This is a genomic window from Hymenobacter algoricola (assembly GCF_039539525.1).
Classification (GTDB): domain Bacteria; phylum Bacteroidota; class Bacteroidia; order Cytophagales; family Hymenobacteraceae; genus Hymenobacter; species Hymenobacter algoricola.
In genome coordinates this window covers 1-174,953 of sequence record NZ_BAABDH010000015.1, presented here as the reverse complement: position 1 = coordinate 174,953, position 174,953 = coordinate 1, and the positions used below count along the sequence as shown (strand labels likewise).

129 protein-coding genes, 1 tRNA gene, 1 pseudogene and 1 riboswitch are annotated in these 174,953 nt (G+C 63.5%); of the genes and pseudogenes, 71 read left to right on the top strand and 60 right to left on the bottom strand.

All coding sequences use genetic code 11. The features are described from left to right. Nucleotides 1-177: 177 nt before the first annotated feature. Nucleotides 178-447, bottom strand: a complete 270-nt coding sequence (locus ABD842_RS04100) for a hypothetical protein (RefSeq protein ID WP_345110435.1) — start codon at nucleotides 445-447, stop codon at nucleotides 178-180. Between the two features lie 250 nt (nucleotides 448-697). Between ABD842_RS04100 and ABD842_RS04095 the strand changes: the two genes are divergently transcribed. The 3 genes from ABD842_RS04095 (at nucleotide 698) to ABD842_RS04085 (ending at nucleotide 4,102) form a co-directional block, all read left to right on the top strand. Then, complete coding sequence (locus ABD842_RS04095) at nucleotides 698-1,063, top strand: hypothetical protein (RefSeq protein WP_345110433.1); 366 nt, start codon at nucleotides 698-700, stop codon at nucleotides 1,061-1,063. After that, complete coding sequence (locus tag ABD842_RS04090; protein ID WP_345110431.1) at nucleotides 1,060-1,632, top strand: AraC family transcriptional regulator; 573 nt, start codon at nucleotides 1,060-1,062, stop codon at nucleotides 1,630-1,632. Before ABD842_RS04095 ends, ABD842_RS04090 begins: the two co-directional genes overlap by 4 nt. Nucleotides 1,633-1,849: 217 nt before the next feature. Further along, a complete protein-coding gene (locus ABD842_RS04085; protein WP_345110428.1) occupies nucleotides 1,850-4,102 on the top strand; it encodes a B12-binding domain-containing radical SAM protein in 2,253 nt (750 codons plus the stop codon). 470 nt (nucleotides 4,103-4,572) lie between these two features. Here the strand turns inward: ABD842_RS04085 and ABD842_RS04080 are convergent, their stop codons facing one another. From ABD842_RS04080 to ABD842_RS04045, 8 genes are all read right to left on the bottom strand, one after another. Further along, complete coding sequence (locus ABD842_RS04080; protein WP_345110425.1) at nucleotides 4,573-6,411, bottom strand: family 10 glycosylhydrolase; 1,839 nt, start codon at nucleotides 6,409-6,411, stop codon at nucleotides 4,573-4,575. Between the two features lie 481 nt (nucleotides 6,412-6,892). Beyond that, nucleotides 6,893-7,318 (bottom strand): hypothetical protein, encoded by a 426-nt coding sequence (locus ABD842_RS04075; protein WP_345110423.1) that lies wholly within the window; start codon nucleotides 7,316-7,318, stop codon nucleotides 6,893-6,895. Between the two features lie 193 nt (nucleotides 7,319-7,511). Next, on the bottom strand, nucleotides 7,512-8,066 hold the full coding sequence (locus ABD842_RS04070) for a hypothetical protein (protein WP_345110421.1): 555 nt from the start codon (nucleotides 8,064-8,066) through the stop codon (nucleotides 7,512-7,514). Between the two features lie 293 nt (nucleotides 8,067-8,359). Next, entirely contained in the window at nucleotides 8,360-9,757 is a 1,398-nt protein-coding gene (locus ABD842_RS04065; protein WP_345110418.1) for an alpha/beta hydrolase family protein, read from the bottom strand. 98 nt (nucleotides 9,758-9,855) lie between these two features. Next, entirely contained in the window at nucleotides 9,856-10,392 is a 537-nt protein-coding gene (locus ABD842_RS04060; protein ID WP_345110415.1) for a GNAT family N-acetyltransferase, read from the bottom strand. Between the two features lie 76 nt (nucleotides 10,393-10,468). Beyond that, a complete protein-coding gene (locus ABD842_RS04055; protein ID WP_345110412.1) occupies nucleotides 10,469-10,702 on the bottom strand; it encodes a hypothetical protein in 234 nt (77 codons plus the stop codon). A 24-nt stretch (nucleotides 10,703-10,726) separates the two neighbouring features. After that, nucleotides 10,727-10,960 carry a hypothetical protein gene (locus ABD842_RS04050; RefSeq protein WP_345110410.1) on the bottom strand — a complete coding sequence of 78 codons (234 nt, stop codon included), beginning with the start codon at nucleotides 10,958-10,960 and terminating at the stop codon, nucleotides 10,727-10,729. A gap of 24 nt (nucleotides 10,961-10,984) precedes the next feature. After that, nucleotides 10,985-11,617 carry an NAD(P)-dependent oxidoreductase gene (locus ABD842_RS04045; protein ID WP_345110408.1) on the bottom strand — a complete coding sequence of 211 codons (633 nt, stop codon included), beginning with the start codon at nucleotides 11,615-11,617 and terminating at the stop codon, nucleotides 10,985-10,987. A gap of 84 nt (nucleotides 11,618-11,701) precedes the next feature. Between ABD842_RS04045 and ABD842_RS04040 the strand changes: the two genes are divergently transcribed. Then, nucleotides 11,702-11,774: transfer RNA gene (locus ABD842_RS04040), tRNA-Gly, on the top strand. 387 nt (nucleotides 11,775-12,161) lie between these two features. Beyond that, nucleotides 12,162-12,470, top strand: coding sequence for a hypothetical protein (locus tag ABD842_RS04035; RefSeq protein ID WP_345110405.1), 309 nt, complete (start codon nucleotides 12,162-12,164; stop codon nucleotides 12,468-12,470). Nucleotides 12,471-12,516: 46 nt separating this feature from the next. Here ABD842_RS04035 and uvrA read toward each other — a convergent pair whose 3' ends face one another. The 8 genes from uvrA to ABD842_RS03995 form a co-directional block, all read right to left on the bottom strand. After that, nucleotides 12,517-15,069, bottom strand: coding sequence for an excinuclease ABC subunit UvrA (gene uvrA, locus ABD842_RS04030; RefSeq protein WP_345110402.1), 2,553 nt, complete (start codon nucleotides 15,067-15,069; stop codon nucleotides 12,517-12,519). 240 nt (nucleotides 15,070-15,309) lie between these two features. Continuing rightward, nucleotides 15,310-15,717 carry a hypothetical protein gene (locus ABD842_RS04025; RefSeq protein WP_345110399.1) on the bottom strand — a complete coding sequence of 136 codons (408 nt, stop codon included), beginning with the start codon at nucleotides 15,715-15,717 and terminating at the stop codon, nucleotides 15,310-15,312. A 119-nt stretch (nucleotides 15,718-15,836) separates the two neighbouring features. Next, nucleotides 15,837-17,870 (bottom strand): excinuclease ABC subunit UvrB, encoded by a 2,034-nt coding sequence (uvrB, locus tag ABD842_RS04020; protein WP_345110397.1) that lies wholly within the window; start codon nucleotides 17,868-17,870, stop codon nucleotides 15,837-15,839. 138 nt (nucleotides 17,871-18,008) lie between these two features. Continuing rightward, nucleotides 18,009-18,158, bottom strand: coding sequence for a hypothetical protein (locus ABD842_RS04015; protein WP_345110395.1), 150 nt, complete (start codon nucleotides 18,156-18,158; stop codon nucleotides 18,009-18,011). A 46-nt stretch (nucleotides 18,159-18,204) separates the two neighbouring features. Continuing rightward, nucleotides 18,205-19,854, bottom strand: a complete 1,650-nt coding sequence (locus ABD842_RS04010) for a hypothetical protein (RefSeq protein ID WP_345110393.1) — start codon at nucleotides 19,852-19,854, stop codon at nucleotides 18,205-18,207. Beyond that, the gene (locus ABD842_RS04005) at nucleotides 19,835-20,458 is read right to left on the bottom strand and encodes an RNA polymerase sigma factor (protein ID WP_345110391.1); all 624 of its coding nucleotides are present in this window, start codon (nucleotides 20,456-20,458) and stop codon (nucleotides 19,835-19,837) included. Before ABD842_RS04005 ends, ABD842_RS04010 begins: the two co-directional genes overlap by 20 nt. Before the next feature lie 507 nt (nucleotides 20,459-20,965). Beyond that, on the bottom strand, nucleotides 20,966-21,724 hold the full coding sequence (locus ABD842_RS04000; protein WP_345110389.1) for a LytR/AlgR family response regulator transcription factor: 759 nt from the start codon (nucleotides 21,722-21,724) through the stop codon (nucleotides 20,966-20,968). Nucleotides 21,725-21,771: 47 nt separating this feature from the next. After that, nucleotides 21,772-22,926: a sensor histidine kinase gene (locus ABD842_RS03995; protein WP_345110387.1), complete on the bottom strand. Its 1,155-nt coding sequence runs from the start codon at nucleotides 22,924-22,926 to the stop codon at nucleotides 21,772-21,774. Nucleotides 22,927-23,178: 252 nt separating this feature from the next. On the opposite strand from ABD842_RS03995, the gene ABD842_RS03990 reads away from it, so the two are divergent. The 3 genes from ABD842_RS03990 to ABD842_RS03980 all read left to right on the top strand — a co-directional run bounded on the left by ABD842_RS03990 (nucleotide 23,179) and on the right by ABD842_RS03980 (nucleotide 27,725). After that, nucleotides 23,179-24,108 carry an ABC transporter ATP-binding protein gene (locus ABD842_RS03990; RefSeq protein WP_345110384.1) on the top strand — a complete coding sequence of 310 codons (930 nt, stop codon included), beginning with the start codon at nucleotides 23,179-23,181 and terminating at the stop codon, nucleotides 24,106-24,108. Further along, entirely contained in the window at nucleotides 24,105-24,947 is an 843-nt protein-coding gene (locus ABD842_RS03985) for an ABC transporter permease (protein WP_345110381.1), read from the top strand. The genes ABD842_RS03990 and ABD842_RS03985 overlap by 4 nt, the downstream gene beginning before the upstream one ends. 189 nt (nucleotides 24,948-25,136) lie before the next feature. Continuing rightward, entirely contained in the window at nucleotides 25,137-27,725 is a 2,589-nt protein-coding gene (locus ABD842_RS03980; protein WP_345110379.1) for a TonB-dependent receptor, read from the top strand. Between the two features lie 103 nt (nucleotides 27,726-27,828). On the opposite strand, the gene ABD842_RS03975 is transcribed toward ABD842_RS03980, so the two are convergent. The 12 genes from ABD842_RS03975 to ABD842_RS03920 all read right to left on the bottom strand — a co-directional run bounded on the left by ABD842_RS03975 (nucleotide 27,829) and on the right by ABD842_RS03920 (nucleotide 44,154). Further along, a complete protein-coding gene (locus ABD842_RS03975; protein ID WP_345110377.1) occupies nucleotides 27,829-31,056 on the bottom strand; it encodes a WD40/YVTN/BNR-like repeat-containing protein in 3,228 nt (1,075 codons plus the stop codon). A gap of 157 nt (nucleotides 31,057-31,213) precedes the next feature. Then, the gene (locus tag ABD842_RS03970; protein ID WP_345110374.1) at nucleotides 31,214-31,954 is read right to left on the bottom strand and encodes a shikimate dehydrogenase family protein; all 741 of its coding nucleotides are present in this window, start codon (nucleotides 31,952-31,954) and stop codon (nucleotides 31,214-31,216) included. A gap of 96 nt (nucleotides 31,955-32,050) precedes the next feature. Beyond that, entirely contained in the window at nucleotides 32,051-32,725 is a 675-nt protein-coding gene (locus ABD842_RS03965; protein WP_345110371.1) for a DedA family protein, read from the bottom strand. 151 nt (nucleotides 32,726-32,876) lie between these two features. Further along, the gene (locus ABD842_RS03960; RefSeq protein ID WP_345110368.1) at nucleotides 32,877-33,524 is read right to left on the bottom strand and encodes a hypothetical protein; all 648 of its coding nucleotides are present in this window, start codon (nucleotides 33,522-33,524) and stop codon (nucleotides 32,877-32,879) included. Between the two features lie 217 nt (nucleotides 33,525-33,741). Then, a complete protein-coding gene (locus tag ABD842_RS03955; protein WP_345110365.1) occupies nucleotides 33,742-35,088 on the bottom strand; it encodes a PQQ-dependent sugar dehydrogenase in 1,347 nt (448 codons plus the stop codon). A gap of 212 nt (nucleotides 35,089-35,300) precedes the next feature. Beyond that, on the bottom strand, nucleotides 35,301-36,041 hold the full coding sequence (locus ABD842_RS03950; protein ID WP_345110363.1) for a T9SS type A sorting domain-containing protein: 741 nt from the start codon (nucleotides 36,039-36,041) through the stop codon (nucleotides 35,301-35,303). Between the two features lie 229 nt (nucleotides 36,042-36,270). Further along, on the bottom strand, nucleotides 36,271-37,101 hold the full coding sequence (locus ABD842_RS03945; protein WP_345110360.1) for a phosphosulfolactate synthase: 831 nt from the start codon (nucleotides 37,099-37,101) through the stop codon (nucleotides 36,271-36,273). Between the two features lie 187 nt (nucleotides 37,102-37,288). After that, nucleotides 37,289-38,686: a tetratricopeptide repeat protein gene (locus tag ABD842_RS03940; RefSeq protein ID WP_345110357.1), complete on the bottom strand. Its 1,398-nt coding sequence runs from the start codon at nucleotides 38,684-38,686 to the stop codon at nucleotides 37,289-37,291. 90 nt (nucleotides 38,687-38,776) lie between these two features. Continuing rightward, the gene (locus ABD842_RS03935; protein WP_345110355.1) at nucleotides 38,777-39,793 is read right to left on the bottom strand and encodes an NAD-dependent epimerase/dehydratase family protein; all 1,017 of its coding nucleotides are present in this window, start codon (nucleotides 39,791-39,793) and stop codon (nucleotides 38,777-38,779) included. Nucleotides 39,794-39,874: 81 nt separating this feature from the next. Then, entirely contained in the window at nucleotides 39,875-40,645 is a 771-nt protein-coding gene (locus ABD842_RS03930) for a tyrosine-protein phosphatase (protein WP_345110352.1), read from the bottom strand. Nucleotides 40,646-40,669: 24 nt separating this feature from the next. Further along, nucleotides 40,670-43,135, bottom strand: coding sequence for a GumC family protein (locus tag ABD842_RS03925; RefSeq protein ID WP_345110349.1), 2,466 nt, complete (start codon nucleotides 43,133-43,135; stop codon nucleotides 40,670-40,672). 74 nt (nucleotides 43,136-43,209) lie between these two features. After that, a complete protein-coding gene (locus tag ABD842_RS03920) occupies nucleotides 43,210-44,154 on the bottom strand; it encodes a polysaccharide biosynthesis/export family protein (RefSeq protein ID WP_345110346.1) in 945 nt (314 codons plus the stop codon). 249 nt (nucleotides 44,155-44,403) lie between these two features. On the opposite strand from ABD842_RS03920, the gene ABD842_RS03915 reads away from it, so the two are divergent. From ABD842_RS03915 to hpf, 4 genes are all read left to right on the top strand, one after another. Then, nucleotides 44,404-45,543, top strand: a complete 1,140-nt coding sequence (locus ABD842_RS03915; protein ID WP_345110343.1) for an acyl-CoA dehydrogenase family protein — start codon at nucleotides 44,404-44,406, stop codon at nucleotides 45,541-45,543. Between the two features lie 90 nt (nucleotides 45,544-45,633). Then, on the top strand, nucleotides 45,634-45,828 hold the full coding sequence (rpsU, locus tag ABD842_RS03910; RefSeq protein WP_073107232.1) for a 30S ribosomal protein S21: 195 nt from the start codon (nucleotides 45,634-45,636) through the stop codon (nucleotides 45,826-45,828). 134 nt (nucleotides 45,829-45,962) lie between these two features. Continuing rightward, nucleotides 45,963-46,850: a tyrosine-type recombinase/integrase gene (locus ABD842_RS03905; RefSeq protein ID WP_345110340.1), complete on the top strand. Its 888-nt coding sequence runs from the start codon at nucleotides 45,963-45,965 to the stop codon at nucleotides 46,848-46,850. A gap of 45 nt (nucleotides 46,851-46,895) precedes the next feature. After that, nucleotides 46,896-47,195: a ribosome hibernation-promoting factor, HPF/YfiA family gene (gene hpf, locus ABD842_RS03900; RefSeq protein WP_345110337.1), complete on the top strand. Its 300-nt coding sequence runs from the start codon at nucleotides 46,896-46,898 to the stop codon at nucleotides 47,193-47,195. A gap of 75 nt (nucleotides 47,196-47,270) precedes the next feature. On the opposite strand, the gene metK is transcribed toward hpf, so the two are convergent. From metK to ABD842_RS03885, 3 genes are all read right to left on the bottom strand, one after another. Next, nucleotides 47,271-48,533 (bottom strand): methionine adenosyltransferase, encoded by a 1,263-nt coding sequence (gene metK, locus ABD842_RS03895; RefSeq protein WP_345110335.1) that lies wholly within the window; start codon nucleotides 48,531-48,533, stop codon nucleotides 47,271-47,273. Between the two features lie 354 nt (nucleotides 48,534-48,887). Continuing rightward, nucleotides 48,888-51,371, bottom strand: a complete 2,484-nt coding sequence (locus ABD842_RS03890) for a prolyl oligopeptidase family serine peptidase (protein ID WP_345110332.1) — start codon at nucleotides 51,369-51,371, stop codon at nucleotides 48,888-48,890. A 105-nt stretch (nucleotides 51,372-51,476) separates the two neighbouring features. After that, nucleotides 51,477-51,962 carry a GNAT family N-acetyltransferase gene (locus ABD842_RS03885; protein WP_345110329.1) on the bottom strand — a complete coding sequence of 162 codons (486 nt, stop codon included), beginning with the start codon at nucleotides 51,960-51,962 and terminating at the stop codon, nucleotides 51,477-51,479. A 142-nt stretch (nucleotides 51,963-52,104) separates the two neighbouring features. Here ABD842_RS03885 and ABD842_RS03880 point away from each other — a divergent pair, with 142 nt between their 5' ends. Beyond that, the gene (locus ABD842_RS03880) at nucleotides 52,105-53,475 is read left to right on the top strand and encodes a PQQ-dependent sugar dehydrogenase (protein ID WP_345110326.1); all 1,371 of its coding nucleotides are present in this window, start codon (nucleotides 52,105-52,107) and stop codon (nucleotides 53,473-53,475) included. A gap of 91 nt (nucleotides 53,476-53,566) precedes the next feature. On the opposite strand, the gene ABD842_RS03875 is transcribed toward ABD842_RS03880, so the two are convergent. Next, nucleotides 53,567-57,898: a fibronectin type III domain-containing protein gene (locus ABD842_RS03875; protein WP_345110323.1), complete on the bottom strand. Its 4,332-nt coding sequence runs from the start codon at nucleotides 57,896-57,898 to the stop codon at nucleotides 53,567-53,569. 309 nt (nucleotides 57,899-58,207) lie between these two features. On the opposite strand from ABD842_RS03875, the gene ABD842_RS03870 reads away from it, so the two are divergent. After that, entirely contained in the window at nucleotides 58,208-60,526 is a 2,319-nt protein-coding gene (locus ABD842_RS03870; protein WP_345110320.1) for a T9SS type B sorting domain-containing protein, read from the top strand. A 92-nt stretch (nucleotides 60,527-60,618) separates the two neighbouring features. Here the strand turns inward: ABD842_RS03870 and ABD842_RS03865 are convergent, their stop codons facing one another. Next, nucleotides 60,619-61,611, bottom strand: a complete 993-nt coding sequence (locus ABD842_RS03865; RefSeq protein ID WP_345110317.1) for a cation diffusion facilitator family transporter — start codon at nucleotides 61,609-61,611, stop codon at nucleotides 60,619-60,621. Between the two features lie 165 nt (nucleotides 61,612-61,776). Here ABD842_RS03865 and ABD842_RS03860 point away from each other — a divergent pair, with 165 nt between their 5' ends. The 3 genes from ABD842_RS03860 (at nucleotide 61,777) to ABD842_RS03850 (ending at nucleotide 66,666) form a co-directional block, all read left to right on the top strand. Then, nucleotides 61,777-63,138 (top strand): Nramp family divalent metal transporter, encoded by a 1,362-nt coding sequence (locus tag ABD842_RS03860; protein ID WP_345110437.1) that lies wholly within the window; start codon nucleotides 61,777-61,779, stop codon nucleotides 63,136-63,138. 98 nt (nucleotides 63,139-63,236) lie between these two features. Then, a complete protein-coding gene (locus ABD842_RS03855; RefSeq protein WP_345110315.1) occupies nucleotides 63,237-65,720 on the top strand; it encodes a TonB-dependent receptor in 2,484 nt (827 codons plus the stop codon). A gap of 52 nt (nucleotides 65,721-65,772) precedes the next feature. Further along, nucleotides 65,773-66,666 (top strand): transporter, encoded by an 894-nt coding sequence (locus ABD842_RS03850; RefSeq protein ID WP_345110312.1) that lies wholly within the window; start codon nucleotides 65,773-65,775, stop codon nucleotides 66,664-66,666. 97 nt (nucleotides 66,667-66,763) lie between these two features. Here the strand turns inward: ABD842_RS03850 and ABD842_RS03845 are convergent, their stop codons facing one another. From ABD842_RS03845 to ABD842_RS03825, 5 genes are all read right to left on the bottom strand, one after another. Continuing rightward, complete coding sequence (locus ABD842_RS03845) at nucleotides 66,764-67,975, bottom strand: DUF1501 domain-containing protein (RefSeq protein WP_345110309.1); 1,212 nt, start codon at nucleotides 67,973-67,975, stop codon at nucleotides 66,764-66,766. 127 nt (nucleotides 67,976-68,102) lie between these two features. Continuing rightward, the gene (locus ABD842_RS03840; protein ID WP_345110306.1) at nucleotides 68,103-69,557 is read right to left on the bottom strand and encodes a DUF1800 domain-containing protein; all 1,455 of its coding nucleotides are present in this window, start codon (nucleotides 69,555-69,557) and stop codon (nucleotides 68,103-68,105) included. A gap of 708 nt (nucleotides 69,558-70,265) precedes the next feature. Beyond that, nucleotides 70,266-70,691, bottom strand: coding sequence for a response regulator (locus ABD842_RS03835; RefSeq protein WP_345110303.1), 426 nt, complete (start codon nucleotides 70,689-70,691; stop codon nucleotides 70,266-70,268). Between the two features lie 28 nt (nucleotides 70,692-70,719). Then, the gene (locus tag ABD842_RS03830) at nucleotides 70,720-74,022 is read right to left on the bottom strand and encodes a PAS domain-containing protein (RefSeq protein WP_345110300.1); all 3,303 of its coding nucleotides are present in this window, start codon (nucleotides 74,020-74,022) and stop codon (nucleotides 70,720-70,722) included. Nucleotides 74,023-74,214: 192 nt separating this feature from the next. Then, nucleotides 74,215-77,628, bottom strand: a complete 3,414-nt coding sequence (locus tag ABD842_RS03825; protein ID WP_345110299.1) for a lamin tail domain-containing protein — start codon at nucleotides 77,626-77,628, stop codon at nucleotides 74,215-74,217. 178 nt (nucleotides 77,629-77,806) lie between these two features. Between ABD842_RS03825 and ABD842_RS03820 the strand changes: the two genes are divergently transcribed. The 5 genes from ABD842_RS03820 (at nucleotide 77,807) to ABD842_RS03800 (ending at nucleotide 81,641) form a co-directional block, all read left to right on the top strand. After that, the gene (locus tag ABD842_RS03820; RefSeq protein WP_345110296.1) at nucleotides 77,807-78,802 is read left to right on the top strand and encodes an aspartate-semialdehyde dehydrogenase; all 996 of its coding nucleotides are present in this window, start codon (nucleotides 77,807-77,809) and stop codon (nucleotides 78,800-78,802) included. 156 nt (nucleotides 78,803-78,958) lie between these two features. Then, a complete protein-coding gene (locus ABD842_RS03815) occupies nucleotides 78,959-79,603 on the top strand; it encodes a TonB family protein (RefSeq protein WP_345110293.1) in 645 nt (214 codons plus the stop codon). A 22-nt stretch (nucleotides 79,604-79,625) separates the two neighbouring features. Beyond that, entirely contained in the window at nucleotides 79,626-80,105 is a 480-nt protein-coding gene (locus tag ABD842_RS03810; RefSeq protein WP_345110291.1) for an energy transducer TonB, read from the top strand. Between the two features lie 200 nt (nucleotides 80,106-80,305). Further along, on the top strand, nucleotides 80,306-80,836 hold the full coding sequence (locus ABD842_RS03805; protein WP_345110288.1) for a YybH family protein: 531 nt from the start codon (nucleotides 80,306-80,308) through the stop codon (nucleotides 80,834-80,836). A gap of 295 nt (nucleotides 80,837-81,131) precedes the next feature. Further along, nucleotides 81,132-81,641 (top strand): peptidase associated/transthyretin-like domain-containing protein, encoded by a 510-nt coding sequence (locus ABD842_RS03800; RefSeq protein ID WP_345110285.1) that lies wholly within the window; start codon nucleotides 81,132-81,134, stop codon nucleotides 81,639-81,641. A gap of 70 nt (nucleotides 81,642-81,711) precedes the next feature. Here the strand turns inward: ABD842_RS03800 and ABD842_RS03795 are convergent, their stop codons facing one another. Together ABD842_RS03795 and ABD842_RS03790 are read right to left on the bottom strand one after the other, a co-directional pair. Beyond that, nucleotides 81,712-82,467, bottom strand: coding sequence for an alpha/beta fold hydrolase (locus ABD842_RS03795; protein WP_345110282.1), 756 nt, complete (start codon nucleotides 82,465-82,467; stop codon nucleotides 81,712-81,714). Between the two features lie 237 nt (nucleotides 82,468-82,704). Further along, nucleotides 82,705-83,238 (bottom strand): YceI family protein, encoded by a 534-nt coding sequence (locus ABD842_RS03790; protein WP_345110279.1) that lies wholly within the window; start codon nucleotides 83,236-83,238, stop codon nucleotides 82,705-82,707. Nucleotides 83,239-83,502: 264 nt separating this feature from the next. Here ABD842_RS03790 and ABD842_RS03785 point away from each other — a divergent pair, with 264 nt between their 5' ends. After that, nucleotides 83,503-86,970, top strand: coding sequence for a PAS domain S-box protein (locus tag ABD842_RS03785; protein ID WP_345110276.1), 3,468 nt, complete (start codon nucleotides 83,503-83,505; stop codon nucleotides 86,968-86,970). Nucleotides 86,971-87,126: 156 nt separating this feature from the next. On the opposite strand, the gene dxs is transcribed toward ABD842_RS03785, so the two are convergent. Then, entirely contained in the window at nucleotides 87,127-89,067 is a 1,941-nt protein-coding gene (gene dxs, locus ABD842_RS03780) for a 1-deoxy-D-xylulose-5-phosphate synthase (protein WP_345110273.1), read from the bottom strand. A 335-nt stretch (nucleotides 89,068-89,402) separates the two neighbouring features. On the opposite strand from dxs, the gene ABD842_RS03775 reads away from it, so the two are divergent. Continuing rightward, nucleotides 89,403-90,494, top strand: a complete 1,092-nt coding sequence (locus ABD842_RS03775; protein WP_345110270.1) for a lysylphosphatidylglycerol synthase transmembrane domain-containing protein — start codon at nucleotides 89,403-89,405, stop codon at nucleotides 90,492-90,494. Here ABD842_RS03775 and ABD842_RS03770 read toward each other — a convergent pair. Further along, nucleotides 90,475-93,066, bottom strand: coding sequence for an erythromycin esterase family protein (locus ABD842_RS03770; protein WP_345110268.1), 2,592 nt, complete (start codon nucleotides 93,064-93,066; stop codon nucleotides 90,475-90,477). The two genes, ABD842_RS03775 and ABD842_RS03770, sit on opposite strands and share 20 nt — an antisense overlap. A 398-nt stretch (nucleotides 93,067-93,464) precedes the next feature. Then, nucleotides 93,465-93,878 (bottom strand): hypothetical protein, encoded by a 414-nt coding sequence (locus ABD842_RS03765; RefSeq protein ID WP_345110266.1) that lies wholly within the window; start codon nucleotides 93,876-93,878, stop codon nucleotides 93,465-93,467. 226 nt (nucleotides 93,879-94,104) lie between these two features. Between ABD842_RS03765 and ABD842_RS03760 the strand changes: the two genes are divergently transcribed. The 5 genes from ABD842_RS03760 to ABD842_RS03740 all read left to right on the top strand — a co-directional run bounded on the left by ABD842_RS03760 (nucleotide 94,105) and on the right by ABD842_RS03740 (nucleotide 100,094). Beyond that, nucleotides 94,105-94,398 carry a LysM peptidoglycan-binding domain-containing protein gene (locus ABD842_RS03760; protein WP_345110263.1) on the top strand — a complete coding sequence of 98 codons (294 nt, stop codon included), beginning with the start codon at nucleotides 94,105-94,107 and terminating at the stop codon, nucleotides 94,396-94,398. 176 nt (nucleotides 94,399-94,574) lie between these two features. Beyond that, nucleotides 94,575-94,687: riboswitch (SAM riboswitch) on the top strand. Between the two features lie 384 nt (nucleotides 94,688-95,071). Next, complete coding sequence (locus ABD842_RS03755; RefSeq protein ID WP_345110261.1) at nucleotides 95,072-96,451, top strand: O-acetylhomoserine aminocarboxypropyltransferase/cysteine synthase family protein; 1,380 nt, start codon at nucleotides 95,072-95,074, stop codon at nucleotides 96,449-96,451. Between the two features lie 314 nt (nucleotides 96,452-96,765). Further along, entirely contained in the window at nucleotides 96,766-97,797 is a 1,032-nt protein-coding gene (locus ABD842_RS03750) for a homoserine O-acetyltransferase family protein (protein WP_345110259.1), read from the top strand. Beyond that, nucleotides 97,775-99,058: a homoserine dehydrogenase gene (locus ABD842_RS03745; protein ID WP_345110256.1), complete on the top strand. Its 1,284-nt coding sequence runs from the start codon at nucleotides 97,775-97,777 to the stop codon at nucleotides 99,056-99,058. The genes ABD842_RS03750 and ABD842_RS03745 overlap by 23 nt, the downstream gene beginning before the upstream one ends. 133 nt (nucleotides 99,059-99,191) lie before the next feature. Beyond that, complete coding sequence (locus ABD842_RS03740; protein WP_345110253.1) at nucleotides 99,192-100,094, top strand: S66 peptidase family protein; 903 nt, start codon at nucleotides 99,192-99,194, stop codon at nucleotides 100,092-100,094. Nucleotides 100,095-100,184: 90 nt separating this feature from the next. On the opposite strand, the gene ABD842_RS03735 is transcribed toward ABD842_RS03740, so the two are convergent. The 4 genes from ABD842_RS03735 to ABD842_RS03720 all read right to left on the bottom strand — a co-directional run bounded on the left by ABD842_RS03735 (nucleotide 100,185) and on the right by ABD842_RS03720 (nucleotide 105,025). Continuing rightward, the gene (locus tag ABD842_RS03735; protein WP_345110250.1) at nucleotides 100,185-101,036 is read right to left on the bottom strand and encodes a DNA/RNA non-specific endonuclease; all 852 of its coding nucleotides are present in this window, start codon (nucleotides 101,034-101,036) and stop codon (nucleotides 100,185-100,187) included. Nucleotides 101,037-101,182: 146 nt separating this feature from the next. Next, the gene (locus ABD842_RS03730; protein ID WP_345110247.1) at nucleotides 101,183-102,211 is read right to left on the bottom strand and encodes a M28 family peptidase; all 1,029 of its coding nucleotides are present in this window, start codon (nucleotides 102,209-102,211) and stop codon (nucleotides 101,183-101,185) included. Further along, on the bottom strand, nucleotides 102,201-103,703 hold the full coding sequence (gene cysS, locus ABD842_RS03725) for a cysteine--tRNA ligase (protein ID WP_345110244.1): 1,503 nt from the start codon (nucleotides 103,701-103,703) through the stop codon (nucleotides 102,201-102,203). The genes ABD842_RS03730 and cysS overlap by 11 nt, the downstream gene beginning before the upstream one ends. A gap of 215 nt (nucleotides 103,704-103,918) precedes the next feature. Beyond that, on the bottom strand, nucleotides 103,919-105,025 hold the full coding sequence (locus ABD842_RS03720) for an endonuclease/exonuclease/phosphatase family protein (RefSeq protein ID WP_345110241.1): 1,107 nt from the start codon (nucleotides 105,023-105,025) through the stop codon (nucleotides 103,919-103,921). Between the two features lie 131 nt (nucleotides 105,026-105,156). On the opposite strand from ABD842_RS03720, the gene ABD842_RS03715 reads away from it, so the two are divergent. The 5 genes from ABD842_RS03715 (at nucleotide 105,157) to ABD842_RS03695 (ending at nucleotide 114,905) form a co-directional block, all read left to right on the top strand. After that, nucleotides 105,157-108,621, top strand: coding sequence for a DUF7948 domain-containing protein (locus ABD842_RS03715; RefSeq protein ID WP_345110239.1), 3,465 nt, complete (start codon nucleotides 105,157-105,159; stop codon nucleotides 108,619-108,621). 120 nt (nucleotides 108,622-108,741) lie between these two features. Continuing rightward, on the top strand, nucleotides 108,742-109,215 hold the full coding sequence (locus ABD842_RS03710; RefSeq protein ID WP_345110236.1) for a ribosome maturation factor RimP: 474 nt from the start codon (nucleotides 108,742-108,744) through the stop codon (nucleotides 109,213-109,215). A gap of 130 nt (nucleotides 109,216-109,345) precedes the next feature. Next, a complete protein-coding gene (gene nusA / locus ABD842_RS03705; RefSeq protein WP_345110234.1) occupies nucleotides 109,346-110,641 on the top strand; it encodes a transcription termination factor NusA in 1,296 nt (431 codons plus the stop codon). A 122-nt stretch (nucleotides 110,642-110,763) separates the two neighbouring features. After that, a complete protein-coding gene (infB, locus tag ABD842_RS03700) occupies nucleotides 110,764-113,883 on the top strand; it encodes a translation initiation factor IF-2 (RefSeq protein WP_345110231.1) in 3,120 nt (1,039 codons plus the stop codon). Nucleotides 113,884-114,089: 206 nt separating this feature from the next. Then, complete coding sequence (locus tag ABD842_RS03695) at nucleotides 114,090-114,905, top strand: hypothetical protein (RefSeq protein WP_345110228.1); 816 nt, start codon at nucleotides 114,090-114,092, stop codon at nucleotides 114,903-114,905. A gap of 379 nt (nucleotides 114,906-115,284) precedes the next feature. Here ABD842_RS03695 and ABD842_RS03690 read toward each other — a convergent pair whose 3' ends face one another. The 3 genes from ABD842_RS03690 to mscL all read right to left on the bottom strand — a co-directional run bounded on the left by ABD842_RS03690 (nucleotide 115,285) and on the right by mscL (nucleotide 117,298). After that, nucleotides 115,285-115,719 (bottom strand): hypothetical protein, encoded by a 435-nt coding sequence (locus ABD842_RS03690; RefSeq protein WP_345110225.1) that lies wholly within the window; start codon nucleotides 115,717-115,719, stop codon nucleotides 115,285-115,287. Nucleotides 115,720-115,820: 101 nt separating this feature from the next. Continuing rightward, complete coding sequence (locus tag ABD842_RS03685; RefSeq protein WP_345110223.1) at nucleotides 115,821-116,798, bottom strand: DUF3078 domain-containing protein; 978 nt, start codon at nucleotides 116,796-116,798, stop codon at nucleotides 115,821-115,823. Between the two features lie 77 nt (nucleotides 116,799-116,875). Further along, on the bottom strand, nucleotides 116,876-117,298 hold the full coding sequence (mscL, locus tag ABD842_RS03680) for a large conductance mechanosensitive channel protein MscL (RefSeq protein WP_345110220.1): 423 nt from the start codon (nucleotides 117,296-117,298) through the stop codon (nucleotides 116,876-116,878). Between the two features lie 248 nt (nucleotides 117,299-117,546). On the opposite strand from mscL, the gene ABD842_RS03675 reads away from it, so the two are divergent. From ABD842_RS03675 to ABD842_RS03645, 7 genes are all read left to right on the top strand, one after another. Continuing rightward, nucleotides 117,547-118,335 (top strand): enoyl-CoA hydratase/isomerase family protein, encoded by a 789-nt coding sequence (locus tag ABD842_RS03675; RefSeq protein ID WP_345110218.1) that lies wholly within the window; start codon nucleotides 117,547-117,549, stop codon nucleotides 118,333-118,335. A 101-nt stretch (nucleotides 118,336-118,436) separates the two neighbouring features. Further along, nucleotides 118,437-119,945 (top strand): lipopolysaccharide biosynthesis protein, encoded by a 1,509-nt coding sequence (locus ABD842_RS03670; RefSeq protein ID WP_345110215.1) that lies wholly within the window; start codon nucleotides 118,437-118,439, stop codon nucleotides 119,943-119,945. 122 nt (nucleotides 119,946-120,067) lie between these two features. Next, entirely contained in the window at nucleotides 120,068-120,502 is a 435-nt protein-coding gene (dut, locus tag ABD842_RS03665; RefSeq protein WP_345110212.1) for a dUTP diphosphatase, read from the top strand. 67 nt (nucleotides 120,503-120,569) lie between these two features. Then, a complete protein-coding gene (locus ABD842_RS03660) occupies nucleotides 120,570-121,580 on the top strand; it encodes a sugar phosphate nucleotidyltransferase (protein ID WP_345110209.1) in 1,011 nt (336 codons plus the stop codon). Nucleotides 121,581-121,691: 111 nt separating this feature from the next. Further along, nucleotides 121,692-123,503 (top strand): tetratricopeptide repeat protein, encoded by a 1,812-nt coding sequence (locus ABD842_RS03655; protein WP_345110206.1) that lies wholly within the window; start codon nucleotides 121,692-121,694, stop codon nucleotides 123,501-123,503. Next, nucleotides 123,496-124,263, top strand: coding sequence for a lipoprotein insertase outer membrane protein LolB1 (gene lolB1, locus ABD842_RS03650; RefSeq protein ID WP_345110204.1), 768 nt, complete (start codon nucleotides 123,496-123,498; stop codon nucleotides 124,261-124,263). Before ABD842_RS03655 ends, lolB1 begins: the two co-directional genes overlap by 8 nt. Next, complete coding sequence (locus ABD842_RS03645; RefSeq protein ID WP_345110201.1) at nucleotides 124,247-125,662, top strand: murein hydrolase activator EnvC family protein; 1,416 nt, start codon at nucleotides 124,247-124,249, stop codon at nucleotides 125,660-125,662. Before lolB1 ends, ABD842_RS03645 begins: the two co-directional genes overlap by 17 nt. A gap of 269 nt (nucleotides 125,663-125,931) precedes the next feature. Here ABD842_RS03645 and ABD842_RS03640 read toward each other — a convergent pair whose 3' ends face one another. Next, nucleotides 125,932-126,843, bottom strand: coding sequence for a LytTR family transcriptional regulator DNA-binding domain-containing protein (locus ABD842_RS03640; protein ID WP_345110198.1), 912 nt, complete (start codon nucleotides 126,841-126,843; stop codon nucleotides 125,932-125,934). Between the two features lie 324 nt (nucleotides 126,844-127,167). Between ABD842_RS03640 and ABD842_RS03635 the strand changes: the two genes are divergently transcribed. From ABD842_RS03635 to ABD842_RS03580, 12 genes are all read left to right on the top strand, one after another. Continuing rightward, nucleotides 127,168-127,389: a Sec-independent protein translocase subunit TatA/TatB gene (locus tag ABD842_RS03635; RefSeq protein WP_345110196.1), complete on the top strand. Its 222-nt coding sequence runs from the start codon at nucleotides 127,168-127,170 to the stop codon at nucleotides 127,387-127,389. An 11-nt stretch (nucleotides 127,390-127,400) separates the two neighbouring features. Further along, nucleotides 127,401-127,790, top strand: coding sequence for a Sec-independent protein translocase subunit TatA/TatB (locus ABD842_RS03630; RefSeq protein ID WP_345110194.1), 390 nt, complete (start codon nucleotides 127,401-127,403; stop codon nucleotides 127,788-127,790). A 7-nt stretch (nucleotides 127,791-127,797) separates the two neighbouring features. Further along, complete coding sequence (gene gatA / locus ABD842_RS03625) at nucleotides 127,798-129,234, top strand: Asp-tRNA(Asn)/Glu-tRNA(Gln) amidotransferase subunit GatA (protein ID WP_345110191.1); 1,437 nt, start codon at nucleotides 127,798-127,800, stop codon at nucleotides 129,232-129,234. After that, nucleotides 129,234-131,222 (top strand): LysM peptidoglycan-binding domain-containing protein, encoded by a 1,989-nt coding sequence (locus ABD842_RS03620; RefSeq protein WP_345110188.1) that lies wholly within the window; start codon nucleotides 129,234-129,236, stop codon nucleotides 131,220-131,222. Before gatA ends, ABD842_RS03620 begins: the two co-directional genes overlap by 1 nt. A gap of 466 nt (nucleotides 131,223-131,688) precedes the next feature. Continuing rightward, complete coding sequence (locus tag ABD842_RS03615; RefSeq protein ID WP_345110185.1) at nucleotides 131,689-132,192, top strand: Riean_0653 family protein; 504 nt, start codon at nucleotides 131,689-131,691, stop codon at nucleotides 132,190-132,192. 43 nt (nucleotides 132,193-132,235) lie between these two features. Further along, a complete protein-coding gene (locus ABD842_RS03610; protein ID WP_345110184.1) occupies nucleotides 132,236-132,703 on the top strand; it encodes a hypothetical protein in 468 nt (155 codons plus the stop codon). A 462-nt stretch (nucleotides 132,704-133,165) separates the two neighbouring features. Next, entirely contained in the window at nucleotides 133,166-135,430 is a 2,265-nt protein-coding gene (locus ABD842_RS03605) for an NADP-dependent malic enzyme (protein ID WP_345110182.1), read from the top strand. Nucleotides 135,431-135,789: 359 nt separating this feature from the next. Next, the gene (gene ruvA / locus ABD842_RS03600) at nucleotides 135,790-136,395 is read left to right on the top strand and encodes a Holliday junction branch migration protein RuvA (protein ID WP_345110180.1); all 606 of its coding nucleotides are present in this window, start codon (nucleotides 135,790-135,792) and stop codon (nucleotides 136,393-136,395) included. 32 nt (nucleotides 136,396-136,427) lie between these two features. Then, nucleotides 136,428-143,945 carry a T9SS outer membrane translocon Sov/SprA gene (gene sov, locus ABD842_RS03595; protein WP_345110177.1) on the top strand — a complete coding sequence of 2,506 codons (7,518 nt, stop codon included), beginning with the start codon at nucleotides 136,428-136,430 and terminating at the stop codon, nucleotides 143,943-143,945. 162 nt (nucleotides 143,946-144,107) lie between these two features. After that, a complete protein-coding gene (gene gcvH, locus ABD842_RS03590; protein WP_345110175.1) occupies nucleotides 144,108-144,488 on the top strand; it encodes a glycine cleavage system protein GcvH in 381 nt (126 codons plus the stop codon). A gap of 10 nt (nucleotides 144,489-144,498) precedes the next feature. Beyond that, entirely contained in the window at nucleotides 144,499-144,906 is a 408-nt protein-coding gene (locus tag ABD842_RS03585; RefSeq protein WP_345110173.1) for a VanZ family protein, read from the top strand. Between the two features lie 13 nt (nucleotides 144,907-144,919). Further along, entirely contained in the window at nucleotides 144,920-146,245 is a 1,326-nt protein-coding gene (locus ABD842_RS03580; protein WP_345110171.1) for a M28 family metallopeptidase, read from the top strand. 272 nt (nucleotides 146,246-146,517) lie between these two features. On the opposite strand, the gene ABD842_RS03575 is transcribed toward ABD842_RS03580, so the two are convergent. Together ABD842_RS03575 and ABD842_RS03570 are read right to left on the bottom strand one after the other, a co-directional pair. Then, nucleotides 146,518-147,060, bottom strand: a complete 543-nt coding sequence (locus ABD842_RS03575) for a hypothetical protein (RefSeq protein ID WP_345110169.1) — start codon at nucleotides 147,058-147,060, stop codon at nucleotides 146,518-146,520. A gap of 321 nt (nucleotides 147,061-147,381) precedes the next feature. Then, entirely contained in the window at nucleotides 147,382-148,272 is an 891-nt protein-coding gene (locus tag ABD842_RS03570; RefSeq protein ID WP_345110167.1) for a YicC/YloC family endoribonuclease, read from the bottom strand. Between the two features lie 149 nt (nucleotides 148,273-148,421). Here ABD842_RS03570 and ABD842_RS03565 point away from each other — a divergent pair, with 149 nt between their 5' ends. The 4 genes from ABD842_RS03565 (at nucleotide 148,422) to ABD842_RS03550 (ending at nucleotide 155,680) form a co-directional block, all read left to right on the top strand. After that, nucleotides 148,422-151,262, top strand: coding sequence for a TonB-dependent receptor (locus ABD842_RS03565; protein WP_345110163.1), 2,841 nt, complete (start codon nucleotides 148,422-148,424; stop codon nucleotides 151,260-151,262). A 123-nt stretch (nucleotides 151,263-151,385) separates the two neighbouring features. Then, nucleotides 151,386-153,041 carry a T9SS type A sorting domain-containing protein gene (locus ABD842_RS03560; RefSeq protein ID WP_345110162.1) on the top strand — a complete coding sequence of 552 codons (1,656 nt, stop codon included), beginning with the start codon at nucleotides 151,386-151,388 and terminating at the stop codon, nucleotides 153,039-153,041. 137 nt (nucleotides 153,042-153,178) lie between these two features. Beyond that, nucleotides 153,179-154,396, top strand: coding sequence for a glycosyltransferase (locus ABD842_RS03555; RefSeq protein ID WP_345110160.1), 1,218 nt, complete (start codon nucleotides 153,179-153,181; stop codon nucleotides 154,394-154,396). A 21-nt stretch (nucleotides 154,397-154,417) separates the two neighbouring features. After that, on the top strand, nucleotides 154,418-155,680 hold the full coding sequence (locus ABD842_RS03550) for a polysaccharide biosynthesis C-terminal domain-containing protein (protein ID WP_345110158.1): 1,263 nt from the start codon (nucleotides 154,418-154,420) through the stop codon (nucleotides 155,678-155,680). A gap of 3 nt (nucleotides 155,681-155,683) precedes the next feature. Here ABD842_RS03550 and ABD842_RS03545 read toward each other — a convergent pair whose 3' ends face one another. Then, the gene (locus tag ABD842_RS03545; RefSeq protein ID WP_345110156.1) at nucleotides 155,684-156,505 is read right to left on the bottom strand and encodes a class I SAM-dependent methyltransferase; all 822 of its coding nucleotides are present in this window, start codon (nucleotides 156,503-156,505) and stop codon (nucleotides 155,684-155,686) included. A gap of 588 nt (nucleotides 156,506-157,093) precedes the next feature. Between ABD842_RS03545 and ABD842_RS03540 the strand changes: the two genes are divergently transcribed. The 3 genes from ABD842_RS03540 (at nucleotide 157,094) to ABD842_RS03530 (ending at nucleotide 162,490) form a co-directional block, all read left to right on the top strand. Further along, complete coding sequence (locus ABD842_RS03540) at nucleotides 157,094-158,836, top strand: T9SS type A sorting domain-containing protein (protein WP_345110154.1); 1,743 nt, start codon at nucleotides 157,094-157,096, stop codon at nucleotides 158,834-158,836. 483 nt (nucleotides 158,837-159,319) lie between these two features. Continuing rightward, nucleotides 159,320-160,732, top strand: coding sequence for a T9SS type B sorting domain-containing protein (locus tag ABD842_RS03535; protein WP_345110151.1), 1,413 nt, complete (start codon nucleotides 159,320-159,322; stop codon nucleotides 160,730-160,732). 27 nt (nucleotides 160,733-160,759) lie between these two features. Then, nucleotides 160,760-162,490, top strand: coding sequence for a T9SS type A sorting domain-containing protein (locus ABD842_RS03530; RefSeq protein ID WP_345110149.1), 1,731 nt, complete (start codon nucleotides 160,760-160,762; stop codon nucleotides 162,488-162,490). Between the two features lie 79 nt (nucleotides 162,491-162,569). On the opposite strand, the gene ABD842_RS03525 is transcribed toward ABD842_RS03530, so the two are convergent. Next, a complete protein-coding gene (locus tag ABD842_RS03525) occupies nucleotides 162,570-163,571 on the bottom strand; it encodes an AAA family ATPase (protein WP_345110146.1) in 1,002 nt (333 codons plus the stop codon). A 174-nt stretch (nucleotides 163,572-163,745) separates the two neighbouring features. On the opposite strand from ABD842_RS03525, the gene xrtX reads away from it, so the two are divergent. Next, nucleotides 163,746-164,312, top strand: a complete 567-nt coding sequence (gene xrtX, locus ABD842_RS03520) for an exosortase X (protein WP_345110144.1) — start codon at nucleotides 163,746-163,748, stop codon at nucleotides 164,310-164,312. Next, complete coding sequence (locus ABD842_RS03515) at nucleotides 164,305-164,814, top strand: XrtX-associated membrane protein (protein ID WP_345110142.1); 510 nt, start codon at nucleotides 164,305-164,307, stop codon at nucleotides 164,812-164,814. The genes xrtX and ABD842_RS03515 overlap by 8 nt, the downstream gene beginning before the upstream one ends. 15 nt (nucleotides 164,815-164,829) lie before the next feature. On the opposite strand, the gene ABD842_RS03510 is transcribed toward ABD842_RS03515, so the two are convergent. Both ABD842_RS03510 and ABD842_RS03505 read right to left on the bottom strand, forming a co-directional pair. After that, on the bottom strand, nucleotides 164,830-166,389 hold the full coding sequence (locus tag ABD842_RS03510; RefSeq protein WP_345110140.1) for a hypothetical protein: 1,560 nt from the start codon (nucleotides 166,387-166,389) through the stop codon (nucleotides 164,830-164,832). A 222-nt stretch (nucleotides 166,390-166,611) separates the two neighbouring features. After that, on the bottom strand, nucleotides 166,612-167,490 hold the full coding sequence (locus ABD842_RS03505; protein WP_345110137.1) for a LexA family transcriptional regulator: 879 nt from the start codon (nucleotides 167,488-167,490) through the stop codon (nucleotides 166,612-166,614). 102 nt (nucleotides 167,491-167,592) lie between these two features. Here ABD842_RS03505 and ABD842_RS03500 point away from each other — a divergent pair, with 102 nt between their 5' ends. From ABD842_RS03500 to ABD842_RS03465, 8 genes and pseudogenes are all read left to right on the top strand, one after another. Further along, nucleotides 167,593-167,856 (top strand): hypothetical protein, encoded by a 264-nt coding sequence (locus ABD842_RS03500; RefSeq protein ID WP_345110134.1) that lies wholly within the window; start codon nucleotides 167,593-167,595, stop codon nucleotides 167,854-167,856. Nucleotides 167,857-167,858: 2 nt separating this feature from the next. Next, on the top strand, nucleotides 167,859-168,146 hold the full coding sequence (locus tag ABD842_RS03495) for a helix-turn-helix domain-containing protein (protein WP_345110131.1): 288 nt from the start codon (nucleotides 167,859-167,861) through the stop codon (nucleotides 168,144-168,146). After that, a pseudogene (locus ABD842_RS21170) lies at nucleotides 168,143-168,574 on the top strand (DNA cytosine methyltransferase); the annotation flags it as partial. The gene ABD842_RS03495 and the pseudogene ABD842_RS21170, both read left to right, overlap by 4 nt. A gap of 133 nt (nucleotides 168,575-168,707) precedes the next feature. Next, nucleotides 168,708-168,977 carry a hypothetical protein gene (locus ABD842_RS03485; RefSeq protein ID WP_345110126.1) on the top strand — a complete coding sequence of 90 codons (270 nt, stop codon included), beginning with the start codon at nucleotides 168,708-168,710 and terminating at the stop codon, nucleotides 168,975-168,977. 156 nt (nucleotides 168,978-169,133) lie between these two features. Next, on the top strand, nucleotides 169,134-169,436 hold the full coding sequence (locus ABD842_RS03480) for a helix-turn-helix domain-containing protein (protein ID WP_345110123.1): 303 nt from the start codon (nucleotides 169,134-169,136) through the stop codon (nucleotides 169,434-169,436). A 9-nt stretch (nucleotides 169,437-169,445) separates the two neighbouring features. Beyond that, nucleotides 169,446-170,027: a hypothetical protein gene (locus ABD842_RS03475; RefSeq protein WP_345110120.1), complete on the top strand. Its 582-nt coding sequence runs from the start codon at nucleotides 169,446-169,448 to the stop codon at nucleotides 170,025-170,027. 12 nt (nucleotides 170,028-170,039) lie between these two features. Next, nucleotides 170,040-171,029, top strand: a complete 990-nt coding sequence (locus tag ABD842_RS03470; RefSeq protein WP_345110117.1) for a hypothetical protein — start codon at nucleotides 170,040-170,042, stop codon at nucleotides 171,027-171,029. Then, nucleotides 170,992-171,762, top strand: a complete 771-nt coding sequence (locus tag ABD842_RS03465) for a hypothetical protein (protein ID WP_345110114.1) — start codon at nucleotides 170,992-170,994, stop codon at nucleotides 171,760-171,762. Before ABD842_RS03470 ends, ABD842_RS03465 begins: the two co-directional genes overlap by 38 nt. Nucleotides 171,763-171,800: 38 nt before the next feature. Here ABD842_RS03465 and ABD842_RS03460 read toward each other — a convergent pair whose 3' ends face one another. Continuing rightward, a complete protein-coding gene (locus tag ABD842_RS03460; RefSeq protein ID WP_345110111.1) occupies nucleotides 171,801-173,258 on the bottom strand; it encodes an RNA-binding domain-containing protein in 1,458 nt (485 codons plus the stop codon). A gap of 449 nt (nucleotides 173,259-173,707) precedes the next feature. Here ABD842_RS03460 and ABD842_RS03455 point away from each other — a divergent pair, with 449 nt between their 5' ends. Next, nucleotides 173,708-174,436 carry a metallophosphoesterase gene (locus tag ABD842_RS03455; RefSeq protein ID WP_345110109.1) on the top strand — a complete coding sequence of 243 codons (729 nt, stop codon included), beginning with the start codon at nucleotides 173,708-173,710 and terminating at the stop codon, nucleotides 174,434-174,436. Between the two features lie 61 nt (nucleotides 174,437-174,497). Here the strand turns inward: ABD842_RS03455 and ABD842_RS03450 are convergent, their stop codons facing one another. Continuing rightward, nucleotides 174,498-174,758, bottom strand: coding sequence for a hypothetical protein (locus ABD842_RS03450; protein ID WP_345110106.1), 261 nt, complete (start codon nucleotides 174,756-174,758; stop codon nucleotides 174,498-174,500). Nucleotides 174,759-174,953 lie beyond the last annotated feature (195 nt).

Below are 174,953 nucleotides of genomic sequence, written 5' to 3'. Positions count from 1 at the left end.
AAAACGCTTCCAAATCCAAGCCCGTCAACGCCCGCATTTGGCGGTCGTCTGTAATCGTATTCACATCTAGCATGCCCAAAAATACTATTTGGGAACAACTCTACCTCCTAAAATACCGATAAAAAAGGCCTTCTGCTCGTGAGCAGAAGGCCTTTTTTACGGCCGGAACCTTACGCCTTACTTATCCTCGAGGCCGTCGTTGTTCCGGTCTTTGGCATCACCGGCGTGGTCGTAGAGCTCCTGGCCGGTAGTAACGTGGGCCGTGTCGCCGGCGCTGCCGGTCGTGTTGGAGGTGGCGCGCTGGCCGGAGTCGGGGTCTTTGGTCTTGTCGGAGTCGCGCTCCACGTTGGTGTCGCCGGCGCTGGTGCCGGTGTTGCAGGCCGAAAGAGACGCAGTAGCCAGCACGAAGGCCAGCACCAGCCGGGGACGGAAGAAAATAGTTTTCATGATTAGGGGCTGAAACGAAAAAGAGCGAAGAGAGTACGGGGTATGGTACGGCGACGGCGCGTCGTGGTTTTTGCCGGGTGGCCTGAGCGGCGCGGGCCGGGTAGTAACGCAACAACTGCCGAGCGGCAGCAGCGGTTCTGGCCTCCTGGCCGCTGGGTGTCGGAGGAGCAGGACCGGGCGGCGGGGCGGAAGCCGGAAAACCGTAGAAAAAATCTTACAACCCAATATATTTGTTGCTCTGTTTGTGTCTATGAATGCTTCCCGCTCCCTGCACTTTAAAAATTCTCCCTGGTTACGCCGAACCGGGATTCTGGCAGCCGTGAGCCTGGGGCTGGCTTTGGGGCTGGTGGCCTATCTGTTCGGCTTCTCCGACCATTTTTTCAGCCGACTTTTTGGCGCTTTTTTCGTATTATTCTGGCTGTTAGCCGTTATGTTCCTGGGCGTCGTGCCGTTTGTGAACTGGGCGGCGGCCAATTGGTTTGGGAAAGCATGGGCTGAAACGCCGCTGGAACCCGCGCGGCGAATTCCCCGTTCAGTCTCTGCCACTGTCACTTCTTCTCATCGGAAGCCCGCGCGCCCCGGCGCCCGGCTGGACTCATCTTCAAAACGCCCGTGAAAACTACGCTCCTGCACATCAAAAACATGGTTTGCCCCCGTTGCATCGAAGCCGTGCGCGGCCTTCTTGAGCAAGCGGGGTATCGGCCAACGGAAGTCACGCTGGGCCAGGCGCAGCTCGACCACGCCACCCCGGCCGACCCGGCCGCGGTAGCGCCGATGCTGCAGGAAGCCGGTTTTGACGTACTGATGGGCCGTGCCGAGCAGCTCACGGAGCAAATCAAAGGCGCCCTGGGCGAGTACCTCGAGCACCTGCGCACGGCCCGCATGCCCCTGACCACCTCGGCCTTCCTAACAGACCGGTTTGCTGCTACCTACTCCCACCTGAGCAAGGTATTTTCGCGCACTGCCAACCTGACCATCGAGAAATATCTGATTCGCCTCAAGATTGAGCGGGTCAAGGAAATGCTGAGCTACGGCGAAATGACTCTGGGCGAAATTGCCGACCAGATGCGCTACAGCAGCGGCCAGCACCTGAGCAACCAGTTCCGCCAGGTTACCGGCCGCTCGGTCAGTGAATTCCGCCGCGACCTGATGCCCAAGCGCCTGGCGCTGGACGATCTGGCGTAAGCTACCCGGCCAGCATCAGCCACGTAAAAAGCCCGTCGGGGTGTTGCCAGGAGCGTTTCCGGCAGCATCCCGACGGGCTTTTTACGGCCAGCTTCGCCCAAAGCAATACTGGTGGTAGTCAGGGCGGCCGGATAGCCCCGGATGGGCAGAGCAACACTGGGCGCTGGCGCCGTACCTTTGCGGGCACCTTTGTCGCCTTTCGGCAGTTCCTACTCCCGTGTCCGCTTCCCCCCGCATCCTGCTCCTGACCCCGCCGCTGACCCAGCTCAACACGCCCTACCCGGCTACGGCCTACATCAAGGGGTTTCTGGGCGGGCGGGGCTACGCGGCCACCCAGGCCGACCTGGGCCTGGAGCTGGTGCTGAAGCTGTTTTCGGCGGAAGGGCTGGGCCGGGTTTTCGCCGAAATTGAGGCCGGCAGCTTTGCCTTGTCCGACAACGCCCGCCGCATGGTGCGCCTGCAGCGCAGCTACCGGAGCACCATCGGGCCGGTTATCCGCTTTCTGCAGAACAAGGACACCACGCTGGCCCCGCGCATCTGCCACAGCCGGTTTTTGCCCGAAGCCGGCCGCTTCGACAACGTGGCCGACCTGGAAAGCGCCTTCGGCACCATGGGCCTCACCGATCAGGCCCGCCACCTGGCCACGCTCTATCTCGAAGACCTGGCCGACCTGATCAAGGAAACCGTGGGGCCGCAGTTCGGCTTCTCCCGCTACGCCGAAAAGCTGGCCATGTCGGCTACCTCCTTCGACGCCCTGCATGAGGCCCTGCACGCCGCGCCCAACCTGGTGGACCGCATGCTGCTGGAGCTGGCCGACGAGCTGGTAGCGCGGGTGCAGCCCGACGTGGTGGGCTTCACCGTGCCCTTCCCCGGCAACCTCTACGGGGCCCTGCGGCTGGCCGCCCGTATCAAAGAGCAGCGGCCGACGGTGAAAATCCTGATGGGCGGCGGCTACCCCAACACCGAGCTGCGCCAGATAAAAGAGCCGCGCTTTTTCGACTACGTCGATTACCTGACCCTCGACGACGGCGAAGGGCCGTGGCTGCGGCTGTTGGAGTACTTGAGCTCTAAGCTGCAAGCTCCAAGCTCCAAGCAGGGAGCAGAAGAGCTTGCGGCTTGCGGCTTGCAGCCTGCAGCTCCCTTCCAACGCACCTTTTTGCGCAATGCAGCCGGGCAGGTCGAGTACGTCAACCACCCTTATCCCGACATTCCGCACCCGGAAGTCGGGACCCCGGATTACGCCGATTTGCCGCTGAGCGAGTACCTGTCGGTGATTGAGGTGCTCAACCCGATGCACCGGCTCTGGAGCGACGGGCGCTGGAACAAGCTCACCATTGCCCACGGCTGCTACTGGAAGCGCTGCTCCTTCTGCGACGTGACGCTGGACTACATCGGCCGCTACGAAACGGCCCCCGCCACGCTGCTCGTCGACCGGATTGAGCAGATTGTGCGGCAGACCGGGCAGACCGGGTTTCACTTCGTGGACGAGGCCGCCCCGCCCCTGGCCCTGCGCGACCTGGCCGTGGAGCTGCTGCGCCGCCGGGTGAACATTACCTGGTGGGGCAACATCCGCTTCGAGAAAACCTTCACCCCCGACCTGTGCCGCCTGCTGGCTGCTGCGGGCTGCATTGCCGTGAGCGGTGGCCTGGAAGTGGCCTCCGACCGCCTGCTGGCCCTGATGGAAAAGGGCGTCACCATTGCCCAGGTGGCCCGCGTGACCGATGGCTTCACCCAGGCCGGCATCATGGTGCACGCTTACCTGATGTATGGCTTTCCCACCGAAACGGCCCAGGAAACCGTGGACTCGCTGGAAGTGGTGCGGCAGCTGTTCGGGGCGGGCATCGTGCAGAGCGGCTACTGGCACCGCTTCTCGATGACGGCCCACTCGCCGGTGGGCAAGAATCCGGCGAAGTATAAGGTGGCCGCCATTGGTCCCGAGCCCGGCGACTTTGCCTGGAACGACCTCTGGCACGACGACCCCACCGGCGCCGACCACGAGCAGTTCGGCCCCGGCCTGGCCAAAGCCCTCTACAACTACATGCACGGCGTGGCCCTGCACGAGCCGCTGCAGTTCTGGTTCGACGGCCTGCGCGTGCCCAAGCCCACCGTGCCCCGGCAGCTGGTGCAGAAAGCCCTGCAGGAAGCCCCGAAGCCCGATTTCGCTAAGCAGAACCTGCGCCTGTTCTGGCTGGGCAACGCCCCCGAGCTGTCGGCCCCCGATGCCCGGCCCGACGCCCGCGCTACCCTCACCTTCTACGAGCAGGCCGAGGACTTCGAGCTGAAAACCACCCCGGCCCTCGGCCAGTGGCTCCACGAGCTGCTCACCCGCCTGACCACGGACTACGAAACCAAGCTCCTGCTGAAAGAGGTGGCCGCCACCTTCCCCGCCGCCGCGGGCAGCTCCTTCGAGCAGTTCCTGCTTTCGCCCACCTGGCTGCAGCTGCGCGAAAAGGGGCTGCTGCTGTTCTGAGGTTGGGTTAGGGCCGGGCGGCCACCGGGCCGGCGGCCGCTTTGGGGGCCAGCGTGTCGGCGGCTGGAAGTGGCCGGCGAGGTGACCAGACGAGGACAGCGGCGTGGTGCGTGGCACTTCCAGCCCCTCCCCGAAAATCAGACACCCTGTGGCGTGTTGACGCGCTATTTCATCCGTCTCCGGAGCCGCGCCGTCGGCCGGGGCATAGAAGGCGGTTTAGGAAGTCGTTCGGAACACGTCAGACAGTCATGCTTGATCTGGCGTCCGCTTGCCGAAGCATGACACGAAATCGACTTCCTAAACCGCCTTACAGGCATGGGCCGCCCGGCACGGGCGCTGTGAGCCTGGAGGGGCGAAGAAAGCGCAGGCAGGCGGCCCTATCCAGGGAGGGCCACTACGCGGGTGCCCCTGGCAGCGTCGAACGCGCGGCCCGGCTTTGGCCCGGCCCCCGCCCGGGTGCCGAAGCGCCCTTACGGCACCCGCAGCACCTTCTGCCGCGCCACCCCGGCGGCGGTGCGCAGTACCAGCACGTACACGCCCGCGGGCCAGCTGGCGGCCTGAAGGGTTACTTCGTGGCGGCCGGCACCGAGCGTACCCGCGGCCAGCACGGCTACCTCGCGCCCGGCCAGGTCAAACGCCCGCAAATCGGCGGGCCCAGCGGCGGGCAGGGTGAAGGCGAGGCGGGCCCCGGCAGTGAAGGGGTTGGGCACGGCCGGCTCAAACCAGGCCGCGTTGAGTGCCCCGGCCGTGGCCAGCAGGATGGCGAGCGGGGCGGGGCCACTTTCGTTGTGCAGGCCGTCGAGGGCCGTGAGGGCATACAGGACGGCCCCGGCCGGCGCGGGCTCCTGGTAGGCGGTAGAGTCGGTCACGGCCCGGATGTTGGCGGGGTTGGCCAGGTCGGCCGCCGTGACGGGGCCCGGGTGCGCCGGCAGGCGGTACACCACGTACCAGCGGGCCACTTCGCCATCGGCGGCGGGCAGGCCGGGCTGCCAGCGCAGCACCACCTGCCCGCCCGGGGCGGGGCCTACGCTGGCGGCGGCGGGCGCGGCGGGCGGCACGTTGTCTTTCCAGGGCATGGGCGGCAGCAGGGCCGGATAGCGGTAGAAGTTGCCGCGCAGCGAATCGGCGAAGCCCAGGGGGTTGGCCAGCAGCGGGGTCGAGTTGTAGTAGATGCTGCCCGGCATATTGGCCTGCTGGCGGGCCAGCCGAAGCTGGGCCGGCAGCTGGCCGGGCGAGCGGAAGCCGGGCTCGGCCGACGTGGGGCTGACGCGGTACGCGGCCTGGCCCACGTACACGTGGCGAACGGTGTCGGGGTTCACCTGCTGGCTCCACCAGGGCACGATGAGGGCGTAGTTGGCCGCGGTCTGTCCGATGGCGAAGTACACCTGCGGGGCCAGGTAATCGACCCAGCCGCGGCGCAGCCACTTGCGCGAGTCGGCGAAGATGTCGGTGTAGGAGGCGAAGGCCGTGGTGGCGGTGCCGCCCACGGCGGTGCCGTTGCGCCACACCCCGGGCGGCGAGATGCCAAACTTCACCCGCGGCCGGGCGGCCCGGATGCTATCCGACACCATCTTCACGAACAGATCCACGTTGTTACGGCGCCAGTCGGCCTTCACCGTGAAGCCCCGCGGGTCGGCGGCAAACGAGGCATCGTCGCCGAAGGAAACGCCGGGCTGCGGGGCGGGGTAGAAGTAGTCGTCGAAGTGAATGGCGTCCACGTCGTAGCGGCGCACCACATCCATCACCACGCGCACCAGGTAGCGGCGCACGGCGGGCAGGCCGGGGTCGAGCACGCGCAGCGTACCGTAGGGCAGCACCCAGTCGGGGTGCAGGCGCGTCACGTGGGTGGGTGCTACGCTGGCCGTGCTGGCGTTTACCAGGGCCCGGTAGGGGTTCATCCAGGCGTGAAACTCCATCTGGCGGCGGTGGGTTTCGCGCACCATAAAAGCCAGCGGGTCGTACAGGGGGCTGGGCGCCAGGCCCTGGGTGCCGGTCAGCCACTCGCTCCAGGGCTCCAGCGTGCTCGGGTACAGGGCATCGGCGGAGGCGCGGATCTGGACCACTACGGCGTTGAGGCCGTTCTGCCGGTGGCGGTCGAGCAGGGCGGTGAACTCCTGACGCTGCTGGGCGGGCGTGCGGGTGCGGGCGGTGGGCCAGTCGAGGTTGTAGACGTGGGCCACCCAGGCCGCCCGCAGCTCGCGCTTAGGGGGCACCGACAGCGTTTGGGCGGCCAGGGAGCCGGCGGCCGCCAGGACCAGCGCCGCCGCCGCGGCCAGGGCGCGGGCGCGGGCGCGTAGAGTTGTACTCATGGCAAGAGGAGGATATGTCGGGAAACGCACTGGTAAGATACGCAGCTTCCCTGGTCCCGCGAGGCCAGGCTACGAGGCGGGGGCTACGCCCGCAAACAGGGAATGGCCCACCCCGGCAACAAGGGCCAGACGGGCGGCGCGGCCTCGCGGGCGGCTACCCCGGCGCGGGAGAGGGAGAGGGTCGCTACCCGCGCATCGTTTTACTATGGTGGTTTCGTGAACGGTGGGCCCACTGGTCGGACGGCTTTTTTGCCGCCTGACCAGTGGGCCCACCGTTCACGATGTCGGCACCGAACCTTACCCCTGACGAAGACCGGTCCGACGGCGGAAAAAGCCGGCGGACCGGAGCACATGAATGCTACCGGGCACACGGCTTCCAAGAAAAAGAGGCCCCGCCGGCAGATTGCCGGCGGGGCCTCTTTGCGCGGACGAAAAGCTGTTTCGGGCGGCCGCCGCCCGCTACCGCACGGCGGGGCACAGCCTAGGCGGGCAGCGTGGCGCGGTAGGCTTCGAGCTGCGTCACGAAGGCCACCACCATTTCCAGCTCGGCATCGGTGCGCACGTCGGCAAGCTGGGTCAGGGCCTGGGCCGCGCCGGAGGCCCCGCGCAGGGCCAGCTCTTTCTGCCGGGCCACCAGCCGGGCCTGTTCGGCCTCCAGCTCCTGGCGGCGGCGCGAGGGGCCGGCGGGCAGGTCGGCCAGCTGGTCGTTCACCCCATCCAGACGGCTCTGCACGCCGATGAGGTCGTTTTTGGCATTGCCCGCCCGGGCTTCGGCCTTGTCGCCGCGGTAGCCGATGTTTACGTCGCGGTTTTCGAGGTCGGCCCGCAGGGTGCGGGCCGGCACCAGGGCTTCGTCGCAGGTGGCGCGGCTGTCGAGCCCCGTGAAATCAAACGTGGGAACGTTCATAAAAAAAGAGGGGGGGGGGGAAAAAAGGTGGGAGCCAGCACCACCAACCCGGAGGTGCCCGGCCCGCCAGGAGCGGCAGGCTGCTGCCCTAACGCTGGCAGTCGGGTTAATTGTATACCTGGCCTATAGCTACCCTATAGCTGCCCCATACCCGTTTTATACCCGCCCGCACTGCCCGGGCCGGCCCGGGCGCTCAGCCGGCCAGCACGGCCAGCTCGGCCCGCAGGCCGGCGCAGGCAGCTTGCAGCAGGAGCCGGTCGGCCTGGGCCAGCGGGCCGGTCCAGTGGCCGGCTTCGAGGGCAAAGCGCGGGTCGGCGGCCAGGGCCGGCGGCGCGGCGCGGGCGGCCAGCAGGGCCAGACGGGCGGTGCCGGCCGCCGCCTGGGCCTCGGCCGCGGCCAGCGCGACTTCGGCGCGGCGCAGGGCCCGGGTGGCTTCATGGCGGCGCGGGACCAGGGCCGGGGCGTGGGGCGCGGGCTGGGGCGGGCCGGGTGGGGCCGGCGGGGGGGCGGCATGGCCGGGGGCCGTGGCCAGGGCCCGCCGGGTAGGGGCCGGCAGGGCCGCCAGCAGGGCTGTGAGGGCGGCCTGCGCGGGGGCCGGCAGGGGCCGCGTGCCCGCCTCGGCCTGGGCCAGCCGGGAGCGGGTGGTGCCGAGCAGGGCGGCGGCGGCGGCTTGGGTGAGGGCCAGGTAACGGCGCAGGGCCGGGAGGGGACCGGGGCGGGGCAGGCGCATGGGCAGGGGGGGGAGCAAGTGGAGGGGGAGCAAATATACTTGCGCCAGCCGAAATTGCGCCCCCCCCCCTGCTGGGCCGGGCGGCCGTGGCTGGATGGTCGGGGCGGCAGGGCCCGCACACCGCCACCCGACTACTGGTGCCCGGATTAACCTTTGCGTGGTGAGTTGGTGCGTAGTGCCCGATACCACCTTCTGCTTCGTCTGGCGTCCGCCTGTCGGAGTGCGGCAACACCACTCCAGAGAAGCCACGCCGGAGTCCCCGACTTCGCCCGGCATGCCGGTCTGTAGCGGATGCGCTGCCCGCTACCCCGCTACCGGGCGGCCTGCTGCATCCAGGCCAGCATATCCTCGACGTAGCCGGGCGACGGCCGGGGCCAGTCCCACTTGCCGTCGGTGTCGGGCCGCACGCCGGCGGGCAGCATAATTTCGTGGTTGGCATTGGCATACACCCGCACCGCGGAGCCCCGGCGGTAGCCCACTACGCCCCGCAGCCGCCGGGCACTTTCGCGGGCATCGAGCTGGTCGTCGGCGGCGCCGTAGAGCAGCAGCACCGGCACCCGCACCTGCTGCCAGGCGGTGCGCGGGTCCGGCAGCAGGCCGCGCCAGCGCGGCTGGCTTTGCAGCTCCTGCGCCGTGGGCACGCGGCGGGGCAGGGTGGTATACTGCGCCCAGGGCTGCTGCCCCACCTGCTGCAGCAGGTCGTGGAGCCTGGTCGTATCGTCCTGCCCATTGCGGCGGACGTAGCGCTCCAGCTGGCCGAAGGCTTGCTCTGCCTTCTGAATGTCGGTGGGGGCCACGTTGCGGCGGCGCAGCAGCGCCGTGCTCTGAAAGCGGGCCACCGTAGCCAGCGGCACGCCCGGGCCGGAAACGGCCACGACAAAAGCCACGGCCTTTTTTGCGGTGGCCGCCGTCAGGGCCGCAACGTGCCCCCCCTGCCCAAGGCCCCACAGCCCCACGTGCAGCGAGTCGACGGCCGGGCTTTGCCGCGTGGCCCGCACCGCGGCCAGGGCATCGTCGGCCAGGTCCTGCACGCTGTGGGGGCCCGGCTGGCGGCGGGTCTGTTTTGCGTCGCGCCGGTCGTATACCAGGGCTACGAAGCCGTGACGGACGAGCAGGTCGGCGTAGGCGCGTAGGTCGCGCTGGTGCGGGGTGCGGGTGTCGGCCAGCAGCACCACGGCCGGGTGGCGGCGCAGCGTATCATCGGGCACGAGCAGGGTACCCGTAAGCATGAGGGTGCCGCTGCGAAAGCGCAGGGGCACTTCCCGGTACGGCCGGGGCTCGGGCTTGCCGCGGCGTACCAGCAGCAGGTCGGCCTTCACGCTGTCGGTGGTAAACAGGCCCCGCAGAAAGTCGCCTTCCCGAATGGCATCCACGACCATATTGCCCGGCCCGGCGTTGGGCCGGCGCTCAAAATGCAGCTGGGGCGACTTGAACTGCAGGTTTTCGGCCGGAAAGCCCAGCCCGGGCAGGTCCGCCAGCCGAAAGTCGCCTTCGAGCTGGCCGGGCTTCACTTCCCGCAAGTCCAGGGTGGTGCGCAGGTCAGCCCCCTGAAAGCTGATGCGGCCCTCAAAATGCCCGGTGGGCGGAGGCAGCGCCCTGGTTCCGCCGTCGGGGGAGCAGCTGCCCAGCAGGGCCAGCCCCGCTAGCCCGGCCAGCCAGCCGGTGGCGCGGCAGCACCAGGAAGGAAATACAAACCGGCCGTTGCTCACAGGGTCAGGATTGGTGGAACAGGCGCCAAAGGTAAGCGGGAAGTGCGGAGGCGCTGGTCAGGGGCGGCTTTGGGCGCTGCCGGCCGCCCGTGGGCGCCTCAGAGGCCCTTGCGCAGAATCAGGTCGGTCTGGACGTCGGTGCCCACTCGAAACTCGTGGGTACCGATTTGCCGGAAGCCGAAGCGCTGGTAGAAAGCAATGGCCCGCTCGTTCTGCTCCCACACGCCCAGCACCACCGTGCGGCAGCTTTGGGCGCGGGCTTCCTCAATGGCGCGGCGCATCAGCGAAGCGCCGAGGCCGGTCCCGATCCAGTCCTCACGTACGTAGAGCCGCTCAATTTCCAGGCGGCCGTCGGCGGGCTTGCCGGGCTCCAAGCCCAGCCCGGAGCCGGTCCGCAGCTTGGCGTAGCCGACGACGTCCTGCACCATCTGGCCCAGCAGAAACACCGTTTGCGGGTCCTGCAGCTCGGCCAGCTGCTTGTCGGCGCTGAAATTCTCGGCCAGAAAGGCGGCCATGTCTTCGGCGGTGTTGGTGGCGGCAAACGTTTCGTGGAAAGTCTGCCGACCCAGTTCGGCCAGCTGAGCGGCCACCGGCGCGCTGCGCCTGGCTACGGTGATGCGGAGAGGAGAAGTCATGGGGCAAAAGTAACCCGGCGGCCCTTGGCAGGCGCGGCCGGCGGTTGAGCGAAGAAGAATGAGCCGCCCCGGCCCGCTACCCGACGCTGGCGCGCATGCGCCAGCCCACGCGCACCATCAGCACGCCGGCGGCCAGCATGGCCAGCCCCAGCGCCCACTCCTGGCCGTCCAGGCCCATAGTGCCGGTCTGGCGCAGGCGGTAGTAGCGCACTACGAGCTGCAGCGCCAGGCCCAGCAGCAGCAGCACCCCCGCCAGCAGAAACAACCAGCCAACTAGCTTCTGGGATACGGGGTGGAGCTGACGGGGCATACGAAACGGTGAGGGCCGGGCTGGTTAGTCAATAACGTCGTTCTGCCGGCTGTTGCGCCGCAGCCGCCAGCCCGTGCGCAGCATGTACATGGCCACCACAATGCCAATCAGGCTGATGACCAGCCGGGTGGTATCCAGGCTGTTGGCCGCCCAGTCGGCATAGAACTGCGGGAAGCGGATGGCCTGCACTACGAGCAGCAGCGCGCCGGCAAGCAGGTAGATGATGCCACGGGTACGGTCGGGGTGGGGAGTTGCCATAGCGGAGGGAGTTGAGCAGCAAACTTAGTAGGAAATTCCTACGGCCCGGCCCACGAAGGCAGCGGTGGCCACCTGCTTGAGCATGAAGTCGGCCACGTCGGCGCGGGAAATGCGGCCCCTGATGCGGGTATTGGCAAAGCTTAGGGCCACTTTATAGTCTCCGGTGCGGGGGCCGTTGGTCAGGCCGGCGGGCCGCACGATGACCCAGTCGAGCGGGGAAGCCTGGACCAGGGCTTCCTGCCGTTCCTTGTCGGCGAAGACGTGTTTGAGAAACAAAGGCCGGATCACGCGCCGGAACACAAATCCTTCCTCACCCCGGCTGCTGCCCACGCCCAACGACGTCTCGGCAATAAAGCGCCGGACGCCGTGGCGCCACATAGCCTCCAGAATGGTCTGCGTGCCGTCCGACAGTGTCGTGTCGCCTACCCGGTTCTGGCTTACCCCCAGCGCCGAAAGCACCGCATCGTGCCCCGGCACGGCCGCTTCCACGGTTTCGGGCTGCAGGATGTCGCCCTGCACCACGCGCAGGTTAGGATGGCTCAGCGTGAACCTGGCCGGGCTGCGCACGAAAGCCGTCACGCTAAACTGCTGGTCGAGAGCCTGCTGAACCAGCTGGCGGCCGGTAGCGCCGGAGGCACCGAAGATAAGGAGTTTCATGGCGGAGGAATTGGTAGCTCTCCGCGTACGGCTGTGATTGTAAATTGATTTTGCGTGCGTACTTTTGGGGTACCAAGTTTTTCAGCGAGAGTAGCTCAGTTGGTAGAGCATCAGCTTCCCAAGCTGAGGGTCGCGAGTTCGAGCCTCGTTTCTCGCTCATTCATTATCAGCCACTTGCCTTCGCAGGCAAGTGGCTGATTTGCGTTTGGCTCACTTAGTCCTTGGGGCAACGGTTTCAGGAGCCCGACAGGAGTAGTAGAGGCCCCTGGCCGCCCTGCTGCGTGCAAGCCCGCGAAACCAGCACCCCTATGGGTAACAAGGCGGGAGTATTACGCCGCCCTACCAACTTCCCGGGAACAAACGAGGTTAAAGGCTATGTGCCGCCATCAGTCGCTGAGCAGCGGGCACCTTACCTTTGAGCTTATGTACTCTCCTCTTGAACTTGCGTCCCGCACCATTTTCTTTCGCTCCGACCTGAACGTGATGGTCGTACGGTGGCATACGCATACCGTGATAGGAAGTAGTGCAAGCCGACTATGCTCGCATGCTGGAGGCCGCCGAGGCGTCAGGCATCAGCGACTGGCTGCTGGATGTGCGGCGGCGGCAAAAGACGCCGGTCGAGCTTAGTGCCTGGGTAAGCACCCATTTTTACCCGGAGGTAGTGGCCCGGCTGGCGCCCCGGCGGCTGCGCATGGCCGTGCTCAGCTCACCCGCGCTGACGGAGTCTTACCGCGTGGACCCCGAGCAGAAAAAGTATGTCGCCTACAGCACCGATCCGGCACGCCCCTACGATATTGGCTTGTTTGAGGATGAAGGGCAGGCCATGAGCTGGCTGCGCCCAAATATCCGGTAAGCTCACCCGGCCCCTACCCCACCTACCAGCCCGCGCCGGCTGTCGGCTACCGCTTCCCCGCGGGGTTCAGGAAGCAGGCCAGGTACGGCGCCGTCCGGCTGTGGGGGGCCTGGGCTACTTCGGCCGGCGAACCGGCTACTACTACCCGGCCGCCTTCCTCCCCCGCCCCCGGCCCCACGTCCAGCACCCAGTCCGACCCGGCTACCACGCGCATGTCGTGCTCCACCACAATCACCGTGTTGCCGGCTTCCACCAGGCCATCGAGCTGAATCAGCAGCTTTTCCACGTCGGAGGGGTGCAGGCCGGTAGTAGGCTCATCGAGGACGTAAAGCGAGTTGCCGCGCTGGGCCCGCTGCAGCTCCGTAGCCAGCTTGATGCGCTGGGCTTCGCCGCCCGAAAGCTCGGTGGCCGGCTGCCCCAGCCGCAGGTAGCCCAGCCCTACTTCCCGCAGCACGGTCAGGGCGCGCTGCACTACGGGCTCCTCGGCAAAAAACGCCCAGGCATCTTCCACCGTCAGCCCCAGCACTTCGGCCACGGACTTGCCGCGGTAGGTAATTTCCAGGGTTTTGGCATTGTAGCGGGCCCCGTGGCAGGTGGGGCAGGGCGAATACACGCTGGGCAGAAACAACAGCTCCACCATCACGAATCCTTCACCCTGGCAGGTTTCGCAGCGTCCTTTGGCCACGTTGAAAGAAAAGCGGCCGGCGTCGTAGCGCCGTTTGCGGGCTTCGGGCGTGGCGGCAAACAGCTTGCGCACGTGGTCAAACAGGCCGGTGTAGGTAGCCATGTTGGAGCGCGGCGTCCGTCCGATGGGCTTCTGGTCGACGCGCACCAGCCGCTTTACCGACTCCATTCCGCTCACGATGCGCCCTTCCGTCGGCACGGGGGCGCGGCGCTCCAGCGGGTCGCCCTCCTCCTCTTCCGCGGGCAGCTCGTGGCCCAGGTGCGCGGCCACCAGCTCTACCAGCACCTGACTCACCAGACTCGACTTGCCCGACCCCGACACACCCGTCACGGTAGTGAACACGCCGAGCGGAAATGCTACTGCCAGGTTATGCAGGTTGTTGCGCGTGAGGCCCTGCAGCCGCAGCCAGCCCGTGGGCTGACGCGGCACGCGGGCCGGCAGGGTATCTTCCCCGAACAGGTGGCGCCGGGTCTGGGAGGCCGCCACGTGGGCCAGCCCGGCCGGGGGGCCGCTGTACAGCACCTCCCCGCCCTTTTCCCCGGCCGCCGGCCCCACGTCGACCAACCAGTCGGCCTGCCGGATGACGTCGAGGTCGTGCTCGACGACGAACAGCGAGTTGCCCGCTTTTTTCAGGTCGGCCAGCGCGGCCAGCAGGGCTTCGGTGTCGGCAGGGTGCAGACCGGCCGAGGGCTCATCGAGCACGTACACCACCCCAAACAGGTTGGAATACAGCTGCGTGGCCAGCCGCAGCCGCTGCAGCTCGCCCGGCGACAAGGTGGGCGTGCTGCGCTCCAGCGCCAGGTAGCCCAGGCCCAGATCCAGCAGCACCACGAGGCGGGCGCACAGGTCGGCGGCAATGCGCTGGGCCACCACGGCCTGCTCGGGGTGGGCGGCATCCTGCTGCTTGTTGCCGGTGCTGCGCCCTTCGGCGTAGGGCCGCAGCAGCGTCGCTACCCGCTGCAGGGGCAGCCGCGAGAGGTCGGCAATATCGACGCCGGCAAACGTGACGGCGAGTGATTCGGGCCGCAGCCGCTTGCCGTGGCACAGCGGACACTCACGGCTGAGCATGTACTGCAAAGCCCGCTTTTTCATCAGCGGACTGTGAGTAGTGGCGAAGGTGTGCAGCACGTGGCGCTTTACGCCCGTAAAGGTGCCCATGTAGTTGGGCGGCTCCTTGCGCTTGAGGGCGCGCTTGGTTTCCTCGGGCGAGTAGCCGGGGTAGACCGGCACCACGGGCTGCTCGTTGGTAAACAGAATCCAGTCCCGGTCGGCCTGGGGCAGGTTTTGCCAGGGCGTATCCACGTCGTAGCCGAGCGTCACCAGGATGTCGCGCTGGTTCTGGCCGCCCCAGGCCTGGGGCCAGGCGGCAATGGCCCGCTCCCGAATGGTGAGGCTGGGGTCGGGCACCATGGTCTGCTCCGTGACCTCGTAGATGCGGCCCAGGCCGTGGCAGGTGGGGCAGGCGCCTTCGGGCGTATTGGGCGAAAATCCTTCGGCGTACACGATGCCCTGGCCCGGCGGGTAGTGCCCGGCCCGCGAATACAGCATCCGCACCAGATTCGACAGCGTGGTGACGCTGCCCACCGACGAGCGGGTGGTGGGCGTGCCGCGCTGCTGCTGCAAGGCCACGGCCGGCGGCAGCCCGCTGATGGTATCGACCTCGGGCACGGCCATCTGGTGAAACAGGCGGCGGGCATACGGCGACACCGACTCCAGGTAGCGCCGCTGGGCCTCGGCGTAGAGCGTGCCGAAGGCCAGCGACGATTTGCCCGACCCCGACACGCCGGTAAAGACGACCAGCGCATCGCGCGGAATATCGAGGTCGACGTTTTTGAGGTTGTGCTCCCGGGCGCCGCGCACCCGCACAAAGCCGGTGAACTCGTGGGAAGCGGGCTGCGAAGGTTGTTCTGCCATGATTGAGTGGGAAAGCGGATACCGGGCGCGGCCACGGCAGCTGCTACTAACGGCGGGTATCCGCAAACGGTTATGGCTCCGTCTGGCCCGCAAAAGCAGGTTGTTTAGCCTGGGCAATACCGGCCGGCGGCCCTTCCCGGCCGGCAGCTTATCATCCGGTCAAAAGCCGCCGTTCGGCTTCCGGACCAAAGGAAAGCCCCGGCCAGGGTGACCGGGGCTTTTCTGCGCCTTGGCAGCAGGCTACCTGGCCTTGCGGAACAGGTAGCGGGTCATGAAAATCCCTTGCCCGGTCGTGCCGCCGCTTTGCAGGGTTTGGGTAAGCGGAATGGCCTGCACCAGCTCCCAGCCGTCGGCATTTACGTCGCTCAGGAAGCGCAGGATATTCTCCTCGTTGGCCCGCACGTTTTTCATGTTGATGCCCGTCAGGCTGAACAGATTCTCCATCTCCACCTCTTTCTGCCCCTTGAAGTCGGGGGTAAACAGCACCCGGGACCGGCCCAGGCCCCCGGCCACCACCGATTCGATGGTGGTCATGTGCATGTAGGTGTAGACGGGAGCGGCCTTGCTCTGGGCCACAACGGGCGCGGGGGTGGCAATCAGCCCCAGCAACAGGATACAGAGCAGGGTGAGCGGAAGTAAATGCTTCATCACAGAAAGGGTTAGGGAGGAAAAGGATGCCCCAAAGTACAGCTTTGCCTTTCTGCTCAAAACCCTTTGGCGGAAACCTTTTCTTACTCTGCCAGCGGCCTTGACGGGGTGCCAAAGGCTTAGTCCCGCTTCGACTTCACCAGCTGCTTGAGCTGGGCCAGCTCGTCGCGGTATTTGGCGGCCTGCAGAAAGTCGAGGTCCTTGGCCGCACCTTCCATGAGCTTCTCGGTTTGCTTGACAAGCTTTTCCAGGTCCGTCCTGGTCATCATCGAAATGACGGGCTCGGCGGCCAGCAGCAGCGTATCGGTTTGCGAAGCGGCGTAGCCGTCCGGCTCGATGCGGCGCTTGTCCGAGAGCGAGGTGGAGGCGTTAATCTCGTCGTGGGACTTGCGCACGGTGCGGGGCGTGATGCCGTGCTCCTGATTGTAGGCTATCTGCACATCCCGGCGGCGGTTCGTTTCATCAATGGCGCGCTGCATGGAGCCCGTCATGCGGTCGGCATACATAATCACCTTGCCCTTTTCATTCCGGGCGGCGCGGCCCATGGTCTGAATCAGGCTGCGCTGGTCGCGCAGGAAGCCTTCCTTGTCGGCATCCAGAATGGCCACCAGGCTCACTTCGGGCAAATCCAGTCCTTCGCGGAGCAGGTTCACGCCGATGAGCACGTCGATTACCCCGAGGCGCAGCTGGCGCAGGATTTCGACCCGGTCCAGGCTTTTCACGTCGGAGTGTACGTACTGCGACTTGATGCCGAGGCGCTCCATGTACTTCTGCAGCTCCTCGGCCATGCGCTTGGTCAGCGTCGTGACCAATATCCGGTCGCCCATCTTCACGCGGTTGTCCACCTCGTCGAGCAAATCGTCGATCTGGTTCACGCTCGGCCGCACGTCGATTTCGGGGTCCAGCAGGCCGGTGGGGCGGATGATCTGCTCGATGATGACGCCGGCGGCCTGAGTCAGCTCGTAGTCGGAAGGCGTGGCCGAGACGTAGATGGCCTGCCGGTACATGCTCTCGAACTCGTTGAAGGTCAGCGGGCGGTTGTCCATGGCGCTGGGCAGGCGGAAGCCGTACTCGACCAGCGCGGTTTTGCGGCTCCGGTCGCCGCCCCACATGGCCCGCACCTGCGGAATGGTGGCGTGGCTTTCGTCGATGACCATCAGGTAGTCGTCGGGGAAGTAGTCGAGCAGGCAGAAGGGCCGGCCCCCGGGCTGGCGGCCGTCGAAGTAGCGCGAGTAGTTTTCGATGCCCGAGCAGTAGCCCAGCTCCCGGATCATCTCCAGGTCGAACTCGGTGCGCTCCAGGATGCGCTTGGCCTCGGAGTCGCGCCCCTCCTTCTCGAAGTAGGCGTGCTGCTGCACCATGTCGAACTGGATTTCCTTGATGCCCTGGTTAAGCGTGTCCTTGCCGGTCACGAACAGGTTGGCCGGATACAGCGTCACGCTCTCCTCGTCGGCGAGCTTCTTGCCGCTCTGGGGGTCAATCTTGTGGATGGCCTCAATTTCGTCGCCGAAAAAGAAGATGCGGTAGGCGAAGTCGGCGTAGGCCGGGTACAGGTCCACCGTGTCGCCCTTCACCCGGAACGTGCCGCGGGTAAACTCCACCTCGGTGCGCGAGTACAGGATCTGCACGAACTGGTAGAGCAGGTTGTTGCGCGAGTATTTCAGCCCTGGAGCCAGGTAAATCACGTTTTTGCTGAACTCCTCGGGGTTGCCGATACCGTAGATGCACGACACCGACGCCACCACGATAATGTCGCGGCGGCCGCTGAGCAGCGTGGCCGTGCAGTGCAGACGCAGCTTCTCGATTTCCTCGTTGATGGCCAGGTCCTTCTCGATGAAGACGTCGGTGCTGGCAATGTAGGCCTCGGGCTGGTAGTAGTCGTAGTAGCTGATGTAGTACTCGACGGCGTTGTCGGGAAAAAACGACTTGAACTCGCTGTAGAGCTGGGCGGCCAGGGTTTTGTTGTGGCAGAGTACCAGGGTGGGGCGGCCGGTCTGGGCCACCACGTTGGCCACGGTGAACGTCTTGCCGGTACCGGTGGCGCCGAGCAGCACCTGGGCCGGCTCGCCGCTTTCCACGCCCGCCACGAGCTGGGCAATGGCCTTGGGCTGGTCGCCGGTGGGCTTGAATTCAGAGGTCAGTTTGTACTCCATGCAGGAAGAAAAAGGTGGGAGCTAAGGCAGCCCCGAATAACTCCAATGGGGCAAGGTAGGTTTCCTGGGAAAAGAAAAAACCCGCTCGGGAAGCCCGACGGGTTTTTTCACAGGTTGCAGAGGCGCCGGCCACGCCGCTTAGCGGGCCGTGACCTCGCCGGCCGCCACGGGCGCGGCAGTGTGGTTCCGCACTTTAGCCGCCTCCGCAGAGGGAGAAGCCGGGCCCGTAAAAAACTGTACCAGCCCCAGACAGCACCAGACGGCCAGCAGAAAAAGTAGCGTTTTCATCATTCGTAAGCATTAGATAAAATAAGATACCGGTCCGCGGCGCTGCTTAGGGCGCCAAAACCGGCTTGCTGCCAAATTCCACGCTGGCTTCCATACCCACGGAATACGGGCGGGAGCGGCGCTGCAGGCTCTGGGCCGGATCCGCGTTCAGGGTCGTCAGGCCCGCCTCGGCCGTGGGGCCTACGGCTACGCTCCAGGCGGCGTGCGACGGCTGAAACCGGGCGCCGGCCCCACCCCGGGCGGCCACCTGCACCCGCCGGTAGGGCGAGTCGGCGGAGGTCAGATTGTAGACCCTGGTGGCTTCGGGCGAGCCTTCCAGCTCCGAGCGGCTGTTTAAAAGTACGTTTACCGCGGCACCCACCTTGGCATAGACCGACACGCCCGGCTTGGCCGAAGCATAGCGCACGCTCACCGGGATGCCGGCCGTACGGTAGCGGTAGGAAGTGGCCTGCGCGGGCGGCGGCTGCCGTACCACGTTGGGGTCAACGTTGGCTACTCCGGACTCAAGTAGGTTTTGCCTGCCATCCAGGAAGCCGTGGGAGGTGCGGGACGAAGCATGCTGCTCAGCCGCTTCCACACCGGCCATGAGCGTCCAGTGCTTGGTGGCGGCGTAGTTGGCCGTCAGGGCTACGCGCTGGCTGAGGCCGGCCCGCAGCTGCTGCCGGTATTCGGCGGCGGCCCCGGAGTAAGAATCCGGCATCGGGCGGCTATACACTGGGCCTACCGTTGAGGTAGTGGTTGGCGTGGCCGCCGCCCGGGCGAAGTTCATGTTGGGGTTATAGGCCGAAGCGGCATAGGACCCCAGCAGCCGCCAGCGCCGCGGACGGCTGCTGGTTTCTTCCTTTGGCTCTTCTACCGGGCTCACCGCCGCCAGTAGAGCGGCGGGCAGCTTGGTAAGAGGCAAAGTGGCTGGGCGACCATAGTGCAGACCACCGGGCAGGGCCGTCGTGCGGGCATCCAGCTCAGCCATACCGCTGCGCGACGGGGTCTGGGCAGCATGATAAGCGGCAGAGCTCCCGGCCGCGGGGCCGTCGGCCATGGCCGGATACTGGCGGCTGCCTGCTCCGGCCCCAACGGAAGCGACGGTAGCGCCCGAACCAATCAGCCCGTAGCCGCTCCGCTGGGTTACGGCGTTCAGCAGGCTGCTGATGCGGTCCGTGAAGCTGGCTGCTGACTGGGCAGCAGAAGGCGTAGTAGCGGCCGTGGCCCGTCCGGCTGGGGTCGAGTATGCGTTGCGGGTGGCACTCTGGGTACCTGGGGTGCCCGTGCCCGCGGCCGAAGCACCAGACCCGGCACGCTGCTGCCCGCGGGCCAGAAGGCCAGCCGGCGCTTGGTCCGAGCCAGCGGCCGTGCCATTCTGATTGGTTGTGGCCTGGGTGGCCTGGGCGGCCTGGGTGGCCTGGGCGGCCTGGGCGGCATAGTCGGGCAAGCTGGCGGAACTGCTGCCGTAGCGCAGGCCAAACCAGCTGCCGAAGCTGATCAGCAACGCCACACTGGCCGCGGCCACCCAGCGGTAAAGCACCAGGCGGCGGCGGTAGGTTTCGTTTTGCCCGACCACCAGAGTGTGGTCAATCTGCTCCCACAGACTGGTGCGGGGCTGCACTTCCGCCTCCGCGAATTTCTGTCGGAACAGGTGCTCCAGGTCACCCTTGGGCTGGTCGGAAGGCGGAGTGAAATTATTTTCGGAAGGTAGCATTGGTGCGTTGGGCGTCGAGGCGCTCCAGTTTTGACTTGAGAATGGCCCGGGCGCGGGAGTACTGGGATTTGCTGGTGCCCTCGGAGATGCCCATCATCTCCCCGATTTCTTTGTGGCCGTAGCCTTCAATGGCAAACAGGTTGAATACCATCCGGTAGCGGGGGGCCAGCTCCTGCACCAGGTTGAGCATTTCCTCAAAGGCGTAGTTGGAAAGGGTAAACTCTTCCCCGGCCAGATCTTCCGGGTACTCCCCTTCACTGACGGCCACCAGCGGCGCGTTGCGGCGGTGCTGGCGCAGCGCGGCATTGACCATGATCCGGCGAATCCAGAATTCCAGCGGGCACTCCCGGCGGAAGTTGCGCAGGTTGTTGAATACCGTCATGAAGCCCTCCTGCAGCACGTCTTCGGCTTCAAACGTGGTTTGGGCGTAGCGCAGGCACACGGTCATCATCTTGCCGGCAAACCGGTCGTAGAGGTGTTTCTGCATCAGGCGGCTGCCGGCCAGGCAGCCGTCAATCAGCTCAGCCTCGCTGAGCTGGGAAGCAGGAGTCAGGTGGCGCACAGCAGACGAGGACGGGGGCGAAATGGTTTTGGAAGCCGACATGCCTTCCGGCAGTAAGCTGCGCAATCCGTTACCCGAAGTGCCCAGAACGGCAGATAAAGCTCCCATTACCAGGCCCGACCTACCCGGCCGGCGTTTGAGTGACCAACCCAGCCAGCCCAGGCTGACGGGATGCTGAAGAGAATAGATTGTGGCATATGCGGGGCGTAGAATAAGCTAAATCGGCGGGCCGCCGGGCCAAAGGAACGGGGCTACTCTGGGAAGAGGCACCAGCCCCGATCAGGGTTGCACGGCCGCCAAAAAAATCCGGACGCCCTCGGGAAAGCCATTTAGGTTGAACCACTTACCCAGCCAACATTCCTGCCCCAATTTGCCAACAAATTGAGAGAAGAGGAAATAAATACTTTACTTGGCCATCGTATTCGCACGCCTACTTGCAATTTCAGCAGCCCGCCGGTTTCGGCGGGCTGCTGTTGGTTTAAGGCTAGCCCATCAGCGGCCCTGCCGACACCAGTCATCCGTTACGTTCGCGCCGCGCCGGCAGGCTTATCAGAGCTGCTGATAGGGCCTGATCAGGTTGACGAAAGCTTCACGGTACGTATCGCCGATGGGCAGCAGGCGCCCCGCCACCTGCACCTTGCCGCGCTCCACGTGCTCGATGCAGCGCAGGGCCACCACAAACGACTTGTGAATGCGCACGAACCGCTCGGGCGGCAGCACCTCCTCCAGGCGCCGGAACGATTGCAGGGTGAGGATTTTGCCGGCAGTGGTGTAAATCAGCAGGTACTCTTTCATGCCCTCGATGTAGAGAATATCGGCGAAGGCGACCCGCTGGAGACGGTGCTCATTTTTCACGAACATAGCGTCCGGGGCAACCGGCAGGCTTTCGACTGGCCCAGCTGGCGCGGTTGGCGCGACTGGCCCGGGCCCGCCGGGCAGCGCCCCGGTGGATGAAAGCTGCTGCCGTACTTTCTGCACGGCCTGCACAAACCGGGGAAAGGCAATGGGCTTGAGCAGATAGTCGGCGGCGTTCAGCTCGTAGCTGCGCACGGCGTACTGGTCGTAGGCGGTGGTGAAGATGATGCGCGGGCCGGGCGCGGGCAGCAGCTGGGCCAGCTGCAGGCCGGTGAGGCGGGGCATGTGAATATCGAGGAACACTATATCCACGGGATGATCCTGCAGGAATGCCAGGCCCGCCAGGGCATCGTCGAACTGGCCTTTCAGCTCCAGCCCCGGCACCTGGGCGCAATAATCGGCCAGCAGGTCCAGCGCCAGGGGCTCGTCATCCAGAATAACGCACGTCAGCATAAGCAGCAGAAAAGGGGATTAGGATCAGATTAATGAGCTGAGTCCGGCTAGGCCTGGCGCAGCGTGAGCGTAACCAGGTGTTGCCCCGGCGGCGTGCTGACCCACAGGGCGTAGCGGCCGGGGTACAGCAGCTCGAGGCGGCGACGCAGATTAGCCAGCCCTACCCCACCGGGCTGGTCGGGCAGCTCGCGGCCGGCATCGTTGGGGGCCACGTGGTTGAGGACGCTGAAGGTGAGGCCGGTATCGGGGGCCAGCGCCAGGGTGATGTGCACGGCCACCGGCCGGGCGGCGAGGTCGCCGTGCTTGAAGGCGTTTTCGACCAGCGGCAGCAGCAGCAGCGGAGCAATGGGGAAGTTGCTTTCGGCGGGCACGCCGGCTACCTCGAAGCGGATGGCTTCGGGGGCCGAGGCGGGCAGGCGCAGGCGCTGCAGATCCAGGAAGGAGTGCAGGTGGGCCAGCTCCCGGCTCAGCGGCACAGTTTCGGTGCCGCTTTCGTAGAGCAGGTAGCGCATGATTTCGGCCAGCCGCAGCACCGCCTCCGGGGCCTTATCGGACTTGCGGCTGGTGAGGGAGTAGATGTTGTTGAGCGTGTTGAACAGAAAGTGCGGGTTGATCTGGGTTTTGAGCATGGCCAGCTCCGTGAGCAGTTGCTGGCGCTCCAGCTCCCGGCGGTTGCTCAGGGCCCGCAGGTAGTCGCCGGTGATGCGCAGGGCCGAGCTGAAAAAGATGGCCATCAGCCCCATCATGCCATAAGGCACTATCATGGCCAGCGTCTGCGGCTGGTTGCGCACACCTTCGGCGGCGCCCCCAATCAGCAGGGAAGTGCCGAACCGGGCCGGAATGTAGAGCAGCAGCAGCACCAGCACGCCAATGATGTAGGGCACCAGCCGGCCCCGGCTCAGGGTGCGCGGAATCAGCACCATCCAGTTGGTGTAGAACATGGCCGCCGCCAGCGCGTCGGTGAGGGCCGCGCGCAGCAGAAACTGCCGCAGCACCAGCTGGCTGCCGAACTTGGTCGGGTTGTAGGACAGCATCATGCCGTCGAACAGCAGCAGAATGCCCCAGAACAGCAGATGCACCCACCAGGGCACGGCGGCTACTTCGTTCACGCGGGGCCACCAGTCGAGGCGGCTGAAAGTATGGAGCCACGCCGGCCAGCGGCTGGATTCAATGGGAGAGGAAGCAGATCCGACAGTTTGCACCCCGGAAGATACAGCTGGCCCCCGCAATGCCCACCGGCATTCAACCAATGCCGTCCTGCGCGCCTTCAGCCCCCATATTTTCTCTACCAACCGGCCGCCAGGGCTTCCCGGGCAGCCGGCAGGGGCACCCCCGTGGGTTGGGCGGTTTAAATCCGGGTTTGCGGCGGGTAACGGGCCGGTTGGTTGAATAGTCGGGCGCGGCCCCGGCGGCCGGCCTAGGTTTGCGGCAGTTCTACCCAACTACTCTCCGCCATGACCAACGCTCCGCTCCTGCTCCAAACCCAGGACCTGCACTTCCGCTTCGGCTCCCGCCCCATTCTGCACGGGGTGAACCTGCGGGTGCCGCCGGGCAGCATCTACGGCTTCCTGGGTCCGAACGGGGCCGGCAAAAGCACTACCATGCGGCTGCTGCTGGGGTTGCTGCAGCCCACGGCGGGCACCGTGCAGCTGTTCGGGCACGACCTGGCCCGGCACCGGGTAGCGCTACTGAGCCGGGTGGGCGCCCTCATCGAAAACCCCTCGCTCTACGACCACCTCACGGGCCGGGAAAACGTGGACGCCACCCGCCGCCTGCGGGGCCTGCCCGCCCACCGCACCGCCGACGTGCTGGCCCTGGTAGGGCTGAGCGAAGCCGCCGACCGGCCCGCCCGGGAATACTCCCTCGGGATGCGCCAGCGCCTCGGCCTGGCCCTGGCCCTGCTCCCCGACCCGGACCTGCTCCTGCTCGACGAGCCCACCAACGGCCTCGACCCCAGCGGCATCATGGAAATGCGGGGGCTGCTGGAGCGGCTGCGGCAGGAACACGGCAAAACCATTCTGCTGTCGAGCCACCTCATCAGCGAGATTGAGAAGATTGCCACCCACGTGGGCGTCATTCAGCAGGGCCGGCTGGTGTTTCAGGGGGCCCTGCCCGAGCTGCGGCAGCTGCGGACGGGCCAGGAGCAGCTGGTGCTGGAAACCGAATCGGCCGACACCTGCCGCAACCTGCTGCCCCGGCTGCTGGCTGATGCCACCGTAACCGGGCCCGGTACCCTCCGCCTGCCCGGCCGCGCCCCGGCCCAGGTTGCCGATCTGGCGGCCGCCCTGGTGGCCGCGGGCCAGCCCATCTACGGCCTGCGCCAGGAGCAGCCCAGCCTCGAAGAAACCTTCCTCCAGCTCACCGAAACCAGCATTGCCTCATGAATACCGCCCTTTCTACTCCCCTCCCCGCTGCCTGGGATACGCTGCCGGCGGCCCCGGGCCCGCTCACCCAGCTCGGCCGCTGCCTGGCCGCCGACTACTGCAAGCTGCGCCGCACGCCCGCGCTGTGGCTGGCGCTGGCCGGTGGCGCGCTGCCGGTGCTGCTCAACTTTGCCATCTTCTTTTTCAAGGGTCAGTACCTGGTGAAGCCGGGCGAAAATCCCTGGCCCCAGTACGTGAGCATGAGCTGGCAAACAGCTTCCCTGCTGCTGCTGCCGCTGTTCGTGGTGATGCTCACGGGGCTGCTGGCCAATGTGGAGCACCGGGCCGCCGGCTGGAAGCACCTGCACGCGCTGCCGGTAGGGCGCGGGGCCGTGTACGTCAGCAAGCTGCTGGTCGTGCTCCAGCTTACGGTGGTGGCCCACGTGCTCTACGCGCTGCTGCTGCTGGCGGCGGGCATCGTGCTGGGCTGGGTGCGCCCGGAGCTGGGCTTTCAGACCAAGAGCGTTGAGCTGGGGGCCGTGGCGCTGATGCTGGGCCATACTTTTCTGGCGACGCTGGGGATGCTGGGCGTGCAGTACGTGGCGGCGCTGTGGTGGCGCGGCTTCGTGGGGCCGCTGGCGCTGGGCATCGGCGGCATCGTATCGGCGCTCACGCTGCTGCGCTGGGAACACGTGGACCTGATTCCGTACGCGGCGCCGGCCCGGGCGCTCCAGGCTATGAACCGGCAGACGCTGCTGGTCGATCCGGCGCTTACCCCGGCGGAGTGGTACAGCCTGGCCTGGTTTGGGGCCGCCGTGCTGCTGGGCTACGCCTTGCTTCAGCTGCGCCGGGCCGAATAGAGCCTGTTTTTTTCGGCTTCGTGCAACTTCACCCCGTACCGCGGTGACCCTGTGCAGAATGATGCAGGCTGCCGTTCAGCCCGATACTATGGCGACTCAGCGCCAGATTTCTACCACTCGGCCACTTTTGTTTGTCAGAACCCGGGCTTTGTCGTCCCTTTGTAACTCCTTCTTAGCTTTTATACGTTCATGAAACACGCTTATCTACCGCTGTTACTTTCCGGCCTGCTTACGGCCCCGGTCCTGGCTCAAACCACGCCACCCGCTGCCCCGGCCGCTACCCGTTCCGGGCAGCCCGGCGGGGCGCCGGGAGCTCCGGCGGCTCCTAAAGCCCTGGCCCTGCCCGCGGCCCCGCGCGGCGCGGGCCGGCTGACGGGCGTTGTGCTGGATGCGGCCACCAAAAAGCCGGTGGAGTTTGCCACCGTGGCCCTGCTGCCGGCTACCGGTACTACCCCGCTCGACGGCACGGTGTGCGACGAAAAGGGCCGGTTCGTGCTGAAAGGCCTGGCCCCCGGCGCCTACCGCGTGCAGATCAGCTTCCTGGGCTACACGGCCCGCACCGAGCCGGTAACGGTGGGCGAAACGGGTACCGACCTGGGCACCGTGACGCTGACGTCGTCGGCCCAGAAGCTGGGCGAAGTGACCGTGACCGGCGAGCGGGACGTTATCGAAACCAAGCCCGACCGGATTGTTTACAACGCCGAAAAGGACATCACCAACGCCGGCGGCACCGCGGCCGACGTGCTGCGCAAGGTGCCGCTGGTCAGCGTGGACCCCGACGGCAACATCGAGCTGCGCGGCACGGCTAACGTGCGGGTGCTCATCAACAGCAAGCCCTCGGGCATTGTGGCCTCCTCGGTGGCCGATGCCATGAAGCAGATTCCGGCCGACCAGATCAAGAGCGTGGAGGTGATTACCTCGCCCTCGGCCAAGTACGACGCCGAAGGCAGCGGCGGCATCATCAACATCATCCTGAAGAAAAACAACCTGCAGGGCACCAACGGCAGCGTGGGGCTGGCCGGCGGCACGCGCAGCTCCAACGCCAACGCGGCCCTGAACTACCGCCAGGGTAAAATCGGGCTGACCAGCTCGGCCAGCGGCTTCGCCTTCTACAGTCCCGGCCGCAACGACCTGAAGCGCTACCTGAAAAACGCGGACGGCACCGAGCGCCTGACGCTGGATCAGCAGGGCGAAAGCAACGTCCTGGGCGGGGGCGGCTTCGGCCGGCTGGGCTTCGACTACGACCCGGCCCAGTACCATAGCCTGACGCTGGGCGTGCAGGGCAGCATGTTCCGCAACAGCGGCGACAACCAGCTGTTCAACACCAGCACGCCGCAGCCGACGCTCTTCAACCAGTTTACCCGCGACTCGGAGCGCAAGTTCCGCACCCAGAGCTACGACGTGAGCGGCAGCTATACCCGCAGCTTCGAGCAGAAACGCCGCGAGTGGAGCGTGCTGGCCCAGCATACCCGCAACCGCAACAACCAGGACTACCGTCTCGACCAGTATCCGGGCCTGAGCGTGGGTACGGACGGCACCAGAAACTACCGCGAGCAAAGCCTGAACCTGGCCCGCAACCTGGAAACGACGCTGCAAACCGATTACGTCCACCCGTTCTCGGAAACCACCACCCTCGAAACCGGGGCCAAAGCCATCATGCGCCGCGTGAGCAGCGACTACACCGTGCAGACCGACCCCACCGGCCAGAGCACCCTGGTCAGAAGCGCGGACCGCTCCAACGAATTCCGCTACGACCAGGACGTGCTGTCGGTCTACGGCTCGTACGGCTTCAGCCTGAATAAGAAGCTCAGCTCGAAAGTAGGCGCCCGGGTGGAGCAAACCCGCATCGACGGCAGCTTCCAGCAGGGTTCCGACTCGGGGGTGGCGCAGGACTACACTACCCTGCTGCCCAACGTGAGCCTGAGCTTCCAGCCCGGCAACCCCAAGAAACCCGGTCAGAGCCTGCGCGCCGCCTACTCGCAGCGGATTCAGCGGCCCCAGATTTTCTACCTCAACCCTTTCGTCAACGCGGTGGATTCGCTCAATATCAGCTACGGCAACCCCCAGCTGAAGCCCGAGCTGACGAACAGCTACGAGCTGAACTACACCACCTTCATCAAGGGGTCGGTGCTGAACATTTCGGCCTACGCCCGCCGCACCGGCAACGCCATTGAAACGTTCCGCTTCGTGGATACGGTCAAGGTTGAGAACAAGGCGGATCGGCTCGTGCAGAACCAGACGTTCCGCAACATCGGCCGCAACGCCACCTATGGCATGAGCGTGTTCGGCTCGGTGAAGCCCTTGCCCAAGTGGGACGTGAGCGGCACCCTGAACGTGTACTACGTGTCGTTGAAAAGTCCTTCGCTGGGGTTGAGCAACTCCGGGCTGATGTACGGCCTGAACATCAACTCGGGCTACAAGTTTGACAAGGGCCTGAGCCTGCAGTTTAACGGCGGGCTGAACTCGCGCCGGGTGCAGCTGCAGGGCAGCCAGGCCGCCTGGACGTTCTACTCGGCGGGCCTGCGCAAAAACCTGCTCAAGGACAAGGCCGACCTGACGCTGAACGCCGACAACTTCCTGAGTGCGACCCGCAACCTGAAGTCAACCGTCGATACCGACCAGTTCCGCCAGGAAAGCAACAACTACATCTACCTGCGCGGGGTACGCCTGGCCTTCAACTACCGCTTCGGCAAAGTCTCGGCCCAGCCCCAGAAGCGCCGCCGCGGCATCCAGAACGACGACGTGAAGCAGGGTGAAGGCGGCAACGGCCAGCAGTAAAGCCTCACATAGCTTGTGTTTAGCCACCACCGGCGCAGTCAGCCCAAAAGCAAAAAGCCCGATTCCATGGTGGAACCGGGCTTTTTACTTGTTTACCATTTGACTATGGGATGTTCGTCGGGGCCGCTGCTGCCGCCTGCTTGGGCAGCGTAATGGCGTCCACGTTTTTGTCTTTCACCAGCTTGTTCAGCGCGGGCACGTCCTGCTCCCGGATCTGCCGGAGCTGGCTGAGCTGCGCGTCGATCTGGCCGATAACTTCCTTCTTGTAGGCCACGGCCTGCTCCGTCGGGCGGAAGTCGCCGGAGTTGACCTGGCCCGTCAGGTTTGCCAGCTTGTTGTTCAGCCGGATCGGGAAGTTCAGCGGGTCCTGGCCGCTGCGGTTCTTGGTCTGGTAGAGCGTCTCTTCAATGGTCGTCATCTTCTTGTCGATGGCCTCGGCCGCGTCCACTATTTCCTTGGCGGCGGTTTGCTCTTTCAGCGGGCCCGTGAGGGTTTTGAGCTGCCCGCGAATGGTGCGGATGTCACGGATGGCATCGTGGGTTTCGGTGAGCTTCTGCTGCACGTCGCGCAGAAAGTCGAACTGGGCCTGCAGGTCCTGGGGCGTGGCCGGGCTGCGCGGGTCGGGCCGCACGGAGAAGGCGGTTTCCTGGGTTTCCTGGTTTACCGTCAGCCGGACCTTGTAGGTGCCGGGCACCACTTTCGGGCCCTGGGTGCCCCCGCCCCACAGCACCAGCCCCTCAAACTTGCTGGCCCCGGGGTAGCTCAAATCCCACACGTAGCGGTTCAGGCCCTTTTTGGTGGGCAGCAGCTCCTTTTTCGCCTTGGCCTTGTCGTCCTTGGTTAGGTTCTGAGCTCTGATTTCCCGGTCGGTGTTGGCGAAGGAGCGAACGAGCTTACCACTCGGATCCAGGATTTCCAGCTTCACGGTGCTGGTCGAGTCCAGCTTCTGGGCCAGCTGGTAATACAGCAGCACCCCGCCCGGGTGGTTCTGGCCGGCGGTTTTGGGAATCTCCGCCGAGCCCCGGCCTTCCATCTTATAGCTCGGCGCGGGCGTGTAGAGGTGAAACTTCTGGGTAGCTACCGTTGCGCTCAGCTGGTGCAGGGGCGTGAGGTCGTCGAGCAGCCAGAACCCACGGCCCTGGGTGGCGGCAATCAGGTTGTCGTTTTTGATGGTCAGATCGGTGACGGACACCGGGGGCAGGTTGAGCTGGAACGGCTGCCACTGCGTCCCATCGTTGAAGGACACGTACAGGCCGTACTCGGTGCCGGCGTAGAGCAGCCCGGGTCGCTTGGCATCGGCGCGCACTACGCGGGTGAAGTGGGTATCGGCAATGCCGGTCGTAATTTTAGTCCAGGTGCGGCCGTAGTCGGTGGTTTTGTAGAGGTAGGGCCGGAAGTCGCCGGACTTGTACATGGTGGCCGCCACGTAGGCCGCGCCCCTGGTGGTGGGGTGGGCGTCGATGCTGTTGATCTGAATCCAGTCGGGCAGGCCCTGGGGCTGCACTTTAGTCCAGGTCTTGCCGTTGTCGCGGGTCACGTGGATCAGGCCGTCGTCGGAGCCGGTCCAGATAACGCCCGGCTCGGCCGGCGACTCGGCAATGGCGAAGATGGTCCCGTAGTATTCTACCGCCGTGTTGTCCTTGGTGATGGGCCCGCCCGACGGCCCCAGGGTTTTCGGGTCGTTACGGGTCAAATCGGGGCTGAGCAGCTCCCACGACTGGCCTTCGTTGGTGGTCACGTGCAGGTGGTTGGAGCCGGTGTAGAGCCGCTTGGAGTCGTGGGGCGAAAACAGCAGCGGGAAATTCCACTGAAACCGGTACTTCATGCCCTCGGCGCCGTGGCCCATGGGGTTGTCAGGCCACACGTTGATCAGGCGCTCCTGCTGGTTCTTGTGGTCTACCCGAGACAAATAGCCGTCGTAGCTGCCGCCGTACACAATGTCGGGGTTGAGCGGGTCCACGGCCAGGTGGGCGCTTTCGCCGCCGGCCGTGGCTTCCCAGTCGCGGGCCTCGATGGTGCTGCCGCCGGTGCGGTGCGGAATCCGCACGGTGGAGTTGTCCTGCTGGGCCCCGTAGATGCGGTAGGGAAAGTGGTTGTCGGTGACGACGCGGTAGAACTGGCCGGTGGGCTGATTTTCGTAGGTCGTCCAGTTCTGGCCGCCGTCGGTGCTCACCTGGGCCCCGCCGTCGTCGGCGATGACCATGCGGCTGGGGTTTTCGGGGGCAATCCAGAGGTCGTGGTGGTCGCCGTGCGGGGCGTCGCTGGCCTGGAACGTGCGGCCGCCGTCCTTGCTCTTGTGGTACGACACGTTCAGCACGTACATCACGTCGGCATCTTTGGGGTCGGCGTAGATGCGGGTGTAGTACCAGGCGCGCTGGCGCAGATTGCGGTCGTCGGAAAGCTTCTGCCAGTGCAGGCCGCCATCATCGGAGCGGTACAAGCCGCCCTTTTCGGCCTCAATCAGCGCCCACACCCGGCTGGAGTTCACCGGCGAAACCGCCACGCCGATAATGCCGAGCGTACCGAGGGGCAGACCGTCGGCGCGGGAAATATCCTTCCAGGTGTCGCCGCCGTCGGTGCTTTTCCAGAGGCCCGAGCCCGGGCCGCCCGAGGAGAAGCTGTAGGGCGTGCGGCGGGCATTCCAGGTGCTGGCGTACAGAATGCGCGGGTTGGCGGGGTCCAGCGTCAGGTCCACGGCCCCGGCGTCGGCGTTGGCAAACAGCACCCGCTCCCACTTCTGGCCGCCGTCCTTGCTGCGGTACACGCCCCGCATTTCGCCGGGCCCGTACAGGTTGCCCATGGCGGCCACGTACACCAGGTCGGGGTTCTTGGGATGAATGCGGATGCGGCCGATGTGGCGGGAGTCCTTCAGCCCCACGTTACGCCAGGTCTGGCCCGCATCCACCGACTTCCACACCCCGAAGCCCGACGACACGTTGCCGCGCACGGTCTGCTCGCCTTCGCCGGCGTAGAGCACGTTCGGGTCCGACTCACTCACGGCCACGGCCCCGATGGAGCCGCCGAAGTAGCCGTCGGAAATATTGGCCCAGGTGCCGCCGCCGTCCATCGTGCGCCACACGCCGCCGCCGGCCGTGCCCATGTAGTAGAGGTTGGGGTTGCCGGGTACGCCGGTTACCGTGCCGGCCCGCCCGCCGCGGTAGGGGCCGATGGAGCGCCAGCGCAGCCCGTTGTAGAGCGTGGAGTCGTAGGGCAGGGCGGCGCCCTGCGGCGCTTTGCGCTTTTTTGATACAGGCTGGGCGGTGCCGGCGGCAGCGCCCAGCACTAGCAACAGCAGGAAAAAAGCGGTTTTCCGGAGTAGTCTTACCTTCATAAAAGCATGGTCAACGGTGGCCTGCAACCCGGCCGAATGGGAAGGTCCACCGGGCTCCGAGGCCTGGCGGCACAACCATTCCGGCTGACTTGCGGCCTTCAAGGTATCACAGCATTTTTAAAGGGCCATACGGGCCGGGGTTCGGGGGCCCGCAGGCCTACCCATTCCAGATTGCCCAGGCGGCTTCGGCCTGGATGCAGAGCATTTCGAACCCGTTCCTGGTCTGGGCGCCGGCGGCGCGGCCTTTTTCCATGAACAGCGTTTCGCTGGGGTTGTAAATCAAATCGAACAGGTAGTGCTCGGGGGTGAGCAGCTGGTAGGGAATCGGGGGGCACTCGTGCACGTTGGGGGCCGTGCCCAGCGGCGTGCAGTTTACAATCAGCGGGTGCGCGTCGACGATGGCGGGCGTCAGCTCGTCGTAGGTCAGGCCCCGGGCCAGGGGGTTGCGCGACACCAGCCAGTAGCGGATGCCCAGCTCCCGCAGCGCCACCTCCACGGCCTTGGAGGCGCCGCCCGTGCCCAGCACCAGCGCCCCGGCTCCCTCGCCCCGCGCCGTGTAAAAGCCACTCACTGACTCGCGGAAGCCGATATAGTCCGTGTTGTGCCCGATGCGGCGGCCATCGGCGGCAAACTCCACCACGTTTACCGCGCCCACCCGGGCGGCGGAAGGAGCCACGGCATCCAGGTAAGGCCAGACTTGCTCCTTGTAGGGAATCGTCACGTTCAGCCCCGCCAGCCCGGGCCGGCCGGTGAGCAGGGCCGGGAAGTGGTCGACGGAGGGCAGCTCGAACAGCTCGTAGCGGCAATCCTCGATTCCCAGGCTATGGAATTTCTGGTTGAAGTAGGTCTGTGAAAATGAATGCCCGAGCGTCTGCCCGATAAGCCCGAATTCCCGCATAAACTGGCACCGCTAATGATGTCCCGAAAAAACAAAAAAACCGCCCCACTTCCGCAGTGGCAGGGCGGTTTTTGAAAAAATAATCCAACTGGGCCGTTAGGCCTGCACCGGGCCGGGGCTGAGCTTGGACTTCAGAAACTGGAACGCCGGCGGCAGCACCGACAACAGGATGATGGCGTAAATCACCAGGGTGAAGTTGTTTTTCACCACCGGAATATTGCCGAACAGGTAGCCGGCGGCGGTCAGGGAAATAACCCAGAGCAGGGCTCCGGCAATGCTGTAGCTGATAAAGTAGCTGTACTTCATGGTGCCCACGCCGGCCACGAACGGGGCAAACGTGCGCACAATCGGCACGAAGCGGGCCATGATGATGGTTTTGCCGCCGTGCTTGGCGTAGAAGGCCTGGGTCTGCTCGAGGTACTTGCGCTTCAGAAACCGGAAGTCTTCGCGGAACACCCGCGGCCCGAGGTAGTCGCCGACGAAGTAGTTGAGGTTGTCGCCGAGAAAGGCCGCGGCAAACAGCAGCGGAATCAGGTACCAGATGTTGAGCAGCGTCTCGGGCGAACCCGGATTAGCGGTCTGCGCCGCCAGGGTGCCGGCCACGAACAGCAGGGAGTCGCCGGGCAGGAAGGGAAATATAATGACGCCGGTTTCGGTGAAAATAATCAGAAACAGAATCAGATACGTCAGCGTCCCGTACTGATGCACGACATCAATCAGCGTTTTGTCGAGATGCAGGACGAGGTCGAAAAAGTGCTTGATAAGCTCCATTGAGGGATTGGGTAAGGAAAACGGCGGAATTCGCCAGACAATTATCCCACAAAGAAAACAGGCTGCCGGGAAAGTGGCAGCCTGTGCGCAAATGTTTCCGACAAAACGGCGGCCTGCTGCGGCCCTTACCGCCCGCCCGGGGGTAGCTGAGCTAGTCGCCCACCACGGCCCGGATGATATCGTCTTTTACCTCAAGCCGGTACCGACTATCACAGTCCTGAATGAATTCCCGCAAGGCAGCGATGGTGGGATAGTCACCTTCGCCCACGAAGTGACGGGCATCATCAATCAACAACACATGATCCTGCCGGTTGCGTTGGTTGAAAATAGCGGACAACTCATCGAAAATCGGGCAGTCCTTGTCGCCTTTTACCGTTTCGCCGGAGGAATAGTGTCCATCGAGCCAAAAGATGGCCGGTTGGCGCAGCGTACGCATCACATGAGGCAGCACCGCTCCACTATCGCCCTCATAGATGGTCACATGGGCCGCTTTCCGGAAGCGGTAGCAGGCTTTTTCGTAGAACACCTTGCTCAGCTCAATGGAGATTATGGCATCGAAGTGCCGCAGGTGAGCCTCTACCATATCGCCGAGAAAAGTGCCGGTTTCCACCAGGACCCGGCAGCCGTAACGCTGGCGGTACTCCTCAATCACGGCCTGCTTTACCTGGTGGGGCGGGGGCAGCGGGCGGCCCTGCTGGGCCCAGTTCTGCACGATTACCTCGCCCAGATAGCGGTCCATGATCGATTTGGCAAAATTGCGGGTCTGCTCGGGCAGCGTAGGGCGAATGGTCGTTTGCATGGCGCAGGCTGAGTTAGGCTCCCAAGCATTCGCCCCGGGGCGAAACGGTTGAAAGAGCAGTTTTACTTTATTTAGTTCAATCAAATATATAGTTAATTATATAAAATACAACTGCCAGCTAAAATATTACCCAAAAAAGCGGGGCCGAAGCAGGGAAAATCCCCGTCCGGCCCCGCCTGCCAGTTCTTGGCTTACGGGGTTTGCACGGTGGGGCGCACTAGGCGCCGGGCGTGCTGCTCACCCGCCACACCTTGTTGCCGGCATCATCGGCGACCAGCAGGCTGCCGTCGGGAGCACTGAATACGCCCACCGGGCGGCCGTATACTTTGTTGCTGGCCCTGTCCACCTGAAAGCCGGTCAGGAAATCTTCGGGCGGCCCCGTGGGCTTACCGCTCTTGAACGGCACGAACACCACTTTGTAGCCCGAAAACGCGGTGCGGTTCCAGGAGCCGTGCTGCCCGATAAAGGCGCCGCCGTGGTAGCGGGCCGGAAACTGCGACTGGCGGTAGAAAGCCAGGCCCAGGGAAGCCGTGTGCGACCCCAGCGCCACCTCGGGCACCAGCGCTTTTTGCACCAGCGCGGGTTGCTCGCCCTTGCGGCGCGGGTCTTCGTGCTGGCCGAAGTAGGAATACGGCCAGCCGTAAAAGCCGCCCGCCTGCACGCTGGTCAGGTAGTCGGGAACCAGGTCGTCGCCCAGCTCATCCCGCTCGTTGACGGCGGTCCAGAGTGTGGTGGTACCGGGCGCCCAGGCCATGCCCACGGGGTTGCGCAGGCCGCTGGCGTAGATTTTCTCCCCGCTGCCGTCGGGGTTTATTTCGAGGATGTTGGCGCGGCGCACTTCGTTTTCGGCCCCGTGCTCCATCACGTTGGAGCCCGAGCCCACGCTCACGTAGATCTTGGAGTTGTCGGCGTTGGTTACCAGGTTGCGGGTCCAGTGGTTGTTGTAGCCGCCTTCCGGCAGATCCAGGATTTTCTGGCCGGGGCCGCTGATGCTGGTAGCGCCGGGCGCGTAGGCATAGCGCATCACACTGTTGGTGTTGCCCACGTAAAAGTTGTTGCCGATGAGCACCATGCCCAGCGGCTGGCGCAGACCGCTCAGAAAAGTGGTGCGCACCTCCGGCTTGCCGTCGTGGTCGGCGTCGCGCAGCAGCGTGATACGGTTGGCGCTGGTCGATTTGAGGGAGCGGGACTTGTCGAGGCCCAGGGCCGCGGCGGCTTTTTCCTTGGCGTCTTTCGGCACCGTGTTCGACTCGGCCACCAGCACGTCGCCGTTCGGCAGCACGTAGATCCAGCGCGGGCTGTCGAGGTTGCCGGCATATTCCGTCACGGTGAAACCGGCCGGGGCCACGGGCTTTTTACCCGCGGGCCAGTCGATAACCTCGCTGCGGTTGCTGCTCGACTTGGTAGCGTAGGGCGCGGGCAGCGGCACCGTCTGCGCCGCCGTGCTGACGGTATCGGCGGGCGTGGCGGCCTGGGCTTCGCGCTTCTCTTCCTGGGAAGGTCCTCCACAGGCGGCAGCCAGGCTCAGCAGCAGCAGGGAGGCGTTAAAACTCGCTTTTTTCATCGGGACAGTCAGAATGGAGGTCCCTTGTTTACTGCCTTTGGGGCAGATGGTTACCGCCCCCCCAGCTTCGGCAGCGGTGCGGGCCTGCCCAGCCGCCCGGAACGTACCACCGAAAACCAGGGCATATCACCCCGGCTTGCCCCAAAGTAAACGTCCTGCCTCCGCCAAAGCAGCGGAGACAGGACGCGTCAGGAAGTTACTGGCCGGACTGCTTAGAGCTTCACGATGCGCGTAGCCGCCCTGGTGTCGTCCTGCTGCAGGATGTACACGCCCCCGGGCAGGTCGCGCAGGGACACTTCTGAGCCGCTGATGTGCTTTACCAGCTCGCCGGTAGTGGTGTAGAGCGAGTACCCGCCCGCTTTGGACGAGGCAATATGGAGCACGTCCTGCACCGGATTAGGATAAGCCGTGAGCGTGGGCTGGCCAGTGGTGCGGCTGGCGCGCACTGGCAGAGCCACCGGGGCCGAAACGGTGAGGCTGTAGGAGCTGCAGGCAGAGGTAGCAGCCACGCCGCTTATCACCACCACCAGTACTTCGCGCGGGGATACCAGCACGTTCATCGACGCCGGGTCCGTTGTAGGCGACAAGCCTATATCCGAGCGGTAGCCGGTAGCCAGATTTGCCGGGTTGAAGGCAGTGAGGTAGACCGAGCAGAACAGCTGGCCCGTCCCTTCCGAGCAGGCCGGGGCCAGCGTCAGCGTGGCGCAGGCCGAGGTGGTGGTGCTCGGGTTGGTGATGGTGTACGTGTCGTAGTGGACGCCCGTGGCAGTGGCTACCACACCGGGATACGCTTTGTTGGTGCTGCAGATGGCGGCGATGCCGTTGCGGTTCAGCCGCCCGCCCGGAATGGTGGGGTCGGCGGCCACGAGGGCGCCGGTAAACGTGTTGGAAACCTGGGCCTGACCGGCCAGGGCAAGCAGCAAAAGGCTAAGACTGAGTACGACGTGTTTCATGAGGCGAAAAGCAAAGGCAGGGGAATGGGGTTGCAATGATACGACAGCAGCCCCGGAAAATGAGGTTTTTGCCGCCGGCCAAGCCAGCAACGCGGCGCGGGAGCCACTACATACACTAGCAGCGCAGGCCCCGGCTACCGCTACGCCCGCCTCACCCGCTCCGAAAGGTGGCAGCGCGGGTAAGGCGGGCGTAGCGGTAGTTGGGCGGCCGGGCCACCGGGCACAGGGGCTAGCCGCGCGGCATAGAGGTGCCGGGCTTACCGGTTTTGGCTTCGGGCCTGAACATCTCGTCCACGCTGTCCATATCCAGGAAGTGGGTGAACGTGTCGCCGCGCAACCCCAGGCGGATGGTTTCCAGGCTCACGATTTCGTTGGGCGCAATGTTGCCCAGGTTCACGTTGGCGCCCATCATCTTGATAAACCACACCTGCTGCGACTTCTGCGGGGCTTCCCACAGGATTTTCTCCACCGGAATCTGGGTCAGAATCTCCTCGACCAGACCCGAGCGCACCTCGCCGGTGCTGCGGAACAACCCCACGTTGCCGGCCTCGCGGGCTTCGCCGATAACCTTCACGGCGCCGGCTTCCAACTCCGTTTTCATCTGCGAAATCCACTTGTAGGGCGGAATGATTTTCTCGGCGTCCTTCGAGCCCACCTCGCTCAGCACCTGCACATCCTGCGACAGGGTGCGGATGTAGTCCAGCTTGCGGTCGTGCACCAGGTCGATGGAGCCGTCGGATACTTCGGCGTACTCCATGCCGAATTCTTCCAGCAGGCGGCGGTAGTCGTCGAACTGGTTGCGGATGATAAAGGCCTCAAACAGCGTGCCCCCGAAATACACCGGAATGCCGGCTTCCTTGTACACGTCCAGCTTGCGCTTCAGGTTGGGCGTCACAAAGGAAGTGGCCCAGCCCAGCTTCACGATGTCGGTGTAGGGCGCCCCCACTTCCAGGAAGTCTTCGACTTCGCGGATGCTGAGGCCCTTGTCCATGACCATTGTGTAGCCTTGCTCGCGGGGTTTGGCCGTGCGTTCGGGGAGGTTGTTGAGGTTGTAATTCATTCCTGGGGGCTTAGGGTCTTGGGGGCTTAGAGTCGGAAGCCGGCTCACGGGGTTTATGATCCGGTTGGCAGGCGGGCAAAAGTACGCCCGAATTTTGTAAGTGGTAAAAAAGGCTTGGGGGCTTGGGGTTCGTTCCAGTGTTGCTGGAACGAACCCCAAGCCCCCAAGCCCCTAAGCTTCCAAGACCCTACTTGCGGTACTGATCAATCAGGCGGGCCAGGGCGCGCTGCGACTCCAGCTCGGGGAAGTACTCAAACAGCAGCCGGTGCTTGTCGAAATCCAGCACCAGGGCATTTTCCAGGTTCTGGTAGGCTTCGCGGTAGCGGCCGGCCGCCAGCAGGTAGGCGCACAGGCGGTAGTGCAGCTCTGCTTCGGCAGGCTGGATTTCCATGGCGTTGGTCATCAGGTCGATGGCACCGTCGAAGTTGCCCTGCTCGTAGAGGATGATGCTCCAGTTCAGCCAGGCGTCCTTGTTGTCGGGGGCCACCTGGGTGGCTTTGTCGTAGGCTTCAATGGCGCTGACCACGTTGCCCAGCTGGTACTCGGCGGCAGCCAGGGCCAGCCAGTACTCGGGGCTCTCGTCGTAGAGGGCGGTGGCTTTGCGGAAGAAGTGAATGGCCTCAAACCACCGCTCCTGGGCATTGAGCACCACCCCGATGCCAAACCAGGCCTCGTCCATGGTCTGGTCGAGGTCAATGGCTTTCTGGTAGTTTTTGCGGGCGTTGTCCCACTCGGCCAGCTTCTCGTAGCACTCCCCGATGTTGCAGAGCGCCTCGGCCGTGGGCGTGCCTTCCTCGTAGCTGAGGTGAAACTCGTCGATGGCGGCGCGGTACTTTTCCTGGCTGACGTAGGTGCTGGCCAGAAAGCCGTGGGCATCGTAGAACTTGGTATCAATCAGGATGGCGTACTCGAAGGACGATTCCGCCTCCGCGTACTGGCCGGCCCGGTAGTAGGCCTGCCCCAGGTTGTACCAGGCGATGACGGAATACGGGTCTTCATCGGTGAAGCGGCGGAAGAACTCCAGGTTCTTTTCCAGCCGCTCGCTTACTTCCAGGCAGTAGAGCAGCTCCTGCACCGCAATTTCGTTGTCGGGGTTCAGGCGCAGGCTCTGCTTGTAGAACTTGGCCGCACTCTTGAATTTCTGCCAGCTCTGGTAGGCCAGGCCCAGGTTGAAGTAAATATCATCCCGGTCGGGAGCCCGCTCGGCGGCCTGCTGAAAGTAAGCCACGGCCTCCGCGAACTCGCCCTTCTGGGTGGCAATGATGCCGCGGGTCACGGCCACGTCCGGGTTGTCGGGGTCGAGCTGGGCCACGGCCTCAATCTGCTGGGCGGCAGCGGCGTACTCGCCCTTCATGGCCAGCACCTGCGAGCGGTCGATGAGCAGCTCCGTAGAAAACGGATACTGCGCAATGGCGGCCTCGCAGGCCGTCAGGGCCTGTTCGTACTGGGTATTGGTGGTATAGTGGTCAATGATATTCTCGAAGTCGGCCAGATCAAAAAACACGGGCTCGTTGTTGGCCATCATGCGCTCAAAGCGGCGCACGGTGTCCATCACTTCGTTCTGATCCTCAAAATTCTCGTTCATTCTCATGCTGCTACAATCGACGCAAGGCCGCCAAAACGGCAGGCTCTGCGGGTAATATTTCAAAAGGGCGGCCCGGGGACGGTGGCAGGTCTAAGATACAACAACCGCACCGGAGGCCGGGTAGTTCGGTTGCAGCCCGGCACAACACCACCGAATTGTGTCGGCAAGGGGCCGGAAGCGCAGCCCCAGGGCCTGCTGCACTTTGTGGGACCCGTACACCACCGGCCGGCGGCCGGCGCGGGCCGTATCCTTGGTGATGAGGGGCCGGGCCCCGGTGAGCAGGGAGCGGCCGTGCTCCAGCCGCCAGATCAGCTCGGCTGCCCACCCGGGAACGGCCACCGTGGGCGGCTTTTTGCCGAAGCAGGCCGCCGCCTGGGTCAGAAACTCGCGCAGCGGCACCGTGCCGGCACTCAGCACGTACCGTTCGCCGGAAATGGCCGTGTCCAGGGCCAGCCGGAGCATGGCTTCCACCACGTCGCGCACGTCCACGAAGCTGAGGCTGCTGGGCGTGTAGAAGGCATGCTCCTGGAAGGCGTAGCGAAACAGCCGGGTGCTGCTGCGCTTCCAGTCGGCCGGGCCCAGCACGACGGCCGGGTTCACCATCACCGCCGACAGGCCTTCGGTCACGCCCCGCCACACCTCCAGCTCCGCCAGGTATTTGGAGGTGGCATAGGCCGGATGCTCGGCGCCCAGGTCCCACTTGGCGTCTTCGTCCACCACCTGCGGGCCCGGCAGCGGCTCCGCGGCGGTGGCGGCGCTGCCCAGCGCCGCCACCGACGACACGTAGCACAGCCGCACGCCGGGCTGGGCCAGGCAGGCATCCACCAGGGCCGCGGTACCTTCCACGTTGGTCTGCAGCAGCGCGTCCTCGTCCTGGGGGGCGTAGGAAACCAGGCCGGCGCAGTGAAATACGTGCGTCACGCCCCGCAGCGCGGCCTGCAGCGCGAGTGTGTCGCGCAGGTCGCCTTCCACCCACTCTATCGCGGCGGCCACCGCGCTGGCCGGAATCTGCCGGCGGTACAGGGCCCGCACGGCGTGGCCGCGCGCCACCAGCGCCGCAATCAGAAAACTGCCAATCAGGCCGCTGCCGCCGGTGACGAAAATCATATTCAGGTATTAGGGTCTTAGGAGTCAGGACCAGGGTGGCGGGGCGGCTTCACGGCAGCCCCGGGCCGCGGTTCGGAAGGCCTACAAACTATTATTCAGCAGCGGCAGCGCCAGCACTTTCTGCAGGTGGTCCGTTGGCAGCACTTTCAGGCGCAGCGTTTCGGTGTGCTTGAGGTTGTGCGCGTCGGTGCCCACCATATCCACGAGGCCGGCATCGACCAGCCGCTCGGCCATTTTGCGGGCCCCGGCCGAGTAGTAGCCACAGAGCGAGTTGAGGTTGAGTTGAAACAGGACGCCTTCCGCGTGCACCTTTTCCAGGTCCTGAAACCGGCCGTAGAAGTAGGTGTAGCGTTCGGGGTGGGCCAGTACGGGCTGGTAGCCGGCCGTTTTCAGGTTGAAGACCGTTTCGCGGAAGTTGAAAGGCTCGTTGATGTAAGAGGTTTCAAGCAGCAGGTACTTCTGCTCGCCGCCGAAGCTGAGCAGGGGCTCCCCACCGTCCAGCTTCTGCTGAAACCACTCGTCGAGGTAGTACTCGGCGGCGCAGTCCAGCTCCATGTCGTGGAGGCCGGCGGCCGCGGCGGCGGCGCGCAGCTGCGCCAGCGCGGCCCGGATGCCGGTGGGCGTGTTCTTGTAGAAGTCGCCCATGATGTGGGGCGTCATAATGAGCTTGCGGTAGCCCAGGGTATGCATGGCCCGTACCAGCTCCACCGACTGCTCCACGGTTTCCGCGCCATCGTCGAGGCCCGGCAGCAGGTGGGAGTGCATATCGACGCCCAGCGTGGCCAGGGAAACGGCTTCGGCCGCCTGAGCGGCGGCGGAGCGGCCAAAAATCTTCTGAAAAAAAGACGCCACGCGGAAGGGAAGAGGTGCGAAAGTTTAGGTGAACCGCTTGCGCAGCCGGTCAAAGGCGCTGCCGGCCGGCTTGGTTTCCTCGTAGTAGCCCTGGCCGTAGCCGTAGCCGTAGCCATACCCGTAGCCGTAGCCGTAGCCGTACACGCCACTGGCATTGGCATCGTTGAGAATAGCGCACAGGCGGGTGAAGTTGTTGGCCCGCATGAGCTTGTTGATATTCTTCAGGAAGCTTTTCTTCGAGTAGTTGGCACGTACGATGTACAGCGGGATATCGGCTTTGCGCATGATCAGAATTCCGTCCGTCACCAGCCCTACCGGCGGCGTGTCAATCAGAATCACATCGTAGTGCTCATACAGCTCGCTGAGCATGGCATCGAACTTGGGATTCAGAATCAGCTCCGACGGGTTGGGCGGCGTGGGGCCGGCCGAAATAAAGTCCAGCGTGGGAATGCTCGTGTTCTGGATGCACTCCAGCACCGTGTGCTTCTCGATGAGAATGGTGCTGACGCCCTTCACGTTCTCGGTGCCGAAAGCCAGGTTCACCTTCGGCTTGCGCATGTCCAGGTCCAGAATCACCACGCGCTGCCCGGAAAGAGCAATGATGCCGCCCAGATTCACGGTAACGAAGGTTTTGCCTTCCCCCGAAATGGTGGACGTGACGGATATCAGCCGCTTTTTCTTGGCCGAGCTGATAAAGTCCAGGTTGGTGCGGATGGAGCGGATGGACTCGGAAATAGCCGATTTCGGGTTCTTATCCACTACCAGTCGCGACACGGACATCTTTTCCTTGTCGTAAGTCGGAATCACGCCCAGCACGGAGGCCGACGTAGAGTGTTCCAGCTCCCGCACGTTGGTCACGGTGTTGTGCATAAAGAAGCGCATGGCTACCAGCAGCAGGCCCAGCAGAATGCCCGTGGCCAGGCCGATGGAATACACCATCAGGCGCACCGGCGAAATGGGGGCCCCGGGCCGGCTGGCCGGCGACAGAATCTGGAAGTCGGCCGTGGTGCCGGCCTTGGCCATGTTGAACTCCACGATCTTGTCCATCAGCATCAGATAGGTTTTCTGATACAGCTCGAACGGGCGCTTCAGGCGGGCCAGCTCGGTTTCTTTCTCGGGCAGGGTCTGCAGCTCGGCGTTGAACTCCGCCTGCAGCTGGTTCATGCGGTTCAGCTGAGTTTGCAGCCCCTTACGGTTTTGCTGCAGCTGACGCCGCACGCTGTTTTTCAGGAAGCTGATGGCTGACTCCTGCTGCTGCACGGCTTCGGTAGCGCGGGTGTAGGAGCGCAGCATGCGCCGCAGGTTCTGCTGCAGTTCGTTCAGCTCGGTGAGCTGCGCGGTCAGCGGGGAGTCGCTCAGCGTGGCCAGGCCCGGAATGCTCTCCTCCAGGGTGGCCGTTTCACTGGCTACCAGCCGCTCCTGCTCTACCAGGCGGGTGACCTCGCTCAGGAGGCGGGCCTTTTCGGTGAGCTCCAGGCGCTTTTCTTCCTGAGACGCCAGCTTCTCGGTAATGGCCGACACGTCGGCCTTCACGTCGTAGGTCTTGTTGTCGCGCACGAAGGACTGCAGATTTTCCTCGGCAGTCTGCAGCTGATTGTGATTTTCCGACAGCGTCTTTTCCAGGAACTGCAGGGTCTGGGCGGTGGCCTGCTGCTTTTTAGCCAGCTTTTCCTGCAGGTATACCGTGTCAATCTTGTTGACGATGTCCTGGGCCTTGGCCGGGTTGAAATCGGTGAAGCCGATCTGAATCGTGTTGGCATCGGCATTGACGATGTCCACGCTCAGGTTGGTGCTCAGATAGGTATTCAGGCCGCCATCGTCGATGATGATGAAATGGTACTTCTTGTCCTGGGCCTCCGCAGTCAGCAGGGCCGTGGCCATGATGCGCAACGTCATGCCGGGCAGGGTAATGGGTTGGCCCAGCGCATATTCTCCCCCGCGCTCCTGGCCCGCGTACAGGTAGCTCAGCCGCACCTTCTGCGGGCCGCTGAAGACGAGGTTGAACTTGGTGTTGTACAGGCCCGCGTCGGAAATATTGTACTCCACCTTAAAGGGAGAAGTGCCATATAATTCGTTTTCCAGCACCGTGCCCTCCACGTAGTAGTTTACGTCCAGGTCCAGCGAGTCTTTGAGCCGGCGGTAGATGATGTTGGATTTGATCAGCTCGACTTCGCCCGACAGCTGGTTCATGCTCTGGCGGTCTTCCACGCCCTGGCCCATTATCGAACCCAGCCCCAGCGCGCCGGCCTCCGTTTTTTCGTCAATCTTGAGCAGGGAGCTCGACTTGTAGACGGGCTTGGTGTAGCGCAAAAACAGCCATGAAGCCGTCAGGCCCAACGCAATGAGCAGCACTATCCAGATCAGGCTCCGGCGCGCTACCAGCAGCAGCGTTGCAATATCGAACCCACTGCCTTCTTCGCCATCGGCGTCCGCTTCCCCGCCCGCATTGCGGATCAAGTCTTCCAGTTCCGCGTTTTCGTTTACTGCCATTCCGTCGTTAGCATGTTAATTCAAGGGCGTAAGGCTATACGAGAGCCCGCTCTTCCTAGGCGAAGCTCAGGTACCTAGTTGAGGTTCCTGAGCAAATAAATGGTCGTTACCAGGCTGGCCACTCCGCCCACGAGGCCAAACACCGCACCAGCATCAGTTAGTGCCTGGAAGAACGGGCGGTTTATCGGCTCGATGTAAATAACGTCGTTGGGCTCTACCTGCAGATTAGCCCGGCGCATTCCGTCGATGGTCGACAGGTCGATAATCTGCACCTGGGGGTTTTTCAGATCACCCCGGATCAGCCGGATGTTGTAGGAGCGGCCGCCGCTGATGCCGCCGCCACCACCACCGCCCCCGCCGCCGAGGCCGCCGCCGGTCAGCCCGCCGGCCGAGGCCAGCACTTCCAGCAGGTTCATGTTATCGTTGACCAGCGGAATGATGCGCCCCCCGGGGGAGCCCAGCACAAACACCCGGTTGTTGGTCACGTGCGTGGCCACAAACACATCCTTGTAGTACTCGCTGTAGCGGGTCTGCAGCAGACTATCGGCCTGTAGCAGCGAAAGGCCGGCCACGGATACCATATCCACCATCGGCAGCTTTACGCGGCCGTTGCTCTGCACCAGAAACTCATTGGTCGCGGGAGCCGGCGTGCTGGTAGCGCCCCCGCCCAAGCCGCCCTGTCCGCCCTGAGCCGACTGGCTCTGCCGGCCCGAGTTGCTGCCACTGCCAAGGCTACCCGGGGCACCAAATTTCAGCTCCCCGTTCGGATCCAGAATCCGCTCCCCTTTGTTGGTATACACCTGCACCTGCAGAAAATCGTTCGGCTGAATCAGGTAGTTGCGGGCGGTGCGGTTCACGGCGGCCCGCAGCTTCATGGTATCCACGCCCTGCCCGGTTGGGGTCTGGAACATGATACTCTGGCGGTAGTAGCGGGAAGAAGCGCAGGAGCAAATCAGCACCGCAACGGGTAGACACAGCAACCAGAGGCGCAACAGGCGGGGGAGGTCAGTTTTTTGCATGCAGGCTGGAAAAGCCGGATTCAAGGACGAAAGCTATAGGAATACCCGACAAAATGCCGGGTATTTTCTCCTAAAAAACCTTCAAAGTAACCGAATTAGCGCGCCCTTTCAAAATCGGGGGCCTGGCGGGCCGGGGGGCGGCTGGCTTCTCTGCCGGCAAACCCGTACTTTCGCAGTCCCAAACCAGGCCGGGCTTGGTTTGCCTCGACCAACCAACTTCTCCTTCCCCACCCAACCTCAGTTTCCCCAATGGAATTAGTAGCCACCGAGAATCAAACGATGATTGCCCAGATGGTGCGTGACTTCGGCGCCACCCACATCAAGCCCGACATGATGAAGTGGGACGAAAGCCAGGAGTTTCCCATTGAGGTGTTTAAGAAGCTCGGGGAGCTGGGCCTGATGGGCGTGCTGGTGCCGCAGGAGTACGGCGGCGCCGGCTTCGGCTACGTGGAATACGTGACGGCCATTGCCGAGCTGTCCAAGATTGACGGCAGCATTGGCCTGAGCATGGCGGCCCACAACTCTCTGTGTACCGGCCACATCCTGCAGTTTGGCTCCGAGGAGCAGAAGCGCAAGTGGCTGCCCAAGCTGGCCAGCGCCGAGTGGATCGGGGCCTGGGGCCTGACTGAGCCCAACACCGGCTCCGACGCCGGCAACATGCGCACCGTAGCCGTGGAAGACGGTGACTTTTACGTGCTCAACGGCGCCAAGAACTTTATCACCCACGGCAAGAGCAGCAACATCGCCGTCGTTATTGCCCGCACCGGCGACGTCGGCGACTCGCACGGCATGACGGCCTTCGTAATTGAAAAGCCTACCGAAGGCTTCGCTGCCGGCCGCAAGGAAGACAAGCTGGGCATGCGCGCCTCCGAAACCACGGAGCTGATCTTCACCGACTGCCGCGTGCCGAAAGAAAATATTCTGGGCAAAGTCGGCGACGGCTTCATTCAGTCGATGAAGGTGCTCGACGGCGGCCGGATTTCCATCGCGGCCTTATCGTTGGGCATTGCCCAGGGCGCGTTTGAAGCAGCTTTGGCGTACTCGCAGGAGCGCCACCAGTTCAACAAGCCGATTTCGAGCTTCCAGGGCATCAGCTTCAAGCTGGCCGACATGGCGACCGAAATCGAAGCCGCCAGCCTGCTCACCTACCGCGCCGCCGACATGAAGGACCGCGGCCAGAACGTGACCCAGGAGTCGGCCATGGCCAAGCTGTACGCCTCCGAAGTGTGCGTGCGTTGCGCCAACGAGGGCGTGCAGATCTTCGGCGGCTACGGCTACACGAAAGATTATCCGGCCGAGAAATACTACCGCGACTCCAAGCTGTGCACCATTGGCGAAGGCACTTCCGAGATTCAGAAGCTTGTTATTGCCCGTACGCTGCTCAAATAAGCAGGTAACTAACCAGGGACTTGCGCGGTATAGAACAGCCTGTTACCTTTGCAACCCCTAAAAGAAGAAGTTTTCAATTTCACTGAGCATATGATCATCGTCCAGATTAAGGATAACGAGTCGGTTGACCGTGCCCTGAAGCGTTTCAAGAAGAAATTTGAGCGCACCGGCGTTCTGAAGGAACTGCGTCGCCGCACTTTCTTCCAGAAGCCCTCCATCACCAAGCGTAAGCAGAAAATCAAAGCTGTTTACAAGCAGACGATGTACGCTACTGAGAACTACTAGCTTGTAGCTCCCGGCGAAGATTGCCCACCGGCTGAATTGCTTTTTCAAGCGAATCAGCCGGTTTTTTCGCGTCTTATCTTTTCGATTTTATTCCCTACATTGGGTATCCGGCCCCGGCCGTAAGGGCTCAGCATATGGAATTGTTTTTTGACTATCTGCGGTTTGAGCGGCGCTACAGCCCGCACACCGTGCTTTCGTACCAGACCGACCTGCGGCAGTTTTCGGACTACCTCAAAACCGCGTACGAGCTCGACCAGCCGGCCCAGGCCGACCATACCCTGATCCGCTCCTGGGTGGTCACGCTCATGCAGCAGAGCCTGGACCCGCGCACGGTGAACCGCAAGATTGCCTGCCTGCGCTCCTACTACAAGTTTCTGCTGCGCACCAACGTCATCGGCAAAAACCCGATGCTGCGCATCACCTCCCCTAAGGTGACCAAGAAGCTGCCCGACTTCGTACCCGAGGACTCGCTCAACGGCCTGCTCAACTCCTTCGACTTCCCCGATACGCTGCCCGGCCGCCGCGACCAGCTGATTCTGGAGCTGCTCTACGGCACCGGCATTCGCCTGTCCGAGCTTATCGGCATCCGCCACGACGACCTGAGCCTGAGCGGTCGCACGGTACGCGTGACGGGCAAAGGCAACAAGCAGCGGCTGGTGCCGCTGAACCCGACGCTGCTGGTAGTGCTGGATCGCTATATAGCGCTGAAGCTGGCGGAATTTGGCAGCGCCGACAACGCCCGCGCCGCCCTGCTCGTTACAGATAAGCTTGAACCTCTCTACGAAAAGCTTGTGTATCGCACCGTGAAGCACTATTTGGGGCAAATAACGACGGCTACCTCCCAGCAGCACCCCCACGTGCTGCGCCACTCGTTTGCCACCCACCTGCTCAACAAGGGCGCGGACCTGAACGCCATCAAGGAGCTGCTCGGCCATGCCAACCTGGCGGCCACGCAGGTGTACACGCACTTGTCCATCGACAAACTGAAAGCCGTATTTGAAAAGGCCCATCCCAAGGCCTGAGTTAGTTGAGTTTTCCTTTTTTCTACCCCAAAACCCCTCCGACCGATGAAAGTACAAATGCATTCGGTACACTTTGACGCCGACCAAAAACTACTTGACTTCATCCAGAAGCGCCTCGATAAGCTCGAAACGTTTTACGACCGTGTAACCGACGGCGAAGTAATTCTGAAGCTGAACAACAAAGACGGTATCGACAACAAAACCGTCGAAATCAAGCTGTTCATCCCCGGCACCACGCTCTTCAGTCAGGAAGATGCCGCTTCGTTCGAAGCCGCCACCGACGCGGCCGCCGACAGCCTGCGCCGGCAGATTACCAAGCACAAAGAGAAAGTAACCAGCCATTAAGGCTGCCTGATCCATAAAGCAAAAAGCGCCCTTCCAATGCGGAAGGGCGCTTTTTCTGTGTAAGACGAAACCAGCTTACAGGCTGAACTCGGCTTTGATCTTGTCCACGTAGTCGAGCTTCTCCCAGGTGAAGGTTTCGAACGTCTTGGTTTCGCCGTTGCCCATTTTCACTTCCTTGGTGCCCGCAGGACGGCCCATGTGCCCGTAGGCCGCCGACTCGGCGAAGATGGGGTTGCGCAGGCCGAAGCGCTGCACGATGGCGTACGGGCGCATGTCGAACAGCTTGTGCACCTTCTCCCCGATTTCACCGTCGGTGAGCAGCGCGCCGCTGGCGCCCTTGGCTTTGGTGGTGCCGTAGGTCGTCACGTATAGGCCCACGGGCTCGGCCACGCCGATGGCGTAGGCTACCTGCACCAGGGCCTGGTCGGCCACGCCGGCGGCTACCAGGTTTTTGGCAATGTGGCGGGTGGCGTAGGCCGCCGAGCGGTCTACTTTGCTGGAGTCCTTGCCGGAGAAGGCGCCGCCGCCGTGCGCCCCTTTGCCGCCGTAGGTATCCACGATAATCTTGCGGCCGGTAAGGCCGGAGTCGCCGTGGGGGCCACCGATGACAAACTTGCCGGTCGGGTTGATGTGGTAGGTAATCTGGTCGGTGAACAGGCGCTGGGTTTCGGCGTCGAGGCCGGCTTTCACCCGGGGCACCAGAATGTGGCGGATGTCGTCCGAAATCCGGGCCAGCATCTTCTCTTCCGACTCGTCGAACTCATCGTGCTGGGTGCTGACCACGATGGTGTCGATACCCTCGGGCTTGTTGTCATCGGAGTAGCGGATGGTCACCTGGCTTTTCGCGTCGGGGCGCAGGTAGGTCATTTCCTGGCCCAGCTTGCGGATCTTGGCCAGCTCGTCGAGCAGGCGGTGCGAGAGGTCGAGGGCCAGGGGCATGTAGTTGGCCGTTTCCCTGGTGGCGTAGCCGAACATCATGCCCTGGTCGCCGGCACCCTGCTCCTCGTCGCTGGCGCGCTCCACGCCCTGGTTGATGTCCGGGGACTGCTCGTGCAGGCGGTTCATTACCTCGCAGGTATCGGCGTTGAACAGGTACTCCGGCTTGTTGTAGCCGATGCGGCTGATAACGCCCCGGATGATCGGCTCGGCGTCCACGTGGGCCGTCGACTTGATTTCGCCCGCGACCAGCGCAAAGTCGGTGGTAACGAGGGTTTCGCAGGCTACTTTGGAGGCCGGGTCCTGCCGGAGGTATTCGTCGAGGATGGCATCGGAAATCTGGTCGGCTACTTTATCGGGGTGACCTTCCGAAACGGATTCTGAGGTGAACAGGTAGGGCATCAGGGTGCGGGATAACAGCTGCAATCAGTAAAACAAGGCCCTGCTCAGCGCGCCAGCGCGCCGGGCGGGTCGCAAAGCTAACTGAAAAAGGCGAAGGAAGTTAATCCGGCTTTCAACTACCGTACTCCCTGCCGGCGGCCGCTTTTGGGGCGACTGCCAAATAGGGTGAGGACCGGATTTTTCTGGCTCCAATACGGGTTTTCTCCGTTCCGATCCGCTTTTTAGCGGCTCATCCCACGGGGCGGCTGGGCCGTCGGGGAGGCTGCGGCCGCCCACCCCAATATCCTATAGCCGCGAACTTAGAAAAAGCCCGGCTCAGACGCTGAACCGGACTTTCTTTCTGGACTGCTCCTGTCAGTTGCCGCTGCTGCCGGCCGCTCCGGCCGGAGGCTTCAGATTGGTTTCAAACAGCTTCAGAATCCGCTTGTACTCATCGGTCCAGGAGCTGGGCTCCACGAAGCCGTGGTCTTCCACCGGATACACGGCCAGCTCCCAGTTTTCCTTGTGCAGCTCAATCAGCCGCTGACTCAGGCGCACGATGTCCTGGAAGTGCACGTTGGTATCGACCATGCCGTGGCACATGAGCAGGGCCCCTTTCAGGCCGTCGGCGTAGTAGATGGGCGAGGAGCGCACGTAAGCCAGCGAGTCGTTGTAGGGCTCGTTAAGAATGTTGTCGGTGTAGCCGTGGTTGTAGTGGGCCCAGTCGGTGACGGAGCGCAGCGCGGCCCCGGCGCGGAACACGTCGGGCTGGGTAAACATGGCCATGAGCGTGATAAAGCCGCCGTAGGAACCGCCGTAGAGGCCGATGCGCTGGGGACTCACGCCGTACTTGTCCACCAGCAGCTTGGCCCCGTCCACGTGGTCGGTGAGGTCTTTGCCACCCATGGCCCGGTAGATGCCCGTACGCACGGCGCGGCCGTAGCCGCTGGAGCCGCGGTAGTCGATGTCGAGCACGGTGTAGCCCTTTTCCACCAGCAGGTTGTTGAACATGTACTCGCGCGAGTACTGGCTCCACCACTTGTGGGCGTTTTGCAGGTAGCCCGCGCCGTGCACGAATATCACGGCCGGGCCCTGGGCGGCGGCGTTGGCGGGCCGGTACAGGCGGGCGTACACGTCGGCGCCGTCGCGGGCCTTGATGGTGATTATTTCGGGCTCCCGCCACGGGTAGCTTTCAAACTCGGGCGTGGTGCTGTGGGTGAGCTGCCGCATGGGGCGGCCGGTGCCGTTTACCTTGTTGTCGAGCACGTACAGCTCCCAGGGTTTGGTGGCGGAGCTGTAGCGCACGGCCAGCGTCTTCTCGTCCGGCGACACGGTCACCTCGTTGCCCCCGACGCGGCTGGTAATCTGGATCAGCGGGCCGCCGTCGAGGCGCATGTGGTAGAAGTGCTGCTCGCCGGGGTGAGAGGCGTTGGCGGTGAGAAACCAGGTTTTCTTGTCGCGGCTGAGCTGGGCCTTCTGGATTTCGAAATTACCGCTGGTCAGCGCCTTTTTCCGCCCCGTCGTCACGTCCACGGCATACAGGTGGGAGTAGCCGGTTTCCTCGCTCTGAAACCACACCTGGCGCGAGTCGGGCATCCAGCCCACGTTGCCCTGGTCGTAGCCGATGCCGGGGCCGTTGATCCAGGCGTCGTCGTGCTGCCGGTCGAGCAGCCCGATTTTCTGCGTGGCCGGGTCGAAGCTCACGAGCCAGCGGTCCTTGTTGTCGGCGGAGCGCACCACCAGAAAGGCGCGCTGCCCGTCGGTCGACCAGAACGGGCCGTAGGGCACCACCCGGCGCAGCTCGGTGGCCGGCTTTCCCTTGGCGGCCGCCGACGCTTTTTTCACCGAATCGGCCGGGGCGGGCGCGGTGGGCCGGAGCTGGTACTCTTTGCGGTAGGCGGGCTGCTCATCCAGGCCCTTCAGATCCTGGTAGCCCAGGCTGAAGGTGGTGTCGCGCCCGATGTCGTAGAGCCCCAGCTCGTAGGCCGTTTGCGGGGCCCCCACTTTATTGCGGGTCGAAATATCTTCGGTAAAGCCCGAGGCCGTCACGAAATTGGGCACAATGGCTTTCTTCTCGGTGGCCGGCTCCTGCACCAGCCGGTAGGTTACGTAGCGGCCGTCGGGGCTCAGCTGGATGCTTTCCACCGTCTTGGTGCCCAGATAAATCGGCTTGGGACCGAGCCGGGCCAAAGCTTTCTGGGCCTGCGCCCGCGCCCGCGCATCCTGCTCCTTGTGCCGGATAACCTCAAACAGGGCCAGCTGCTGGGCCCGCAAAAACTTCTCCGACTGGTCGGTGGGCTGGGTGCCGGCGGGGCGGGTGCCGCGGCGGAAATCGGTGCGCTGCACCGTTTCGCCGGTGCCCGGGTTCCAGGTGTAGAGGTTGTTGGCCCGGGTGTAGCTGATCAGCTGGCCCTGCAGGGCAAAGGCGGGGTCGGTTTCGCGGTCGGCGGTATTGGTCAGGCGGCACGGGCGGCCGGTTTTGAGGTCGAGCAGGAAGATGTCGCCGTTTTTCTCGTACACCTTGCGGGCGTAGGGCCGGTCGTATTCGCCCGTGGTGGCGGGCAGGGCGCGCTGCTCGGTCAGGCTCACCTTGCGGGGCGTGCCCCCGGTGGGGGCCACCACGTACAGCGAGTCGCGGCGGGCTTTTTCGGGGTTCCAGGTGAAGTAGATGCGCTTGCCGTCCTCGCTCCAGGCCACGCTGCCGGGCGACGTGCCCAGCCACTGCGCCGGGTCGCGCATGATTTTCTCTACCGTCAGCGCGCCCAGCGGCGCGGCGGAAGTCACTGGTTTGGTTTGAGCGACGGCGGCAGAAACCGGCAGCAGCCACGGCAGCAGCCGCACAAAAGAGGAAAGGCGCATCAGCAGAAGAAAAAGGAAGAACAAAACGCCGGGCAGTGCCCGGCCGGGCAAGGACGGCAGGTCGCGGCCCGGCGTTGCAGGCTTTGCCGGGCGTGAGGCGTCGCGTCAGTTGGCCGTCTCGGCCCCGTAGGGATTCGGCTGGCGGATTTCCAGAAACCGGTCGGGGGCCGCCAGCGGGGCAAACCCGAACTGCGTGTACAGGCCGTGCGCATCGAGCGTGGCCAGGATGCGGCGGCGCAGCCCCTGCAGATCCGGGTGGGCCCACACCTGCGCCATCAGCCACTTCGACAGCCCCCGGCCCCGAAACTCGGGCAGCACGAACACGTCGCAGAGCCAGGCAAACGTGGCCGTATCCGTCACGATGCGCGCAAAGCCCGCCAGCCGGCCGTCGGGCGCATACAGCCCGAAGTTGAGCGAGTGGTCGATGGCACGCTGCAGAGTGGCGAGCGGAATGCCCTTCGCCCAGTACGACTCCTGCGCCAGGTAGGCGTGAATCGCGCCCACGTCGAGGCGGGCGGGGTCGGTGCTGAGGGTAAATCCCGGGGAGTTGGGGGAGTCGGAGGCCATGACGGGCGGGCGGAAAAGGTGCATCTTCGAAGGCCAAAGCTGGCAGAAATACTTTTATTCCCCCCTGCCGCCCGCCGCCGCCGCGCTCAGGCGGGAACGTCAGCATCCGAACGGCGCTTTTTTTCGTTAGCCTACTCAGACTCTTTGCACCCCTAACCGGCTCGTTATGAAATATTTTACGCCTGCCCTCTTTCTGGCCGCCCTTGGCCTGAGCGCCCCGGCCGCGGCCCAGACCACCACGTTTCAGGTAGGAGCCACCACCGTTTCGGTGACGCCGCTGGCCACCAACCTGGCCATTCCCTGGGAGCTGGTCTGGGGGCCCGACAATTTCATCTGGATGACGGAGCGCGGCGGCCGCATCAGCCGCGTAAACCCGACTACAGGCCAGGTGTTGCCCCTGCTCACGCTGCCCGATGCGGCGCCGGTGGGCGAGAGTGGGCTGCTGGGCATGGTCCTGCACCCCGACTTTGCCACCGCGCCCTACCTGTACGTGGTCTACAACTACTTTCAGGGGTCTGCCCTGCGGGAAAAGCTGGTGCGCTACACCTACGCCGGCGGCGTGCTGAGCAGCCCCCTGATTCTGCTCGACGGCATCAACGCGGCGGCCACCCACAGCGGCTCCCGCCTGCTGATTTTGCCCGACCGGACCCTGCTCATGACTACCGGCGACGCGCAGATGGCATCGGAAGCGCAGAACCCGGCTTCGCTCAACGGCAAGATCCTGCGCCTGAACCTGGACGGCACCATTCCGGCCAACAACCCCATTCCGGGCAGCCGCCTCTACACGCTCGGCCACCGCAATCCGCAGGGACTGGTGCTGGCCGCCAACGGCAAGCTGTACAGCTCGGAGCACGGCCCCAATAACGACGACGAGGTGAACCTGATTGAGCCGGGCCGCAACTACGGCTGGCCAAACGTGGAAGGCTACTGCAACCTGCCCGCCGAGCAGGCATTCTGCACCACCAACAACGTGCGGGAGCCCCTGGTCATCTGGACGCCGACGCTGGCCGTGGCAGGGCTGACTTACTACAACTCCCCCGCTATTCCGGAGTGGCAAAACAGCCTGCTGATGGCAACGCTTAAAGCCTCCAAGCTGGTGCAGCTCAAGCTCAACCCTGCTGGCGACGCCATTATCGCGCAGGCTGATTACCTGAACAGCTTTGGGCGGCTGCGGGCGGTGTGCATTTCGCCTCAGGGCCGCATCTACGTCTCGACCAGCAACCAGAATGACCAGATTCTGGTATTGGAAAACCGGGCTTACCAGCCTACTTCTGCCGCCGCCACCCAAGCCGCGGCCCCGCTCCGGCTCTGGCCCAACCCGGCGCACCACACCGTAACCGTCGAGCTGCCAGCGGCCCCCACGAAAGCAGCCACCGCGCAGGTGTACGATGCCGTGGGCCGGCTGGCGGCCACCGGACGCTTTGCCGCGGGGCAGACCAGCATGGCGCTGAACCTGGCCGGCCTGCGCCCCGGGCTGTACGTTGTGCGCACGCAGGTCGGAACCCGGCAGTACACCCAGCGTCTGGTGGTAGAATAATCAGCCTGCCTCAACCGGCACCAATGCAAAAAGAGGGCAGCGCTTCGGCGCTGCCCTCTTTTTGCATTGGTGCCGGTTTGGCTACAAGCCGCTAGTCGAGCACGACTTTACGGGTGATGGTGAACTCGCCCACGCGCAGGCGCAGCGTGTACACACCGCGGGCCAGGCCCTGCACGGCCAGCGGCGCCTCCACGGCCCCGCCGGCTACGGCCAGCGTCTGCGTGCGTACGGCCTGACCCAGGCTGTTGAAGAGCACAGCCGTCACCACGCTTACCGGCGGCGCACCGCGCAGTTGCAGCGTTACCTGGCCCGTGTGGCTCGGGTTGGGATACACGCTCACCACCCCGCCCGGCAGCTCCGCCCGGGTGGCCGTAATGAACGAAGCACCCAGCGTGAATGAGCCCGGCACATCGTTGGAGCCGTAGCCGGCCACCATGATGTAATAAGTAGTATTGGGCAGCATGCCGGGGGCCATGAAAGTACCTACCGTCTGGTTGTTGCCCGGACTGGCCCGGCAGATCAGCTGGGTAAATGGTCCCGAACAGCTCGCGGCCGAGAAGATGCGTACTTGTCCGGCAGCATTACCCGTGGTGGTGAAGGCCCCGGTGGTCGGACCCGAGCCGGTCGGGGTAGTCATGGTAAACCAGACGTCCTTGGGGTTGTTGGAAGTGGTGCAGCCCGGATTGACGTAGCCATTGGGTACCGTCGTGGTAGCGCCCAGGTTATTGGCTGCCAGCGGCGGGCCCGAGGCCGGCAAGACAAGTGCCGTGCAGGGCTCGTCGTTGGTGGCGGGGGCCAGGGCCGTGCGGAAGCAGCTCACGGCGCTGAAAGCGCTGCTGCCGCTGACGGGCCCGCAGTTCTGGCGCACGTAGAAGCAGTAGTCCCGATCTGCCGTCAGGCCCGTCAGCGTGTAGCTCGTCGTCAGGATACCCGTCACCCGGGTGCCCTGCCCCAGCACAAAGCCCTGCAGCCCGTACTCGAGCTCAAACGGCCCACTGGGCGTACTCGCATTCACCGACCAGCTCACGGCGGCCGTCGTCGCCCCCACGCTCGTCGTGCTCAGCCCCACGGGCAGGGGACAGTCGCTGGGCGCCGTCAGGCAGAGGGTAAAGGCGCCCTGCAGATCGGTCGTGCGCGCGTTGGCCACCATCACGTAGTAGGTCGTGCTGGGCAGCAGCGTGCTCAGCGTCAGGGCCGGGGTGGCCGTGCCGGCCGAGGCCGAAGCCGTGCAGCCCACCTGCGTGAAGGGCCCCGCGGCCGAAGCCGCCGAGAACACGCGCACCAGGCTGGCCGGCGCGCCGACGGCCGTCAGCGTGGCCTCGCGCGAGCCCCGGCCCGAGGCCAGCGTCGTAAAGCGGAACCACACGTCCCGGGGGGTCGAGGTCGTCCCGCAGCCCGTACCCGGGTTGGCATAGCCTGAAGGCGTAGTGGTGCTGGCGCCGCCGTTGGTGCCTGCCTGCGGAGCGGTACATTCCGCTACCAGGGTCAGGGCAATAGCGCCGCTCGGGTTATCATTGACCGGAGTAGTAGAAAAGGTAAACGGACCTACCGGAGTGCTGCTGCCCGTGGTGCCGCCGCAGTTCTGCGTGACGTAGAACTGATACGCCGTAGTAGCCGTCAGGCCCGTTACCTGCAGGCTGGTACCCGTGACGCCGGGCACGACAGTACCCTGGCCCAGCACGAAGCCCGCTGGGCCGTACTCTACCGTGAACGTGCCGCCGCCGCCCGGCGTGGTCCAGCCCAGCGTGGCCGAAGTGGCCGTGATGGCCGTGGCCGTCAGGGCTGCCGGCTCGGGGCAGGGCGACGGCGTACGGGCGCAGATCCTGAAGCGACCGAAGGCGTTGTTGCCGTACTCGAAGGCGCGCACATACAGCGTTTCGCCCCCGGGGCGGCCGCTTACCTGCAGGCGCGAAAAGAACCCGTTTGGCGAGCTGTCATCGTCGCAGCCTACCAGTGTGAGGGAGCCGCAGCTGCCGCTGTACACGGCAATGCCGGTATCGGTAACCGGGCTGCCGCTCACCGAATCGGTTTCGATGATAACGATGCCGTTGGCCGGTACAGTCAGCACGTACCACACGTCGCCGCCGTCGTAGCTGCTGCAGCCCGGGTCCGGCACGCCGGTCGAGCCGGTGGCCCCCACGTTGGTAGCAATCAATGAATTAACACAGCTGGCTCCGAGCGGCACGGGCAGCGCGGTGGCCGCGGCACACTCGTCGTTTACCGGCGGCAGGGCCGTTGTTGAGAAAGCGGCCGGACCTGTCCGGATACTGTTGCCCGCGGTGCCGCCGCAGTTCTGGGTGACGTAGAACTGGTAGTTGGTCCCCGGAGTCAGGTTGGTCAGCGTCAGCGACGTGGTCGTGGTCGTGGTGGTGGTACCCTGGGTGCCGGGCGTAAAGCCCGCCAGGCCGTAGTTGACCGTGAACGGACCCGTACCACCACCCGTCACCACCCAGTTCAGCGTGGCGCTGGTGGCCGTCAGGCCAGAAACGGTGAGGGCACTTGGGGCGGGGCAAGCCGCCGGCGGCGTCACGCAGATGGTGAAAGGCCCCGTCACATCACCCGAGCCGTAGCCCGAGACGAACACGTAATAGGTGGTATTCGCCGTCAGGGTGCCCAGCTCCAGAGTGCCAGCCGAAGTATTGCTGGCCGTACCGGCCTTACACCCCACTTGCGTAAACGGACCGGTACAGGCAGCAGCAGAAAACACCCGCACCAAGCCGGCCGGGTTACCGCTGACAATTACCGACACGGCCGTGCTGCCAGCTCCGCTGGCGGCGGTGGTAAACTTGTACCACACGTCCAGCGGACTGACAGCAATGCCGCAGCCGGAGCCGGGGTTGGTGTAGCCGTTGGCGGCCGTGGTAGTAGCGTTGACGTTGGTGCCCTGGACGGGCGAGGTACAGCCGGCGGCCACCGGCACGTTGATAGCGTTGCACGGCTCGTCATTGACGGCGGGGGGCGGTGGGGGCGTCGGCGTAGTAACGCAGATGGTGAAAGCGGCCGCCGCGCTCGATGGCAGCGTGGCCGAATAGGAATATACCCGCACATAATACGTAGTACCGGCCGTCAGCCCATTATAGACTCGTACGTTCGGGTCAGAGAACCCCAGCGACGATAAGCTGCCGCAGGCGCCGGCGAACAGCTGCTGAACGTAGTCGCCGGTGCCGGTCAGCGTTACGGTGTGGGCCGTAGAGGTAGCCACAAACTGGTACCACACGTCGTCGTCAGCCGTCCCGACGGGAGTCGCCAGGCCTACCGTAGCAGTAGCGCCTTCCACGGTGCCGTTCGTGGCCGCGCTGCACGTGGCCAGCAAAGCGCCGGGGGTGAGCGTCACGGCGCTGGCGCAGGCATCGTTGGCCGGGGCCGGTGCGCGCGTGGTGAACGAAACCGGGCCGCTGGTGGTGCTGTTGCCGTTGGCGCCGCCGCATACCTGCGCGACGTAGAACTGGTACTGGGTGCTGGCCGTCAGGCCGCTCAGGGTAGTGGCGGGCGTAGTCGACGTAACGACAGTGCCCTGGCCCAGCACAAAGCCCTGGGGGCCATATTCTATCCGGAAGGAGCCGCCCCCGCCGGCCACCGTCCAGACCAGGTCGGCAGTAGCAGCGGTGAGGTTGGTGGCCGCCAGATTGCGGGGCGCCGGGCAGGCCGCGGGGGCCGCCGGCGTGAAGCTGTACACCTGGCCGGTAGCGGGCTTGGTGTTCAGGTTGGTGGTCTCGGTAGTGGAGCTGGCCGTCGGGGCCGCCGTGGTGTTGTTCAGCGACAGGTAAGAACCGGCGCCGGTGCCGGTGCCGGCAATGCCAATGGAAGCCGTTGCCGAGTTGACGGGGGATGCCTCGCCACGGTAGAAGAACTCCACTTTGTTGGTACCCTCGTACAGCTTGGCCTGAAAGGAGATGACGGCACCGGCCGCGGCGTAATTCCACTCCCAGTTCAGCCATTCGAAGGTGAAGACGCGGTTTGGAGCAGTGCCCTCTACCAGGTAGGAGCCGGTAGCGGTAGCGCCGGCCGGGCGGCCATCCAGGTCATCCCAAAGCGGGGCTACCAGGGGCCGGTTGGCCGCGGCCGTGGTAGCCAGCGCGTTGCCGCCGGTGGAGCCGGTGGCCGTACCAAAGGTCAGGTAGCCATCTGACGAAGCCTTGACGCTGCTGTACGGAGCGCCATCGACCACAAAGGTGAAGCCCAGCGGAATCGACGGCGACAAGAAGAAGTCGGCGGTCATGCCCGGTACTACCGTGGCCCCGCTGAGCGGCGCGAAGCTGTCTTGGCGGGCCGACAGGGTATAGGTGTCGACCTGGGCGGCAGCCGGCTGGAGTAGGCCGAACCACAGGCTTACCAGCAGCAGGGCAGTGACCCGCCAGGGCGTGATGCCCCCACCAAGAAGGGGGTAAGCGCGCTCAAAAAATCTGGGTAAAGGTTTTTTCATCGGGAAACCAACTGGTAAAAGGTGAAAAAAAGGCACGGAGAGGAACCTGCCAGCCCAAGAAGTGCCGGTGCCGGACACCAAGCACGGGTGGGTAAGATAGCAGGCTCCTAAAGCTATCGATCTGCCGTCACTTATGGAAGTATTCTTATAAAACTTAGATTTTTCTTTCATTACTATTGAGCCTACCGGATAAGCATCTAAGGCGAGAGATTAGGATTATTTGATTTAAAGAAGCCGAAACATTTATATATTACGGCTACGTTTTCCCACCACCCGCTCCTTATTCCTCCATCAAAATCTTCTCAGCGCATGAAGAAAACTTTACAAGCTACCTACCTGCTGCTCTTTGCCTGGTGTCTGTCGTTAGCAGGGATGCAAAGCGCGCAGGCTTCGCACATGCAGGGTGGCCAGCTCACCTACCTGGCCATGGGCAACAACCAGTACAAAGTCCAGCTGACCGTTTTCCGTGACTGCAGTGGCGTTGCATTTTCAGGCATCACGCCGGACCTGGAGTACCGTACCACGGGCTGTTCCGGGGGTCCCTGGCCCAAAATACGGATGCTCCTCGTGCCCGGCACCCAGAAGATCGGGGACCCCTATTGCGCCAACTTCCCCGGCGGCCCCAGCCCCTGTGGGTCAGGCAAGGCCACGAACTACGAAACCGGCATCTTTGAGGCCACCGTGACGCTGCCCCCAGCAGCCGAATGGACCCTGAGCGTAGCCATCAATGCCCGCCCCGACGTGGGCAACGTGGTTAATTCCAGTTTTGAGGACATGTACTTTGAGGCTAAGCTCAATAACCTTGTGGGTGGGCAGATCATCCAGAACACTTCCCCCCAGTACGATCAGCTGAACGCCGCTACTCCGTTCGTGTGCTGGAAGCAGGACACGCAGCTGTCATTCGCCACCACGGAGCCCGACGGTGACTCGCTGGTATACAGCCTGGAAACACCCCTGGGCGGCTGCAATGAGTCGCTTAACTACGACAGCTACACCTCCACCCGCTTTATCCTGGTTTCAGAAGGTCCGCCCGTCTGCGTAGCCGATCTGGGTCCGAATGCCACCGGCGTTTATACTCCCACCTTTCCGCTGCCCTCCTATTCGTTTACCGGCCCGGCCTGCCCGCAGGTCCGGACTGCCGTCCCCACGTTTGCCTTCAGCCCTACCCTGGGGACGATGACGTTCACTCCGGCCCTGTTTACGCCGGGCAACACGACGGCGCAGCAAGCCAAGAACAAGTATGCCGTAGTGGGCAAGGTAACGGAGTGGCGCCGCATCAGAAATGCCAGTGGCGTTCTGACGGCCTACAAAGTGGGCTCAGTGCGCCGCGACATGCTGGTTGTAGTTATCGACTGCGGCACCAACCTGATTCCGGGCCCGCCGCTGGCTACCGGTGGCCCCAAGACCGGGGTGCAGATTGTAAATTCCCGTGACTCGACCTTCATTACGGCCTATACCTGCAACTACACCGAAGTGCGGCTGAAATTCAGCGACCCGAATCCTACCGACCTGATCAAGGTGACGTATCCGGAGCTGGATCCGCAGGTGCCCACCCCGCAGAAGCCAACGTATCTGCCCGAGGACGTGGCTACGTTTCAGCTGCTGGGCAATGAAACCAAAACTCCCTACGGCATCCTGCGCATCCGCCCCGACGTGGCTTTTACTGGCCGCACGTTCCGCATTCCGGTGAAGATCGAGGACAACGGCTGCCCGACAAAAGGGGTGACTTACCGGACTATCGTGCTGAAAATTGCCAAGGGCAACTTTGCCAAGGTGGTTGCGTCGGCGGCCAGCCCGATTATCTGCGAAGGCAGCGCCGTCAGCCTCAAGGCGGACCCGGCCCGGCCCGATTCCGTCGGTCAGCAGGTGGCCAGATACGGGTACCGCTGGACGCCGGCACCCGGCTTTAACCTGGCCGACACCGCCAAGCAGACGGCCAGTGTGCGCCCAACCGTCACCACGCGCTACAAGGTGCGCATCGTGGGGTTGGACTTCCGCCAGTCGCCGACCATCACCTGCTTCGACACGGCTTCCGTGCTGGTCCGGGTTCGGCCGGCCATCACCGTCAACTTCACCGTGACGGGACGGGCACTGGCCCAGGTCGGCGGACCAAACCTGCCAAAGCGCGCTTTCACGATAACCAACACCTCAGTTGACACCAAAAACATCGACACCTACATCTGGTCGTACAAGCGCGTCCGGGACGGCCGGGGCAACCCGGTGTCGGACTCGACGGAGGTAACTTTCTCCAACCGCTTCAATCCGGGTGAGCAAACCTTCGACGAAGGCCCCGGCACCTACCGCATCATCCTGCGCATTTCCAACATGGCCGGCACCACCCAGTGCGCCACGCTAACCAAGGTGCAGACCGTCGTAGCGCCTGATCTGGTCGTGCCAAACGTGTTTACGCCCAACGGCGACCAGCTCAACGATACGTTCGTGCTGTCGGCCGAAGGCGCCGGCGCCGGCAAGGTGCAGATCTTCAACCGCTGGGGCCGCCTCATCAAGCAGTACGAAAACTACCGTAACGAATGGGACGGCGCCGAGCAGCCCGACGGCGTGTACTACTACCTCATGACCGACAAAAACGGCACTACTTCCAAAGGCTGGGTTGAGCTGAACCGATAAGCTTCCTGCCCTTTCACAAAAAAGCGCGGCCTTCCGGGGCCGCGCTTTTTTTGTGTCTGCCTCCAAACCTACGAACCTGGCGGTGGCTCACTTCAGACTTCCGGCAAGCGGTGCCGCTCATTTTTCACGGCGTTGGTCACCGTCCAGTTCAGCTCGTGGCTGAAGGCGTGCTGCCGCACCGGGCAGTCGGGCATGCAGCACAGCGAGCAGGCGGCAAACGTGCAGGGGTCGGCGTGCACGAACATTTCCACCTCCACATCGAAGCGGCTTTTAATCACGCCTTCAATAGCATTCAGCTCGTTGTGGGTTTCCTCCAGGCTGAAATAATACGGCATCTGCATGTGGCAGTCGATGTGCAGGTTGGCGCCGTAGCGCAGCACGCGCAGGTTGTGCACGTCGATCCAGGCGGGCCGGCGCTGCTGCTGCAGCTCGGCAATTACCTGCTCGACCGTAGCTACGTCCGACTCGTCCATCAGCCCCGAAACGGAGCGGCGCACCATGCGGAAGCCGTTGACGACGATGAAAATGCCCAGGATCAGGGCGGCTCCGGCATCAAACAGCACGTTGCCCGTCACGAGCACCAGCACCAGGGCCAGGCACGAAACCAGGGTGCTCAGCGCATCCAGGTACAGGTGCTGCCCGTCGCCGACCAGCGCCACGGAGTTCAGCCGCCGGCCCGTGCGCAGCAGCAAAAATCCCACCCCCAGATTAATGAGGGCCGTCAGGCCCAGCAGCACCATGCCCGTATCGAGCCGACCCACGGGGTGCGGGTGCAGGATGGCAATGATGGCGCTGTAGAAGATGTACACGCCGGCCGTCAGAATCAGGGCGCCCTCGAAGCCGATGGACAGGTATTCAATCTTGCCGTGGCCGTACGGGTGGTTTTCGTCCTTGGGCAGGCTCGATAGGTAGATGCTGTAGAGGGCGAAGCCGCTGGTAAAAACGTTGATAATCGACTCCAGCGCGTCCGTGAGTACCGCCTGCGACCGAGTCAGGTAGTACGCCCAGAATTTGATGGCCACCAGGCCGATGCTGACCACCAGGGAAAGAAGGGCGAGACGGTTCTTGGTTTTGGTAGCAGTCATGATGGTGGTGGCAGGCGGCAAAAGCCCGTAAAAGTCCGGCAAAAAAAAACAGCGCGGCACAAACGGAAACCTTTTGCCGGGGAAACGGTATTTCCGTTAGTTTAAAAATATATTTAGACTACCCTAAATTTGCTTTCCTTTGTGAAGACTCCTTCTCCCCTGCTCATGCCTACCGTTACGCAAGCTCCTGCTACCCCACCGCCGGTCGAACCGGGCTGGCGGCAGCCGCGGCATGCTCCCTCGCTCAGTGAGGTCTATGCCAGCATCAAGGTGCCGGCGGCCAGTGCCTCGTTCTGGCGCAAGCTGATGGCCTTCTGGGGGCCCGGGCTGATGGTGGCCGTCGGCTACATGGACCCCGGCAACTGGGCCACCGATATTGCGGGCGGAGCCCGCTACGGCTACACGCTGCTGTCGGTGGTGCTCATCTCCAACTTGTTTGCCATGCTGCTCCAGCACCTGGCCGCCAAGCTGGGCATCGTGACGGGCCGCGACCTGGCCCAGGCCTGCCGCGACCATTTCTCGCGGCCCGTGTCGATGGTGCTCTGGGTGCTCTGCGAAATTGCCATTGCGGCCTGCGACCTGGCCGAGGTTATCGGCTCGGCCATTGCCCTGAACCTGCTCTTTGGCCTGCCGCTCACCTGGGGAGTCAGCCTTACCATCCTGGATGTATTCGTGGTGCTGCTGTTCCAGAGCCGCGGCTTTCGCATTATCGAAAGCATTGTGGCGGGGCTGACGGTGATAATTTTTGGGTGCTTCGTGTATGAAATCATCGTTTCGAACCCCGACTACTTCGGCATTCTGCACGGCCTGGTGCCCCAGCCGGCCGTGGTTACCAACCCGGGCATGCTCTACATTGCCATCGGCATTCTGGGCGCTACGGTGATGCCGCACAACCTGTATCTGCACTCCAGCATCGTCCAGACCCGGGCCATTGAGCAGACCGAAAGCGGTAAGCGCATGGCCATCAAGTTTGCCACCATCGACTCGACCGTGGCGCTGTTTCTGGCTTTTTTCGTGAATGCGGCCATCCTGGTAACGGCGGCCGCGGCCTTCCACCGCAACGGCCTGTTCGACGTGGCCGATATCGGCGACGCGCACAAGCTGCTGGCGCCGGTGCTGGGAGCGGGGGCGGCCAGTACATTTTTCGCCATTGCCCTGCTGGCCTCGGGCCAGAACTCCACCCTTACCGGTACGCTGGCCGGGCAGATTGTGATGGAAGGCTTCCTGCATCTGAAGCTGCGGCCCTGGCTGCGGCGCCTGATTACCCGCGGCATTGCCGTGGTGCCGGCCTTTATCATTGCGTGGCTGTACGGGGAGAAAGGTACCTCCGACCTGCTCATACTGAGCCAGGTGATTCTGTCCCTGCAGCTGAGCTTTGCCGTGGTGCCGCTGATTATGTTTACCGGCGACCGGGCCAAGATGGGCGTTTTCACCAACCGGCCGCTGATCCAGGGCGTAGCCTGGCTCGTGTCGGGAATCATCATTGTGCTCAACGCCTATTTGCTCTTCAAAACTTTCTTCGCCTAGACAAGAATCTGCGCAGCGGCTGCCCGGCCGTTGCGCTTTTTTTGGGGCAATGCTTTTAGGCTTGCCTAAAAATAATTTTAAACGCCTCTCAAATCAAGATGATACAATTGACTACCCGGGGATTATTCCTCTTTCTGCTACTGGGCGCTTGGCTGGCCGGCACGCCCGGCCGGGCCCAATCGGCCCTGGTGCGGGGGCGGGTGGTGGCGGCCGGCCACCCCCTGGAGCTGGTGAGCGTGGCCCTGGCCGGCACCACGCTCGGAGCGGCTACCAATGCGGCGGGAGAATATGAGCTGGCGGCCACGGCTGGCCGGCACGAGCTGGTTTTCTCCTTTGTGGGCTTCGCTACCCGCAGTGTGACCGTGACGCTCCGGCCCGAAAAAGCCGTTGTCGTCAACATCACGCTGCAGCCTGCGGCGGCCAGCCTGCAGGAAGTAGTGGTTACGGGCATGTCGCGGGCCACCGAAATCCGCCGCAGCCCGGTGCCAGTGGCCGTGCTGAGCCGCCGCGAAATCAACCTCAACGGCAGCGGCAACGTGATTGATGCGGCCGTGAAGGGCGTGCCCGGACTGAGTGCGGTAACCACCGGCCCCAACATTTCCAAGCCCTTCATTCGTGGGCTGGGCTACAACCGGGTACTGACGCTCTACAACGGCCTGCGCCAGGAAGGCCAGCAGTGGGGCGACGAGCACGGCATCGAAATCGACCAGTATGACATCGAGCGGATTGAAGTGGTGAAGGGCCCGGCCAGCCTGGTCTACGGCTCGGATGCCGTGGCCGGGGTCATCAACATGCTGCCCCGCCTGCCCGACGGGCCGGCCGGCCAGCTCCGGGGCGACGCGCTGAGTGAGTACCAGACCAACAACAACCTGCTCGGCACGTCGCTGGGGCTGCGCTACCACCAGCACGGCTGGCAGACGGCGGCCCGGGGCTCTTACCGGCTGGCCCAGGCCTACCGCAACGCCGTGGACGGCCGGGTATTCGGCACCGCCTTTCGGGAGCTGAACCTGACCACCATGGCGGGCGTGGAGAAGTCCTGGGGTGCCACGCACGTGTACGCCACCCTGTACGACAACTTCCAGGAAATTCCCGACGGCAGCCGCGACTCGCTGACGCGCCGGTTTACCCGGCAGGTTTTCGAAGGCGGCCCGGACGACATCAAGCGGCGGCCCCCGGTGCCGGCGGCCGAGCTGGCTACCTACCGCATCAATCCCCTGCACCAGCACATTCAGCACTACCGCCTGCTCAGCCGGACCCGGCTGCGCCTGGGGAGCGGGGAGCTGAACGTGCTGCTGGGCGCGCAGCAGAACGTGCGCCGCGAGTACAACCACCCCACGGCCCCGGCGCAGGCGGGCTTGTTTGTGGCCCTCACCACGACCAACTACGACCTGCGCTACGCCGCCCCCACCTGGCACGGGCTGGAAACGACGCTGGGCGTGAACGGCATGCACCAGCGCAACACCAACCGCGACGCCACCGACTTTCCCATTCCGGACTACACGCTCTTTGATGCCGGCGGCTACCTGTTCGTGAAGCGCACCTTCGGCAAGCTGGACCTGTCCGGGGGCCTGCGCTACGACGGACGGACGCTGAGCTGGCCGGATTTCTTCGTGGAAACCGACCCGACGACGGGCTTTGCCCGCCGGGGCCGCGCCGTCAGCGGCGGGCCGGCGCCCCAGTTCGCCGATTTTCGAACCCGCTACCACGGCATTTCGGCCAGCGCCGGGGCGGCCTACAACCTTTCCGAGAAGCTGCTGCTGCGGGCCAACGTGGCGCGCGGCTACCGGGCACCCAACATCACGGAGGTGGGCTCCAACGGCCTCGACCCCGGCGCCCACATCGTGTACCTGGGCAACCGCAGCTTCGGCCCCGAATTCAGCCTGCAGGAAGACCTGGGCCTGAGCGTCTACCTGCCCGACGCGGAAATCAGCGTGAGCGGGTTCAACAACCACCTGACCAACTACATCTACCAGGCCCGCCTGACCGGCCCCGACGGCCAGCCCGTGGTGCTGGTACCCGGCAACGCTACCTACCAGTACCAGCAGGGCCGGGCCCGGCTCTACGGCGCCGAGGCCACCGTCAATCTGCATCCGAAGATGGCGCCGGGGCTGGAGTTCAACAACAGCCTGGCCTACGTGACGGGCCTGAACAAAGAGGCGGCGCTGCTGGAAACGAATGGGGCCGCCGCCCGGTATCTGCCGTTTATTCCGCCGCTGCACCTGCGCTCCGAAGTGCGTTTCACCAGCCCGCAGCCCCTGGGGCCGCTGGCCCGGGCGTACCTGCGGGCCGGAGCAGACTACAACGCCGCGCAAAACCGCTTCTATGCCGTCGACAACACCGAAACCCGCACCGCCGGCTACACCCTGTTCAACCTGGGCGCCGGCACTACGCTCACGGCCGGACCGCAGCAGCGCGAGTGGCTGCAGCTGTTTGTGCAGCTGGACAACGTGCTCAACACCAGCTACCAGTCGCACCTGAACCGACTGAAGTACTTCGAATACTTTGCTGCTTCGCCCACCGGCCGTAGCGGCATCTACAACATGGGCCGTAACCTGAGCGTGAAAGTTATCCTGCCGTTTTAGGCCGGAGGCAGCCACTTTTCGTAAGCGCTGCATCTTTCCTTGTACCACGCCGATGTTTTCACTTTCCGCACGCCGGGGGCACTTCTCCTCCCTCTGCTTCGCCGGCCGGGGCCTGCTGCTGGCGGCGGGCATGGGGCTGCCCCTGCTCACTCAGGCCCAGGATACGGGCTCTACGCCCGCCCAAGGCCGGGACTACACCTTGTTTCGGCCCGTCCCGCGCGACTCGCTGCAGGAGCTGCGGCCCGACCGGCCCGGCGTATCCGAGAGTCCTTTTACGGTCGACCCGGGCCATTTTCAGGTGGAAAGCGACTTACTGCGGCTCCTCAACAAGCGCGCGCCGGACCACCGGGAGCGGGACCTTCACTTCAACCACGTCCTGCTCAAGCTGGGTCTCACCATGCGCACCGACGTGCAGGTGCAGCTCGACTCCTACTCCTGGCAAAAGCAGTGGAATGAGCAGCAGCAGCCCGAGCGGCGCCAGGGCTTCGGCGACCTGACCGTGCGGGTAAAGCGCAGCTTGGCCGGGGAGCATGGCAAGCCCGACGCGCTGGCGGTAATGGCGCTGGTGCGGCTGCCCGTGGGTAGCGCAGTAGGTACCCGCGCCGCTGAATACGGCCTGATGGTGCCCTACAGCCACGATTTCAGCAAAGAGCTGAACGTGCAGATCCAGCTGCGCAGTGAGCTGAACTACGACGACGCCGCCAGCCGCCGCTTTGTGCTGCTGGGCCCCAGTACTGCCATCGACTACGAGTTTTCCCCGTTCTGGTCGGCTTTCGCCGAAGTGGCAGGCCAGTGGGATGTCCGCCAGACGGCCTGGCAGGCGTCGGTCAACGTGGGGCCGCAGCTGCACCTGAGCAACAACCTGATTCTGGATGGCGGAGCCCACCTGGCCCTCACGCCCGCTACCGACCACGAGTATTTTCTGGGCTTCAGCTTCCGCCACTAAGCCCACCCAGCTGGAAGTCTGGTTCCTGAACTGGTATCCAGAAAGTAGAATGGCCGCTTCGGAAGGTCTGAAGCCGCCCTCCCGTCTGGCGGCGGGGTCACACCAGTCCCTTGAGCCGCGCAAACTCCTGCCCCAGAATGGCTTTATCGTCGGCACCAAGCCAGTCGTGGAGGACGGTAGCGTAGAGGCTGCGGAAGTCGAGCTGGTGCTTCAGGTCGCCCTGGTCGAGGTTGAGCAGGTCGGGGGCGGCGTTGAGAATTCCTTTTTTGCGCAGGCCGCCGCCCAGCAGCAGCACGTTGTTGGCCGTGCCGTGGTCGGTGCCGTTGCTGGCGTTCTGGCCCACGCGGCGGCCGAATTCGGAGAAAACCAGGATCAGCGTGTTGTCGAACTGCCCGCTTTTCTGCAGATCTTCCGCGAAGGAGGCCAGCCCGTCGGACAGGTCGCCGAGCAGCTTGCCCTGCTGCTCCTGCTGGCGCACGTGGGTATCGAAGCCGGTGAGCGAGACGTAGAACACCCGCGACTCGATGCCGGAGTTGATCAGCTCAGCCGTGGTTTTCAGGTTTTTGCCGAACTCCGTGTTCGGGTAGGCAATGGCCGACTTGTAGACCTTGGACGTCTGGTAGAGGTAGTCGGCCGAGGAGGTGGTTTCGGCCAGCGTCTTATACAGGTAGTCGAGCTCGGCGCCGCCGGCCGCGCCGGTTTCCCTGCTTACCTGCGCCAGAAAGCGGTTTTGGGTTATCTGGTGAAACTTCTCGGGGTTTTTCAGGGCCAGGCCCTTGCGGGCCGTGCCCTTCATGGCCAGGCTCAGCGTGTCGTCTACTTCCAGCCCGTTGTAGGGCGCCTGGCAGCTGGGGCAGCTCGAATCGAGGTAGCGGCCCAGCCAGCCGGTCGTCACGTACTGGTCGGAGGCCGAGCCGCTCTGCCAGATGTCCATCGAGCGGAAGTGCGACCGGTCGGGGTTGGGGTAGCCCACGCTGTTGAGCACGCCCACGTGGCCCTGGTCGTAGAGGCCCTTCAGGCGGGTCATGGCGGGGTTGAAGCCCAGGTCCTGGTCGAGGGTGAGGATGCCGCTCTGCGGCCTGATGCCCAGCGTGGGCCGGGCGCGGTAGTAGATGTCGTTACGGTAGGGAATAATGGTATTCAGGCCATCATTGCCGCCCCCCAGCTGCACCACCACCAGGCGGCGCCCGTTGGCGTCGCGCAGCGCCGGCAGCCCCTGGCGGTCCAGCGCGTGCAGGAATTTGGGCACGAACAGCAGGCTGCTGGCCAGTACGGAGGTCTTCAGAAAATTACGGCGGGAGGTAGACATAGCGGTGGTTTTGGTTAGGCCGTCAGGCAAGCGAAGCATCGCGCGTGGCGGCATTGGAACAGGCATCAGACGTCAGCACGCGGGATGCTTCGGCTGCGCCTCGGCATGACGTTCCTTACTGACTCACTTACATCAGCTGGTACTCGGGCAGGCTCAGCAGGCTGGTGACCATGGTGCGCAGGCGGCCGTCGGCGGGGCCGGCGGCGGCGGCTTGCTGGATCAGGGCCAGGTTTTCGGGCCGGATCGGGGCCTGCAGCAGAAACCGGCTGAGCTGGGCGGCCTGGGCCGCAGGCGCCGTTTGGGCCAGCAGCTGACTGAGCGGCGCCAGCTTCACCCGGGCTTTGACCTGCTGGCGGAACGTGCGGTCGGCTCTGGACACGGAGGGCGCGAGGTCGTTTTCGTCTTCCTTGAGGGCAATGCTGAACTCGGCATTCCGGAGCAGCACCTGGGGCAGCTGCAGCCTAAACACCAGGGACGACGAGTCGATCCAGTTGCGCCCCCCGGGCCAGCCGGCCACATTCGGGGGCTGAAACAACGTCTGCCCCAACGCTTTCTGGAACACAATCAGGGGCTGCTCATTTTCCAGCTCCAGCCCCAGGGTGCGCTTGATGCCGGCCAGCAGCTCGATGGGCGACTTGATGCGGGTGCCCACGTTGGCGGCGTCATAAAACCAGTCGGCCGAGAATATTCGCTCCAGCAGGTCACTGATGTCGTACTTGCTCTGGAAGAAGGCTTTGGCCAGGGGCTGAATATGGGCCGGATTCGGCGTGTCGTTGACGAAGAACCGGTAGATTTTGGTGGTCAGAAACTCCGCCGTCCGGGGCTGGTCGAGGATAATTGCCAGGACGTCCTCGCCGCTCAGGTTGCCGGTGCGGCCCAAAAAGGTTTTGGCGCCGTCGTCGTGCTGCTGGGCCCGGAAGGTGTACTGGTTGCCGGCGTTGTAGCCCCAGCCGGTAAAGGCGCGGGCCGCCTCCTTGACGTCCTGCTCCGAGTAGTGCCCCCGCCCGATGGTGAACAGCTCCAGGACCTCGCGGGCAAAGTTCTCGTTGGGGTGCTGCTTTTTGTTCTGCTGGTTGTTGAGAAACTGCAGCATGGCCGGTTCCCGGCTCACGGCCAGCAGCAGGTCGCCGAAATTGCCCAGGGCGCCTTTGCGCAGGGTGTTGTTGAGCTGCAGGGCCGCGTCGGGGCGGCGCACCCGGCAGGCAAAGTGGCCGTGCCAGAAGAAGGTCATCTTCTCGCGCAGCTGGGCCGGGGAAGTGGCCATCCGATTGAGCCAGCCGGTGTTCATGCGGTAGAAAGCTTCCCGGATCTGCCGGTTCTGCTGCTTGCGCTGCTCGGCCGTCATCCCCTTTTTCATGGTCATGGCCTGCGGGTCCAGGCGCAGGTCGGGGGTGGGCGGCGGGGTGAGAGCGGCTGTTTCGGTGTAGCGCATCTGCTCGGAGTAGAGCGGCTCCGCCGGCTGCGAGTCGTGAAAAAGCTGCCTGAGGGCCTTGCGGGGCGTCAGGCCGGCGGCCACGTCGGCGGGCCGGGCTCCGAAGCCCGCCCGCCAGTACAGATGCTGCAGTTGCTGTTGCGTCGTCATGGGGGTTGGACGGCCGGCAAGGACGGGGGTTTAACAGCCGACCGCTGGAAAGCAGCCCTGGCATTGCAAGAGCGCAGGACGAAGCAATCCGTGCTCTGAAAGAAAAACAGCGTTGGCCTGCCTTAAAAGCTTGCTTCAAAAGTCGCCCTTAGCCGACGTCCGCACGTGATAAACGGCCAAAAAAGCCTGTAAAAGGCTCTTTTTGGATAAAAATAGCCTCCCCCCTACTCTTCGCTACCTTCTGCCTGAAAATACCGGTTCCCGAAACAGATTTACATCATCAGAATGTCGTTAGCGGCCTACGAACGGCTTTGCGTTATCCGGTATGCATTCCAAGGCCGGGAGCTGGTAAAAGCGTCCTTGAAACCAACTGTATCAATTGGCTCACGTTGCGGACTACTAAACGGCTGCCCCAGCGGGGCGGCAGGTTGGTAGCATTCCGTCAACCTTAGCCGTTTGGAAGCCCCAGCGGTCCACCGCCTCTTGGCCTGTGTCCAACAATACCGGAATTGTGCCCTCCCCTCGCCTAGGGCACAGAAACCAACATACTCGTTGTACCAGATGCTGCCCCGCCGGGGTAGTGCGCGGCTCCGCAACCTGGGCCAGGTATTATTGCAGTGGAGCTGCTTCGACAAGCTAACGCCAGCTGCGCATGACGTTCTGCATTCACTACGCCAACTTCTGCACCATCATGAAAATACCGGCCGGCTACAAGGCGGGCAGCGGGTGCCCGAAATGCTCGTGCAGCAGCTGGGCGACTTTAGCTCTGGACAGCGGCTTAATGATGGTGCCGGCGGCGGGCAGAGTGCGGAGCCGATCCGCGTCCTGGGGGTTGAGGGAAGTGGTGAGCATGAGCACTACGCTGGCGCCGCGGCGGGCCGGGGGCAGCTGGGCGTAGGCTTCGAGAAACTCAAAGCCATTCATGACGGGCATGTTGATGTCGAGCAGGATGAGCACCGGGCAGGTGGGCGCGCCCGGCTCCGGGCAGTGCGCGGGCAACAGGTCGAGGGCCTGGCGGCCGTTGGGGGCCACCAGGATGTGGGCGGCGACGCCCAGCCGCTCCAGGAGCAGGCGGTTGAGGTAGTTGGTGGTATCGTCGTCGTCCACGAGCAGGACGCAGGGTAGCTGGGGCATCGGGAGGGAGGCGGAAGTACGGGCAAACTTACGCAGGCGGGGTGTCGGCGACTGGAAAGTACACGAAGAAGGTGGTACCGGTGCCTTCCTGGCTGTGGACGTCGATGCGCCCCCCGGCATTTTCGACCATGCGCTTGACCATGAACAGGCCAATGCCGGTGCCCGCCACGTGGTCGTGGAAGCGCTGGAACATGCCGAACAAGCGCGGCTGCTGGGCCAGCGGAATGCCCAGGCCGTTGTCGTGGATTTCGAGCACCTGGTAGCCGGGCTCGGCGTGGCAGCTGACAGCCACGTGCAGGGTACGGTGCGGCGAGCGGTACTTGAGGGCGTTGCTGAGCAGGTTGAACAGGACCGAGCGCAGGTATTTTTCGGGGAAGAGCACGGGCGGGCACTGGTCCACGTCGCGGGTGAGGCGCCCTCCCGACGCGGCCAGCTGCGGGGCCAGATCGAGGCACACGTCGTCGAGCACGGCCGCCACGCTGACGGCGACGGCGGCCGGGGCGTATTCCTTTTGCAGCCGGGTGATGTCGGTGAGGTGGTCGAGAGTGCGCTGGAAGCGCCCCACCGAGTCGGCCATCCGGGCGAGGATGGGGCCGACCGGCAGGGCGGCGGCCAGGTCGGCGGGCAGCTCCTCGTGCAGGGCATCGAGCAGGCCCTCAATGTTGGCGATGGGCTGCTTGAGGTCGTGCGAGGCGGAATAGATGAAGTTATCGAGGTCGGTGTTGGTGCGGATGAGCTGGCGGTTGGCGGCCGTGAGCTGCGCGTTGGCCTGGGCCAGCTGCTGGCGGGCCAGCACCTGGTCAGTCACGTCGGTGGCCACGGCGGCCACGCTGTCAATGCGGCCCTGGGCGTCGCGCAGGGGCTGGTACACGAAGTTGAGGTACACCGTGGCCAACTCCCCGGCGCGGGGCAGCTGGGCCGGCAGCTCCTGGGCCGCGAAGGCCTCGCCGCTGGCCACAACCTGGTCGAGCAGCTCCTTGAAGCCCTGGCCGCGCACTTCGGGCAGGGCCTCGTACAGGGCCTTGCCCCGCACTTGCTCCGGGGTGCGGCCCCAGAGCTCGGCCATGAGCGGGTTGGCCACCTCGATGACGTACTGCGCCCCCCGCAGCACGGTGATGGCCACCGGGGCCTGCTCAAACAGCTCGGCCAGCTGCACCTGCTGGGCCTCGCGCTGCCGGCGAGTCAGCACCCGCTCGGTCACGTCGTAGGCGAAGACGGAGATGCCCGCCGTGCGCCCGGCCTCTTGAAACGCCTGGTAGGTGAAATCGAAGTACATTTCCTTCGAGGGCTGACCGTCGGGCTGGGTAACGGCCAAATGCATCTCGTGGCCAAAGTGCATTTCGCCGGTCTGGAATACCCGGTCGAGCAAGGCCACAAAGCCCTGTTCCACGGCTTCGGGCTGCAGCTCCGCAATGGGGCGGCCTCGCCGGAGGCGGCCGGCCGGAAACAGCTGCTCGTAGGCGGGGTTGTAGTAGTCGAGGCGGTGAGTGGGTTCGCGCAAAATGGCCACGCAGGCCGGGGTTTGCTCGAACACCTGGAAAAAGGCTTCGCGCTGGGCCGCGGTCTGCTCGGCGGCGGCCAGGGTTTGGGCCTGGGCCGCCTCGGCCTGCCGGCGGGCCAGCACGCGGTCCGTCACGTCGATGATGAAGCCGAGCACGGCGTGGGGCGGCTGCTGGCCGTGGCGCAACGGCAGGTAGGCCAGGTCCAGGTACATGTCCCCCTGCTGCCCGGTGCGCGGGTCGCGGGCATAGGCGGGCACCTCCTGCCCCTGGTAGGGCTCGCCGGTGCGCAGCACCCCACGCAGCGAGGCCAGAAACCCCTGCTCTGCTACTTCGGGAAATACCTCTACTGCCGGGCGACCCAGCACGGCCCGGCCCTGTGCCAGGTACTGATACGCCTCATTAAAGAAGCCGAAGTGCAGGGCCTCGCCCTCGAACGCAACTACGCTGGCCGGAATGGAAGAGAGGATGCTGGTCAGCAGCTGGTCTTTTTCCTCGAGCTGCTGCTGGGCCCGCTTCAGGTCGTCGATGTCAAGGTTGGAGCCGAACCACTGGCGAGGGCGGGCGGCGGCTTCGGCGGCGGCCAGCGGCTCGGGCACGCCCTGGCTGGCAAACCAGCGGTACTGCCCGTCGGCCCCGCGCAACCGGAACTCGTAGCCCCAGGGGCGCCCGCCGGCCAGGGCCGCGCTGTACTCCTGGGCCACGGCGGGCAGGTCGTCGGGGTGCATGAGCTGCGGCCAGGTCTCATTGCTGTCCGCATCGGGTCCCATGCCGGTGTAGGCGTACCACTGCGGGCTGATGTACAATATTTGCCCGGCCTGGTCCACGGTGAAGCTGGTGCTGGGCAGGCTTTCCGTCACGTGCCGCAGTTGCCGGGCCGTGGCTTCGGCGGCAGCCTGGGCGTGGCGCAGGGCCTGGGTGCGCTCAAACACGCGGGCTTCCAGCTCCTGGTTGAGCTGGGCCAGCTCGTGGGCCTGGTCTTGGAGCCGCTGGCGGGCGCGCACTTGTTCAGTGGCTTCGTGGCCCACCACCAGCACCCCGTCGATGCGGCCGGCAGCGTCGCGGGTGGCCTGGTAAATAAAGTCGAAGTACCGGGGCACGGGCGGGCCCGGCCCGGCCTGGGGCAGGTATGCCGAGGCCTCGGTGGCCGCGTAGGTTTCGCCGGTGCGGTACACGTCATCGATTAGCTCGAAAAAGCCCTGGCCGGCCAGCTCGGACGCAGCCTGGCGGTGCGGCCGGCCGGTCATCGGCCGGCCCCCAAAAAGCTGCTCGAACCCCTCGTTGGCCAGCTCCACCACGTGGTCGGGGCCGCTGAGGCGGGCCATGAGCACGGGGGCCTGGGTGAAGACGTTGAGCAGGCGCTGGCGCTGGGCTTCGGCCTGGGCGCGGGCCGCCTGCTCGCGGGCCTGGCTCTGGCGCAGGGCCACTTCCACAGCGGTGCGGGGCTGGTCGGCGGTGTCGGTGACGCACACGAGCAGGCCCTCGCCCACGCGGCGGGCCGTGGCCCGGAAGTAGTTGTCGTAGCCGTCGTTCTGGTAGTTCAGCTCGAACTGCGCCGGCTGGCCCGACAGGTAGGCATCGCGCTGGAAAACAAAGGCCCCGTTGGCGGGGTCGGTACTGTGCGGAAACTGCTGCAGGTAGCTGACGGCGGGCTGGGGGGGCAGGCCCAAAATGCGCTGCGCGGCGGGGTTGAGGTAGGCAAAGGTGAAGTCCACCAGCTCGCCGGACGGGCCGTAAACTGGTAGGAACAGCACAACCCCGGTGAGCGAGGCATCGAGCAGGGCGGGCAACAACTCGGCGGCTGGGAATTGGGCAGGTAGAACTTCGGACATAAGCAAAGGGGAATAACGGAGACGCACCCACCGGGCCACCGGGCCAGGCCCGTTTTCCAAAGGGACCCCCAAAACCCTAACGTCGGGCAGACGTCGGGGGTTTGTAGGCTCACGGAGTTTCCCTCATTTCAGAGGAGGGACTGACGCCGCTTAATGGGCGGAATGCTTTGCTCGCAACGACAGTCCGTCAACTCAGAACCGGGCGCCCAGCACAACGGTCTTCTTATATTCCCGCCGGCCGCCGCCGTTGGGCTCAAACAGCTGAATGTGCAGCACGTAGTAGCCCACCGGCGCTTTCTGACCCTGGTCGGTCAGGCCGTTCCACTGAAAAAAGCCGCTGGTGGCCATGGTTTCGTTGCGCACCAGGCGGCGGGTGAGGCGGCCCTGCGCGTCGTACACGGTGATGCTGGCCGCGTAGCCGGGCTGGTCGAGGGTGTAGTTGAGCGTAGTAAAATCCTGCTGGCCGTCCTCATCGGGCGTGAACACCTCGGGCTCCATCCGAAACAGCTTGTCGCCGCCGGGGTCTTCCTGGTACTGGGAGTTGGGGCGGCCGGGGGTGGCGTAGCCCACGGTGCTGGCCGCCGAGTGGAAGTTGGCCGCCGTGCTGGGCCCGTCGGTGCGGATGCGCTCCAGAGAAACCCCGTTCAGGTCGCTGAGCAGGGCCAGGTGCTGCTTATCCGAGTACGCCACCCGGTCGAGGGGCCGCCCCAGCCCGTCGAATACCACCACGGTGCCGGCCTCATCGGGGAAGGTAGGGAAGCCGGCCATGGCCAGAAAAACATTGGGGTCGTTGGCCGGGTATGTGCTCTGCACCAGGTCGGGGCGGGTAGTCAGCACCAGCAGCTGGCCCGGGGCCAGCACGTAGGGGCTGCTGCTCACCGGTTCGGCATCTACCGAGCCGTCGGGCTTTTCATTGCCCAGCTGCCAGCCCTGCACGTTCAGGTACTTGGCCGAGCGGTTGAGCAGCTCCACGAAGTCGACGCCGCCGGTGCGGGGATTGAACAGGATTTCGTTGATGACGACATCGTTGGCCACCGCTGCCGCGGGCAGGGCAAATGTGGCCGAAGTGGCCGGCCCCGCCGCGTTGCCCACGCAGTCGACGGCCCGCTGCACGCGCACGGTCTGGGCCTGGCTGGGCAGCAGGGGCGTGCCGAGCATCAGGTCCACGGTGCGAAAATCGGGTCCGCCGGGGCTTACCTGGGTGATGGTATTGGCCGGACTCAGCTGGTAGAGCCCGGGGCTGGCGGCCTGCACGCTGTCCAGCTTCTCACCGAAAAACAGCCGGACAGTGGTGGCGCTGATGGCCAGGGCCCGCAGCAGCGCGGGCGGCGTACGGTCGGGGTTGGTGGCCCGCACGCTGTTGGCGCGGCCGGGCGTGCCGCCGCTGGGGTCCACGCTGGCGGTCCAGTTCTCGAGGCCGCCGCAGGGGTTGGCGGGGTCAATCAGCTCCAGGCTCCAGCCGCCCTCCTTCTTGCTGTTGTCCTTGTACCAGGTGCTCGAATAATTGACTTCAAACAGAGTGCGCCCGCTGCGGCCGCGCAGCACCAGCTGGTCGCCGTCGTTGGTCAGGGTGGGGAAGTTGGGCAGGGCATACACGGTGCCGTAGCGGGCAAACAGCAACCCGCGGGTACTGCTGCACACCACCGCGTACTGCCCCGGATTCAGGCGTGTGGTATCCGGAAACACCGCCGCGGCCGTGCTGCTGCCGGTCTTGAACAGCTGCACGCCGCCCAGATCCAGGATGCTGGTGGAAGGGTTGTGAATCTCCAGGTACTCGGCGGCGGGCAGCCCGACGGCCGGCGTTTCGTCAGGAAATACTTCGGTGATGACTACCTGCCCGGCCAGCGGGGCCACCGGCAGCGCAAACGTAGCCGACACGGCCCCACCCGTCGCGTTGCCCGCGCAGTCGACGGCCCGCTGCACGCTGGCGGTGAAGAGCTGGTTGGCCGGAATGGCCGAGCCCAGCGTCAGCTCCACAGCCCGGAAGTCGTAGGGCACGGCCCGCACGCCCACGATGGTCAGCGCGGGCTGGATGGCGTACAGGGCCGGGGCAGAAAGCTGCACGCTGTCCAGCTTTTCGTCGAACTCCAGCCGCAGCAGCGTGGGGCTGACGACGGTAGCGCGGCGCAGGGCCGGCGGCGTACGGTCGGCATTGGCGGCCCGCACGCTGTTGGCGCGGCCGGGCGTGCCGCCGCTGGCATCGGTGCTGGCGCTCCAGTTGGCCGCGCCGCCGCAGGGGTTGGCGGGGTCAATCAGCTCCAGGCTCCAGCCGCCGTCTTTCTTGGCGATGTCGCGGTACCAGGCGTCGGAGTAGCGCACCTGAAAGACGGTGCGGCCGGTGGGGCCGCGCAGCAGCAGCTCGTCGCCGGCATTGCTCAGGGCCGGGAAGTTGGTCAGCCCGAACACCTTGCCGTACGGGCTGAACTGGGCCGTGCGGGTGCTGCCGCACACCACGGCGTACTCGCCGGGCAGCAGGCTGGCCCCGGCCGGAAACACCGCCGCCGTGCTGGTGCTGCCGGGCCGCAGCAGCCGCACCCCGCCCAGGTCCAGCGTAGCCGTGGCCGAAGGGTTATGAATCTCCAAAAACTCCGAGGCGGGCAGCCCGACGACCGGGGTTTCATCGGCCAGAATTTCGGTGATGAGCAGCTGGTTGAACCCCGGTCCCACGGCCGGGGGCGAGTAGGTCACGGTGGCCGTAGCCGGAAACGGGGCGCTGTTGCCGTAGAGGTCCGCCGCGTTGCGCACGGTCAGCGTGTTGGAGCCGCTGGCCAGGTCGGCGGCCAGCGTGAGGTGAACCAGGGCCGGGTCGGTGGCGTCGCGCGCGGCGCTGAGCACGGCCGGGGTGCCGGCGTTGAGCTGGTAGCTGCCCACGGGCTGGACCGCCGCTACGGCCTCGTTGAACTGCACGTCGACCTGCCGCCCGCTCAGGCTGCTGGCGCTGAGCAGCAGGGGCGCATTGGCATCGGTGATGCGGAAATCGTCGAAGTGAAAGCTGCGGTTGTTGGCCGAGGAATACAGCAGCGACACTCCGCACCAGGCGCTGCGCTGGTAGGTGGCGTCGGCGCCGGTACCCTCACTGGCGAAAGTGGTGCCGCCGGTCAGGTCGCGCTCCAGGGTCCAGACGTTCTGCAGGCTGCGCGTGACGCGCACCCGCACCAGGTTGTTGGTGGCGGAAGCCAGTGTGCCGTCGGCGCCGTTGACCACGTACACGGGCGTGGCCGGGGCATCCTTGCGAAACAGGGCCACTTCATCGGCCGTGCCGCCCAGGCGCACGAAGTAGCCTTTGGTGCCGGTAGTCTTCAGGCTGGCCTGGTCGGCCATCAGCCACACGTCGGCGTAGTTGGCGCTACTGGTGGCAAACCGCAGGTTGGCCCAGAACTCCCAGGTGGTGCCGGTGCTGGCCTGGCAGGGCGTGAGCAGCTCCAGGGTGCTGCCCGTGACGCCCGGGCCATTGCTTTGCAGCTGCTGGGCCGTAACTTGGAACCCCGTAGCATCGCCGGTCCAGGTCGGGTTTTGGGTGAAGTCGCCATCGGTGAACGAATCCGTGAGCTGGGCTTGCACGGGGCCGGCCAGCAAGGCCAGCAGGCAGAATAGCAGATGTTTCACGCGGATTGGAGTAGTGGTTTTCGCATCGGTAACGGCAGGCGGCAGAATACTTCGGCTGAGTCATAATAGGCGGCCAAGCGGCAGCTCCGGAACCCAGCGGGAATATACCCATAATTCAATCTGTTCAAACAATATTATCTTTTCCCAGGCCTCCACGGGTCGTTGAATCCTTCCTGAAATGAAAGTAGCTGTCGTTGGTGCCACCGGCTTAGTGGGTGGCGAAATGTTGAAAGTACTGGCCGAGCGCAACTTCCCGGTCACTGAGCTGCTGCCCGTAGCCTCCGAGCGGTCGGTGGGGCAGGAAATCGAGTACCAGGGCAAGAAGTACAAGGTGGTGAGCATGGCCGACGCCATTGCCGCCCGCCCGGCCGTGGCTATTTTCTCGGCCGGCGGCTCAGTATCCAAAGAGCAGGCCCCGCACTTCGCCGCCGTCGGCACCGTGGTTATCGACAACTCCTCGGCCTGGCGCATGGACCCCACCAAGAAGCTGGTGGTGCCCGAAATCAACGCCCGGCAGCTCACGGCCGACGATAAAATCATTGCCAACCCCAACTGCTCCACCATTCAGATGGTGCTGGCCCTGCACAAGCTGCACGAGGCGTTTCAGATCCGGCGCATCGTGGTGAGCACCTACCAGAGCGTGACGGGCACCGGCAAAAAAGCCGTGGACCAACTGCTGGAGGAGCGGGCCGGGCAGACGGCCGCCAACCCGGCCTACCCCCACCGCATCGACCTGAACGTGCTGCCCCACATCGACGTGTTCGAGGATAACGGCTACACCAAGGAGGAAATGAAGCTGGTGAACGAGACCAAGAAAATCCTTTCCGACGACACGATTCAGGTGACGGCCACCGCCGTGCGCATCCCGGTGCTGGGTGGCCACTCGGAGGCGCTGAACGTGGAGTTTGCCCGCGAATTTGACCTGGCCGACGTGTACCGCATCCTGCGCGCCACCGACGGCGTGGAAGTGGTGGACGAGGTAGCCGCCAACCGCTACCCCATGCCCAAGGATGCCCACGGCAAAGACGCCGTGCTGGTCGGCCGCATCCGCCGCGACGAGTCGCAGCCCCGCACCCTGAATATGTGGGTGGTGGCCGACAACCTGCGCAAGGGCGCCGCCACCAACGCCGTGCAGATTGCCGAGCACATGATTCAGCTAGGCTTGCTGAAGTAGCTTCCGACACCCTATATTTCTCTTCGTTCACTATTCCGCATGTCAGTTAGTCGAATCGTGGGCTTCGGGCTCACTGGCTTATTCTTATCGTCTGCTGCCGCCTCGGCTCAAACGGTAGCGGCACCTGCCGAGCCAGTGTATACCATGGCGGAGCATATGCCGCGCTTTCAGGCCGCCGACAGCACCACGGCCAGCGTGCTGCAGTACATAAGCCGTGGTGTCCGCTACCCCAAGGAGGCGCTGCAGGCCGGGGCCAGCGGTACGGTGTTCGTAACGTTTGTGGTCAGCAAGCAGGGAATGGTAGAGCAGGCAAAGGTCATCAGGGGCGTCCAGCAAGCACTGGACCAGGAAGCCCTGCGCCTGATTCAGACGATGCCCGCGTGGCAGCAGCCCGGCCGGCAGGGCGGCCAGCCGGTGGCCGTGCAGTACACGGTACCCGTGCGCTTCAACATGCAGCGCGGCCTAGGCAGCGTGCTGGCCGCGCCCTCGGCCCGGGAGGAAGCCGCGGCGGGCAACAAGCCGGCCGTTTTCACCCACGACCCGCTGGGCGTGGTGCATTATCTGCAGGGAGCCACACAAGGCGTTAAAGCCCCAAAAGGCGGTGTGGTCACCGTGTCGTTTACGGTGCAGACCGATGGCAAAGTCGGCGCGGCGCAGATAGTATCCGGCCTTGCGCCCGAGGCAGATGCGGCCGTGCTGCAGGCGGTGCAGCACATGCCGGCCTGGAAACCCGGCATGCAGCAGGGCCAGCCCGTGGCGGTGCCGTTTACCAGGGTGCCCGTCCGGATCAACAGCAACTAGCCACTCCAAAGCCTGCTTACCCTTGCCTGACTTTCAACTTATGCCGGCGCGCCTGTTTGTTGCCGCTACTGGAATTACGTTGCTGATAAGCAGTGCTGCCCGGGCCCAGTCGGCCCTGCCTGCGGCTGCCGATACTGGCCGCATCGGCAACCAGGTGTACACGTACGTTGAGCAGATGCCCCGCTTCAACGGCGGCGGCACTGACTCCATCTTTTCATACCTGGCAAAAACCATCCGGTATCCGCAGCAGGCCTTGGACCAGCGCGCGGAAGGGCGGGTTTTCATTAGTTTTGTCGTGGGTACTACCGGAGCGTTGGAAGAGGTAAAAGTGCTCAAGGGTACTCATCCGCTGCTGGATGCCGAAGCCCTGCGGGTTATTCAGAGCATGCCGGCCTGGGCGCCGGGCCGGCAAGTGGGCCGCGCCGTCCGGGTGAACTACACCTTACCCATCACCTTCCGCCTGCCCACGCCAGCCCAGGTACGCCGGTTCAACAGGAACTGACCCGGGCTGCACCAGGGGGTGTGATGGCGCCCACCGGCTTTGGGACTGATGTTACGCACCACTTCGGCGCACTGTCTGGAAATGACCTTTTCCGAAACCTCTAAAGTGTCTTGGGGAAGCATGGACGCAATCTGTGCGCAACGTCAGTTGCTAGGAAAGCTGACAGCGATGAGCTAAGGGACGCTTAAAGGCCCCCGTTAATGGCTCAGCACTTAACGACTGACAACCCTTCTACTTTTGAACGAGTATTTGAGCCAGCCGTGATGTATTTAACTCGTAATTCTCTGGTACGCCTGGTAGTGCTGGGCACCGCGGGGGCTTTCGGAAGTTGCACCGCCACCCAGCCGGGCCCAGGTGCGCTAGCGGCCGACCGGCGGGCCATTGTGCAGGTGCTCACGGCGCAAACCGCGGCCTGGAACCGGGGCGATATACCCGGCTTCATGCAAGGTTATTGGCAGTCCGATTCGCTGGTGTTTATTGATGGCAAGGGGCCAGCTTACGGCTGGCGGCAAAACCTGGCCATCTACCAGAAAGTCTACCCAAGCCCGGCCGCAATGGGTAAACTGGATTTCAGTGGCCTTCGAATTACGCTGGTGGCCCCCGCTGCGGCGCAGGTAGTGGGCCACTGGCACCTGGCCCGCCCCACCGAGGGCGACGAGCAGGGGTATTTCCTGCTGGTGCTGCGCCAGCTGAATGGCAAATGGGTGGTAGTGGCTGACCACACGAATTGATGGCTCCTTGCTGTTTAGTTACCTGATGTTACGCGGCAGGGTATAGCCCGAGCTTTGTAGTTTGCGCTACACTCGCAGCGGCCCTTGAACTAAGACACTGCGTGACGTCAGCTCAAGAGGACCCCGGCTGCCGGCGGCTTCGCGCACAGAGTTGTCAGGCTGGTTGCACCCGAAAATTAAATCCGGGCCGGGACCCGGAAGCCGGGCCGGAAGCCAGTATCTTTCGCGGCTGCTTTGGTGAGTCCGGATGCTGCCGGGGCAGTTTTTTCACTTTTCAGGCCCTTATTCTTCCTCTATGCGCTTACCCCTACCCTTGGCTATGGCGGCCACTCTGCTGCTGAGCAGCAGCTGCGCGACTATCGTCAGCAAATCCGTTTATCCGGTGGCTTTCTCCAGCGACCCGCCCGGTGCCTCCTTCACCATCACCGACGTCAACAAGAAAGAGGTATTCACCGGTACCACGCCCACGGTGGTGCCCCTCAAATCGGGTGGCGAGTATTTTCAGAAGCAGGTTTATTCCATTGCCTTCTCCAAGCCCGGCTTTGAAACCAAGACGATGACCATCACGTCCGACCTCAACGGCTGGTACTTCGGCAACCTGTTGTTCGGCGGCTTTATCGGGCTGCTGATTGTGGACCCGATCACCGGCGCCATGTACCGCATTCACGATACGCAGATGCAGGCCACGCTGCTTACCAGCGGCCAGGGCCTGGCCCCCACCACCAAAGGCGGGCTGCAGATTGTCTCCATTCAGGATATTCCGGCGAACCTGCGCAGCCAGCTGCAGCCGCTAACGCCGCAGTAGTCCGGCCGCCGGTTTCTTGGCTTACTGGCAAAAAGGCCCCGGACGTTCGCGTCCGGGGCCTTTCTACGTCTTACTGCCCATGCACCGCCGCCGCAAAATCGACTAGGGCCCGCCGCACGGCGGACGGCTCCTCGAAGTAGGCCAGGTGCCCGACCTCGGCCAGAAACAGCGCGTGGGCTACGGGCGCCAGCGGGGCCTGGGCGACCGAATGCTCCAGCGGTACGGCCAGATCTTCCTTGCCCGCTACCAGCAGCACCGGAAACTTGGCCGTGCCCAGCACCTTGGTGCGGTCGGGGCGGGCGGCCATGGCGCGCAGGCCGCCGATAATGGTTTCGGCCGGGGTAGCCTTGCCGATTTCCTCCAGAAACTCCCGCTGCCGCCCCATCGACTCCCGGTTGGCGGGCGCAAACAGCGGGCGGATGAAGGACTCCATAAACTTCTCCACCCCGTGCCGCTCCACAAAGGCCACGTTCTTTTCGCGGCTGGCTTTCTTGTCCTCGCTGTCGGCGTAGGCCGAGGAGTTGATCAGCGCCAGGCCGGCCACCCGCTCCGGCCACCGCTCGGCGAAGGCCAGGGCCACGTAGCCGCCCATGCTGTGCCCCACCAGCAGAGCTTTTTCGACGCCGGCGGCCTGCAGCTTCTCCGCCACGTAGCGCGCCTGGGCCTCCATGCTGTAGTCGCGCACGTCGTGGATGTTGGTGCCGTGGCCGAGCAGGTTCAGGTTCACCAGGCGGTAGTCGGCAGGAAAGCCGGACAGCAGCTCGGACCAGATTTCGCGGCTTTCGGCGAAGCCATGGAGGAAAACAAGGGTTGGTTGGGTTGACATATCAGGGCAAAGGTCGGCGGATAAGACGGGGCGAGCCGCCGGCTGGCGACTCCTCTGTTGAACGATGACGCCCGCTTAGGAATAGCAATGGCCACAACGATGGAGACGCAAATATGCGGCGCTACCTTCATTTAAACGCAAAGAAGCCGAAACAGCCCGGGCTGCTTCGGCTTCTTTGCGTTGGTGACAGGCCGGAGGCCGCCGGGCTGAGCCGTTGGCTTGGGGCTGCCGTCCGGCTCAGGCAGGCTTGCTGAACTGCAGGCTGGCCGAGAGCTTCACGTCTTCGCTCACCACGATGGCCCCGGCTTCGGTCACGCCGCTCCAGGTCAGGCCGAAGTCTTTGCGGTTGATTTTGCCGGTCACGTCGAGGCCGGCCTTGGTGTTGCCGTAGAAGTCGCCGGTGTTGCCGCCGTACTCCACATCGAAGGTTACGGGCTTGGTCACGCCGTGCAGGGTCAGGTGGCCGTTCAGCTTGTAGTCCGAGTCGCCCGTTTTCTCGAAGGAGGTCGATTCGAACGTCAGCTGCGGATACGTGGGGGCGTCGAAGAACTCGGCGCTCTTGAGGTGCTCGTCGCGCTGCTCCTGGTTGGTGTCGATGCTGCTGATGTCGGCCGAGAAGCGCACTTTGGCGTTTTCGAATGAGTCGCCATCGGTTTCGGCTTCGCCTTCAAACTTCTTGAACGAGCCCGTGACGGTCGAAATGACGAGGTGTTTTACTTTGAACTGAACTTCGGAGTGGGTTGGGTCAAGCGCCCATTTGGTCGTGGCCATGAGGAAGGGGAAAGTTGAAAGTGAGCAGAGCAAGCGTTAGAGCTGACGAATCAGCCGGACAAACACACAACTGATGCACCTACATCAATGTACCTACATTAATTTATTTCTGGTTGGTCCGCTTTCTGCCCCAACCAGCACGCTTGGCTGCCACCGCACCGATGCTACGCCAGTTCAACTCCCGCTGGTAGTCCGCGGGCAATTCCTATATTACTATCCGCTTCGTCTCTTCTCGCTGCCGTTCGCCGGCTTTGCCCCTGCTCCGTGAATTCTTTATCCGCCGGCCCCCCTGCCGCACCCCAGATTCCGGGCTTCGCGCTACTGGAAGATGCTTTTGACGCCGTGGTGCTGCTGGCGCCGGATGGCTCGCTGCTATGGATCAATTCCGGATTTGCCCAGCTCACCGGCTTCCCGCAGGCCCACCAGCAGCCCGCGCTGCTCCTGGAGGCCCTGGCGGCGGCGGGTATGCCGCCCGCCGTTTTCCAGCAGCAGTTAGCCGCCGCCACCCCGCTGCGTGCCGACCTGGTTCTGCATCGAGCCGATGGCACGGCGCTAAATGCCCGGCTGAAAGTTCTGTTCCAGCCCCCTGCAGTAATTATCGGGCTTCTGGAAGATGTCACCCTAGGTCGCCCGCCAACGGGCCAGGACCAGTTTCGCCATCTCACCGAACACATTCCGGGCGTACTCTTCCAATGGCGTGAGAATGCCAACGCCTCGTCCGGCTTCAGCTACATCAGCCCCCAGCTGGCTACTATCTTCGGCATTGCCCCGGATCAGGCTCACCGCATAGCTGATTTTATTCTTCCCCAGGACCGGAAGGCCTGGCGGACCGCGCTGCGCCGGAGCCGGCGGCAGGGCAAAGACTGGGATTTTGAGGGCCGCCTGCAGGTGCCAGGCCAGCCGCTGCGCTGGTTCCGGGCCAGTGGGCAGCTCTCCGTAGCCGATGCCGGGGGGCAGCTGTTCAGCGGTATCTTATCCGACATCACCGAGCTGAAGCGGGCCGAGGAAACCGTGCACGCGCATGAGCAGCGCTGGCGCTTGGCCATTGAGCGGTTTGGCGACGGGGCCTGGGAATTCAATTACCAGACCGGCGAAGAATACTTTTCGGAAGCCTACCGCACCATGCTGGGCTACCCCAGCACGGGTCCCGACCCGCTACCGCCCACCTGGCAGCAGCACGTGCATCCCGACGACCAAAACCTTAGTCTGGCAGCGGCCAACGCCTACTTGCGCGGTGAAGTGCCGATGTACTCGGTAGAGCGCCGCCTGCGCTGCCGGGATGGCAGCTACAAATGGGTGCTTACCCGCGGCCTGATTACGAAGCAGGATGAGCAGGGCCAGCCGCTGATTATGACGGGCGTGCACACCGATATATCGGCCATGAAGCAGACGGCAGCGGCCCTCGCCGCCAGCACGCTGCGGTTCGCCACCACCATTGCCAACTTCCAGGAAGGCATTCTGCTGGAAGACGAAAACCATCAGGTGGTGCTGGCCAATGATGCGCTGTCGCGCATCTTCGAGCTTGATACCACTCCCGATCAGCTCGTTGGCTACGATACGACCCTGCTGGGCCAGCGCATGCAGAACCATTTCCGGAATCCGGACCAGTTTGCCCAGCGCTATGCCACCATCGTGCAGCACCGGCAGCTGGTAACGGCGGAACTCTTTGAGCTGGCCGATGGGCGCACCATTCAGGGCGACTTCGTGCCTATTTTCGTGGCAGAGCGCTACATCGGGCACCTATGGAAGTTTCAGGATATTACGGAGCGCAAAACCAACGAGGATGCCCTGCGCCGCCGCGAAGAAAAGTACCGGGGCATTATCGAGAACATGAACCTGGGCCTGGTGGAAATGAACCTCGACCGTTGGGTGACCTTCACGAACCAGGCCTTCTGCGACATCACCGGCTATGCCCGCGAGGAATTTACCGGGCAGCATATCATGAGTGTGCTGCTGAGCCCGGAAGATATGGCCCGGACTCAGGAGCGCGACCAGCGCCGTCAGCGGGGGGAGTCGGAAACCTACGAGCTGGCTATTACCGCTAAAAACGGCCAGCCTAAATGGCTGCTGATCAGTGCTGCCCCGCTCTACGACGACCACCGGCAGGTGTACGGCAGCATTGGTATTGCCCTCGACATCACCCACCAGAAGCGGCTGGAGCATCATCTGCGCGCGGCCAAGGAGCAGGCCGAAGAGTCGGCGCGGGCCAAGGAGCTGTTTCTGGCCAACATGAGCCACGAGATTCGCACGCCCATGAACGCCATTCTGGGCATGGGGCAGCTGCTGGCCAAAACCCCGCTCGATGCCGGGCAGCAGACCTACCTGCGGGCCATTGCCACCTCCGGCGAAAATCTGCTGGTGATTCTCAACGACATTCTGGACTTGTCCAAAATCGGGGCCAGCCAGCTCCAGATCGAGTCCATTGGCTTCAGCGTGCCGGGCCTGCTGCGGCAGATCGAAAAAAGTCTGCACTTCAAAGCCGAGGAAAAAGGCCTCTGCTTCCGCATAGAGGTCGATGAAGAGCTGCCCACCGTCCTGCTCGGCGACCCGTACCGTATCACCCAGGTGTTGCTCAACCTGGCTGGCAACGCGCTCAAGTTCACCGAGAAGGGCTCCGTCACGGTAGCGTGCGAGCTGGTCAGAGCCAATGCCACGGCCGTGGAGATGCGCTTTCGGGTTACCGATACCGGCATCGGCATCGATGCCGACTACCTGGTCGATATCTTCAAGGAGTTCAGCCAGGAGGACTCGTCCGTGACGCGCAAGTTTGGCGGCACCGGCCTGGGACTGAGCATCAGCCGCCAGCTGGTGAACCTGATGGGCGGCGAAATCACCATCGAGAGCCAGAAGCACCGGGGCACCTGCAGCCACTTCACGCTGACCCTGCCCGTGGGCACGCCGGCCGATCTGCCCCAGAAGACGTTCATCACGGACGGCGCCCGCGCCCGGCTACTGGGCCGGCACATCCTGCTGGTCGAAGACAACTACTTCAACCGCCAGATTGCCAAAGGATTTCTGCATAACGCTGGCCTGTTGGTGCAGGAAGCCGAAAACGGAGCCGCAGCCGTCGAGCTGGCCCGACAACACCGCTTCGATGCCGTGCTGATGGACGTGCAGATGCCCCTCATGAACGGGCTGGAGGCCACCGCCTACCTGCGTCAGCAGCTGGGCCTCACTACCCCCGTTATTGCCCTGACGGCCAACGCCATTAAGGGAGAGCGGGAACGGTGCCTGCAGGCGGGGATGAACGATTATCTGGCCAAACCCTTCCAGGAAGAAGACCTGCTGAAAATCCTCTGCCGCTGGATTCTGGATCCAAGCCTCCCCGGCAGTGAGCCACTGCCCCCCACAGTGCCCTCAGCTGCCCCCGCCGCGCTGTACAACCTCGACATTGTCCGGCAGATCGGGCAGGACGACGCTGCCTTCACGGTGCTCATGCTGGAGTCGTTCATTGAAAGCTGCGAGGAAGCCATTACGGAGCTGCACGACGCCGTAGCCCGGCAGGATACGGCCCAGCTGCGGGCGGCCACCCACAAGCTCAAGCCCAGCCTCGACCACCTGCAGGTGTACCGCATCCTGCCCCTGATTGTGGAGCTGGACACCTGGCGCACCGCCTTCGATGCAGCTATTCTGCCCGATCTGGTCGATCAGGCGGTGGATCAGCTGGAGAACCTCAACGTGCAGATGACCCGGGAGCTCCATCAGCTGCGCGCACTGGTGGACGGGGAGTAGGCGTCAGCGTCAAAAGATCCGCAGTCTATTATTCAGGCCCTGAACGCCAGCAATCCAGGATAATTGGTTTGCTCTGAGCCGCCAGGTCGCCCAAGGCTATAAAGCAAAAAGCCCCGCCGGACAAATCCGGCGGGGCTTTTTAATACTTAAATCAAGTTACCGAATCACCGTTTCCACGGCAGCCTTAACGGCCACCTTACCGCTCAGTGCCCGCACGGCGGCGGCGATACCGGCGGCGTCGAAGCCGCACTCCTTATACAGCTCATCCTGGGTGCCGTGCTCTACTACCCGGTCGGGGATGCCGAGGCGGGTGACGGGCAGGGCATAGCCGTGGTCGGCCATAAACTCCAGCACCGCGGCGCCGAAGCCGCCGGGCAGGCAGCCGTCTTCCACGGTCACAATGGCCTTGTACTTGCTGCACACGGCGGCCAGCATTTCCTCATCCAGGGGCTTGCAGAAGCGCATGTCGAAATGGCCGGCGCTGAGGCCTTCGGCGGCCAGCTGGGCGGTGGCCTTCACGGCGTAATTGCCGATGTGACCGATGCTGAGGATAGCCACGTCGTCGCCCTGGCGTACCACGCGGCCGGTGCCCACGGCAATTTTCTTGAATGGCAGCCGCCACTCGGGCATCACACCTTCCCCGCGGGGGTAGCGGATGCTGAACGGGCCCATGTCGGGCAGCTGGGCCGTGTACATCAGGTTGCGCAGCTCCTCCTCGTTCATCGGGGCGGCCACCACCATATTCGGGATGCAGCGCATGTAAGCCAGGTCGTAGCAGCCGTGGTGGGTGGGGCCGTCGGCCCCGGCAAAACCGGCCCGGTCGAGGCAGAACACCACGTTCAGATTTTGCAGGGCCACGTCGTGCAGCACTTGGTCGTAGGCGCGCTGCATGAACGAGGAGTAGATATTGCAGAACGGCACCAGCCCCTGGGTGGCCAGGCCGGCGGAGAATACCACGGCGTGCTGCTCGGCAATGCCCACGTCGAAGGCGCGGTCGGGCAGGGCCTCCATCATGATGTTCAGCGACGAGCCCGACGGCATTGCCGGCGTCACGCCCATCACCTTAGCGTTCTGCTCCGCCAGCTCCACCATCGTGTGGCCGAACACATCCTGGTACTTGGGCGCCTGGGGCTTGTCGTGGTGCTTTTGGTAAATCTCGCCGGTGATTTTGTCGAACAGGCCCGGGGCGTGCCACAGCGTCTGGTCCTTCTCGGCCAGGGCGTAGCCTTTGCCCTTCACCGTCACGCAGTGCAGGATTTTGGGCCCCGGGATGCTTTTCAGATCATTCAGGATAGTGACCAGGTGCTGCACGTCGTGACCATCCACGGGACCGAAGTAGCGGAACTTGAGGGCCTCAAACAGATTGCTCTGCTTCATCAGCGTGGCCTTCATGGCCGCCTCCACCTTGCGGGCCACCTGCTGGGGGTTGGGGCCAAACTTGCTGAGCTTGCCCAGCACGTTCCACAGCTCGTCGCGCACCTTGTTGTAGGTGCGGGAAGTGGTGATGTCGGTCAGGTATTCCTTGAGCGCGCCCACGTTGGGGTCGATGCTCATACAGTTGTCGTTGAGGATAACCAGCAGGTTGGAGTTGGCTACGCCGGCATGGTTGAGGGCTTCAAAAGCCATCCCCGCCGTCATGGCGCCGTCGCCGATAACGGCGATGTGCTGTCGGTCCAGCTCGCCCTTGTAGTCCGACGCTACGGCCATGCCCAGGGCGGCGCCGATGCTGGTGGAGCTGTGGCCCACGCCGAAGGCGTCGTACTCACTTTCGCTGCGCTTGGGGAAGCCCGACATGCCGCCGTAGCGGCGGTTGGTGGGAAACCGGTCGCGGCGGCCGGTCAGGATCTTGTGGCCGTAAGCCTGGTGGCCCACATCCCACACCAGCTGGTCGTAGGGTGTCTTGAACACGTAGTGCAGCGCCACCGACAGCTCGACCACGCCGAGCGAAGCCCCGAAATGGCCGCCGTAGATGGATACGGTATCAACGATAAACTGCCGCAGCTCCTGGCTGAGTTGAACCAACTGGTCCTGGCTGAGCTTCTTGAGGTCGTCGGGCGAGTCAATGGCCGCCAGCAGTTCACCGGGTTCAACAATCATCTTCGAATGGGGCAAGGGGGAATTGTAGCAGGGCAACAAGCGAGTAGCTCAAAAGGTTAGTCCGATTCGGGCTGGGTCGCGGGGCTGGCAAAGTTACGATTTTTCCGGGCGGGCGGTTGTGGCGCGCCCGGCATACTGCCGCCGGCGCCGAGTGCTGCCCCGGGTTAGTTTCTTGCCAGCGGCCAGCCCGCCGGGCTCCACAGGGGCAGCAGCAGCCGTTCTGGCAATCCGGGGTGGCGGCCCGCGGGAGCCGGGGGCCGCGGGGCTTAGCGCGGCCTTGATAGCGCCGGGGTGAATAATGCCTACTTTTGCGCCGGCCCACCTCTCCCCTGCCCATGCCGCTTACCCAGCAGAACAATCAGGAAAAACAGCTGCTTCACAAGCTTCGCCCGTCGCGCATCGTGCTGCCGGTACTGATTGGCCTGAGCGTGGTGGGCTTCATGTTCTGGCGCAGCTACCAGCCCGGCGACCTGGCCCCGCTGGGCCACGCCAAGCTACACTGGCTGCTGCTGATGGTGCTGGTGCTGCTGGCCCGCGACCTGGGCTACGTGTACCGCATCCGCCACATTGCCGAGCGGGAGCTGACCTGGCGGGCCAGCCTCGACGTGATTATGCTCTGGGAATTTGCCTCCTGCGTGCTGCCCTCGGCCGCCGGCGGCACCTCGGTAGCGCCGTTTCTGCTGAATAAGGAAGGTATCAGCCTGGGCAAGTCGCTGGCGTACGTGATGGTGACGGCCCTGCTCGACAACCTCTACTACGTCATTGCCGTGCCGCTGGTGGTGCTGCTGGCCGGCGACGCGCTCTACCCGCACGAGGTGCTGCAGGGCGGCCTGATTACTACTCTGCGCGTCGCGTTTATCGTCAGCTACCTGGTCGTGACGGTATACGCGGCCCTGATGGTGTACGCCCTGTTTATCAACCCCGTGGCGGTGAAGCGGCTGCTGGTGCGGCTGTTTTCGCTGCCGGTGCTGCGGCGCTGGCGCTCCAAGGCCTACCAGCACGGCAACGAGATGGTGTGGGCCTCGGCCCAGCTGCGCGGCAACGGCGCGCTCTACTGGTTCCGGGCCTGCGCTTCAACGGCCTTCGTCTGGACGGCCCGCTACGCCGTTATCGGCTGCATTATTGCCGCCTTTGTGGACGTCAGCGCCGGCGAATTTGCCCTGATCTTCGGCCGCAACCTCACCTACAAAGTCATTCTGCTGATTGCCATTACGCCGGGCGGGGCGGGCATTGCCGAGGGCGCGTTTCCCACTTTCTTCGGTAAGTTCATCGGCACGCCCACCATGACCAACTTCATCGTGCTGCTCTACCGCATCGTCACGTACTACCTGTACCTGGTGCTGGGCGCCTACTTTTTGCCCCGCTGGATTACCCGGGTGTTCGGACAGCACCAGCCGGCCACCGAGGCTACGGCTGCTTTGCGTTGAGCGTGGGCGCAGGCTCCGCCGGGGCGGGGCGCTGGTAGGTTTGCCAGAACGCCGGGCGGTGCTTCACATAGTTCAGCTGGTAGGTTTCACTGCCCGCGAACCGGGGGTCCAGCTCCGGATTCGCGGGCAGCGGCAGCGTACCGGCCGGCAGCACCGAGAAGTGCTCCTCGCAGAATTTCTGGTTGAAGAAGGGCCGCTTCCCCAGTACCCGGCCCGCACTGATGCCCTGTGCCGCGCTGGTGGCCACGTAGTAGCGGCCGGTGGCAGCCTTCTGGTAGGTCACCACGTGCGAAGTCCGCGAATCGGTCAGGACGCTGGCGTACAGCCGGGCCGTTAGATTCTGACGGCCGTAGTATTTGTGGGCCGTGGCATTCATCTGCACGGTGTCGCCCTGCCACAGGGCTTCGTAGCGCACCACCGCGTGGTCCTGCTGGCGGACGTACACGCGGCCGGAGTAGCCGGCCTCCAGGTAGGTGCCGGTAGTGCGGTGGTTGGCCCGCTTCGCGGCGAAGCTGATCAGGTAGGTCGTTTCGTCGCCCTGCTGCAGCACGCTGTCCAGGCGCAGCACGAATTTGCCCAGGGTCCGGCTTTTAAACAGGGGCGAGATGCGCACCGGGTCGGCGGCGGCGGAGTAGAAGCCCTGCCCGCTTTCGGCCAGGTCGAACGGGCCCAGCGGAGTCGGACTCTGCACCAGCACGTTGGTTTCCTGCACCCGGTGTTTCTGAGTAGGCCCCATCATCAGGAATCCGCCCCCAAAGTGCCGGTAGCCCGCCGGCTCGAAAATCTGGCTTACGTACTCCACCGCGTGCCGCAGCGTGTCGAAGTTGCTGATCTGCCGGCGCGTGTAGACCTGCGCCACGTAGTCGTTCTGCTCGTAGTTGGCCGGGGCCGCCGCCAGCACTCTCTTCATGATTTTGCGCGGATTCAACGATTCCCCGCTCACCCGCACGTCGCCCAGCGCGTAGGCCTGCGGCGTGAGCACCACCGCCAGCGGACCAGCTGCCACGGCAACGTTGACCATCCCGTAGCCCACGCTCGACACCTGGAGCGTAGCTCCCGTAGCGGTACGGGGCACGGCCAGCGCGAAATTACCCTGCGCATCGGCCATCACGCCCAGGCCCAACGCGGGCAGGGCCACCGAGGCAAAGGGCACGGCCGCGCGGGTTTTGCGGTCCGTTACCCGGCCCCGCACGGTCAGGTTGCCGGCGGCCGGCGCGGCCCGGCGCAGCACCAGGCCGGGCGTAGCACCGGCCGGCACTTTACCCGCGGCGGCCCGGGCTACCTGCCCGGCCGAATCGGGCACGGCTACCAGTTCGGCGGCCGGCCGCGTCCGGAGACGGGGCGGGCGGGTGGTTTTCAGAAACAGGATGCCATCCACGACCTGCGCCCACTCCGCTACCAGTGGGGTATATTCCATGATGGAGTAGGCCGAAAAGCGGCGGCTGCCGTAGTTCTGCTTCAGGTTCAGGAACAGATATTCCGCCCCCAGGCTGTCGAGGCGGGCCTCCATGCTGCCAACGGGCGGAGCGGCAATGGGCTGGCTGGCTTCGCCCACGGCCGCGTAGCTGCCCCCGGCGGTAGCCGTACCCAGAATGTAGGCCTGGGCGCCCAGGGCCTTTTTCACGTGCCAGCCCATGGGCCGGAACTGCTGAATCTCCGCGTTGTCGATCAGCTGCATCTGGTTGGCAAAATGGGCCGTGGCACCCCAGCAAATCACTTTTTCCTGGGGGTGCTGGCGCAGGTACCACAGCAGATTGTCGGCCATCTGCGCGTCGCGGGGGTTGTTGTCGCGGGCCTGGAAGGTTCGGTGGTCTTTCACCGCGGGGTCGTTCTGCACGTAGTCGCGGGCCATGGTCTGCAGGCTGCGCAGGGTCTGGCGCCACTGCTCGGCGGCGGCCCGGCGGGCGGGCGTGGTGCCCGCGCCCGCCAGCAGGCGGTCGGCCAGCTTCACGTTCCGCTCCCACTCGCCCAGGGTGTGGCCGGCCGGGAAGCCGTTGAAATGCTGCATAAAGCCCAGCACCTCGTCCAGATAGTCGTAGTTGATGGCGGCGCTGGCTTTCTGCGACTCCAGAAAAACCTCCAGATCGTCGACCAGCTCCTCGCCGTAGGCGCCCGTCAGCTGGGAGTCGAAGCCCGTTACGCGCAGCTTGCGGGCCGCAATGAGGTCTTCCACGGGCTGAAATTCCTGGGTGGCGGTCCAGATACCGAACACGCTGTTGCCCAGCGCTTCCGAAGCCGACACGCCCGCATCGAGCTGCTGCTGGGCCTTGTTCACCTCGTAGAAGCCGCTCTCGAAAGCCAGGGTAGTAAAGCCCATGCGCTGCTGCAGAAAGCGCACGAGCCGGGCCTTGGCCTCAAACACGTTGCCCTCGCCGTGGCTGGGCTCACCCAGCAGCACCACCCGGGCCGAGCCGATTTCCCGGGTTAAAAATTCCAGATCGGCGAAGCTGGTATCGGCGGTGCTGATGCTGCGGATGGGGTGCACCACCAGTGCAGCAGTGGTGGTTTGGGCTGGCGCGGCAAGGCTGGCGCAAAGCAGGCCGGCCGTCAGCAGACGGGTAAAAAGAGCCATTGGGTAATGATCGAGGTAAGCAGGATAAGAATGCGGCAAGCTAACGGCTTTCTCCGAAACCAGCCAGACCCGCCCAGTCCTAATTGCTTACTGATGTTACGCAGCGTGAGGCGGGTTGTCGGCTGTGAGAAGTTAGGAGTCAGGACAGGAGTTAGGAGTTGGAAGCGTAGGAGTTGAGGGAGCAGGCAAAAGAGGAAGGAACGAAACGGGTGCCAAAGCAGACGCACCTTGAATCTGCAACCTGCTCTGATTCTGCCTTCCAGCTTCTGCCTTCTAGCTCCTCAAACAGGGTTTCAGTAATGCCGCGCGTAACATCAGTTACTTATTCAGAAACAAAAAGCCCTTTCGCACGGGGCGAAAGGGCTTTCAGCAGTTTGGTTGATTCTGGGGCCAGAGCCTTATTCGGCTTCCAGCATCATGGAGGAGCCGTCGGCACCTTTCAGGGTGATTTTCTTCTCCGTCAGGTTGGTCACGTCGAAGGCCATGCTGGTGGTGCCGCCGTCGGGCGTGAGGGTGATTTTCTTGCCGGGCTGGTCGAACACGTACTTGCCCTGCATAGTCTGAGCGGACGAAGTCATGTTGAAGGTTCCATTGGCGAAGAAGCGCAGCTCGGTATCCTCGTCGGCATCGGTCTGGGCTACTTTGTCGCCGGTGGCGGTGGTTTCCTTGTCGGTTTTCCACACTTTGCTTTCGGTGCCGTAGAGCATGTTGGTTTCGCCGACCTTATCGGGCTGGCTGCAGCTAGAGACGAACAGGGCTACGAGCAGCAGCAGGCTGGCCAGGTAGTGCAGGGGAGTGGTGGCGCGGTTCATGGAAAGGGGGTGTGAGGGTTGAAAAGAGGGGAGAAGTCAGCATCAATGACCCCAGGCATAGCCTTGGGCCGGCGTTTCTTACGGCAAGCGGGGAAAAGAGTTAAGGCCCTATATTCTCTTTCTGTTCGCGGCAACCTAATCAGTAGCGGGGCGTAAGAACGCCTGAAACCGTGAGGCTTAGGCCACTACGAATCTTCTCTCCATTCACCCTAACCGACACACAACCATGGGACTGTTCGATTTCCTCAGCAATAAAGGCGAAGAAAAACCCGTTGAAGCGCCCAAGCCCGCCGCTGCCGGGGGCACCGACTTCTTCGGTACCAAAGATGGCGCCGCCAAGCCCGCGGCCGCCGGCAGCACCTACACCGTAGCCAGCGGCGACTCGCTGTCGAAAATTGCCAAAAACCACTACGGCGACGCTGCCAAGTGGCACCAGATTTACGATGCCAACAAAGCCACCATCGGCGCCAACCCCGACCATATCGAAGTAGGCCAGGTCCTGACACTGCCGACGCTGTAGGTCTTTTCCCGGCCCTGATTCCTGCCAAAAACGCTGCTCCGGCCCGGAGCAGCGTTTTTTTGTGCCCCAGAGAAAAAGACGGAAAACTTTTCCCCGGATTTGCGCTTCTCAATTCCGGGTGTACATTTGCACCTACCAATCCGGTACTCCCCCGCTAACGGTGGGGCGATTTTCAGACTTTATGCAGAAGTGGCGAGAGAACAGGCTCCGTGACCCACTGGCAACCTTCGGTAAAGCGAAAGGTGCCAATTCCTGCCCGACCGGCCCAGGCCCGCGGGACAGATAAGTTGAGTGCCATGAAAAATTCCCCCTCCTCCGCCCTTCCGAACCCTTCCCCTCTGGCTGCTGCGCGGCAAGCCAGCCGGCCGATGGGTTTCCGCAGTTCTGCTGCGCTGGCCCTTGCGGCCCCCCAGGCCGCCCGCATGCGAATGGGCTGTTGTTGCGCGTGTTGTTGCTAGCCTGAGTCTGGCCTAGCGTCCCCTCCCTTTTTTCTTTTTACGGCTTACCCTGCATCCGGCAGCCACTTTTTGTGCGCTTCCCGCGGGGTCCCGGCTGGCTCCTGACCCCGCTTTTCAGCCGCAGGGCCGCGCCTGGCCCGGTCCCGTGGGAGTCTTGGCTCCCGGCTCAAATCCTGTCTTTTCTTTCCGTAATCCTTCTTAACCTCCGAACCAGTATGTCCACGCCAGCCCATCACTTCGAAACGCTGCAGCTCCACGCCGGTCAGCAGCCCGACCCCACTACCGGCGCCCGCGCCGTACCGCTGTACCAGACCACGTCCTACGTGTTCAAGAACGCTGAGCACGGGGCCAACCTGTTTGCCCTGAAGGAGTTCGGCAACATCTACACCCGCCTGATGAACCCGACGACCGACGTGTTTGAGCAGCGCGTGGCGGCCCTGGAAGGCGGCGTGGCAGCCCTGGCTACCAGCTCGGGGCAGGCGGCCCAGTTCATTGCCCTGAACAACATCCTGCAGGCCGGCGACAACTTCGTGAGTACGGCCTTCCTCTACGGCGGCACCTACAACCAGTTTAAGGTAGCATTCAAGCGCCTGGGCATCGAGGCACGCTTTGCCGACGGCGACAACCCGGCCTCCTTCGAGGCGCTGCTTGACGACAACACCAAGGCCATCTACCTCGAAACCATCGGCAACCCAAGCTACAGCATCCCCGACTTCGAGCGGATTGCGGCCATTGCCAACAAGCACGACCTGCCGCTGATTGTGGACAACACGTTCGGGGCGGGCGGCTACCTGTTCCGGCCCCTGGAGCACGGGGCCCACATCGTGGTGGAGTCGGCCACGAAGTGGATTGGCGGCCACGGCACCAGCGTGGGCGGCGTGATTGTGGATGGCGGCACGTACGACTTCGGCAACGGCAAGTTTCCGCAGTTCACCGAGCCTTCCGAAGGCTACCACGGCCTCGTATTCAACGACGTATTCGGCAAGGGCGGGCCGTTCGGCAACATTGCCTTCATCATCCGGGCCCGGGTGGAAGGGCTGCGCGACTTTGGCCCCGCCATCAGCCCGTTCAACTCGTTTCAGCTGCTGATCGGCCTCGAAACGCTGAGCCTGCGGGTGGAGCGGACGGTGGAAAACGCCCTGCGCGTGGCCACCTGGCTGGAGCAGCACCCGCAGGTGGAAAGCGTGAACTATCCGGGGTTGAAAAGCAGCCCTTACCACGGCCTGGCCCAGAAATACCTGAAGCGCGGCTTTGGCGGCGTGCTCAGCTTCCAGCTCAAAGGCAGCAAGGAAACGGCTACGCGCTTCATCGACAACCTGAAGCTGGTGAGTCATCTGGCCAACGTGGGCGACGCCAAGACGCTCATCATTCAGCCCTCGGCCACCACCCACCAGCAGCTCTCCGAAGCCGAGCAGCTGGCCGCCGGCGTCACCCCGACCTCCTTGCGGCTGTCGGTGGGCATCGAGCATTTCGACGATATCCGGGCGGATCTGGCCCAGGCTTTTGAGGCCGTGCGCAACGCCGCTACGCCGGACGAATCGGGCAGCACGCTGCTGCAGCCCGAGGTAGAACACGCTGCTCCGCTGGAAGTCTAGAGAGAGGAAACCGGCGGCAGCTTTTTTAGCGCAGGCGGAAGCCGCCGCCTTTTCCGGTCGGAGCAGCTTGGGGCGCGGGCGGGTCGTTTTGTTGTGAGAGAGGAGACGGCCTGCCCAAACCCACAATAGCCCGGGTTGAGCCGGCATTCTAGCTGGTTCAGCCCGTGCGCTATTGTAGTAGTTTGAAAACCCAGAATTGAAACCTGAGAAAATAGAACTCAGAGCTCAGAGTCTGGCCTGAAACGCCTGAACTGCGGGCATTGGTCCAGGTGCTCAGCTCTAAAATCTAAGCTTTAAGTGCCAAACAAGAATATATGAACAGCTCCCAGGTATTTGCCCTGCCCACGCCCCTGTCGCTGGAAAGCGGCGCGGTGCTGCCGACGGTGCGGGTAGCCTACCACACCGCGGGCACGCTGAATGCCGCCCGCGACAACATTATCTGGGTGTGCCACGCCCTGACGGCCAACGCCGACGTGCTCAGCTGGTGGCCCGGCCTGTTCGGCCCCGGCGGCCATTTCGACCCCGCCGACTGGTTTATCGTGTGCGCCAACATTCTGGGCTCCTGCTACGGCTCTACCGGTCCGCTCACGCCGGTAGCAGCCGGCGCCGAGCCACTCTACCAGGAGTTTCCGCTGGTGACCATCCGCGACATGGTGGCCGTCCACGAGCAGCTGCGGCAGCAGCTGGGCCTGGCCAAGATTCACACCCTGATTGGCGGCTCGCTGGGCGGGCAGCAGGCGCTGGAGTGGGCCGTGCAGCAGCCCGCCGTGTTCGACCACCTGGTGCTGCTGGCTACCAGCGCCCAGCATTCGCCCTGGGGCATTGCCTTCAACGAGGCCCAGCGGCTGGCCATCTTCGCCGACCCAACCTACTTTTCGGCTACGCCGGACGGGGGAAAGGCCGGGCTGCAGGCGGCCCGGGCCGTGGCCCTGCTCAGCTACCGCAGCTACGACGCCTACGCCGGTAGCCAGGCTGAGCCGGATGGGGAGCGGCTCACCGATTTCCGGGCCAGCTCCTACCAGCAGTACCAGGGCGCCAAGCTCGTGGCCCGCTTCGACGCCTACAGCTACGTGGCCCTGAGCCGGGCCATGGACTCGCACAACGTGGGCCGCGGCCGCGGGGGCGTCGAAACGGCCCTGCGCCACATCCGGGCCCGCACCCTGGTTATCGGCATCAGCTCCGACGTGCTGTTTCCGCCCGCCGAGCAGCAGCTGCTGGCCCGCCACATTGGCGGCGCCCGGTACGCCGAAATGGCTTCCGGCTTCGGCCACGACGGCTTCCTGATTGAAACCGCCCAAATCACTCATCTTCTCGAACGATTCTATGTCCAGTCCTTCGTCCGGTAATTCCGGCTCTACATTAGCGCCAACCCACCCCGCGCCGCTGCGCGTGGGCCTGATCGGGTTTGGCTGCGTGGGCCAGGGAATCTACGACATCCTCCTGCGCCTGCCCGAGTTCGGGGCCGAAGTGCGGCGCATTGCCGTCAAGAACCCCGACAAGGTCCGGTCGTTGCCCGCCGAGCACTTCACCTACCACGCCGATGAGCTACTGGCCGACCCCGCGCTGGACGTGCTGGTGGAGGTAATCGACGATGCGGAGGAGGCGTTTCGGCTCGTGAGCACGGCCCTGCGCCGGGGCCGGCGGGTGGTGACGGCCAACAAGGCCATGGTCGCGCGCCACCTGCCCGAGCTGGTGGCCCTGCAGCAAACCCACGGCGGCACCCTGCTCTACGAGGCGGCCGTCTGCGGCAGCATCCCCGTCATTCGTACCCTGGACGCGTATTTCGGGCAGGAGCCGCTGCGCAGCGTGAGCGGCATCTTCAACGGCTCGTCGAACTACGTGCTGACCCGCATGGGCGCCGAGGGCTCCGACTACGCCCCGGCTTTGGCCGAAGCCCAGGCTAAAGGCTTCGCCGAAACCGACCCCACGCTCGACATGGCCGCTTTCGACCCACGCTCCAAGGCCGTCATCTTGGCGGCCCACGCCTACGGCGTACTGCTGAGGCCGGAGCAGGTGCTGAACCTGGGCATTGAGCACATCGGCGCCACCGACATTGCCTACGCGGGCCTGGAGGGCCAGAAGATAAAGGTGGTAGCCGGCCTCTACCTACTGCCCGACGGCCAGCTGACGGTGCTCGTAACCCCGCAGTTCGTGGGCCGCGAGTCGCCGCTGTACGCCGTAGACGACGAGTTCAACGGCGTTATCATCGAGGCTGAGTTTGCCGGCACCCAGTTTCTGCGGGGCCGGGGCGCGGGCGGCCACCCCACCGGCTCGGCCGTGCTGGCCGATCTGGCGGCCCTGCGCGGCGACTTCCGCTACGCCTACGCCAAGCTGCAGGCCACGCCCCTGGTCTACACCACCGATCTGGAGCTGGAAATCTACCTCCGCACCGACAACGAGCTACTGCTCGACCAGCTCGGCTTCACCGACATCACCGAAGAGGCCGACGAGGACGGCTATATCGTGGGCTTCGTACCGCTCGACGCCCTGCTGCAGCACCGCGACGCGCTGCGCAAAGCCGGCGCCTTCGTGGCCCGTACCGGCAACGTACGGCCGGCCACGGCAGCCCTGGACGAGAAGCAGGGGTTGGAAGAAATCAGCCGCTGATGTAACTATACTTTCTAAAGTGGTACCAAAGGTCCTGCTGAAAACCCGGCCAGATGCTGCGTGGGACTCAGCAGGACCGTTGCAGTAGCCCCCGACTTTGTTGCGTAAGTTCGCGGCTGCTAACTGCTGCCGTATGCCCACTACTCCTCCCGCGCTCCGCGCCGGCGACCAGGTCGCCATTGTCAGTACCGCCCGCAAGGTTTCGGCAGAAGAAGTGGCCGCGGCCGTCGATATCCTCACGGGCTGGGGGCTGACGGTGGTTTTGGGCGAGTCAATTACTGCCGAGCACCACCAGTTTGCCGGCTCCGACGCGCTGCGGGCCCGCGACTTTCAGCACCAGCTCGATGCACCCGAAATCCGCGCTGTCCTGTGCGCCCGCGGCGGCTACGGCACCACCCGCATCATCGACCGGCTCGATTTCTCCGGCTTTGCCCGGCAGCCCAAATGGATTGCCGGCTTCAGCGATATTACTACCCTCAACTGCCATCTGCTGGCTCTGGGCCACGAAAGCATCCACGGCGTGATGCCGCTGCTCTTCAACCAGACCGGGGGCGAAGCAGCGCTGGAAAGCCTGCGCCGGGCCCTGTTTGGCGAGCTGGTGGAGTATGCCGCCCCACCGCACGCGCTGAACCGCCCCGGCTCCGCTACCGGCGAGCTGGTAGGCGGCAACCTGTCGTTGCTGCAGAACCTGACCGGCACGGCCTCCGACTGCCCTACCACCGGCCGCATCCTGTTTCTGGAAGACATCGACGAGTACCTCTACAATATCGACCGGATGCTGGTGCACCTGGACCGCACCGGCAAGCTCCGCGACCTGGCCGGCCTGCTCGTGGGCCACTTCACCGACCCCCACGACAACGCCGTGCCCTTCGGCCAGACGGCCTACGAAATCATCGATACCTACGCCCGCCAGTACGACTTCCCGGTGGCTTATCATTTCCCGGTAGGGCACGAGCCCCAGAATATGGCCTTGATGTGCGGGCGGGTGGCGCGAATGGTAGTGGATGCTGCAGGCACGCGGGTGGAGTATGCGTAAGCTGCCCGAAACTACCTGGCGCTACGCGCCTAGCGCACCACTTTCACCCAGCCGCGAAACTACTGCTGGGTGGAAGTGCTTGAGCCTAACTTACTGGGTCGGGCCGGTATCCACCCGGGCTTCCACGGCTTTCTGCGCCGCGACGGGCACGGCCGACAGCAGGTCGTAACCCGTGGCGGCCTCCAGGGCGTCGACGGTGGTGCGGTAGCCCCCCCAGGCGGGGTCGAGGGCGTTGTCGTTGGGGGTATCTACGGCAATGACGCGGGTCGAGGCACTCACCCGGCCGGCATCCTGCCGGCCCTCGGGCAGCACCACAATAACTTTCCAGATATGGGCGGGTACGGCTACGCGGCCATGGTCGAGCGTGGTTTTAGCCCCGTTTGCGCCCACGCCGCCCGTGCCGTAGCTACCCATGATGACGTACAGCTCATTGCCCGCCCCGGCCAGCGTGCGGCAGTACTCCTCCAGGCCGGCCCAGGTCTGCTGGTTGTTGCGCGGGGCCTGGGGCACCATGTTGGTCATCAGAAACGTCGCCGAGTTGTCGGCCACGGTGGCCGTGCGGTCGGCGCTGGGGCAGTTGTGGCCCCGGTCGAAGCCGGAGCCCACGTAGCTGCCGGCCGCCACCTGGTACCAGCCCGCGGGCAGGCTGGCATCGGCCCGGAAGTCGTCCTGGCGGGGAGCCGGGCCAAGCCAGGCCGGAGCCAGGTGCCAGCTCACCCAGTTCGGAATGCCCTTGTCGCGGTGGTAAGCCAGGATGTACTGGGGTTTAGCCAGCAGGTAGTTGGCCGGTACTGCTTCGTCGGCTACGGCTCCGCTGGGGTTGCCCATAGCCAGGTGGCCGTCGATGGCCGGAGTAGCCGGGGCTACTTCGTCGCGGGAGCAGGCGGCAGCCAGCGCCCCCAGCACCGCAAGGCGGCCGGTAATGTTGAGAAAGCGCAACATGAGGCAAGTAGGATTTGCCAACGCCGCCAGGAGCAGGCGTTGGCAGTGAGACAAAGGGCAGGGCACGAAAAAACACTGCCTGCGCCTGGCAAGCAGTGTTTTAAATTATCGAAGCAGGACTAAAGAGCAAAAAACCGGACTGTTAGTTACTCGCCGTAAATCGTCTGCAGCACCGTCTGGCCCACGGCTTTGAGCGTGCGTTTGTCGATGACGCTCATGTTGTCCTGGGTGGTGTGGTGGTAGGCGGGAAACTCGCCGGCGGGCGAAAAGTCGATGATGTCGATGGTGCGCACCCCGGCCCGGTTGGTGTACACGTGGTCGTCGTCGATGCCGGGGCTGTCCTGGAAGATGAAGTAGTCGGAATAGCCGATCTGGGAGGCCGTGTTCCACACTTTATCCACCACGTCGCGGGCACTTTCGCGCGACTGGCCCTCACGGCTGAACCGGGCGCCCTTGGCTCCCACCATATCCAGCAGAATGCCGTAGCTGGGCTTGTAGTTGGCGGGCAGCATGTGCGCGGCCCAGTACTGCGAGCCCAGGCACCAGCTTTCCTTGCCCTGGGCAGCCAGCTGGTTGGTCAGCTCACCCTGGGTCGAGGAATCGTAGCCGTAGTCCTCGGCATCAAACAGGATGAAGTCGACGCCGACGGCGGGCTGCAGGCTGTCGGGCTGCAGAGCCAGCAGGCGGGCCATTTCCAGGGCCACGCCCACGCCGCTGGCCCCGTCGCAGGCGCCGTCGATGGGCGCGTTCTTGCGCACGGGGTCCTTGTCGCCGAACGGGCGGGTATCCCAGTGGGTGAAGATGGCAATGCGGCGGGCCGCGGTGGGTGCAAACCGGGCCAAGATGTTGCGGGAGCGCAGCAGCTTGCCATCGAAGGCCATGGCCTCAAACGGCTGCTCCTGCACGCTCAGCCCGAAGCTTTTGAACTTCTGAATCACCCAGTCGCCGGTGGCTACGTGGGCCCTGGAGTTGGGCACGCGGGGCCCGAAAGCCACCTGCCTGGCCGTGTAGGCGTAGGCCGAGTCGGCGCTGAAGGCCGGGGCCACGGGCAGCTTGGCTTCCTCCGCAGCGGAGGTATCGGGCGTGTCGGCCGTCTTGGTTGTATCGTCGCCGCAGCCGGTGGCCAGCAGCAGGGCAGCCAGCGCGGAGGCCAGCCAGATCCGGTTATTCTTCATACGCCCAGTCGATGCCGGTTTTAAGGTCTTTGATAATAATGCCCTGCCCCTTGAGGGCGGCCCGGATCTGGTCTACTTTGTCGTAGGCCTTGGCCGTTTTGGCTTCCTGATAAAACTCCAGGGTGAGGGCCAGCAGGTCTTCGGCGTTGGCCCGGGGCTCGTCGGCCAGGCCCAGCACGTCCACCACCAGCGTGCGGTAGGCGGTAGTGGCTTCGGCCAGGGCAGTCGGGCTCACGGCGGCCAGCAAAGTCAGGTTGGCAAAGAAGCCGTTGAACTTGCGCAGCAGGTTAAACAGGCTGGCCATGGCCTTGGCCGTGTTCAGGTCATCGTTGAGGCCCGCGAATACGTCGGCTACGAGCTTGCGCAGCTCCGCGTCGGCGGCGCTGGTATCGGCAGCCTGCTCGGTGCCTTCGGGCAGGCGCAGCTTGTCGAGCAGGCGCAGGCCGTTCATCAGCTTGCGGTAGCCTTTGCGGGCGGCCTGCAGCGCGTCGTCGGAAATGTCGATGGGGCTGCGGTAGTGGGCCTGCAGCAGAAAGAAGCGCGCCACCATCGGCGAGTAGCCCTGCGAGAGAGTCTTGTTGGTGCCCTCAAACAGCTCGGAGATGGTGATGAAGTTGCCGGTAGACTTGCTCATCTTGGTCCCGTTCACCGTTATCATGTTGTGGTGCATCCAGATGCGGGCCTCATCGGAATGGCTGTGGCTGCCCTGGCTCTGGGCTATTTCGCACTCGTGGTGGGGAAACATCAGGTCCAGTCCGCCGCCGTGAATGTCGGACAGCTGCCCCAGGTACTTACGGCTCATGGCCGAGCACTCCAGGTGCCAGCCCGGAAATCCTTCGCCCCAGGGCGAGGGCCAGTGCATCAGGTGCTCGGGCGCGGCCTTTTTCCAGAGGGCAAAATCTACCGGGGAGCGTTTCTCGTCCTGCCCGGCCAGGTTGTCGCGGGAGCCGGTCAGCAGCTCCTCCACCACCCGGTTGGAAAGCTTGCCGTAGGCCCGGCCCGCGGCGTTGTAAGCGGGCACGTCGAAGTACACCGAGCCATTGACTTCGTAGGCGAAGCCGTTGGCCAGGATTTCCTCAATCAGCTGAATCTGCTCGGTGATGTGGCCGGTGGCCCGGGGCTGAATGTCGGGTGGCAGGCAGCCCAGCACTTCGATGTGGCGCTGGTAGAGGTTGGCAAACTGCTCCGCTATCTGCATGGGCTCGAGGTGGCGGACGCGGGCGGCCTTGGCCATCTTGTCCTCGCCCTCGTCGGCGTCGCTTTCCAGGTGGCCCACGTCGGTGATGTTGCGCACGTAGCGCACGGTGTAGCCCAGGTGGCGCAGGTAGCGCGTCAGCACGTCGAATACCACCGGGCCCCGGGCGTTGCCGATGTGGGCCTCGCTATAAACCGTCGGGCCGCAGAGGTAGACGCCGGCAAACGGCGCTTGGACGGGCGTGAAGGGCTCTTTGCGACGCGTAAGGGTATTGTAGAGGGAAAGCGGGTGCTGCATGGAGCAAAAGTAGAAAGATTTAGCGGGCGGCGGGCGCCGGTATGCGCCCGCCGATTTGGCCTGTATGAAACGCTATATAGTCGCTTATTGTCCCGATTCAGTCAAAGGCAGTACTCTGTGAGTACAAAACATGGTTGCGGGAGTATATAAAGTTCCATTAGCAGTACATCCCATTGGCCGGCTGCACTAGCCCCGGCAAAAATTATCCGCCGGCGCTAGCGCAGCCGGTACACGGCCGAGGTCGGGAAATGGTCGGAGTAACCTATTTCGTAGTGGACTTTGAAATCGTCCACAATCCACTGCGGGCCCGCGAACTGGTTGTCGATGCGCACGAAGGGCAGGCGGCCGTTGTAGGTGGCCCCCACGCCGGTGCCCACCGTGGCCCAGGCATTCTGGAAGTGGTCGGCCAACTGGTCGTAGCTGTAGCTGTAGGGCAGGTCGTTGAGGTCGGCGCAGAGCAGCAGCGGGTACGGCGACTTGTCAAAGCGCCGCATCAGCGTATCGATCTGCACGCTGCGCGCCACAAGGCCGCGCTTGTAGCGCCGCATCAGCCCCAGCCCTTTGGCCCGCAGGCCCGCCTTGCTCGAGTAGCTGTCCACAATGTCCTTTTCCTCCATGCTCATGCTCTGCAGGTGGAAGTTGAACACCCGCACCGTGTCGCCGCCGGGCAGCTTCAGGTCGGCGTACATGGCGTGGTTCTGGCTGAGCTTGTCGAAGCTGATGGTGCCGCGCCGCACGATGGGGTAGCGCGAGAAGATGGCCATGCCGAACTCGCCCCCCATCCAGTTGGTCAGCGTTTTGGACACGAACACCTGCCGCCCCGTCTGCCGCCCGATACGCTCCACCGAGCTCATCACATTCTTATCCAGCTTCGACTTGCGGGGCTCATTGTAGAACTCCTGCAGGCAGATGATGTCGGCCGGGTTGGCGGCAATCCACCGGATCATCTTGTCCGGCGACTGCGGGTTGTCGGCGTGCAGCTGCGGGTACACGTTGAAGATGCGCACGTTGGCGCTGAGCAGCCGCACGCGCTGCCCGGGCAGGTCGGCGGCCGGGGCCGAGTGCAGCGGGTGCAGGGCCAGCCCGCGCTGGAAGTGCGGCCAGGTGAGCACGGCCACGATGATGGGCACAGCGGCCACCCGCCAGTTGCGCAGCAGCCAGTACAGGGCCGCGGCCAGGTTCAGCCCCAGGGCCACGGGCAGCGTCAGCGCCACAAAGGAGGCCGGCCAGAACGTGCGCGCCGGAATCTGCGCGCTGGCAATGGCGACCAGCAGCCACCCGATAACGAGCAGAGTACACTTAAAAGCAAAGGAACGACGCACGGCGAAAGGCCCGGGGTGGAAGAGCCGGGCAAAGGTAGAACTTACGGCTGGAATGCGGGGTTGGCTGATTTTGGGGCCAGGTAACCCAACATCTTTCGTTGTAACTTGCCTGTCGTCTTTTCCTCTATAGCATGCTACTTTCTACCATCCGCTATTATCTGCTGCTGCCCCTGCTGCTGGCGGCCCTGCGCCCGGCGGCCGCGCCGCGTCCATCCGAAACGCCGGCCGCCAGCCTGGAATTCGTTGAAAACAAGGGCCAGTGGGATGCCCGGGTGCGGTACGCGGCGGCGCTGCCCGCGGGTCGGCTGTTCGTCACCCCGGCGGGCTTCACCTACTCCTTTATAAGTCCGGCGGCGCTGCGGGCCCACCACGACCACAGCCCCGGGGCTACCGACAAGCTGCCCGCCCACGCGTACTCCGTCACGTTTGAGGGCGGCAGCGCTACCCCGGCCATCAGCGCTGAGCAGCCCACCACCGAGCAGCGCAACTACTTCCGCGGCAACGACCCGGCCCGCTGGGCCAGCCACGTGCGCGGCTTCCGGCAGCTGCGCTACTCCGAGGTGTACCCGGGCATCGGCGTGCACCTCTACGAGAATGCCACCCAGCAGCTGGAGTACGACTTCACGGTGCAGCCCGGGGCGCGCCCCGACCAGATTCGTCTGCGCTACGCGGGGGCCGAGAAGGTGCTGCTTAAGGATGGCAACCTGCTCATCAGCACCTCGGTGGGACTGGTGACCGAGCAGGCCCCGCGCGCCTGGCAGCAGCGCGGCAACCAGCGCGTGCCGGTAGCCTGCGCCTTCGAGCTGAACGGCACCACCGTTTCCTTCCGCCTGGGCCGCTACAACCACCGCCAGCCCCTGCTTATCGACCCGACCGTCATCTTCTCCTCGTTTACCGGCTCGTCCGGCGACAACTGGGGCTTTACGGCCACCTATGATCCGCAGGGCAACATGTATTCCGGCGGCGTGGCCCTGGAGCCGGGCTTCCCCGTCAGCGTTGGCGCCTTCGACCTGAGCTACAACGGCAACGTCGACATTGCCATTATCAAGTACAATACCGCCGTCACCGGCTCCGCGGCCCGGCTGTACGCCACCTACGTGGGCGGCAGCAGCGCCGACTGCCCGCACAGCCTGGTGGTGAATTCGCAGGGGGAGCTGGTGATTCTGGGCTCAACCGGCTCGGCCAACTACCCGGTTACCAGCACCGCCTACGACCGCACGTTCAACGGGGGAATCGGCTTTGAGCCGCTGGGCGGCATCGATTACCCGGTGGGCAGCGACCTGGTTATTACCAAGCTCAAAGCCGACGGCTCGGCCCTGGTGGCTTCTACTTTTCTGGGCGGCACCGGCAACGATGGCCTCAGGCAGGGCACCACGCCCCAAACCGGCGGGGGCCTGGTGCAGAACTACGGCGACCAGTTCCGCGGCGACGTCATCACCGACGGCAGCGGCAACATCTACCTGGCCTCTTCCAGCAGCAGCAACGACTTCCCGGTGCCCAACGGCTTCCAGACCGTCCATAAAGCCGGCAATGATGCCGTGGTCTGCAAGCTGTCGGCCGACCTGCGCACCCTGATCTGGAGCACCCTGCTGGGCAGCAACGGCCACGACGCAGCCTATTCCATCCAGCTTGATGCGGCCCGCACGGTGTACGTGTGCGGCGGCACCCAGGGCACCGACTTTCCTACCACCGCCGGCAGCTTCCGCCCGAACACCAACGGCGGCACCGACGGCTTCGTAGCGCACCTCAGCGCCACCGGCAACACGCTGCTGCAGTCGTCCTATATCGGTACCTCGGCACTGGATCAGGCGTACTTTCTGCAGCTCGACGCGGCCAGCAACGTGTACCTGCTGGGCCAAACGGATGGCACCTACCCCGTCACGCTAGGCCTGTACAATACGCCCAATGCCCGGCAGTTTATCCAGAAGCTCACGCCCACGCTAGCGGCGGGCGTGTACTCCACTACCTTCGGCGTCGGGGCGGCAGGCGGGTTCGGGCCGCATATTTCGCCCACCGCTTTCCTGGTCGATGACTGTGAGCGAATCTACGTCTGCGGCTGGGGCGGCGTGGTCAACTACGACAAGCAAAGCATTGCCTCTTTCCCGGTCACGAACAACGCTATCCAGCGCACTTCCGACGGCTCCGACTTTTACCTGGCCCAGTTCACGCCGGGCATGCAGGGGCTGGAGTACGCCTCCTTTTTCGGGGAAAACGGCGGCCGCGGCGAGCATGTCGACGGCGGCACGTCCCGGTTCGACAAGCGCGGTATCGTCTACCAGGCCGTGTGCGCCGGCTGCGGCAGCTCCTCGGCTTTCCCCATTCTGGCGGGGGTCAACACCTATTCCACCCAAAACAACAGCAGCAACTGCAACAACGCCGCCTTCAAGATGGACTTCGGCAAAGCCCTGGCCGACCCCGGCCCCAACCGCTACGTGTGCGTCAGCGCCACGCCTGTTGTCCTTGGCGGCACTCCGGCCGGCGGCACCTGGGCGGGCCCGGGCGTATCCGTGCGGGCCGGCGGCGGCTTCCAGTTCACGCCTTCGCCGGCGCTGCTGGGCGCCAATATCCTGACCTACACCGTCCCCGTTGCCGGCACCTGCCTCAGCAGCCGCCCGCTGCGCATGACCGTGACGCCGAATGTCCCCGCTTCCTTTGCCCCGCTGCCCTCGCTCTGCCTTGATGGGGCGGCCATTACGCTGGCGGCTTCCCCGCCGGGCGGCACGTTCAGCGGACCCGGCGTTTCGGGCAACCGCTTCAACCCGGCCACCACGGGCGCGGGCACCTTCACGCTGCTCTACACCCTCAACGACACGGTGAGCTGCACGTCCGCCGCCCAGAGCGTCATCGTCAAAAAGCTGCCCGACATCACCGCCGGCCCCGACACCACGCTCTGCTCCGACCAGTTTCAGCCCTTTCAGCTGCAGGGGGCCAAGCCGGGCGGGGGCATCTGGAGCGGACCGGGCGTGACGGCGGCCGGATTGTTTACGCCGCCCAACACCAATAATAAAGGGGCCATCCTGACGCTGCGCTACGCCGTCACCGAAAACGGCTGCACCAACTCCGACCTGCGGCAAGTGGTGCTGGCTCCCACGCCCACGGCCAACGCCCCCCTGAACGTGCCCGAATGCCAGTCGGCCCGGGAGTACGCCGGCCTGGCACCCTTCACCTGCACCTTCGAGGCGGTTTTGGCCGGCGGCACCTACCTCTGGACCTTCGGCGACGGCGCCACCTCCACCGAGGCCGGCCCGACCCACGTTTTCACCGAGCCCGGCAACTACCAGGTCCGCCTGACGGCCCGCTACGCCAACTGCCTGGTGGTAACGTCCTTCCTGCCCGTTTCGGTCGGGGAGGTTTTCGTGCCGAACATCATCACGCCCAACGGCGACTCGCTCAACGAGGCGTTCCGGCCGCGCTTCAGCTGCCTGCCCGCCAGGCTCCAGATTTTCAACCGCTGGGGCACCAAGCTCTACGAAACCGCCAGCTACCGCAACAACTGGCGCGGCGAGAACCTGCCCGACGGCATCTACTATTATTTCCTGGTCGATACCGAGGGCCGCAAAGCCAAGGGCTGGGTGGAGGTAAAGCGCGAGCTGTAGGCCCGGCGTGGGGCCTCTACTTGCGCGCCGCCGGATTTTACCCTATCTTTGCGCCAAGCAATTGACACGGAAGGGGGGACGCACTGTCCCCCCTTTCTTTTGCCACCCAGTTCAACTTCAATGAAATTCGACCGCGCCCGCCTTGCCGAAATGCTCCAGGACAGTATCTCTGACCTGAGCGTATTCGTCATCGACCTCACCATTTCCGACTCGGCCATCCGGCCCAAAGTCACGGCTATCCTGGATGGCGAAGAAGGGCTGGGCATTGATCTGTGCGTGAAAGTAAGCCGCCGGCTGGCCCACCGCATCGATGAGGCCTACGGGGAGGAAGCCAGCTACACGCTGGAAGTCACTTCCCCCGGCGCCGACCAACCCCTGAGCGACCCGCGGCAGTATGCCCGCCACGTGGGCCGCACGCTCAAGCTCACCCTGACCGATGGCACCGAGAAGACCGGCGCTATGGAAGCCGTGGAAGCCGAAGGCATTCAGCTGGCCGAAGAAGTAAAGGTGAAAACCAAAAAGAGCATTCTGCCCGCCGTCCTCGTGCCGTTCGATACCATCAAGGAAGCCCGGGTAGTTATTTCGTTTAAATAAGGTACCGGTCAACTTCCGGCAAAGTCGTTGGCCTTCGTTTGCAATCAATCTACCTCCCCGGCTGCGGCGCCGGCCTTGCGGTGCACGTTACACCCCAACAGGCCAACCTCCGGCTAATAGCTCAACTACTATGAACAGCAACGTCTTAATCGAATCGTTCGCCGAGTTCGCTAGATCCAAGAACATTGACCGCCCCACGATGATGAGCATCCTGGAGGACGTGTTCCGCACGATGATCCGCAAAAAGTACACGACGGACGAGAACTTCGACGTGATTCTGAACGTGGACAAAGGCGACCTGGAAATCTGGCGCAACCGCGAAATCGTGGACGACGACTCCGAGGACATCTGGGATTTCGACAAGATTCCGCTGACCGAGGCCCAGAAGATCGAGGCTGACTTTGAGGTAGGCGAGCAGGTAGCCGAGGAAGTGAAGCTGGAAGATTTCGGCCGCCGCGCCGTGCTCATGGCCCGCCAGACGCTGATTCAGCGCGTGAAGGACTTGGAGCGCGACAACCTCTACCAGCAGTACAAAGACCAGGTCGGCGAAATCGTGACCGGGGAAGTGTACCAGGTGTGGAGCCGCGAGGCGCTGATTCTGGACAAGGAAGAAAACGAGCTGGTGCTGCCGAAAGCGGAGCAGATTCCGAAGGACCGCTACCGCAAGGGCGACACCGTGCGCGCCGTAGTCCACCGCGTCGAAATCATCAACGGCACGCCCAAGATTATCCTCTCGCGTGCGGCTCCGGCATTCCTGGAGCGGCTGTTTGAGCTGGAAGTACCCGAAATCTACGATGGCCTGATCACCATCAAGAACATCGTGCGCGAGCCGGGCGAACGGGCCAAGGTGGCCGTAGAAAGCTACGACGACCGGATTGACCCCGTGGGGGCCTGCGTCGGCATGAAAGGCTCGCGGATTCACGCCGTGGTACGGGAGCTGGAAAACGAGAACATCGACGTCATCAACTACACCGACAACCTGGAGCTGTACATTCAGCGCGCTTTGTCGCCGGCCAAAATCGGCTCGATGCGCATTAATGAACAAACCGGCCGGGTTTCCGTGTTCCTCAAACCCGATCAGGTGAGCCTGGCTATCGGCCGCGGCGGTGCCAACATTAAGTTGGCCAGCCGGTTGGTAGGCATGGAAATCGACGTGTTCCGCGAAGCCGGCGACTACGACGAGGATATTGCGCTCGACGAATTCCAGGACGAAATCGAGCCCTGGGTATTGGAAGAGCTCAAGAAAATCGGTCTCGACACCGGCCGCGCCGTTTTGGCCGTGAGCAAGGAAGACATCGTGCGCCGCACGGAACTGGAGGACGTCACCGTAGAGGACGTGTTCCGCATCATTCGCAACGAATTCGATGATGCCGATCCGGAGGCCGAAACCGAAGAAGAAGCACCAAACTCCGGCGACGCGCAATGAATGCGCGGCGGCCGGTACGGCAAGGGCGCTGAATCATGCTACCTGGCGTGATTTAGCGCCGGCTGGCAAGATTTAATGTAGTACCTTTGTATCTGAATAAGAGTATCGTTCGCGAGCATAGAATGGCGGAAGCAGCACCTAAACGGCTCCAGCAGGCAGCCAAAGACCTGAATATTGGAATGGCTACGGTTGTTGAAACCTTGGCCAAGAAAGGGCATCAGGTAGAAAACAAACCTACCACGAAGCTGACTGCCGAACAGGTGGGCATGCTGGAAAAGGAGTTTGCCTCCTCGGCCCAGGACAAGATGGAAGCGACCAAGCTCACGCAGGCCAAGCGCCAGACGGAGTTGGAAGCGGCCCCCGCGCCCCGGGTTGAGCCCGCAGCTCCCAAGCCCGCGGCTCCTGTGCCAGCGCCGGCCCCCAAGCCGGTGGAAGCCCCTCAGGCTGCGGCAGTGCCGCAACCGGTAGCGCCGGCCCCCGTGGCTGAAGCCAAACCAGAGCCCACGCCGGCTCCGGTGGCTCCCGCCACGGAAGCGCCCAAGGTACCGGGCCTGAAAGTGCTGGGCCGCATCGAGCTGGACGCCAAAGGCCGGCCGGTAGCTCCGAAGCCAGCCCCGGCTCCGGTTGCCGCCGCTCCAGTGGCTGCTGCTGCTGCGCCGGCCGTGGCTCCTGCCCCGAAGCCCGCGCCAGCTCCCGTTGCGGAAGTCAAGCCCGCCGCGCCAGTTGCGGCCCCTGCCCCAGCTGCCGAAGTTGCTCCGGCGCCCCAGGCTACGCCGGCAGAGGCTGCTCCGGTAGCCAAGCCGGCTGCCCCTGCGGCAGAAGTACCGGCGGTGCCGGCTCCCGCCGCCGCTCCGGCTGCGGTGGCCAGCCCACCTGCTGCTCCGGTAGCTCCTAGTGCCACGACGGCTCCGGTGGCCCCCGACGCCTCCGCGGCTGAAGGTGGCGAGGATGCCGGAACCATTGTGGCCAAGGCCGACCAGCTGAAAGGCCTCACAGTTCTCGGCAAGATCGAGCTGCCGATGGATTCCTCGCGCCGCGGGGGCCGCGGGGCTCGTCCGGTGGCTTCGTCCGATGTTCGCAAGAGCGGCCTGAGTCCCGACAAGAAGAAACGTCAGCGCATCCCCGGTCCTGCCGGCGCTATCACCACGCCCGGCGCTGGCACCCAACCGGGTACTGGCGGTGGCTACCAGGGCAACCGCCCCGCCGGTGGTCCCGGCCAGCGCCCCGGCGGCCCCGGTCAGGGTCCGCGCACGGGTCCGGGCCAGCGGCCCCCGAGCACCTTGCGGCCGACCATCGGCCCTGGCTCGCCCGGTGCTGCCAATACGCCCGAGCAGAACGACAAGCAGATTCAGGAGCAGATCAAGGCGACGCTGGCCAAGCTCAGCGGCGGCCGCGGTGGCAACAATAACAACCGTGCGAAATACCGCCGCGACAAGCGGGCCGGTGGGGCGGAGGATCGGGAAGCCCAGCGCGCTCAGAACGAGCTGGACGCCAAGATTCTAAAAGTAACCGAGTTCATCTCGGCCAATGATCTGGCTTCGCTGATGGACGTCTCGGTGAACGAAGTCATCAAGGTGTGTCTGAACATGGGCATGTTCATCTCCATCAACCAGCGTCTCGATGCAGAAGCTATTACGGTAGTGGCCGACGAGTTCGGCTACGACGTGGAGTTCCTGTCGGCGGAGGAAGAGGAAGGCGACGTTACTATTGAAGAAAACGAGGAAGACCTGGTTTCCCGCGCTCCGATTGTGACCATCATGGGCCACGTCGACCACGGCAAGACCTCCCTGCTTGACTACATCCGGAACGCCACGGTAGCCAAAGGCGAAGCCGGCGGTATCACCCAGCACATTGGGGCCTACGACGTAATGACGGCTTCCAACAAGCGGGTTACGTTCCTCGATACGCCGGGTCACGAAGCCTTTACGGCCATGCGGGCCCGCGGTGCCAAAGTCACTGACATTGCCATCATCGTCATTGCGGCCGACGACTCCGTGATGCCGCAGACCCGGGAAGCCATCAACCACGCGCAAGCGGCGGGTGTGCCCATCGTTATTGCGATGAACAAGATTGACAAGCCGGGGGCCAACTCCGATAAGATCCGTGAGGAGCTGTCGGCGATGAATATCCTGGTGGAAGAGTGGGGCGGCAAGTACCAGTCGCAGGAAGTATCGGCCAAGTCGGGCCTCGGCATCGAGGACTTGCTGGAAAAGGTACTGCTCGAAGCCGAACTGCTCGAACTCAAAGCCAACCCCGACCGCAACGCCGTGGGTACCGTTATCGAAGCCATGCTGGACAAAGGCCGCGGCTACGTCACGACGGTACTGGTGCAGACCGGCACGCTGAAAGTGGGCGACGTGGTACTGGCGGGGCCGCACTACGGCCGCGTGAAGGCCATGACCGACCACCGCGGCAAGAAGATGAAGCAGGCTGGTCCGGCCACGCCGGTACAGGTGCTCGGTCTGACCGGCGCGCCGCAGGCCGGCGACAAAATCCAGGTGATGGAAACCGAGCGCGAAGCCCGGGAACTGGCTACCCAGCGTCAGCAGCTCTCGCGTGAGCAGAGCATGCGGACCAAGAAGCACATCACCCTGGACGAGATTGGTCGCCGTCTGGCCATCGGCTCGTTCAAGGAGCTTAACGTGATTGTAAAAGGTGACGTGGACGGCTCGGTGGAAGCTCTCTCTGACTCGCTGCTCAAGCTGAGCACGCCGGAGGTGAAGGTGAACATCCTCGCCAAAGGTGTGGGTGCCATCTCCGAATCCGACGTCTTGCTGGCTTCGGCTTCCGACGCCATCATCATCGGCTTCCAGGTGCGGCCCTCGCAGAGTGCCCGCAAGCTGGCCGAGCAGGAGCAGATTGACATCCGCCTCTACTCGATTATCTACAATGCCATCAACGAGGTGAAGGATGCCATGGAAGGCATGCTGGCCCCGACGGTGCAGGAAATCGTGGTGGCCAACGCCGAGGTGCGGCAGGTCTTCAACATCACCAAGGTCGGTACCATTGCCGGCTGTATGGTGACGGAAGGCAGCTTCACCCGCCGGACCCGCGTGCGGGTGGTGCGCAACGGCATCGTAGTGTACTCGGGCGAAATCCAGGACCTGAAGCGCTACAAAGACGACGTGTCGGAAGTACGCCAGGGTTACGAGTGCGGTATTTCGGTGAAAGGCTTCAACGAGTTGCAGGAAGGTGACAACATTGAGGGCTTCGAAGAGAAAGAAGTGAAGCGGACGCTGTAAGCAGCGCACGCCATTCGATAAGTACGGGAAGCCCCGGCCAGCACTGGCCGGGGCTTTTTGCTGGCCGGTCCAGACGGTTTTCGGGTCTTTTGGCGTTGTCACATCATCATGTTATTGCCCTTCGCGGCCGTGCGCCGTAATTTGCATCAATTCAGGAACAAATTACACTCCTTGAATAAACTCTTAGCTGCTCCCTCCTTCCCGCTATGAAAACCCTTACCTCCTCCCTGTTTCTGATAACGGTCGTAGCAAGTATGCCGGCCCTGGCCCAAACCGCTATCCGCCGCCCGGCTACCAGTTCAGGTCCTACCAAAACTGTCGGTGTGCCCAAGAATACCACTGTTAAAGCCAACACTACCCCGGCTCTTGCCAGCCGCGCCGCGGCCAGGCCTGCTCCCGTCCGCCCGGTTACGCCCGCGCCGCAAGCGGCCCCTGCTCCCTCCCGCGGGGCGGCTGAGCCGGCTTCAGCGACCCCGCAGGTTGCGGCTGCCCCGGTAGTGCCCAATGCCACCGGAGAGCTGTTTGAGAAAGGCACCACGATGGTTAACCTGGGAGTAGGACTGGGGCTGGGCTATGCCGGCTACTACGGCACGCTCAAATCGACGCCTGCCCTGAGCGTGTCGGCAGAGCGGGGCGTGCTTGACGGGGTGGGACCGGGCACGATTGGTATCGGGGGCCTGATCGGGTACAAAGCGTACCACTACAACTATGGCACCGGCAACTACAAAGCTACCTGGACCAACGTGCTGGTATCCGTGCGGGGCACGTATCACTACAACCTGCTCCAACACCCCAAGCTGGATACCTACGGCGGCGTAAGCATGGGGGTGCGGGTGCAGACATGGAAGGATACGTTTTACGACAGCTCCCCCACTACGCAAGGGTATACCGCCAACTCCGTCCACGTGATGCCCGGCGTGTTTGTGGGCGCCCGCTACTTCCTGACCGACAACCTTGGCGCCTTCACCGAGGTCGGCTATGACATGAGCTACCTGAAGCTTGGCCTCACGGCCCGGTTCTAGGATGCCCCAAGTGGTTTGCTCACTTATTTCTGAGTTTGTCATGCTGAAATCAGTCCTCTTTCCGGCTTCAGGCGTGCTGGCTCTGGTCCTGCTGGGTTCCTGCGAACAAGTCCAGGCAAGCCCAAACGCCCCCGTAGCGGCCTGAGGCAGAAGGCGCTCATTGCCCCGCTACTCTCCTGGCTACGACTGGTGAGCCAACATCCGGGAGCACCCGCTTCCGGATGTTGACTTCCTTCCCCTCAATACGCTGGCTGCCCATACCGGCCAGCCAGCAGCCTCCTTCTTTAGTACAGCCGAGGGCGAACGGTGGCCTTGGAGTACTAAAGACGCAAAAAGCCCCGAAGCTCTGCTTCGGGGCTTTTTTATGGCCTGGTTTCGGTTAGAAAAACAGGAAGTGCTTCTTCTTTTTGTGATTCAGCGGCTGGCCTTTGGGGTCGATGCCCCCGGCCCGGCGGCTTACGCCACGCTTCTGCTGGGCAGTGCCGCGCTTGTCCTTAAACTTGAGTACGCTAAAGCCGCCGCTGCCCTTTTCCATCTGGCGGGCCGGGCCCGACGAGCGGCCGAAGCTGGTGTTGGCCGTGCCGCCCCCGGCGCGGGCTTCCAGCACTTCCAGCTGCTGGTCGCGCTTTGCTTCATTGGGGTTCATGCTCATGCGCTGCTGCATGCGGGCAATATCCTCGCCGGAGGCCTTGCGCGACTTGCGCGCCGCTTTCTGCGCCTGCTCGGAGTCGGGACGCCCGGTGGCTTGGGCGTGGGCCTGGTGGGCCAACAGTCCCGTGGCGGCCAGAAGCGTAGCGGCAATCAGCTTTTTCATGCGAAGAGGTGTGGTAGAAAGCGGGTGGAAAGGCGCCGGCCCGGGTGAGGCCTGGCAGAGTTGGCCGAAAAACCGGTGGGCGACAAAGATAGTTCAATTCCTTAAAACTTGTAGGTCAGCCCGATACCCAGGGTTTCTTTGAACTGAATGCGCCGGCCGCGGCTGTCGGGCACGCCGTCTTCATTCTGATCCAGGGGTACCAGTACGTCGTCGTCGTACACGAGGTTGGTGGTAATGCTGCTGCTGATAAACTTGTTCACCTTGAAGCTGATCAACGTTTCCCAGTTTACGTCGATGTTATCGGGGTTGTGCAGGTAGTTGCTGAACAGGTCCAGCTTGGTTTGAAACACCACGTTTTCCCACAGCGGCTTGCGGTACTTCACGTTCAGGTAGGCCCCTAGCTCTTTGCGGAACCGCTGGCCCGTGCCCGCAACGATACGGCCGTCGGCGGTCCGGTCGGCGGCTTCCACGCCGAAAGCGCCGGCGTCGGCCAGGGTCTGGCTGGCTACCACGGTAAACTTGCCGGTGACAGGCGACAAAAACACCGACAGCTGGTCGTTGGGCTTGTAGTCGATGCCGATGGAGGTGAGAATGAAGGCCGGCGCGAAAAAGGCCGACAGCAGCGAGTCGGGCCGGTCAATGGCCTTGGTGGGCGTAAGCTGGGTTTTGACGTTGACCTGGCCGGCGTAGTACAGCACTTTGGTGAACTGGTGCCCGTATTTGGCGTTGAACTCCAGCTTGTCGTCGTTTTTGCGCATACGGGCCTTCCCCGATTTGAGCGTACCAAACAGCAGATCCAGGGACGTGTCGAAGGTATTCTCGCCGCGGCGGTGGTGGGCAAACACGTTGCCGATGGCCAGCACCGACAAGGAGCTTTGCCCGCCCGGAGCCCAGTTGGTCAGGCTCACCTGGCTTAGGTTCAGCGTGCCCACACCGCCGCGCCGCCAGCCCTGCACGGTGTCGGGGGCGGCGGCCGAGGCTTCGGAGGTCTGGGCGCGGGCGGCCAGCGGCAGGCTCAGGGCGAGGAGCACCCAGCCCAGGACTTGGCCCAGGCGGGAAAAATGGTAGCGGTATAGCATAGCGGGAGCAGGAAAAAGAAAGCCGGCCCGGGCTCCGGTCAGAGCTTGGGTCGGCTAAAGTAAGCGGGCAGCGGCAATTAGCGGCGGTTCAGCGCGTCGCGGATTTCCATGAGCAGCAGCTGGTCTTTGGTAGGACCCGGTTCCGCCACCACGGCTACTTCCGCGGGCCGCTTGAAGCGGTTGGCAAACTTGACGATGAGAAAAACGCAGAAGGCAATGATGACGAAGTACAGGATGGCATTCAGAAACAGGCCAAAGTTGAGCGTGGCCGCCCCGGCCGCCTTGGCCTTCTCAATGGTGTCGTAGCTCTGGCCGTCGAGGGCGTAAAACCAGTTTTTGAAATCGAGGCCGCCGGTGGCCAGCCCGATAATGGGCAGCAGGATGTCTTCCGTCAGGGAAGTCACTATTTTCCCAAAAGCACCGCCAATAATGACGCCGACCGCCAGATCGAGCACGTTCCCCTTGGAAACAAACTCTTTGAACTCCGAGGCAAATCCCATGCGCTAGTGCTGATTAAAGTGAAGAAAAAGAAGGATTACGGGGGTAAATATAGAAACTTACCAATACCAACTCCGGCCGCCCGGGGTAAATGTAGCTCAACCACTTAGCCCGACCCGGGCGCTTTCGGCCAACGCTCCGGTTTGAGCGCCCAAAGCCCTTGCCGGGCTGTTTAGGCTCCCAAACCCCGAAAAACTACCGCCGCAGTTTTGCTCTATCTTTGCGGCCGTTCTTTCTTTCCCTCCTCGCCATGGCCTCCTTCGAAAACCTGCTCTACGCCCCCGACGCCGCCTCCGGTATCCTGACCATCACCATCAACCGCCCCACCAAGCTCAACGCCCTGAACGGGGCTACTATTGAGGAAATCCGGCAGGCCGTGCAGCTGGCCCTCGACGATAAGCAGGTGCGGGGCATCATCCTGACGGGCAGCGGGGAAAAGGCTTTCGTGGCCGGGGCCGACATTTCGGAGCTGGCCGCCCTGAACGACATCAGCGGCCGCCGCGCCGCCGAGCAGGGACAGGAAGCCTTTTGCCTGATCGAGGAAAGCCCCAAGCCCGTCATTGCCGCCGTCAACGGCTTCGCCCTGGGCGGGGGCTGCGAGCTGGCCATGGCCTGCCACCTGCGCATCGCCTCCGACAATGCCCGCTTCGGCCAGCCCGAGGTGAATCTGGGCCTGGTACCCGGCTACGGCGGCACCCAGCGCCTCACCCAGCTCATCGGCAAAGCCAAAGCCCTGGAGCTGCTGCTGACGGCCGACCTGATCAAGGCCGATGAAGCCCTGCGCCTGGGCCTGGTCAACCACGTGGTGCCCCAGGCCGAGCTGCTGGGCTTTTGCCAGGCGCTGCTGGCCCGCATCCTGACCAAAGCGCCCCTGGCCGTGGGCATGATTATCGACTGCGTGAATGCCTACCACGACAAGGAGCGGCACGGCTACCAGACCGAGGCCACCCTGTTCGGCCGCGCTTTCGGCACCGAGGACTTCCGCGAAGGCACCGCCGCTTTCCTCGAAAAGCGCCCGGCAGCTTTTAAAGGCAATTAAAAATTTGAGAATTAAAAATTTCGGGAATGACGAAACGAGGCTGGCCAGTTTGGGCGGCCAGGCAATTCTTCGTTTTCAATTCTCAATTTTTAGTTGAAAAGATGGGCATCGCAAAAAAACTGGCCGGCCAGACCGCCGTGTATGGCGTGAGCAGCATCCTGGGCCGCGTGCTGACGTTTCTGCTGGTGCCGCTGTACACGCGCAAGTTTGCCGCCGCCGAGTACGGCGTCGTGACGGAGCTGTTTTCGTACGTGGCGTTTTTCAACATCCTGTTTACCTACGGGATGGAGACGACCTACTTCCGCTTCGCCAATCAGCCCGGGGCCGACCGGCAAGCCCTTTACAGTAAGGTATTCAGCCTGCTGTTGGTGAGCAGCGCCCTGTTCAGCGGCGTGTTCGTCCTGTTGGCCGCGCCCATTACGGCCGTGCTGGAGTATCCGCCGGAGCTGACGAAGTACATCGTCTGGCTGGCCCTGATTATGGGCGTCGATGCGGCCACGGCCATTCCGTTTGCCCGCCTGCGCCTGGAAAATAAGGCCAGGAAAGTCGCGACGGTGCGCTTTCTCAACATCCTGGTCAACGTCGGGCTGAACCTGTTCTTCATCGTGCTCTGCCGCGACGTGGCCGCCGGTAAGTACCTGCCCGGGCTGCGGCCCTTCGTGGCGGCCATCTACAACCCCGCCCTGGGCGTGGGCTACGTGTTTCTGGCCAACCTGATTGCCAACGCGCTGTACATTCCGCTGCTGTGGCGGGAGCTGAGCGACTTCCGCTTCCGCCTCGACCTGGCGGTGCTCCGGCCCATGCTCAGGTACGCCTACCCGCTGATGCTGATGGGGCTGGCCGGCATGGTGAACGAGACGCTGGACCGGCCCCTGCTCAAGTACTGGCTGCCCGCCGGCTTCTACCCCGGGCAGTCGAACATGACGGCGGTGGGCATCTACGGAGCCTGCTACAAGTTTGCCATGTTTATGACGCTCGTCATTCAGGCCTTCCGCTACGCGGCCGAGCCGTTCTTTTTCGCCCAGTCCACGGATAAGAACTCCCCGGCCACGTTTGCCCTGATCCTGAAGTGGTTTACGCTCTGCTGCACGTTCATCTTCGTGTTTATCAGCCTCAACGTGGAGGACTTTGCCGAGTTTCTGCTGGGCCGCCCCGAATACCGCGCCGGGCTCGACATCGTGCCGATTCTGCTGCTGGCCAACCTGTTTCTGGGCATGTACTACAACCTGGCAGTGTGGTTTAAGCTCACCGACAAAACCTACTACGGCACCTACATCAGCTTCGGCGGCGCCTTTCTGACCATCCTGCTCAACTTCTTCCTGATTCCGCTCATCGGCTACCTGGGCAGCGCTGTTACCACGCTGGCCTGCTACTTTATGATGGCCGCCGTGTGCTGGTATCTGGGCAATAAGCACTACCCGATTCCCTACCCCATGCGGCGCCTGGGCCTGTGGCTGGGGCTGGCCATGGGCGTGGTGGCGCTGGGCTGGTTTCTGCCCGTAGCCGACTACTGGCTGCGCCACGCTTTCCACCTGGGGCTGTGCGCCGCCTTTGCCGGGGCGGTTTTCCTGGTCGAGCGGCCCCGCACCGGCGTGGTGCCCCCGGCTTAAACCCCGGTGGCCGGCCGCGGCCGGAGCCCGGCCTGTAATTCCTGAATCATAGTCGGCCTTTCCAAAACCATATCCATTCGCGGCCCTATCTTTACGGCCTGAACCGCTTGCTGCCCTTGCTGATGCAAATTCCCGTTATCAACCGCTCCCGCCACCCGCTGCCCGAGTACCAGACGGCCCACGCCGCGGGCCTAGACGTGCGGGCCAACCTCGCCGAGCCCGTTACGTTGAAGCCCCTGCAGCGCGCCCTGATTCCCACGGGCCTGTTTCTGGAAATTCCGGTGGGCTACGAAGTGCAGGTGCGGCCCCGCTCCGGCCTGGCCTACAAGCACGGCATCGGCATCGTCAACAGCCCCGGCACCATCGACGCCGACTACCGCGGCGAGCTGAAGGTGCTGCTGGTAAATCTGTCGGATCAGGAATTCGTGGTGCAGGACGGGGAGCGAATTGCGCAGCTCGTGGTGGCCCGCCACGAAACGGTGGCCTGGCAGCCCGCGGCGGCGCTGACCGAAACCCAGCGCGGCACCGGCGGCTACGGCAGCACCGGCGTACAGTAAGCGGCGGCCACCCTCTCATCATCTGACTAACCAACTCCATCACCCTACGCCTCAACCAACTCCTACTATGAAAATCATTGTTCCGATGGCCGGCATGGGCAAACGCATGCGCCCCCACACGCTCACCGTGCCCAAGCCCCTGATTCCCATTGCCGGCAAACCCATCGTGCAGCGGTTGGTAGAAGATATCGCCAAGGTTTGCGGGGAGCCCGTGGACGAAGTAGCCTTCATCATCGGACGCTTCGGGGCGGAAGTGGAAAAGAGTCTGATTGCCATTGCCGAGTCCGTGGGCGCTAAAGGCACCATCGTGTACCAGGACGAGCCGCTGGGCACGGCCCACGCCATTCTGTGCGCCAAAGATTCGCTGAGCGGCCCGCTGGTGGTAGCCTTTGCCGACACCCTGTTCAAGGCGGACTTTATCCTGGACAGCTCCGCGGCCGGCACCATCTGGGTGCAGCGCGTCGACGACCCCAAGCCGTTCGGCGTGGTGAAGCTCGACGCCAGCGGCCAGATCACCGACTTCGTGGAAAAGCCCCAGGAGTTCGTGTCCGACCTGGCCATTATCGGTATCTACTACTTCCAGGACGGCGCCTACCTGCGCGACGAGCTGCAGTTCCTGCTCGACCACGACATCAAGGATAAAGGCGAGTACCAGCTCACCAACGCCCTGGAAAACATGAAGAACAAGGGCACCACGTTCGTGCCCGGCCGCGTGACGGAATGGCTCGACTGCGGCAACAAGGACGCCACGGTCTTCACCAACCAGCGCTACCTCGAATACCTGCAGGAGCGCGGCGAAGAGCTGGTGGCCAAATCAGCCAAGATTACCAACAGCGTCCTGATTCCGCCGGTGTACATCGGGGAAAATGCCATTATCACCGATTCCGTGGTAGGGCCGCACGTGTCGCTGGGCAGCCAGAGCAACGTGCGCAGCTCGGTGGTGTCCAACTCCATCGTGCAGCAGTCGGCTACGGTACTGCACGCCAACGTGGCCAACTCGATGATCGGCAACCACGCCACGGTAACCGGCACGCCGGATGATCTGAGCCTGGGAGACTACAACACGCTGCGCGTGTGATATTTTTCCGGCGTCTGATGTTAGCAGTAGCGCGGGCGTCTGTCCGCAGATTTGTTTCTTTGGGGTAATTCCTTTTCCAAACGGCGGCCTCTCGTCCGTGCTACTGCTTCCATGCGTCGAATTAGTACCTCTTTCATTGTGCTGCTCGGTCTGCTGCTGGGGCTGACCCTGCCGGGCCGGGCTCAGCAGCAGTCCGACAAACCAGCGCCCCCGGCCAAGCCCCTGAAGCTGACCCGGCGCGAGCGGAAGGAGCTGGCGCACCGCGCCGAGCTGGATATTGCCCGCCAGCAGGTGCGCGTGCTTTCGGAGAAGGACCGCGAGATGAGCGAGTCGTTCTTCGTGGAAGGCGTCAAGTTTGTGCTGCTGGAAGACTACAACAAGGCGCTGGAGCGGCTGCTGAAGGCCTACGCCCTGAACCCGACCAACGCGGCCATCAACTACAAGATTGCCGAAACCAACCTGCTCAGCGGCAATTTCAAGGATGCCACCAACTTCGCGCTCATCGCCGTGAAGCTGGATTCCAAAAATGCCTACTACTACCTGCTGCTGGCCCAGATCTACGCTTCCCAGAAGCAGTACGACCTGGCCGCCAAGGTCTACAGCAGCCTGATCCGGGACGTGCCCGACTCGGGCTACTACCTGTTCAACCTGGCCGACCTGTACATGGCCCAGGGCAAGCTGAACGAGGCGCTGGCCACCTTTGAGCAGGCCGAAAAGCAGTTTGGGCCGCTGGATGAGGTGTCGTTCAAAAAGCAGCAGATCTACCTCAAGCAGAACAACCTCGACAAGGCGCTGCAGGAAGGCGACGCCCTGATCAAGGGTAACCCCGACGAAGTACGCTACGTCATTGCCCAGGCCGAGATGTACGCCTCCAACAACCGCCTGCCCGATGCCATCCGGGTGGCGGAGCAGGCCCTGAAGCAGGACCCCGACAACCCCCAGGCCCGCATGATCCTGGCCGACATCTACCGGCAGCAGGCCAACCCCGCCGAGTCGGAAAGGCAGATCAAGCTGGCCTTCGAGAGCCCCGCGCTGGACGTGGACGAGAAGGTGCGCATCCTGCTCGACTACATCAAGCAGCTGCCCAACCCCGTGCTGGGCCAGACGGCGCTGGAGCTGGCCGCCATTACCACCCGCGTCCATCCGAAGGAAGCCAAGGCGTTTTCCATTGCCGGCGACATTCAGACCCTGACCGAAAATAAGAAGGACGCCCGCAAGTCCTACCTGCAGGCTATCCGGCTCGACAACACCAAGTTTCAGATCTGGCAGCAGGTGGTGCTTATCGATGCCGAACTGAACCAGATCGACTCGCTGCTGCGCCACACCGACAAAGCCCTGGAGCTGTTTCCGAACCAGGCCCCGCTGTGGTACTACAACGGCGTGGCGCTGATGCTCAACAAGCAGACCGTCAAGGGCATCAAGGCGCTGGAATACGGCCGCAAGCTGTCGTTGGACAACCCCGAGCTGCTGGTGCAGATTGACACTCAGCTCGGCGACGCCTACCACGAGGTGAAGGACAATGCCAAGTCGGATGCGGCGTATGACGCGGCCCTGGCCTTCGATGCCAACAATGCCCAGGCCCTGAACAACTACAGCTACTTCCTGTCATTGCGCGGGGAAAAGCTCGACAAGGCCAAGGAAATGTCGGGCAAGCTGGTAAAGCAGTTTCCCGACAACGACACCTACCTCGACACGTACGCCTGGGTACTCTACAAGCTCAAGGACTACTCGGGGGCGCGGACCAACCTGGAAAAAGCCCTCAAAACCACCAACGACGCCACGGTCATCGAGCACTACGGCGACGTGCTGTTTCAGCTCGGCGAGAAAGACCGGGCGCTGGCCGAGTGGCAGCGGGCTAAAAAAATCGGCGGGGCCTCGAATCAGATTGACCGCAAAATCAAAGACAGTAAACTGTATGAATAAGTGCTTTTCGCTGGTGCTGCTGTGGGTGGCCGTGATGCTCGGGGGCTGTAGCCCCAAGATTCTCCCCGCCCGCTCTGCCGCCACCACACCAGCCAAAGCCGCCGAGCTGGTGAAGGCCAACAACGTGGACTTTCGCTACCTGAAGGCGAAAGGCAAAATCAAGATTGACATGCCCGGCGTGCAGCAAACCGCCAACCTGAACCTGCGCATGCGCAAGGACAGCGTGATCTGGCTGTCGGTGTCGCTGGGCATTGAGGTGGTGCGGGCCTACATCACCCGCGACTCTATTCAGGTGCTCAACTACCTGCAGAAGGAATACTACGGCGGCAACTACAGCTACCTCAGCGAGCGGCTCAACGTGCCCGTCAATTTTGAGCAGGTGCAGGCCGCGCTGCTGGGCAACTACCTGAGCGCCCCGGCCGGCTCCACACCGGTTATTGTAACCGGTGCCACCACCCAGAAAGTGGATTTCAACCAGGCCAGCGTGCTGGTCACCCAGCTCATCGAGCTGGCCCGGGGCCGGGTAACCCAGCTGGCCGTAGTCGATTCCAAGACCCAGAACCAGTTTACGGCCGACTACTCCGACTTCCGCCCCCTCGACAACTCGCCCATCCAGTTTGCCTTTGCCACGCTGGTAAAGTCGCAGCCGACCAAAGGCGCGGCCTCTACCCTCACCCTCAACTACCGCAACATCGACCTGGACAAAGAGCGGCTGATGTTCCCTTTTTCGGTACCCAAAGGCTATGCGCGGAAAAAATAGCCGGGCCGCGGCCGTAGTCCTCGCGCTGCTGCTGCTGGTGCTGGCGCAGGTAGGCCCCACGCTGGCCCAGCGCAGCACCCGCCCCAAAGCCACGACCAGCCCCAAGAAAAGCAAGGCCCAGCTGGAGCGGGAGCGGCGCACCAACCTGCGCCGCATCAAGGAAACCAGCCGCATTCTGGAGCAGACCCAGAAGCAGAAGCAGGCATCCCTGGGGCAGCTCAATGCCCTGAAGGAAAAGCTGACGGTGCAGAAAAGCGTCATCAGCACCATTTCCTCGGAGCTCAAGTACCTCGAATCGGATGTGCGGCAGACCACCACCCAGGTGCAGCAGACCCAGCAGAGCCTGGCGCAGCTGAAGGCCGAATATGCCCGGCTGATTTATGCCTCGTCGAAGACGGCCAACAGCTACAACCGCATCATGTTCCTGTTTGCGGCCGAGTCGTTCAACCAGCTCATGCTGCGCCTGCGCTACATCCGCCAGTACTCGGAAGTGCGCCAGAAGCAGGCCGCCCAGATTACCAGCACCCAGCAGCACCTGAGCAGCCAGCTCACCGGCCTGACCGAGAAAAAGCAGGAGAAAAGCACGCTGCTGACCACCCAGGTAGCCGAAAGCCGCAACCTGCTCACCCTCAAAACCCAGCAGGATCAGGTCGTCACCAAGCTCAGCCAGCAGGAAGAAGGGCTGCGGCAGGAGCTGGCCGAGCGGCAGCAGGCCGTCAGCCGCCTCGATAACCTGATTGCCGAGCGGGTGCGGGATGAAATTGCCCGCGCCGCCCGCGTGGCCCGCGCCGCCGCTGCCCGCGCCGCCGCCGCCCGGGCCACCAAGGCCACCGCGGCCCGTAGCAACCCGGCCTCTGCCAGCCGCCCGGCCGAATCCGCTACGGCCCGCACCAATGCGGCCCCGGCGGCCGAGACGCCGGCGGAGGAAGCCCCTGCGGAACGGACTGACCGCGTCACGCTGACGCCCGAAACGGCGGTGCTCTCCACTTCTTTTGCCGACAACCGGGGCCGCCTGCTCTGGCCCGTCTCCCGCGGCTTTATTTCCCAGCGCTTCGGCCGCCACTCCCACCCGGTACTAAAAAACGTCATCGTCGAAAACCGCGGCGTGGATATCCAGACCAGCGCCGGGGAGCCGGTCCGCGCCATCTTCGACGGCAAGGTGCTCACCGTGGCCAGCATTGCGGGCATGAACAACATCGTCATGATTCAGCACGGCGAGTATTTCACGGTGTACGCCAAGCTGCGGACGGTCACCGTGACGGAAGGCCAGATGGTGCGCACGCGCCAGTCCATCGGCACGGTGTATACCAGCGCGGAGGGGACGTCGGAGGTGCAGTTTCAGGTGTGGCGCAACAGCTCAAACCTGAACCCGGAAAACTGGCTGAGCCGCAACCGCTAAGGCCGCCGGGCGGCCCCGAAACCAGCGGGCAAAAAAAAGCACCGTACAGCGTGCGGTGCCTTTCTGAGCTATGAAAACAAACTTAGCTACCACTTCTTATCCGGCATGGCGAAAATCACCCGAAGGTACTCTGCCAAGAGCGGGACAGTCCCTGATAACATGCCGAAAGATAGGAGCAGCCCTGGCTAAATACTATTTAATTCGCTGAATAGCCGTTTTTCCTCGGTGAAGCACGACTTTCGTTATCCGGCCGCCCGACCGGCACCGAGTTAGACCAAATTGAGACGGCTGAGCAGGGCGGCCTTGTAGGAGCTGCCAATCGGGACCGGCAGCAGCGTGGTGGTCCGCTCCGTGGTGCGGCCGGTATCCACTACCAGCGCATCGGCTTCGATAGAGGTTATGCGGTCCAGCCGCACGATGTACTTGCGGTGCACCCGGGCAAACTCGCGCGCGGGCAGCTTGGTTTCCAGCTCCTTCATAGTGGTGTACACCGTGTGCCGCTCCTTGCCCGCGTAGATGTTCACGTAGTCGCCCAAGGCTTCCACGTAGCGGATGTCGGCCGTATCCACCCGCAGCAGCTTGTGGTCCTGCTTGATGAAAATCTCGTTGCGGCTGCCCATGTACAGCGACTCCGCCGTGTCGTTGGCCATGCGCAGCAGCCCTTCGAGCTTGCGCTGCTCGAGCTCGAGCTGGGTGCGGGCCCGGCGCAGCTCCAGGTGGGCCACCACTTCGCGGGCCAGAATCCGCAGGGCGCCGCGCTGGGCCTCAGTAAGGCGGTGCGGCACGGTGTCCGTCGCGCAGAGCGTGCCCAGCGGCAATCCTTCGGGCGTAATCAGCGGGGCACCGGCGTAGAAGCGGATTTTCAGGTCTTCCGTCACCAGCTTGTTGTCCCGGAAAAAGGCGTTTTGGGCCATGTCCTCAATCTCCACCACGTCCTCGGCCAGCATGGCGTACTGGCACACCGACAAGTCGCGCGGCATGCTTTCTGGGCGGTCCAGGCCGGTGGTGGCTTTGTACCACTGCCGGTCGGCATCAATCATCGACACCATAGAGGCAGGCGTGCCGCAGATGTAGGCGGCCAGCTGCACCAGGTCGTTGAACACGGTTTCGGCCGGGGTGTCCAGAATCTGGTAGTTGCGCAGCGCTTCCAGACGCTCGGTTTCGTCCACAGCCCGCAGCATGACGCCGGGAAATGGCTGGGGAACGGTAGGTTGGCGCGTTTTCACGGACATAAGCTGACTGAAGCCGGGTAGAGGGAGTCGAAGGTAGGAGTCGCCCGCCGCACACCAGAGGTTTACCCGGTGAACGAGCTCCGGTACGCGGCAAGTTAAACTATGTACGCGGTGAACGGTTCTGACAGCTACGTAAATAGGCCCCGTTTCGGATGGCCGGCGGCGGCGGCCAAAGACGGTTTTGAAAATTATCGGGTACCTTTACCAATCCTGAATCAGCCGAACCCGCGTATACTAGCCTTTGTACCCTAAACCGGCTTCAGGCCACCTCCCATGACACTCGCCTCGCTTTTTCTGATTGGTAGCTTCGGCACGACCGAAATTCTGCTGATTCTGTTCGTAGTTATTCTCCTGTTCGGCGCCAAGCGCATCCCGGAGCTGGCCAAAGGGCTGGGCAAGGGCATCCGCGAGTTCAAGGACGCCTCCAAAGATGAAAAGCCGGAGTTCCACGACCGGCCCGTGAATCCGAACGACCCGACCAACACCCGCCTGTAACCCTGTCAGCCATGCAGACTCCCCTCTTTCTGTTCCTCGGCGACCTGGGCGGCGGCGAAATCATGCTGATCATGGTGGTCATCCTGATCTTCTTCGGCGCCAACAAGATTCCCGAGCTGGCCCGCGGCCTGGGTAAGGGCATCCGCGAGTTCAAAGACGCTTCGAGCGAAATCCGCAGCGAGTTTGAAAACGCCGGCCGCCAGCCCCAGCCGCCCCAGGTCTACCACGACCCCAGCCAGTCGGTACCGCCCGTAGTGTCTGCCGTGCCCGCTCAAGCTGAAAATTCCTTAGTTTCGGACGCCCATGTGGTGACGCCGGCCCCGGTGGCTCCGCCGCTGGACGGGAGCCCGGTGCCGCCCGTGAAGGAGCGGCCCCGGTTTGATCAAATGTCTAACGAATAGTACCCCCTTGAGACGGTTCAATTCTCTTACGGAAGTTCGAAACGAGCTGACGGCAGGCACCACCACCTGTCGTCAGCTCGTGGAGTATTACCTGGATAACATCCAGCGGAAAAGCCACCTGAATGCTTTTCTGGAAGTCTTCGCCGACGAAGCCCGCATCCAGGCCGACGCCGTGGATGCCAAGCTGGCGGCCGGTACCGCCGGCAAGCTGGCGGGCATGGTCATCGGGCTGAAGGACGTGCTGGCCTACAAGGACCACGCCCTGCAGAGCAGCAGCCGCATCCTCGACGGCTTCACGTCGCTTTATACCGGCTCGGCCGTGCAGCGCCTGCTCGACGAGGACGTTATCGTCATCGGCCGGCAGAACTGCGACGAGTTCGCCATGGGCGCTTCCAACGAGACATCGTACTTCGGACCCGTCCGCAATGAAATTGACCCGGAGCGCGTATCCGGGGGCTCTTCGGGGGGCTCGGCCGTAGCCGTGCAGGCCGATCTGTGCCTGGCCTCGATTGGCTCCGACACCGGCGGCTCGGTCCGCCAGCCGGCGGCTTTCTGCGGTATCATCGGCTTCAAGCCCACCTACTCGCGCATTTCCCGCTACGGCCTGATTGCTTACGCCTCGTCGTTCGACCAGATCGGCACGCTCACCCGCTCGGTCGACGACGCGGCCCTGCTGCTGGAAGTAATGGCCGGCGCCGACGACTTCGACAGCACCGTCAGCCAGCAGCCCGTGCCGGCCTACAGTGAGCTGCTCACGCCCGCGTCCCACTACCGCATCGGCTACATCCGCGACACGATGGAGCGGCCGGGCCTGAACCCGGAAATCAAGGCGGCCGTGGAAGGCGTGCTCGACTCGCTGCGCGACCAGGGCCACGTGGTGGATGCCGTCGACTTCCCCTACCTCGACTTCATCGTCCCTTCCTACTACATCCTGACCACGGCCGAGGCCAGCTCCAACCTGAGCCGGTTCGACGGGGTGAAGTACGGCTACCGCGCCCCGGATGCCACCGACCTGGAGTCGCTCTACAAGAAAACCCGCGCCCAGGGCTTCGGCCCCGAGGTGCAGCGCCGCATTCTGCTGGGCACCTTCGTGCTGTCGGCCGACTACTACGACGCGTACTATACCAAGGCCCAGAAGGTGCGCCGCCTGATCAAGGAGAAAACTGACGAGCTGCTGCGCCAGTACGATTTCCTGGTGCTGCCGACCACGCCCACCACCGCGTTCCGCATCGGCGAAAACGAGAAGGACACGCTGGCCATGTACCTGGCCGACATCTTCACGGTGCAGGCTTCGCTGGCCGGCGTCCCGGCTATTTCGGTACCCGCCGGAACGGATGCGGCCGGGCTGCCTATTGGCGTGCAGATGCTGAGCGGGGCGTTCCGCGAGGAGCACCTGCTGGCCTTTGCCAAATCGGTGACGGAAACCCTTACCCCCGCCATGTGATGAGGAAGGCGTGGGGTCGGCTGGGGGTGGTGCTGCTGCTGGCGGCCGGGGTTCATCCCGCCGCGGCTCAGGTGCAGCCCGCGCTGACGCCCGCCCAGCCCGCCGACACGGCCCGCGTCCTGCTCCAGCTGCCGCCCGACTCCCTCGTGGCCGAGCCGCCGGTGGAAGCCGTTGACTCGGCCCGGCTGGTGTGGCTGCAAACCCCGCCGGAGCTGAAAGACCTGGTCGGCGACCGGGTAAACTGCTTCGAAACCGACGTGCCCCACGTGTTCAACGGCACGGTGATGAGCTTCGTGAACTACTTCACGGTGCGCAACCGCGCCTACACCCAGCGGATTCTGGAGCGGCAGAACCTGTACTTCCCGCTGTTTGAGAAATACCTGGCCAAGTACCACCTGCCCCAGGACCTGAAGTACCTGGCGGTGGTAGAATCGGCGCTGCTGCCCACGGCCCGCTCCCGGGCGGGAGCCGTCGGGCTGTGGCAGTTCATGGGCCCCACGGCCGGCGACCTGAAGCTGGTGCGCAACGAGTACATCGATGAGCGCATGAACCCGGAGAAGTCGACCGAGGCGGCCTGCAAGTACCTGCGCGACCTGTACCGGCAGTTTGGCGACTGGGAGCTGGTGCTGGCGGCCTACAACTGGGGCGGCGGCCACCTGAGCCGGGCCATGAAGCGCACCGGCCAGCGCAACTTCTGGGCCCTGTACCCCTCGCTGCCCAAGGAGACGCGCAACTACGTGCCCACGTTCACGGCCCTGCTCTACACGATGCAGTACGCCAACGAGCACCAGCTGCACTCCGACCAGCTCCACTACCTCTACCCCGAGCCCACCGATACGCTTATCATCTCGGGCCGCAGCCTGGACCTGCGCAAGTTCTCGGCCCAGTTCGGGCTCGACTCCAGCGCCATTCTTAAGCAGAACCCGGAAATCCGCAAGACCTACCTGCCGGCCACCATCCGCAACTACGCCCTGACCGTGCCCAGGTGCGTGAGCGTGGAAATGGCGGCCCTGGACCGCAACACGGTGCTGGATTTCTGCCAGGTAGCCCCGCCCCCGCCGCCCCCGATTGCGCCCGTGGCCCCGGCCCTGGACGGCACCGACTCGACCCGCACGCTGCTGGCAGCGGCGGAGCAGACCGTGGCCGACAAGCCCGACAAGCCCAAGCTTCGGCGGGTGCGCCACACCGTGCGCCGCGGCGAAACCGTGGCCGCCGTGGCGGAGCGCTACGAGGTGACGCCCGCCCAGATCCGCCGCTGGAACGAGCTGCCCCGCAGCCGGCAGACCCTGACGCCCCGCCAGCAGCTGGTGGTATTCCTGCCCGTGGAGAAGCCCGAAGCAGCACCCACCGGGGCCGTTGTAGCCAAGCCGCGCATTCCGGCCCGGCTGCCTCTGCCAGCCGATAAAACTATCGTAGCGGCCGCCGCCGCGGAGTCCGGCACCCTGGAAACGGCCACGGCCGCCGAGCCGGCCCCCAAGCCGGAGCCGGTAGCCGCCAAAGCTGTGGTTGCCACTCCCAAATCATCGAAAGCAGTCCGGGAAATGGCAGCTGTTGCCGGACCGGCGGTGGCCCCGGCTCCCGACGACAGCCTGCCCGCCACCTATCTGGTGCGACGCGGCGACTACCTGACCAAGATTGCCCGGGAGCGGGGCCTGCTGGTATCCCAGATTATGGCCTGGAACAAGCTGACTTCCGAAACCGTGGTGCCCGGGCAGAAGCTGGTTTTTACCGCGCCCACTGAAACCGAGCCCGGCACCCTGGCCCTGGTGCCGGCTGCCCCGGCTCCCAAAGCCCGCCGCCCGGCGGCTCCCGAGCCGGTTGGCCCCGCCCTGACGCTGCCCAAAACCCACCTCGTGCAGCCCGGCGACACGCTCTACAACATCTCCCGCCGCTACCAGGGCGTGACCGTGGACCAGCTCCGCAAGCTCAACAACCTCAAATCCGACGAGGTGAAGCCCGGGCAGAAGCTGGTGATAGTGCAGAGCTGAGTAGTGCCGTTCAACGCAGTGGTGCCACAACTTGGAGTCGTGGCACCACTGCCGGGCATATACCGAAACCGTCGCGCAGACGTGAACAGGCGTTTCTACAGACCAAGGCAGCCCAACGCGGCAGCCTTTTTTTGTGCCTGTAATGTCTAACCTGCTGCCCGACAAAACCGCCCCGGTTGCGCGGACGGGCCGTTTCGGGCCGGTTTCCGGGGTGAAAACCCCGCATTTCCAAGTCTGACAGCGTCGTATTTTGGTTGGGGGCCGGCATTGCCGTATTGCGCCAATTGCCTATTCTTACGACAGTTACCGCTATCCTACCGCCGCCCACACCTATTCCTTTCCTGCGCCGGGCCGGTTTCGCCTCCCCTCCTGTTGCTCCTGCTGCGCGCGTCGCCCGCTGCCTCTTTCGGTAGCCGGCCAGGCCGTGGGCGCGGGGCTTTTTTATTGCTTCACTTCTAAGCCCGCTATGACAACCTGCCGCCTCCTTACCCTGGTCCTGCTGCTGGCCAGCGCCTGCAAGAAAGAAACCGAGCTGGACGCGCTGCCCAAAGCCACCCGGGAGGGCAAGCACACCTTCGGCTGCCTCGTGGACGGCAAAGCCTTTCTGCCCAAACCCGCGCAAGCCACTTCCATTACCAACCGCCAGCCCTTGGAAGCTTACGTCTATCAAGGGTATTTATATATATCTGCCAGAGGTGACGGTGGAGTAGACATTGTAGTAAAGGAGGCTTTTAAGCCTGGCAAATACTTTCTAAACTCTACTTCATCGGGAAGTAACGGCTACTATAAAGATGCTACTGGGCAGTATTTTACCAATGATGTGCAAATAGGTGAAGTTGACTTAACCCGAATCGATACACTGCAAAAAATTGCTGCTGGCACATTCCGATTCTCCGCCGCCGGTATTTCCACGACAGCAGGCAAGACCGTCACCATCACCGACGGCCGCTTCGACGTGCGGCTCAAATAAGCTTACCCAGTTTCTTTTTCCTCACTTCCCAACCTCCATTCTTATGCCTAGTCCCGATAACCTGCAGATTACCCTCAGCGCCGCCGACCTCCAGAAGATAACCGCCGCCCTGGATGCGCTGGACGCGGCCCTGGCCCCGGTGCTCATCACCCTCACCGCGGCCCAGATTCGCCGCCTGCCCAAAGCCTCCGACGCGTCGCTGCCCTTCATCCAGAAAGCCCTCGACCTGGCCGAGCTGCACCCCAAGTTTGCCCCGGCCTACCTCAACGTACCCGAGCTGCGCCTCGACCTGACGGCCTGGCAGCAGCTGCAAAGCATTAGCCGCCGCCTGCAGCCCCTGGCTACCGGCCTCACCCATACCAGCATGAAGCTGGGCAGCGAGGCCTTTGTGGCCGCCCTGTCGTTCTACGGCTCTGCCCAGCAGGCTGCCAAGCAGGGTGTGGCCGGGGCCCAGGACTCGGTAGCGGAGCTAAAGCCCCGCTTCGAGCAGGACGCGCCCAAGAAGCCCTAGCTAGCCCGGCCGCGTATCGGCGACGCAACTTCCCGTCGCCGATACGCGCCGTTCCGTCTTCGATACGCGGAATTCCATCTTTGCTACGCAACCTCCCGGCTTTGCTACGGGAGGTTGCGTTTTTTTTACGGGTCGTCCCGTCTCGGGCACGCAGGGGCGCGTTTCCGGGACGGGAGCGGGCGTTCCGGCGACGCGAAACTCCGTCGCCGGAACGCCCGCTCCCGTCTTATTTACGCGCTGACGGGCAGGAAAAACGAGCGGCTGAGGGGCTTTTACCCGGCCGCCCGTCGTCGGGAGGGAGGCGGCCGGGGCTTTACCCACCGCGGCCGGTTTTGGCAAGTCCGCCCCGGGCCAGGCTCCCGGGCTTTCCGCTTCCCGGCCGCGCCGGCACTTTGATTCCGGCTGATTTGGCCCCAACTTGCTTACTTGCTCTCCCAGCAGCTCACCCATTGCCACCCCCCCATGCTCAAGATCAACAAGCAGGAAGCCCTCGACTACCACTCCCAGAGCCCCGCCGGCAAGATTGAAGTAGTGCCCACCAAGCCCGTCAGCACCCAGCTCGACCTGGCCCTGGCCTACTCCCCCGGCGTGGCCGAGCCCTGCCTGGCCATTGCCGCCAACCCCGACGACGTCTATAAGTACACCGCCAAGGGCAACCTGGTGGGCGTCATCAGCAACGGCACCGCCGTGCTGGGCCTGGGCAACATCGGCCCGGCGGCCTCCAAGCCGGTGATGGAAGGCAAGGGCGTGCTGTTCAAGAAGTTCGCCGGCATCGACTGCTTCGACATCGAAATCGACGCCACCGACCCCGACGAGTTTATCCGCATCGTGAAGTCGCTAGAGCCCACCTTCGGCGGCATCAACCTGGAAGACATCAAGGCCCCCGAGTGCTTCGTGATTGAGAAGGCCCTGCGCGAGCAGATGAACATTCCGCTGATGCACGACGACCAGCACGGCACGGCCATTATTTCCTCCGCCGCGCTGCTCAACGCCCTGGAAGTGGTGGGCAAGCGCATCGACGAAATCAAGCTGGTCGTAAGCGGCGCCGGCGCCGCGGCCATTAGCTGCCTGCGCCTGTACCGCGAGCTGGGCCTCAAGCACGTCATCGTCTTCGACAAGGACGGCGTCATCAACCAGCAGCGCACCGACCTGGCCGAGCTGCAGATGCAGTTTGCCACCGACAGCCCCATCACCACCCTGGCCGAGGCCATGCAGGGCGCCGACGTGTTCCTGGGCCTCTCGGCCGCCAACGTGCTGCCCGCCGAGCTGCTGCTGCTGATGGCCGCCGACCCGATTGTGTTTGCCCTGGCCAACCCCAACCCCGAAATTGCCTACGACGTGGCCATGGCCACCCGCCCCGACCTGATTATGGCCACCGGCCGCTCCGACCACCCCAATCAGGTCAACAACGTGCTGGGCTTCCCCTACATCTTCCGCGGGGCCCTGGACGTGCGGGCCACCGAAATCAACGAGGCCATGAAGCTGGCCGCCGTCACGGCCCTGGCCGAGCTGGCCAAGGAGCCCGTGCCGGAGATGGTCAACAAGGCCTACGGCGACAACACCCTGGCCTTCGGCCGCACCTACCTCATCCCCAAGCCCCTCGACCCGCGCCTGATTATCACCGTCAGCACCGCCGTGGCCAAGGCCGCCATCGAGAGTGGCTCGGCCCGCCGCATCATCACCGACTGGCAGGCCTACGAGGACGAGCTGCGCAGCCGCCTGGGCGTGAATCAGAAGCTGATGAACCGCATCACCTCGGCGGCCAAAAGCAGCCCCAAGCGGGTGGTATTCCCCGAGGCCGACAACTACAAGATCCTCAAGGCCGCCCAGATCCTGCACGACGAGGGCATTGCCAAGCCCATCCTGCTCGGCAACCGCGAGAAAATCGACGCCATTGCCCGCGCCAACTCCCTGGACCTGGAAGGCTGCGAAATCATCGACATTCTCAAGGAAGACGCCAAGCGCGAGGAGTACACCAAGCTGCTGTTTGAGAAGCGGGGGCGGCGCGGCATCACCCTCTACGAAGGCCGCCGCCTGCTGCGCGAGCGGAACTACTACGGCTCCATGATGCTCGAATGCGGCGACGCCGACGCCTTCATCACCGGCCTCACCAAAGACTACGGCAAGTCCATTATTCCTTCCCTGCAGGTGATTGGGGTGGAAGACGGCGTGCAGCGGGTGGCGGGCATGTACATCATCCAGCACAAGAAGGGCCCCTTCTTCTTCGCCGACACCACCGTCAACATCGACCCCACGGCCGAGGAAATGGTGGACATCATCGGCCTCACCGCCCGGGCCGTGCGCTTCTTCGACACCGAGCCCCGCATTGCGGTGCTGAGCTACTCCAACTTCGGCTCCAACGCCGGGGAGCTGCCCGGCAAGGCCCGCAAGGCCACCGAGCTGGCCAAAAAGCGCTACCCCGACCTGATTCTGGACGGCGAGATGCAGGCCAACACGGCCCTGAGCCCCCAGCTGCTGCAGGAGCACTACCCCTTCAGCGAGCTGGCCGAGAAAGGCGCCAACACCCTGATTTTCCCCAATGTGGTGTCGGGCAACATTGCCTACAAGATCCTGCAGGAAATCGGTGGGGCCGAGGTTATCGGGCCCGTGCTGATGGGCATGCGCAAGCCGGTCCATATCCTGCAGCTGGGTGCCACCGTGCGCGACATCGTCAACATGACTGCCATTGCCGTAGTCGATGCCCAGACCTACGGACAAACGCTATAGAGCCGGGTGAACGTCGTTCCGAGCGAAGCCGAGGAATCTCGCGTGCTGATGTCTGAGTAGTACTCCAACGACGCCGAGCCAGATGCTTCGACTGCGCGGACGCCAGATCAAGCCTGACGTTCCAGATTCTAGAAAAACCGGCCGGACCACCCGACCGGTTTTTTCTTTTTCCCGGGCGGCGCGGCCGGGAACGGTTTATTCCGATTTGGTGCTTACCTCAAACCAGCGCCAAAAATCCGTAGATTTGGGTTAGCTCCCGCCAGCTTCACGTTCGGCGGCTTGCGGCTGAAAGGCTGGCGCTGCCACCACTCACCCCTACCAGTCCCGAACTGCCGGCCTGCGCCGGTCTTACTGTCCCTATGATTGCATACATCGACGGAACCCTGGCTCACAAAGACCCCACCATGGCCATCATGGACGTGAGCGGGGTGGGCTACGAAATCAGGATTTCTCTGGCCACCTATTCCAAGCTCCCCGCCGAGGGCCAGAAGGCCAAGCTCTTTACCTTCCAGCACATCAAGGAAGACGCCCACACCCTCTACGGCTTCCTCGACCCCAACGAGAAGGCGCTGTTCATGCAGCTTATTTCGGTGTCGGGCATCGGGCCGGGCACGGGTATTATGATGGTGAGCAGCATGAGCGTGGGCGAAATCCGCCACGCCATTGTGCAGGAAGATGTGCGGGCCATTCAGAGCATCAAGGGCGTGGGGCCCAAAACGGCCCAGCGCGTGATTCTGGAGCTGCGCGACAAGATGCGCAAAGACGAGCTGCTGGCCAAGGCCGGCGTGGATACCGTGCCGATGGCCAAGGCACACAATACCAACCGCTCGGAAGCGTTAGCCGCCTTGGTGACCCTGGGCTTTGCCCGCGCCGCCGCCGAAAAAACCCTGGATCAGATCCAGAACAAGCACGGCCACGAGCTGAGCGTGGAGGGACTGATCAAGTTTGCGCTCAAGTCCCATTAGATTTTACGCGGCTCGCCGCTTGATTGCTTCCTTTGAACTCTGGTAAGAAGTTACTCACTGCCTCTGTAGTCGTTTTTGCGTCGCTGGTAGCCTGGTGGGCGCAGGCTTCCCCGGTCGGAGCCCCCGGCTTTGCCCTGCGTCAGCTCTGGGCCTGGCTGCCCGCGGCCAAGGCCGCCGGCCGCTTCACCGCGGCCCCGGACACGCCCCGCGTGGCGCTGCCCGATACCAGCCGCTACCGCCCCAGCCGCCGGCCCAAAGTGGATCCGAAAGACCGGGCGGGCACGCCGTTTTCGCCCCAGCGCCGTCGCTCGCCCCTGCTGCTGGGGCTGCCCGGCAACGTGAACCTGAACGTGACGCCCGACGACAGCCTGCAGTACTTCGACATTCGCGAGCGGGTGGGCCAGGAAATCGACTACCGCGACCCGAGCCGTATGACCTTCGAGGAGTACTCGGAGTGGCAGCAGCGCGAGGCCATCCGCAACTACTTCCGGGCCAAGTCCAGCGGTGGCGTGGCCGGCGACCCGGAGGCCCCTACCAGCAAGCGCCTGATTCCTAAGATCTACCTGGGCCCGATGGCCGACCGGATTTTCGGGGGCAGCTACGTCGATATCCGGCCCAACGGCGCCGTGACCCTGCGCATGGGGGCCCGCTTCAACCGCAACCAGAACCCCACCCTTACCCTGCGCCAGCAGCGCGTGGGCGACTTCCAGTACGATCAGACGATGAACCTGAACCTCACCGGCCAGATCGGGGAGAAGCTCAAGCTCACGTTTAACTACGACACCAAGGCGGCCTTCGACTTCGAGAATAACATGAAGCTCGATTACACGGGCTTCGAAACCGAAATCATCCGCAAGATCGAGCTGGGCAACGTGAGTCTGCCCATCACCAACTCGCTGATCCAGGGCGGGCAGAACCTGTTCGGGGTGAAAACCCAGCTCCAGTTTGGCAAGCTGGCCGTGACGGCGGTGGCCAGCACCCTGCGCGGCACCGCCGACGAGGTGAGGGTACAAAACGGCGCCCAGAGCCGCAACTTCGAGCTCAAGGCCAGCCAGTACGATCGGGACCGGCACTTCTTTCTCTCCCACTTCTTCCGCGAGCGGTACGACGCGGCCCTGCGCAACCTGCCCACCATCCAGTCGGGGGTAGAAATCCGGCGTGTAGAGGTGTACATCACCAGCGACAACCGCACCGCCGAAAACCTGCGCAACGTGGTGACGCTCCAGGATCTGGCCGAGCCGGTGCGGGTGTACCGCCCGCAGTTCCGCGCCAACCAGCGCCGCGCCGCCGCCGACAACAAGATCAACCCGGAGTTTGCCGCCGTGGTGCAGGGCGGCCCAACCGCCCGCGGCAACACCAGCGTCGACACCTACCTGCAGACCACCCCCGGGCTGCAGCTGGAGAAAAGCGTGGACTTTGAGCGGGTGCGGGCCCGCAAGCTCGACCCCCGCGAATTCACCTTCAATGCCCAGCTCGGCTACCTCTCGCTGAACACGCCCCTGCTGCCCGAGCAGGTGCTGGGCGTCTCCTACGAGTACATCTACAACGGGCAGACCTACCAGGTGGGTGAGCTACAGGAAAGCTACAGTGAAGTAGGGCCCGACCAGGTGATTTTCCTGAAGATGCTGAAGGCCACCAACCCGGGCGTGGGGCTGGCCAACCCGAGCGTGAATCCCACCAACCTGAACCTGCTGACGCGGAACCTGCCGACGTGGGATCTGATGATGAAAAACATCTACCCGCTGAACGCCAACCAGCTCAACCGCGACAACTTCCAGCTGCAGATCGTTTACAAGGACGACCAGACGGGCGTCGATCTGGTATCGTTGAAGGAAGGCGAAAGGATCAAGAACCGCCCGCTGGTGGAGGTGCTCAACCTCGACAACGTCAACCCCAACAACGACCGGAACCCCGACGGCAACTTCGACTTCTTCCCCGGCACCACCATCGACCCCGACCTGGGCAAGATCATCTTCCCGGTGGTGGAGCCCTTCGGCAGCTTCCTCACCGCCCAGTTCGACACTACGGGCGCAAATGGCGCGGCCGAGCGGGAGCTGGTGCGCAAATACGTATATCAGGCGCTCTACAACCAGACCCAGAGCGACGCTCAGCAGATTCAGGAGAAGGATAAGTTCTTCCTGCGCGGGCGGTTTCAGGCTACGGCCACCGACGAAATCAACCTGCCCGGCATCGGTATTGCCCAGGGCTCGGTGCGGGTCCGCTCGGGCAGCACCCTGCTGGAAGAAGGCCGCGACTACCAGGTTTTCTACGACCAGTCGAAGGTGAAAATCCTGAACCCGAGCTACCTGAACTCGGCCAACGAGCTACGCATCGAGTTCGAGAAGAACGCGCTGGTGCAGGTGCAGCCCCGCAGGCTGCTGGGAGCCCGCTTCGACTACCGGCTGAATCAGGACGTCAACTTCGGGGCCACGGTGCTGCACCTGCTCGAAAACCAGGCCCCGGGCATCAACCGCGTCAACATCGGCGACGAGCCCGGCAACAACACCATCTACGGCTTCGACGTGAATGCCCGCCGCGACTCGCGGGCCCTGACCAAGTACCTCGACCTGCTGCCCTTGATTTCGACCAAGGAGCCTTCCTCGGTCGCCTTCAGCGGCGAAATTGCCCAGCTCGTGCCGAGCCGCTCGAAGCTGGGCAGCCGCGGCGAGAACGGCGTGTCCTACATCGACGACTTCGAGAATGCGCGCACGCCCTACTCGCTGGGCGGCCTGAACTCGGCCACGCTCTGGCGCCTGGCCGCCACCCCGCGCACGCTGCCCGGCGGCCTCGTCACCGACCTTTCCCACTCCTACAACCGGGCCAAGCTGGCCTGGTACACCGTCGACCAGAGCTACTATACCGGCGGCTCCAACAAGCCCGGCAACATTTCGGACGGCGACCTGCGCAACCACTACACCCGCGGCGTTAAGCGCACGGAGATATTCCCGAACCGCGACGTGGGCGCCACCGGCAACGGCTTCGAGTACACCCTCGACCTGGCGTACTTCCCCAACGAGCGGGGCCAGTACAACTACAACCCCGCCGTTTCGTCGGACGGCCGGTTTCTGAACCCGGCCACCCCCAGCCTGAACGCCGATAACTACGGCGGCATCAGCCGCGAAATTACGTTCGACACGGATTTCGACAATGCCAACGTGGAGTACATGGAGTTCTGGATGATGGACCCCTTCCTGAAGGGCGTCAACGGCCAGGTGAACGACTCCCAGAACCCGCCCACGAACAACAGCACCGGCGGGGAGCTGTACCTGAACCTGGGCTCGATATCGGAAGACGTGCTGCGCGACAACGCGAACGAGTTTGAGAACGGCCTGCCCGACGGTGCCACCATCACGGCCCAGGACGTGCAGGCCACCATCTGGGGGCAGGTGACGCGCCAGCAGTTCCTGACCGACGCCTTCAGCGCCGCCCCCGGGGGCCGCAACCAGCAGGACGTCGGCCTCGACGGCCTCACCGACGACGCGGAAAAAGCCTTTTTCGCCCAGGCCAACCCCGCCTACGGCAGCATCGACGACCCCTCGGCCGACAACTTCCGCCACCACCTCGACGGCGGCTACGACCAGACCGACACCAAGATTCTGGGCCGCTACAAGCAGTACAACGGCATGCAGGGCAACTCGCAGGAGGACAGCCAGCAAAGCTCCACCGCCTACCCCGACAAAGAAGACCTGAACCGCGACAACGTCATTTCCGACACCGAGCGCTACTACGAGTACCGGGTGCCCATTACCCCGACCAGCCTGGTGGTGGGCCAGAACTACATCGTGGACCGGGTGACCAACAACATCGGCGGCGAGCTGGTGTCGTGGTACCAGTTCCGCATCCCGGTCCGGCAGCCTACGGCCGTGCGGGGTGCCCCGGCGGAGTTCGGCTTCAAGTCGATCCGCTTCGTGCGCATGTACCTCACTCAGTTTGCCGAGCCCGTGGTGCTGCGCATGGCCCAGCCACAGTTTGTGGCCAACCAGTGGCGCCGCTTCCTGAGCCCGATTACTGTATCCGGCCGGCCCTGCGTGGGCTGCGGCCCCGACAACACCCCGTTCACCATCTCGACGGTCAGCATTGAGGAAAACGGCGTTGCGGCCGTAGCCGGCAAGGGCTCTATTCCCTATGTGCTGCCCCCGAACATTCAGCGCGACCGGGAATACGGCTCCAGTACCGTCAACCGGGAGCAGAACGAGCAGTCGTTGCGCCTGTGCGCTGATAACTTACTTCCTGGCTTCGGCAAGGCGGCTTACAAGAACGTGAACATCAACATGCTGCGCTACAAGCAGCTGCGGCTGTTCCTGCACGCCGAAAGCGAGGACCGCAACGTGACTTCAGGCGACGTGCGGGCCTTCGTGCGCATCGGCACCGACTACACCCAGAACTACTACGAGTACTCGCTGCCGCTGACCATCACCCAGCCCGGCGCCTCCAGCCAGGCCGAAATCTGGCCCACGGAAAACGAAATTCAGATTTCGTTTCAGGACTTCATTGACGCCAAGTCGGAGCGCAACAAAGCGGCTTCTCCCGATTACCTGGTTCCCTTCGTCAAAACCCTGCCCAACGGGGCCACCATCAAGATTGTCGGCAACCCCGACTTCAGCGCCGTGCAGGGCGTGCTGATCGGGGTGCTGAACCCCGGCGACGACTTCCAGCCCAAGTCGCTCTGCCTGTGGGCCGATGAGTTTCGGGTATTTGACTTCGACCGGGAAACCGGCTGGGCAGCTACGGCCCGCTTCAACACCAAGCTCGCCGACCTGGCCAACATCACCGCCACCGGCAGCTTCACCTCCGTCGGCTTTGGCGGGCTGCAGGACAAGCTGGCCCAACGCTCCCTCGACGACGTGCTGCGCGGCGACCTGAATGCCACCGTGGCCGCCGACCGGCTGCTGCCCGAGCGTCTGGGCGTGAAGGTGCCTGTGCTGCTGCAGACCGGCCACGAAAGCCGCTCGCCCCGCTACGACCCGCTGGACCCCGACACCCGGCTGACCCAGTCGCTGGAGAAGTTTGAGAGCACCCAGGAAAAGGCGGCCTACCGCAAGGCCGTTATCGACCAGACCACCAGCCGCAGCATCAGCCTGCTCAACGTGCGCAAGGAAAGAACCAACCCGGACCGCAAGCCCCGCCCCTACGACGTCGAGAACCTGGCCCTGAGCTACTCGCTCACGGAGCGGGAGCACACCGACATCCGCACCCGCAGCGACTACACCCGCACCTACAACGCGGCCGTGGCCTACCTCTACCAGACGACGCCGAAAAACTACACGCCCCTGGCCAAGATCAAGGTGCTGGACTCGCCCTACCTGAAGATTATTCAGGACCTGAACTTCACGCCCCTGCCCAGCCGCTTTTCCTTCCGGGCCGACATCGACCGGCGCTACAATGAGCGGTTTCTGCAGCGCACCCTGGTGCCGGGGCAGGTGCCGACGTCGGCGGGCATCCCGGGCATTTTCCAGAAGAGCTTCTTCTTCAACCGTATCTACGACCTGAAGTGGGACCTGACCAAAAGCCTGATCTTCGACTACACCGCCAACAACCGGGCGGTGGTAGACGAAGGCCTGGGCCGCACCATCGGCAGCGGCGACACGGCCCGGGCCAACCGGGCGCTGCTGCGCGACAACCTGTTCCGCAACGGGGGGCGCACCACCAACTTCAACCAGACCGTCGCGCTGACCTACCGCCTGCCGCTGGACAAGTTTCCGCTGACTGACTGGCTGTCGGCCGATACGCGCTACGCCGCCAACTACACCTGGGAAGCGGCTTCCACGGCTCTGACGGCGCCTTTGTTTCCCAACGCTACCTCGCCCGACAGCCTGAACCTGGTGACGCCCATCAGCCTGGGCAACACGATTCAGAACAACCGGGAGCTGAGCGCCAACGGCAAGATTGACCTGGTAAAGCTCTACAACAAAGTGCGCTTCCTCAACATCATCAACAACGCTCCGCCGCCGGGGGAGGCCCGCAAGGATGACCGCGGCCCTCGCAAGGGGCTGCTGCCCGCGCTGGGTCAGCCCCAGGCCACCCGCGTCGCCGCCGCCGACGCAGCGGCCCCGGCCGACTCGACCAAAGGCCCCGAGCTGCGGGCGCTGAAGGCCGTGCTGCGGTCGTTGATGACGGCCCGCTCCCTGAACTTTACCTACACCCGCAGCCAGGGCACGCTGGTGCCGGGCTACCTGCCGCGCACCAAGTTCTTCGGCCTCGACGACCAGCTGCAGCCGGGTATTCCATTCGTGCTGGGTCAGCAGGCCGACCTCAACGGCCTGTTCAATCAGATTTACGCCGACAGCATTTATACCCGGCGCAGCGACCTGCTCAACACGCCATTCAGCTCCCTGCTGACCGAGGCCCTTACCCTGCGCACCACGCTGGAGCCGATCCGCGACTTCAACATTCAGCTGGACGGCCGCCGCAACGTGATTCGCAACCGGGAGGTTTTCTACCGTCTGCCCATCGATACGGCCACGCTGGCGCCGGTCCGGGGCGAGATTCCGCGGGCCAGCCAGCCGCTGGGCAACGGCTCGTTCAACACGTCCATCATCACCATCCAGACCATGTTTGGTGACTTGAGCTCGAACGGCAACGTCTCCAAAGCCTTTGAGCGCTTCATCAGCAACCGCGAAATAATCCGCAACCGGCTGACGGAAGCCAACGAGCTGACCCAGGATCAGAGCCCGCAGAACCCGCGGCGCTTTGGCTACGGCTACAACTCCCAGGATGTGCTGGTGCCGGCCTTCCTGGATGCCTACCAGGGCAAGTCGTCGGACGGCTACAAGGCCAAGCGCTTCAACCCCTTTGCGCAGCTGCCGATTCCGAACTGGACTATTCAGTACAACGGCCTGGCCGAGCTGCCCTTCGTGAAGCGCTACTTCCGCTCCATCACCCTGAATCACGGCTACTCCTCCACCTACAGCGTGGCCAGCTACACCACGTCTTCGCAGTACAACGCCGAGCCCCGAAACGACAACGACCTGTCCAACGTGTTCAACACCAACAACCAGCTGATTCCGTACTACGTGGTTGGGCAGGTCAGCATTGCCGAGCGCCTGACACCGCTGATCGGGGTCAACTTCCAGACCCTGCAGAAGGTAACCGGCCGCCTGGAATACCGCACCGAGCGGGCCCTGGGCCTGAACACGACCAATGCCCAGGTGACGGAGCTGCACACCGAGGAAATGGTCATTGGCTTCGGCTACGCCACCAACCGGCTGAAGATTCCGTTCCGCATCGGGGGCGAGCAGAAGATTCTGCGCAATGAGCTGACGGCCCGCCTGGACCTGTCCATCCGTGACAACTACACCATCCAGCGGTCCATCGAAGGTTCCGTGGATCCTTCACTGAGCACGACGGGCAGCGTCGGCCGGCCCAGCGGCCTGATCACCAACGGCACCCGCCAGATGCAGCTGCGCCCCACCATCGACTACGTGCTCAACCAGCGCCTGAATCTGCAGTTCTTCTTTACCCGCACCGTCAACAGCCCGCGGGTGCAGAACTCGTTTAAGAACTCGGCTACGGAAGGCGGGATTCAGCTGCGCTACAGCCTGTCGCAGTAGCAGCGCCCCATTCTGCCCGCAGAAAACGCCGATGCCACCCGCATCGGCGTTTTTTTTGTTTGTTTACCGAACTGGCCCTCCCGCGTCTTAGCCATTTCCCGCGCCAACGCGTACTTTTGGCCGTAGTACCCTTGCTTTTTTCCCTTTTCCAAAATCATTCCCATGAATCTTCCTGCCAACCTGAAGTACACCAAAGAGCACGAGTGGATCCGCGTGGAAGGCGACGTTGCCTTCATCGGCATCACCGACCACGCCCAGAAAGAGCTCGGCGACATCGTTTATGTGGACATCGACACCCTCGACAAAGAGGTAGCGCAGAATGATGTTTTCGGCACGGTAGAGGCCGTCAAGACGGTTTCGGACTTGTTCAGCCCCATCACGGGTACGGTTCTGGAAATCAACGACAAGCTCGACGGCAGCCCCGAAACCGTTAACTCTGATCCTTACGGTGACGGCTGGATCATTAAAATTTCCATTGCCAACCCGGCCGAAATCGATGCGCTGCTGACGGCCGATACCTACGGCGAGCTGGTAGGCGCTTAATCCGGCCCCGATGCTCCCCACCGCGCCGCCCTCGTTTCGCCGCCGGCCCCTCGTGGCCCTGCCGCTGACGTGGGCGGCGCTGGTGTTGGTGCTCACGCTCACCCCGGCCCAGGACATGCCGGCCGTGCCACCGTGGGAGCTTATTTCCTTCGATACGGCGGCCCACGCCTTCGTCTTTTTTGTGCTGGCCGGGCTGAGCTACTTCTCCGCCCGGCGCCAGCAGCGGTGGCCCGGGCTCCGACAGCACGCCTTCAGCCTGATGCTCGGGGGCGGCATCCTGTTTGGCACCCTGATTGAAGGGCTGCAAATGACGATGCACCTGGGCCGGCACGGCGAATGGTCCGACGTTATCGGGGATGCCCTGGGCACCCTGCTCGGCCTGCTCAGTATGTGGGCTGTGCGCCGCTGGTGGGAATAACCGACGCTGTATCATGCCCCCGAACCTACCCGCCTTCTGTCCTAAACCCCTTGCCGCCCTGGCCCTGAGCCTGCTGCTGGTCAGCGTGGGCAATGCCGTCCGGGGGCAGGATATGGGCAAGGTGCGCGAAACCATCACCATCCTGGCGGCGCCCGACATGCACGGGCGCGGCTATGTAGAGCAGGGCAGCAAACGCGCCGCCACGTACCTGCGCCGCCGCTTTCGAGCGCTCAAGCTGCATTCCTTTACCCGGCAGTACGCGCAGGATTTCACCATTACGGTCAATACCTTTCCCGGCGCCTTTTCGCTGGGCGTCGATGGCCGGCTGCTGCAGCCCGGCACCGATTTCATTGCCGACCCGGCTTCCGGCGCCGGCCGCGTGGCGGGTCCGCTGCTCCCCCTCGACACCCTGATTTTCACCAGTGAAGCCGCGGGTCAGCGTTTCCTCACCCAATCGCTGAGCGGCCAGGTGGTGGTGCTACGACAGCGCGACGCCGACCGGCTGCGCACGCTGCCCGACGCCTTTGCGGCTCATCTGAACCAGGCCGCGGCCCTCATCACCCTGGTGCCCGACAAGCTCACGGCTTCTCTGGCCGACACGCAGCATGCGCAGCCCCGCCTGCAGGTCTTGGCGAAGCGCTGGTCGGGCCGCGGCCAGCAGGCGGCCGTGCAGCTTGACGCCCGCCTGGAGCGGCAGTACCCGACGCAGAACCTGATCGGCTACGTACCCGGCCGCGTGCAGCCCGATTCCTTCCTGGTCGTCACGGCCCACTACGACCACCTGGGGCGGATGGGTAAAAAGACCTTTTTTCCGGGTGCCAACGATAATGCCAGCGGCACGGCCATGTTGCTGACCTTGGCCGAGTACTACGCCAAGCCCGAAAATCAGCCGGCCTACTCCATTGCCTTTATGGCTTTCGGCGCCGAGGAAGCCGGGTTGCTGGGCTCACGTCATTACGTGGCTCACCCTTTGTTTCCGCTCAGCCGGATCCGCTTTCTGATCAACATGGACCTGCTGGGAACCGGGGAAGAAGGCATAACGGTAGTCAATGGCAAGCTATTCGAACGGCAGTTTCAGCAGCTTACCCAACTCAATGCTACCGGCCGCTTTGTGCCGCAGCTGGCCGCGCGGGGCCGCGCGGCCAACTCCGACCATTTCCCCTTCGCCGAGCAGGGCGTCCCCACTTTTTTCTTCTACACCCGCGGGGGCATCAAGGCTTACCACGATATCTACGACCGACCGGATACCCTGCCGCTCACGGGCTTCCTGGGGATTTTCAAGCTCACGACCCGTTTCCTAAACCTTCTGGGCGGACAGGCTGGCGCGGCTCAGCCGTAAGCAGGGCTTTCACCTACCGCCAGGCCACTACCAGTAAACCCGGCACTAGCTGCTGGCAGCAGCAGCAGGATCGTTTCCTGATCTTAGAGCCTATGCAAACCGAAGCTGATGATGCCCTTGTCGCAGGGTGCGTTTGCCTTCCCGCCGGTCAGGCTGGGCAAGGTGCAGGACAATCAACAACCTGCCCGTAAGGGCAAAAAGCAACTGTCCCAGAATCGTCTGCCTGACGGCGGACAATTCTGGGACAGTAACACGATAAGTGGAAATCCGGCTTAGCTGTTCGTCTTGAACGAGTTCATGATCTGCTTGGCAACTGTCTCCCACTCGGGCTTCTGACGGTCGGCGCAGGTGAAGTTGCACATCAGCAGCTTGCCTTCGACATCCGTGAAGAAAATCAGGTTATACACCTCGTGGCCGAGTTCGGGCTTCATGAGTTCCATGTAGCCTACTTTGCGGCCATTCACCTCTTTTACGCCTTTGTTGAACCACTTCGCCTCCTTGTACTGCTTCGAGTACATCTTGTAGAAGTTGTCGGCATACATGTCGATCATATCCTGATCGGCCGTGTTGTCGGTGTAGGTGAAGGCGATGGTGGCCTCCTTGTTGTTGGTATAGATGACGCTCGGGCGGCTCTGGGACTTGGCATAGTTGAAGTCCATTTGCTGCTCGCTCATCACTTCGAAACCTTTAGGAATCAGGATTTCGACACGCTCGCTCAGAACGCGCTTTTTGATCATTTCGACCTCAGCGTATGGACGGAAGGCCATCAGCATCAGCGTCAGGCACAGAACAGGGGCGAGTAGGGCTTTTTTCATAGTTGTAGACTGAAAAAAGGTGGAATTCAAAACTTGAGAAAACATCTGATTAGAAGAGGGCTTCTGTTCGGATAACACAATTTACGCACAAAAACATAAACCGCAAGTATTTCCTAAAGAAATAATTTGCAGTTAACATACTCCACCGAGAAAAACCCGCTTGAAGTAGCTTCCAGGGCATTTACGAAGAACTGTTGCGTTTGGATTGGGCAAGCAACTTTTCTGCGAACATCAATTTGGTATTGGGAAACTGCTATACCAAATTATATGCAAAAAATTCAATTTCAAACATTTGCGCAACAACCTCCCAGCCGATTGAACTTAGAGGATATTGTTGATCTGCTCCTTAATCTTCTCCAGCTCTTCCTTCATTCCTACTACCAGATGCTGGACGGTAGAGTCGTTGGCTTTGGAGCCGATGGTGTTGATTTCGCGGCCTATTTCCTGCGAAATAAAGGCTAATTTCTTTCCGCTGTACTCCGGCAGGCCTACCGTTTCGATGAAGTACTGCAAATGGCTGCCCAACCGAACCTTTTCCTCGGCGATGTCCAGCTTCTCAATGTAGTACAATACCTCCTGCTCGAAGCGGATGGGGTTGAAATGCTCATTGGCCGAAATCTCCGCCAGGTGCGTTTGCAGCCGCGACCGCACCTGCTCAATGCGCGTGGGGTCATAGCGCTCCACTTGGTGCAGCTGGGTACGGATGCGCTCCACGTAGCCCATTATTTCGGTGGTCAGCGTCTGGCCTTCGTCGCGGCGAAACTGGTTGACGCGCTCCAGGGCCTCGTGTACCAAGGGTAACAGTTCGTCCCAGCTCACTTCTTCCTCCTCTTCCACCGCCTCCGCACTCGGCGCCTGCAGCACCCCGGGCAGGTTGAGAGCCAGGGCGAAGAGCTGGTCTTTGGGGGCGCCAACCAGCTCGGCCGCTTTCTCCAGCTCGCCGTAGGCGGCCAGCAGCGCTTCCTGGTTGAGCACCACCCCCAGCCGGGCCGCTCCACGCGGACGCGAGAAGTCAAAGGTCAGGTTCACCTTGCCCCGCACCAGCGCCTTGGTAGCCAGGTTACGGATTTCCAGTTCCCGGTCCTGCAGGAAGCGGGGCAGGCGCAGACTCAGGTCTAGCGTTTTGGAGTTAAGGGACTTTACTTCGACGGTGGCGGCGTAGTGGTCGGTTTCGCGGCGGGCGATACCGTAGCCGGTCATGGACTGGAGCATGGGCAGAGAAGGGTAAAACGGCCGCAAAAGTAGCGGTTTCTAACAGAATATGAACTGCTTAGCCGGCGCATAACACAAGCATAATGCTGTCGAAATATTCGCGTAACAGGGTGCGGGTAGCTTTGCAAAAAGTTTTAAACCACTGGTGTATGCGGCGCTTTGCTCTACTGATTTTCTGTTTCACGCTCAGTCATTTACTGCTGGCTCAGCAAGGTTCGATTGGGGGTAAGGTAACGGATAAAAAGACAGCAGAGGGAGTTATTGGGGCCACGGTGCTGGTGACGGGCACCACTCAGGCCGCCCCGGTCGACGTGGACGGCAGCTACGAGCTGAAGCTCGACCCCGGCACTTACAACATCACCATGACCTACATCGGCTACAAGCCGCTGATTACGCCGGGCGTAGTAGTAACGGCCAATGCCAAAACGACGCTGAACGGCGTGATGGAGGAAAATGCCCAGAACCTGAAAGAGGTAGTGGTAACGGGTCAGAAGCAGACCGGCACCGAGGTGGCGCTGCTTCAGGATCTGAAGCGGAGCGAGGTGGTGGTCAGCGGCATGAGCAACGACCAGATTGTGAAAACTCTGGACCGCGACGCGGCCGAGGTAGTCAAGCGCATTCCCGGCGTTACGATTCAAAACAACAACTTCATTGTTATCCGGGGGCTGGCCGAGCGCTACAACACGGTACTGCTGAACGACGCGCTGACGCCGTCGGCCGAAGTTGATACCCGCTCCTTCTCCTTCGACATTCTGCCCTCGGCAGTGATTGACCGGATCCTGATTTTCAAGTCGGGCTCACCGGAGCTGCCGGGTGAGTTTGGCGGCGGGGTAGTGAAGGTGTATACCAAGAACTCGGTGCTGGAAAACTCGACCAGCTTCAGCCTTTCGGGCTGGGTGCGCAACAGCACGACCTTTCAGGATGGCTACATGACCAGCAACCGGACCCGCACCGACTGGCTAGGCTTCGACAACGGGCGGCGGGACCTGCCGGCTTCCGTGCCGGGCGAGCAGATCAATCCGGATAAGGTCCCGGCCGAGCAAATCAACACCATAAGCCGCAGCTTTCGTAGCACGGCCTGGCTGCCGAGCTTGGCCAAGGCCATGCCGGATCTGCGGGCTTCGCTGGGCATCAACCGCCGGTATGAAATCGGGTCTATGTACCTGAGCAATGTGACGTCGGTTTCTTACTCCAACACCCGCGAGCAGTACGTCCAGTCGCGCCAGCGGGCCGGCGAGTTCGTGGAGATTGATCAGAAGTATCCGCTGCAGTACGACTACAACGACACCCGCGCGCTGACGGCCGTGCGCCTGGGCGTCATCCACAACTGGCAGCTGCGCCTCAACGACCGGAACCGGATCGACTTTCGCAACTTCCTCAACCAGTATGGCACCGATGAAGTAGTAAACCGCCGGGGCGTTGACAAGGTAGAGCAGCAGGAGCGCAACGACCATGCCCTGCACTACCAGAGCCGCACCATCTACTCCGGGCAGCTTCAGGGCACCCACGATGTTGGCCCGGCCAGCCGCTCGACCGTAACCTGGACCGGCGGCTACAACTACGTGTACCGGGATGAGCCCGACTACAGCCGCTACCGGGCCCAGCGCCCGGAGGATTCCAACCGCCAGTTTTTTGTGGTCATCCCCAACGGCGGTAACCCCTTCGATGCCAGCCGCTTTTTCTCCTCGCTGAAGGAGGATACCTACACCGGCGCCGGCCAGTGGGAGCAGCGCATTCTGGGGCGCGACACCACCAAAGCCAACGAGTACAAGATCCGGGCGGGCTTCTATGCCGAGCGCAAAGCCCGGCAGTATAACCAGCGATACTTCTCCTACACGTACAGCAACTTCGACGCGTTTACGGCCCGCCCCGACCGGGACGCTATCCTGACGTCCTCCATTGACCGGATCTTCGCGCCGGAAAATATTGACCCCGTCAATGGCTTCAAGCTGGAAGAAGGCACCAAGCCGGACGAGTCGTACGAGGCCGACAATACGCTCTTGGCCGGCTACGTAGGGCTGGTAGCGCCTATTTCCGATAAGCTCAGCCTGTCGGGGGGCCTGCGCCTGGAGCACAACCGGCGCTTCCTCGATGACGGCGGCGAAGAGCCCAAGTACGAGGAAATCAAAACCATTCCTTTGCCCTCGCTTAATGCTACCTACAACTTCGACCCGCGCAGCCTGCTTCGGCTGGGCGGCAGCGTAAGCGTGAACCGCCCGGAGTTCCGCGAAATTGCCGGCTTCTCCTACTTCGACTTCAGCAACAACGCCATCATCACGGGCAACGACAGCCTGCAGACGGCAACCATCTACAATGCGGATCTGCGCTACGAGTTCTACCCGACCCGCTCCGAGATGCTGTCGATTGGGGTGTTCTACAAGCAGTTCCGCAACGCCATTGAGCAGACCACCCAGTCGGTCGGCACTTCCCAGCTCTACCTCACGTACCAGAACGCCGACAGGGCCTATGATGTCGGCATCGAGCTCGAGGCCCGCAAAGGCTTCGTGGAGCTCACCGAGAATCCTTTTCTGCAGAAGCTCGGGGTGGTGTTCAATGCCTCGTTCATCCGGAGCCGCGTCCGGCTGCCCGACAACGACGCCAACCGCAATTTTGCCCTTACCGACCGGGCGTTGCAGGGCCAGTCGCCTTTCGTAGTCAACACCGGCCTGTTTTTTCAGGATGACGAACGGAAGTGGCAGGTTTCCGCCCAGTACAATGTAGTAGGCCAGCGCATCTCCTTCGTGGGCGACAAAACCCAGAACTTCTCCGCCATTGAGATGCCCCGCCACGTCGTGGATCTCGCCCTGACCAAGGGCGTCGGCAAGCACCTGCAGGTGAAGGCCGGCATTCAGGACCTGCTCAACCAGCGCTACCGGAGTTACTACGACCTGAACCGGGATGGCAAGATCAGCAAGGACGAACCCCGGGTTTCGTTTGCGAGCTACCGCCGCGGCACCTATTCCACGCTGGGCCTGACCTACAACTTCTAGGGCCTACACAATAAGGTAACACGCCGCTAACGAAACCATAACGCCCATCCTGACCCGGTGGGCGTTATGGTTTCGGACCTTCGCCCCGGCAAATCAGACCATCCTTCATCCCTTCATACTGTCATGAAAAAGCTTCTACTCCCTGCCCTTCTCGCCTGCGCCGTGGCCGCCGCAACCCCGGTTGCCAGCGTCTCGGCCCAGACGGTCTGCCCGGCTGCCCCAGCTACCGTTGCTATATCGGGCTCGATTACGGGCAACACGACCTGGACCAGCGACAACGTCTATCTGCTGAACGGCTTCGTATTCGTGGAGAATGGCGCGGTGCTGACGATTCAGCCCGGCACTATCATCAAGGGGGATAAAGCCAGCAAGGGCGCTCTGATCATCAAGCAGGGCGGCCGCATCGAAGCCAACGGCACGGCCGCGCAGCCTATCGTTTTCACCTCCAGCCAGCCAGCCGGCTCCCGGGCCCGCGGCGACTGGGGCGGACTGATCCTCTGCGGTCGGGCGCCAGTGAACCAGGCCGGTACGCCGACCATTGAAGGTGGCGTAGGCGCGGTATACGGCGGTACCGACCCCAACGACAACTCGGGTACGCTGCGCTACGTGCGCATCGAATTCCCCGGTATTGCCTTCCAGCCCAACTCCGAAATCAACGGCCTGACCATGGGCGGCGTTGGCGCGGGCACCACCATCGATTATGTACAGGTATCCTACTGCGGCGACGACTCCTTCGAGTGGTTTGGGGGCACGGTAAACGCCAAGCACCTTATTGCCATTGCCGCTACCGACGACGACTTCGATACCGACTTCGGCTTCCAGGGCAAGATTCAGTACGGTCTGGTTGTGCGCGAGCCTAACTCGGCTGACGTATCGGGCTCGACGGCTTTTGAGTCGGATAACGATGCGGCCGGCTCGACGCTGACGCCCCGCACGGCCCCGGTCTTCTCCAACATCACCGCCATCCTGCCTAACCCCATCGGTGCTACGGCCAACTTCACCCGGGCCATGCACCTGCGGCGCAATACCAGCATCTCCATTTTCAACTCGGTGCTCACGGGCTGGCCTCAGGGCCTGACCCTGGACGGCTCGGCAGTACAGGCCAACGCCACGGGCGGGACGCTGGTGCTCAAGAACAACGTAATGGCGGGTATGGCCACTCCCTACACCCAGCAAAGCGGCGGCACTTTCGACGTGCAGGGCTTCTGGCTGGGCAGTGCCAACACTACCTTGCCAGCCAGCACCGACCTGGGCCTGAACGCCGACAACTTCCGGGTAACGGGCACTTGCGGCAACGCGCCCTGCGTACCTGACCTGGTATTGCCGGCTAGCTCGGTGCTGAACACGGGCGCCGCCTTCGCCGATGCGAAGCTGGCGGACGCCTTCTTCGAGAAAACCGGCACGTTCCGCGGAGCCTTTGGCGGAACCACCAACTGGGCGGCCGGCTGGTCTAACTTCAACCCTCAAACCACCTGCTACAACCGCCCCGGCTTCACGCTGGCCGCCAAGTCGGCTTCCGACCAGGTGCAGGGCCTGAGCGTCGCGCCCAACCCCTCGGCCGGCGCGGCCCTGCTCTCCTTCGAGCTGCAGCGCGCGGATGCCGCCACCCTGCGCATCGTGGATGCCCTGGGCCGCAAGGTAGCCGTTATCGAAGCCGGCCGCCTGAGCGCCGGCCCCCAGCAGCTGAGCCTGCCTACCGACTTGAAAAACGGAATGTACATGGCCACCGTAACGACCAGCGAAACCAGCCAGACGGTGCGCTTCGTGGTAGCCAAGTAGCCCAGGTATAACAGTTAGCGGGTGAATCATTAGACATTACGAGTGTGCGAAGAAAAGCCTGTTCCCACCCCGGGGGCAGGTTTTTTTGTTATCCCCCGACCTGCCCCGGCCCGGCAAAACCCGTAGCTTGCGCCCCTATGAAGCTGCCCCGCGTGCTGATGCTGCCCAAGTGGTACCCGAACCGCTACGATGACCAGGACGGCGACTTCGTAGCCCGGCACGTGGCCGCCATTGCACCCCACGCCCAGGTAGCCGTGCTCTTCGCCGCCGTGGCCCGCGGCCCCCTGCCGCGCTGGACCGACTGCGAAGCCGACCTGACGGGGCCGGTGCCTACGTTGCGCTATTACTACCGGGCCCGGCCCACCGGCGTCGGCCCCCTGGACAAAGTGCTGAAGCTGCTGCTGTACTTCTGGTGCCTGAGCAAGGGCTACCGCCGGCTGGTGCAGCACTGGGGCGGCCCACCCCAGCTGACCCACGTGCACGTGCTGCTGCGTACCGGCCTGTTTGCCCGCTGGCTGCAGCTCACGCAGGGTATTCCCTACCTCATCACTGAGCACTGGACCCTCTATCTGCCCGAGCGGGCCGCCGGCATCGGCTGGCTCCGGCGCACTCTCACGCGCCAAGTGGTGCGGCGGGCCGCGGCCCTGCACACTGTTTCGGCAGGACTGCGGGACGCCATGCACCGGCTGGGCTTCCGCAATGAACGGTCGGCAGTCATTGCCAACGTCGTCGATACGGAGCTGTTTGCGCCGGGCGCGGCGCCCCGGGTACCGGGGCAGCTGCTGCACGTAGCCGCTTTCCACGACGCGGTGAAGAACCTGTCCGGGGTGCTGCAGGTGGTGGCAGAGCTCCGGCCGCAGTGGCCCCGGCTGCGCCTGCGCGTGGCGGGCTACGGCCCCGACGAGGCCGCGCTGCACCAGCTAGCCGCGGACTTAGGGCTGCTGGCTGATGGTACCGTCACGTTTCTGGGCAAGCTACCCCATGCGGCCGTGGCCCGGGAAATGCAGCAGGCCGCGGCCCTGGTTTCGTTTAGCCGGTCCGAAACGTTTGGCTGCGTGCTGCTCGAAGCCCGCGCTACCGGCTGCCCGGTGGTGGGTCCGGCCACGGGTGGGGTGCCGGAGCTGTTTCGCCCCGAGGGCTCCTTCGGCCTGCTGGTTGCGCCCGATGACGAAGCGGCCCTGACCCAGGCCCTGACCGCCGTGCTGGCCGGTACCGTCCGTTTTGACCCGGCCACGCTGCGTACCGATGCCCAGGCCCGGTGCAGCTACGCCCGGGTCGGGCAGCAGTTTGCCGCCCTGTACGCGGCTATCCTGACCGGTCCGGCCGCCGCTTCCGGCATTTCGGCCGCATCTTAGCGGCCCGCTTCGCCTTCCCGCATGATCCGCCGCATTCTTCAGAATTTCGCCACCCGCCTGGTTACGGCCCTGCTCAGCTTCGGCATTGTGTGGCTCACGGCCCGCTACCTGGGCGCCACCGGCCGCGGCGACGTGAGTTTGTTCGTGACGGACTGTGCGGCGCTGCTGCTGTTTATCGGGCTGCTGGGCGGGTCTTCGCTGATATACCTGGCCCCGCAGCGCAGCCTGTGGCACCTGCTGGTGCCGGCCTACGCCTGGGCCACGGTGGTCTGCGGGGTGGGCACCGCGGCCGTCGGGCTGCTGCGCGACGTGCCGCGGGCGTACCTGGGGCATCTGCTGGCCCTCTCGCTGCTGCAGGCTTACTTTTCCATCAACACGGCCCTGCTGCTGGGCCGCAAGCGGGAAGCGGGCTACAACTTCCTGACCGTGCTGCAGGTAGCCTTGCTGGCGGGCGGTCTGCTGCTGGCTTTCGGGGGACTGCGCTGGCGGGCCGTGCCGGTGTATTATTACGCCGCCTACGTGGCCTATGGGCTGCCGCTGCTGCTGAGCCTGGGCCTGCTGCTGCGCCTGCCGGACCGCTGGAATGCCGGCCGGGGCCTGCGCGCAACGGCCCGGGAGCTGGCCACCCACAGCCGGGGGGCGCACTTTTCCAACATCCTGGCTTTTGCCAACTACCGCCTGAGCTATTACTTCGTGGCCCATTACGCCGATGCCCGCGCCGTGGGCGTGCTGAGCGTGGGCGTGGCCCTGGCCGAGGCCATCTGGCTGATTCCGCGCAGCACGGCCCTGATTCAGTACGTCGACCTGGTGCACGCAACCGACAAGCACGCTCAGGTGGAGCCCACGCTGCGGGTGGCCCGCCTCACGCTGCTGACCACGGCCCTGGCCGTACTGGTGCTGTGCGCGCTGCCGCCGGCCATGCTGGCCGCCGTGTTCGGCGCCGAGTTTGGCGCCGCGCGCCCCGTGATTCTGCGGCTGGCGCCGGGCGTGGTGGCTATGGTCGTCAACGTTATCTGCAGCACGTATTTTGCCGGGGTGGGCCGCTACCGCATCAACAACCTGGCTACTACGGTCGGGCTGCTCGTGACCCTTCCGGCCTGCTGGCTGCTGATTCCGCCCCTGGGCATCAGCGGTGCGGCGCTGGCTACCACGCTGTCGTACCTGGCCTCCACTGGGTTTCTGGTCTGGCAGTTTGGCCGGGCTACCGGGGCGGGCTTGCCCGCCTTTCTGCCCGGCAAAGCTGACCTGGACTACGCCCGCAGCCTGGTGAAAAAAATCCGGTAGCCGCTACGAGACGGGCCGCAGCGTCACCTCAAACCAGTGCGCGGGGTCGGCCAGCGGGTCGGGCTGGTGCGCCGGCAAGGGCGTGGGCGAGTACAGCGCGCAGAGCGTATTCTCGACCTGCACCAGCTGCCCGGTGGCCGTGGCGGGCAGGCCATCCAGAATACCGCTCAGCACTTCCCAGCGCGGCTCCCCCGGCTGCTGGCTGGCGTCGTGCCACACCACCACCGTGGTGGGCCCCACCAGGTGCTCGAACACCCGCCGCGTATCGGTGCGCACGGCTTCGTAGCTATGGTCGCCGTCGATGAAAATCACGTCGAACTGCTGGCCCAGGCCCGCCAGGTCGAAGGTGGCGGAGTTGCCCTGCAGGTGGGTTACGTTGGGCAGCGGCCGCGAGAAAAAGCCGTGCAGCTCGATGTAGCGCTCCGTCAGCCCCAGCCCGCGCAGCTCCTGCGCCGACAGATTCAGCGTGTACACTGTCGCGGCTACCTCGGCCACGTTGGCCGCGCTTTCGCCCCGCCAGGTCCCGATTTCGAAGTAGCGGGCCTGCGGGGCGCGGCGGACCAGGGCCCGCAGCAGCAGCAGATCGGTGGGCAGCGAACCGCCTTCGCGAAAGGCAAAGGGCCGCACGGTGGTGTCCTGGGCCGCCAGAAACGCCTGGAGCGGCACGGCGGGCAGCCCCTGGGCCGTGAGCCGGCGGCTGGTGTGCGCCCGGGCCCGCTGCTGCCAGCTGCTGGCATCGGCGGCCAGCACCACGTTCAGCAGCCAGGGATTACGCGCCAGGGCCGCGAGGCCGCGCAGGGTTTTGGAAAAGCGGGAGGAAAACATGGCACAAAGTACGGTCACGCCTAGCTATGTGTGCAACCAATGCGGGCAGCGGCATACTCCGGGAGCTAGGAAGTATGTTTTAAGACGTTGAAATCAGCCTAAAAATTGACCGCTGCTTACCCCTACTAGCTGCCATTGCAGCTGCTCCAGGGCACCATGATTTAAATAGTTAAAATTTTCTACTGAATAACACTAGTCACAGTTAATGCCATTGTTTCCTTCCCAAGTAGCCAAACCAGATGGTACTTGCGGCCTCATCCATCAAAACTATTTCATGAAAAAGCACTACCGATTCTGGGGGGGGCACAAAGACTGTTCGTCATCCTATTGTTAACTATGTTGCCGGGTCTGGTACATGCGCAACTATCCATTGGTGGCAGCGGCGGCAGTATTACCGGGCCAACCGAGGCAGAAGCTCGGGACGCAGGCTCGCAGATACAGGAATCCACGTATCGGCACACGTTCGAGGGAGAAAATTATTTCTGGCACGTCAAAGGCGCCCTGACTATCAATGGGCAACCAACCAGCTCATGGCCTGGTGGCAGGGTACCCGACGAGTCACGGCTGGTAACGATTGCCTGGGACAGCGTGGACACGGGTATCGTCCAGCTCTGCCGAGGTACCAATGAAGCGTCCGAGGTCGTTGCCGAGCTGCGTGTAGAGGTAAGTGTCGGTGGCAACTGCGACGGGCGTATCTTTTATAATGGTCAGGGCAATGTCAGCCTGGGCTGGAACATTACCGGCGATGTGTACTTGTGCCCGACTACGGCGCAAAACACCGAGCTGCACAAGTTCGAGTTCAATCGGAGCTGCGTAGGCAAGCTCAGCGCCACCGATACCCGTCCACGCTACCTGTGGACCATCAAATACAAACTTGCCTCGGGTGGAGAGTACCAGGAGCAGTGGCAGAACCCAGGGGAAAACAATCAACAGGCGGAGATCTTACTGCGGCTGTACGATGTAGTACCGCGTACGCGCTACCAGGCAATTAATCGCGGCTATATTCCCTGGAATTATAATCCCCTAGCCCCCGTGCTTACCAATGGCAACGCGGGAGAAGTAATTACCGGTGCCCGTATCGAAGTAACCGGGTACTCTTGTGGCACATGGCTAGCTCTGTGCGGCCAGGTTTCCAAGACCATCAACGTGTACTATTACCCGTCTACGCCCGCTACGCCCAGCGTGAGCGGCTCGGGCATCCGGTGCCGCACGCAGACCTACACGGTGAGCGTGCCCGACGTGCCCCAGGCGACGCGCTACGCCTGGTCGGCTACGGGCGGAGCCACCGTTTCGGGCACTGGCAGTACGGCCACGCTGAACCTGAGCACGACTGGCCCCAACGTAAGCAATGTGGAAGTGCGGGTAGTGGCTTATCAGGACAACGCGCCCTGCCGCAAGAACAGCGACGTTTCCGCGCCGGCCAACATTGCCCTAGCCCTAGCCCCCGCGCCGGCAGCTCCCCGCAACCTGCAACTGCAAGCAGATCTGTGCCCAAGTCTGCAATCTAAACCGGTAACGGTGGAACCCGTAAGTGGCGCTACCAACTACCGCTGGACGGTGACTGGGGCTGGGGCCAAGATAGGCACTAATAGTACCACGGAAACTATCACCAATACCAACAGCACATTAGCGTATCTGCCGCAAAATGGCCAAGTGACACTCACATCCCAGGCCATCACCGCCTGCGGTGGCACGGGCGCGGCGGCCACGCAGACCTTTACGGTGGGCAGTACCGCCCTGCCGGCCTGCCCGACCAGCCTGCTGGCTGACTATCAATGCGACGGCACCGACCTGTTTCGCGTGTCGGTACCTAATCCGGCGTTCGGCATTCAGTACAACTTCTCCGTGCGCAACATCCAACCCGGTAACGTGCAGGTAGTGGTGATGAGTACGACTAGGAACTCCGTCAGCTATTTGTTCTCCGGCGGCGTACCGACTCGCTTCGACGTGCGCCTGCTACTGAATGGCTGCGCCGATTTTGACGTCTGCGGACCTTTCACCGTTACCCCCAACCCGGTAATTTCCTGCCGTGGCAGGGCACGTGCCGCCACGGGAGCCGACCCAGGCAGCGCCGACCGCCTGCCCCCCGCTACGGCCCAGCTCTCGCCCAACCCCACTAGCGGCGAGGTACGCATCGCCTCAACCGGCTCGCAGCAATTCGTGCGGGCAGAGCTGACCAACGCACGGGGCACCCTGGTGCTGACCCGCAAAGCCACCAGCAAGGAAGCCGGCATTCACAGCCTTGACCTGCGGGCGCTACCGGCCGGCCTTTACACGCTGCGCCTCTACGATGGCCAGACCTGGAGTAGCCAGCGGATTATCAAAGAATAAAACATGCATTTCACTCACCGGCAGCCAACGGATTTCGTTGGCTGCCGCCAATGCTTTACGGCAATGACGCCACGTGTACTTCTGCTGATATTGCTTTGCGGCCTGCTGGCCAGGCCGGCGTTCGCGCAGAAAGAATATAACGTCTGGTGCTTCGGCACGGGCAAAGCCGATTTCAACCAGCGACCGGTAGATGCCAGTCAGACCACACCGAGAAGGGACGGCGAGTTTTCGTTAGCCTATCACGGCAGCATCGCGGATGCCAACGGTCAGTTGCTGTTCTACACCGGTGATTACCTAACCATTTACAACTCCCTGGGGCAGGTAATGCGGAATGGCAATCCAGTTTTGAACGCTCAAAGCCGATTTTCATGGGGCACGGTAATCGTACCCATGCCGGGCTCCGCCACGAAATACTATGTATTTGGCACGAGTCATCCCCCCGATTGGAATCTATCTCGTTCGGACCAAAATGGCAGCCACCTTATGCTATACTATGCCATAGTGGACTTGGCGGCCAACGGGGGCCTGGGAGAGGTAGTACAACGGGCTGCCCCAGTGCTGTCGCAACCAGTAAACGATAACCGCCTGGTTGCTATCCGCCACCAGAACCAGCGTGATTACTGGCTGGTAGTACGGACCCGCGAAACCCGGACGTTTCTCGCCTTTCCCATTACGTCCACGGGCATCGGGGCGGCCGTGCCTTCGCTGGCCGGGCAAGGCCCCTATACCTACTTAGGCTCGGGCTTCGCGTCGCCGGATGGTCGTCGCCTAGCCTGGGGCGGCACCGAGCTGCTCTCGACCAATGCCAACGGCCAGAACGGCACCACCCAGGATTGCCTAACGCTGTACGACTTTAACCCGGCCACCGGCAGCGTAAGCCGGCCTGTATGCATTCATCGGTTCCCGCCACGCGGGACCCCAGTCGAAAGTGGCCTCCCTTTCAGCTACGACGGCAACTATATTGGGCGAGGAGCTCAGCTATGTTTTTCTCCCAACAGCAAGGTGCTATACAGTGCCGAGGACTATCTTGACGCGCCGGCGCAGCGGTATCGCAGCCACTTGTACCAGTATGACCTAAGTCAGCCCACCCCGGAGCAGGTGAGTAGCTCCCGCCGGCTACTCACCTCCCTGGGCTCACCCACGGAAACGCCGGATTCGGTGCGCATATTCACGTTTCCCCAGCTGGCCCCCGACAGCACCATCTGGGTGAGCGACGGCCAGAAATGGGGCAACGGGTATGTGAATAACGGTGGGTTCAAAATGACCGCCGCCGCCGTGCTGCGCCCCGACGTGGTAGGCCCGGGCTGCCAGTTTCGGCGGCGCGTGCATTGGTACGCCCGTGGGGTCGATAGCTACGGCTTTCCCAGTATTATCGCCAATACCCTGTTTGCCGCTCCTACGCTCAACTACGACGCCGGCTGCCCCGGCGACTCGGTCCGGTTCTGGGCCGGCAGCCCCGGCGGCACGGCCCCCCGCTGGGACTTCGGCGACGCCACGGCCGGCGCGGCCAATACGGCCGTCGGCCCTTTCGCCGCGCACTTCTACGCCCGGCCGGGTACCTACACCGTGCGTCTAGCTCTGCCCACCGGCGCTGTTCTGACCCAGCCGGTGACGGTAGCGGCGGGCGGCGGCGCGGAGCAAACGCGCGTCAACATCTTCACCCCCAACGGCGACGGCCTCAACGAGGAGTTTCAACCCCTGCGCGGTGCGGCCCTGGCCGATGCCCACCTGCGCGTGTTCAGCCGCTGGGGCCAGCTCGTGTACCAAACCCGCGACCCCGCCGCCCGCTGGGCGGGCAGCGGGGCCGCCGAGGGCGTGTATTTCTACCAGCTCGACTACCAGGACTGCCGGGGGCAGACCCGGACGATAAAAGGCCCGGTGACGCTCAGCCGCTGATTTTTCTCTCTGTTTTTCCGATTTTCTATGTTCGTCCGCTTCCACTTATTGGCCCTGCTGCTGAGCCTGCTCAGCGCGGCCCCGGCCCGGGCCCAGCTGGCTACTTCTTACGTGCGGGTTCCGCCTCCCGGTATGCCCAACTCTTCCAACCTGAGCCGCGGGCCCGACGGCTCCAAGGACTATCATCGCGCCGCCGCCATTTACCCGGCCGCCGACGTGACGGCCCCGGCGGGCACCATCGTCCGGTCGGTGGGCTTCCTGATCCGGACGCCGGCCGCCACGACTGCCACGGGCACCCTGCGGGTGTGGCTGCGCCCCACTTCGGATACGAACTACAGCCTGGCCCCCGACTGGAGCTACCTGCTCCAGCTGCCGACGCCGTTTCAGCTGGTATACGACGGCCCGCTCACCATCCCGGCTGCCGCGGGCTGGATCGACCTTATGCTCACAAACCCTTACACGCACAATGGCCAGGGCTTTTACCTGGCCTACGAATGGGTAGCCACCGCCAAATCAGCCACCGGGGCTACCTATGACACCAACTCGGAACGGGCGCAGGCTATCCGGGTAGAAACGGGGCAGCTTCCTCCCCCCCAGCTTACCCAGGCCAGTGCGCATCGCCCGGTAGTGCGGCTGGGCTATGATACGCCCGCCCGCGACGCGCAGGTGGTGCGCCTGTACGCGGCCGGACAGCTGGCCCGGCAGCCGGGCGTGCTGCCGCATACCGTGCGGGCCGTAGTGCGCAATACCGGCCAGCAGCTGCTCACCAACCTGCCCGTTACGCTCACGGCCAGCGCCACGGCGGGCGGAAGCGCTACCTACACGGTCACGAAGGTAGTAGCCGATCTGGCCCCGGGAGCCGAAAAAATAGTTTACCTGCCCGGCTGGGCTCCCACGGGCACAGGCCGCGCCTACCTACGCGTGAGCCTGCCCGCCGACGATGAGCCGGCCAACAACACCGGGCTCGACTCGGTGCAGGTAACGGAGCACGAGCTGAGCTATGCCGTGGGCAATCCGCCTTTGCCCACGCCGGCCAGCGGCGTCGGCTTTGGGCAGGGCTCGGGCACCATGCTTTGCCGAATGCCCCTGCATGACCCGACGACCGTGCGGGCCGTGCGGGCCTACCTGAGCTACCAGTTTGGCCAGAACAGCGTCGTGTTCGGCATCGTACTCGATGAGCAGGGCCGCTTGCTGGCCCGCACCCCCGACCATGTCGTACTCGATACGGAGCGTGACCGGTGGCTTACCCTGGCGCTGCCCTCCCCCGTACTCGTGCGGGGTCAGGCCTTCTACTTCGGATTGGCGCAGGTTTCTACGCCCCGGCCCAACGGCTATTTCCCCCTGGCTACCCAGGAAGAGCCCTTTATGCGCGACAGTGCCTACTACTCGGCAGCCGGCGACTCGGCCCTGACGGGGCTGAAGCCGCCCCGCGAAATCCGCACCCTGGGCCGCTTCCTGCTCAGCGCCGACGTAACCACCGGCCAACCGCTGGCGGCGGCGGCCAGACAGTCTGAGCTACCGCTGCGCGTATTCCCCAATCCTTGTCCCGATGGCTGGCTCTGGCTCTCCGCCGCCGGCCCCTGGGAGCTGATAGATATGCTGGGCCGGCGGCGGGCCGGGGGCATGCTGCCCGCGCCGGCCAAAGCCAGTGCCGAACCGTCGCGGCTGGACTTGCGCGGCTTGCCAGCCGGCTGTTACCTCCTGCGCACGCAAACCGCCGCCAAACGCTGGCAGACGACGCGCCTCATCCTGCAGTAGGCCGTGTGCCCTCCGTCAACGCTCCAGACCTATCCCCCCATCAGCCCATCAGCACACCGCAAAATCAACACATCAAAAATCAGCTGATCGGGACTTTGCGCAGGATGGCGTCAATCAGGTCCTGGGTTTTGATGCCGTCGGCTTCGGCTTCGTAGTTGAGCAGGATGCGGTGGTTGAGCACGTCGCCGGCCACGTCCTTGATGTCTTCGGGCAGCACATAGTCGCGCTCATCGAGGAACGCTACGGCCTTGGCGGCGCGGTGCAGGGCAATGCTGGCCCGCGGGCTCACCCCAAACTGCACGTACTGCTGAAACTCGGCCAGGTCGTAGTCGGCGGGGCGGCGGGTGGCAAATACCAGCTCGATGATGTACTTCTCCAGCGTTTCGGAAATCTGCACCTGGTTGATCAGGTTGCGGATGGCGAAGATGTCGTCCTTGGTCAGGATGGGGTTTACCTCGCCCACGTAGCTCATGTTGGCCATGCGGCGCATCACCTCCAGCTCGTCGGTTTTCTTGAGGTAGTCGACGTACACCTTCATCATAAACCGGTCGACCTGAGCCTCGGGCAGCGGGTAGGTGCCTTCCTGCTCCACCGGGTTCTGGGTAGCCAGTACCAGAAACGGCAGATCCAGCGGGTAGGTGGTTTCGCCGATGGTGACCTGCTTTTCCTGCATGGCTTCGAGCAGAGCACTCTGCACCTTGGCCGGGGAACGGTTTATTTCGTCGGCCAGCACCAGGTTGGCGAAGATGGGCCCCTTTTTCACCTCGAATACCGACTGTCCCTGGTTGTAAATCATGGTACCCACCAGGTCGGAGGGGAGCAGGTCGGGGGTAAACTGCACGCGCTGGAAGTGCAGGTGCAACACCTTCGACAACGTGCTGATGGTGAGGGTTTTGGCCAGGCCCGGCACGCCTTCGAGCAGGATGTGGCCGCCGGTAAACAGCCCGATGAGCAGGCGCCCCACCATGTACTGCTGGCCCACCACCACCTTGCCGACCTCGGCGAAGACCTGCTTGATCTTCTGCTGGTAATCAGGGGCCAGGGCCGGGGTGGCGGAGGGTAACGACGAAGAATCGAACATACTAGCGGGAAAACCACGGTGATGGTATCAAAGGTAGAAAAAGCCCGGGATGCCCCAACGCTGCCGCGGCCAGCGCCTTTTTGCCGCCCCCCACCCCATTGCACTACCGGCTGCCCCCTCAGGTCAAGCCCGCCGGTATTGGCTGCTTCCGCGCAACGTGGTATATTTCGGCCTATGCCCGCCGTTTCTCCCGCTTCCCTGCCCCCGTCATCGATTCGCCGCTTTCTGCTGGTGGCGGTGGCCCTGTACGGGCTCTGGTTTTTTGGCTACGAGCGGTGGCTGGCCGTCGATGGGCGGCTGGATGCGGCGCTGTCGGCCAACATTACCGCGGCCAGCGCCTTCGCGCTTCGCCTCTTTGGCTTCGCTGCCGCCGTAGACGCCCAGGACCCCTACATGGTGCTGCTCAACGGCCAGCCGGTGGTGCACGTGGGCAACCCCTGCAACGGGCTGATTCTGTACGCGCTGTTTGCCGGCTTCGTGCTGGCTTTTCCCGGCCCCGTACGCCGCAAGCTGTGGTTTATTCCGCTGGGTATGGCCGCCATCTACCTGCTCAACATTATCCGCGTGGGCGGGCTGGCGCTGAACCATCTGTACTACCACGAGTCGGTGGAGTTCAACCACCACTACACGTTCACCTTCGTGGTTTACGCCTGCATCTTTTTGCTCTGGATGCTCTGGGCGCGCCGCCTGGCCGGCCCGCCGCCGGGCAGTGCCGACCATTCAGCCCCTGCTTATGCCTGAGGCCCAACTCCGGGGCCTGACCAGGCCGTCGGTCCTGGTGCTGCGCGGCATTCTGGCGGCCGTGCTGGTGCTGGCCCTGTTTGCCGTGGGCGTGTATTCCGACGCGGTGCTGGTGGCCATCGACCGGTTCTGGCAGCAGCTGCTCACCCTGCTCGGCCTCGCCGACCAGGCGGCCACCCTGCAGCAGGGCATCAGCGGACTGGTAACCAAGCGCAGCCTGATTTCGGTGGTGACCTATTCGCTGCTCTACACCGGCAGTTGCCTGCTGCTGCTGGTGCTGGCCCTCTACGATGCCCGCCGGCTGCGGCTGGCCCTGCAGCTCTACGGCGCCGTATTCGGGGCCTGCGCGGTGCTGGTACTCACCGGCAAGCTGGCCGGCGACGCCGCCTGGGCCTACCAGCTGGCCCGCCGCCTTATCGACTTCATCGTGTCGCCGCTGCCGGTTATTATGCTGGTGCCGCTGCTGCACTGGTACCAGCCCCCGACCCCGGTCCGGCGCTAGCGGCCGGGGCCGTCGTCACAGCGGGCTTTCGGGTGCGGGGAGGTGTGGCGCTTCGGGCTCGGTCATGGTGATGAGCACTTCGTAGTAGGGCCGACCGGCAATGCGGGCCCGCAGCCAGCCGAAGAAGCTCAGCACCTGCAGCCCTTCGCGCTCCTCGGGCAGGGCCTGCGGCATCTGGTCGACGCGGGCAATGAAGCCGGGCGTCTTCACCACCGCCGGGTTTTCAATGATTTCACGCACCAGCTTGAGGTAGGTCAGCACGTAGTGGTAGGTGGCAGCGCCCTCCTCCACCCGCTCCTTGAGGCTGCGCTCAATGGCCCGCACCCGGTTCAGGGCCACGTCGGGGTTGTCCATTTCCAGCTGCACCAGCATCTCGCCGATGTTCTTCATCACCACCCACTCCAGCCCCATCTGCTGCTCGCACCAGCGGTCGGTGCGCCCGATGCTCATCAGCACGCGGTTGGTGCGCTGGTACTGGCCCTCGGCGAAGTAGTGGAAGCCCAGCCCCAGGCGGGCCGTCAGCTCGTCGCGGGCGCCCAGGGTTGTTTCGCGGCTTTTAAGCAAGTCCTCCAACAGCCGGATGCTGTCTTGGTTGCGGCGCAGAAAGGCGTAGTTGGCGGCCAGCAGGAAGGTATACTTGGGGTAGAAGTCGGCCATGTAGCTGCGCGGCTCGGTGTGAAGCACAGCTTTCAGCTGATCCAGGTACGCCACCGACTCGTCGAAGCGCCGGCTGCGGTAGAGGCCGTGGGCAATCATGTACAGCAGCCCCAGCTGGTAGTAGCGGTGGGCCGGCGTGAAGCCGTGGCGCTTTTCCATCAGCCGGTAGCAGCGGATGGCGAAGGGGGTGAAGGAGATAAAGTCGCCGCGGGCCAGCATGGCGCTGCGGGTAATGGCCAGCAGCCGGTAAAGCAACGACGGCCGGCGGGCAAAGGCCTCCTGCAGATCGTACTCGCGCAGCACCTCCTGAATAATGGTGTTGAACGCGTCGCCGGCCCGGCCCAGCAGGCGGGCCTCGCGCAGCCGCTGCCGGATCAGGGCGTGGGCAATACCGGCCCGCTCCTCTTCCTCGGCCGCCTTCTTGTTCAGGGTGCGGCGGCGGATGATGTCGGTCAGATCCTCCGCATGCTCGTTGTCGGCCTGGGCAATCTGCAGGTTATACACGGTGTTGAGCAGCTCGTACTGCTCGTGGGTCTGGGCCAGCTTCTCGGCCTTGCGCAGCGCGCCCCAGGCCAGCCGCGGCACACCAACTTCAAACAGGTACTCGGCCAACGTGAGCTGCCCCCGCACCGAGGAAGCCGCCGTAGGGTCCTGGTGGCGCTGGCGCAGCAGCAGAAAATCGGTGATATGGCTTAGCAGCCGCTTGCGCAAGGCATAATAGGCCACCGCGTTGGGTTCCTCCGGGTACAGCCGCGGCACCAGCTCGTCGGTGGAGTATTCGCGCTGCTGTAGCAGCAGCTCGAACAGGCGCGTATCGAGGCGGCCTGTCTGCACCTTGCCCTGACGCTGAATAAACCGTCCCAGGTCTTTGCGGTCTTCGGCCGAGAAGGAAAGCAGCGTCGTGCGTAAATCGTCCATGCAGGCGTAAGCGAATAAGAATACCTATCAAAAATAGGCAAAACCCCCGGCTCCCGGAAGCGCCGCCGTCATGGGAAAGCTTTAAACAAAAAAACCCTTTCCACAAACTGCGAAAAGGGTTCTTACAGGAGTACCAGAGACGGTGACAGAACCTCACAACCGAAAGACTCGGTAACTATTTATTCATCAGCCGCTTGCGCAACTCGCAACGGCTGTTCGTTTTTAATGGGGGGCGTCAGAGGGGGCTTCCTCTACCAAAAACCGCTTCACTTCGCTCTTATCGTGGCCCAGCAGCTCGATAACTTCCCATAAACGCTCGGTAGTAATATCGGGTGTGCTGGGAATAAAACTTGACACGTAGCCGCGTACACGCCACAGCTGCTGAATGTCGCGGGCTTCCAGTGGGTAAGGCTTGCGGTGTGGGTTGTCTGAGAACAATAGCACCTCCATGTCGGGCGACGTAATCTGCTGGCGGATGCGCTTGAGCATGACACTCTCAGTAGTTACCACCACGTATACCTCCCCCGGCTCCAGCAGCCGCCGGTCTTCCACTAAGGACGTTACCACCACGTCATGGTGATTGAAGATGGGAATCATGCTGTCCCCCGCCACCTCGAAGGCGCGATACGACCCGTGTTCAAATCCCGGTATTTTGTAGTGGCGCAGGTCGCGCAGGTACACTGCTTCGTTGTGCTGCAGGGAGTAGCCAGCCTGGGCATGCACAGGCACTAGTACCGTGGTTTCTTCTCCATCCTTATCCACTGTTACCGTCAGCACCTGCAGGCTGCTGTTCTTATATGGCGGCGTGACGTTCACGACAGAGGACTTGCCGCCCACTTCCATCGGGCCCCGGCCCAGCATCAGCCAGTCCGCTGACACATTCGGAAAGCAGGCGAAGATGTCAAACAGGGTCTCGAAGGAGGGCTTCACTTCGCCACTGAGCGTCTTGTAGAGCTTGCTTGACTTCCCATAGCCCAGCTTCACACTGGCCTCGTACGTGGTCAGGTTGTGCTGCTTAAACAGCTCTTTGATACGACTGCCTACCTCAGCATCCAGGGTGCCGGACAAAGAATTATTGTCCTGTGATTCAACTTGTTGCATTATTAGGCGTGTTTTGGTTTTCTTTTATGCAAAAAGCATGGTAATATGTGTACTGTTTTGTAGCAGGTACAAGACAAATATACATTTTTTTCGCATAATAACATGAAACAACCGCGTAATAACGGCAAAACCTCCACCCTTCATGAACTGGTCCGACAGCTGGGGGCGAGGACCACTATTGTGCAGGACACGCTGGAAAAGCTTACGCAGCAGGGTCATAGCTTCACGCGCAGCACCTTGCACAGCGTCATTCGGCGCGGTTACGGCACTCCGGTGATTGTTAATGCACTACTGGAGACTATCGAGCAGGAGAAGGCCGCGCAGCGTATCATCCAGCAGCGTATTGCCCAGCTAACCGAGCAGTAGCCATGCAGACCGTCGTCCTCATTCCCGAGCCTGAATGGAAACAGATTCTGGGTCGTCTGGAGAAACTCGAAACGGCCGAGCAGCACAGAGCCAGCGCGTCGGACACTGCCCCGGATGAAGTGCTGCCAACCGAGCAGGCCGCTGCCTACATCGGGCTATGCGCCGAGGCCTTGCGGCGGGCCCGCCGCCTGGGCCGCATCCCCGGCGTGCGCCTCAACGATAAGGACTGGGGCTTCCGCCGCTCCGCCCTCGATGCTTACCCACGCCGCTACCACCGCCCGGCCGCATGAGCCGGCAACTCACTCACGGGGCGCTGTTCAACGGCATCGGCGGGTTCCCGCTGGCGGCCCGTCTGGCGGGTATCCAAACCACCTGGACGGTCGAAAATGACCCGTTCTGCAACGCCGTCAGCCGCCGGCATTTTCCTCACGCCCATCAGTACCTCGACATTCACGATGTCCACAACCCCACGCCAGTTGACATTATTTCCGGCGGCTACCCCTGCCAGCCTTATAGCGCCGCCGGGAAGCGCCGCGGCGCGGCAGATGACCGTGCGCTCTGGCCGCAGATGCTCCGCCTTGTTGACGCATTGCGGCCCGGCTGGGTCCTTGGTGAAAATGTTGCTCACCACATCCGCCTGGGCCTCGCCGCTGTGCTCACTGACCTGGAAGCTGCAGGTTATGAAGTCTGGCCGCTGCTTATTCCGGCTTGCGGTGTCGGTGCCCCGCACCAGCGGGAGCGAGTCTGGATTCTGGCCCACACCCACGACCGTGGACGCCGGCTCTGGCCGTATCAACCGCAGCCCGTCACCGGGGGCGGCGGAACGTCCTACGCTGGCTCTGCTGGTGAGGATGCTGCCCACGCCCATAGCCAACGATGCCCAGAATCCCCAGGCCTACCCCAGCCGTCTGAACCGCTTACGACCAAGTGCCTACCGGGGCCTGGCCGTGGCCCTGACGCGGGAGCAAGCGGCCCCGGTTCTTGGCAGCTCACTCAACCCCCGCTTCGTGCTCGAGCTGATGGGGTTTCCCCCCAACTGGTGCGACCTGACGGAAGCGCAGATGCAGCTGGTGCGCCAGCAGATGCGCCGGAGCCGAAAGGCTGGGCCCGCCACGCCATAAAAGCGGCCGGCAACGCGCTGGTACCTCAGATTCCCACCCGGTTCTTTCAGTTCGTTGCCGACTACGAAGCCGGCCTTTCCGCGGCGCTCTGAAAGCAAATGCCAACGGCTGGCTCGCTTGTTAACGGGGTATTGCTCCACCTTTTACCCTGCTGTGATGCAAGCTGTTATCCTGGTTTCCGAGGCCGAGTGGAACGGCCTCCTCAATGAAGTGGCCCGCCTCCGGACTGAGGTGGAAAAACTCAGCACCCCAGCCGCTCCACCCGACCGCATCCTCACCGTGCGCGAGGCTGCTCTCTACCTACGGCTCAAGCCCGAAGGCGTCCGCAATGCCCGCCGCCAGGGCCGCCTGCAGGGTTTGCATATCAATGAAAAGGAGTGGGGCTTTCGGCTCTCCGAGCTCACCCGCTACCTCACCCGCTACAACCGCCGCCCGCTGGACGGCCCCTTACCCAACTAGAACTTCTTTATGACTACCCAGCTTGCCCCCATCGTCGGCCCCGACGCGCCAGCCACGCCGTCCGTCATCCGTATCCAGAAGGCCAAAATCAAAAATCAGCAGCTCGCCTGCGAATTCACGGAGCAGCGCACCGACGAGGCCCCACCCCGCGCCTTCACGCTCACCGCGCACGAGCTGGTTCACCCCGACCTGCTGCACGCCTTCAGCCGCCTGGTGCCCCACCTGTGCCTGCTGACCGAGCAGCTGACCGAAACTCCCACCTACTGGCCTGAGGACCCGGCCGAAGCTTTACCCACGCACTTCGACCAGTTCACCGTTACCGGCCTGAGCATCGGCCAGGGCGGCGGCGGGGTTACGCTCATTGGCCAACGCATGCTCAGTGGCGGCAAGATTCTCAACCTCACGAGCCCCTACGTCGCTTACGACGATGAAACCAGCCAAGCCTACAGCTATGCGGGCCTGCTCGACACGGCCGTCCTTGACGCTTTAACTGAAGTTGAGGCTGCGCTACGAGGCAAATGCACTGAGCACTGCCAATTGGACCTGTTCGATTCGCCCACCGCAGTGCCGCAGTTGGGAGTCGGCGCCTAACGCCGCCGGCTTGTGAACTACATCTGCCACACCCGCGCCATCCATGAGCAGTTGAGCCGCCAGCCCGCCGCCACGCCCCACCACGTCAGCCTCTACTGGGCACTGTTCTTCCAGTGGAACGCCAGCCATTTTGCCCCTGGAATAGATCTGCACCACCAGACCATCATGCAGGTAGCCCACATTGGTAACGAGCGTACCTACCGCGCTGCCCTGCGCGACCTGGAAGCATGGGGCCTGCTCACCTACCAGCCCAGCATCTCCCGGCACCAGCCCAGCCGCTGTTTCCTGACCGACGCATCGGGGGCAGAAGTGCCCGAAGTAAACCGCTCTACCAGGAGCGAAAACGCCCCCGATAAATCACCTTCTACCACGGGCAAAAATGCTCCCGATACCTCCCGGTTATCAGGGGCGAAAGTGGCCCCGGTAAAAGACTCACCAAGGGCAGAAGTGCCCCCGGTACTCCTTATAGAGAATAAAACAGATTGTAGTAGTAAACATCTACATCAAAACGGCAGCGGCGGACCGAAAAAAAAAGAGGGGCAGATTTGGCCGGACGAAGAGCTTTCAGGTGATGACGATTCATCTGATCTGACAAATCCGACCAATGGCGCAGGTGAAACCCAGAAAAAGACGCCGCGACTAGAGCGGGGCGCGCCAAAGAAAAAGAGGGTAGGCCCTAGCCACGCACGCCGTCCCGAGGTGCCATTCATGGAATCTGAATTAGCCAGCTACGACGACTTCGCCACTGCTTTTGAAGGTACCGACTACGCGCTGGCTGACCTACGCTACTACCACGCCCGCATCAGCGCCTGGCGGCAGAAGGGCCACCCGCCCCGCCGCCGCGACTGGCACGCCACCGCCATTCAATTCTTCCTCAACGATGCTCACGATAACCGCCTCAAACTGGCCCCCGGCATCAGTGCCTACCAGCCCGGCGCTGCGTCCACCGACGCCGGAACACTCTTTGCTCGCACTGGCTACCGCTCCAAGTACGATTCGTGAGCTGGCCGGCACGCCCAACCCCGAAGCCCGTGCCCTGCTGGCCGAGCTGTCCGTGGGCCTGACACCCGCCCAGGCCGCGCAGGCGCCCAAGCTGTTTCAGCTTCGCCGCCAGTTAGGAGAGGCCGTGCTGGTCAAGCTGGTGGTTATCATCCTGCGGGCATTCATGGACTCGCTGCGCGTGCCCGACAAGCCCGACGCGGCCGACATCCTGGAAATGGCCGATACTCTCGCCCACACCTACACCCACGACAGCCTCAAGGACATCATCCTGGCCCTGAAGGAAGCCCGCACCCGTGGGAGCAAATTCTATCAATCCCTCGACCCGTCCCGCATCTACGCGCTGCTGCAGGAGTATTTCAACCGCAAAGCCGAACGCCTCGAACAGCAGCACCTCGACCAGAAAGCCAGTCAGACCAGCAACCAGCAGCAGGAATTAGCTCAACTCCAGCAGGTAGCCCCGCAGCTGACCCAGGGCCTGGCCCGCCGCATCCCCGACGACCACCCCAACGCCGAGCACATCCGCCAGCGCCTCACCATCATCAGCCAGAAGGAAAAGCGTGGCCTCCTCACCTCTGAACAGGCTGAGCAGCTGCGCGCCGAAACCACCGCCGCTACCCACCGCAACCCGCGGTCCGACTGGCAGCCCAGCCCCGAGGCCCACAAGCAGATCAACGCCCGCCACCGCACCGAAGACCGCCGCCTGGCCGAGAAATATCGACCCAATACCGCATGAGCAGGCCCAGGTATCCGCATCATTATGTCTCGTTCAGCCTATGCCCAGAAGGGAATGTAGCGGGCGTGCTTGCGTGACGAGCCTTCGGGCTCGTCGTATTTGATGAGCTTAGCTGCCAGGGCATCGTTGAGGATGCGCGTGGCGGTGCTGTAGGCCTCATCGGCAATGTTGAGGCGGGTGCGCAGGGTTTGGTTGGTCATCTTCTGGCGCATAACGTAGAGCAGGCAGCAGTGCTGGTAGGCGGCCTGCACCCGCTCGCCTTTATCCATCTTCTCCAGGGGGCGGGGAGCAAACAGCACCACTTTGGTGTGCTTCTCGGTGGGCAGAAATTCCAGCGGCGGTAATTGATAAAGCTCCACTTCTCCCACTGCCTTATCAATGCCACTGCCGCGTTCCTCGCAGATGTGTGCCAGGCGCATCAGCGAAGCCAGCTGCTCGTTGCGCGACTGGTTTTCGTCAATGAAACGCAGAGGGTCGATAATGGGCAGGCCGGGGTTGGTAATTTCGATGCGGTCCGAGTAGATTTCAACCAGCGGGCCGGTTCCCGTCAGCGCAAAATCCTGGTGTACCAGGGCGTTGGCCACCAGTTCGCGGATGGCCAGCTCCGGATAGAGCCGCACTTCCTGGCGGAGCGCCTGCCCAATGAGCTCGTTGGCCGGGAGCTGACTATTGATCCACTCTATTAGCCCTTTGAAGCCGGCGGCGTAGCCTCTCACGCCGGGCTGTTCGCGCAGGGTCTTGCTGCGTTTGCTGGGTCCGTCGTATACGATTACCCGCACGGACTTGCGCTCCAGGCCCTCAAAGTCAGCCAGCCGGCGTGCGAATAGAATGGCCCCCAGGTTCGTGATACCGTAGCTGCCGGCGCGCTTGGTTACGAGCTTCTGGTGCATGAGCTTGTCAAGGATGGCCGCCTGGGTGTGGGGCAGAGGCTGCTCCAGCAGCTCAAAGTAAGCCTGCACGTCGAGGCGCTGAACGACTTCGTCGGCGCTGAGCTGGCCGGCGGCTTCCCCCTTCTCGAATACCTGCCGAGCGGGCGTGTGCCAAAGCTTGCGCTCCTTATCGGGGTATTCGCGCAGGGGCTTGGTAATGCTGTTAACGCGGATGTAGGCTTCGTTCTGAAAGCGCACCGGCCGGTCTTCGGCGGCCGGCACCTCCAACATAACCATAGCGTGGCCATCGTACTCGAACTCCGCAATTCGGAAGTCAATGCGTGGCTCCAGCATCCGGCTCAGCCACATTTCCAGGTCCTCGTTGCCCTTCTTGGCGGTACGGGGGCTGAAATCCGTCCCCACGACAGCAATCGGCGCATCCTGCACCCCAAACACCAGATAGCCGCATTCCCGTCCGTGTAGCCGGGCTCCGTTAGCCAGGGCCGAGAGGCGCTTGCCGATTTCATCGGGGTTGGTGTTGTTTACTTTAAACTCAACCCATTCCCGCTCTCCCAGCTTGAGGAGACGGTCGAGGAGGCTGCGGAGAGGAGACTGGTCTTCGTACACGAAATTGGACTTGCTACGCGTTTTGCTTCATAGCGCTTCATAAGAAAAGCGCGTCAGCAAGCAAATTTACGCCTCTTTAGCTGAAGATAAAGCCTGTAAATAGCATAGCCATTCATAAGTGACTTGCACAGGATAAAGTTATCCACATTCCTGAAGCAGATGGAGCTACGGCAACTTGTGCGTCTGAGTGCTAGTCAATGATTCACTGACATTCCGCTTGCATCTGGCCCTTTCGTCATCCTTTCGTCATCCTTTCGTCAACGGCGGAATGACGAAAGGATGACGATAGATTAATGAAAGCTCTTGCCATAAAAATTGCTTTTTCAGGCTATTAAGCCGCTTTTTGTGACGAAACAAATATGTCTTGACCCAGAGACATATTTGTTTCGTCACAAAAAACTGTACCTGTGGGCACCCGGTACCTTATTCTCTATACTGGTCTCAGACTTATGCGCATCCTCGTCGTCCCCGATCTTCACGGCCGCACCAACTGGCGCCAGCCGGTGGCAGACTTCCTAGCCGCCGCCGCCGCGACTGACCGGGTAATATTCCTCGGGGACTACCTCGACAGCTTCACTGTTGCCGACCAGCCCATGCTCGACAACTTCATCGATGTGCTGCTGCTGCGCGAACGGGAGCCCGAGCGGGTCATCCTGCTGCTGGGCAATCATTGCTTCCCCTATCTGTTCTACCCCGCTTTCCAGTGCTCAGGCTTCCGCCCCCAGCTGGCCCCGGCGCTGCATATCCTGTTCAAAACGCACCAAGCCCTGTTTCAGGTGGCGTGGCAGGCCGGGTCCTACTTGTTCACCCACGCCGGTGTCTCCGATATGTGGCTGGAGTCTAATCGGCTGGCTATTCGTCTTTTGGTGGGCCACCATGCCCGACCCGACAACATAGCCGACACCCTCAACCAGTTGCTGGCGTCAGAGCAGGGCCGGCAGCTGCTTTGGCAGGTGTCCGGCTATAACGGTGGGCGCGACCGGGTCGACGGCCCCCTGTGGGTGCGCCCCGTGCACCTGAGCCGGGGCCTACTGCCCCGCCTGATCCAGGTGGTGGGCCACACGCCTCAGCCGCACATTCATTCTGAAATCAACGAAGCCACCCAGACCGGTTTTATTGTCGCCGACTGCCACGACCACAGCCCCGACGAGTTCCTGACGCTGCAGCTCACAAAATAGCACGCCCGGCTCGTTCCCGGGCGGGCTATTTTAGGAATATTAGTCGAGGAGCTGTGTGCCGCTATAGCTCAATAGTCCTCATAAACCGGCCCATCATCGTGTCCCGCAAATGCTCCAGCCAGGCTCGGGCATCCTCCGGTGTCTGCATCTCGTCCTCCGGCAATGGCAGCATGGGCACCACGTCACTGCCCGCGCCCATCCGCACCTTCAGGGCATAGCCATGGAAGTAAGGCGCCGGCTCAAATTCAAACCGCATTCCCCGTGCCATATGGGCTCCAAAAATCTCGGTCATGGATTCTTCATCAGGTAGAAACTGGCTCATTTTACTTGCTATTTTTATTAGTTGAAAAATTAATTTCAGATTGCCAAAACGAGCAACAAGCTAGCAAAATGGCTTTATATGCTTAAAAAGCAAGGGGCTTAGGAAGCAAATCGAGCTTAGAGGGGCCGTTGGCGAAGTTCTTTGAGCAAGACTTTATACACGTTTTCGTAGCGATGGTTGAAGCGAAATTCACAT

Bases quoted from the DNA above. Each gene is read 5' to 3' on its own strand.
- ABD842_RS04100 (WP_345110435.1), bottom strand. From the start codon at position 447: ATGAAAACTATTTTCTTCCGTCCCCGGCTGGTGCTGGCCTTCGTGCTG.
- ABD842_RS04095 (WP_345110433.1), top strand. From the start codon at position 698: ATGAATGCTTCCCGCTCCCTGCACTTTAAAAATTCTCCCTGGTTACGC.
- ABD842_RS04080 (WP_345110425.1), bottom strand. From the start codon at position 6,411: ATGAGTACAACTCTACGCGCCCGCGCCCGCGCCCTGGCCGCGGCGGCG.
- ABD842_RS04075 (WP_345110423.1), bottom strand. From the start codon at position 7,318: ATGAACGTTCCCACGTTTGATTTCACGGGGCTCGACAGCCGCGCCACC.
- ABD842_RS04060 (WP_345110415.1), bottom strand. From the start codon at position 10,392: ATGACTTCTCCTCTCCGCATCACCGTAGCCAGGCGCAGCGCGCCGGTG.
- ABD842_RS04055 (WP_345110412.1), bottom strand. From the start codon at position 10,702: ATGCCCCGTCAGCTCCACCCCGTATCCCAGAAGCTAGTTGGCTGGTTG.
- ABD842_RS04050 (WP_345110410.1), bottom strand. From the start codon at position 10,960: ATGGCAACTCCCCACCCCGACCGTACCCGTGGCATCATCTACCTGCTT.
- ABD842_RS04045 (WP_345110408.1), bottom strand. From the start codon at position 11,617: ATGAAACTCCTTATCTTCGGTGCCTCCGGCGCTACCGGCCGCCAGCTG.
- ABD842_RS04035 (WP_345110405.1), top strand. From the start codon at position 12,162: ATGCTGGAGGCCGCCGAGGCGTCAGGCATCAGCGACTGGCTGCTGGAT.
- uvrA (WP_345110402.1), bottom strand. From the start codon at position 15,069: ATGGCAGAACAACCTTCGCAGCCCGCTTCCCACGAGTTCACCGGCTTT.
- ABD842_RS04025 (WP_345110399.1), bottom strand. From the start codon at position 15,717: ATGAAGCATTTACTTCCGCTCACCCTGCTCTGTATCCTGTTGCTGGGG.
- uvrB (WP_345110397.1), bottom strand. From the start codon at position 17,870: ATGGAGTACAAACTGACCTCTGAATTCAAGCCCACCGGCGACCAGCCC.
- ABD842_RS04015 (WP_345110395.1), bottom strand. From the start codon at position 18,158: ATGAAAACGCTACTTTTTCTGCTGGCCGTCTGGTGCTGTCTGGGGCTG.
- ABD842_RS04010 (WP_345110393.1), bottom strand. From the start codon at position 19,854: ATGCTACCTTCCGAAAATAATTTCACTCCGCCTTCCGACCAGCCCAAG.
- ABD842_RS04005 (WP_345110391.1), bottom strand. From the start codon at position 20,458: ATGTCGGCTTCCAAAACCATTTCGCCCCCGTCCTCGTCTGCTGTGCGC.
- ABD842_RS04000 (WP_345110389.1), bottom strand. From the start codon at position 21,724: ATGCTGACGTGCGTTATTCTGGATGACGAGCCCCTGGCGCTGGACCTG.
- ABD842_RS03990 (WP_345110384.1), top strand. From the start codon at position 23,179: ATGACCAACGCTCCGCTCCTGCTCCAAACCCAGGACCTGCACTTCCGC.
- ABD842_RS03985 (WP_345110381.1), top strand. From the start codon at position 24,105: ATGAATACCGCCCTTTCTACTCCCCTCCCCGCTGCCTGGGATACGCTG.
- ABD842_RS03980 (WP_345110379.1), top strand. From the start codon at position 25,137: ATGAAACACGCTTATCTACCGCTGTTACTTTCCGGCCTGCTTACGGCC.
- ABD842_RS03975 (WP_345110377.1), bottom strand. From the start codon at position 31,056: ATGAAGGTAAGACTACTCCGGAAAACCGCTTTTTTCCTGCTGTTGCTA.
- ABD842_RS03970 (WP_345110374.1), bottom strand. From the start codon at position 31,954: ATGCGGGAATTCGGGCTTATCGGGCAGACGCTCGGGCATTCATTTTCA.
- ABD842_RS03965 (WP_345110371.1), bottom strand. From the start codon at position 32,725: ATGGAGCTTATCAAGCACTTTTTCGACCTCGTCCTGCATCTCGACAAA.
- ABD842_RS03960 (WP_345110368.1), bottom strand. From the start codon at position 33,524: ATGCAAACGACCATTCGCCCTACGCTGCCCGAGCAGACCCGCAATTTT.
- ABD842_RS03955 (WP_345110365.1), bottom strand. From the start codon at position 35,088: ATGAAAAAAGCGAGTTTTAACGCCTCCCTGCTGCTGCTGAGCCTGGCT.
- ABD842_RS03950 (WP_345110363.1), bottom strand. From the start codon at position 36,041: ATGAAACACGTCGTACTCAGTCTTAGCCTTTTGCTGCTTGCCCTGGCC.
- ABD842_RS03945 (WP_345110360.1), bottom strand. From the start codon at position 37,101: ATGAATTACAACCTCAACAACCTCCCCGAACGCACGGCCAAACCCCGC.
- ABD842_RS03940 (WP_345110357.1), bottom strand. From the start codon at position 38,686: ATGAACGAGAATTTTGAGGATCAGAACGAAGTGATGGACACCGTGCGC.
- ABD842_RS03935 (WP_345110355.1), bottom strand. From the start codon at position 39,793: ATGATTTTCGTCACCGGCGGCAGCGGCCTGATTGGCAGTTTTCTGATT.
- ABD842_RS03925 (WP_345110349.1), bottom strand. From the start codon at position 43,135: ATGGCAGTAAACGAAAACGCGGAACTGGAAGACTTGATCCGCAATGCG.
- ABD842_RS03920 (WP_345110346.1), bottom strand. From the start codon at position 44,154: ATGCAAAAAACTGACCTCCCCCGCCTGTTGCGCCTCTGGTTGCTGTGT.
- ABD842_RS03915 (WP_345110343.1), top strand. From the start codon at position 44,404: ATGGAATTAGTAGCCACCGAGAATCAAACGATGATTGCCCAGATGGTG.
- rpsU (WP_073107232.1), top strand. From the start codon at position 45,634: ATGATCATCGTCCAGATTAAGGATAACGAGTCGGTTGACCGTGCCCTG.
- ABD842_RS03905 (WP_345110340.1), top strand. From the start codon at position 45,963: ATGGAATTGTTTTTTGACTATCTGCGGTTTGAGCGGCGCTACAGCCCG.
- hpf (WP_345110337.1), top strand. From the start codon at position 46,896: ATGAAAGTACAAATGCATTCGGTACACTTTGACGCCGACCAAAAACTA.
- metK (WP_345110335.1), bottom strand. From the start codon at position 48,533: ATGCCCTACCTGTTCACCTCAGAATCCGTTTCGGAAGGTCACCCCGAT.
- ABD842_RS03890 (WP_345110332.1), bottom strand. From the start codon at position 51,371: ATGCGCCTTTCCTCTTTTGTGCGGCTGCTGCCGTGGCTGCTGCCGGTT.
- ABD842_RS03885 (WP_345110329.1), bottom strand. From the start codon at position 51,962: ATGCACCTTTTCCGCCCGCCCGTCATGGCCTCCGACTCCCCCAACTCC.
- ABD842_RS03880 (WP_345110326.1), top strand. From the start codon at position 52,105: ATGAAATATTTTACGCCTGCCCTCTTTCTGGCCGCCCTTGGCCTGAGC.
- ABD842_RS03875 (WP_345110323.1), bottom strand. From the start codon at position 57,898: ATGAAAAAACCTTTACCCAGATTTTTTGAGCGCGCTTACCCCCTTCTT.
- ABD842_RS03870 (WP_345110320.1), top strand. From the start codon at position 58,208: ATGAAGAAAACTTTACAAGCTACCTACCTGCTGCTCTTTGCCTGGTGT.
- ABD842_RS03865 (WP_345110317.1), bottom strand. From the start codon at position 61,611: ATGACTGCTACCAAAACCAAGAACCGTCTCGCCCTTCTTTCCCTGGTG.
- ABD842_RS03860 (WP_345110437.1), top strand. From the start codon at position 61,777: ATGCCTACCGTTACGCAAGCTCCTGCTACCCCACCGCCGGTCGAACCG.
- ABD842_RS03855 (WP_345110315.1), top strand. From the start codon at position 63,237: ATGATACAATTGACTACCCGGGGATTATTCCTCTTTCTGCTACTGGGC.
- ABD842_RS03850 (WP_345110312.1), top strand. From the start codon at position 65,773: ATGTTTTCACTTTCCGCACGCCGGGGGCACTTCTCCTCCCTCTGCTTC.
- ABD842_RS03845 (WP_345110309.1), bottom strand. From the start codon at position 67,975: ATGTCTACCTCCCGCCGTAATTTTCTGAAGACCTCCGTACTGGCCAGC.
- ABD842_RS03840 (WP_345110306.1), bottom strand. From the start codon at position 69,557: ATGACGACGCAACAGCAACTGCAGCATCTGTACTGGCGGGCGGGCTTC.
- ABD842_RS03835 (WP_345110303.1), bottom strand. From the start codon at position 70,691: ATGCCCCAGCTACCCTGCGTCCTGCTCGTGGACGACGACGATACCACC.
- ABD842_RS03830 (WP_345110300.1), bottom strand. From the start codon at position 74,022: ATGTCCGAAGTTCTACCTGCCCAATTCCCAGCCGCCGAGTTGTTGCCC.
- ABD842_RS03820 (WP_345110296.1), top strand. From the start codon at position 77,807: ATGAAAGTAGCTGTCGTTGGTGCCACCGGCTTAGTGGGTGGCGAAATG.
- ABD842_RS03815 (WP_345110293.1), top strand. From the start codon at position 78,959: ATGCCGCGCTTTCAGGCCGCCGACAGCACCACGGCCAGCGTGCTGCAG.
- ABD842_RS03805 (WP_345110288.1), top strand. From the start codon at position 80,306: ATGGCTCAGCACTTAACGACTGACAACCCTTCTACTTTTGAACGAGTA.
- ABD842_RS03800 (WP_345110285.1), top strand. From the start codon at position 81,132: ATGCGCTTACCCCTACCCTTGGCTATGGCGGCCACTCTGCTGCTGAGC.
- ABD842_RS03795 (WP_345110282.1), bottom strand. From the start codon at position 82,467: ATGTCAACCCAACCAACCCTTGTTTTCCTCCATGGCTTCGCCGAAAGC.
- ABD842_RS03790 (WP_345110279.1), bottom strand. From the start codon at position 83,238: ATGGCCACGACCAAATGGGCGCTTGACCCAACCCACTCCGAAGTTCAG.
- dxs (WP_345110273.1), bottom strand. From the start codon at position 89,067: ATGATTGTTGAACCCGGTGAACTGCTGGCGGCCATTGACTCGCCCGAC.
- ABD842_RS03775 (WP_345110270.1), top strand. From the start codon at position 89,403: ATGCCGCTTACCCAGCAGAACAATCAGGAAAAACAGCTGCTTCACAAG.
- ABD842_RS03770 (WP_345110268.1), bottom strand. From the start codon at position 93,066: ATGGCTCTTTTTACCCGTCTGCTGACGGCCGGCCTGCTTTGCGCCAGC.
- ABD842_RS03765 (WP_345110266.1), bottom strand. From the start codon at position 93,878: ATGAACCGCGCCACCACTCCCCTGCACTACCTGGCCAGCCTGCTGCTG.
- ABD842_RS03760 (WP_345110263.1), top strand. From the start codon at position 94,105: ATGGGACTGTTCGATTTCCTCAGCAATAAAGGCGAAGAAAAACCCGTT.
- ABD842_RS03755 (WP_345110261.1), top strand. From the start codon at position 95,072: ATGTCCACGCCAGCCCATCACTTCGAAACGCTGCAGCTCCACGCCGGT.
- ABD842_RS03750 (WP_345110259.1), top strand. From the start codon at position 96,766: ATGAACAGCTCCCAGGTATTTGCCCTGCCCACGCCCCTGTCGCTGGAA.
- ABD842_RS03745 (WP_345110256.1), top strand. From the start codon at position 97,775: ATGTCCAGTCCTTCGTCCGGTAATTCCGGCTCTACATTAGCGCCAACC.
- ABD842_RS03740 (WP_345110253.1), top strand. From the start codon at position 99,192: ATGCCCACTACTCCTCCCGCGCTCCGCGCCGGCGACCAGGTCGCCATT.
- ABD842_RS03735 (WP_345110250.1), bottom strand. From the start codon at position 101,036: ATGTTGCGCTTTCTCAACATTACCGGCCGCCTTGCGGTGCTGGGGGCG.
- ABD842_RS03730 (WP_345110247.1), bottom strand. From the start codon at position 102,211: ATGAAGAATAACCGGATCTGGCTGGCCTCCGCGCTGGCTGCCCTGCTG.
- cysS (WP_345110244.1), bottom strand. From the start codon at position 103,703: ATGCAGCACCCGCTTTCCCTCTACAATACCCTTACGCGTCGCAAAGAG.
- ABD842_RS03715 (WP_345110239.1), top strand. From the start codon at position 105,157: ATGCTACTTTCTACCATCCGCTATTATCTGCTGCTGCCCCTGCTGCTG.
- ABD842_RS03710 (WP_345110236.1), top strand. From the start codon at position 108,742: ATGAAATTCGACCGCGCCCGCCTTGCCGAAATGCTCCAGGACAGTATC.
- nusA (WP_345110234.1), top strand. From the start codon at position 109,346: ATGAACAGCAACGTCTTAATCGAATCGTTCGCCGAGTTCGCTAGATCC.
- infB (WP_345110231.1), top strand. From the start codon at position 110,764: ATGGCGGAAGCAGCACCTAAACGGCTCCAGCAGGCAGCCAAAGACCTG.
- ABD842_RS03695 (WP_345110228.1), top strand. From the start codon at position 114,090: ATGAAAACCCTTACCTCCTCCCTGTTTCTGATAACGGTCGTAGCAAGT.
- ABD842_RS03690 (WP_345110225.1), bottom strand. From the start codon at position 115,719: ATGAAAAAGCTGATTGCCGCTACGCTTCTGGCCGCCACGGGACTGTTG.
- ABD842_RS03685 (WP_345110223.1), bottom strand. From the start codon at position 116,798: ATGCTATACCGCTACCATTTTTCCCGCCTGGGCCAAGTCCTGGGCTGG.
- mscL (WP_345110220.1), bottom strand. From the start codon at position 117,298: ATGGGATTTGCCTCGGAGTTCAAAGAGTTTGTTTCCAAGGGGAACGTG.
- ABD842_RS03675 (WP_345110218.1), top strand. From the start codon at position 117,547: ATGGCCTCCTTCGAAAACCTGCTCTACGCCCCCGACGCCGCCTCCGGT.
- ABD842_RS03670 (WP_345110215.1), top strand. From the start codon at position 118,437: ATGGGCATCGCAAAAAAACTGGCCGGCCAGACCGCCGTGTATGGCGTG.
- dut (WP_345110212.1), top strand. From the start codon at position 120,068: ATGCAAATTCCCGTTATCAACCGCTCCCGCCACCCGCTGCCCGAGTAC.
- ABD842_RS03660 (WP_345110209.1), top strand. From the start codon at position 120,570: ATGAAAATCATTGTTCCGATGGCCGGCATGGGCAAACGCATGCGCCCC.
- ABD842_RS03655 (WP_345110206.1), top strand. From the start codon at position 121,692: ATGCGTCGAATTAGTACCTCTTTCATTGTGCTGCTCGGTCTGCTGCTG.
- lolB1 (WP_345110204.1), top strand. From the start codon at position 123,496: ATGAATAAGTGCTTTTCGCTGGTGCTGCTGTGGGTGGCCGTGATGCTC.
- ABD842_RS03645 (WP_345110201.1), top strand. From the start codon at position 124,247: ATGCGCGGAAAAAATAGCCGGGCCGCGGCCGTAGTCCTCGCGCTGCTG.
- ABD842_RS03640 (WP_345110198.1), bottom strand. From the start codon at position 126,843: ATGCTGCGGGCTGTGGACGAAACCGAGCGTCTGGAAGCGCTGCGCAAC.
- ABD842_RS03635 (WP_345110196.1), top strand. From the start codon at position 127,168: ATGACACTCGCCTCGCTTTTTCTGATTGGTAGCTTCGGCACGACCGAA.
- ABD842_RS03630 (WP_345110194.1), top strand. From the start codon at position 127,401: ATGCAGACTCCCCTCTTTCTGTTCCTCGGCGACCTGGGCGGCGGCGAA.
- ABD842_RS03620 (WP_345110188.1), top strand. From the start codon at position 129,234: ATGAGGAAGGCGTGGGGTCGGCTGGGGGTGGTGCTGCTGCTGGCGGCC.
- ABD842_RS03615 (WP_345110185.1), top strand. From the start codon at position 131,689: ATGACAACCTGCCGCCTCCTTACCCTGGTCCTGCTGCTGGCCAGCGCC.
- ABD842_RS03610 (WP_345110184.1), top strand. From the start codon at position 132,236: ATGCCTAGTCCCGATAACCTGCAGATTACCCTCAGCGCCGCCGACCTC.
- ABD842_RS03605 (WP_345110182.1), top strand. From the start codon at position 133,166: ATGCTCAAGATCAACAAGCAGGAAGCCCTCGACTACCACTCCCAGAGC.
- ruvA (WP_345110180.1), top strand. From the start codon at position 135,790: ATGATTGCATACATCGACGGAACCCTGGCTCACAAAGACCCCACCATG.
- gcvH (WP_345110175.1), top strand. From the start codon at position 144,108: ATGAATCTTCCTGCCAACCTGAAGTACACCAAAGAGCACGAGTGGATC.
- ABD842_RS03585 (WP_345110173.1), top strand. From the start codon at position 144,499: ATGCTCCCCACCGCGCCGCCCTCGTTTCGCCGCCGGCCCCTCGTGGCC.
- ABD842_RS03580 (WP_345110171.1), top strand. From the start codon at position 144,920: ATGCCCCCGAACCTACCCGCCTTCTGTCCTAAACCCCTTGCCGCCCTG.
- ABD842_RS03575 (WP_345110169.1), bottom strand. From the start codon at position 147,060: ATGAAAAAAGCCCTACTCGCCCCTGTTCTGTGCCTGACGCTGATGCTG.
- ABD842_RS03570 (WP_345110167.1), bottom strand. From the start codon at position 148,272: ATGCTCCAGTCCATGACCGGCTACGGTATCGCCCGCCGCGAAACCGAC.
- ABD842_RS03565 (WP_345110163.1), top strand. From the start codon at position 148,422: ATGCGGCGCTTTGCTCTACTGATTTTCTGTTTCACGCTCAGTCATTTA.
- ABD842_RS03560 (WP_345110162.1), top strand. From the start codon at position 151,386: ATGAAAAAGCTTCTACTCCCTGCCCTTCTCGCCTGCGCCGTGGCCGCC.
- ABD842_RS03555 (WP_345110160.1), top strand. From the start codon at position 153,179: ATGAAGCTGCCCCGCGTGCTGATGCTGCCCAAGTGGTACCCGAACCGC.
- ABD842_RS03550 (WP_345110158.1), top strand. From the start codon at position 154,418: ATGATCCGCCGCATTCTTCAGAATTTCGCCACCCGCCTGGTTACGGCC.
- ABD842_RS03545 (WP_345110156.1), bottom strand. From the start codon at position 156,505: ATGTTTTCCTCCCGCTTTTCCAAAACCCTGCGCGGCCTCGCGGCCCTG.
- ABD842_RS03535 (WP_345110151.1), top strand. From the start codon at position 159,320: ATGCTATACTATGCCATAGTGGACTTGGCGGCCAACGGGGGCCTGGGA.
- ABD842_RS03530 (WP_345110149.1), top strand. From the start codon at position 160,760: ATGTTCGTCCGCTTCCACTTATTGGCCCTGCTGCTGAGCCTGCTCAGC.
- ABD842_RS03525 (WP_345110146.1), bottom strand. From the start codon at position 163,571: ATGTTCGATTCTTCGTCGTTACCCTCCGCCACCCCGGCCCTGGCCCCT.
- xrtX (WP_345110144.1), top strand. From the start codon at position 163,746: ATGCCCGCCGTTTCTCCCGCTTCCCTGCCCCCGTCATCGATTCGCCGC.
- ABD842_RS03515 (WP_345110142.1), top strand. From the start codon at position 164,305: ATGCCTGAGGCCCAACTCCGGGGCCTGACCAGGCCGTCGGTCCTGGTG.
- ABD842_RS03510 (WP_345110140.1), bottom strand. From the start codon at position 166,389: ATGGACGATTTACGCACGACGCTGCTTTCCTTCTCGGCCGAAGACCGC.
- ABD842_RS03505 (WP_345110137.1), bottom strand. From the start codon at position 167,490: ATGCAACAAGTTGAATCACAGGACAATAATTCTTTGTCCGGCACCCTG.
- ABD842_RS03500 (WP_345110134.1), top strand. From the start codon at position 167,593: ATGAAACAACCGCGTAATAACGGCAAAACCTCCACCCTTCATGAACTG.
- ABD842_RS03495 (WP_345110131.1), top strand. From the start codon at position 167,859: ATGCAGACCGTCGTCCTCATTCCCGAGCCTGAATGGAAACAGATTCTG.
- ABD842_RS03485 (WP_345110126.1), top strand. From the start codon at position 168,708: ATGCTGCCCACGCCCATAGCCAACGATGCCCAGAATCCCCAGGCCTAC.
- ABD842_RS03480 (WP_345110123.1), top strand. From the start codon at position 169,134: ATGCAAGCTGTTATCCTGGTTTCCGAGGCCGAGTGGAACGGCCTCCTC.
- ABD842_RS03475 (WP_345110120.1), top strand. From the start codon at position 169,446: ATGACTACCCAGCTTGCCCCCATCGTCGGCCCCGACGCGCCAGCCACG.
- ABD842_RS03455 (WP_345110109.1), top strand. From the start codon at position 173,708: ATGCGCATCCTCGTCGTCCCCGATCTTCACGGCCGCACCAACTGGCGC.
- ABD842_RS03450 (WP_345110106.1), bottom strand. From the start codon at position 174,758: ATGAGCCAGTTTCTACCTGATGAAGAATCCATGACCGAGATTTTTGGA.